At 58.1% G+C, this 230,686-nt stretch carries 194 protein-coding genes, 3 tRNA genes, 2 pseudogenes and 1 riboswitch (2 of these 200 only partly in view); of the genes and pseudogenes, 135 read left to right on the top strand and 64 right to left on the bottom strand.

The window, feature by feature from the left end; genetic code table 11:
• The 4 genes from E9954_RS14985 to E9954_RS14970 form a co-directional block, all read right to left on the bottom strand.
• Positions 1–146, bottom strand: partial view of an RES family NAD+ phosphorylase gene (locus E9954_RS14985; RefSeq protein WP_136079952.1) — the 5' end (the start) only. 325 nt of this gene lie to the left of the window's left edge; 146 of the gene's 471 nt are visible here — the first part of the coding sequence; its start codon is at positions 144–146; its stop codon lies off the left edge, out of view.
• Positions 147–155: 9 nt separating this feature from the next.
• Positions 156–614, bottom strand: coding sequence for a type II RES/Xre toxin-antitoxin system antitoxin (parS, locus tag E9954_RS14980; RefSeq protein ID WP_136079951.1), 459 nt, complete (start codon positions 612–614; stop codon positions 156–158).
• Between the two features lie 128 nt (positions 615–742).
• The gene (locus tag E9954_RS14975) at positions 743–1,885 is read right to left on the bottom strand and encodes a hypothetical protein (protein WP_136079950.1); all 1,143 of its coding nucleotides are present in this window, start codon (positions 1,883–1,885) and stop codon (positions 743–745) included.
• A 49-nt stretch (positions 1,886–1,934) separates the two neighbouring features.
• On the bottom strand, positions 1,935–4,259 hold the full coding sequence (locus tag E9954_RS14970) for an HzsA-related protein (protein ID WP_168442280.1): 2,325 nt from the start codon (positions 4,257–4,259) through the stop codon (positions 1,935–1,937).
• Between the two features lie 172 nt (positions 4,260–4,431).
• On the opposite strand from E9954_RS14970, the gene E9954_RS14965 reads away from it, so the two are divergent.
• The 3 genes from E9954_RS14965 to E9954_RS14955 are packed head-to-tail and all read left to right on the top strand — an operon-like array spanning position 4,432 to position 6,598.
• Entirely contained in the window at positions 4,432–5,223 is a 792-nt protein-coding gene (locus tag E9954_RS14965) for an IclR family transcriptional regulator (protein ID WP_136079948.1), read from the top strand.
• Entirely contained in the window at positions 5,220–5,972 is a 753-nt protein-coding gene (locus E9954_RS14960) for a hypothetical protein (RefSeq protein WP_136079947.1), read from the top strand. Before E9954_RS14965 ends, E9954_RS14960 begins: the two co-directional genes overlap by 4 nt.
• 2 nt (positions 5,973–5,974) lie before the next feature.
• The gene (locus E9954_RS14955) at positions 5,975–6,598 is read left to right on the top strand and encodes a hypothetical protein (RefSeq protein WP_136079946.1); all 624 of its coding nucleotides are present in this window, start codon (positions 5,975–5,977) and stop codon (positions 6,596–6,598) included.
• Here E9954_RS14955 and E9954_RS14950 read toward each other — a convergent pair.
• Both E9954_RS14950 and E9954_RS14945 read right to left on the bottom strand, forming a co-directional pair.
• On the bottom strand, positions 6,595–8,064 hold the full coding sequence (locus tag E9954_RS14950) for an ATP-binding protein (protein ID WP_168442279.1): 1,470 nt from the start codon (positions 8,062–8,064) through the stop codon (positions 6,595–6,597). The genes E9954_RS14955 and E9954_RS14950 overlap by 4 nt on opposite strands.
• 156 nt (positions 8,065–8,220) lie before the next feature.
• Positions 8,221–8,895 carry a response regulator transcription factor gene (locus E9954_RS14945; RefSeq protein WP_136079944.1) on the bottom strand — a complete coding sequence of 225 codons (675 nt, stop codon included), beginning with the start codon at positions 8,893–8,895 and terminating at the stop codon, positions 8,221–8,223.
• A 226-nt stretch (positions 8,896–9,121) separates the two neighbouring features.
• Here E9954_RS14945 and E9954_RS14940 point away from each other — a divergent pair, with 226 nt between their 5' ends.
• The 3 genes from E9954_RS14940 (at position 9,122) to E9954_RS14930 (ending at position 10,625) form a co-directional block, all read left to right on the top strand.
• On the top strand, positions 9,122–9,535 hold the full coding sequence (locus E9954_RS14940; protein WP_136079943.1) for a hypothetical protein: 414 nt from the start codon (positions 9,122–9,124) through the stop codon (positions 9,533–9,535).
• Positions 9,536–9,541: 6 nt separating this feature from the next.
• Positions 9,542–9,934 carry a PaaX family transcriptional regulator C-terminal domain-containing protein gene (locus E9954_RS14935; RefSeq protein WP_136079942.1) on the top strand — a complete coding sequence of 131 codons (393 nt, stop codon included), beginning with the start codon at positions 9,542–9,544 and terminating at the stop codon, positions 9,932–9,934.
• Positions 9,935–10,136: 202 nt separating this feature from the next.
• Positions 10,137–10,625 (top strand): EF-hand domain-containing protein, encoded by a 489-nt coding sequence (locus E9954_RS14930; RefSeq protein WP_136079941.1) that lies wholly within the window; start codon positions 10,137–10,139, stop codon positions 10,623–10,625.
• An 84-nt stretch (positions 10,626–10,709) separates the two neighbouring features.
• Here E9954_RS14930 and E9954_RS14925 read toward each other — a convergent pair whose 3' ends face one another.
• Both E9954_RS14925 and E9954_RS14920 read right to left on the bottom strand, forming a co-directional pair.
• Positions 10,710–11,036 (bottom strand): rhodanese-like domain-containing protein, encoded by a 327-nt coding sequence (locus E9954_RS14925; RefSeq protein ID WP_222847190.1) that lies wholly within the window; start codon positions 11,034–11,036, stop codon positions 10,710–10,712.
• Positions 11,037–11,060: 24 nt separating this feature from the next.
• Positions 11,061–11,393, bottom strand: coding sequence for a hypothetical protein (locus tag E9954_RS14920; RefSeq protein WP_136079940.1), 333 nt, complete (start codon positions 11,391–11,393; stop codon positions 11,061–11,063).
• A gap of 140 nt (positions 11,394–11,533) precedes the next feature.
• On the opposite strand from E9954_RS14920, the gene E9954_RS14915 reads away from it, so the two are divergent.
• The 21 genes from E9954_RS14915 (at position 11,534) to E9954_RS14815 (ending at position 32,705) form a co-directional block, all read left to right on the top strand.
• A complete protein-coding gene (locus E9954_RS14915) occupies positions 11,534–11,815 on the top strand; it encodes a 4Fe-4S dicluster domain-containing protein (protein WP_342793738.1) in 282 nt (93 codons plus the stop codon).
• A gap of 1 nt (position 11,816) precedes the next feature.
• Complete coding sequence (locus E9954_RS14910; RefSeq protein WP_136079938.1) at positions 11,817–12,464, top strand: ferric reductase-like transmembrane domain-containing protein; 648 nt, start codon at positions 11,817–11,819, stop codon at positions 12,462–12,464.
• Entirely contained in the window at positions 12,451–14,178 is a 1,728-nt protein-coding gene (locus E9954_RS14905) for an FAD-dependent oxidoreductase (RefSeq protein WP_222847189.1), read from the top strand. Before E9954_RS14910 ends, E9954_RS14905 begins: the two co-directional genes overlap by 14 nt.
• Positions 14,179–14,192: 14 nt before the next feature.
• On the top strand, positions 14,193–14,903 hold the full coding sequence (locus E9954_RS14900) for a hypothetical protein (protein WP_136079937.1): 711 nt from the start codon (positions 14,193–14,195) through the stop codon (positions 14,901–14,903).
• A gap of 132 nt (positions 14,904–15,035) precedes the next feature.
• Positions 15,036–19,925 carry a lamin tail domain-containing protein gene (locus tag E9954_RS14895; RefSeq protein ID WP_136079936.1) on the top strand — a complete coding sequence of 1,630 codons (4,890 nt, stop codon included), beginning with the start codon at positions 15,036–15,038 and terminating at the stop codon, positions 19,923–19,925.
• Between the two features lie 333 nt (positions 19,926–20,258).
• Entirely contained in the window at positions 20,259–21,086 is an 828-nt protein-coding gene (locus E9954_RS14890; protein ID WP_136079935.1) for a polyphosphate polymerase domain-containing protein, read from the top strand.
• 12 nt (positions 21,087–21,098) lie between these two features.
• Positions 21,099–21,800, top strand: a complete 702-nt coding sequence (locus E9954_RS14885; RefSeq protein WP_136079934.1) for a DUF4956 domain-containing protein — start codon at positions 21,099–21,101, stop codon at positions 21,798–21,800.
• 15 nt (positions 21,801–21,815) lie between these two features.
• Positions 21,816–22,832: an HlyD family secretion protein gene (locus E9954_RS14880; protein WP_136079933.1), complete on the top strand. Its 1,017-nt coding sequence runs from the start codon at positions 21,816–21,818 to the stop codon at positions 22,830–22,832.
• Positions 22,829–24,046 (top strand): TolC family protein, encoded by a 1,218-nt coding sequence (locus E9954_RS14875; RefSeq protein ID WP_136079932.1) that lies wholly within the window; start codon positions 22,829–22,831, stop codon positions 24,044–24,046. Before E9954_RS14880 ends, E9954_RS14875 begins: the two co-directional genes overlap by 4 nt.
• 107 nt (positions 24,047–24,153) lie before the next feature.
• Positions 24,154–24,507 carry a tetratricopeptide repeat protein gene (locus E9954_RS14870; RefSeq protein WP_136079931.1) on the top strand — a complete coding sequence of 118 codons (354 nt, stop codon included), beginning with the start codon at positions 24,154–24,156 and terminating at the stop codon, positions 24,505–24,507.
• 116 nt (positions 24,508–24,623) lie between these two features.
• Positions 24,624–25,079, top strand: coding sequence for a hypothetical protein (locus E9954_RS32885; RefSeq protein WP_187357954.1), 456 nt, complete (start codon positions 24,624–24,626; stop codon positions 25,077–25,079).
• 30 nt (positions 25,080–25,109) lie between these two features.
• The gene (locus E9954_RS14860) at positions 25,110–25,628 is read left to right on the top strand and encodes a hypothetical protein (RefSeq protein ID WP_168441856.1); all 519 of its coding nucleotides are present in this window, start codon (positions 25,110–25,112) and stop codon (positions 25,626–25,628) included.
• A gap of 277 nt (positions 25,629–25,905) precedes the next feature.
• Positions 25,906–27,024 carry a hypothetical protein gene (locus tag E9954_RS14855; protein ID WP_136079929.1) on the top strand — a complete coding sequence of 373 codons (1,119 nt, stop codon included), beginning with the start codon at positions 25,906–25,908 and terminating at the stop codon, positions 27,022–27,024.
• 10 nt (positions 27,025–27,034) lie between these two features.
• Positions 27,035–27,784 (top strand): SHD1 domain-containing protein, encoded by a 750-nt coding sequence (locus tag E9954_RS14850; protein WP_168442278.1) that lies wholly within the window; start codon positions 27,035–27,037, stop codon positions 27,782–27,784.
• Positions 27,785–27,916: 132 nt separating this feature from the next.
• Entirely contained in the window at positions 27,917–29,218 is a 1,302-nt protein-coding gene (locus E9954_RS14845; RefSeq protein WP_136079927.1) for a homoserine dehydrogenase, read from the top strand.
• 92 nt (positions 29,219–29,310) lie between these two features.
• Positions 29,311–30,657, top strand: a complete 1,347-nt coding sequence (locus E9954_RS14840) for an aspartate kinase (protein ID WP_136079926.1) — start codon at positions 29,311–29,313, stop codon at positions 30,655–30,657.
• A gap of 86 nt (positions 30,658–30,743) precedes the next feature.
• Positions 30,744–30,830 (top strand) — tRNA-Leu (locus tag E9954_RS14835).
• A gap of 82 nt (positions 30,831–30,912) precedes the next feature.
• A complete protein-coding gene (locus tag E9954_RS14830; protein WP_136079925.1) occupies positions 30,913–31,938 on the top strand; it encodes a DUF6538 domain-containing protein in 1,026 nt (341 codons plus the stop codon).
• On the top strand, positions 31,935–32,144 hold the full coding sequence (locus E9954_RS33680) for a redoxin domain-containing protein (RefSeq protein ID WP_136079924.1): 210 nt from the start codon (positions 31,935–31,937) through the stop codon (positions 32,142–32,144). The genes E9954_RS14830 and E9954_RS33680 overlap by 4 nt, the downstream gene beginning before the upstream one ends.
• A gap of 38 nt (positions 32,145–32,182) precedes the next feature.
• Positions 32,183–32,431: a hypothetical protein gene (locus E9954_RS14820; RefSeq protein WP_136079923.1), complete on the top strand. Its 249-nt coding sequence runs from the start codon at positions 32,183–32,185 to the stop codon at positions 32,429–32,431.
• On the top strand, positions 32,418–32,705 hold the full coding sequence (locus tag E9954_RS14815) for a hypothetical protein (RefSeq protein ID WP_136079922.1): 288 nt from the start codon (positions 32,418–32,420) through the stop codon (positions 32,703–32,705). The genes E9954_RS14820 and E9954_RS14815 overlap by 14 nt, the downstream gene beginning before the upstream one ends.
• Before the next feature lie 146 nt (positions 32,706–32,851).
• Here E9954_RS14815 and E9954_RS14810 read toward each other — a convergent pair whose 3' ends face one another.
• From E9954_RS14810 to E9954_RS14795, 3 genes are all read right to left on the bottom strand, one after another.
• A complete protein-coding gene (locus E9954_RS14810) occupies positions 32,852–33,661 on the bottom strand; it encodes a hypothetical protein (RefSeq protein WP_136079921.1) in 810 nt (269 codons plus the stop codon).
• Between the two features lie 326 nt (positions 33,662–33,987).
• Positions 33,988–34,554 carry a porin family protein gene (locus E9954_RS14800; RefSeq protein ID WP_136079919.1) on the bottom strand — a complete coding sequence of 189 codons (567 nt, stop codon included), beginning with the start codon at positions 34,552–34,554 and terminating at the stop codon, positions 33,988–33,990.
• 39 nt (positions 34,555–34,593) lie between these two features.
• The gene (locus E9954_RS14795; protein WP_136079918.1) at positions 34,594–36,246 is read right to left on the bottom strand and encodes a choice-of-anchor Q domain-containing protein; all 1,653 of its coding nucleotides are present in this window, start codon (positions 36,244–36,246) and stop codon (positions 34,594–34,596) included.
• 284 nt (positions 36,247–36,530) lie between these two features.
• Between E9954_RS14795 and E9954_RS14790 the strand changes: the two genes are divergently transcribed.
• The 5 genes from E9954_RS14790 to E9954_RS14770 all read left to right on the top strand — a co-directional run bounded on the left by E9954_RS14790 (position 36,531) and on the right by E9954_RS14770 (position 38,826).
• Positions 36,531–37,139 carry a hypothetical protein gene (locus E9954_RS14790; protein ID WP_136079917.1) on the top strand — a complete coding sequence of 203 codons (609 nt, stop codon included), beginning with the start codon at positions 36,531–36,533 and terminating at the stop codon, positions 37,137–37,139.
• Positions 37,140–37,213: 74 nt separating this feature from the next.
• Positions 37,214–38,101 (top strand): ArdC family protein, encoded by an 888-nt coding sequence (locus tag E9954_RS14785; RefSeq protein ID WP_136079916.1) that lies wholly within the window; start codon positions 37,214–37,216, stop codon positions 38,099–38,101.
• Positions 38,101–38,286 (top strand): hypothetical protein, encoded by a 186-nt coding sequence (locus tag E9954_RS14780; protein ID WP_136079915.1) that lies wholly within the window; start codon positions 38,101–38,103, stop codon positions 38,284–38,286. The genes E9954_RS14785 and E9954_RS14780 overlap by 1 nt, the downstream gene beginning before the upstream one ends.
• A 3-nt stretch (positions 38,287–38,289) precedes the next feature.
• Positions 38,290–38,580 carry a hypothetical protein gene (locus E9954_RS14775; protein ID WP_136079914.1) on the top strand — a complete coding sequence of 97 codons (291 nt, stop codon included), beginning with the start codon at positions 38,290–38,292 and terminating at the stop codon, positions 38,578–38,580.
• A gap of 39 nt (positions 38,581–38,619) precedes the next feature.
• Positions 38,620–38,826 carry a hypothetical protein gene (locus E9954_RS14770; RefSeq protein ID WP_136079913.1) on the top strand — a complete coding sequence of 69 codons (207 nt, stop codon included), beginning with the start codon at positions 38,620–38,622 and terminating at the stop codon, positions 38,824–38,826.
• Here the strand turns inward: E9954_RS14770 and E9954_RS14765 are convergent, their stop codons facing one another.
• On the bottom strand, positions 38,827–39,057 hold the full coding sequence (locus tag E9954_RS14765) for a helix-turn-helix domain-containing protein (protein ID WP_222847188.1): 231 nt from the start codon (positions 39,055–39,057) through the stop codon (positions 38,827–38,829).
• Positions 39,058–39,192: 135 nt separating this feature from the next.
• Here E9954_RS14765 and E9954_RS32525 point away from each other — a divergent pair, with 135 nt between their 5' ends.
• Positions 39,193–39,378, top strand: a complete 186-nt coding sequence (locus E9954_RS32525) for a hypothetical protein (protein WP_168442277.1) — start codon at positions 39,193–39,195, stop codon at positions 39,376–39,378.
• 108 nt (positions 39,379–39,486) lie between these two features.
• The gene (locus E9954_RS14760) at positions 39,487–40,059 is read left to right on the top strand and encodes a hypothetical protein (protein ID WP_136079911.1); all 573 of its coding nucleotides are present in this window, start codon (positions 39,487–39,489) and stop codon (positions 40,057–40,059) included.
• A gap of 567 nt (positions 40,060–40,626) precedes the next feature.
• On the opposite strand, the gene E9954_RS14755 is transcribed toward E9954_RS14760, so the two are convergent.
• Positions 40,627–43,518 carry an insulinase family protein gene (locus tag E9954_RS14755; RefSeq protein WP_222847187.1) on the bottom strand — a complete coding sequence of 964 codons (2,892 nt, stop codon included), beginning with the start codon at positions 43,516–43,518 and terminating at the stop codon, positions 40,627–40,629.
• A gap of 172 nt (positions 43,519–43,690) precedes the next feature.
• On the opposite strand from E9954_RS14755, the gene E9954_RS14750 reads away from it, so the two are divergent.
• Both E9954_RS14750 and E9954_RS14745 read left to right on the top strand, forming a co-directional pair.
• Positions 43,691–44,392 (top strand): hypothetical protein, encoded by a 702-nt coding sequence (locus E9954_RS14750; RefSeq protein WP_136079910.1) that lies wholly within the window; start codon positions 43,691–43,693, stop codon positions 44,390–44,392.
• Positions 44,389–47,862 (top strand): hypothetical protein, encoded by a 3,474-nt coding sequence (locus tag E9954_RS14745; RefSeq protein WP_136079909.1) that lies wholly within the window; start codon positions 44,389–44,391, stop codon positions 47,860–47,862. The genes E9954_RS14750 and E9954_RS14745 overlap by 4 nt, the downstream gene beginning before the upstream one ends.
• Before the next feature lie 117 nt (positions 47,863–47,979).
• On the opposite strand, the gene E9954_RS14740 is transcribed toward E9954_RS14745, so the two are convergent.
• Positions 47,980–48,639 carry a 6-phosphogluconolactonase gene (locus E9954_RS14740; protein ID WP_136079908.1) on the bottom strand — a complete coding sequence of 220 codons (660 nt, stop codon included), beginning with the start codon at positions 48,637–48,639 and terminating at the stop codon, positions 47,980–47,982.
• Between E9954_RS14740 and E9954_RS14735 the strand changes: the two genes are divergently transcribed.
• Together E9954_RS14735 and E9954_RS14730 are read left to right on the top strand one after the other, a co-directional pair.
• Positions 48,638–49,771: an LpxL/LpxP family acyltransferase gene (locus tag E9954_RS14735; protein ID WP_136079907.1), complete on the top strand. Its 1,134-nt coding sequence runs from the start codon at positions 48,638–48,640 to the stop codon at positions 49,769–49,771. The genes E9954_RS14740 and E9954_RS14735 overlap by 2 nt on opposite strands.
• A gap of 22 nt (positions 49,772–49,793) precedes the next feature.
• Positions 49,794–51,026 (top strand): cation:proton antiporter, encoded by a 1,233-nt coding sequence (locus E9954_RS14730; RefSeq protein ID WP_136079906.1) that lies wholly within the window; start codon positions 49,794–49,796, stop codon positions 51,024–51,026.
• A gap of 21 nt (positions 51,027–51,047) precedes the next feature.
• Here E9954_RS14730 and E9954_RS14725 read toward each other — a convergent pair whose 3' ends face one another.
• On the bottom strand, positions 51,048–51,227 hold the full coding sequence (locus tag E9954_RS14725) for a hypothetical protein (protein ID WP_136079905.1): 180 nt from the start codon (positions 51,225–51,227) through the stop codon (positions 51,048–51,050).
• Between the two features lie 279 nt (positions 51,228–51,506).
• On the opposite strand from E9954_RS14725, the gene rsxA reads away from it, so the two are divergent.
• From rsxA to rsxE, 6 genes are read left to right on the top strand one after another with little or no spacing between them, the layout of a single operon-like run.
• Positions 51,507–52,100: an electron transport complex subunit RsxA gene (rsxA, locus tag E9954_RS14720; RefSeq protein ID WP_136079904.1), complete on the top strand. Its 594-nt coding sequence runs from the start codon at positions 51,507–51,509 to the stop codon at positions 52,098–52,100.
• Positions 52,101–52,112: 12 nt separating this feature from the next.
• The gene (locus E9954_RS14715; RefSeq protein ID WP_136079903.1) at positions 52,113–52,940 is read left to right on the top strand and encodes an RnfABCDGE type electron transport complex subunit B; all 828 of its coding nucleotides are present in this window, start codon (positions 52,113–52,115) and stop codon (positions 52,938–52,940) included.
• A complete protein-coding gene (gene rsxC / locus E9954_RS14710) occupies positions 52,937–54,265 on the top strand; it encodes an electron transport complex subunit RsxC (protein WP_136079902.1) in 1,329 nt (442 codons plus the stop codon). The genes E9954_RS14715 and rsxC overlap by 4 nt, the downstream gene beginning before the upstream one ends.
• Before the next feature lie 4 nt (positions 54,266–54,269).
• Positions 54,270–55,265, top strand: a complete 996-nt coding sequence (locus tag E9954_RS14705; protein WP_136079901.1) for an RnfABCDGE type electron transport complex subunit D — start codon at positions 54,270–54,272, stop codon at positions 55,263–55,265.
• The gene (locus E9954_RS14700; protein ID WP_136079900.1) at positions 55,265–55,924 is read left to right on the top strand and encodes an RnfABCDGE type electron transport complex subunit G; all 660 of its coding nucleotides are present in this window, start codon (positions 55,265–55,267) and stop codon (positions 55,922–55,924) included. Before E9954_RS14705 ends, E9954_RS14700 begins: the two co-directional genes overlap by 1 nt.
• Positions 55,924–56,586 (top strand): electron transport complex subunit RsxE, encoded by a 663-nt coding sequence (gene rsxE / locus E9954_RS14695; RefSeq protein WP_407947757.1) that lies wholly within the window; start codon positions 55,924–55,926, stop codon positions 56,584–56,586. The genes E9954_RS14700 and rsxE overlap by 1 nt, the downstream gene beginning before the upstream one ends.
• Before the next feature lie 55 nt (positions 56,587–56,641).
• Here the strand turns inward: rsxE and E9954_RS14690 are convergent, their stop codons facing one another.
• The 3 genes from E9954_RS14690 to E9954_RS14680 all read right to left on the bottom strand — a co-directional run bounded on the left by E9954_RS14690 (position 56,642) and on the right by E9954_RS14680 (position 61,497).
• On the bottom strand, positions 56,642–57,694 hold the full coding sequence (locus E9954_RS14690) for a 2-oxoacid:ferredoxin oxidoreductase subunit beta (RefSeq protein WP_136079898.1): 1,053 nt from the start codon (positions 57,692–57,694) through the stop codon (positions 56,642–56,644).
• Between the two features lie 103 nt (positions 57,695–57,797).
• A complete protein-coding gene (locus E9954_RS14685; protein WP_136079897.1) occupies positions 57,798–59,645 on the bottom strand; it encodes a 2-oxoacid:acceptor oxidoreductase subunit alpha in 1,848 nt (615 codons plus the stop codon).
• A gap of 67 nt (positions 59,646–59,712) precedes the next feature.
• Positions 59,713–61,497, bottom strand: a complete 1,785-nt coding sequence (locus tag E9954_RS14680) for an FAD-dependent oxidoreductase (RefSeq protein ID WP_136079896.1) — start codon at positions 61,495–61,497, stop codon at positions 59,713–59,715.
• A 220-nt stretch (positions 61,498–61,717) separates the two neighbouring features.
• Here E9954_RS14680 and E9954_RS14675 point away from each other — a divergent pair, with 220 nt between their 5' ends.
• The 5 genes from E9954_RS14675 (at position 61,718) to E9954_RS14655 (ending at position 66,396) form a co-directional block, all read left to right on the top strand.
• A complete protein-coding gene (locus tag E9954_RS14675) occupies positions 61,718–63,316 on the top strand; it encodes a sulfatase family protein (protein ID WP_136079895.1) in 1,599 nt (532 codons plus the stop codon).
• A 171-nt stretch (positions 63,317–63,487) separates the two neighbouring features.
• The gene (locus tag E9954_RS14670) at positions 63,488–64,600 is read left to right on the top strand and encodes a DEAD/DEAH box helicase (RefSeq protein WP_136079894.1); all 1,113 of its coding nucleotides are present in this window, start codon (positions 63,488–63,490) and stop codon (positions 64,598–64,600) included.
• A 58-nt stretch (positions 64,601–64,658) separates the two neighbouring features.
• The gene (rnhA, locus tag E9954_RS14665; RefSeq protein WP_136079893.1) at positions 64,659–65,159 is read left to right on the top strand and encodes a ribonuclease HI; all 501 of its coding nucleotides are present in this window, start codon (positions 64,659–64,661) and stop codon (positions 65,157–65,159) included.
• A 13-nt stretch (positions 65,160–65,172) separates the two neighbouring features.
• A complete protein-coding gene (locus E9954_RS14660; RefSeq protein ID WP_136079892.1) occupies positions 65,173–65,517 on the top strand; it encodes a DUF6172 family protein in 345 nt (114 codons plus the stop codon).
• A gap of 6 nt (positions 65,518–65,523) precedes the next feature.
• Positions 65,524–66,396, top strand: a complete 873-nt coding sequence (locus tag E9954_RS14655) for an RluA family pseudouridine synthase (RefSeq protein WP_136079891.1) — start codon at positions 65,524–65,526, stop codon at positions 66,394–66,396.
• Here E9954_RS14655 and E9954_RS14650 read toward each other — a convergent pair.
• Positions 66,381–66,875, bottom strand: a complete 495-nt coding sequence (locus E9954_RS14650; protein ID WP_136079890.1) for a 3'-5' exonuclease — start codon at positions 66,873–66,875, stop codon at positions 66,381–66,383. The genes E9954_RS14655 and E9954_RS14650 overlap by 16 nt on opposite strands.
• 147 nt (positions 66,876–67,022) lie before the next feature.
• On the opposite strand from E9954_RS14650, the gene E9954_RS14645 reads away from it, so the two are divergent.
• Positions 67,023–68,309: a Glu/Leu/Phe/Val family dehydrogenase gene (locus E9954_RS14645; RefSeq protein ID WP_136079889.1), complete on the top strand. Its 1,287-nt coding sequence runs from the start codon at positions 67,023–67,025 to the stop codon at positions 68,307–68,309.
• Positions 68,310–68,347: 38 nt separating this feature from the next.
• On the opposite strand, the gene E9954_RS14640 is transcribed toward E9954_RS14645, so the two are convergent.
• Positions 68,348–70,030, bottom strand: coding sequence for a B12-binding domain-containing radical SAM protein (locus E9954_RS14640; RefSeq protein ID WP_168442275.1), 1,683 nt, complete (start codon positions 70,028–70,030; stop codon positions 68,348–68,350).
• Positions 70,031–70,144: 114 nt separating this feature from the next.
• Between E9954_RS14640 and proS the strand changes: the two genes are divergently transcribed.
• The 3 genes from proS to E9954_RS14625 all read left to right on the top strand — a co-directional run bounded on the left by proS (position 70,145) and on the right by E9954_RS14625 (position 74,815).
• A complete protein-coding gene (proS, locus tag E9954_RS14635; RefSeq protein WP_136079887.1) occupies positions 70,145–71,665 on the top strand; it encodes a proline--tRNA ligase in 1,521 nt (506 codons plus the stop codon).
• A 62-nt stretch (positions 71,666–71,727) separates the two neighbouring features.
• Positions 71,728–72,780, top strand: coding sequence for an outer membrane protein assembly factor BamD (locus E9954_RS14630; RefSeq protein WP_136079886.1), 1,053 nt, complete (start codon positions 71,728–71,730; stop codon positions 72,778–72,780).
• Positions 72,767–74,815 carry an LPS-assembly protein LptD gene (locus E9954_RS14625; RefSeq protein ID WP_136079885.1) on the top strand — a complete coding sequence of 683 codons (2,049 nt, stop codon included), beginning with the start codon at positions 72,767–72,769 and terminating at the stop codon, positions 74,813–74,815. The genes E9954_RS14630 and E9954_RS14625 overlap by 14 nt, the downstream gene beginning before the upstream one ends.
• 157 nt (positions 74,816–74,972) lie before the next feature.
• Here E9954_RS14625 and E9954_RS14620 read toward each other — a convergent pair whose 3' ends face one another.
• The gene (locus E9954_RS14620) at positions 74,973–75,740 is read right to left on the bottom strand and encodes an NYN domain-containing protein (protein ID WP_136079884.1); all 768 of its coding nucleotides are present in this window, start codon (positions 75,738–75,740) and stop codon (positions 74,973–74,975) included.
• Positions 75,741–75,862: 122 nt separating this feature from the next.
• On the opposite strand from E9954_RS14620, the gene E9954_RS14615 reads away from it, so the two are divergent.
• Entirely contained in the window at positions 75,863–76,945 is a 1,083-nt protein-coding gene (locus E9954_RS14615) for a bifunctional 3-deoxy-7-phosphoheptulonate synthase/chorismate mutase type II (RefSeq protein WP_222847186.1), read from the top strand.
• A gap of 986 nt (positions 76,946–77,931) precedes the next feature.
• The gene (locus E9954_RS14610) at positions 77,932–82,650 is read left to right on the top strand and encodes a glycosyl hydrolase (RefSeq protein ID WP_168442274.1); all 4,719 of its coding nucleotides are present in this window, start codon (positions 77,932–77,934) and stop codon (positions 82,648–82,650) included.
• 410 nt (positions 82,651–83,060) lie between these two features.
• On the opposite strand, the gene E9954_RS14605 is transcribed toward E9954_RS14610, so the two are convergent.
• On the bottom strand, positions 83,061–83,555 hold the full coding sequence (locus E9954_RS14605) for a hypothetical protein (RefSeq protein WP_136079881.1): 495 nt from the start codon (positions 83,553–83,555) through the stop codon (positions 83,061–83,063).
• Positions 83,556–83,644: 89 nt separating this feature from the next.
• Entirely contained in the window at positions 83,645–86,050 is a 2,406-nt protein-coding gene (locus E9954_RS14600) for a hypothetical protein (RefSeq protein ID WP_136079880.1), read from the bottom strand.
• A gap of 542 nt (positions 86,051–86,592) precedes the next feature.
• On the opposite strand from E9954_RS14600, the gene ltrA reads away from it, so the two are divergent.
• Positions 86,593–87,918, top strand: a complete 1,326-nt coding sequence (ltrA, locus tag E9954_RS14595; protein WP_136079879.1) for a group II intron reverse transcriptase/maturase — start codon at positions 86,593–86,595, stop codon at positions 87,916–87,918.
• 85 nt (positions 87,919–88,003) lie between these two features.
• Here ltrA and E9954_RS14590 read toward each other — a convergent pair whose 3' ends face one another.
• Together E9954_RS14590 and E9954_RS14585 are read right to left on the bottom strand one after the other, a co-directional pair.
• Complete coding sequence (locus E9954_RS14590) at positions 88,004–88,843, bottom strand: HEAT repeat domain-containing protein (protein ID WP_136079878.1); 840 nt, start codon at positions 88,841–88,843, stop codon at positions 88,004–88,006.
• A gap of 169 nt (positions 88,844–89,012) precedes the next feature.
• Positions 89,013–90,254 (bottom strand): IS4 family transposase, encoded by a 1,242-nt coding sequence (locus E9954_RS14585; protein ID WP_136079877.1) that lies wholly within the window; start codon positions 90,252–90,254, stop codon positions 89,013–89,015.
• Between the two features lie 162 nt (positions 90,255–90,416).
• On the opposite strand from E9954_RS14585, the gene E9954_RS14580 reads away from it, so the two are divergent.
• The 5 genes from E9954_RS14580 to E9954_RS14570 all read left to right on the top strand — a co-directional run bounded on the left by E9954_RS14580 (position 90,417) and on the right by E9954_RS14570 (position 94,698).
• Complete coding sequence (locus E9954_RS14580; protein ID WP_136079876.1) at positions 90,417–90,797, top strand: hypothetical protein; 381 nt, start codon at positions 90,417–90,419, stop codon at positions 90,795–90,797.
• 338 nt (positions 90,798–91,135) lie between these two features.
• Complete coding sequence (locus tag E9954_RS14575; RefSeq protein WP_136078668.1) at positions 91,136–92,050, top strand: IS110 family RNA-guided transposase; 915 nt, start codon at positions 91,136–91,138, stop codon at positions 92,048–92,050.
• A gap of 180 nt (positions 92,051–92,230) precedes the next feature.
• Entirely contained in the window at positions 92,231–92,383 is a 153-nt protein-coding gene (locus tag E9954_RS32520; protein WP_168442273.1) for a hypothetical protein, read from the top strand.
• Positions 92,384–92,526: 143 nt separating this feature from the next.
• Positions 92,527–92,679, top strand: a complete 153-nt coding sequence (locus E9954_RS32515) for a hypothetical protein (protein ID WP_168442272.1) — start codon at positions 92,527–92,529, stop codon at positions 92,677–92,679.
• A 525-nt stretch (positions 92,680–93,204) separates the two neighbouring features.
• Positions 93,205–94,698 (top strand): DoxX family protein, encoded by a 1,494-nt coding sequence (locus tag E9954_RS14570; RefSeq protein ID WP_136079875.1) that lies wholly within the window; start codon positions 93,205–93,207, stop codon positions 94,696–94,698.
• Here the strand turns inward: E9954_RS14570 and E9954_RS14565 are convergent.
• Together E9954_RS14565 and E9954_RS14560 are read right to left on the bottom strand one after the other, a co-directional pair.
• Positions 94,667–95,581, bottom strand: a complete 915-nt coding sequence (locus tag E9954_RS14565) for a DUF1835 domain-containing protein (RefSeq protein ID WP_136079874.1) — start codon at positions 95,579–95,581, stop codon at positions 94,667–94,669. The two genes, E9954_RS14570 and E9954_RS14565, sit on opposite strands and share 32 nt — an antisense overlap.
• 284 nt (positions 95,582–95,865) lie before the next feature.
• Positions 95,866–96,720 (bottom strand): AraC family transcriptional regulator, encoded by an 855-nt coding sequence (locus tag E9954_RS14560; RefSeq protein WP_136079873.1) that lies wholly within the window; start codon positions 96,718–96,720, stop codon positions 95,866–95,868.
• 82 nt (positions 96,721–96,802) lie between these two features.
• Here E9954_RS14560 and E9954_RS14555 point away from each other — a divergent pair, with 82 nt between their 5' ends.
• On the top strand, positions 96,803–98,290 hold the full coding sequence (locus tag E9954_RS14555; RefSeq protein ID WP_136079872.1) for an alpha-L-fucosidase: 1,488 nt from the start codon (positions 96,803–96,805) through the stop codon (positions 98,288–98,290).
• A gap of 20 nt (positions 98,291–98,310) precedes the next feature.
• Positions 98,311–99,348, top strand: coding sequence for a uroporphyrinogen decarboxylase family protein (locus E9954_RS14550; protein WP_136079871.1), 1,038 nt, complete (start codon positions 98,311–98,313; stop codon positions 99,346–99,348).
• Positions 99,349–99,417: 69 nt separating this feature from the next.
• On the opposite strand, the gene E9954_RS14545 is transcribed toward E9954_RS14550, so the two are convergent.
• Together E9954_RS14545 and E9954_RS14540 are read right to left on the bottom strand one after the other, a co-directional pair.
• Positions 99,418–100,740 (bottom strand): PhoH family protein, encoded by a 1,323-nt coding sequence (locus E9954_RS14545; RefSeq protein WP_187357953.1) that lies wholly within the window; start codon positions 100,738–100,740, stop codon positions 99,418–99,420.
• A gap of 280 nt (positions 100,741–101,020) precedes the next feature.
• Positions 101,021–101,383 carry a thiol-disulfide oxidoreductase DCC family protein gene (locus E9954_RS14540; RefSeq protein ID WP_136079870.1) on the bottom strand — a complete coding sequence of 121 codons (363 nt, stop codon included), beginning with the start codon at positions 101,381–101,383 and terminating at the stop codon, positions 101,021–101,023.
• A 131-nt stretch (positions 101,384–101,514) separates the two neighbouring features.
• Here E9954_RS14540 and E9954_RS14535 point away from each other — a divergent pair, with 131 nt between their 5' ends.
• Positions 101,515–102,240: an IspD/TarI family cytidylyltransferase gene (locus E9954_RS14535; RefSeq protein WP_136079869.1), complete on the top strand. Its 726-nt coding sequence runs from the start codon at positions 101,515–101,517 to the stop codon at positions 102,238–102,240.
• Between the two features lie 2 nt (positions 102,241–102,242).
• Here the strand turns inward: E9954_RS14535 and E9954_RS14530 are convergent, their stop codons facing one another.
• Positions 102,243–102,965 carry a metallophosphoesterase family protein gene (locus tag E9954_RS14530; protein WP_136079868.1) on the bottom strand — a complete coding sequence of 241 codons (723 nt, stop codon included), beginning with the start codon at positions 102,963–102,965 and terminating at the stop codon, positions 102,243–102,245.
• Positions 102,965–103,273, bottom strand: coding sequence for an acylphosphatase (locus E9954_RS14525; RefSeq protein ID WP_222847185.1), 309 nt, complete (start codon positions 103,271–103,273; stop codon positions 102,965–102,967). Before E9954_RS14525 ends, E9954_RS14530 begins: the two co-directional genes overlap by 1 nt.
• A 75-nt stretch (positions 103,274–103,348) precedes the next feature.
• Between E9954_RS14525 and E9954_RS14520 the strand changes: the two genes are divergently transcribed.
• Together E9954_RS14520 and E9954_RS14515 are read left to right on the top strand one after the other, a co-directional pair.
• Entirely contained in the window at positions 103,349–104,698 is a 1,350-nt protein-coding gene (locus E9954_RS14520) for a PQQ-binding-like beta-propeller repeat protein (RefSeq protein WP_168442271.1), read from the top strand.
• On the top strand, positions 104,688–105,278 hold the full coding sequence (locus E9954_RS14515) for a class I SAM-dependent methyltransferase (RefSeq protein ID WP_222847184.1): 591 nt from the start codon (positions 104,688–104,690) through the stop codon (positions 105,276–105,278). The genes E9954_RS14520 and E9954_RS14515 overlap by 11 nt, the downstream gene beginning before the upstream one ends.
• 13 nt (positions 105,279–105,291) lie before the next feature.
• Here E9954_RS14515 and E9954_RS14510 read toward each other — a convergent pair whose 3' ends face one another.
• On the bottom strand, positions 105,292–107,571 hold the full coding sequence (locus tag E9954_RS14510; RefSeq protein ID WP_136079865.1) for a S8 family peptidase: 2,280 nt from the start codon (positions 107,569–107,571) through the stop codon (positions 105,292–105,294).
• A 463-nt stretch (positions 107,572–108,034) separates the two neighbouring features.
• Between E9954_RS14510 and E9954_RS14505 the strand changes: the two genes are divergently transcribed.
• The 7 genes from E9954_RS14505 to E9954_RS14475 all read left to right on the top strand — a co-directional run bounded on the left by E9954_RS14505 (position 108,035) and on the right by E9954_RS14475 (position 118,452).
• Positions 108,035–110,182 (top strand): autotransporter outer membrane beta-barrel domain-containing protein, encoded by a 2,148-nt coding sequence (locus E9954_RS14505; RefSeq protein WP_136079864.1) that lies wholly within the window; start codon positions 108,035–108,037, stop codon positions 110,180–110,182.
• A 15-nt stretch (positions 110,183–110,197) separates the two neighbouring features.
• The gene (locus E9954_RS14500) at positions 110,198–111,568 is read left to right on the top strand and encodes a zinc metalloprotease (RefSeq protein WP_136079863.1); all 1,371 of its coding nucleotides are present in this window, start codon (positions 110,198–110,200) and stop codon (positions 111,566–111,568) included.
• Positions 111,565–111,984 carry a hypothetical protein gene (locus E9954_RS14495; RefSeq protein ID WP_136079862.1) on the top strand — a complete coding sequence of 140 codons (420 nt, stop codon included), beginning with the start codon at positions 111,565–111,567 and terminating at the stop codon, positions 111,982–111,984. The genes E9954_RS14500 and E9954_RS14495 overlap by 4 nt, the downstream gene beginning before the upstream one ends.
• 166 nt (positions 111,985–112,150) lie before the next feature.
• Positions 112,151–114,166 carry a tail fiber domain-containing protein gene (locus E9954_RS14490; protein WP_136079861.1) on the top strand — a complete coding sequence of 672 codons (2,016 nt, stop codon included), beginning with the start codon at positions 112,151–112,153 and terminating at the stop codon, positions 114,164–114,166.
• 415 nt (positions 114,167–114,581) lie between these two features.
• Positions 114,582–116,519 carry an autotransporter outer membrane beta-barrel domain-containing protein gene (locus E9954_RS14485; protein ID WP_136079860.1) on the top strand — a complete coding sequence of 646 codons (1,938 nt, stop codon included), beginning with the start codon at positions 114,582–114,584 and terminating at the stop codon, positions 116,517–116,519.
• A gap of 17 nt (positions 116,520–116,536) precedes the next feature.
• On the top strand, positions 116,537–118,021 hold the full coding sequence (locus E9954_RS14480; protein ID WP_136079859.1) for a M12 family metallo-peptidase: 1,485 nt from the start codon (positions 116,537–116,539) through the stop codon (positions 118,019–118,021).
• 11 nt (positions 118,022–118,032) lie between these two features.
• Entirely contained in the window at positions 118,033–118,452 is a 420-nt protein-coding gene (locus E9954_RS14475) for a hypothetical protein (protein ID WP_136079858.1), read from the top strand.
• A gap of 4 nt (positions 118,453–118,456) precedes the next feature.
• Here E9954_RS14475 and yaaA read toward each other — a convergent pair whose 3' ends face one another.
• Positions 118,457–119,215 carry a peroxide stress protein YaaA gene (yaaA, locus tag E9954_RS14470; protein WP_136079857.1) on the bottom strand — a complete coding sequence of 253 codons (759 nt, stop codon included), beginning with the start codon at positions 119,213–119,215 and terminating at the stop codon, positions 118,457–118,459.
• A gap of 94 nt (positions 119,216–119,309) precedes the next feature.
• On the opposite strand from yaaA, the gene E9954_RS14465 reads away from it, so the two are divergent.
• Entirely contained in the window at positions 119,310–120,173 is an 864-nt protein-coding gene (locus tag E9954_RS14465) for a TRAP transporter TatT component family protein (RefSeq protein WP_168442270.1), read from the top strand.
• Here E9954_RS14465 and E9954_RS14460 read toward each other — a convergent pair.
• The 6 genes from E9954_RS14460 to E9954_RS14435 form a co-directional block, all read right to left on the bottom strand.
• The gene (locus E9954_RS14460) at positions 120,165–121,049 is read right to left on the bottom strand and encodes an alpha/beta hydrolase family esterase (protein WP_136079855.1); all 885 of its coding nucleotides are present in this window, start codon (positions 121,047–121,049) and stop codon (positions 120,165–120,167) included. The two genes, E9954_RS14465 and E9954_RS14460, sit on opposite strands and share 9 nt — an antisense overlap.
• Before the next feature lie 3 nt (positions 121,050–121,052).
• Positions 121,053–122,198 carry a homoserine O-acetyltransferase MetX gene (gene metX, locus E9954_RS14455; protein ID WP_136079854.1) on the bottom strand — a complete coding sequence of 382 codons (1,146 nt, stop codon included), beginning with the start codon at positions 122,196–122,198 and terminating at the stop codon, positions 121,053–121,055.
• 60 nt (positions 122,199–122,258) lie between these two features.
• Positions 122,259–123,521, bottom strand: a complete 1,263-nt coding sequence (locus tag E9954_RS14450; RefSeq protein WP_136079853.1) for an O-acetylhomoserine aminocarboxypropyltransferase/cysteine synthase family protein — start codon at positions 123,519–123,521, stop codon at positions 122,259–122,261.
• Between the two features lie 200 nt (positions 123,522–123,721).
• Positions 123,722–123,828: riboswitch (SAM riboswitch) on the bottom strand.
• A 172-nt stretch (positions 123,829–124,000) separates the two neighbouring features.
• Positions 124,001–124,747 carry a pseudouridine synthase gene (locus E9954_RS14445; RefSeq protein ID WP_136079852.1) on the bottom strand — a complete coding sequence of 249 codons (747 nt, stop codon included), beginning with the start codon at positions 124,745–124,747 and terminating at the stop codon, positions 124,001–124,003.
• A gap of 69 nt (positions 124,748–124,816) precedes the next feature.
• On the bottom strand, positions 124,817–124,972 hold the full coding sequence (locus E9954_RS14440; protein ID WP_136079851.1) for a small basic protein: 156 nt from the start codon (positions 124,970–124,972) through the stop codon (positions 124,817–124,819).
• Between the two features lie 200 nt (positions 124,973–125,172).
• On the bottom strand, positions 125,173–125,355 hold the full coding sequence (locus tag E9954_RS14435) for a hypothetical protein (RefSeq protein WP_136079850.1): 183 nt from the start codon (positions 125,353–125,355) through the stop codon (positions 125,173–125,175).
• 465 nt (positions 125,356–125,820) lie between these two features.
• Here E9954_RS14435 and mnmA point away from each other — a divergent pair, with 465 nt between their 5' ends.
• Complete coding sequence (mnmA, locus tag E9954_RS14430) at positions 125,821–126,900, top strand: tRNA 2-thiouridine(34) synthase MnmA (protein WP_136079849.1); 1,080 nt, start codon at positions 125,821–125,823, stop codon at positions 126,898–126,900.
• A gap of 21 nt (positions 126,901–126,921) precedes the next feature.
• Here the strand turns inward: mnmA and tadA are convergent, their stop codons facing one another.
• The 3 genes from tadA to E9954_RS14415 form a co-directional block, all read right to left on the bottom strand.
• Positions 126,922–127,434 carry a tRNA adenosine(34) deaminase TadA gene (gene tadA, locus E9954_RS14425; RefSeq protein ID WP_136079848.1) on the bottom strand — a complete coding sequence of 171 codons (513 nt, stop codon included), beginning with the start codon at positions 127,432–127,434 and terminating at the stop codon, positions 126,922–126,924.
• A gap of 61 nt (positions 127,435–127,495) precedes the next feature.
• Positions 127,496–128,374, bottom strand: coding sequence for a diacylglycerol/lipid kinase family protein (locus E9954_RS14420; protein WP_168442269.1), 879 nt, complete (start codon positions 128,372–128,374; stop codon positions 127,496–127,498).
• A 131-nt stretch (positions 128,375–128,505) separates the two neighbouring features.
• Positions 128,506–129,729: a DDE-type integrase/transposase/recombinase gene (locus tag E9954_RS14415; RefSeq protein ID WP_136077388.1), complete on the bottom strand. Its 1,224-nt coding sequence runs from the start codon at positions 129,727–129,729 to the stop codon at positions 128,506–128,508.
• 180 nt (positions 129,730–129,909) lie between these two features.
• Between E9954_RS14415 and E9954_RS14410 the strand changes: the two genes are divergently transcribed.
• From E9954_RS14410 to E9954_RS14395, 4 genes are read left to right on the top strand one after another with little or no spacing between them, the layout of a single operon-like run.
• Complete coding sequence (locus E9954_RS14410; RefSeq protein ID WP_168442268.1) at positions 129,910–131,577, top strand: TolC family protein; 1,668 nt, start codon at positions 129,910–129,912, stop codon at positions 131,575–131,577.
• Complete coding sequence (locus tag E9954_RS14405) at positions 131,537–133,078, top strand: efflux RND transporter periplasmic adaptor subunit (RefSeq protein WP_168442267.1); 1,542 nt, start codon at positions 131,537–131,539, stop codon at positions 133,076–133,078. The genes E9954_RS14410 and E9954_RS14405 overlap by 41 nt, the downstream gene beginning before the upstream one ends.
• Positions 133,075–133,776, top strand: a complete 702-nt coding sequence (locus tag E9954_RS14400; protein ID WP_136079844.1) for an ABC transporter ATP-binding protein — start codon at positions 133,075–133,077, stop codon at positions 133,774–133,776. Before E9954_RS14405 ends, E9954_RS14400 begins: the two co-directional genes overlap by 4 nt.
• Complete coding sequence (locus E9954_RS14395; protein ID WP_136079843.1) at positions 133,773–135,056, top strand: ABC transporter permease; 1,284 nt, start codon at positions 133,773–133,775, stop codon at positions 135,054–135,056. Before E9954_RS14400 ends, E9954_RS14395 begins: the two co-directional genes overlap by 4 nt.
• A gap of 6 nt (positions 135,057–135,062) precedes the next feature.
• On the opposite strand, the gene E9954_RS14390 is transcribed toward E9954_RS14395, so the two are convergent.
• Complete coding sequence (locus E9954_RS14390; RefSeq protein ID WP_168442266.1) at positions 135,063–136,016, bottom strand: transposase; 954 nt, start codon at positions 136,014–136,016, stop codon at positions 135,063–135,065.
• Between the two features lie 164 nt (positions 136,017–136,180).
• Here E9954_RS14390 and E9954_RS14385 point away from each other — a divergent pair, with 164 nt between their 5' ends.
• The 4 genes from E9954_RS14385 (at position 136,181) to fmt (ending at position 140,345) form a co-directional block, all read left to right on the top strand.
• On the top strand, positions 136,181–137,095 hold the full coding sequence (locus E9954_RS14385) for an AIR synthase related protein (protein ID WP_136079841.1): 915 nt from the start codon (positions 136,181–136,183) through the stop codon (positions 137,093–137,095).
• Positions 137,088–137,513, top strand: a complete 426-nt coding sequence (locus E9954_RS14380; protein WP_168442264.1) for a pyridoxamine 5'-phosphate oxidase family protein — start codon at positions 137,088–137,090, stop codon at positions 137,511–137,513. Before E9954_RS14385 ends, E9954_RS14380 begins: the two co-directional genes overlap by 8 nt.
• A gap of 118 nt (positions 137,514–137,631) precedes the next feature.
• Positions 137,632–139,404 carry an ArnT family glycosyltransferase gene (locus tag E9954_RS14375; protein ID WP_136079839.1) on the top strand — a complete coding sequence of 591 codons (1,773 nt, stop codon included), beginning with the start codon at positions 137,632–137,634 and terminating at the stop codon, positions 139,402–139,404.
• Between the two features lie 20 nt (positions 139,405–139,424).
• Positions 139,425–140,345, top strand: a complete 921-nt coding sequence (fmt, locus tag E9954_RS14370) for a methionyl-tRNA formyltransferase (RefSeq protein WP_136079838.1) — start codon at positions 139,425–139,427, stop codon at positions 140,343–140,345.
• 265 nt (positions 140,346–140,610) lie between these two features.
• Here the strand turns inward: fmt and hisG are convergent, their stop codons facing one another.
• Positions 140,611–141,483: an ATP phosphoribosyltransferase gene (hisG, locus tag E9954_RS14360; RefSeq protein ID WP_136079837.1), complete on the bottom strand. Its 873-nt coding sequence runs from the start codon at positions 141,481–141,483 to the stop codon at positions 140,611–140,613.
• Positions 141,484–141,644: 161 nt separating this feature from the next.
• Here hisG and E9954_RS14355 point away from each other — a divergent pair.
• Positions 141,645–141,721, top strand: a tRNA-Arg gene (locus E9954_RS14355).
• Between the two features lie 23 nt (positions 141,722–141,744).
• On the opposite strand, the gene E9954_RS14350 is transcribed toward E9954_RS14355, so the two are convergent.
• Positions 141,745–142,581: a hypothetical protein gene (locus E9954_RS14350; RefSeq protein ID WP_136079836.1), complete on the bottom strand. Its 837-nt coding sequence runs from the start codon at positions 142,579–142,581 to the stop codon at positions 141,745–141,747.
• Between the two features lie 416 nt (positions 142,582–142,997).
• Here E9954_RS14350 and E9954_RS14345 point away from each other — a divergent pair.
• From E9954_RS14345 to E9954_RS14335, 3 genes are all read left to right on the top strand, one after another.
• Positions 142,998–143,074 (top strand) — tRNA-Val (locus E9954_RS14345).
• A 62-nt stretch (positions 143,075–143,136) separates the two neighbouring features.
• Positions 143,137–143,478: a zinc ribbon domain-containing protein YjdM gene (locus E9954_RS14340; RefSeq protein WP_136079835.1), complete on the top strand. Its 342-nt coding sequence runs from the start codon at positions 143,137–143,139 to the stop codon at positions 143,476–143,478.
• A 140-nt stretch (positions 143,479–143,618) separates the two neighbouring features.
• The gene (locus E9954_RS14335; protein ID WP_136079834.1) at positions 143,619–145,166 is read left to right on the top strand and encodes a sulfatase; all 1,548 of its coding nucleotides are present in this window, start codon (positions 143,619–143,621) and stop codon (positions 145,164–145,166) included.
• A gap of 288 nt (positions 145,167–145,454) precedes the next feature.
• Here E9954_RS14335 and E9954_RS14330 read toward each other — a convergent pair whose 3' ends face one another.
• On the bottom strand, positions 145,455–146,327 hold the full coding sequence (locus tag E9954_RS14330; protein WP_136079833.1) for an AraC family transcriptional regulator: 873 nt from the start codon (positions 146,325–146,327) through the stop codon (positions 145,455–145,457).
• 227 nt (positions 146,328–146,554) lie between these two features.
• On the opposite strand from E9954_RS14330, the gene E9954_RS14325 reads away from it, so the two are divergent.
• The 7 genes and pseudogenes from E9954_RS14325 to E9954_RS14295 all read left to right on the top strand — a co-directional run bounded on the left by E9954_RS14325 (position 146,555) and on the right by E9954_RS14295 (position 154,906).
• A complete protein-coding gene (locus E9954_RS14325; protein WP_136080245.1) occupies positions 146,555–147,574 on the top strand; it encodes an aldo/keto reductase in 1,020 nt (339 codons plus the stop codon).
• Positions 147,575–147,660: 86 nt separating this feature from the next.
• Positions 147,661–148,176: pseudogene (locus E9954_RS33675) on the top strand (MFS transporter); the annotation flags it as partial.
• 1,432 nt (positions 148,177–149,608) lie between these two features.
• Positions 149,609–150,043 (top strand): L-fucose mutarotase, encoded by a 435-nt coding sequence (gene fucU / locus E9954_RS14315; protein WP_136079832.1) that lies wholly within the window; start codon positions 149,609–149,611, stop codon positions 150,041–150,043.
• Positions 150,044–150,110: 67 nt separating this feature from the next.
• Positions 150,111–150,731, top strand: coding sequence for a histidine phosphatase family protein (locus E9954_RS14310; RefSeq protein WP_136079831.1), 621 nt, complete (start codon positions 150,111–150,113; stop codon positions 150,729–150,731).
• 45 nt (positions 150,732–150,776) lie between these two features.
• Positions 150,777–152,282 (top strand): xylulokinase, encoded by a 1,506-nt coding sequence (locus tag E9954_RS14305; protein WP_136079830.1) that lies wholly within the window; start codon positions 150,777–150,779, stop codon positions 152,280–152,282.
• Positions 152,283–152,491: 209 nt separating this feature from the next.
• Positions 152,492–153,526, top strand: coding sequence for a galactitol-1-phosphate 5-dehydrogenase (locus tag E9954_RS14300; protein WP_136079829.1), 1,035 nt, complete (start codon positions 152,492–152,494; stop codon positions 153,524–153,526).
• 66 nt (positions 153,527–153,592) lie between these two features.
• Positions 153,593–154,906: a D-tagatose-bisphosphate aldolase, class II, non-catalytic subunit gene (locus tag E9954_RS14295; protein ID WP_136079828.1), complete on the top strand. Its 1,314-nt coding sequence runs from the start codon at positions 153,593–153,595 to the stop codon at positions 154,904–154,906.
• A 54-nt stretch (positions 154,907–154,960) separates the two neighbouring features.
• Here the strand turns inward: E9954_RS14295 and E9954_RS14290 are convergent, their stop codons facing one another.
• Entirely contained in the window at positions 154,961–156,127 is a 1,167-nt protein-coding gene (locus tag E9954_RS14290; RefSeq protein WP_136079827.1) for a deoxyguanosinetriphosphate triphosphohydrolase, read from the bottom strand.
• Positions 156,128–156,204: 77 nt separating this feature from the next.
• Here E9954_RS14290 and E9954_RS14285 point away from each other — a divergent pair, with 77 nt between their 5' ends.
• The 14 genes from E9954_RS14285 (at position 156,205) to E9954_RS33495 (ending at position 171,617) form a co-directional block, all read left to right on the top strand.
• Entirely contained in the window at positions 156,205–156,966 is a 762-nt protein-coding gene (locus tag E9954_RS14285; RefSeq protein ID WP_136079826.1) for an RDD family protein, read from the top strand.
• A gap of 7 nt (positions 156,967–156,973) precedes the next feature.
• A complete protein-coding gene (locus tag E9954_RS14280; protein WP_136079825.1) occupies positions 156,974–157,582 on the top strand; it encodes a hypothetical protein in 609 nt (202 codons plus the stop codon).
• Entirely contained in the window at positions 157,575–158,120 is a 546-nt protein-coding gene (locus E9954_RS14275; RefSeq protein ID WP_136079824.1) for a hypothetical protein, read from the top strand. The genes E9954_RS14280 and E9954_RS14275 overlap by 8 nt, the downstream gene beginning before the upstream one ends.
• A gap of 2 nt (positions 158,121–158,122) precedes the next feature.
• Positions 158,123–158,437 carry a hypothetical protein gene (locus E9954_RS14270; RefSeq protein WP_222847182.1) on the top strand — a complete coding sequence of 105 codons (315 nt, stop codon included), beginning with the start codon at positions 158,123–158,125 and terminating at the stop codon, positions 158,435–158,437.
• Complete coding sequence (locus E9954_RS14265) at positions 158,434–160,140, top strand: DUF4129 domain-containing protein (RefSeq protein WP_136079823.1); 1,707 nt, start codon at positions 158,434–158,436, stop codon at positions 160,138–160,140. Before E9954_RS14270 ends, E9954_RS14265 begins: the two co-directional genes overlap by 4 nt.
• On the top strand, positions 160,124–161,269 hold the full coding sequence (locus tag E9954_RS14260; RefSeq protein ID WP_136079822.1) for a DUF4350 domain-containing protein: 1,146 nt from the start codon (positions 160,124–160,126) through the stop codon (positions 161,267–161,269). The genes E9954_RS14265 and E9954_RS14260 overlap by 17 nt, the downstream gene beginning before the upstream one ends.
• Positions 161,270–161,271: 2 nt before the next feature.
• Positions 161,272–162,237: an AAA family ATPase gene (locus E9954_RS14255; RefSeq protein ID WP_136079821.1), complete on the top strand. Its 966-nt coding sequence runs from the start codon at positions 161,272–161,274 to the stop codon at positions 162,235–162,237.
• A gap of 17 nt (positions 162,238–162,254) precedes the next feature.
• On the top strand, positions 162,255–163,574 hold the full coding sequence (locus E9954_RS14250; protein WP_136079820.1) for a DUF58 domain-containing protein: 1,320 nt from the start codon (positions 162,255–162,257) through the stop codon (positions 163,572–163,574).
• 134 nt (positions 163,575–163,708) lie between these two features.
• On the top strand, positions 163,709–164,701 hold the full coding sequence (locus E9954_RS14245; RefSeq protein ID WP_136079819.1) for a stage II sporulation protein M: 993 nt from the start codon (positions 163,709–163,711) through the stop codon (positions 164,699–164,701).
• A 40-nt stretch (positions 164,702–164,741) separates the two neighbouring features.
• On the top strand, positions 164,742–165,488 hold the full coding sequence (locus E9954_RS14240; protein WP_222847181.1) for an RDD family protein: 747 nt from the start codon (positions 164,742–164,744) through the stop codon (positions 165,486–165,488).
• A gap of 45 nt (positions 165,489–165,533) precedes the next feature.
• A complete protein-coding gene (locus E9954_RS14235; RefSeq protein ID WP_136079818.1) occupies positions 165,534–166,064 on the top strand; it encodes an NUDIX hydrolase in 531 nt (176 codons plus the stop codon).
• A gap of 24 nt (positions 166,065–166,088) precedes the next feature.
• Entirely contained in the window at positions 166,089–167,567 is a 1,479-nt protein-coding gene (locus E9954_RS14230; protein ID WP_136079817.1) for a tetratricopeptide repeat protein, read from the top strand.
• A gap of 14 nt (positions 167,568–167,581) precedes the next feature.
• Positions 167,582–171,238: an SEL1-like repeat protein gene (locus tag E9954_RS14225; RefSeq protein ID WP_168442262.1), complete on the top strand. Its 3,657-nt coding sequence runs from the start codon at positions 167,582–167,584 to the stop codon at positions 171,236–171,238.
• 253 nt (positions 171,239–171,491) lie between these two features.
• A complete protein-coding gene (locus E9954_RS33495) occupies positions 171,492–171,617 on the top strand; it encodes a hypothetical protein (protein WP_281281218.1) in 126 nt (41 codons plus the stop codon).
• A 6-nt stretch (positions 171,618–171,623) separates the two neighbouring features.
• On the opposite strand, the gene E9954_RS14220 is transcribed toward E9954_RS33495, so the two are convergent.
• The 3 genes from E9954_RS14220 to lexA form a co-directional block, all read right to left on the bottom strand.
• Positions 171,624–172,934, bottom strand: a complete 1,311-nt coding sequence (locus E9954_RS14220; RefSeq protein WP_136079815.1) for a DNA polymerase Y family protein — start codon at positions 172,932–172,934, stop codon at positions 171,624–171,626.
• 185 nt (positions 172,935–173,119) lie between these two features.
• A complete protein-coding gene (locus tag E9954_RS14215) occupies positions 173,120–173,341 on the bottom strand; it encodes a hypothetical protein (protein ID WP_136079814.1) in 222 nt (73 codons plus the stop codon).
• Between the two features lie 14 nt (positions 173,342–173,355).
• Positions 173,356–173,946, bottom strand: a complete 591-nt coding sequence (lexA, locus tag E9954_RS14210) for a transcriptional repressor LexA (protein ID WP_136079813.1) — start codon at positions 173,944–173,946, stop codon at positions 173,356–173,358.
• Positions 173,947–174,136: 190 nt separating this feature from the next.
• Here lexA and E9954_RS14205 point away from each other — a divergent pair, with 190 nt between their 5' ends.
• The 6 genes and pseudogenes from E9954_RS14205 to alr all read left to right on the top strand — a co-directional run bounded on the left by E9954_RS14205 (position 174,137) and on the right by alr (position 180,599).
• Positions 174,137–176,341, top strand: a complete 2,205-nt coding sequence (locus tag E9954_RS14205; protein WP_136079812.1) for an NADP-dependent isocitrate dehydrogenase — start codon at positions 174,137–174,139, stop codon at positions 176,339–176,341.
• 102 nt (positions 176,342–176,443) lie between these two features.
• Entirely contained in the window at positions 176,444–177,058 is a 615-nt protein-coding gene (locus tag E9954_RS14200) for a four helix bundle suffix domain-containing protein (RefSeq protein WP_136079811.1), read from the top strand.
• Positions 177,059–177,084: 26 nt separating this feature from the next.
• Positions 177,085–177,255 (top strand): annotated as a pseudogene (locus E9954_RS14195) (Fic family protein); the annotation flags it as partial.
• A gap of 137 nt (positions 177,256–177,392) precedes the next feature.
• A complete protein-coding gene (gene leuC / locus E9954_RS14190; protein ID WP_136079809.1) occupies positions 177,393–178,799 on the top strand; it encodes a 3-isopropylmalate dehydratase large subunit in 1,407 nt (468 codons plus the stop codon).
• Positions 178,799–179,419 (top strand): 3-isopropylmalate dehydratase small subunit, encoded by a 621-nt coding sequence (gene leuD, locus E9954_RS14185; RefSeq protein ID WP_136079808.1) that lies wholly within the window; start codon positions 178,799–178,801, stop codon positions 179,417–179,419. Before leuC ends, leuD begins: the two co-directional genes overlap by 1 nt.
• Before the next feature lie 73 nt (positions 179,420–179,492).
• Positions 179,493–180,599 (top strand): alanine racemase, encoded by a 1,107-nt coding sequence (gene alr, locus E9954_RS14180; protein WP_136079807.1) that lies wholly within the window; start codon positions 179,493–179,495, stop codon positions 180,597–180,599.
• Here alr and E9954_RS14175 read toward each other — a convergent pair.
• Together E9954_RS14175 and argC are read right to left on the bottom strand one after the other, a co-directional pair.
• On the bottom strand, positions 180,596–181,153 hold the full coding sequence (locus E9954_RS14175) for a hypothetical protein (RefSeq protein WP_136079806.1): 558 nt from the start codon (positions 181,151–181,153) through the stop codon (positions 180,596–180,598). The two genes, alr and E9954_RS14175, sit on opposite strands and share 4 nt — an antisense overlap.
• A 12-nt stretch (positions 181,154–181,165) precedes the next feature.
• On the bottom strand, positions 181,166–182,215 hold the full coding sequence (gene argC / locus E9954_RS14170) for an N-acetyl-gamma-glutamyl-phosphate reductase (protein WP_136079805.1): 1,050 nt from the start codon (positions 182,213–182,215) through the stop codon (positions 181,166–181,168).
• A gap of 91 nt (positions 182,216–182,306) precedes the next feature.
• Here argC and E9954_RS14165 point away from each other — a divergent pair, with 91 nt between their 5' ends.
• Positions 182,307–182,795 (top strand): metallophosphoesterase family protein, encoded by a 489-nt coding sequence (locus tag E9954_RS14165; RefSeq protein ID WP_136079804.1) that lies wholly within the window; start codon positions 182,307–182,309, stop codon positions 182,793–182,795.
• Positions 182,796–182,802: 7 nt separating this feature from the next.
• On the opposite strand, the gene glpK is transcribed toward E9954_RS14165, so the two are convergent.
• A complete protein-coding gene (gene glpK / locus E9954_RS14160; protein ID WP_136079803.1) occupies positions 182,803–184,293 on the bottom strand; it encodes a glycerol kinase GlpK in 1,491 nt (496 codons plus the stop codon).
• Between the two features lie 279 nt (positions 184,294–184,572).
• Here glpK and E9954_RS14155 point away from each other — a divergent pair, with 279 nt between their 5' ends.
• From E9954_RS14155 to E9954_RS14145, 3 genes are read left to right on the top strand one after another with little or no spacing between them, the layout of a single operon-like run.
• The gene (locus E9954_RS14155; protein WP_136079802.1) at positions 184,573–185,925 is read left to right on the top strand and encodes a vWA domain-containing protein; all 1,353 of its coding nucleotides are present in this window, start codon (positions 184,573–184,575) and stop codon (positions 185,923–185,925) included.
• Positions 185,870–187,519 (top strand): sensor histidine kinase, encoded by a 1,650-nt coding sequence (locus E9954_RS14150; protein WP_136079801.1) that lies wholly within the window; start codon positions 185,870–185,872, stop codon positions 187,517–187,519. The genes E9954_RS14155 and E9954_RS14150 overlap by 56 nt, the downstream gene beginning before the upstream one ends.
• On the top strand, positions 187,516–188,217 hold the full coding sequence (locus tag E9954_RS14145) for a response regulator transcription factor (RefSeq protein WP_136079800.1): 702 nt from the start codon (positions 187,516–187,518) through the stop codon (positions 188,215–188,217). The genes E9954_RS14150 and E9954_RS14145 overlap by 4 nt, the downstream gene beginning before the upstream one ends.
• On the opposite strand, the gene E9954_RS14140 is transcribed toward E9954_RS14145, so the two are convergent.
• The 4 genes from E9954_RS14140 to murJ are packed head-to-tail and all read right to left on the bottom strand — an operon-like array spanning position 188,190 to position 193,132.
• Complete coding sequence (locus tag E9954_RS14140) at positions 188,190–188,936, bottom strand: ATP-binding protein (protein ID WP_168442261.1); 747 nt, start codon at positions 188,934–188,936, stop codon at positions 188,190–188,192. The two genes, E9954_RS14145 and E9954_RS14140, sit on opposite strands and share 28 nt — an antisense overlap.
• A 40-nt stretch (positions 188,937–188,976) precedes the next feature.
• A complete protein-coding gene (locus E9954_RS32505; RefSeq protein ID WP_168442260.1) occupies positions 188,977–189,210 on the bottom strand; it encodes an addiction module protein in 234 nt (77 codons plus the stop codon).
• Positions 189,211–189,260: 50 nt separating this feature from the next.
• The gene (locus E9954_RS14130; protein WP_136079797.1) at positions 189,261–191,522 is read right to left on the bottom strand and encodes a DUF3160 domain-containing protein; all 2,262 of its coding nucleotides are present in this window, start codon (positions 191,520–191,522) and stop codon (positions 189,261–189,263) included.
• Positions 191,523–191,560: 38 nt separating this feature from the next.
• On the bottom strand, positions 191,561–193,132 hold the full coding sequence (gene murJ / locus E9954_RS14125) for a murein biosynthesis integral membrane protein MurJ (protein ID WP_136079796.1): 1,572 nt from the start codon (positions 193,130–193,132) through the stop codon (positions 191,561–191,563).
• Between the two features lie 94 nt (positions 193,133–193,226).
• On the opposite strand from murJ, the gene E9954_RS14120 reads away from it, so the two are divergent.
• Together E9954_RS14120 and E9954_RS14115 are read left to right on the top strand one after the other, a co-directional pair.
• Positions 193,227–194,264: a UDP-3-O-acyl-N-acetylglucosamine deacetylase gene (locus tag E9954_RS14120; protein WP_136079795.1), complete on the top strand. Its 1,038-nt coding sequence runs from the start codon at positions 193,227–193,229 to the stop codon at positions 194,262–194,264.
• Complete coding sequence (locus E9954_RS14115; RefSeq protein WP_136079794.1) at positions 194,261–194,677, top strand: secondary thiamine-phosphate synthase enzyme YjbQ; 417 nt, start codon at positions 194,261–194,263, stop codon at positions 194,675–194,677. Before E9954_RS14120 ends, E9954_RS14115 begins: the two co-directional genes overlap by 4 nt.
• Before the next feature lie 21 nt (positions 194,678–194,698).
• Here the strand turns inward: E9954_RS14115 and E9954_RS14110 are convergent, their stop codons facing one another.
• From E9954_RS14110 to E9954_RS14095, 4 genes are all read right to left on the bottom strand, one after another.
• Positions 194,699–196,087, bottom strand: coding sequence for a maltoporin (locus E9954_RS14110; protein ID WP_136079793.1), 1,389 nt, complete (start codon positions 196,085–196,087; stop codon positions 194,699–194,701).
• Between the two features lie 71 nt (positions 196,088–196,158).
• Positions 196,159–196,620 carry a type II secretion system protein gene (locus E9954_RS14105; protein WP_136079792.1) on the bottom strand — a complete coding sequence of 154 codons (462 nt, stop codon included), beginning with the start codon at positions 196,618–196,620 and terminating at the stop codon, positions 196,159–196,161.
• Between the two features lie 76 nt (positions 196,621–196,696).
• Positions 196,697–198,472: an ABC transporter ATP-binding protein gene (locus E9954_RS14100; protein ID WP_136079791.1), complete on the bottom strand. Its 1,776-nt coding sequence runs from the start codon at positions 198,470–198,472 to the stop codon at positions 196,697–196,699.
• Positions 198,469–200,244, bottom strand: a complete 1,776-nt coding sequence (locus E9954_RS14095; protein WP_136079790.1) for an ABC transporter ATP-binding protein — start codon at positions 200,242–200,244, stop codon at positions 198,469–198,471. Before E9954_RS14095 ends, E9954_RS14100 begins: the two co-directional genes overlap by 4 nt.
• A 337-nt stretch (positions 200,245–200,581) precedes the next feature.
• Here E9954_RS14095 and E9954_RS14090 point away from each other — a divergent pair, with 337 nt between their 5' ends.
• The 6 genes from E9954_RS14090 to miaB all read left to right on the top strand — a co-directional run bounded on the left by E9954_RS14090 (position 200,582) and on the right by miaB (position 219,011).
• A complete protein-coding gene (locus tag E9954_RS14090; protein ID WP_168442258.1) occupies positions 200,582–202,765 on the top strand; it encodes a tetratricopeptide repeat protein in 2,184 nt (727 codons plus the stop codon).
• Between the two features lie 165 nt (positions 202,766–202,930).
• A complete protein-coding gene (locus tag E9954_RS14085) occupies positions 202,931–203,407 on the top strand; it encodes a hypothetical protein (protein ID WP_136079788.1) in 477 nt (158 codons plus the stop codon).
• A gap of 406 nt (positions 203,408–203,813) precedes the next feature.
• The gene (locus E9954_RS14080; protein ID WP_136079787.1) at positions 203,814–205,061 is read left to right on the top strand and encodes a hypothetical protein; all 1,248 of its coding nucleotides are present in this window, start codon (positions 203,814–203,816) and stop codon (positions 205,059–205,061) included.
• Positions 205,062–205,176: 115 nt separating this feature from the next.
• Entirely contained in the window at positions 205,177–216,819 is an 11,643-nt protein-coding gene (locus E9954_RS14075) for a CARDB domain-containing protein (protein WP_168442257.1), read from the top strand.
• Positions 216,820–216,918: 99 nt separating this feature from the next.
• A complete protein-coding gene (locus E9954_RS14070; RefSeq protein WP_136079785.1) occupies positions 216,919–217,578 on the top strand; it encodes a ferredoxin--NADP reductase in 660 nt (219 codons plus the stop codon).
• Between the two features lie 92 nt (positions 217,579–217,670).
• On the top strand, positions 217,671–219,011 hold the full coding sequence (gene miaB, locus E9954_RS14065) for a tRNA (N6-isopentenyl adenosine(37)-C2)-methylthiotransferase MiaB (protein WP_136079784.1): 1,341 nt from the start codon (positions 217,671–217,673) through the stop codon (positions 219,009–219,011).
• Positions 219,012–219,078: 67 nt separating this feature from the next.
• On the opposite strand, the gene E9954_RS14060 is transcribed toward miaB, so the two are convergent.
• Positions 219,079–219,408, bottom strand: a complete 330-nt coding sequence (locus E9954_RS14060; RefSeq protein ID WP_187357952.1) for a DUF2934 domain-containing protein — start codon at positions 219,406–219,408, stop codon at positions 219,079–219,081.
• 197 nt (positions 219,409–219,605) lie between these two features.
• Between E9954_RS14060 and E9954_RS14055 the strand changes: the two genes are divergently transcribed.
• Positions 219,606–220,265 carry a CDP-alcohol phosphatidyltransferase family protein gene (locus tag E9954_RS14055; RefSeq protein WP_136079782.1) on the top strand — a complete coding sequence of 220 codons (660 nt, stop codon included), beginning with the start codon at positions 219,606–219,608 and terminating at the stop codon, positions 220,263–220,265.
• Here E9954_RS14055 and E9954_RS14050 read toward each other — a convergent pair.
• Positions 220,262–221,608 carry a DUF3943 domain-containing protein gene (locus tag E9954_RS14050; protein ID WP_136079781.1) on the bottom strand — a complete coding sequence of 449 codons (1,347 nt, stop codon included), beginning with the start codon at positions 221,606–221,608 and terminating at the stop codon, positions 220,262–220,264. The two genes, E9954_RS14055 and E9954_RS14050, sit on opposite strands and share 4 nt — an antisense overlap.
• A gap of 184 nt (positions 221,609–221,792) precedes the next feature.
• Here E9954_RS14050 and E9954_RS14045 point away from each other — a divergent pair, with 184 nt between their 5' ends.
• Positions 221,793–222,800, top strand: coding sequence for a DUF3187 family protein (locus E9954_RS14045; protein WP_168442255.1), 1,008 nt, complete (start codon positions 221,793–221,795; stop codon positions 222,798–222,800).
• A gap of 118 nt (positions 222,801–222,918) precedes the next feature.
• Positions 222,919–224,547: a YiiX/YebB-like N1pC/P60 family cysteine hydrolase gene (locus E9954_RS14040; protein ID WP_168442254.1), complete on the top strand. Its 1,629-nt coding sequence runs from the start codon at positions 222,919–222,921 to the stop codon at positions 224,545–224,547.
• 12 nt (positions 224,548–224,559) lie between these two features.
• On the opposite strand, the gene E9954_RS14035 is transcribed toward E9954_RS14040, so the two are convergent.
• Complete coding sequence (locus E9954_RS14035) at positions 224,560–225,117, bottom strand: hypothetical protein (RefSeq protein WP_136079778.1); 558 nt, start codon at positions 225,115–225,117, stop codon at positions 224,560–224,562.
• 486 nt (positions 225,118–225,603) lie between these two features.
• On the opposite strand from E9954_RS14035, the gene E9954_RS32500 reads away from it, so the two are divergent.
• From E9954_RS32500 to hydG, 6 genes are all read left to right on the top strand, one after another.
• Positions 225,604–226,710, top strand: coding sequence for a hypothetical protein (locus tag E9954_RS32500; protein ID WP_168442253.1), 1,107 nt, complete (start codon positions 225,604–225,606; stop codon positions 226,708–226,710).
• Positions 226,711–226,723: 13 nt separating this feature from the next.
• Positions 226,724–227,434, top strand: coding sequence for an SHD1 domain-containing protein (locus tag E9954_RS14030; protein WP_168442252.1), 711 nt, complete (start codon positions 226,724–226,726; stop codon positions 227,432–227,434).
• 126 nt (positions 227,435–227,560) lie between these two features.
• Positions 227,561–227,818, top strand: a complete 258-nt coding sequence (locus E9954_RS14025; RefSeq protein WP_136079776.1) for a TM1266 family iron-only hydrogenase system putative regulator — start codon at positions 227,561–227,563, stop codon at positions 227,816–227,818.
• A gap of 49 nt (positions 227,819–227,867) precedes the next feature.
• Positions 227,868–229,199 (top strand): aspartate ammonia-lyase, encoded by a 1,332-nt coding sequence (locus tag E9954_RS14020; RefSeq protein WP_136079775.1) that lies wholly within the window; start codon positions 227,868–227,870, stop codon positions 229,197–229,199.
• Positions 229,200–229,265: 66 nt separating this feature from the next.
• Complete coding sequence (hydF, locus tag E9954_RS14015; protein ID WP_136079774.1) at positions 229,266–230,471, top strand: [FeFe] hydrogenase H-cluster maturation GTPase HydF; 1,206 nt, start codon at positions 229,266–229,268, stop codon at positions 230,469–230,471.
• Between the two features lie 69 nt (positions 230,472–230,540).
• Positions 230,541–230,686 carry the 5' end (the start) of a [FeFe] hydrogenase H-cluster radical SAM maturase HydG gene (gene hydG / locus E9954_RS14010; RefSeq protein WP_136079773.1) on the top strand. Its footprint extends 1,273 nt past the window's final position, so the window shows 146 of its 1,419 coding nt (coding positions 1–146); it begins with the start codon at positions 230,541–230,543; the stop codon falls past the right edge of the window.

The raw sequence follows: 230,686 nt of genomic DNA, 5'->3' as shown, positions 1-230,686 counted from the left end.
TCGAGCAAGGCGAGCGAAAGGGAGCCCGCCGTATAGACGACGGGGTATCCTTCGGAGTTCCAGCGGCCTCCTGCCAACCGGGAGCCTTCGCCGCTGAAGGCGGATGCGGCATATTTTTTATGAACGAGTCGCCAGGCCCGGGGCATGGGGTTTCCTTAGTAGAAGACGCCGTGTTCCAAACGGCGCAATTGTTTTTCCACTTCCTGTGCGCCGGGTTCGGTGTCCGCATAGTTGAGCGGCGTCTGGCCCCCGAAAATATCCTTGGGTGCCGCGAACCAGCGCCGGGCGAGGCTGGCATCCTCGAAGAGATTCAGTGCAATCTGATAAAGCCGCGCCAAGCGGTACACCCGTTCCGACTCATCAACATCGAGTCGACCACTTTGCTTCCTTCGCGCAAGTGTCCTCATGTTGATGTTCAACGTTTTCGCCAGCTCGGCGGCGGTCACCCCGAATTCTTCCCGCAGCTTTTCAAAGCTCGCGGTGGGAAGGCCTTTCTTGATGCGGGTGATGACCTCTTCGCGGCTATCAACCCGGCCGAAAATCGCAATGGGTTCTTCGACCATCAGATCGGTCGGAGCCTCTTCCGCTGTCGGATATTTTATGGGCTTCTTCATGGGTTTCTCCTGTCATCTGGCGTAATTGATAAGACAATTGTCCTGCAAAGGCAAGCTTTCTTTCCACCAATAAGCCCTGAATATCCGCCTCTATCGGGTGGTCTTCGTCGTGGCGGAAGCGGCCTTCCTCACAATCGGTCGGCGTATTTGGTGCGGAAGGCTTCGACCTGTGCGAGCTGCGGTTCCGGCAGTTCAAGGTCTTTCAGGAAATTATAGGCCCGGCGGCCGATCAAAAACGACTTGTTGTCGAGCAGCACAAGGACATTCGCAACGACCTCCGGTGATTCGCGGTTCTTGTCGGTCATCAGGTTCAGCAGCAAGTGGACTTCATAATAGCTTTCCAGTTCGGGCAGGCTGTTGCTTAGGTGGTCGTAGAATCCATCGGGGGCCGGTAGATCGGTTGAAACCAAGGATGAAAGATAGAGCACCTGTTTCTTGGACGAACCCTGGCTAAAGAGTTTTGCGATGGCCTCGTAGTAGTTTTCGGCTCCAAGGCTTTCGAAATAGCCGATCGCGGCACTCGCCAGCCCCGTGTTTCCGTTAAGGGCCTGGTTATAGACGGCCCCCTTGGTGGATTCATCCTTCGTGCCCCGTTCGGAGAGTCGGGTGATGGCGAATTCGATCCGTTGCTCATCGGTGCTGTTGAGATAGTCGATGAGTTGCCGGTTGTTCATCTCCTTGGCGGAAATGCCGCTGATCGTGGCCTGCAGCGGACTGTTGACCCAGTGCCACAGGGTATAGCAGGTGTAGACCGCGCCGGAAACGATCGCCGATTTATCCGAGAGCAGGGTGGCCCCGGACGAGCCATCGATTTCATCACCCGTCTGGGCCTGGGCCGGTGAAACAACATCCTTCGGGTTCACTTCCTTCAGCAAGGATGCCGGGTCGGAGAGAATACCCTGCAGCTTCTCATGGTCTTTGGCTGAAAACTTTTGGTGCCCGCGTTTAGTCAGGTCTCCGCCCTTGGGGAATTCGTAGCGAAGGAAGGTTCCGATCGGGTCCCAGAACAGCCTAACCGAAATGATTTCGCATTGTCCGTCGCCGCAGATCACCGAATCCACGTCCAGGTAATACTCCAGGAGGCTGCCCTCGGGATCGCGGGTTTGGATCAGGGTTTGGGGGGTCGGCTTCCCTTCGGCAAGGGCGGGGTGGGATGCCTGGATTTCATGGGGTACGGATGGGGTTTCCGCGCCCGCTTTTTCCGCGGAGATGCAGGCGCTCATGCAGACGGCAAGGAGCGGCAGCGCCAAATAAATGGATTTGATGTTCATTCGAAGCAGGGTAGTCGAGCACCCCATGGAATGCGAGACCGATAGGGTGCTATTTGCTCCGGGCGGTGGTCTTGGGTTGCTTCGGCGGGTTGTCGTAAAGCGGCGCGAAGGTGGCAGGGATCTCGCGGTTGATCGCATCCTCGAAGCCGACGTCGGGCCGGAAGAACTCGTGGCCTTCGTGGGCCGCGTTTTTCAGCCCCCAGTAGGAGGGGTAGAACTGGCCGAAGGCATCAAGCCAGTTGACGACGCTCACGAACTCGGCCTGGGTCAGCCTGATGTTCCTGTGCGGATTGACGAGGCGCCTGGCAATCGCATCGGCGTCCGGGTGGCGGAGCGGAATGCGTCCGTTGCCGATGACGGTGACGAGGGGGCTGGTGTGCGAACCGGAGTGGTAGGCATTGCGGTAGGAGATGTCGGCGCTCCCCTTGTCCTCGTTGGCGCTCATGTATTCGCCGGCATAGGGGATTCCCAGTCTGGGATTCCGACTGTTCATCAGCGCCTCATACGACACCGTCCATAGTTTGGTCGGGGCGCCGGTGAGGTTCAGGCCGCCTTTGGGATCAACCGCACCGTGGCACTCGATGCAGTGCTTGTCCCAAACGGGTTGCACCTGCGTGAGATAGTTGATGGTCTTTTGCGGGCTGGAATCGCCGGGTTGGGGCCGCATTTGCGACGGAACCCGTTGAAGTGCCAGCGGAGTGGCGAACCCGGTCGAGGCGGGCGGCACTTCGCCGGGGAGTTCGTGGCAACCCACGCAGCTGCGCGTTTCGCCGGGAATATAGTTGATATAGGTGCGTTCGGTCTGTACGGCCATATGGTTTTCGTCCAGCGCCTGGAAATAGATGTTGCGTTCGGCCGGAACCTCGAAGTGGGCCGATCCGTCTTTCTCGACGGGAACAATGCCGTGCTGCACCTTGAGCCCGAGGCGCCCGATGCCGATGGCCGAGTGCGCCATGCCGCTGCGGTCGTTCGGCCATCGGTTGCGCACCGTCCAGGGGCGGCTGACCTGCTCCATGACCCGGAGGTATTTGACGGCGCCGCGCTCCACTTCCGGCATGCCGTGGTAGACATCGGCCACCACGCAGACGGCTTTGCCCTTCTTCGCGAGCGCGGGATCGATGGAGCCTTCGGCAACCGGAGGTTTTGTGCGCGGCGCCAGCGGCATGGCGTGCCAGCAGGAGATGGATTTGTCCTGGTAGAGCGGGGTGGTTTCACCGTTCGCGTCGAGCAGGCAAAGGTCGTAGGCGGCTACATCGTTCCAGCGGTAGCCCTTGGGTTTGAGGGAGGCCATGAACAGCGTTTCGGAAATGGGGTAGGGATCCTTGAACAGGCGTCCGGGCAGTCCGGTTTTATCGTGGATCCACTGGCCGTCGATCAGGAAGTGGAAGCCGCTGTGCGCCTGGGCATCGACATCCTTGGTGATGTAGGTTAGCGGTTCCCTGGTGCGGATATTCTTGGTGGTATCGATCACGACGACCGTGCCCATGGCGTTGTTCGGCCCCCAGTGGCTGCAGGCCAGCGAGAGAATCTTTCCGGGTGCACCGGGAATCGCGCGGCCGTAGATCAGGGTTTCGGGATAGGTGAGCGTGTTGCCGTAGACCTCGGCCGATCCGGAGCCGTCGGTACGCATTGACCAAAGGCATTTGGCGTTGCCGGCCGCCTTGTCGTTGTATTCCCAGCGGTGGTAGAGGATGCGTCCGTCGGGCATCAGGGTGGGCGAGGCCTCGCTGACCGGATTGTTGCTGAGCGCCCGCATGCCCTTGCCATCCTTGTCCATCCGGTAGAGCACCTTGGTGGAAAAAACATCGCCGCTATCGCAAAGAATGCTGTATTGGCAGCGCGTGGATACAAAGGCGATGCTTCCATCGGGCAGGTAGCACGGATGCATGTCGTCGGTGCCGTGGTGGTACTGCCTGTTGCCGTAGCTCTTGACCAGTGCCGCTTCGTTGGCCTGGGGGAAGGTGAGCTGACGCAGTCCGGTGCCATCCACGTTGATTTCGTAGATCCGGTATCCCTCGGCATGGATTTTTTTGTAGTCGAAAATAATTTTTTTCGCATCGAAGGAGACGTCGAAACGGTTAAAGACGCCTTCACTGAATTCCGGCATCAGCTCGCGCGCGGTTCCGGTCTTCAGGTCGAGGATGCAAATGTTGCCGCCCGGTTTCCAGGTGCTGTTGACATATTCGGTGTAAAAATGGTTCGCATCTAGCGTGTTCCGCTTGATGAACGCCAGTTTGTTCACTCCGTTGGCGATCAGTTTGCGGGCTGCCGCCGGATTGAAGAGATCGGTGAGCGGGGGAGGCGCGGGGATTTTGTTCATCTTCGATCCCGTTGCGGAGTAGGCAATGGCCGCTGATGCCAATATGGATATCATTACGTGTGTTCTAATATGCACCGTTTCCTCTTTTCATTCCGAACGTTCCATTGTTTACACCAAGACGCTTCATTTCCCGACTGTTGGACGAAATCCGGCCCAGTCATAAATATTTGCCCTTGCCTGTCCTTCTTTCTGAAAGTAGAACGTTGTTCTAAATATTGGAGGTGCCATGGTTTTGCAAGCGAATAGGGAACAGCTGTCGGAATTCAAGATGACCAATCTTGAGCGGGGTCTGACCATATTGGAACTGCTCACGGAGTATCCGGACGGGCTGGGCACGTCTGAGATTTCGCGGTTGCTCGAGTTGCCGAAAAACTTCGTTTTCCGGGCGACCGGCGTGCTGCACCTGCGGGGCTATCTGGACCGGAACGAGGATTCGAAAACCTTCGCCGTCAGCCGCAAGTTGCTTTCAATGAGCTATCATGTGCTCAAGCACACCAGCCTGATCGAGGTCTCGATGCCGCTAATGAAGTCGTTGCGCAACGAGATTAAGGAAACCGTCACGCTTTGCACCATCGAAGGGGAGCAAGGGATCGTGCTCGACCATGTGCCCAGCCCGCACTCGCTGCGGTTGGTGGTGGAAACGGGAGCCCATTTCCAGCTGCACTCTTCGGCGCCGGGCAAGGCCATGCTGGCTTTCATGCCGGAAGAAGACCGCAACCCTGTGCTCGCCCAACTGACGTTCAAAAAGTTCACCCGTCAAACCATCACCTCCCGAAGGGCGTTTCTCAATGCCTTGGAAACGGTGCGCGAGGTTGGCTACGCGGTGGATCTCGGCGAAGAGATGGAAGGTATTCACTGCATATCCGCCCCGGTTTGCGATGAGCGCGGCGTTCCCGTTGCCGCGCTTGTGATCACGGGGCCTTCCAGCCGTTTCCCGGTTTCGCTGTTCAAGGAGCGTGGCGAACAGGTCAGGCAAGCGGCAGGTCTGATTTCAACCAAGCTGGGTAGTTCAATATGAAAATCGTACTGGTGTGCATGCTGGTGGCGATCGGTGCATCTGCCGCTGAACTGAAGCTGGGCGACTGGCATGTGATTGGCCCGTTCAAGGACGAGGAGTTCGGTAATATGGATCGGTCGCTGGCCTATGTCTTCGCGCCGGAGATGGATGTTTTCCATGCCCTGGAACTTCCTGCCGGGGTGAAGCCTGCGGAAAACCTGGCGCTCAAGGCGAAGGCCTCCAGCCCCGACGACATGCCGGAGCAGGGGCACGCCGTGTCGGGCGCAAACGACGGCGACCCGGAAACCTACCGGGACGACAAAGACGGCGGCAGGGAGTATGTCCTGCGTCTCGACTGGAAAGAACCCGTCTCGTTCCGGGCCGTTGTTCTTTCGGGGTGGAAGCACGACGACTATGCCCCCCGGACGTTTCAGCTGATCGCCGATGGCCACGTGGTTTGCGAGGTGGCCGATGCCCGGTATACCGAAAACAGCCTTACGGTCATATTCGATACGGTGCAGGCAAGCCGGCTCGCCGGTCTTTGCCGACCGGTCCGATCCGGACTACGCGAAAGCGCTCGAAGCCATCGAGGTTGGCAAGGAGCTGCTCTACAAGGATCCGCGCATCGATATGATGGGCAAGGAGGCGTTCATGAATCCGCTGCCCGGATGCAGCGTTCTGAACCTGCCCGGCGGCTAGGCGCATTGGTTGATTTGCCTTGCGGGGCGGGGCGCGAAGGCCTACGGTCTTCCCCATGTTACGGGGATTGATATTGTCGATAGCCCTGGTGCTGCTTGCCGGTTGCACCGCCTATCAGCCTGCCATCGTCGATGGCCGGAACATCGGCAATCCCAATGTCGGGTGGAACGGCTACTCGTTGCTGGTGCCGGAGGGGTTGGCCATTTTCAATCCAGCCATGGCCAACCTGGAATCGGCCCAGGTGAGCGACTTCCAACGATGGTACGCCGAAGAAGACCGCCGTGCGGCTTCGGTTTGGTATGCCGCCTTCACCGAGCGCTTTCTGTTCGAACATGGAACCGACTATTTCATTAGCTTCATCGCCGATACCTACGAACTGGGCGGCGGATGGGCATCCATCACTCCGATGGAAATGCAGTATGCCCTCCAGCAGGTCGCCCGCAGAAAGATGGTCGAGATCAACGATGACGCCGCCTTCAACGAGATCACGGAAATCAACGGCCATCGCGCGGTCCATGTGAGCGGCACCAGCCGCCCCTATTTCAAGAAGAATCCACTGCCGCTCGCCTACGAGGGCTACTTCATCCTGGGCTCCCTCCGCGAGGCCTTCTGGATCGAGGGCTTCGGGAACGAAACGTTTCGCGCCGACCTCAAGCTGAAAGTCCGCGAGGTCGTCGATGGCCTCACGATTCACTAGCGGCCGGGGTGGACCGGGAGGGTCAGCGTGAACGAGACCATGCCATCGTTGTAGGGGGCAAGCACGAGGTCGCCGCCGTGGGCGCGGGCAATCTCGCGGGCCAGGCTTAGGCCAAGGCCGGAGCCTGTGGTGGTGCGCGCCTTGTCAACGCGGTGGAAGCGGTCGAACAACAAGGGTTGGTCTTCATCCGGAATCGGAGGCGCGGTGTTGGCCAGGGTGAAGAGCGCCGAGCCGGCATCCTGTTTGAGCCCAAACACCACCCGCCCGTTCCCCGTGGCATACTTGGCCGCGTTCGAGATCATGTTCCGGATCGTTTGGTTGAGCAGGGCGGGATCGGCGGAAACAATGATCCCTTCTTCGATGCTCTTCTCGATTTCCAGACCGGGCGCCATGATTTCAATGTCCTCCACCGCGCTTTCAATCAGATCCCCAAGGTCGGTGGATTGTGGGTTGATGTTGAGCCGGCCTTCGTCGGCATGGGCGAGCAGGAGCAACTTTTGCACTACGGCCTTCAGGTTGCGCAGTTCATCGAGCAGCATGCTGTAGTTCTGCTGCTCGGTGGAACCGTCTTCCGAACTTTGGATGGCGTTGTCGAGCTCGCCCTGGAGAATGGTGAGCGGCGTTTGCAACTCGTGCGCAGCATCGGCACTGAAGCGCACCGCCTGGTTATAGCTCTTCTGCAAGCGGTCGAGCATGTTGTTGGAAACCGTCACGAGGCGTTCGAGCTCGATGTCGTTTCCAACCATCGGGATACGCTTGCCGAGGTCTTTGGCCGTGATGCCTTCCGCCGTGTCGGCAATGGCGGCGACGGGTTGCATGGCTCGGCCTGCCATGAACCAGCCCGCGATGCCCATCAGAATCAATCCGAGCGGGACGGCAATCATGAACGCGGTCCTGAAGCGGTTGATGTCCGAATAAAACTCGACCATGTCCATCGCCACATGCACCGTGAGATTGGGATCGCTGAACGTCCCGACGCGCCAGTTCCCGGAATCGGTTTCCATGGTCAGGAACGCCTGGGTGAAGGTGGGGGTTTCCGGTGCGCCATTGCGACGGAACCTGCCCCTCGGCGGGGAGCCGATTTCCTCGGCTTCATCCCGGTCCAGGTATCCATCATTGTTCCGGTCGGTTTCGAAGAAGACGTGCGGCGGGCCATCGAACTCCTCGAAGGAAACACGACCGTCTTGGTTCCGGTCGAGCCGGGTGTTGAAATGTTCGTCAATGCCGGGGCGTGGTTCCATTCGTTGCTCGGGAGGTTTGGGCCGCGGCAGGGTAGCCAGCTCCTTCGGCGCGTTTTTGGACTTGAACTGGATGCCGTCATCCATGCCGAGGACGAGCAAGGCCATGCGCGTAGCGCTGGTGTCGCCATAGATGAAGTTCAGCGACTTGTCGAAATCCTGCCAATGCTCGGGCGGCCGGGCCCCATGCAACGACGATTCCGCGAACGTGCGGATTTCCCGATCCATGCGATCCATCCCGGACTGGTAGACAAACGCAAAAAAAACCAGGCCGAATGCCGTTAGCAAGGCCCCGGAAACGGCGAACGATATAACAGCGATCTTGAATTTGAAGGAGATTCTCATGGTGCGTGGCGAATGCGGCGTGTCCCGTGGTTGTTCTGCCTATCCTTCCGCCTTGAACCGGTAGCCGACACCACGGACGGTTTCGATGAGGGAAGGGGTGTCGGGCGAATCGATCTTGCCGCGGACGCGGCGGATGTAGACATCGACCACGTTGGTCTGGGGATCAAAGTCGTAGCCCCAGACGTGCTCGAGCAACTGGGTGCGGGAATAGACCCGCCCGGGCGAACGCATCAGGAGTTCGAGCAGGTTGAATTCGCGGCTGGTCAGCTCGGGCGTTTCGCCTCCGCTCTTGACCACGCGGGTAATCAGGTTGAGCTCCAGGTCGCCGTGGTGCAGGACGCTGAGCTGGTCTCCCGAGGCGCGGCGGCTTACGGCAATGATCCGGGCGATGAGCTCCTCCATGAAGAAGGGTTTCGGAAGATAGTCGTCCGCGCCCATGTTGAGCCCTTCGACCCGTTCGTCGAGGCCACTGCGGGCGGTGAGCAAAATGACGGGGACCGTGTTCTTTTCCTCGCGCAGGGTGCGCAGGATGCTGAGCCCATCGCGGCCCGGCAACATGATGTCGAGCAGGATCACATCATACGATTCACCCGATGCGAGGTCATACCCCTCGTCCCCATCATGGCATGCATCGACCACGTAGCCCTGTTCCTTCAGCCCCTTCTGCACGAAGGAGGCAATCTTGCGGTCGTCCTCAACAATTAATACTTTCATGGTGCTTGGATACCACATCCGCCGGTTCGCCGACCATGGTTTATTCATTACAAAACTTTCATAATCCCGCGCCGGCTTCCCGTCGCGTTGGCCAGTACCCCGCTCCGCTTGAAGGTCGGTTCCCATCCCGTTCACCAAGCAAAGGGATGCTTCCGGACCCCACGGAAAAATTCACGATCGTGAACTTTTCCGTGGACTACATGCATGGGCTCGCTATACTTCCCGCATGAAATGGGCGACATTCCACCATCCGGATTTTTCCTTGCCGGTGATGCGCCGCAAGGCCGGCGAGGAGCTGGTCTCCTTGATTGGCGGCTCGGCGGCAATCATTCTATCCCGAGGGGCCAGTGAAGTTTATGGCCACTGCTACCCCAACCGAAAAGCCTATTATGCTTCGCTTGCCCGCTTGAGGGAAAGGGGACTGGTAGTCCAGTCCCGAACCGATGGGTCGATGCCGGGGCTGCGGCTGACCGATGCCGGAAGGGATCGGCTTCCACCCTATTATGATCCGCAGCGGTTCTGGAACCGGAAGTGGAACAAATGGTGGTATGTATTGATGTTCGATGTGCCCGAAAAAGACCGCGCCTACCGGGATGAGTTGAGGAGATTCCTGAAAAAGGAACGGTTGGGCTGTCTGTAGCGCAGTGTGTGGGTCACCCCGAGGGACATCCGGCCCGAATATGATGACCTCGACCGGGCGGCGGCCGTCGATAGTGTTGCGTTCCTCTTCGAATCGCGAACGGTGCTCGGCCATGGGAACCAGTCGGTGGTGGAGGCGGCTTGGAATTTCGACCGCATCAAGGATGTTCATCAACGCTACTGCGACTTCGTGAACGAGAATCTGGCCTTCTTGGATCGTGCGGGATTTTCGGACGAAGAACTGGTTCGGCTGCTGAGAATGGAAGACCAAGCCTATGGCCAGTCCATGGCGCTCGATCCGCTGCTTCCGGCTGAATTATTGCCCAATGGCTATGCCGGCAGTCAGGTTTTTGCGCTGCACCAGGAATTGATCCAGCGTATCGCAACAAGATTTCAATGAGACCGGACCCCACGGAAAAATTCACGATCGTGAACTTTTCCGTGGGGTCCGGTTGTCGGTTCCGGGGGCTGGCGCACGGGTGGGGGCGTGCCGGTCTCCTGTTCAAAATGACAAACAATTCATTCCCGCCCATGCCTGCGTGTCATTTTCATCTGTTCGAATCGTTGGCGTCATCAGGAACAACCAACCCAAGGAGACCCTCATGAAGACACAACTCGCAATTCTAGTCCTGCTTGCTGCAGGAACCGCCATGGCCCAGCGCAACGGAGGAAACGGAAACCGGCAACAATCCAGCGGCGCCGATTTTGTGACGCGGTTGGACAAGGATAACGACGGGAAGATTTCATCGGACGAGTTCGATGGTCCGTCGGAACACTTCACCCAGCTCGACACGAATGGCGATGGCTATATCGGCACCGATGAAGCCCCCCAAGGGCGTCCGCCCAGGCAAGAAGGACAACAGCAGGGACAACAGCAGGGACAACAGCAGGGACAGCAGCAGGGACAGCAGCAGGGCGAGAAGCAGGGCGGCGATTTTGTGACGCGCCTGGATAAGGATAGCGACGGCAAGGTTTCCAAGGATGAGTTCGACGGTCCTGCGGAAATTTTCAGCGAACTCGATAAAAACAGCGATGGATACCTGAGTTCGGACGAAGCGCCTTCCGGCCCGCCGCCGCGGCAACGACGTTAGCAACACCGGCCGCCCGGGGATGCCTCCCTTCCCGCCCCCCTAGTCTCCGGGCGGCCACCTTTTGCCGATGGGCCAGCCGATCGGCTAATGGCTGAGCTGGTGAAGCATGTGGTGATAGGTTCGTCCGTTGGTTACCCGGGTGTAGCCCATTTTTTCAAGCACGCCGCGTGCAACGGCCGCCCGGGCGCCGCTGTGGCAGTAGACGATGATCAGGGCATCTTTTGCAGGCACCACCTTCCCGACGCTTTCTTTGATGTTGGTATGCGGAATATTAATGGAACCCTCAATGTGGCCATTGGCATATTCCGCCGGGCTGCGCACATCGAGCACGCGCGCACCTTCATCCATCAGCTTTTTGAGATCCACGTCGGGAGCGGCGAAACTCTTGAAAAAATTGGATAAAAAACCCATCTTAAACACCTATCCTCTCTCTAATTACAATCTGAACGTCTCGAGCTGCACCTCTTCGGATTCCCCCGAGCCGTAGTAGTCGCGGTCTTCGCACATCGGGCAGACCCCGGCCTGTGTTTTTTCCTCCAAGGTTTCTTCGAGGGGGGCATCGCAGTCGGGGCAGCATTTGCCTTCGATCCGTTCCTCCAGCGCGGGGACGTCCCCGAGGGGGAGGGAGAAGATTGCGCCGCAGTCGTTGCATTCGTAAAGCTTGTCGGCATCGGCGTCCTCCTGGATTCCGGTGTAGCCGAAAAACTCGGTGTCGCAGTTTCTGCAGGTGAGTTCCCTCTTTCTGACGCGTACGTTTTTTATCTCCATGGCCATTCTCCAAGGCGTGATCGTTTGCCTGTTCCAATTCCGGGACACTAGTGCATCGGGCGGGAGAAATAAAGCCATGGTTCACCAAAGCGGCATCCGTTCCCAGGGGATGCGGAATATGACAACTAATTCATTGGCCCATGCCGCGCCTTGTCATCTTCGTCTGTTCCAATGGGCAGCATCCTAAGGGAAAAACGGAGCTGATTATGGGAATTGAACGAATCGATGGATGTACCGGCTGCGGGACCTGTGTTCCAACATGTCCGACCGATGTATTGCGAATGAATGCCAAAACAAAAAAAGCCGAGATCCGCTATCCGCAGGATTGCCAGGTCTGCCGCCTCTGCCAGCAATACTGCCCGGTGGATGCCATAACCATTTCGGACGGAAGAGCCATTCCGGCCATAACCGCATGGGGATAATATGATGAATAAATGGATTTTCGCGTCGCTGTATCTGCTCTTCTTTGCCTGGGCCCCGGTCTATCTGGCCCTGACGCAGGAGGTTCCAACACGGTTTACCTATCAGCATGTCGTATTGCTGGTGAGTCTATCCGGTTTCGGCTCGCTGCTCGGCTTGTTCTGGCTATCGCGCCTGTTGCCGCGCAACGCGGTTCAGATGCGTTATTCCAGCACCCTGCGCTGGCATAAATACATCGGCTACGCCGCCGGGGGCGTCATGCTGCTGCATCCGTTTCTGATGGTTGCCCGCCGCCTCTGGGTGGAGGAGTCCAACCCGGTTGGCAACTTCATGCTGATGCTTCGTTCCCCCCTGCTGCTGACCGGAATCATTGCCTGGTGCTTGCTACTGGTGATCGTGGTGGTGGCGTTGGTCCGGAAAAAGCTTCCGGCCAACGTGTTCCGCCATGTGCATGGCCTGTTGTCCATCGGTTTCGTTGGCCTGGCCACCTGGCATGTCATAACGGTTGGGCGGCACAGCAGCCCGGCCATGTCGGGATTCTGGATCGTACTGGCCAGCGGCGCCGTCGGGGCGCTGCTTTGGTCCTACAGGCCCGTGCGCAAGAAAGCCAAACTAAATATCTACGAAGGAACTGCCAATGAATCCGCTTAGCACCACGTTCAAGCGCCGGGGCTTCATGGGAGCCGTCGGCGGTTCTTGCGCCGTCATCGGCGCCGCCGCCCTCGCGCAACAGGAAAAACCGTCGCAGGGCGGGGGACGTCCACCGATGCCCTCCGGGCAACGCAGCCAGCCGAAGAAAAACGCGGTGGAAGGAAAAATGAACCAGGTCACGACCGATGTACTGGTCGTTGGCGGCGGCATGGCCGGGGTTTTCGCGGCGGTCAAGGCGCACGACAACGGCGCCCAGGTGCTGCTGGTCGACAAGGGTGCCGTCGGTCGCTCCGGCCAGACGCCGTTTGCCCGCGGGATTTTCCGCTTCGACGAAAAGGATGGCATCAGCCGGGCCGACTATCTCCGGCAGACCGCCGAAGCGGCGGAGCAGATGAACAATCCCGTCTACACCGAACTGCTGCTCGATCAGTCGGCCACTGTGGTCGATGAACTGGAATCCTGGGGCTTCTTCAAGGAAGCCACCTATGCCAAAGCCATGAATCATCCGCTCAGGGAACGGAACATTCCGGTGATCGAGCGCGTCGTGCTCACCCACCTGTTGGAAGACGGCGGAAAAGTGGTGGGAGCCATGGGCCTGTTTATCGATAAAAACGAGTCCATCGCCATTCATGCCAAAAGCGTCATTCTCTGCACCGGCGCCAGCGGCTTCAAACCGACCGGCTGGCAGATCGGTTCGCTTACGTCCGACGGCGACGCGATGGCCTATCGCATCGGCGCGGAAATCAGCGGCAAGGAGTGGGTGGATGGACACGGCATGACCAATTTTGGCCTTGAAGGCCTGCCTAAAACCACCTGCGCCACCACGCAGGAGATCCGCGGCATGCTCGGGGTCGAGCAGAATATTGAAGTTGAAAAGAGCGGCCCCTCTACCGGTGGCATGATGGGCCCGCCACCCGGCGGCGGTGGTCACGGTGGTGATCGACGCGGTCCGCCTCCGGGCGGCGAACGAATGGCCGGCGGGCCGGGAGGCCCTCCCGGCGGCAGCCGGAAAGGCGGCGGACCTCCCGGGGGCGGCAGCGGTAAAGGCCCGACCATGAGCGGCGGTGTGTCGGCCGGTATGTCGCAGCATAAGGCGGAAGGACTTTTTCCGCAGGACGACAAATGCTCTTCCAACATTCCCGGCCTTTATGCCGCCGGCGATTCGCTCTGTTCGATGCAGAACGGCGGGATCTACACGCAGGTCGGATCCTCGCTGGCGGGCTCCGGCGCACAGGGCGCGCTCGCCGGGAAAGCGGCCGCCGATTATGCCAAAGGCCGCGAGCTCGTCAAAGCCAGCGATGCCGTGCTGAAAACAGTTAATACCGAAATCTATGCGCCCTACCTGCGCCAAGGCGGCTTTTCGCCACAGTGGGTTACGCAGACGTTGCAGAGCGTGATGATTCCCAACTTTATCCTCTACGTAAAAGACGAAGCGCGAATGCTCGCCGCGCTCACCTACATCGAATATCTGCGCGACCACCAGGTGCCGTTGCTCATGGCCGACGATCTGCATGAACTGCGGCAGTGCCACGAGACCGCAAACATGGTGCTGAATGCCGAGATGAAGCTGCGCGCCTCGCTGATGCGCACCGAATCGCGCGGGAGCCACTACCGCGAGGACTATCCCGAGCGCAACGATAACGACTGGCTTTGCTGGATCAAGATCCGCCAAGCCGCCGACGGCGGCATGGAGCTGCTCAAGCATCCTGTTTGAACCGGAGAGTGAACATGAAAAAGTTGATTGCCTTGAGCTGTCTAATCGCGTCCGCAACCGCATCCGGCGTGGGGGAGTTGCACACGTTTACGCTCCATGACGGCACTGCGTTCAATGCCGTGGTGGTCTCATGCGATAGCCGGGAGGAGTCGGTTGTGCTGGTCAAGGATGATGGCAGTACCGTTGAGTCCGGCCTTTCCGGGTTTTGCGCCGCCGACCGGACTTATCTGAGGCAGTGGGAACTATGCGATCTGTTCATGGCGCCGACGCGGTTTGTGGTGGTGCCCACGTATTCCGTCGACCGCCGGTGGCTGGGCGAGGGGGAGGATGGGCCGCAGGCCGACGATCCGGAGATGGTTGCCGGTGTCAGCGAGCATCGGTATTACCTCACGCTCTATAACCTGGGCGGCGTGGCCCTGGAAAACCTAACGGTGGACTACCAGGTTTGCTATTCACAGAAATGTTCCGCAACCCACGCGGTTTCGCTTTCGCCGCAAGCGCCCTCCCCGGCGGAAGAAGAGGGGCAGGTGGCGGCAACCCATGCCATTGCTGGAACCTTGCGCGTTGCCCGTCTGGAGGCGGGGGGCTGGAAGTTGTATTTAACCGATCCCGTTTCCCTGGCTGATGCCAATGGCGAATTTTCCTCCGGTGTCATACGGATTACGCTCGGAATGGAAACCCCGGACGGGAGACGCCTCAGCAGGCCGATTGTGTTGCCGAGATGATCCGCGATCGTGGCCGGTGCGGGGTAGGCAAGACAAATATCATTACAAAAAATTCATGATAACGGTGAAGGGGTTGTCATTTTTCGCATTTAGGTTTCCTAACAAATTTCTAACAAAAGAAGGACGGTACAGATGGTGGGTTTGGATTTATTCCCTTTTCCGGGGGTGCGGAAGGTCGGGGCGGTTGCCGCGTTCGTATGCCTGATGATGGTTGGCGGTAGCTTTGGCCAGGTGGTCATCAGCGAGTTCATGGCCAAGAACGACAAGACGCTGATCGATGGCGACGGCAACTATTCCGACTGGATCGAACTCCATAACCTGGGCGACGACCCCGTCGATCTCACGGGGTGGTATCTCTCCGACGACACCAACAACCTGACCCAATGGGTATTCCCTTCCAAAAGCATCGCGGCAGGCGAGTTCCTGGTGGTGTTTGCCTCGGGGCAGGAAACCGCCGGCTACACCGACAGCCTCGGCTACCTGCATACGACCTTCAAGCTCAGCGGCGACGGCGAGGATGTTGTTCTGACCGAGTCCGACGGCATGACGGTTGCTGATGCCTTCTATAATTATCCGGAGCAGGACGACGACATTTCCTACGGACTGGATCAGGAATCCGGCACATCGTTTCTCATTGCCGAAGGCGAGGATGCGAGGGCGATTGCCGGTTCGTCGGAACCTTCGGCAAGCTGGAAGGCGGCCGGATTCGACGATTCGGGCTGGAGCTCGGGCCAGACCGGAGTCGGATACGACACGGGATCAACCTATGGCTCCCTGATCGGGTTGGATCTTGAATCGAGCATGGTTGTCAATTCGCGCCCGCCGACCTACCGCAGCTCGGCCTACATCCGGGTGGGCTTCACCGTGGCTGATGCCGCGGCCTTTGACCAGCTGACCTTGCGCATGAAGTACGACGATGGCTTCGTGGCCTACATCAACGGCACGGAAGTGGCCTCGGCCAACGCGCCGGCCTCCCCGGTCTATTCCTCCTCCGCCACGGCCGAGCACGGCGGCACGGCCTATGAGGACTTTTCCCTCTTGAATGCGGGGAATTATCTGGTGACCGGCCAGAATGTTTTGGCCATCCACGGACTGGCCTATCCCACCGTGATGGGGCCGCCGGGAATGGGGACCACGGCTGATTTCTTCATCATGCCGGAGCTCAACGGCCTATCCGCCGGGCAGATCTACACGAATACCGCCGTCTATCTCCCGACGCCCACGCCCGGCGCAAACAATGTGTCGGGGGTGCTCGGCTATGTGGGCGACACCTCGTTCAGCGTCGATCGCGGGTTCTATTCCAATGCGTTCGATGTGGCGATCAGCTGCAAAACCGAAGGCGCCCAAATCTACTACACGATCGATGGCACCACCCCTTCCGCCGACAACGGCACGCTTTACACGACGCCCGTCACGATCAACAAAACCACCGTGCTGCGCGCCGCCGCAACCAAAGCTAACTACCAATCCAGTGATGTAGACTCGCAGACCTATCTCTTCCTCGACGACATCATTGCCCAGGGCACGAGCGTCAGCGGGCTCGATCCCTACTTCCCGCCGAGCGCGGTCAACGGACAGGGCTTCGATTACGGCATGGATACGGACATTACGCAGAGTGCAACCTATTCCGGCGAAATCAAATCGGCGCTGAAGGCCATTCCAACCATCTCGCTCGTGACGGATCCGGCCAACCTGTTTGATTCCTCGTCCGGCATCTACGTCAACGCCAGCCAGGAAGGCGAGGCGTGGGAGCGCGAAACCTCCATCGAGCTGATCAACCCCGACGGCACGGACGGCTTCCAGATTAACGGCGGCATCCGCATCCGTGGGGCATCGAGCACGTCGTCGGGCAACCCGAAGCACTCCTTCCGCTTGTTCTTCCGTTCGGAATACGGGACATCGCGCCTGAATTATCCCCTGTTCGGCGATGAGGGCGTGGACAGCTTCAAGCGCATGGATCTGCGCACGGGGCAGAATTTTTCGTGGGCGAACCAGACCCCGCAGTATGCCACCTGGCTCTACGACATCTTCACCCGCGACACCCACCGCGACATGAACCAGCCCTATACCGCCGGCGAATACTACCACCTCTACATCAACGGCATGTACTGGGGCCTCTACCAGACCGAAGAGCGTTGCGAGTCGAATTATGCCGAATCGTATTTCGGCGGGGACGACGACGATTATGATGCCGTGAAGGCCAATGCCGACTCGGGCGACATCTATGCGGTCGACGGCACACGCGCTGCCTACGATTCACTCTGGGCCGGAGCGTATGGCGGTGTCAGTGCCAACGCCTCCTATTTCGCCCTCCAGGGCATGAACGCCGACGGAACGGAAAACAGCAGCTACACCAAACTGCTGGATGTGGATAACGTGATTGACTATATGCTGCTTGTTTACTTCACCGCGAACCGCGACTCGCCGGTGGGTCCTCCCATGAACAGCCCAACCATGCCGCGCAACCTTACCGCCATCTATAACCGCGAAAACCCGGACGGCTTCAAGTTTGTTGCCCACGACAACGAGCACTCACTGGAAGTCAGCCAAGGCGTCAGCCAAAACCGTTTCAGCGTTAGTCTGAGCAGTTCCTTCGATGCGGTGGATCGGTTTAATCCATGGTCGCTGAACCTGAAGCTGATGAATAACGCCGAATACAAACTCCGCTTCGCCGACCATGTGCATGAATATTTCTTCAATGGCGGCCTGCTGACCTCCGAGGTCTGTGCAAACCGGATGGAAGCGCGCCGGGATGAAATCTACAGCGCGGTCGTTGCGGAGTCCGCGCGCTGGGGGGATAGCAAGGGAACGCTTCGCACTCGCGACGGCGACTGGCTGGGCACGGTGAACTGGCTGCTCAACAGCTACTTCCGCGCCTCGCCGACTACCCGCTCCGACACCGTGCTGGCCCAGATCGTGGCGAAGGGCTGGTATCCGACGGTGGCGGCCCCCGTCTTCAGCCAGCACGGTGGCGCCATCGCTTCCGGCTTCCCGCTCTCCATCTCCGGCAGCGGCACCATCTACTACACCACCGACGGCTCCGATCCGCGCGCCGTCGGCGGCGCGGTCGCCGGGACGGCCTACGGCTCCGCCATCACGCTCAACCGCTCCGCGCAGGTCAAGGCGCGTTGCTTGAGCGGCGGAACCTGGAGCGCGCTCACCAAAGCCACGTTCGTCGTCAACGAAGCATCGCCGCTGCGCGTTACCGAAATCATGTACCACCCGGACGATACGGCAGTGGATGCGGAGTTCATCGAAATTCTGAATACCGGCACCGAAACGGTCGGCCTGGCCGGAACCGAATTCACCGACGGTGTTCTGTTCGACTTCACCGACGGCGCCGTGGCCGCGCTCGCCCCCGGCGACTACGCCGTGCTGGTGAACGACTACGACGCCTTCACCAACCGCTATTCCAACTGGGCGTCCATCAACGTTGCCGGCGTCTACCATGGTAAATTCTTCATCCCGACCGCCGCGCTGGATAACGGCGGCGAGGACATTGCGCTGGTGGACGGACTCGGAAACACGATCCTCGATTTTGGGTATAACGACTGGTACGAGGCCACCGACGGCGAAGGTTTCTCGCTGACGCTGATCGATCCGTACGCGGCAACCAACACCTGGGGCGACAGCGCCTCATGGCGGCCAAGTAAATATGCCGGCGGAACGCCCGGCGCAGGGCCGGTGGATTTCCTGGCCCCGGACGACCTGCTGATCAACGAGGCGCTGACCCACCAGGACGCCGATACGCCCGGCGACTGGGTCGAGCTGTACAACAGCTCCACCAACACCCTCGACATCAACGGCTGGTTCCTCAGCGACGACGAATACGACTTGGCGAAGGTTGAGCTGGGCGGCTTGCAGGCCATCGCACCCGGCGGCTATCTGGTGCTGACCGAAGCCTCGCATTTCGGAACCACCGTGGCCGGAACCAACGGTTTCGCGCTCAGCGAGCTGGGCGACGAAATCTATCTCTCCTCCGGCGAAGGCGGCGAACTGACCGGCTACTGGGTCGGGGAAAGCTTCGGCGCCGCCGAGCGCGATGTCACCTTCGGGCGCCATGTGAAGAGCGACGGCTCCGCCGACTTCACTGCGCAGAGCGCGCAGACGCCCGGCGCGGCCAACGCCTATCCGTTGGTCGGCGAGGTGGTCGTTGCCGAAATCATGTACCACCCGGCCGACAGCAACGCGTTCGAATTCATCGAGTTGTTCAATGCGGGAACCGCCTCCGTTCCGCTCTACAACACAACCAACACCTGGCGGCTCGAAGGGGCGGTGGAGTTTGCCTTCCCGGACGGTCTGGTGCTGGGCGCCGGGCAATGCCTGATTGTTTCCGAAACCGACGAGGCGACCTTCCGCAGCTACTATCCGGTCGATGCCGGCACCACGGTGCTTGGCCCCTACGACGGGCAGCTCAACAACGATGGCGAAGACCTCGAACTCACGCGCCCCGGCGACCCGGAGGAACTGACCGGCGAGGTGCCCTACATCGTCGTCGAGCGGGTCGAATACAACGATGCCTCCCCGTGGCCGACCCATGCCGACGGCCTCGGTTCGTCCCTCGAACGCACCGCTGCCTCGCTCTACCCGAACGACGCCGCCAACTGGACGGCCGACGCAACGCCTTCCCCGGGAACCGCCGCTTCCGGCGATTCCGACAACCTGCCGGACGACTGGGAGCTGGACTATTTCGGTTCCATCAACGCGGAACACGGCGGGGAAGCGGACGACTGGGACCTCGACGGCGCCTCCAACTACAACGAATGGCGCGCCGGAACCGACCCGACCAATGCGGCGTCCACCTTCCAGTTCGAATCATTGGAAACGTCCGGCAATTCCGTCTTTACCTGGCAGAGTGCCACCGGCAAAACCTATTCGCTGTGGGTCTGCACCAACCTGGTCGCCGGAGACTTCGAGCTTTCCGCTTCGCCCATTCCTTCGACGCCCCCCCTGAACACCTACACCACCGGGGTGGACGATGCGGAATGCGCCTACTACCAACTTCAGGTGGAGGATGAATAGGCCGCGGCGAAGTGGCCTGTTGCTTCCTTCCCTGGATGGGCTGTTCATGCGAATGAAGCTAACTGGTTAACTTGGGTTGGGATTCGTTCGGCAACTCCGCTCTGGCAAAAAGGGCGTTATCCATCATTGAAACGGATGGTGGACAGGCTTGCCTTGGAATGGTTAAATCCGTTCTTGAATCATGTTGGATAATAGGCGATGTGCGTGGGTGTGCGGCGAGAATCGGGTTTATGACGATTGTTTCATTGGCGGCCATGCCGCCGTGTCATTCTTACCGGTTTCAATGGAGCCATCAAAACAAAGGAACCGGCAAGGACGGGCGATAGCGTAACCATGGTGGGTGTTAATAAATCGAGAACGGCGGCAGCGGACTTTTCCACTGAACTGGACCGCTTTGAGGCGAAGTACATCATTCCGCGCCAGCTGGTGGAGCCGATCAAGGCCTTCATCCGCCCCTATTGCACGATGGACAAACATTGCGCGGCGGCCGGCGGGCAATATTTCATCAACACCCTGCAGATGGATAACGAGGCGCTTTCGCTCCACTATGCCAAGGAATGGGAGGCGGCGCACCGGTTCAAGCTGCGGGTGCGCACCTACGGAAAGCCACCGGGCCAGGCGCCGGTGTTCCTCGAAATCAAACGCAAATATTTCGAACGCGTCATCAAGTCGAGGGCGTGCATTCCGTTCGATGAATGGAAGCCCGGCATCTTGAAAAAGCATGCCGATGAACTGAACCTTAAATCGGTGAAGGAGCGCGAGGCGTTCCGCGAATTCGTCCGTCTTGCCGAAGAGATCGATGCGCGCCCGCTGGTGTATGTCCGTTATTGCCGCGAAGCCTTCACCGGCATCTTCGACCACTACGCGCGCATCACCTTCGATTCCCAGCTCTGCTACCAGCCTGTGTTCGATATGTACAACTGGGGCGGGGACGGCCGCTTTATTTCGATGGACAGCGGGCTGGTGCGCCACCGCCGCGAGTCGTCGCTCGTGCTGGAGGTCAAGTGCACCGAGCAGGTGCCCACCTGGATGGTGGAGCTGGTGCAGGAGTTCGATCTGATCCGGTGCGGCAATTGCAAATATTCCACCGCCATCTGGATGGAAAACCTTTTGATCGGAAAAGGGGAGGCCCCCTTTTCCGACCAGTTTATGTATGACTAATTAAGGAGTACTATGGATACAAGTGGATTGGCCGACCTGTTGGCCGCGGCCGGAAGCGGGCAGAGCCTGAGCCTGCAGCATGTCATCTCCGCGATGCTGCTGAGCTTTGTGCTGTGCTCCGTGATTGCGAAACTCTACCAGCTGACGTTCCAGTCGCTCTCCTATTCCCGCTCGTTCGTGCACACGCTGATTCTCGGCGGCATGATCGTGTGCATGGTGATGATGTCGATGGGCGACAGCGTTGCGCGGGGGATCGGGGTGCTCGGCGCGCTTTCGCTGATCCGCTTCCGCACCGTGGTGCGCGACCCGCGCGACATGATGTTCCTGTTCGCGGCGCTCGGGCTGGGCATTGCCTGCGGCGCGGGCATGTTTGCCGTGGCGGTGACGGGATGCGTGCTGCTCAGCTCCGTGATCGTGCTGCTGCACTGGGCGCCGTTCGCCACGCGCCGCCGCTACGAGGCGATGCTGCGCTTCCTGGTTGAAGCCGACAACGATGCCGCCCGCACCGAGGTGGACGCCGTGCTGGCCGAATGCTGCTCCGCCTACATGCTGCTCGCCATGCGCGAAGCCGTGCAGGGCGACCTGCTCGAATATTCCTACCAGGTCCGGCTGATCGATCCTTCCTACCAGGTCGACATCGTCAAGAAGCTCGAAGCGCTCGACTCGATCGCGGAAGTCAATCTCGTCATGCAACGCACGACCGTGGAACTTTAAGCAGGGGGATGCACCATGACTAATCGAAATTTCCAACGTCCCGCCCTGCGCCACCGCCGCCGGCATCTCGTCAAGCAGCTTTTCAGCAGCTGGCCGTGGGTCATTTGGCTGAGCGCCGCGGTTGCCGTGTTGCTGCTGCTGCCCGGCGGGCTCCACCGCATCCGTTTCCACGGCGTGGCCGAGCGCACCTATGAATATGTTTCGCCGATCGAGGACGGCCGCCTGAAAACCCTGCTGGTCGGCATGGGCGAAGCCGTCCATGCCGGGCAACTGCTCGGCGAACTCGACAACGTCGCGCTGGCCACCGAACTGCTGATGGACCAGGCCTCGCTCATGAAGACGAGCGACAAGGTGCACGCCATCCGTTGCGATGTGGAAAACCTCAAGCTCGATGAGGCCAAGACGGCGGCGGAGCTCCAGGCCTTGGAAAGCCGCTGGACGCGGACGCAGGACCTGCTTTCCAAAAACCTGCTGCTCGAACAGGATGCCGAAGACCTCCGCCCGCAAATCGAGGCCACGCGCAAGGTACTGGGCCATTATCCCGACCTGATCGCCCAGCTCGAAAAAAGGCTCGCGGCGGCGCAGAGCCATGTTGAACAATTCAACTCCGAGGAACTCAAGCAGCTTCAGGCCGCCCAATGCCGGCTCGAGGCGAACACCGCCGGAGTGGTGGCCGAGGTGCTGCACCAACCCGGCGACGTGGTGGAAACCGGCGACCCCATCCTGCGCATCAGCAATGTTTCCACCTCCCGCATCATCGCCTTCGTGCCTGAGGAGCGGCGCGGCGATATCATGGAAGGTGAAAAGTGCCGCGTCATTGCTTCGGCCAGCCGTGAAGTCCACATGGGCACGGTGCAAACGGTGACCGCCGATATCCGCAAGCTGCCCGTCTTCACCGGCTTCGGCGACCAGATCCTGCGTGGCCGCCGTATCGTCATCCAACTCGACGAGGGCGACGAACTGGTGCCCGGCGAGCGGGTGGTCGTGGTTCCGGACATCTCCATCATGGAACAATGGATGGGGAAACGATGAAGCTCCGAAGCATCTTATTCCGCATCTCTTGCTGCCTGTTGCCGCACGTCCTGTTCGCGGACGGGGAGTTGGACAAGGCCATGGAGACCGGGGCGTTGAAGCACACGGTGCGCTCCCGTTCCGAGAGCGCGCTGATGGAGGAGTCGATTGCCGTGGAGCAAGCCGCCGCGCGGGCGAAAAGTCGCTCGGAATACGGCATCGAACTGCGCCCGCGCGTGACGGACGACAGTGTCGGCGTTGCGTTGCGGATCTATTTGCCGGACCGCTGGAGCAAGGACAAGCTGCGCGAGCGGCTGACCCTCGTCGCCGAGTCGGAGCGGTTGCGGATTGCGGCGCTGGAATGGCGGGACTTGCTGGAGGTCTATCGCGATTTCTGCTCCTACCGCGTGCTGCGGAAGGAGCTCGCTCTCTATGCGATGGAGATGGAGCGCATCGCCCCCTTCCTGGCGCGGGCGGACCAGGCCGTTGAATCGCGCGAACTCGCCGCGGCCGACCGGGCGAAGCTCTATGGCCACTATCTCGACCTGATGAATGAACGCGACCAGGTGGAGGTGGAATTCATCCAAGTCGAGCGGCGCTTGCATCTGGGCGTGGGCGACCGGGCCGATCTGGATGCGTTCTCCAAAACGGCCACCCTCGCGCTGCCGGAACGGCTCGAACTTGCCGAGCTCGTTCAGCGGGCGCGTGCGAACCGGGCCGACTACCGCCAACTCGAAACCGAGGCCCTGGCGCTGGGCGCGGCCGAGGCCGTTGCGCGTTCCGAAGATGGCTTCCGTTTCAAATATATCCAACCGGAATACAGCATGGGCTACTCGGGCGACAATGCCGATAGCTGGGGCATCTCGGCCTCGTTCGTCCTGCCGTGGGGAACCCGGAATCCGGACATCGCCTTGTATCGCGAGCAGAAGGCGCTTACGGTTTCCGCCATGGATCAGCGGAACGCGGAAATGGAGGAGCGGTTGCTCGTTCTGCTCAACACGTCGCTGGCGCTCAATGAGGGCATTGAACGGCGGAACCGGCTCATCCAGCCCCTGGTGGAGCGGTTGGAGGAAGACCTGGTGCGGATGAAGACATTGCCCCTGGAGCAGTCGCGCGATGCGCTACTCATCCACAAGCGGATCCTCGAAACCGCCCTGGGTACGGCCCGCATGGAATTCGAGCGCGAGCGCTTGGCCATCGATATGGCCGAAGAGCTCGGCACCCTCGGCGAATAGCCCCGCCTACCCATCATGACAAACCGTTAATTTTGCCGCGCCGTTCCGCGTCATGTTCATCGGCTTCAATGCTCTTCGTAATCGGGAAACCGAAAGGAGCAATGACGATGAATGCGACCGAAAAACAGAGATATTTGCGGGAGAAGCACTGGGCCCAATCGCGCCGCGCGGAGAGCCGGGGCGACTACCGGAAGGCCCTGGAAATCCATAAGCTGATCCTGGCCGACGACCGGGAATCCTACGCGGTTTTCCTGCGGGCCGGCTGGCTTGCCTACCGGCTGGGCGCCTACGAGGAGGCGATCGGCTTTTATGAACAGGCCCGCCGAATCAGCAACGACGATTGGCCCGTGCAGGGCATCATGAACTGCCTCGTCGCGCTCGGCGACACCGCCGCCGCGGCCAAGCTGTCCGAATCAATTTACGGAGTCCGGAAGCCGGTTTCCCGTTCCGCCGCGGCATAATCCCCCTGGGAGGCAAGGCGGGAATGCATGATGACAAAAAGTTAATGGCCTGCCGGGGTTGGTTGTCATGGTTCCCTGTTTCAATGGCACCGTCTAAAGCTAAGGAGGCATATGCCATGAAGACAAGAACAAGCCAAGGAACGAAAAGAATGAAAGTGGGAGCGCTAGCGTTGTTGCTGGCCACAATCACCGCCGGCGCGCGGCCGGCCAAGGAGTTCCGCGAGTTCGCCGCGAACGATGGACGCAAGCTCTGGGCAAGGGTGCTCTCCTATGAGTGCGATACGGACAAGGTGGAAATTTTGCGGGACGATGGCCAGCGGATCAGGATCTGCAGCAAGGCCTTTGCCCCGGAAGACCAGGCCTACATCATGACGTGGGGGCCGGTGACCGAGTTTATGTCGGCCACGCAGTTTCCGGTCACGCTTAGCCGCGTTGAAATCCGCAAGTGGAAGACAAAGCATGAGTCGACGCAGGACGGGCAAGGTCGGCCAGGCGGGCAGGGCGGCGGTGGTGGCGGGCTGCTCGGGCAGGCGGCGGGGGGGCGGTGGCGGCGGCGGCGGTGGCGGGGGTGAAGGCGGCGGCGGAGGCGGGGTAGTCCCGAGGTGGTCGCCGTCGATAAGAACGTTCGCTATCGCTACGATATCACCTTGGCCAACCGCAGCAACCTTCGGCTGGAAAAACTGGATCTCGAATACCGCATTTTCTATGACCAGGAGCGCGCGGTGCGGGAAGACGGCGACGACCAGCCGCAGCAAAGCCGGGGCAACTCCCGCTTTGGCGGACAGCAACAAGGCTTCTATATGGCGGTGGCCGAGGAGCGGGTGGAATCCGGGCGTTTGCAGGTTGACGCCCTGGCGCCCCATGCCCGCAAGACCTTGCCAACCGATAGTGTTACGATCCTCAACCGGAATGCCAGCAGTTCGGCCGAGGGCGAGCTGATCGACCTGGAGGGCGAGCTCAACGGCATCTGGGTCAAGGTTACCATGAAGGCGCCGGATGGTACGGTGCGGGAGCGCGAGGTTGCCGTGCCCAAAAACATCGTGAAAAAATATGCTTGGAGCGCCAGGCCCGAACACGCGGCGGATGAGTCCCGTCCGGGGTTCCACAACCGGAATCCGTGATCCGCGATCAGTTCCGGAAAAGCGATGGAAGGCCGGCCCCTCCCTTGGGTTCCGGCCTTTTTCCATGGAGGCGCCCCGGACCTGACGGGAAAAGGTATAAGCTAGGCGCAAGGGAATGTTGACCGGGAACCCATTCTGGATTACTTTTTGCGAAAATCGTGATCCGTGGTGCGTCCCGCCTTTTCTGCCGTTTGGCCATTTGGAGCCTGACGAACGGGGATGGTGGTTTTCATCTTGCGATGACGCGGCACGAAGAGAGGGTTTTCCGGAGTGGTGAATGAAGAAGCGGCTCAATAAGGCAAAGGGTGTGGTTAAGGGAGCACCGAGTGGGTTTGTCGTCAGTTTGCTGGTGCATGCGGCGGCATTCCTGCTGGCGGGTATGCTGGTGGTGTTTTCGGTGGTCCAGAAGGAGGAAAAGAAGTTTGTTCCCCCGGCGCCGGTGGATCGTCCGAAAATGAAGCTCAAGAAGCCGCAGGTGAAGGTGAAGAAAACCTCCAAGCCCAAGCCGACCACCCGCATTGTCACCAAGGTCAAGCGCGCCAGCATGCCGGATATCCAGTTGCCGGAAATGAGCGGGATGGCGGACGGCCTGGCCGGCGGCATCGGCGGGTTCGAAATCATGCCGGATCTGGGGGAGGTCACCATTTTCGGCGGCGGCCAAAGCATTGGCAACGATTTCGTGGGCACGTTCATCGATTTCAAGCGCAACCGCCAGGGCAGGCCGATTCCCATGTCGCGCGAAAAATACACGGAGGAGATGAAGCAGTTTGTGCTGCGGGGCTGGAAACCTGCGGCCATTGCCCAATACTACCGTTCCCCGAAACAACTGTATGCCACCACGATCATGGTTCCGGCCATCCTTTCCTCGATTGCCCCGTCGGCGTTCGACGAGGCCGATACGATCGGCTACTGCTGGGCGGTCCACTACAAGGGCCAGCTGGTTCACAAGGAGGACATCACCTTCCGGTTCTGGGGGCAGGGGGACGACAACCTGGTGGTCCGCGTGGATGGGAAGATCGTGCTGAACGCGAGCTGGCCGGGCAATTCCGAGGAGGCCATGCAGTCCGCCTGCCGGGGGTGGTCGAGCAAGTCGGCGGACAGCCGCAAGTTCTACCTCGGCAACAACACGGCCGTGGTCGGCGACTGGATCACGCTCAAGGCGGGAGTCCCCTTGGATATGGATGTCTTGATCGGCGAGGAGCCGGGCGGCCAGTTTTCCGCCATGCTGACGGTCGAAGTGGAAGGGGTGGATTATCCTAGAAACAGACAGGGCGGCCCCATCCTCCCGATCTTCAAGACCACCGAGCCTTCCCACGATCTGGTCGATGCCATTTACGAGACCATGCCCGAGGGCGAGGCAAGTGTCACCAACGGCCCGGTGTTCAGGGATTATTGAGGTAGCGGATATGACGACAATCAAACATGCTGGATGGCTGGGCCTTGCCGCACTGGTGGTCTTGATCCCCTTGCACCAGGTGCAGGCGGAAATGCGGGTGTGGACGAGCACGGATGGAAAAACGGTCGAAGCGGAGTTTGTTTCCGTGATGGGCGACAAGCTGGTTTTGAAAACCGAAAAGGGGAAAACCGTGAAAATCCCGGTTGCCCAGATGTCGCCCGAGGATCTGGAGTTCATCGATCTGGCCAAGGCGCCGGTGTTCAACATTACCTTCACGAAGCAGTCCGGGCAGCGCTTCGTCGAAACCGGACCCTATATTGAAAACCAGGACGCAACGATTTTCGACTATGTGTTCGGGGTGAAGATGAAGCAGACCAGCGCCCGGCCCTATCCCCATGAGCTGCAGGTGGAATATTTCGCCATCGGCGCGGAACGGAAAACGTATGGCGACAAGTTCATCCTGCTCGACCGCGGTTCAAGCAGCTTCACCCCTTCCAGGGCAAACCAGTTGTCCCACGAATTCAAGGGCAAGAAGGTGGAGGTGATGGAATATCTCTACGACGACGATTACCGCGGCAGGAAATACAACGGCTATCTCGTCACGGTAACCGATAAGCGCGGAATCATCATCGCGCACTCGGAAACCAGCAAATGGCTCTTCGAAAACCTGGAAAACCTTAAAAAACTCCCGGTGGGCGCCTATTTCGACAAAACCTGCACCCGGACCCATCCCACGCGCCCCAAGTCGACCCGCTATTAGCGGTGCGAAAACCGGATTTCGGAAGGGGGTTCCAATAGGTGGGATCCCCTTTAAAGTATGGGCTTTTGGCTTGAGTCGAAAGTCCATTTAACTATGGTTGCGCTTCGTTTTTTCACCCAACAGGAAGTAGATATGAAAGAAATCAAGATCGGTATACTCGGATTCGGCACGGTCGGTGCCGGCGTGGTCGAAGGCATCCAGAAGAACGGGGCGCTGATGGCCGAGCGAACCGGAATCGTCCCGGTGGTCGCGAAAATCGCCGATCTCGACATCGAAACCGACCGCGGCATCAGCGTGGGCGAAGGCGTGCTGACCACCGATGCCATGTCCGTCATCACCGACGACGGCATAGACCTGATCGTGGAACTCGTTGGCGGAACCTCCATTGCGCGCACCTTCACGCTCGAGGCGCTCAAGCGGGGCAAGCCCGTCATCACCGCCAACAAGGCGCTGCTGGCCGACCACGGCGAGGAAATCTATAAAACCGCCCGCGAAAACAACACCGGCATCTACTACGAAGCTTCCGTTGGCGGCGGGATACCGATCCTGCGCTCCCAGCGCGCCGGACTCATCGGCAACCGGATCGAAAGCATCTACGGCATCCTCAACGGCACCTGCAACTATATCCTCACCCGCATGGAGCGCGAAGGCCTGCCGTTCGACGAAATCCTGGCCGATGCCCAGGCGCTTGGCTATGCCGAAACCCCGCCCGATCTCGACATCGACGGCATCGACACCGCCCACAAGGCCGTTGTGCTCGCCTCGATGGCCTATGGCGCGCCCGTTCCCATGGAAGCCTGCCCGACCAAAGGCATCCGCGGCCTCGCCGCCTCCGAAATCCGCAATACGGAGGAGCTCGGCTACCGCATCAAGTTGCTCGCCATCATCAAGGAAAACCACGGCGAGGTGGAACTCTCCGTCGAACCGGCCCTGGTGCCGAAGACCCACATGATCGCATCCGTCAGCGACTCCTTCAATGCCGTGTTCGTGAAGGGCGACATTGTTGACGACACCATGTACTACGGACGCGGTGCAGGGCGCCTGCCGACCGGTAGTGCGGTTATTGGCGACATCATGGAAGCCGCATCCGACAAACTCAACGGCAAGGGGGTTCCGGTGAGCGTTACAATGATGCTCCAGAAGTCCGAGCTGGACTATTGCGCCCCCGGCAGCATCGAGAAACGTTGCTACATCCGCCTCTGCCTGGAGGACAAGCCGGGGTCCATGGCGAAGGTCATGAATATTTTCGGCGCGCACAACATCAGCATTGCCTCCGTCGTCCAGAAGGAACTGCACGAGAGCGGCTGCGCCCCGGTGGTGATTCTCACGCAGAAGGCCAAGGAGTCCGAGTTTGTGGCGGCCATCGCCGAAATCGACGCGCTCGATGTCTCCACCTGCACCCCCATCCGCATGCGCCTCGAAGACTTCGAATAAACAATTAACCACTAAGACACAAAGGACTCCAAGCTTATCAGGAATTGGCCTTTGTGGCCTTCGTGTCTTTGTGGTTCAAAACGGTGAATAGTATGAAAGTTGTAAAATTTGGTGGTTCCTCCGTGGCGAACGCGGAGCAGATTTCCAAGATCATTGATATCGTCACGGCCGACGCGGACCGCCGCATCGTTGTGGTCTCCGCGCCCGGCAAACGCCACGGCGACGACGCCAAGGTGACCGATCTGTTGATCGCGCTGGCCACCGCCGTGCTCAACGGCGAAAACCATGAATCCGCGCTCAAGGCCGTGGTGGATCGCTATGCCCAAATCCAGCACGAGTTGGCGTTGCCGAAGTCGGTGGTTGAAACCATCGAGGCCGACCTGCGCGGCCGCATCGGAAGCCGCGGCTCCAACGATCTCCAGTTCATGGACACCATGAAGGCCTCCGGCGAGGACAACAATGCCAAGCTGATTGCGGAAGCCTTCACCAAAAAGGGCCATCCGGCCAAATACATCAACCCCGGGGAAGCGGGCATGCTGCTCTCCGATGAATTCGGCAACGCCGAAGTGCTGCCCGAATCCTTCGAAAAACTGGCGGCCCTCAAGGGCGAATCCGACATCGTCATTTTCCCCGGTTTCTTCGGCAGCACCAAGGCCGGCGATGTGGCCACCTTCCCGCGCGGCGGTTCCGACATCACCGGCGCCATCCTCGCGGCGGCCGTGAAGGCCGAGGTCTACGAAAATTTTACCGATGTCGATTCCGTCTATGCCATGGATCCGCGCATTGTCCCCAATGCGCCGGCCATCGACCTCATGACCTACCGCGAGATGCGCGAACTGGCCTATGCCGGGTTTGGTGTTTTCCACGACGAAGCCATCATTCCAGCCGTCAAGCACGAGATCCCGATCTGCATCAAGAATACCAACCGCCCCGAAGCCCCGGGCACCCTGATCGTGCCCGAGCGCAAATACGAGCAGACCGAAGTAGCCGGCATTTCCAGTGCCGATGGCTTCTGCGCCATCTATATCGATAAATACATGATGAACCGCGAAGTCGGCTTCGGCCGCCGCCTGCTGCAGATTCTCGAAGACGAGGAAATCTCCTACGAGCACACCCCGTCCGGCATCGACAACATGTCCATCATCCTCCGCTCCGAAGAACTCGGGAAAAAGGAAAAGACCGTGGTCGAGCGCATCACCAACGAGCTCGCTCCCGACGCGGTCTCCGTCGAGCACGGCCTCGCCTTGCTCATGGTGGTGGGCGAGGGCATGCACTATGCCGTCGGCCAGGCCGCCAAGGCCACCAACGCGCTCGCCGAGCATGGCGTCAACATCGAGATGATCAACCAGGGCGCCTCCGAAATCAGCATGATGTTCGCCGTCAAGGAGATCGACCGCAAGAAAGCCGTTCTAGCCCTTGGGCACGCCTTTTTCGGCTGATTCCTGCCCGTTTCGGCGGGATGAAAAATTTTCGCTTTAGGGCGTTGACTCGCATCGATCCGATGCGTATAAATTCGCCCTTCATCGCACCCGTGGTGAAATTGGTAGACACGCAAGATTCAGGTTCTTGTGCCAGCAATGGCGTGATGGTTCGACTCCATTCGGGTGCACCACTCTCATAAGTAGTTTGCTACAAGGCGGTTGCGAAAGCGGCCGCCTTGTTTGCTGCATGTCTGTCACATATAGGTGAGAGATATGAAAGTTCGATTGAGTCACATTCATCAGCGTGGAAACACGTTTTATTTCCGTTTGATTATTCCAGAAGATCTTCGGATTCACTTTGGCGGGAAGCGGGAGATCTCGAAAAGCCTCCGAACGATAGATCCGTTTGCAGCTTTCGCTCAGGCGTGTGAGTTGCGGGATCGGTATAAGAGGCAGTTCCATGCATTCAGGCATGGTTCAACGATTCCGGCAGAGCAATGCATCCCATCCGATTTCTTGATGCCGTTAAACATTGCTCAGCTTAAGCCTCGCAATGAAGCACCATTGCTGTCGGTGGTATTGCATGAGTTGTTGCAGTCGAAGCCATGTAAGAAAACATCCATATCGGCTCGCAAGGCGGCGGTCAGGCTTCTGATTGAGTGGCATGGCGACCTGCCTGTAGACCACTACACCAGAAAGATGCTTCTGGAGTTCAGGGACAAGGGACTGCTTCGGCTTCCTCCGAACTTTTATAAGATCAATAGATATGTCGGTCGGCCTATTCGTTCGATTGCGGAAGAGTGTGAAGCCGAGGCCATGAAACCGGCAACGGTTAATCATAAGCTCGGCCACATCAACACAGTCTTCAATTATGCCGTGAAGTATGGATACCTCGATATTAATCCGGTCGTTGATCTAACGCTCTCGTTGGAAAAAGCTCCGAGCAAAGAACGGGATAGCTATTCTGTTGATCAACTTCAGAGGATGGTTAATCAACTGGCAGTGCAAACGGCATCTGGGGGCGATCTTAGGCATCAACGTTTCTGGGTAACGCTGTGCTGTCTGTACACGGGTGCCAGATTAAATGAAATTGCCCAGCTCTCGGTATCTGATCTCTGCGTTGTGGATGACATCCCTTGCTTCAATATAACGACGGAAGGGGAGGTAGCCAAGAGCCTCAAGAATGCCCGTTCCCGCAGATTGATTCCGGTTCATCCCGCTTTAATAGAGCTGGGGCTACTTCGATATCACGAGCAGAGACGTGCTGATGTCTCTGACCCTGCTATCCGGCCGCAATGACCGGTGGTTGTACTAAGCAGGCATGTAGCTATCGTGACTTTGTCAGCAAAGACTCGAACGAGGATGTTGAGATTGTCGGAATCAGCGGAGACTCACCTCAAAGCCTTAAATATTTTCAGCAGGCGGAAGGGCTTAATTTTACCTTGTTGTCGGTGCAGCAGGGATTGCTGTATCTCCGTTGCTGGCCATCGCTGGTCAAGGACTAGTGTGTGTCGGGTTACTGGTTGCTGGTGTCAGCGGATATATGAACCACCGCAACTACGGCACCCCGTGCGGGGCCGGATCAACGTTCGGCCTAGGTATGGCAGGTGTGGGCGTGCTCGTTTATGGCTCCAGCTTTGTACTGATGGGAGCCGGTGGTGTGGCTGTCGCAACAGGATTAGGTCTAGGTGCCTATTCCGGGGTGAAGGCCATCGCTGGGATGCGTCAATCGAAACAAATCATTAACCACGAACCATTATTGCTGGAAGGAGGTGACAATGAAAGCGGATGAGATTGTAGAACTGAAGTCGGGTATGTTGATCCATCCTGATGATCTGGAGCGGTATCTGGAGATGCGGAACGCCGTTACAAAGCGGGTAGACCGTATTGTGGCTGTGGCTCATCTGCTGAGTCTATTGCGGTACTGCGGTGACGATACCGTCGAGGTCAGTCCATCAGCGATAGCGGTTTTGGCTGATCTGGTGGATAGTGAGGCGGTCTCAATTCAGGAGACTCTGGACGAGTTCATATTCCAAGGCGATGCCGAATCAGCGTTAGCGGAATGACCATGCACGCCTTGCACGGGCTGAAACCTTGGCTTATCAGAAACCTATCCTACCTAATCAATACAGGGAAGAGATAGGTTTGCTATACGCTGTATATAGAGTCCGTGCAAGGTGAGCATACGGGGCTGTTGTCGATCCCATACCGACTAATCATCACTCCACGAATGCAATTCCAGCACCATCGGTGCTGCTTCGGGTGGATCTACGAAATCAGAATAACGCACCTCCTTTACCAGCATGAACCCTGGTTTTATCCATTCCCGATGTCCTGTTTCTGACCCTGTTGATCCGAGATCCTTTCGGTGGAGCCTGATGCAATCTGTGAATGTGCCGGCTGGAACGGTAATGTTTTCATAGCCCTCTACGGTGATGACTTCATTATGGCCGTTGGTCCACGTTGTTCCTGTTGGAGCCCTTTTCCACACGATGACTTCGTGCGTGTATTTTGGGTCACCCAGATACATCGTATCTCCTGTGATTCTAACAAAGCCATAATCGGGGCCTTGTTTTGCACCCAAAGGCATATCTCCGCTCCAGGAATAAGTCGTTGAGTATAGCAGGAAGGTATTGGTTAAGGCAGGGAGATAAGTAAGACCGTGCGTTGAAATATCGTTACCCCATACTTCCCCATATGAATTTGTGACCTGATAGGTGTAGGTGCGGTCCAGCGTGGGATCGATAATCAATCCGTTCGTGTAGCAGGAAACCCGGTAGAACATGGGAACTTCGACGGTCATGTTCGTTCCTGGGATATTGTTTAGTTCAGCCCATGTCCGATACCACTGAGCGGTGGGGGTAAGTGAGCTTGCCCACTCTATGGAGTAATGGGAATTCGAGGGCGTGGTTGCAGTAAGCTGACCGTTGCTTTCAAGCGAGTCAATGTAAACCATCTGTGCATGGAGCACGGTGGTGCAGGCGATGGTCAGTACCGCTGTGAGTGCTGCTTTGGCTTTCATCTAATACCTCCAGTGCCCTAAACCCCTAATTGGGGATATACTCCTTTGCTTGAGATTGGCAAGGGGGAATGTGGGGGTCGATACAACCATTTAAACGGTCTGCGATTTCACCCGATGATTATAACATTTCCGATGGGTCTTCATGTAGGCATTGACCTGCTCGTCATTCATTTCGTTGATCACTCTGTTGGCCTCGGAAATAGGGAGGCTTCGCAATCCGTTTAAAGGGCAGTCGCTTACCGGTATGCCGTGGGGGCATTCCATGGTCAGCCCTTTGATCCAAGTTTTATTATTAAGAGCACGGTTCATTTTGACCTCCATGCCACCTAAAAATAATATTTGGCACCTAGTGTTACCGCTGATATTTCAAGCTCGTTCTCATCTCGTGAACCGCTTATTTCAAGCTCATCAATCAGGCTGGCAAACTCAACGACTATAGCGAGGTTATCTAGAGGAAAGACTTCAAAGCCGAGGCCATAAGAGTAGCCAGCTGTGTGGTAACTTCCTGTCTGGCCACTATCGGCGGGGGTACCTTCAAATTCTGTTCTCGTAATACCAAACAGACCATAAACTTTTATCCGGTCATGAAGCGGTAAGATTCCCCGGATGTAGAGCCCCCATATTTGTGTCAACTTCACCTTATCATTGAATCTGTCGTCATGGTCGGAAACGACCCCCGTCCCGACAGAACCTTCCAGTGCCAGATAGGGATTCAGTTCCGCTCCCAGTTTCCCCCTGACTGCTCCCAGATTCGCTTCCCCTCCATAATTAACTGTGTCGATAAACATATAATCCAGTCCACCGTATGGCCTGAAGTTTGGAAGCTCGGCATTTGCGACGGTGACTCCTGGTAGCACCATCATTCCAATCAGTATTATTTTCAATTTTTTCATCTCACACCTCCATTTCTGTCAAACTCCAAGAGCGATGAGCTATCGCTTCTTTGGAACTACCATGACTGTATCAACCCCCATGAGAATCTGACCGTTTGGAGTCTGTCCGATCAGGTATGCTTGAGTAGATGTATCGCTTAACTGAAGTTCCTGTGTGAGGAAGTGAAGTAAGAGATCTATATCCCCATCCTGATCGACATCTTCATACGCCGTATGCACTGGAGATGCGCCGGCGAAACGTACGGTGGCAGGGGCAACAGCTGGAGCGTCAAACCCTTCTGTCGTTATTATGGCAACTGATAGCTGCCCCTTTGATTTCAGGTTGATGGGGTTAGTGTCGGAGCCGGGCTTGATATCGATCGTAATCGTAGATGCCTGTAATTCGTAGGCTCCCATGTCCACAATGGGAGTGCCGTCAAGGTTTCCGTCCCTGATGCGAGTACTTCCGTCTAGATCAGACAATGAATAAACAAATGCGTTTGTTCCTGAATCCAGACAGGGTGACGTCATGAGTAATCGGTAATTTCCAGAAAGCGGATCAATGAATTTCGGATCACTGTTGATGTTTCCATTCACTCCTGCTGTCAGTTGCGGGGAGCAGGAGAATGCAACATCACTGTCAGCGGTTATGTTTGGATTACTGCCAGCAGTATTACCATAGACTATGGAGTTGAGAATCGTTGATCTACTCACACCACCACCGACGGGAGCCTGATTGCTGACAATTGTGCAATTGATGATATAGGAACTGCCTTCAAGACCTCCGTATTCTCCTCCTCCCTTGTTGCCTGCGTTATTGCCGGCAATCAGGGTGTCGGTAAGCATGGAATTGTGCAATAAACGCACACCACCTCCGTCCCGTGCGGTTTCATTTCCAAAAAAAAGACATCGGGAAACATTAATCGATCCACTCTGCGCATTGCACAGCAAGCCGCCGCCGTCCAATGCGGATGTGTTTTCGTTGATGGTGCAGTCTTCAACGGTGATTGATCCGTTTGCGCCTTCGTTCATTTTGAGCTGAAGTCCTCCGCCATTGTTGCTGGAACGATTGCTTTGAACCAAACAATTCTTAATAAGGATGGAGCCGGAAGCCCCTCCCCATATTACAGTCTGGATTCCGCCGCCAAGATAGTCCGCCACGTTGTTCCGGATGATGCAGTCTTGAACGGTTGCAGAGCAGACTTTTCCGTTACCAGCGAAAATACCGATGCCACCCGCAGTGCCGGGAGATTCATTGTTCTCAACAATGCAGTTGGATATGAATACGTTGTTATTCCCGAACGCATAAATGCCTCCACCACGAGTTGCAGCCTCATCTGCGTAACCGCCGGTAAAAGTCAGCCCCTCCAGTGATATGCTTCCGGTGCCAGAGGATAAAGTGAGCACCCGGCAGTTGCTGTTGGCATCAATGATTACGTGACCCGGCCCGTTCACACTCTTTACCGATAGTGTTTTGTAGATTTTAATCTGAGACGTAATGTTATATGTTCCGTCAGCAATAAGTACTGTGTCGCCCGCTGCAGCTATACTAACCGCAGGCTGTATATCGTTAGCTGCCGTAGCCCAAGTGGTGTATGGAACGGCTGGTGTCGGATTGCTGATATCCACGTAACGTGTATCAGCCAGTGAAAGGTTGCATGTGCAAACGAAACATACGACTGCGCTGATAGTTGCTTTAGCTGAATTTCTCATCTCGTACCTCCTATATGTTCCCAATTCCCCTCTCTATTTAAGACATGCGAGTTTTTCACAGCGAATGCCTGATTGTTTTTCGGATTTATTCTGTATCGAGCGTTTCATCTTGCACCTCCCCTAAACTCCTGTTCGGAGATATACGCCGATTGTGAAGGTTGGCAAGAGAAAATGAGGCTGTCTGAATAGGTAAGTGAATGCCTGTTTAGGTAGATTTTTTTAAAGTTATGACCACCCCTCACCCGGGTGGTCTTTTTCATTCACACCAACCAAAAGGAAACCCAATGAATACACTAGAACTCAAAAATGACAAACACACCCGTGCCGACTTTGCCCGCATGAAGTCCGTGCTGGCCTGTGCCTCGAAAGACTCCACTCGTCACGTCATCACCAAGGTACTGGTGGAAAAGACCGAAACAGGCATCACCATCATTACCACGGACGGCAAACGGATGCGCAGTGACAGCTTCAACCTCGAAGCCGAAGCGGGCATCTACGACATCAAGATCAACTCAGCCAAGGCTGTATTTCTGACGCAATGCGAAGAGGGGCTGGTCTTCCCGAATTACCGGCAGGCGATCCCTGATCACACCGATGAGGCGGCCCATTCCTTCACAGGAACCGGAAGCAGGTTTGTGCTATGGGTGGCCTCGTCACTCGGATGCTACCTGGATCCAAAACTGATTGCCTTGGCTGATGATGAATTCGTTACACTCCATATCCAGAAAGACAACCCGAACCTGTTTCCGGTAGTGCTGAAAAACGACCAGACCACATTGGTCGTGATGCCGTATCGGATAGACAAGCATTGGGAACAGCAAATCGATGCCATCCTGACTGAACGGGTCATGAAGGCGATGGAAGAGAAGGAAACTGATGCCATAGCGGCGTAGAAGCAAACCACAGCAATGACGACAGGGCCATCCATCACGGGTGGCCTTTTTTGTAACCAACCAAAGGAAATCCAATGAGTGCATATCAGAAAATAAACCAGATGATTACCGACCGTCTAGTAGAGCGGATCGAAGCGACACAAGAGCTGCCGTGGAAGAAACCGTGGACGAGTCTCAGCTTAATGCCGAAGAACCTGGTCACCAAAAAGAACTACCGGGGAGTTAACGTATTCCTTTTGCATATGCTGGGCTATTCGAGTCCGTACTTCCTGAGCTTCAAACAGGTGACGGCGTTGGGTGGGAAAGTCCGGAAGGGTGAGAAGAGTTGTCCTGTCGTGTTCTGGCGTTTTGTGGAAGCACAAGAGCAGGATGACCCCAAAAAGGGCTATGCTTTTCTTCGCTACTACAACGTGTTCAATACAGAGCAGTGTGAAGGACTCGAAGGCAAGGTGCCGGTGGTGGAGATCCCGAAACGGGAACATACACCGCTGGAGATTGCAGAGGATCTAGTGAAGTCGATGCCCAATCCTCCCGTGATCAAACATGGGTGCAGACAGGCGTCGTACTCGCCATCGCTGGATCTAGTGAGCATGCCTGATCCTGAATCATTCGAGTCCGGAGAGTCGTATTATTCTGCCCTCTGGCATGAGGTTGGTCACAGCGTAGGCCACGCCAGTAGAATCGGTCGGAAAGCCATCATGGAACCGTCGGGTTTCGGCAGTCATGGCTATTCGCAGGAGGAGCTGGTGGCTGAGATGACGGCAGCATTCCTTTGCGGTTACTGCGGGATTCTGATGTCCACCGAGACCAACCAAGCAGCATACCTGAAAGGCTGGCTGGAACGTCTGAAGTCCGATCCCACGATGCTTGTGAAGGCAGGTGGTGAGGCCCAGAAGGCGTTCGATTACATTATGGACGCCAGGGTTCAGGAGCAACCCGTAGAGCTGCAGGAGGCGGCGTGATGGGCTATCAGGCTGAACTGCTGCAGGAGGCCCGCAAGGCCATCGAAGAGTGTCCGGAACAGCGTTCCAAAATCATCGACCTCTACACGATGGCGGTCGATGAAATCGAAGACGGTGGAAGCGAATCCCATGAATATGAACTGTTCATGGGTGAGCTGAATGAAATCAAACAAGTAAAGGAGTAATCAATGGATGACGACTACATCGTCCTCGACCAGTACGGAAATTACTGGGCCGGAAACCGGTGGAGTGAACTGCCCGATAATGCCGTAAACCTGACGATCCAGAATGCTGCCGAACTGGTCATGGATAACCTGCCTGCTGATATTCTAGTTGGTGAGGGAGACATGATCAAAGTGTGGCTGGGGTTTGAAGGGGACAGCGTGCGAATCTGGGTGGATTACCCGGACGGTCTGAGGTCATATCAAAAGCGGTCTGAAGCAATTCAGTCTATCATCAACCACACGGGGAGTCGTTAATTCGGCTCCCATTATTTTTAACACGAATGGAGAATCAAAATGAGTAAACCAAATGAATACGCTCAGGCTTGCCTGGATCGCTTAATTCCGGAGCTGACAGGTCTAACCATCACCGGTGGGGCCGTTGATGATACAGGGGAATACTGGGGCTTTACCGCTGAGTGGAAACAGGGAAAGAAAGTCATCTGGGTAAATTGTGACCCTGAAGGCAACGGGCCGGGTTTTCTGGAGATCGAGGAGGGGTAACTAAAGCCCAGCTTCACCCAGCAGCTCACTCGGCCTGCACTTGAAGGTATCAGCAAACCTCACCAGCGATTCAATGGTGAGGTTCTGCTCTCCACGTTCCACCTTGCCGACATAGTTGCGGTGAACACCAACCAGCTCAGCCAGCTTTTCCTGGCTGACATCGAGCTCCAGCCGTCTTTCACGGATGGCTGAACCGAGCATCTTCTGAGGTGATTCTCTACGTGTGTTCACGGAGAAAAGAACACCATCGTACTGCATTTTTATCTACACACTATAATGGTGTATCTGATAGGTTTTGTTCCTGAGTGGGAACTTTGTGGGCCACTCAGGGAGTGGCTGTGTTTAATTAGAGATAGGGGAAAGAGAATGAAACGAACTGTAATGTTACTGGTCTTGATGCATGCCGGGATTGCCTGTGCCGAGGATGCCAGGGTCTACTGCAATGGATCGAAAACTACGCTGGAGATAGGTGGGAAAGTATATGAGAGTGGTGACGCTGAGTGGAGGGTTATTCCTGAACAATTTCTTGGTCGGAAAATATCATTCGCATAAAGTTTGCATGTATCCTGAATCAAATATATAAGTGTACGTTTTTTCTGTGGGTAGCATGTCGCATGGGGATAAATTGTAAATGAGTCTCGGGGAGAGTAGGGGTGTTATTTGAGTATGAGTTTGCATGAGGCTATGTTGAGCAACCATCGTTGTAGGTCAAATCAACTACAAAAAACCCGGTTGGTGTGTTTTGTATTTCTTACTGGCCTGTCCCTCGCAACTCATGCCCGAATCGGCGACACTAAAAAAGTTGCCGAATCCCGATACAAATCCAAGCCAACGATATACATCAAGAACGCGAATGGTTTTGAAACTGGCAGCTACAACACCGGTTCTTTTTCGATCTGCAACTACTATCTTGATGGATACTGCGTCCGTTGTACCTACACGAAGCTCTTTATCGCAGACACATCCCAGAATATCTTAATGGATGAAATGAAAGAAATCGTTACGGCTGAAACCAAAAGAGGGGAGTGGAAGCCGATCAAGAAACCTAACGATACCGGACTACTGTATTTCGATCCGACCTATGCCAAGTTCCAGCACTCAAACGGTACGATCATGACCGTGAACCGTCGTAAAACTCAGGTCGATTTTGTTACGCCTCTCTACAACAAACAGCTTGAAAAGGTAGCCTACCAGAAAGAAAAAGACAGGTTAAAGAACCTCTCAAAATTCTAAAAAAAGGATTTAGTTTGGGTCTACGTATTTTTTTATGGGAGCAATCCATAGCTTATGTGCCAACGGCACAACACAACTTAGCCTTGGACGCAGTCCAAGGGGGCTGGCGAAAGAGAAATATTTGCCCTGAATGGGCAACACAAGACGGCTGTTGTGCTGCCCCTACAGGGCAGAAACAGGGAATACCCCGAACCATAGGGCTTCGCCCCATGCTAAACTGTGTTGTGCCGTTGGCACATTTTTCCCCACAAAATTCCACGAAGAACCTTTAGTTTTGGCGTGTTTAGTGTTTTCTCCGTGTCAGTTGACTTCTATGTCCGCTATCCGTGATTGCGCGGGTTGTTCACCGCAAACCGCCCCGTGCGGGCATATCTATTCGGTTTCAGGCCGTTCCTTGCGTTCAGGTAGGCTGGAAGGATTCTGCGGGTGAAATTTCATCTATAGGTATAGGGCATGTGTTTGCCCGGCAAGTGGCCAGGACGATCCACGTGCAAAGCCCGCTCCTTCGAGCGGGCTTTTTCGTTTGTGGCGCGGGCATTCCTGCCTGCCCCATATGGAACGGCGAAACTACAGCACCTTGGTCTTGGTTTTGAGTCCGGCCTTTTCGGCGGCTTCGACGGAGCAGAGGACGGAGACGGCGTTGTTTTCGAAGGCTTTGTTGAGGGTTTCGCCGAAGGCGTTGAAGTGGGCTTGCGTGGTGGCGAGCACTTCGTCGCGCAGCTGCTGGCGCTCGGCGTCGGTGTAGTCGAGCAGATGGCGCAGGCAACTGGAATATCCCTTGGAATCCGGCAGCTGGTAGGAATCGAGCTGGCCGATGGCGCCGATGAGGGCGCGGGTGAGTTCGTCGTCGGAGAGCCGCAGGTTCTTGAGGTAGTCGCCGGTGGCCTTGTAGATTTCGAGCGAATTCTCGAGGTTGGGATCGCGGTAGGAGGCGAAGGTGAAGACGCCGGAGCGTTGGTCGAACGAGCACATGCCGCCATAGGCACCGCCCTGGACGCGGATCTTTTCCCAGAGCCAGGCGGTCTGCAGGTAGCGGGTAATCACCATGGCCGAGCCGTGCATCTTGTAGCCGGCGTCGAAGAGGTTGGCCGCGCAGCCGACATAGTTGACCATGGTCGGTGCGGTGAGGGCTTCGGAGGTGGGCAGCTCGCCGCGCTTCCACTCCTTTGAGCTGAACGTTCCGGTGGACGGGAGGTTTTCCACGAAGCGGTCGAGGTCGTGGAGCACATCGGCCATGGATGCGGGGTCGACGGTGACGTTGATCAACATGTTGCTGCGGTCGAGCAGGGTTTGGCGGATCTTTTCGAGCCGCTGGTGGACGGAGTCCCAATCCTTGTCCATGTCGCTTGCGAGCTTGCGGATGAAGAAGAGGGCTTCAACGCCGCCCATCTTTTCGCTCACCCAGTGCGCTTCGTTGTGGTGCGCCTTGAGCCGGGTCATGACAGCGGAATGGCCGCGCGGCACGATGGCGGTCTCCATTTCGGATTTATGCTCCAGCACGATCTGCTTGAAGCGCTCCTGGTTGTTGAAGTCGGGCTGCAGGAGGACATCGTGCAGGATATCGAGCAGTTCGCGGGTCTGGTTGGCCATGCATTTTCCACGCAGGAAGAAGCGGGTGACGCCTTTTTCGGAATCCTCTACCGCGGAAAGGAACGGGGTGCCATAGATGCCGCCGGTCTTTTTGGCGATGCGCTGGGAGAGCGAGACATAGTCTTCGTGCAAGGTGCCCATTTCGAGCAGGGCGCTGCCGAGCAGGGAGGCGTAGGGGATGTCGTCCTGGTCGAGGCCATGCAGGTCGAGGCCGATATCGAGGTAGAGAATGCCGTTGGTGAAGAGGTTGTGCTTCACCACCGTGGTGCCATGCAGATCGACGGTTTCGCGCTCGACAATGCGCACGGTTTTGTCGAGGTCGTCGCGGTGGAGCAGCGGGATGGAGGCCAGCGCTTCCTCGGAATCGGGGGTTTCCTGCATGTCCAGCAGGCGCTTGGTGTTGGCGACGATTTCGTTGAGTTCGTCGCCGGACATGCCGGCCTTGATGCTGGCCAACCGGTCTTTTTCCTCGTTCTCGACCTTGGCGGCCTGTTCGGCATCCGGCACAAGTGTGATGGTGGAGCGGTGGGTGTTGTCGAGAAAATAGGCGCGGATCATCTGCTCGAAATAGCCCTCTTTCAGCGCATTCTGCTTCAGGGTCTGCAGCGGCTGTTCGAAGGCGATCAGCTCGAGCGGGTCGGCTCCGTAGTTCCAGGCGTTGAGCGATTTCAGCCAGAGCGACAAGCCGCGCGGGAAGCCGCCGGAATTGTTTTCGCGCAGCTCGAACTCGAAGGTGTTGAGCGCCGCTTCGATGTCGTCCTTCGAGATGCCCTGGTCCGCGAGCTCCTTGAAAGTGGAGAGGATCAGCGCCTCGGCTTTTTCCAGGTCGTTGGTTTCCACGCCCTTGAGGCCGATCGAATACATCATCTGGATCATGTGGGTTTCAATTCCGCCGCCGGTGATGTCCTCGCCAAGGCCGGACTCGATCAGCGCCTTGCGCAAGGGCGAGGCGGGGGTGCCGAGCAGGATGTGGTCGAGCAGGTTGACGGCAAAGACGGTCTCCGCATCGGTCGGCGACGGGAGCATCCAGTTGACGGTGAACATCGGTTTCGGGTTTTCATCGTCGGCCGAGACGGCGTAGGGTTTTTCGACGCGAACCGGGGCCGGCAACGTGCCTTGCAGCTCGATGCCGGACTGGGGATCGATCTTTTCGTAGTTCTTCAGATAGTCCTCCAGCAGGGCGAAGCGCGCCTCGGCCGGATCGTCGCCGTAGAAAAAGATGCGGGCGTTGGAGGGGTGGTAGAACGAGTCGTGGAACGCCTTGAACTGTTCGTAGGTGAGGTCGGGAATATGCTTCGGGTTGCCCCCCGAGTCGCGGCCATAGGTGGTGTCGGGATAAAGCGACTGCTGCGAGGCCTCCATCAGCAGGGAATCGGGCGAGGAATAGACGCCCTTCATTTCGTTATAGACCACGCCCTTGAACTTGAGCTCGTCCTCCGGCGACTCCAGTTCATAGTGCCAGCCTTCCTGCATGAAAAAGTCCGGCGTGATGCGCGGGTGGAAGACGGAATCGAGATAGACGTCCACCAGGTTGTGGAAATCCTTCAGGTTTTGGCTGGCGACCGGGTAGCAGGTTTTATCGGGATAGGTGAAGGCGTTGAGGAAGGTTTGCAGCGAACCCTTCAGGAGCTGGACGAACGGATCCTTCACCGGGTATTTCCGCGAGCCGCACAGCACCGTGTGCTCCAGGATGTGCGCCACCCCGGTCGAGTCCGATGGCGGGGTGCGGAACGCGATCCCGAAACACTTGTTTTCGTCGTCGTTCTCCATCGAAAGAATCTCCGCGCCCGTCGGGACATGGCGGTAGATCTTCGCCATCGTGTTGAGTTCCTTGACCTCTTCGGTGCGTACCAGTTCGAAATTCTTCACTATGTTCTCCTGTTCAAAAACTCATATCATTAACGAAACCCCGTCTAAACATCCACACAATTGACGGGAAATGCGCAATGCGGAATAAGCAAGAATGCAAAAACCCGTAAAAAGAAATGGTTGTAGTCGGGTATGGTTGCTAGTGTTCCTCGATCTTGCACAGGGAGACGCTTTGAACGGTCGATTTTTAATAGTTATTCCCGTGTTTTTTTGCGCGGTGCTGCTGGGCGTTGGGCTGAATGCCCACCGGTTGCCTGGCATTGCTGACGCGCCGCCGGATTCCGTCGATTCGGTTCCTTCCGCGAAAATCTACACGCACGAGGTGGCGGAGGGTATGTCGATCCAGAGCGGTGCCTTGCCCGGGGTGAGGCTGGTTGAGTTCGACTCCTGCCGCATCGAAAAGCAGCGGAAGGGCGGGTTTTCGTTCGGGGCCTTCAACATCCTGGTGATCGATCAGCTCAAGATTGCAATTCCCCGCAAACAGGCCGGGGCCGGCGGCGAGGGTGGCCTGCCGGCCGGTTCGGGATTTAATCGGGACGATCTCGAAATTGAATTCCGCAAGATCCTTTCCGCCTATCCCCGTTTTTCCGCGCTCGAAATCCGGGGGCTTTCCGTCGATCTGGCAGGGCGCGACGGCGGGCTGGTGCGCGTGCTGGAGGCCGGGCTGGCCACGGCGGGGCGGAACAAGACGCTGGAGCTTTCGACATGTGAATTCCTGACCGATACCGGCTCGCGCATCCGTTGCGGGAAGGCATCGATGGCCTTGGAACCCCCGTTCGCGGTATCGACGGAGCAGGGGGCATTCCGCGTGGCCGGTTTGCTGGATGGACGCGATGCAATGTTTGCACGATATAAACAAGGAGCAGTGGAATGAAAAAACGAATGTGTTGGTTGGTTTGTCTGATTTCGGCCCTCGGGGCCGGGGCGCAGGAAATTGCAACAACGGCGTTGCCGGAAGGCGATGTGGGGTTGCCGTACAATGCAACCCTTACGGCATCGAACGGAACACCGCCCTATGCCTGGAGCTGGTCGCGGTCGTGGAACAACTTTCCCTATGAGGTATCCTCGCAACCCAACAGCTTTGCCCCGGTGGGGACGGCGCAAGGCTGGCAAAGCACCTGGACGGACTGGTATCTGCCTTTGCCGTTCGCCTTTCCATTCGGGGATGAAACCTATACGTACTGCTATGTCGGTTTAAAAGGCGACATCCGTCTGGGGGACTGGGATGCCACGATCTACGTTCTCCAGGAGGACATTGATACGACTGCCGGCGATGTCTATATCCTGACCGAGCCTGGTGCGATTACCATCCGGTGGGACGGGGTTTCCTATTGGGATTCCCTGGCTCAAATTTCCCTGTCGGTCACCCTGCATTCCGATGGCACCATGGTCATGAAGTATGGTGCAGGCAACAGCTCGGGCGGGGAAATCGGTCTGAATGGCAATGGAACCTACTATACGCACCCATCCAGCTGGCAACCCATGAACTATGCCCCGGACATCGTCTTTACTCCCGTAGTCCCGGGCCCCGTGGTGCACGGGTTGACCCTGTCCTCCAACGGAGTGATTTCCGGAACGCCGACCGAACCCTATAACGATGGCGTGGTGGTGACGGTTGAAGACGATTGGGGAAACACCGACCAAAGATGGCTGCCCCTGCGAATCCACGCCGACCGCGACGAGGACGGCATGCTCGACGTTTGGGAAAGAAGGATTGTGGACGACAATCCGGCCGATGCCATCACGAACGTGGCCAGCGTCTTGCGCGACGACAACTATGACGGCGACCTCTTCTCCAACATCGAGGAACATATCCTTGGTTTCGATCCATTGGTGGCCGATGGCAACGTGCCGGACACGATGGAAGAGGGGTTGAGCCTCCTGGGCATGGCGGTCACCAACGATCCCGATGCGGCGCGCTTCAACCTGATCGAAGAATGCTTTGTGACGGTGCTGGCCACCGAGCCAACCAACCACTCCGCGCGCGTCTTCCGCGCTCTGTCACGTCTGCTGAACCTGACGAGCGCCGATGATCTCTACGACCTTGCCGAACAGTTCGGCACCACGCTCAACGGCAACTTCGTGGTGACCGGCGATTTCGATTTCGATACGGCGCCGCTGCTCGACGTCGTCAGCGATGTTGCGTACACCAATATCCTGCAGGCCCTCGACGCATCCTTTGCGGATTTGGAAACGATCCCGACCAACTGGACGGGGGCGGTGGAAATCTCGACCAACTATTTCCCGGTCGATGAAACGGTCCATGCCGACATTGGCGACCTGACGATGGGCAAGGCCATCCTCATGGGCGCCCGTTCCTGGTTGCACACGTTGCACGCCCAGAAATTCAATATCGATTATGAAAAGATGGTCGTCCCCCTGGAGGTGCCCCAGACGGCGATTACCCTGGATGGTTCCATCGGCGACTGGGCGGGGGTCCCGGTGCAACTGCAGGGTTCTCTGGATGGCAGCATCGACTATGTGAAGGGGGCCTGGAACGGTTCGTCGGTGTATATGCTGATGGCCTTCAACGAGGTGCCGTTCGATTTGATGGGCGCGGATGCCACCATACGGCTGGGGCTGGAATCCAATGTTGAGGTTGCGGTTTTCCCGGTTTGGGGCTACACGAACATTTGGTTTTCGGCAACTGCTTCGAATACGCAGGATATTGCCTGGATCTACACCAACGGGCTGCTGGAGGTGGAAATCCCCGTGCCGCCCTCCATTGCCGTATCGAATGCCTGCATTACCGATGCCTATGCCGAGTTCGGTGAATATGTGGATTATGGATGGGGCTGGCATTGGGAACAGCGCGATGGCGACGATGTTTATTCCCCGGAAAACCTGCCCATCGATGTCTTCAAGCAAAACCATCCGGAGTTCCTCCAGTCGGTGCGCCTCGAGGCGGAGCTGGCCGTGGCCAAAACCAATCTGCAGGAGGCCATCGATCTCGCGCAGCTCGCCGATGGATTGATCCAGGCGCGAACCGATATGCTGATGCACTTCATTGAATACGATCCATCCAACATTACCGAGCGCGTGGAGGCCTTTACCCGGATCCAGCAGGCCGAGGACAGCCTCTATGCCCCGGTGCAGTTCGTGGTCACCAACGATCTGGGCGAAGTGCAGCTCGACGAGCTGGTTCAACTCGGCGCACTCTACCAACCGACCTATCTGACCCGCGCGATGGCGCCCGAATTTTGGCAAATCATGGACCAGCCCATGATGGATACGCTGCCCGATCCCACCTTCGGCGGCATCTTGCCGAACATGACCGAGGGGCGGAAGATGGCCTACCTGTGGAAGATCGATGCTCCGACGGATTGGGACGACGACGGCATTCCCAATGGGTGGGAGCTTGAATACTTCGGCAACCCGACCAATGCCATGGCCGATGCCGACGGCGACGGCGATGGACAGACCACCGGCGAAGAGTTCCTCAGTGGTTCCAATCCCACCAACGGTGCCTCCTTCTTCAAGGCGGCCTATGCGCCGGCAACGGGTGTGGTGTCGGGCATCGTCATTTCGTGGCAATCGGAAGAGGAGCGCGTCTACGACGTTCATTGGACCCCCGCGTTGGACGAACCCTTCCAGCTGCTGGCCACGGGCATTCACTTCCCGCAGGGTAGCTATACCGACACCGTCCATGCCGCGGCCTCGCAGGGCTACTACCGCGTCCTCGCCCGCATGCCCGGCGGCAACGACCTCGATGCCGACGGCCTGCCGGACGATTGGGAAGGCATGTATTTCGTCGATTATTCCGCCGCCGCCACCGGCGACGGCGATGGCGACGGACAGGACAATATCAGCGAATTCATCGCCGGCACCGATCCCCGCGATGGCGGCTCGTATTTCGCGGTTACCGGGGTCGAGCCCGATGCCGCCGGCTTCGTGGTCGAATGGATCTCGGTGCCCGATCGCTCCTACAGCGTCAAGTGGGCCCCCTCCGCCGGCGGAGCGTTCCGCACGCTTCAGACCGGCCTGGCCTATCCCGCCAACAGCTTCACCGACACCGTCCACGGGGTCGAGTCGATCGGCTTCTACCGCGTCGATGTCGAACGGGTGGAGCCGCCGACGGTTGAAGGCTATTGGTCGGTGGAAACCTTCGATGGATCGCCCCTTGATCCCGGGGAATACTTGAACATTGAATTCTATTCCGATGGCTACTTCGACTTTTGGTCGGACAGCGATAGCGGGGGAGGAACCTACACCCTCACCGGAAATGCGTTGCAAATGACGTTCTATAATGGCCTAAACCTGGAAGGCACCGTGGAAGGGGATACCATTTCCGGAACGCTCGATGAATATGGAACGCCATACTCGATCACCATCCAACGTCAATAGGGGCTGCGCGCACCAAGTAGGGTGACATCCATTTGCACGATCGTCAGTTTGGATGTCACCTTTTCGCGAAAACCGCTGGCCGATTCCCCTGCACTGTTGCCTGTCGATCCATGGCGATTAGCGTTTTTCTGGCCTGATATCCGTCCAGAGTTCGATGTTGGGGTGATCCCCCAGCGCGATGCCGGCGGGGATGGACTGCGGGTGGGTGAGCAGGGTGTTGATGATTGCGCGCTTGGACTCGCCGGTAACCAGCAGGATGATCCGTTCCACCCGTTTTAAGAAGGCGGGGGTCACGCTGACGCCCTGCATGCCGTCCGGACGGTCGGTGTAGAGGGCAAGGGGGCCGTTTTTCATGTTGGCCTGTTCTTTGGTGGAGAACCCGGCGGTGTGGCCATCGGTGCCCATGCCAAGCAAACCGAGATCCACAGTGTTCATTCTCTCGAGTCCTTCGTCAAAGTGGTCGGCGGCGGCCCGGACGGAAAGCTTGGTGTCCACTTGGAGGAAGTGGCCGTGGCAATCCAGGGCCTGCAGCATGGGAAGCAGGTTGTGGGCGTTGTTTTTTTCGGAACTGAACGGTTCCATGCGTTCGTCGCTCAGGAATAGGTTGCGTTGCGGATGCACGGGGCAGGGCGCGGCGGCCAGGCGGTTGTAGATGACATAGGGCGTGGAGCCGCCGCTTAGCATCAGGTTGCCGGAGGTGGAAAGGGTTTTGCGCAGAAGCTCCTCGGTTTCGAGAATCAACGCGTCTGTCGAGTCGAAGGTGCGTGTTGTGATCATGGGTAGGATAGTGGCCAACCCCCGCGAGAAAATCCACCGAATAATTCCTGCGGCTGTTCTGCGGGAACCGTCCCTGCAAAACGATTTGACGATCGTTAATCTGGTTGGGCTGGTGCACGGCTTCGTGAAAAGAGGCCACGCATCTGACCACGGCCGTCGTCAGATGCGTGGCCTGCGGGGGGCTCCCGTTCATTTTCCGTTTGCGCCCGGATGTTTAATCTTGCACCCTCCTTGCATGATCAAAGCGATACTCACAGGCCTGCTCAAATTTGTTTCCATTTGTCCATTGTCCGCTGCGCGGGGCCTGGGCCGCTTTGTGGGCTTTGTTTTCGGCCGGGTGCTCCGCCACCATCGCGAGGATGCCTTCGAGGCGTTGGAGCGGTCGATTCCGGAGCTGTCGCCGGCCGAGTGCAAAAAAACCATCAACACGATGTATCGGCTTCAAGGGGTCCATTTCCTGGAAATGATGTGGTATTCCATGCGCGGGCTTGAGGCTGTAAAGGCGGCGGTCGAGGTGGATGGTTTGGAGCATGTTGAAACGGCGCGCGAGCGGGGTAAGGGTGTGCTGGCCCTCACGGCCCACATCGGCAATTTCGAGCTGATGCCCATGGCCACCGCCGCCCTCGGCTATAAACTCAGCGTGATCGTCAAGCGCATCAAGAACGAGGCCGTCAACGAGGTGGTCGGAAAGCTGCGGACGCATGAGGGGCTGAGTTTTCTTGCCACCGATCATGCCTATCGCGACTGCCTCAAGGCGTTGAGGCGGAACGAGGCGGTGGGTATGATCATCGACCAGAACATGACGCGCGACTCCGGGGTGTTCGTGGATTTTTTCGGCAAGCCGGCCTGCACGTCGCCGGGCCTGGCCTACATGGCGGCACAGTCGCAGGCCCCGGTGGTTCCGGTATTTATCTATCGCAAGCCGGACGGCGGTTTCCGGCTCAAGGTTCATCCGCCGCTGGACCCGCCGGAAGATCGCCAGCCGGAAACGATCCACGCGGCCACCCAGCTCTATACCAAGGTGATCGAAGATGCGATCTGCGTGGCGCCCGAGCAATGGATCTGGATGCATCGGCGCTGGAAAACGGTGCAGCTCGAAGGCCAATCGGGCAAGGAGCGCCTGAAGGATTGACCGTAGGTCGGAGGAGACCGATATGGACGTGGTTCAGGGATTGGTTTTTATCTGTCTGTTTCTCATCGGGCTTTGCGCGATTGCCCACTATTTCCGCAACTCGCCCTTGCCCTATGTCGGGTGGGTGGTGCTCTTCGGCATGGGCTATGGAATCCTGCAAAAGTTCACCCTGACCGATTTGCCCTGGATCCACCTGACGCCGGACGTCATCCTCTACATCTTCCTGCCGGTGCTGATCTTCGATTCATCGCGCCATTTGGTGCTCAAGGTTGCGCGGGAGGTGGCGCTGCCCTCGGCCCTGTTGGCAACGGTGGGCATTCTGGCGAGCATGTTTGTCATGGCGGTGCCGATCCGCCTCTTTTCCAATCTTCCGTGGATCGACATCCTGTTTTTCAGCGCCATCATGTCGGCCACCGATCCGGTGGCGGTGGTCGCCATCTTCAAGGTGTTTCCCGTTCCGGAAAAACTCAAGATGCTGGTCGAGGGCGAGTCCCTGCTGAACGATGCCACCGCGGTGATCCTGTTCTCGCTTTTATTCGAGCGGGTGATCCATGGCCACGAACTGATCTTTCGGCAAGGCTTGGTTTATTTTGTGCTCGCAGTGGCGGGGGCCACGCTCATCGGCATCGCCGGAGGCTGGGGCTGCATGATCCTGCTGCACCGCTGGAAGGTCTTGAAAGACCACTTCATTGCGCCGCTCATGCCGTTGTTGTTCATCTATCTCGTATTTTGCGCGGCGCAGGCCTGGCTCGATATTTCCGGGGTGATCGCCGTGATGGCGGCGACACTCGCCATGAAGATCGTCAGCGCCCGCTATCCGCAAGAGGAAATGCCGAAGCATATGGAACGGGAGTTCTACCGGGGCTTCTGGGATTTCCTGGGCGAGCTCGCCAACGCCATCCTTTTCTTCATGCTCGGCGCCGAGATCGGTGCGCATTCCAACGAAGTTGCATGGCGGCTGCTGATCGTTTCCCTGGTCTCGCTGCTGGTGGCGCGAAGTGTGGTGGTCTACGGGTTTGGCCTGCTGTTCCGCCTGCTGCGGATCAGGCTGCCCGTGTCGTGGCTGCATGTCCTTAACCTCGGCGGCCTTAAAGGGGCGCTTTCCGTGGCACTGATCCTCATGATTCCGAAGGAGTATGCCTACCGCAACACCTTCCTGCTGGCGGCGCTGGTGATGTGCATTTTCACCCTGGTCGGCAATACGTTGGGCCTGCGTGCCTACCTAAAAAAAGCCGACCTCGCAGAGGCCGGCTAGTGGACTGGCATTCCGCCGAACCTATCTTTCGGTTAGGTTGAGCTTCTTGCCCGAGTCGATCCACTGCTGAAGGATAATCTTGCAATATTTGCTGACCGAGAGGTGCATCGACTCCGCACGGTCGGTCAGGTCGTCCGCCATCTTGGCGTTCATGTTGATTCCAATGGTCTTGGTGCCTTTTCCTATTGGGTTGGTTGCCATGGTTCTCCTCGTGGTTTTGTTGAGCGAAAATATATATTCGAAGCGCCAAACATATTCAAACGGTTTTCTCGGAAATATTACATGTTAACGTTTTCATGGTAACGAGACTTCTTGAAAGAAGATAACGACATCGGGGAATCGATATAAATCGCTCGATTCAGGTGGCTAGTTTAAACCCATTCTAAATAGGGGCGGCATCGGGAAACGGGGTTGCGGATGCCGTTCGCATAGGTATTATCCATGCCTTTGTGCAAAAACCAATAGGGGAAGATTCAGATTATGCTTAGCGAGTTCCTCGTAATCACGGTGGGGGCAATCCTGGTAAACAACTTCGTTTTGTCGAAGTTTTTGGGGATTTGTCCATTTCTAGGGGTTTCAAAAAAACTGGACACGGCCCTGGGCATGTCGGGCGCGGTGATCTTCGTCATGACGCTGGCCTCGCTGGTCAGTTCGCTGATCAACACGTTTCTGCTGGTTCCGATGAAGCTCGAATTCCTGCAGACGCTCGTTTTCATCGTGGTGATCGCCTCGCTGGTGCAGCTGGTGGAAATCATGCTGCAGAAGCTGAGCGCCAAGCTTTATGAAAGCCTCGGCATCTTCCTGCCGCTAATCACCACCAACTGCGCCGTGCTCGGCTGCGTGGTGCTCAACGCCAAGTCGGCGCCGGAATCGATCCAGGCCACCTGGTACGGCGCCACCATCTATGGCTTCTGTTCCGCGCTCGGTTTTGCGCTGGCGCTCATCCTCTTCTCCAGCCTCCGCGAAAAACTCGACCTCGCCGACGTCCCCGAAGCGTTCGAAGGCACGGCGATCTCGCTCGTCACCGCCGGCATCCTCGCCATGGCATTCCTCGGTTTCTCCGGGCTCGTTTAAGGATATAGGATTATGATGACTGCAATTATTGCCGTTGGCTTGCTTGGTGTTTTGCTGGGCGTAATTATCGGAGTGGTCGCGAAGGTATTCGCGGTCGAGATCGACGAGCGGATCGAAGGGGTCGGCGAACTTTTGCCGGGCGCGAACTGCGGCGGCTGCGGCTTCGCCGGTTGCGCCGACTTCGCCAAGGCCGTCGTTGCCCACGATGCCACGCCCGACCAATGCCCCGTCTGTTCCCCCGAAGACGTCACCGCCATTGCCGGCTATCTGGGCATCTCCGCCGAGGAAAAGGAAAAGAAAGTGGCGCTCGTCCGCTGCAGCGGCGACATCAAGAACACCGTCCGCTCCCTCTATAACGGCGTACGCGATTGCCGTTCGGCCGTGCTGGTGGCGGGCGGCGCCAAGGGGTGCGACTATGGTTGCCTCGGCTTCGGCTCCTGCGCCGATGCCTGCCCGTTCGGCGCCATCGAAATCAACGACGGTCTCGCCATCGTCCACAAGGAACTCTGCGTCGGCTGCGAAAACTGCGTGGCCGCCTGCCCGAAGGATCTAATTCTAATGGTGCCGGCCGCCACCGAAGTGCACGTCTACTGCAACTCGCCCGAAAAGGGCGCGGCCAAGCGCGCGGTCTGCCAGACGGCCTGCATCGGCTGCCGCAAATGCGTCAAGGCCTCCGGCGAGGAAGAGCACATGCTGGTCGATGGCTTCCTCATCCGCACCAACTATGAAAACCCGCCCGCCACCGAGCTGGTCGAGGCCGCCGCCTGCCCGACCACCGCGTTGCGCATCGATTCGCAGCACGCCGCCGGGGCCTACGCGAAAGAAGGAGCTTCCAAATGAGCGATAAGCCACGCAAGTTCAAAGGGGGCGTCCACCCCAACGATTCCAAGGCGCTTTCGGCCCACAAGCCGATCCAGGAAGCCCCGCTGTTTGATTCCTACAAGGTCATCATGCACCAGAACATCGGCGCGCCGCCCGAGCTGCTCGTCAAGAAGGGCGATGAAGTCAAGAAAGGGCAATTGCTCTGTAAGGCTGGCGGCTTTGTTTCCGTGCCGCTGCATGCGCCGACCTCCGGCACCATCAAGGCCATCGACAAGGTGCCTGGCCCCACCGGCATCCATGTTCCCTGCATCGAAATCGCGGCCGACGGCGAAGACGAGTGGGCCAGCCCCTTCGAACCCATTGCCGATTGGAAAAGCACCGATCCCGCCGAACTCAAGCAACGCGTCTGGGATGCGGGCATCGTCGGCATGGGCGGTGCGGGCTTCCCGGCGCACGTCAAGCTTTCCCCGCCGGAAGGCAAAAAGATCGATACACTCATCCTTAACGGCGCCGAGTGCGAACCCTATCTAACCGCCGACCACCGCCTAATGCTCGAGAACGCGGAGGACGTCGTGCTGGGCGCGGCCATCATTGCCCGCATCCTCGGCCTCGACTCCGCCGTCGTCGGCGTTGAAAACAATAAGCCCGACGCCATCGAGGCGTTGAACCAGGTGGCGGGTAAATACAACGTCAAGGTGGCGGCACTGCCCGTCAACTATCCGCAAGGCGCCGAGAAACAACTCATCTATGCCATCACCGGCCGCGAGGTGCCTCCGGGCAAGCTGCCGATGGATGTCGGCTGCGTCGTGCAGAACGTCGCCTCCGCCGCGGCGGTCGCCGATGCGGTTATCAAGGGAATTCCCTCCATCGAGCGCATCACCACCGTCACCGGAAAACCGCTGGTCGATCCCGGCAACTTCAAGCTGCGCATCGGCACACCGATCGATAAGGTGCTTGAACTCGCCGGCGGGATTTCCGAACAGCCGGCCAAGCTGCTGCTTGGCGGCCCCATGATGGGGATTGCACAGAGTACGCTCGGCGTGACGATCATGAAAAACACCTCGGGGGTGCTGCTGATCGCCAACGACGAGGTTTCGCAATACACCTCCGAGCCGTGCATCCGGTGCGGCCGCTGCGTCGACTGCTGCCCGATGGACATCCTGCCCGCCACCATTAGCCAGGCCGTTGAAAACAAGCGGTTCGATTGGGCGGAAAAACTGAATGTCATGGCCTGCATCGAGTGCGGTTCGTGCAGCTATTCCTGCCCGTCGCACCGTCCGCTCAACCAGCACTTCAAGCGCGCCAAGGTCGAAATCCAGGCCGGCCTCCGGAAGAAGGGTTAATTTTATGTCTGAAGAAACTCAATCCATTCGCTTGCCGGATCCGGCAAAACTGATCGTCAGCAACTCGCCGCACATGCGCGACAAGCCCACGATCGGTCGCATCATGTTCACCGTCGTGGCCGCCATGCTGCCCGCCTGCATCGCGGCGGTGCTCTTCTTCGGCTTTGCGGCGCTGGAGGTTCTCGCGCTTTGCGTGTTTTCCTGCGTGCTGGCGGAAGAGGGCTGGAACAAGCTGATGAAGCGCAGCTCCACCTGGAAGGACGGCTCGGCCATCCTTTCGGGCATCCTGCTCGGCATGAACCTTAACGCAGGTGCGCCGTGGTGGATCTGCCTGCTCGGCGGCATCCTCGCCATGATCCTCGGCAAGCAACTCTACGGAGGCCTCGGCTACAACCCGTTCAACCCCGTGCTGGTGGCGCGCGTCGGCCTGCTGATCGGCTTCCCGGGCATCATGACCACCTGGGACAAGCCCGAGCTCGGCCACTGGGCCATCGACGGCGTCACCGCCGCCACGCCGCTCGGCCTTGCGCCCGGCGAAACCTTCGTGAAGGACATGCTGCTCGGCAACGTCGGCGGCTGTCTGGGCGAAACCTCCGCCATCGCGCTTATCATCGGCGGTGCCATCCTGCTCTATTTCAAGCTGATCAAGTGGGAGGTTCCGCTGGCCTTCATCGGCACGGTCTTCGTCTTCACGGGCATCGCGCATGTCGTGCAGCCCGAAGTCTACCACTCGCCGTTCGTCCACGTTTTTTCCGGCGGCCTGCTGCTTGGCGCCTTCTTCATGGCGACCGACATGGTCACCTCGCCCATGACCCACAAGGGCGCCTGGATCTTCGGTTTCGGCTGCGGCCTGATTACCAGCCTCATCCGCCTCTGGGGGGCCTACCCCGAGGGCGTCAGCTTCGCGATCCTTTTCATGAATGCGCTGACCCCGCTGATCGACCGCGTCACCATTCGTAAACCCTTCGGCTATATCGCCCCTGTCAAGGAGGCCAAATAATGAGCGGACAAAAAATCAACATCCCCATGCTGGGGGCGTTTCTCGGTGGGGTTGCGGCCATTGCGGCCGGACTATTGTCGCTGGTCTACACGTCGACCGCCGAGGCCATCGCCCTGAACCTCCAGAAGAAAACCAACACGGCGCTGGAGCAGATCCTGCCCGCGTTCGACAACGTGCCCGCCGACGATACCGTCAGCATCCACTCCGAAATGGATTGGCCGGTCAAATACTACATCGCCAAGAAGGGCGGCGAGATTGTCGGCTATGCCGGCGAGGTGGTCACGCCCGAGGGCTTTTCCGGCAACGTCACCGTCATGGCATCGCTCAAGACCGACGGCACGGTCGATAAGGTGATTGTGACCGCCAACACCGAAACCCCCGGCCTCGGCACCGTCGTCACCGACCGCAAGGTGCAGAAAACCATTGTCGACCTGATCAAGGGGGGCGGGGCCGCCGAAGGGCTGGCCCCCAATAAATACCTCGATTGGTACGGCAGCAAAAAGGCCGGCGACGACCGCTGGAGCATTGTGAAGGACGGCGAGGCCGTTAACGGAAAGACCGGGGCCACCATCACCAGCCGCGCCATCTGCGGCGCCGTCCACGCCATCGGTAAAACCGCCGTCGACAACCTCGGTACCCTCTCCAAAGGAGCAGAATGATGATGAAGGAATTCACTAAAGGCCTGTGGAAAGAAAACCCGGTGCTGGTGCTGCTGCTGGGCATGTGCCCGACGCTGGCCGTCACCTCGAGCGCCACCAACGGCCTCGGCATGGGCGTGGCCACCATGTGCGTGCTGATGGGGAGCAACATCGTGGTTTCCGCTATCCGCAAGATTGTGCCGAAGAAGATCCGCATTCCGGTCTACATCGTCATCATCGCCACCTTCGTAACCATCGTCGACCTGCTCATGCAGGCCTATGCGCCCACCGCGCTCTACGATGCGCTCGGCATCTTCATCCCGCTCATCGTGGTCAACTGCATCGTGCTCGGCCGTGCCGAAGCCTTTGCGTCCAAGAACGGGGTGGGCAAGTCGATCCTCGACGGCCTCGGCATGGGCCTCGGCTTTACGCTCGCGCTGGTCGCCCTCGGCGGCACCCGCGAATTCCTGGCCGGGGGCTCCCTGTTCGAAGTGAAATTGATTCCCGGCTGGACGACCGACTTCATGCTGATGACCTCCGCGCCCGGCGCCTTCATCATCCTCGGCCTTTTCCTGGCCGGCATGAACGCGCTGAACATCCGCAAGGCCAAGGCCGCGGGAAAATCCTACAAACCCGCCTCCATGGATTGCTCCACCTGCAACATCTGCGACATGGAAAAATAGCCCAGGGCGCCTTGCCCTTCCCGGCAACCCATGCAGGGTTCGCCGGCTGCTCTTCCTAGCGATGTAGCTCGTTGATGGCTTCGAGGTTGGCGGCGCCGGGGCAGAGTTCCTTGGTGCCGAGGTCGCGCAGGGGGGCGGTGGTGGTGTTCATGGCTTCGTGGATTTCCTGGGAACTGGAGTCGATGAAGAGAATGCCGGTGAGCACTTTGTCCTGGGCCTTGTATTCCTGCATCATTGAAAGCGCGGAGCTACGGCTGTGGATGTCGTGCTTGGTCTCCAGCTTGTGCAGATTGATGACGGAGCCGTCGTGCATGGTGACGCGCTCGTCGGTGCCTTCGTCGTATTCGGCGGTGATCTCTTCGGCATAGGGCACATAGTCGACTGTGTTGGTGGAGGCCATGTGCTGGCGGATATAGTCGTAGGCCTTGGTGGAGCCGGGCGTGTTGTTGAACGTGACGCAAGGGGAGATCACATTGATGAAGGCGAAGCCCTTGTGGGCAATCGCGGCCTGGATGATCGGGACGAGCTGCTCCTTGTCGCCGGAAAAACTGTTGGCCACAAACGTGGCGCCGAGCTGCAGGGCGATGGCGCAGAGGTCGATCGGTTCCAGCGCGTTGGGCTCGCCCTTTTTCGAGGTGGAGCCGATGTCGGATGTGGCGGAATCCTGCCCTTTGGTGAGGCCGTAGACGCCGTTGTTTTCGCAGATGTAGACCATGTTGACGTTGCGGCGCACGGCGTGCACGAACTGGCCCATGCCGATCGATGCGGTGTCGCCATCGCCGGAGACGCCGATGTAGAGTAGGTTGCGGTTGGCCATGTTGGCCCCGGTGGCGACGGAGGGCATGCGGCCGTGGACGGAGTTGAACCCATGCGAGTTGCCGAGGAAATAGGTGGGCGTTTTGGAGGAGCATCCGATGCCGGATAGCTTGGCCACGCGGTGCGGCGGGATCGACATCTCGAAGCAGGCTTCGATGATGGCGTTGCTGATGGAATCGTGTCCGCAACCGGCGCAGAGGGTTGAGACCGCCCCTTCGTAGTCCTTGGAGGTATAGCCGAGGGCGTTTTTCGGCAGGTTCGGGTGGCGGAAGGCGGGGATTTTATAACTCATGACGTAGTCCTGATTCGTGATGCTTGATGGGTGATCGTACCGCAGGCGGGACGGCTTCGATACCGGTTGGGTTTGTGTGTTGATCCGTGTTCATCCGTGGCCTCTAGTAAAATTTGCTCCGTCTGCGGGGGGAGGTGGTGGTTTGGAGGATCCAGTCGCGGATCTCGTGGCGGATGAAGCGTGCGGTGATCGGGCTGCCGTCGTAGTGCAGCAGCGGGACGAGGCACTCGGGATCGAAGTCGAACTCGTTGATGAGCAGCGTCCGCATCTGGGCATCGCGGTTTTGTTCGACGACGAAGACATATTCGTGGTCTGAGATGAACTGCCCGACCTCGTCGGAAAAAGGGAACGACTTGATGCCCATGCTGTCGAGCGAGATGCCATGCAGGTTGTTGAGGTGGTGCAGGGCTTCGAGGGTGGAGGCCTCGGAGGTGCCGTAGTGGACGACGCCGACGGTGCAGGGTTTTCTGGTCTTGCGGATGACGGGCCTCGGGACGACCTGGCTGGCGGTATGCCATTTCTTCACCAGGCGCTGCATGTTGCCGATGTATTTTTCGCCGATCTCGGTATAGACGGCGTAGTCGTCCTTGGAGGTGCCGCGGGTGAAGAAGGCGCCTTTGGTGGGGTGGGTGCCGGGGTAGGTGCGGTAGGGGATGCCGTCTCCATCGATGTCGAGGTAGCGGCCGAAGCGTTCCTGCATGTTTTCAAGGTCGTCTTCGGTGAACACCTTGCCGCGGTCGTAGCGTTTGGTGTCGTCCCACTCAAAGGGTTCGGACATGTTGTCGTTCATGCCGAGGTCGAGGTCGGACAGCACCAGCACGGGGGTCTGGAAACGCTCGGCGAGATCGAACGCAGTGGCGGTGAACTCGAAGCATTCCTTCGGGGTGGAGGGGTAGAGGCAGATGTGCTTCGTGTCGCCATGCGAGGCATAGGCGGCCGAGAGCACGTCGGACTGCTGCGTGCGCGTGGGCATGCCGGTCGAGGGGCCCGCGCGCTGCACATCGATGAGCACGGAGGGGATTTCGGCGAAATAGGCCAGGCCGAGGAACTCGTTCATCAGCGAAAGGCCGGGGCCGCTGGTCGCCGTGAAGGCACGCGCGCCGTTCCACGAGGCGCCGATCACCATGCCAATGGCGGCAAGCTCGTCCTCGGCCTGCACGATCGCATAGTTTTTCTTGCCGGTTTCGGGATCCATGCGGAACTTGCGGCAGTAGCGGGCAAAGTTGTCGATGACCGAGGTGGACGGGGTGATCGGATACCACCCCGAAACGGTTGCGCCGCCATAGACCGCGCCCAGCCCGCACGCCTCGTTGCCGTCCATCAGGATTTTGTTGCCCACGTTGTCGCGCCGCACGACGCGGTAGGCGATGGGGCAGGCAAAGAGTTTCTTGGCCATGTTGTAGCCGGTCTCCAGGGCTTGCACGTTCGGTTCGATCAGCTTTTCCTTCCCCTTGAACTGCTCGGCGATCAAGGTTTTCGGAACCTCCAGCTCCATGTCGAACAGGGCCACGAGCGCCCCGACATACATGATGTTGCGGAAGAGCTGCCGTTGGCGCGGGTCTTCGTAGAGCTCGCGGCATTTTTCGGTGAGCGGCAGGCCGATGAAGTCGATGTCGTCGCGCAACCAGGCGGGGTCGAGCGGCTTGGTGGAGTCGTAGACGAAGTAGCCGCCTTTCTCCACCTCGTTAATGTCGCGCTCCATGCTCTGCGGGTTCATGCCGACCATGACGTCGATGCCGCCGCGCCGGCCAAGGAAGCCGTTTTCGTTGATGCGCACTTCGTACCAGGTGGGCAGTCCCTGGATGTTGGAGGGGAAAATGTTCTTGGGGCTGATCGGCACGCCCATACGGAAGACGGCGCGGCTGAACAGCTTGTTGGCGCTGGCCGATCCGGTCCCGTTCACATTGGCGAACTTGATGACGAACAGGTTGGTGATGATGTCGCGTTTCATGTTTTTGATCCGTGATGAGTGAGTCGTGATGTGTGCCGGAAGTGTTTCGAAGGAATGGTTTCACGCCTCATGCGTCACTCTTCACTTTCGGCTTGGGTGAAATGTAGAGGAACTTCTGCATATCCCAGGCGGAGGTGGGGCAGCGCTCGGCGCAGAGGCCGCAGTGGAGGCAGACGTCTTCGTCCTTCACCATCACGCGCCCGGTTTTTAAATGGTCGGAAACGAAGATGGCTTGGCCCAGGTTGAGGGCGGGGACCGTGAGTTTGCGCCGTAGAGCGGCTTCTTCTTCATTTTCGGTGAAGGTGAGGCAGTCGACCGGGCAGATGTCGATGCAGGCATCGCACTCGATGCATTTTTCAGCGGTGAAGATGGTTTCGACATCGCAATTGAGGCAGCGTCCCGCTTCCTCCAGGGCCGTCTTGGCATCGAAACCGAGTTCCACTTCCATGGTGTGGCTGTGGATGGCTTCGTCGAGATCGACGTGCGGAACCAGGTGGCGGGCCTCTTCGGTAACCATGCTGGCATAGCTCCATTCATGGATACCCATTTTCTGGCTGATCAGGTTGGTGCTGGGGTCGGGGCGTTCGGCCAGATCCTCGCCCTGGAGAAACTGGTGCATCGAGATGGCCGCCTGGTGCCCCTGCGCCACGGCGGTGATGATATTCTTGGGGCCGAAGGCGGCATCGCCGCCAAAGAAGACTTTCGGGTTGGTGGATTGATAGGTGTTCTCATCAACCACGGCCAATCCGATCTCGTTGAACTCGATGCCGATATCGCGTTCGATCCAGGGGAAGGCGTTGGCCTGTCCGATGGCCAGCAGCACCATGCTGCAATCCACCGTTTCGCTCTGGCCGGTGGGGGTGAAGACCTCGCGTCCCTCCTCATCGATGGAATATTCGATGACGTCGAACGTCATGGCCTTGAGCTGCCCGTCTTCGACCACATAGCTCTTCGGGTTGAGGTTTTCAAGGATGGGAATGCCCTCGGCCTGGGTGTCCTCGATTTCCCACGGCGAGGCCACCATGGCGGAGATGGGCGTGCGGAGCACCACCTTGACGTTTTCCGCACCGAGGCGCAGGGCGGTTCGGCAGCAGTCCATGGCCGTGTTGCCGCCGCCGAGGACGATGACGTCCCGGGGGGCTTTCGTGAGATGGCCGAATGCCACGTGCGAAAGCCATTCCACGCCGACCAGCACGTTCTTGCCTTCGTCGAGTTCGTAGCCGGGGAGCTTTAGCTGGCGACCGGTTGGAGCGCCGGAACCAACGAATACGGCATCGTAGCCCTTTTCGAGCAAGCCTTTGAGGCTTTCCACGCGGGTGTTGAAATGGGCATTCACGCCCATGTCGAGAATATAGCCGGTTTCCTCGTCGATCACCTCCGAGGGCAACCGGAAGGAGGGAATCTGCTGCCGCATGAAGCCGCCGGCCTTGCCGTGCGCTTCAAAAAGATCCACCTCGTAGCCGAGTGGCATCAGGTCGCGCGCCACGGTCAGGGCCGAGGGACCCGCGCCTATGAGCGCCAACTTGAAGCCGTTCTTTTCCTTCGGGATTTTGGGCATCAGGGAGCCGACCTCGTCCTTCATGTCGGCGCAGACGCGTTTGAGGCGGCAAATGGCGACGGGCTTTTCATCGATGCGTCCGCGGCGGCAGGCCGGTTCGCACGGGCGGTCGCAGGTGCGGCCCAGGATGCCGGGGAACACATTCGATTCCCAGTTGACCATGTAGGCCTCGGCATATTTCCCCGCGGCGATCAGGCGGATGTATTCGGGGACGGGGGTGTGGGCCGGACAGGCATATTGGCAATCGACGACTTTGTGGAAATATTCTGGATTACTCGTATTGGTCGGCTTCACTGTTCTCTCCGTATTACCTAGCTTGAGGCAAGTTAAAACACAGTCGTTTGACTATTTCAGCATTAAAATACCTAAATCGTACCATTTTTATCAACTTTCCCTCCAAAGCTCCTTTTTCCGAGAGGAAGGCGGCCTTTAGTCGGGAAAGGAGAGGGTAGGTATTCATGGCATTGCATCGGCGGGTATGGTATTCCGACGCGGGTCAACAGGAGAATATGCCATGAGCGGAAAATGGGTTGTATGGGGTTGGATGGTTGCGGGTGCCTGTTTCGGGGACGCCCGCCCCAACATGGTGTTTGTTTTTTCGGACGATCACGCAACGCAGGCGATCAGCGCCTATGGCGGCCGCTTTGCGGACGTTGCGCCGACGCCGAACCTCGACCGGATCGCGGAGCGGGGCATGCGGTTTAATCGGTGCATGGTGGGCAACTCGATTTGCGGCCCGAGCCGGGCAACCATCCTGACCGGCAAGCACAGCCACCTGAACGGGTTCATGACGAACGAGAACACGGCCTTCGACGGCACGCAGCAAACCTTCCCGAAGCTGTTGCAGAAGTCGGGCTACCAGACCGCCCTCATCGGCAAGTGGCATTTGGGCAGCGCTCCGACCGGCTTCGACCATTGGGACATCCTTCCGGGGCAGGGGTTCTACTACAACCCCGACTTCATCAATGCCGGCGGGCAATACCGCGAAATGGGCTACGTGACCGAGATCGTGACCCGCAAGGCCACGGCCTGGCTGGAAGAGGGGCGGGACAAGGGCAAGCCCTTCATCCTGATGGTTCAGCATAAGGCTCCGCACCGCGAATGGTCGCCTGCCCCGAAATACCTCAACGCGTTCGACGGGGTGGCGATGCCCGAACCCGATACGCTGTTCGACGACTATCGGGGGAGGGGAACCGCCGCCCGCGAGCAGGATCAAACCATCGCCAAGACCATGGAGCTTGGAAAGGATCTTAAAATCGAGCAGGACGATTTCAGCGGGCAGCTGGCCGCCCGCATTCATAAGCGGATGACCAGCGAGCAACTGATGGCCTGGAACGCCGCCTATCAACTCGAGAACCAGGCCTTTCTCAAGGCCAATCTTTCCGGCAAGGAACTTGTCCGGTGGAAATACCAGCGCTATGTGAAGGATTACCTGCGTTGCATCAAGTCGGTCGATGAATCGGTCGGTGAGCTGTGGAACACGCTGGCCAAGGAGGGCTTGCTGGAAAACACGGTCTTCATCTACTCCTCCGACCAGGGCTTCTATCTCGGCGAGCACGGCTGGTTCGACAAACGCTTCATGTATGACGAATCCCACCGCACGCCGTTGCTCGTCAGCTGGCCGGGCGTTACCCCGCCGGGCGCGGTCAACTCCGATCTCGTCTCCAATCTCGATTTTGCCGAAACCTTCCTCGGAATCGCCGGGGTTGAAGTGCCGTCCGACATGCAGGGCGCCAGCCTCGTCCCCCTGCTTTCCGGCCAAAAACCGGCCGCCTGGCGCGACTCGCTCTACTACCACTACTACGAATTCCCCGGCTGGCACATGGTGCACCGCCACGAAGGCGTCTACGACGGGCGCTACAAGCTGATGAACTTCTACGATCTCGGAGAATGGGAACTCTACGACCTCCTGGCCGACCCGAAGGAGATGGTCAACCAGTACGCGAATCCGGAATACGCCGCGGCCGTCAAGCGCATGCACCAGAAGCTGTCCACCGTCCGCAAGCAATACGATGTGCCGGCCAACCAGCCGCAGGATGTCTCCGCTCCAACCATGCGCTACCACTCCTCCTCCTTCCGCAAGCAGGCTGAAGAGGGCCATGGAACAAAGTAGGAATCCCGCCCGCCGTTGCCCCGAAAGCAAGCCGCGGCCCAATGGATCAATGCTCCGTTGGTGCCGAAAGGGTGCGGCAAGCCATTTTAACGCAATATAGTCTGGTGTCGGGGGGAACTTACAGGCAGGTTCCCCCGTTGCCGAAATTTAAACCAGCAAGGACGGATTGGCATGAAATCATTTAAAGAACTCGGCATTGCCGCCGACTATTGCAAGGGCTTGGCGGAGTTGAGCATCAACGAACCCACCGAGGTGCAGCTGAAAGCCATTCCGATGGTGCTCGGGAAACAGACCGACTTTATCGGGCAGGCCCAGACCGGCACCGGCAAGACCGCCGCGTTCGGGCTTCCGTTGCTCGCGGGCATCGATGCCTCGCAGCCGCACATCCAGGGCGTGGTGCTTGCGCCGACGCGCGAGCTGGCCAAGCAGGTGCAGAAGCAGCTGTTCCGTTTCACCAAATATGCCGAAAAGATTTTTTCGGAGGTCGTGTGCGGCGGCGATAAGATCGACCGGCAGATCGAAGCGCTCAAACGGCCGACCCAGGTGCTGGTGGCGACCCCCGGCCGGTTGATGGATCTGGTGCGCCGCAAGGCGGTCGATCTTACGCACGTGCGCACGCTGGTGCTCGACGAGGCCGACGAAATGCTGAAGCTCGGCTTCCGCGAGGATATCGATTCGGTCATGAAGCTCACCAAGGGCGGCCGCCACATCTGGCTCTTTTCCGCCACCATGCCCAAGGGCATCAAGAAAATGATCAGCCAGCATCTGGCGGACGACGCCCCGTTCCTCAAGATCGACAAGCAGCACATCGTCAATCCGAACATCCGCCACCACTATATCCGTTGCACCGAGGGCGAAAAGCTCGGGCGCATCGTCGATTTCCTCAAGGAGCGCGGCGAGCAGCGCGGCCTGATCTTTTGCCGCACCCGGCAGGATACGATCGATTTCGGAATGGCGCTCGAACCCCACGGCTTCTCCAACGTGGTGCTGCACGGCGACCTGATGCAGACCGAGCGCGACAAGATCATGCGCATGTTCAAGAAGGGGCGCGCGCGCATCCTGATCACGACCGATGTCGCCGCGCGCGGTATCGATGTCGAAGGGCTCTCTTTCGTGATCCACCACCAGTTGCCCGAAAAGAACGAATACTACACGCACCGCAGCGGCCGCACCGCGCGTGCGGGAAAAACCGGAATTTCGCTCGCGCTGATCACGCGCCACGATGAGAAGCGGATCGACCAGCTGGAACGCGAACTGAAAATCACGTTCCGCGAGATCGCCTAATCTTTTTATGGGACGGGATGATGTTATCCTGTCATTCAATGATCCTGTCCAACTACCTATGAGTGATGTTGTTCAAATCTATACCGATGGCGCCTGCAAGGGGAATCCCGGCGCGGGGGGCTATGGCGTGGTGCTGATCGCCGGTGCCCGCAAACGTGAGCTTTCCGGCGGATTCCGCAAGACCACCAACAACCGGATGGAGCTGCTGGCGTGCATCGAGGGGTTGCGTTCGCTCAAGCGCCCGTGCAACGTGGTGCTGACGAGCGATTCGAAATATGTGGTGAATGCCATGCAGCAGGGCTGGGCGAAAAAATGGCGCTCCAGGGGGTGGATGCTGTCGCCGTCGAAGTCCGCCAAGAATCCCGACCTGTGGGCGCAGCTGCTCGACCTGTGCGAAAAGCACAAGGTTGAATTCACGTGGGTGAAAGGGCACAGTAACCACCCGGAAAACGAGCGGTGCGACGAATTAGCGGTCGCCGCATCCGCCGGCCAGGATTTGCCGGATGACGAAGGTTTTGAAAACACGGCCTTGCCCGAGGGCGACCTGTTCAGCCTCTAAAGGAAACAATACGATGAAAAAGACATTTAACCTGACCCACCCGAAAATCAAATATCCGCGCATGGTCGAGGCCACCAAGAGCGAGTTGCGCAGATATATCAAGCGCGAGCGCCGCAAGGCGCTGCCGGAGGGGGTCGACTTCTGGGACTTCGATTGCAAATTCGGCGACACCGAGGCGACCGCGGAAGCCATTCACCTTTCGGAGATCGACGGCCGCATCAACGATGCTGAGCAACGCGGGCTCACCGCGTTCTATATCGAGGTGCTTCGCAAGGAAGGCATCCGGGCAAAGCCGGAGAAGGAGAACCCGGTGGCGAAGATTGAACTGCCCAAGCTCAAGAAGTTCGGCGAGGAATAAAGCCCGATGCACGAAAAACAAAAAGCATTCAAGCGCCCGCCCCGGAAGCACACCCCCAAGGGGCTCGAGATCCTCTATGAAGACCGGGACATCGTCGTTGTTGAAAAAACCGATGGGCTGTTGACGGTGGGCACGGAGAAGATCAAGGAAAACACCGCGCATTTTCTGGTGAATGAATATGTGCGCAAGGGCAACCCCAAGTCGAGGAACCGGGCCTATATCGTGCATCGTCTCGACAAGGAGACCTCCGGCATCCTGGTGTTCGCCAAGAGCGAAGAGGTTAAGGAGTTCCTGCAAAAGAACTGGCCGGGCACGCAGAAGAAATATGTTGCCGTGCTCTCTGGAACGCTGAAGGAAAAAGAGGGGCTGGTGACGTCCTTCCTGCTCGAAAACAGCGTGCACCGCATGTATTCGGTCCAGAAATCCGAAACCGGCAAGCGTTCAAAAACCGCCTACCGGGTGCTGAAGGAGTCCGAACACTTCAGCCTGGTTGAAATCGATCTCCTGACGGGGCGCAAGCATCAGATCCGGGTGCACATGGCGGACAAGGGGTGTCCGGTTGCCGGCGACAAGAAATATGGCGTCAAGGGCCAGGGCGTTAAGCGGCTTTGCCTGCATGCGGCCTCGCTCACCCTGGTTCATCCATTCACCAAGGAGAGCATGACCTTCGAGTCGGAGATCCCCCCATACTTCCACAACGTCATGTGCAAAAAACTGGAACCGGCCGAGGACGTCAAAACCGTTGACCCGGCACCGCGCGTTTCGGCTCCCTCGGCCACCGCCAACAAAACGGCCGGCGGAAAGAAGCCCCGCAAGACGAACGCCCAAAGAAAGGCGGCCGCCTTGAAGCGCGCGAAGAAAGATCAGCGCCGCAAATAGAGCTTGGCGCAGCCGATGGCGTCGGAGAGGGCTTCGTGGTGGTTGAGCGGAATGCCGAGGCGCTCGCAGCAGGTGTTGAGTTTGTAGGGGACGTAGCCTTTGGCCTTGTAGATGCGCATCGTGCATTCCCAGCGGTCGGCCAGGCCCAATTCGCCGTAGTGGAGGTCGTAATATTCCATCGTGCGCCGCAGCACGGAGCGGTCGAACACCTCGTTGTGCGCCACGATGGTCTGGTATTGCAGGCGTTTCCGGATTTCGGGATAGAGCTCCACGAAGGTCGGGGCATTGGCCGTATCCTGCGGACGGATGCCGTGCACCGCGATGTTCATGCCGAAATATTCATTTCCCGGCGGCTGGATCAGCGAATAGTATTCTTCCCGGATCTGGCCGTTTTCCACGGTCACAATGCCCACGGCGCAGGCGCTGCTGCGGCTTCCCGTGGCGGTCTCGAAATCGATGGCGGTAAAATTCATCCGCATAAGGTAGCCTGAAACCGCGCGCACTCCAACCAGGATATGGAGGTTGTCTCTTTTTTTGAGGGATGGCTGGATGCCGCACGGTGATCCCGCTAACCTGTTTGCGTCGTCAGGTGGTTTTGCAGAAGGGGATGAACTGGAGAATTGAACATGAGTGTCGAGTCTAGCATTGCAGCGACTGAATCTAACAAAAAACTGTATGAAGGGGTCTGTGAGCGGTTTGAGCAGATGGCTTCCTATGTCAACCTCGATGGCAAGGTGCATGCGATCCTGAGCCAGCCCAAGGCGGAGCTGATGATCCATTTCCCGGTGAAGATGGACGATGGAAACTACCGGCTGTTCAAGGGCTACCGCATTCAGCACAACAACTTGTTGGGGCCGTATAAAGGCGGCATGCGTTTTTCGCCGGAGGTCAGCCTGGATGAAGTGAAGGGGCTGGCCATGCTGATGACCCTGAAATGCGCCCTGGCCAAGCTTCCGCTTGGCGGGGCCAAGGGCGGGATCAAATATAATCCGAACGACCATTCCCCGGAGGAGAACCAGCGGATTACGCGCCGCTTCACGGTGGCGCTGGGCCATAACATTGGGCCCAGCTATGATATTCCCGCCCCCGACATGGGCACCAATGCCCAGAACATGGATTGGATGATGGACACCTACCACAACCTGTATGGCCGCAAGATCGAAGACAAGGCCGTGGTAACCGGGAAGTCGGTGGCCTGCGGCGGAAGTGTCGGGCGCGCCAGTGCCACGGGCTATGGGGCGGTCTATTGCCTTGAGGAGTGGGCGAAGGGGGAAAACCTCCCGATGAAAGGCACGACGTTTGCCATTCAGGGGTTCGGGAACGTGGGTTCGCACGCCGCCTTGAAACTCGAAGAGCTCGGCGCCGCCTTGGTGGCCGTGAACGACCACACCGCAACGCTGATCTGCCCCGGCGGGATTTCCGCGAAAGAGCTGGCCAGCCATGTGCGGCAACACGGCGGCATCAAAGGGTTTATGCCGGAATGTGAAGTGGACGACCTCTCGCGGTTCTGGTCGCAGGAGGTGGAGTTCATGGTGCTTGCGGCCATGGAAAACGTGGTTACCCAGCTCAATGCGGACCTGATCCGCGCCGGGCTGCTTGTTGAAGGGGCGAACGGGCCGATCACAACCGAGGCGGAAGCGGTGCTGCTGGATAAGGGGATACCGATCATTCCTGACATTCTCGCTAACATGGGCGGCGTCATCGTCTCCTATTTCGAGTGGGTCCAGAACCGCAACAGCGAATACTGGAGCGCCGAAACGGTGGATGCGAAGCTGCGGGAAAAACTCATTGCGGCCTATCGGCAAGTCGTGGCGGTTGCCCAGGAGCAGGCGATCAGCCTGCGCCAGGCCGCCTATGTGGAATCGCTGAAGCACCTGGAAGAGGTCTACCTCAAACGCGGCGTCTGGCCGTGAGCCTCTCCAAGGCTTGATCGAAGCGGGATGGCCGGCTGCTAGCCAAACGATTCGCGCAGCAGCTCCTCGGCGGCGGATTTCCACCCGCTGGAAAAGGATCTGTTCGCGCGGACGTAGAGGCGGCGGGAGACGGTCAGGCCAAAGGCGTCTGCCGAGGCAAAGCGGTCGAGCAGGTGCGGTGGATGGTTGCGGATCGCCGCCGCCAGTTCTTCGATCAGGTTCAGCGGTTCCTCGAATTCCGGCACCAGGACAAACTGCCACAGCCCGTCGGGCTCGGCGGTGATGGCGCGGTTGATCAGCCCGGCGATGGCGGCGCGGTGGCTGAATAGGTCGGCGCCGCAGATGAGCAGGGCGCGCCGGTTCGTTTTTCCGGGGACGGGGTTGCCGAGCTGTTCGGTGCCCATGCGGCATTGTTCGTGGAAGAGGCCGGAGAGTCGTTGGGCGCAAAAGCGCGGCGTGACGGGGTCGGCGGGCAGGTTGGGGTGTTCGTCGAGCAGGATTTCGATGTCGCGGATCCCTTCGGGCGAGAGGTGGTCGGTTTGCCGGATGCCATAGGGGGGGAGGGCGCCGTGCCGGAACCCCCATTGTGCGGCCTGGCTGCGCAGGACAGTTCCGGGCAAAACCAGGGTTTGCATGCATTGCACCTGGACGGCGTCGCCGAAGGCCAGCCCCCAGTCGAGGCTCCGCCGCACCTCGTCGGGATGTTGCCCGGGCAGGCCATACATGATGTCGAGCACCACATGCACGCCGGCATCGCACAGCGCCCGGATGCCCGCGCCGGTTTTTTCGAGCCGGGTGGGGCGGGATACGTTTTCCAGTACCTGGGGATCGATGCTCTGCACACCGACCTCGACGGCGGTAAAATTGGCGGCGCGCATGAGTAGCGCCTGTTCCGTCGTCAGGGTATCGGAGCGGATTTCGGCAAAGAAGGCGAGGTGCCGATCCGGGTTCACCTCGGCGAGGGCGGCCAGCAAGGCGGTGAATTTGGGGCGGGCGTTGAAGGTGGGGTCGACAAAGCGGATCTCCTTCGCGCCCAGCTCGCGGAAGCGCCGGACACGCGCAATCACCTGCGGGATGGTCAGCATGCGCAGGCCGGTGTGCAGTTGGTAGTAGCGGCAATAGGAGCAGGTGAGCGGGCAGCCGCGTACGGTTTCGAGATAGACCACGGGGCGGTTCTGCACGCATTGCATGATGGTTTCCTCGGCCGGCTGGGCCGCGGCCAGCTCGACGGAGGGCGGGGGGGCTGAACCCCATTGTCCGTCGTGGCAAAGCGTCTCGAAGTCGATCGGTTTCCCGGTTCGCCAGGCGTGAAGCAGGGCGGGGAAGACGGCCTCGCCCTCGCCGGTCACCACGGCATCCAGGGCGGCGTTGGAAAGCAGGGGGTGCTCCTTGGCGGTTTCCGGGCCGCCGGCGACGATCTTGATGGCGGGCCGGGCCGTTTTCAGCAAGGCGGCCAGCCGCAGGGTGCGTTCGATGTTCCAGAGGTAGAGGGTGCAGGCAAGAATGTCGACCCGGGTGGCGAGGATGGCGTCGGCCAGCCGGTGCGTGTCGAGTTCGTCCCATTCGGTCGGGGCGAAGGCCGAGGTGTGGAAGCCGTCCTCGGGGCTGCGCCTGAGCGCGTGGTCGAGATAGGCCCCGGCAAACGGAAAGTTTTCCCGGTCGGTTTGGGTGTCGTTGTCGAGCAACGGCAGCTGGAGATAGAGAATGTGCGTCTTGGCCATCCCGGGAACATAGAGGGCGCAACGCGGGGAAACGAATCGGAAAGCCGTTTTTTTTCGTGTATTCGCGGCGTTTGGCCTGTAGATTCCGCGCTTCATTTTTTAGGAGAACGATTCATGGCAAAGCAGAAGAAAACGGCGATTACCCCGACGCGGGACGAGAATTATCCGGAATGGTACCAGCAGGTGGTGCGTGCGGCCGAGTTGGCCGAAAACAGCGATGTGCGCGGCTGCATGGTGATCAAGCCCTGGGGCTATGCGCTGTGGGAAAACATCCAGCGCGGCCTGGACAAGATGTTCAAGGATACCGGCCATGTGAACGCCTATTTCCCGATTTTCATTCCGAAAAGCTACCTCGAGAAGGAAGCCGAGCACGTGGAGGGCTTTGCCAAGGAGTGCGCGGTGGTCACCCACCACCGCCTGGAGCAGGGCGAGGACGGCAAGCTGCATCCGGCCGGCGAGCTCGAGGAGCCGCTGATTGTCCGCCCGACCTCCGAAACCATCATTGGCGCAACCTATGCGAAATGGGTGGAGAGCTACCGCGACCTGCCGATCCTGATCAACCAGTGGGCCAACGTGGTGCGCTGGGAAATGCGCACGCGCCTGTTCCTGCGCACCGCCGAATTCCTCTGGCAGGAGGGCCACACCGCCCACGAAACCGAGGCCGAGGCATGGGAGGAAACCCGCAAGATGCTTGAAGTCTATAAAACGTTTGCCGAGGAATTCATGGCCATGCCCGTGTTGACCGGCGAAAAGACCGCCGGCGAACGCTTCCCCGGCGCGGTGAGCACGCTGTGCATCGAGGCCATGATGCAGGACCGCAAGGCGCTGCAGGCGGGAACCAGCCATTTCCTCGGCCAGAATTTCGCCAAGGCATCGGGCATTCAATACAGCAACCGCGATGGCGGCCGCGATTATGCCTGGACGACCTCGTGGGGCGTTTCGACCCGTCTGATCGGCGGCATGATCATGACGCACGGCGACGACGACGGCATGATCATGCCTCCGCGCCTGGCCCCGAGCCACGTGGTGATCCTGCCGATCATCCGCAACGAGGAGGATCGCGAGGCCATCCTGGCCTACTGCAACGAGATTGCCGCCAACCTCCGGAAACAGCGTTTCCATGAGCGGGAGGTGGAAGTGGTTGTCGATAGCCGCGACATCAACGCCGGGGAAAAGGGCTGGGGCTGGGTCAAGAAGGGCATCCCGGTCCGCGCCGAGGTGGGGCCGCGCGACATGGCGAACAACTCGGTCTTCATGGCGCGCCGCGACACCGGCGAGAAGCAGGGCATCGACAAGGATGCCTTCGTGGACGGCATTGTGGCAACGTTGGAGGACATCCAGCAGGGGCTCCTCCAGCGGGCATTGGCCCACCGGGCCGAAAACACCCGGGAAATCGATTCCTACGAGGAGTTCGTGCAGTTCTTCACGCCGGAAAACAAGGAGCGCCCGGAAGCGCACGGCGGCTTTGCCATGAGCCATTGGTGCGACGGTTCCGAGTGCGAAGACAAGATCAACGACGAGCTTTCCGTGACCATCCGAACCGTTCCGTTCGACCGCGCCGAGGGCGGGGCGGGCGCGTGCATCTGCTGCGGCAAGCCGAGTTCCGGTCGCGTGGTGTTTGCGAAAAGCTATTAATTAGTACGTATTGCGTATTGCGTATTGCTTGCAAAGGGCTGGTTTCCTAGATTGTTCTGATTATGCGATTATTTCAAAAAATATTGTCTTTGATGGCGTTGCTGGCGGTGTTGGCCGGTAGCGGCTGCCGCTCGAAGTCCGAGGTGTATGTGATCGAGGACCAGGGGAAAACCACCTGGCGTGCGACCCTCGACAAAAAGATGGATACACCGTCCGAGCAGTGGGCCCATGCCTGCAAGACGCGCGACAAGGGGTTCCGGAAAAAGGCCGATCGCCAAATGCTCTACCTCTTCCGGCGTTGGCCCAACAGCAAGGAGGCCCCCCGGGCGGCCCGGGCGCGCGCCGATATGCTGTTCGAGCGCAAGAAGTGGAAGGACGCCTTCAATGCCTATCAATATCTGATCAGCAACTATTCCGGCCAGATGTCCAATTATGATTCGGCGTTGGAGCGCCAGTTCCAGGTTGCGGTGAAGGTGATGAACCGTCGCCGGTTGCGCTGGATCCTCGGGGGCTACCGCGCGCCCGAATATGCCATCGAATATTTCGAGGAGGTCATCCGCAACGGGCCTCAGTGGGAGCGTGCCCCCGAAGCGCAGTTCATGATCGGCAAGTGCAGCCAGGATGCCAAGGACTATGAACTTGCCATCAGCGCCTATGGCGTGCTGGGCTATCGCTACCCGGAGAGCGACTATGCCGAAGAGGCCGCGTGGCAGCAGATCGACTGCCTCGTCAAGCTCCGCAAACAATTCCCGGCCAACTCCGATGTGCTCGACCGCACCCTGGTCGCCACCACCGTCTACCTCTCCTCGTTCCCCTCGTCCAAGCGCCGGAGCGATATCATCCAGATGCGCAACGAACTCTATGAGGTGAAGGCCGGCAGGGTGTTCAACGAAGCCGCGTTCTATGCCAAAGTGCCGAAGGAACCCGAGGCGGCGATCATCTACTATGAAAAGATGATCGAGGAATATCCCAAGAGCCAGCTCGTGCCGGATGCCGAGGAACGCATTGCGGAACTCCGGGCGTTCCTGGCCTTGCCGATCAAGGCGCGCACCCCGAATGCCCCCCGTTCCAAACCCCTCCCGTTCACAAAGGATCCCCTGAATGCCGAAAGCTAGGTTGATACGATGGTTGCTCGGGGCGTGGGGGCTGGTGGCCTGCGCCGCCGCGCTCGATATGGATATCCCGAAGGAGATCCCCGACGAACCCTTCGATATCACCGCCGCGCGCATCGAGTATACGAACGAAACCATCATTGCCAGCGGCGGCGTGACCGGCCGCTTTGAAAATGCCGTGATTACCGCCGACCAGGCCTCGGGCAACACCCAAACCGGCGACCTGCGGCTGGAGGGCAACATCCATTTCGAGCGCGACAACGTGGTCTGGGATGGCACCGAGCTCGACTACAACTATATGAGCCAGACCGGGGACTTCGGCCCGTCGTCGCTGAAGTTCGACCCCGTCCTGATGAGCGTCGACCATGTCGAGCGCGTCTCGACCAACACCTATCTGATGCGCGGCGCCACCTTCACGACCTGCGAAAAAGACCATCCCCACTTCCATCTCCGGGCGAAAGAGGCCTATCTCATCGACGACGAATATATCAAGGCGAAGGGCGTTACCGTCTATCTGGGCGGTGTGCCGGTGTTCTATTGGCCCTATTGGCGCCATAAGCTTCAAAAGGGAATCCTCAGCTTCGAAGCCGGAATCAGCAGCGAGTGGGGCGTCTATGGAATGGTCAAGGCCACGGTGCCTTGGACGCCGTATTTCGAATCCATCACCGACCTCAACCTCTACAGCGACCGCGGCGTGGGCGTGGGCCAGGGTTTCTCCTGGGAGCACCCGAAGGCCATCGGCAAGTTTGCCGCATTCTACCTGAAAGACCAGGATCCCCATTCGAAATTCGACGAAGCGTCGAGGATCGGGCAGGAGATCGGCGACGACCGCTACCGCTTCAAGTTCGAGCACCTCCAGCGCTTCGACGACACCTTCTATGTGAACACCAAGCTCAACTATCTGAGCGACCCGGCTATCATTGAGGAATTCTTCAAGGACGAATACCGCAGCTATGCCCAGCCCGAAAACTACATGTCGTGGGTCTACGGCAACAGCACCATCGGCACCGAGGCCTTCGCCAACCAGCGGCTGAACGATTTCTACGACAACACCGACCGCTGGGAATATTCGCTCGATCTCTACCGTACGAAAATCCCCGGCACCCCGCTCTACTTCCAGAGCGAAAACGCCATCGCCGACCTCGACCGGACCATCGGCACGCTGAACACAAACGATGTGCCCTACGGTGCCGCGCGGCTCGATTCCGCCAACACCGTCTTCCTGCCCGGCCGGCTCGGCTTCCTCAGCCTGGTGCCGCGGGCCGGCTACCGCGCAACCTACTATTCCGAAACCGTCCCCGGCGGGGACGAGCTTCGCAACATTCCCAGTGCCGGCATGGAGGTTTCGTTCCAGGCCAACAAGGTGCTTTCGGAGCGCGAGCGCTGGTACGGCAAAGGTTTGCGCCACAAGATCGAACCCTATGCCGACTATATCTACCAAGACAGCTCCGCCGCCCCCGGAGAACTCTACCAGTTCGATTCCATCGACACGCTGCAGGACGAAAACAAGGTGAAGCTCGGCCTGCGCAATGTGCTGCAAACCAAGCGCGACAACCGCGTCTCGCGGTTCATCGACCTCGACCTCTATACCCACTACCTCATCGAAGACCATGGAACCGGGAACGATTTCGACTCCCTCTTCCTCGATGCGCGCATGCCCCTCACCAAGCGGCTGATGGTCGATGCCGAAGGGGAGTGGGACTGGAACGAAGGCCGGGTGCCCTTCTTCGATACGCGCCTCTCCTACAACAAGAACGATATCATCTTCGGGCTGGAGCATCTCTACCAGGCCGACCAGAAATCGTTGTGGACCCCGCGCCTGGACCTCTATCCGAACGGAAAATATTCACTGGAATTCTACGGGCGCTACAACGACCGCGACGACGATCTCCAGGAGGTCGCCGTGATCGGCTACATGAACTGGTGCTGCATGCGCTATGGCCTCGGCTACCATCTTTACGACGAAGACGAACACCAGATCATGTTCTCGGTCGGTCTCTCCGCCTTCCCCGAAGCCAAGATCTCCAGCGGCTTCTAGTGCTATGAAAAGTATAAAGCTACGTCAGTTTTCACCACAGAGAAACCAGAGACACAGAGCATCCTAATCCTCAGTGCCTCAGTGTCCTCTAGCGCAGCGGGTGGTGAAAATTGGTCAGGAAAACAAGAAATTCCGCTGCGGGCGCATTCCCCGATGCCTATTTCTTCTTATCCTTCACGAACACCGTGTTCCTCGATCCCGTTTTGCGGCGATCGATGTCGAACAGTCCAATGCCCTCGAACAGCAGGGTGAAGGTTTTGAAGCCATATTTGCGCGGATCGAAATCCGGATACTGCCGCTTGACCAGGCTTCCGCAGGTGGAGAGCACCGCCCAGCCGTCGTCGTCCGCATATTCATCCACGGCGTTCCGGAGAATGTTCACCAGCTTGGTGTCCTGTTTCAGCGTCTGCTGGTCGGGCCTCTTTGCCGCGGTCTTCTGGGTTGCTTTCTTCGCCGTGGGTTTTTCCTCTTCCTCCTCCGGAAGCTCGAGCACCTCGGTCAGGATAAAGTCGTCGCAGGCGTTGCGGAACGCCGTGGGCGTTTTGCTCTCGCCAACGCCGAATACGAAAATCTGCGATTCCTTCAACCGCGAGGCGAGCTTGGTGAAATCGCTATCGGAAGTCACCAGCGCAATGGCGTCGAACTGCTCGGTATAGAGCAAGTCCATCGTATCGATAATCATCGCCGCATCCGACGAATTCTTGCCCTGCGTATAGGAAAACTGCTGCACCGGATTGATCGCCAGCTCGTTCAGCGGCGTCTTCCAATTGACCAGATGCTTGCTGCTCCAGTCGCCGTAGGCCTTCTTTACAATGATGTGTCCATGTTTGGAAAGTTCGTTGAGCACCGGCCCGAGCATCTTGTGCGAGGCGTTCTCCGCGTCGATTAGAACCGCGATTTTTTTCGCTGTGTCGATATCTATCATAGGTCTCCCTTTCTTTTGAAACCGGAACCCTACAGCCCATCCCCGCATTCCGCAAGCGCAACGGTTGCACCTTGGCCCCAAACATGGAACTATTAGGCGTTTTGAACCAACAAGGAATGGCTATGGGCAAGGATATCATCAAGCAGTGGGGGTTTCCCCTGGACAACATTTTCCTGGCGGCGGGGCCGTGCAGTGCGGAGAGCGAGCAGCAGGTCCTTGAGACGGCGCATGCGTTGACGGAAAAGGGTGTCGGCTTTTTCCGGGCCGGCATCTGGAAGCCGAGGACGCGGCCGGGCAGCTTCGAGGGCGTGGGCCTGAAGGGGCTCGCTTGGATGGATCGCGCCCGTAGCGAAACCGGACTGAAGATCGGCACCGAAGTCGCCGAGCCCTCCCACGTGGAGGCCTGCCTGGAATATGGCCTGGACGTGCTTTGGGTCGGCGCCCGCACCACCACCAATCCATTTTCCGTCCAGGCCATCGCCGATGCCCTGCGCGGAACCGATGTGCCCGTCTTCGTGAAGAATCCAATGAGTGCCGACACCGGGCTCTGGGTCGGCGCAATCGAACGCCTGGCCAATGCCGGGCTCACCAAGCTCGGCGCCATCCACCGCGGCGTCAGTTCAGCGCTCGAAATGCGCTACCGCAACGCGCCGGCCTGGAAGATGCCGATCGAATTGATGCGCCTCATGCCCGAGGTGCCGATCATTTGCGACCCGAGCCATATCTGCGGCAAAGCCAGCCTCATTGCAACCATTGCCCAGGAAGCGATGGATCTGTTGTTCGACGGCCTCATGGTCGAGGTGCATCCCGACCCGCCCAGCGCGCTTTCCGATGCCGCCCAGCAACTCACCCCCGCCCAGTTTGTTTCGATGGTTGCGGATCTGGAGCTTCCACACGAACAGAGCAACAGCGCCACGTTCCTCAACCGCATGAGCGAACTTCGCGAGGATGTCGATGAGCTCGATAGCAACATACTCGAGCTGCTCGGCAAGCGGATGGACATTGTGCGCGAGATGGGGCGGCTCAAGACCGAGCAGAATGTATCCACGCTCCAGCCGCACCGTTGGCAGGAAATCGTGCAGGATCGCGTCAACAAAGGCATCGGGCTCGATCTGTCCGAAGACTTTGTTCTGCAGGTCATGCAATCCATCCACGAAGAGGCCATCCGCCAGCAGGAAGCCGACCGCGTCGAAGGGGCCGGGTAAACCACCCCGGAAATCAAGACTAGGCATGTGGAATCCATGCCACTCAATTATCATACTTATGCAAGTAGGATATTTGATCCTGTCCAATAATAGCTTGCCAAAAGCATGTATCATACTTATGCAAGTATGATGTTTTTGTTCTTGTGGGCGTCTGCGATGGGGGATTTAACGCCTGTTGTTTCGGCGTTGGGCGAATCCCCGGAGGGTCGGCCCGCGTGCGGGGCAACCCGTGAACCTTAATTCGGGAATGGAACCACGGATGAACACGGGTGGACGCTGATATACAGGAAGATACGAAATTTATTCCACCCTCCCTATGGGTTTGGATATCGGTTCTGCATATCCTGTTATGGTATCTGCACTACTATCCGTCAATTTCTGGTTTTCCGGACAAGTTTTCACCACCCGCAGCGCTAGAGGACATTGAGGTTCAGAGGATTAGGTTGCTCTGTGCCTCTGGGATCTCTGTGGTAAAGAATCCGAGTCTTCGGTGTTCATCAGCGGTTCATATCCGTTTCAAGGGTGAATGAATGGCCGCCGTTCCGGTGGTTCCGGAAAACTGGCCGAGGGCGGAGCGGCAATCGTACCGCGTCACGCCTGCTCCACGCATAGCCCGCCCGCAACGGCCTGGTCTTGTGCGGATTGGCGGTCTGCCTGCCCCGGCCTCTTTCCTGCCATTTATGGTTCTTCGTGGAATTTTGTGGGGGTAAATGTGCCAACGGCACAACACAATTTAGCATGGGGCGAAGCCCTATGGTTCGGGGCATCCCCCAATTTCTGCCCTGTAGGGGCAGCACAACTTGCCCATTCAGGGCAAATATTTCTCTTTCGCCAGACTCCTTGGACTGCGTCCAGGGCTAAGTTGTGTTGTGCCGTTGGCACATGAGCTATGGATTGCTCCCATAAAAATCTACGTAGACCCCATTTATGAACGAATCTCCCGTCGGCCTGTCACTATAAGCCCTATCCAGGCGTTAAGGATGTATATGAAGAAATCCCCATTTATTGTCTGTTGTTTGGTGCTGATGACCGCCGGGAGGGCGGCCATGGCTGGTTTTTACCTCGATTCTTTGGCGAGTGCGCCCGCATCGGGCGTGGTCATGGGTTCGGGGGAAACGATCGCCCATGTGGTGGCCAGCTCGCTGGTGGGGGGAACCGGGGAAAAGATTGCCCTCACGACCGGGGCGCAGGGCAAGGCGCATGTCTTCACCGTGGGGGCGGGCGAGTTCTGGGCGGTCGATTTCTTTGCCTTCAAGGTCGATGCCGGCACTATCGGCGAAAGCAACCTGAAGATCGTTCGCTACGACCAGGGTTTCTCCAGCAGTGCGGACGATTCGACCGTGCTCGCCGAACACACCTATTCCGGTGGCGAGGTTGCCGCCGCGAACAACGACTACCTCTACTATGAATTCGATCCCATCGTCTTGACGGGCGGGCAGCATGGAACCACCTATGCGCTGGCCTTTTCCAATGCGGCCACCTCGGTGGAACTCAAGGCCTATTTTGATACGTCGGATGCCTATGCCGATGGTTTCTTGGCGCGGAATTTTTATCCGGATCTATCGGGGTCGACGCGCGATTTTAATTTTGCCATGGGCAACAGCGGGGCGGTTGATTTAAGCGAGGTGGTGTTCGCCGCCGACTTCGATGCGTCCACCGCGATCAGTGGTTCCGTAAGCGCCAATGCCTCCGAAGCGAATCTGAATGCGGGAACGGCGGTTGGTTCCTGGGCGCTGCCGGATGTGAACCCCGGCGCCCTCATTTCCGATGGCGGATCCAACAACGCCCTCATGTTCGACCGCGTGACCTCCGGCTCCATCTCCAACACCGTTAATGCCGTCTTCAGCCGTGGCGTGGATCTGGCCGGGGGCGAAGCCCTCGTGCTCGAAATGGATCTCTACGCCGCCCGGCAGGCCAATGGCCAGCGCATCTATTTCATGCTGGAGGATGCCGCAGGGAACCGTGCATACGAATGCTCGTTCCGCATGAACAACAACAAGGATTTCTTCACGGTCAACTCCTCGGGGCAGATAACGGGAGCCACGGTAAACGGAACCGGAGTGAACAACGGATTCAAGAATCCGGCGGTGGATGGCTACCTCAACTGGGGCGCCACCATGATCCGTGTGAAAATCGAAGTGGGCAGCCAGCCTTCCCAGGCCGGCAACCGGGGCGCCACGCTGAGCATCGACTGGAACGGCGACGGCGATTTCCTTGATGGCGGTGAATTGGTCGATGCGGATTTTGGCGCGCGTTCCTCCGGTGTTTCGGAGATCGGCACCCTGCGTCTGGCCAACGACCCCTCGGTCAGTGGCGGCGCATGGATCGATAACATTTCGGTGACTGCAAAGCCGGGTTCGGTCTTTGCGCACCCCAACCATTTCAACCTCGCCAAGTACCAGGCTGCGGCAAGCGATAGCCAGAACTCGGCCACGCCGAAGCAGTTCGCCACCGATGGCATGGTGGCGCGCGACAGCCGGTGGATCACGCCCAGCGGCGGGCCGCACTGGCTTGAGCTTGCGTTGGCCGCCCCGATGACGGTTGGCAGCGCCCACCTTTTCAGCGGCGCCCAGGATGGCTACGCCATGGCCGACTTTTCGCTGCAATACCACGACGGCGCCGGCTGGGTGGATATTCCCGGCGCCGTGTTCGCGGGCAATGCATCGATCGATCTGAACATGGCATTCGATGCACCGGTAACGGCCCAGCGGTTTCGGCTCTATACAACCGACAGTGTGGCCCGTGTAAAAGACCTCGCGCTCTATCCGCCGACGGCCGATGGCTCCATGGTGCCTTTCGGAACGGATCTGGATTTGAACTTGGCGAAGCTGCGCCAGGTGGAAGCCTCCTCCATCAGCGGGGCAAACTATCCCAAGCTGGCGGTGGATGGCTATGCCGACGATGCCTCCTGCTGGGTCGGCGACGCCGGTACGCAGGAGCTGGAAATTTCGTGGCTCCAGGCGGAAAACATCCGCGGGATCCATCTCTATTCCGGATGGGAGGGCCAACCGGGTACGCAGATTCAAAACTTCAAGGTGGAGTATTGGAACGGCACCGCGTGGGTCGCCTTCGCCGGCGGGGCAATCGCAGGCAACACGCGGCTGGAACGGGACGTCCGGTTCGATGTCGCGGTGACCACCTCGAAAATCCGCATCCAGACGCTCGATGCCGGCGCGCCGCGCATCCGTGAACTGGTGGTGCTTCCCGAAAACTTTGAGTCCGGCTATCCGCTTTGGACGGATGTGAAGGACGAGGCGCCGCCAACGGAAAACTTCCTGGATTATGACGATGGATACCATGCGGTCGAAAACCGCGCCACCGGCCAGGACTTGAACGCGGATGGGTTCCAGATCCTGCTGAATATCGGGACGGATACCTATCGCCTGCGCAGCAAGGCATCCGGCGACTGCCTGGAGGTTGCGCTGGCTTCGCTGGCGGAAGGCGCGCCGGTCGTCGAGGGAACCTATTCCAGCATGCCCCACCAAAAATGGCGGCTGGTGGATTCGGGCGACGGCACCCATTTCCGGATCGTCAACGTCTGGAGCGGCAAGGCGCTGGAAGTGGTGGACAATGCGGCCGTCCAGAAGGGCATCACCTCCGACGCCTCCCAGGAATGGGCGTTCAATTACCAGACCCATGTCCCGAAAAAAGGGCAGGTGGCCTTTTTCCACTACAACGATATGTATAGGCCGAACTGGTTCTACAGCTGGAGCGCCACCGCCGAAAACGACTGCGAATACGGCGACTACCATCCCATGCAGTGGGGCTGGCTCACATCGGACACGCCGGTGATCCTGCGCGACCAGCCCAAGTGGTACGCCCGCTCCCAGGTAACCTGCGCGATGGGCTTCAACGAGCCGGACAAATCCGAACAGTCCAATATCCCGGAAGAGGATGCCGCCGACCAGTGGCCGCGGCTGGAGCGCATGCAGTTGCCGTTGGTTGGCCCGTGCCCGGCGCAGAGCAACGGATCGTGGCGCCAAAACTATGAAGCGATGGCCGCGGAGCGGGGGCTGCGTTCCGAATACATGGCGCTGCACTGGTATGCCGGCTGCAACGGGGGCAGTCCGCAAAACATCATCAATGTCATCAACAGTCTCTACAGCGCCTACGGGAAGCCCATCTGGATTACGGAATTCGCCGTGAAGGACTGGAGCGGAACCTCCACCGGATGGAACCGCAACGACAACTTCAACTGGCTCGCCGAATTCCTCTGGCGCGCGGAAGGCATTGCCCATCTCAAGAAATATTCCCTCTTCGAGTGGGGCACCGAGGACAACAACGACGACCCCACCGTGAACGATGCCCCGACCATGGGGCTGCATGTCCGCAACGATAAGACGGATCCCGGCTGGGAGGATCTGAGCGAGTGCGGATTGCTGCTGGCCGGCTGGGACGGCGATACGACGATTCGCGACACCACGGCCTACATCATTCACAACAAGGGGCGCTCCCTGCGCTTGATTGACCATCCGGCCAGCAATACCGTCACGCATGCCAATATCCTGCACCGCATCGCCACGGATCAGTTCATGCTCCAGTCCGCGCCGGGCGGTAAAAAATATATCGTCGGCATCAACGACGGACGCCGCTTGCATTACAACGGCTCCAGCGTCGGGCTCTCTGCGGCCGGAACCACCGGCAGCGCAGTGGAATGGGCGCTGCAGGAAAACCAGCATGGTTGGTTCTTCATCAACCATCCCTCGACCGGCAAGCGGTTGCGCATCACCAATTCGAACGTGATTGATGTCGATGCCAACACGAACACCGCCGACAACCTGCAGTTCCGGTTCATCAAGCCGGCCCGCCCGATCAGCCTCGCGGAGGTGCAGCCGCTTCCCTATGCCGAAAGTTTCGAACACGGCTTCGGCGGCTGGCGGCAATCCTTGGCCGACGATTACGACTGGACGCGCAACAGCGGCGGAACCCCGACGGCATCGGCCGGCCCCAGCGGCGCCTCCGACGGCGACTATTATCTCTATGCGGAGGGGCATGACGCGGGTTCATATAAAACCACCTCGGTGCAATGCGTCTTCGACCTCAGTGCGGTCTCCTTCGCGGAGCTCACCTTCGACTACCACATGTTCGGCATCTATATCGACTTCCTGTCGGTCGATGTTCACGACGGTTCAACCTGGACGTCCAACGTCTGGACGCGTTCGGGCCAACAGCACGCCAGCAGCGAAAGCGCGTGGGCGAACGCGGTGGTCGATCTGGCGGACTATGCCGGCAACGCCGCCGTAACCATCCGGTTCCGGACGAAAAACACCCTTTGGAACTCGGCCGACCCCGCGATCGATAACATTCGCTTGGAAGGCGGCGTCCTCTCGGTATACGACCAGTGGGCGCTCGATGCGTTCGAGGGCGCACCCATTGGAACCGACACCTCGGCCAACGGCAATCCGGACGGCGACCCCAACTCCAACGAACTCGAATGGATCTTCGCCACCGATCCGCTGGCGGCCGATTCTCCCGTCACAGCCCTGTCGTTCAGCGATCCAAACTTGGTCATCACCTACACCCGCCGCAAGGTGGATGGCATCAGCGTCTATGCCGAATGGGCTCCGGAGCTCGATGCCACAACCTGGGAAACGACCGGATTCCTCGAAGTGGTCATTGGCGACGACGGCGAAGTGGAAACCGTGGCCGTGTTGATCGAAACGGATCAAGACAAGAAGTATGTCCGGCTCCAGGTTGCGCATTGATCCCACGCCTGCTCCACGCATTCATCTGTCTTCAACCGAGGTTCCATTCCCGAGTTAAGCTTTATGAATCCTGAGCCCCTGTGAGGAGGGCGAGCTTCCATCCGAGGGCGGCCGTTCCCCGACCGACCCTATCCCCGGCACCGATTCGTTCTGCCTCAAATATTTCTGCCCGAATCCGGCCTCATGGGTGCTTCCAACGGAGCGGGGGCTTTCTTGCCCCCGTCGGGGACAGGAATGTCCCCGCTCCCGCACAAGACAGGAATCGGCACCGTACCGCAGGCGTCCCGCCTGCCCCGCCGAGCGGGCAACCACCGCGCGCCCCAAAACCGCTCGTTATCTTCTGCATCAAACCCTTGTATTCTCAGCCTTTTCCAACGCCATTCGGAACCTCTTGGATGACCCTTAGTTCATCAAACACAAAGATCAAAGGACCCCTTTGCCAAAAATGACGATTTAGGCGGCCTGACCCCTTTTCCGCTGTCTTGGGGGATCGTGAAATATTGGTCTTGAGCCGACCAAACATCGCAGTATATCGGGAGTCCATCTCTTAACACCTCAAGTGCGATCCCAATCAGTTTATCCTGATTCTTCTTCTTGATTCCAATCATTGAAAGGTGCCACGACATGGACTCCCCGAATCGTTGACTTTGTAATGTGGGAATAGATGATTGGATAATATCGTTGATAAAGGCGATGTCAGACTGATTTGTAACAACCCATTTACTATCGTTTTTTGAAGGTGATGTATTGTCCCCAGAATCGAAATAGAAAATGGTAATCGACTCGATATCCTCTGACTTCATTTCCAAGCTTGAGGTCGAAGATTCTGGTTCCTTGGATGATGGTTGTTTGCCACACCCAGAAATGATGAATGACGCTATGATTAAAATTATGATCTGTTTCATTTATTCCTCTTCGAACGTTCAGGATGAGTCTTTTTGCAAACGACTATGCCTAAAAAAAGGGCGTTGTCGAAATAGACTCAATCCTCTTGTTATGCAGTTCCTATTCGTTTTTCTACTTCTGCAATTTCACTGTGCGCAGCTTTACTTTGATTAAGCCAAAAGGAGCTTATTATTTGATCTCCGATTTCTTTAATGGAATCATCCAGATAACTCAAAAAGATCTTAGTCCGATGAACACGTTCATTAATATGAATGGTGTCAACCATGCCTTGCCGTTGTGTTGCATCGAGGATTGGCGTATCTAAAGACATCGCATCCAAATATTGAAATACGTGACATAAATGGTGCAGGTGAAAATTACCTAGAGAAGTAAGGCGAAATCTTCTGTGATGATTGTCGCCTTCTTCACTTAAAATAGACGGAGTGATCAAATGTTTAGCCTCCAATCTTCGGAGAGTATCGTCTATTGCCTGTAGAGAAAACCCGAGACCACTTAAATAGGTAGTTAAGTCTCGACGCATTGTGAAACCTCTCGACGGCCCATCCGGCGAAATACGTGAAAGGTAATGTAAGCAACTAAGAGATAAAAAATGCTCTGCCCGTTGATCATGAGTGATATCGAATAAATTTATAAACGGAGATTCGATCTCATAATAATGCCGATATTCACCATAGAGGAGGGCTTTAATCCCCTCAAAATCAGGGATAACATAGCTTCCATCCTTATTGATTATGTCTAAGATCTTCTTTGTATCAAGGTGACCACTACACAACACATTTTTTGCAATGTCCAACAACCTTCGGATATTCCCGTTGGAAACAGCCTCAAGAAGTGGGATTATCCCGTGACGCTTACGAGCCGCAAATTCGCATGATGCAAGGAGAGTGCTTACATCAGGTAATTTCATGGTGATGTTAGGGTTGTAGCCATCAACGGTTGCTGAGGTGAGTCGTTTACCATCCGCGATAGACTTAGCGTATGCATAACGTCGTTTTAAGACCAGTGATAAATCCGGATTTGAAACCGTGAATGTCGTTGGCGCGATCGCATCTAGTACACCACCTTCTCTGGATCTGTGAAAAGTATCCGGCCGAAGGCAAATAAATGTCATGCTTGCCCAATCCCTTGCCATAGCAGATGCACGTAAAAATGCTTGCTCCTGGATATCGACCTTGCGTCGATCAAGGTTGTCCATAAATATTGCCACGGAACATCGACGGCCTTTTTTTAGATGGTGAAAAACACGAGTTAAATAGGCATGCCTGTCTTCTAATATCCGTTCAATATTCTCTAGTTCATAGACCTTATAACTATCGGGATCCTCTTTCGCGAGCATTCCGCGGGGAGTTTTCTTAAGCCTCTGTAGCTCTGGGTTCAACACGCCCCGGACAAAACGATCTTCACATATGTCGATATCATAGAGGTCTAAAAGCTGCCGCTCTATTTCATCATAGACGTAAGTTGGGATTTGCGATGATTCGTCGGGCCGGTCGATAAAATTGATATCCAACTGAATAAAACTTGAAAGAAGGTCTGATGCGGCCACATGGCGAAGATATTTAAGAAAAGAAGTCTTTCCCCTGCCAACATGCCCCAAGATCACGAACGGTTTTTCAGAAGGCAACTGCGCAAGCTGTTGAGGAAGTTTATCTATGCTTTGAATTTCATGCTTTGTGATTATAGCGTCTTCGGCAGACCTCTTAACTATCAATTCTTTAACAAGGGCTATAGCATCCAAGTGATTTTCTGGACTAACATAACAGTTGTTTACAAAATCTGAAGAACCTTCATCTTGAGCCATAACTTGCCATACATAGTCTAAGATATATGACAGTTCATTTTGGAATACATTTCGTGTGGCTAGCTTTGGATAACCCGTAATTTTAGATGAGGCTTTTGGGGGCGCAGGTCGAAGCAGAATATCTAAAAGAGTCTCATCAATGGAATGTTGGGTTAGTTTTTCTTTTGAGAAGCACTGCCAGAATGATCGGAATCGGTTTTCGATAGCCTCTGGAGACTCAAATACAAAAACAAGACGCTCTGAGAGATCTTTACCCTCTACGAAAGTTAGAGTTAGCAACCATTGATGACCATTTGTTATTGCAACATAATGTGCTCCGAGAGTTGCGGCGTAGCCGATAGCTTGTTGCAATGCATCGGCTGCATCTTTCGACTCTGACGCAATAAATCCAAACGAATATGGCCTATTCTCAAGTGCTTCTGAATTAACTGTAAATGTTTTTTCAGAGCGCTTAGCCTCAATGACTAACAGGCGTTGACCTTCTACGCTACATACATAATCGGCATATCCCTTGGCTCTGCAATACTGCTCAGGGTCAACCTCTTCTTTTTCCCAATCAAGAATATCAAAAAGCATGGTATCAATTGATTGCAGTCGGGTTTTGGCTTCGTTCGCATCAACGGGCAACGCGGTGAATACTGATTTCTGTTTTTTGAAGTCAGAAAATGCAATGTCTATATAGTCATTTTTCATATTATTCTTTGCATAACGTTCAGCGTGACCCGCTCGGGAATTAATCTTTGCCTGACTCAGCGGGCGTTTTCCGAGTAGGGTCAACGCTCTGGGTACGCCTGGCATGAACACAAACTAATGGGGTTCGAGTCCCCTGCGCGTTGCCCGGCTGTCCGCTGTTCCTTTCATTGGGAACGACGGTAGCCGAAGCGCTAGATGAAATCAACTGCGGTCTCGCGAGGGATCGTGGGGAGGAAGATGGAGATCAAAACTGTGAGCCGACGAACAGAAATCGCATATAAGGCTGAGGAGGTGGATGAGGTTGCCCAGCATGCCGAAGTCCGGGGCAATACCTCTACGGTAAATGCGGCGGTTGTGCAGCGGAAGTCTGTGTTCTTATCCGGGGAGGCCTGCGGGATATGCGTTCCGGCAACGGAAAGCGGCGGCGGCAGCAATGTCGTCGTTACTCCCGAAGGAGTCAGCAGAGGCCATAGTACCGTTGACCTGACGGGAAGGGCTGAACGCAAGGAGCGTGGACGCCCCCGTCGCGAAAGGAGCCTTCGATGAAGCCGTATGGCGGAGAAGTTGCACCCTGCGCGGCGGACCAAGCGACCCCGCATGATGAACTATTGGAACGGGTGCTCGACTTGGAGAACATGCGCAAGGCATGGAAGCGGGTTAAGGCAAACAAGGGCGCGGCGGGCGTGGACGGGTTGTCCATCGATGCCGCGTTCGGGTTTATCCGCCAGCACTGGGAGGGTATCCGTTCATCGTTGGCCAGCGGCAGGTACAAGCCTGCGGCGGTGCGCCGCGTCGAGATACCGAAACCGGACGGGAGTAAACGTCCGCTAGGGATTCCGACCGTGCTGGATCGTGTGATCCAGCAGGCCATCGCACAGGTTTTAACGCCGCTGTTCGATCCGCACTTTTCGGAATCGAGTTATGGCTTTAGACCCGGACGCTCCGCGCACGACGCGGTGCGGCAGGTAAAGAAGCTGTTCCGCTCATATTATCCGATCGCGGTCGATGCCGACCTCTCTAAGTTCTTCGACACCGTGAACCACGACCCGCTGATGCGGTGTGTGGCGAAGCGGGTGAAGGACGAACGAGTGCTGAAACTGATCAGGAAATATCTAAAGGCGGAGATAATCGCGGATGGGCTGTCCATACACCCGGGCAGAGGAGTCCCGCAGGGCGGCCCGCTCTCGCCGTTGCTCGCCAATATCCTGCTCGATGAGCTGGATAAGGAACTCGAAAGAAGGGGACTCAAGTTCGTGCGCTATGCCGACGACTTCATCATCATGGTGAAGACCAAGCAGGCGGGCGAACGGGTGTTTTCCAGTATTCGGAAATTTCTGGAGCGCGAACTTTTGCTGGAGGTCAATGAGACCAAGAGCAAGGTCGCACGCCTCGACGAATGCACCTTCCTCGGGTTTCAAATCATACGCGGAAAGATCCGCTGGAGCCAAAAGTCCGAAAAGGAATTCAAACGGCGCATCAAGGAACTCACCGGTAGAAGCTGGGGCGTCTCCATGCAATACCGTTTGAGGAAGCTGCGCGAATACATGCGCGGCTGGATGGGCTACTTTGGCATCAGCGAATACTACAAACCCATTCCACCGCTCGACCAATGGATACGCCGGAGATTACGGCTGTGCTATTGGAAGATGTGGAAACGCCCGAAAATGCGTCGGCGACAACTGCGCAAGCTCGGCATTGACGAGCGGCAGATCAACATGGTGGTCAGTAGCCGCAAAGGCTATTGGAAACTATCGCGCACGCTGGCAACGAACATGGGCTTGGGCAACGCGTGGCTCAAGGAGCAAGGACTGGTCAGTCTGAAGGAACAATGGTCTCGGATGCACTACCCGGACTCGGTTCGCCGCTAGCACAGGGCGGAACGGAAACGGACGGTGCCTTGCGAACCGCCAAGTGCGGACCCGCATGCTTGGTGGTGTGGGGAGAGGGAGCTAGTCACTCCCTCTTACCCGATTTCGATCCTTTTTTCATTTCGTCAAGAATCCGTTTTTTCCGTTTGTTGATGTGATCAAAATGTAAAAACATTTCATCAATCGAAAGTGCAATGTCTGCCTCCTTCAGGGCATCTTTATATCGTTCAAGCTTCCTGTAGCTTTCCATCTTATACATATGCGCTATGCCAACACCCATCCGCCAATCAGGAAAAGATTCGATGTATCGATCAAGGACTGTGAGGAAATACGTTGGGTTTCTCCGACAGTCATTGAATGCGATACTTAATATGACATGAGGTGTGGATCTGTACTTCTCTTTGCTTGCCATCTCGAAAAGGTCATCCATCGAAACGTCATTAAGATAATATAGAGCTTCAAGAGCGGAACGGCTGACTGAGGAATCACCTTGTTCAACCGCTTTTTTTAGGACAGGAAGAGCTCTCTTGTCCTCCATTTTTCCCAAATATTCGGCTATTTGACGGCCGTAGGAGACTCCGCGTGGCGGGGATTGTTTACGCGACCCGTCTTCTTCTTTTTCATACAAGTTGTCGGAAAGCAGTTCTATATAGGCAAAAAGGACTTTTTCATTTTTTGTTTGTGCCAAAATACTGCCACAACTCTGCCACTTGTAGCCTTTGGTTTTTACAATTTCCAATAAAGGATCAATTACTTCTTCAGGGTTCTCCTTCATAAACCTACTTGCCTTCAGGACGGTATTGAAGTCGGTTCCACGTGTTAGATAAACCTCCATCGCATGTGTAGCATTCGTAAAATTATCAGCATATGAAGAGATGCTCTGGATTAGTGCTAACGTGATTATGACGGGCTTAACAAATCGCATGATGTTTCCTGTGATATTTTTTCACATTCATCCCATAGGTGGTGCTGACGGAGAGTAAAACCCCGTTTTTGTTAAGGTTTCTGATGTCCGATTCATTTAGTCAATTCCGATTTTTTGTTGAAGGTTAACCATGGTTCCGCGCTTTGTGCATATGGCTGTCCCACAGCTCTTAGACAAACCCCGGCAGATACGCCTGTTCCGGCGCACCCCGTATGCGGCCGGGCGGTTTGGCTGTCCCATAGGAATCCAGCAAGGCGGGCAGGTTCCACCGGCGCCAAAGCACCGCGCGCACAACAGTGAACTGCCGCTTGAAGCTGTGCTCCCATCCGTGCATGAACGCGAGGCAGCGCATCAGCAGGTGGACCAGCAGCCCCATCCAGATCTGCCAGCGCACGGCGTTGGCGCTGTAGCCCAGGAAGTCGGAGAGTTGGAGCGTCTGCTTGATCTCCTTGAAGAACACCTCGATGTCCCAGCGGCAACGGTAGAGTTCGGCGACCGTCCACGCGCTCCACTCCAGGTGATTGGTGATGAAGGCGATTTCGACATCCTTGCCGTTAATCTCGACCAGCGCCACGACCCGGCGCAACTCGCACGGATAGGCTTTCTTCGATGCTTCGACCACCATCTCGATGACCTCGTCGCGCAGGATGCGCTTGTGCCCGGTGGTTTCGAGGGTGCGCACCACCTTGTACTGCATGTTGTCCTTCGCCCGGCCAACCCACCAGACACCGCGCACCGTCAGCTCGAAAAGATTCTTGAACTTGTTGTAGTCCTTGTCGTACGCGGCGATTTCACCGGGTTTGAGCTTGGCGCACAGGCTTTGGGTCATCGTGCTGTCATGGTGCTTCGCCGTTTCGATGATGGCGCACCGGGGCAGGAAGCTTTGCAGGTCGAGGCGCAGGTGGCACTTGGCCGCAGCCTTGCGGCGGCGATGCTTCGCCCAGTCCATGCAGTTGGCGACGAGCTGGATCGTGGTCGAGTCCAGCGCATGGATCGTCTTGCTGAAGCGCCGGAGGTATCCGCGCCGAACCTTGCCCTTCGCGAAGCCCGGGACTGTATCCATCAGATGCTTCATCATGCACCAGTAGAGCTCTTCGGCCATGTCCGCGTTGCGGATCTTGTTCGCGTGGCTCAGGTTGTTACGCGACGGAGGAACCGCGCCGCGGATGGTAGAGAGCGCCGCCGCGTTCATCTGGAGCGCGTCGCACACATCGTTGAGTCCGAGTGCATGGGAGAAGTGGGCGTACAGCAAAGAAACCACATGGCTCCACGGCGTGTACGTCCGGCTTTGAATGTCCACGCCATGCTTCTGCGCAAGGCTCGACACCATGTGTCCGGGAATCAGATTGCACAATTGTTTCAAGGTTGTATACCTATGTCCGGCTGGCTTGTGTTTATGTTGTTTTTTCATACCCTCCGAGTGGAGGATTTCAACGGCACATGCCAGCCTTTTTTTTCAATATCTATGGGATGACAATGATATTTTTTCATGATCGAACAGTTGATTAGGCAGAAACGGCATCTGCCTATCTATTTCCTTAACAGGCCTTTTTTTATGTGATAGGTAGAATGCATGGCTAAAGAGCATGTGAAAAGAAAAATGTCGGGCAAAGAGCAGGTGTTCTGGGGCAAGTATGCCGAGAAGCTCGCCAAATACGGGGTCTCCGGCCGAAATGCTGAGTGGCATGTGCGGCGTGCGCAGGAGTTCGTTTATGGGCTGGACGGGCTTAAACTGAACGCTGTGTCTTCTGCCTATCTCGATTCCTATCTCGATGTGTTAGGCAGAACGCCCGGTTTTAAGGTCTGGCAGTTGCGCCAAGTCATTTACGCACTCAGAATCCTGTTTCTGGAAATGACGGAACTGGACTGGCCGGCGGCCTACGACTGGAAAAAAGGGTCAGGCCGCCTAATTCGTCATTTCGGCATTCAACTCCCATGGCAGGCCGTCTTTTGACTCCTCAACCGCCCGCACAACGGAAAGCGCCGACGCCGTCGGCGCACTTGTATGTTTTCCAACCAACTCAAAACAGGTAGGGAAAAAGGATTTTGAGAATGAATTTCTATAGCGTCGGAGAAATCCTTTTTCCCGTGAAAGGGGTTGTGCAATCCTCGTAGAGGAGTGCCTCCCCCGGCCGGCCAGCCGGGAGAGGTTCCCGTCCGGTGAGATCGTCGCGCACTGGTTCGCCTTGGGCGAACGTCCTGGAGCCCGGATCCGCCGGATGGTTGCCATATTGAACTCGAACTGTTGCATGAGCCGTACGAGCGAGCTCGCATTAGCAAGTAGGAGCAAATATGAACATGGAAAAAGTATACTGCGGCGTCGATGTTTCCAAGAAGCATCTGGACGCCTTCAATGGAAAAACAGCGCGGCGCTTCGACAACACCTGCGAGGGTGCCACGGCGCTTATGAACTGGGCGGGCAACGCCCACTATGTCTTCGAGTCCACGGGAGGCTACGAACGCATGGCCGCCTGGATGGTGATGGCCGCCGACGGCACCGCGAGCATCGTGAACCCGTCGCGTGTCCGGCACTTCGCGCTGGGCATGGGGCAGATCGCCAAGACCGACCCGATCGACGCGCGGATGATTTGCGACTTTGCGTCGCACACCGAGCCCAAGCCGTCCAAGAAGCCTTCCTCTGCGCAGCGTAGGCTCACCGCTCTCGTTGACCGAAGGGTGCACCTGAGCGACATGCATACGGCCGAGAAGAACCGCTTGGGAACCGCCGACGAGCCGGAGATGATCAGACTGATCAAACAGCACCTCAAATGGCTTGAAAAGCAGCTCGAGAAAATCGAAGCGAAAATCACTGACACCCTTGCCGAAGACGCAACCATGACGAAGAAGGCCAAGTGCATCCAGTCCATCAAAGGTCTGGGCATCGTCAATGCGGTGACACTGCTCGCCCATCTCCCCGAGATCGGCACGCTTTCGCGCAGGGAGATCGCGTCGCTGGCGGGACTCGCTCCCTTCAACCGGGACAGCGGGGGCAAGTCCGGCAGACGGCATGTCTGCGGAGGAAGGCGCAGGCTGCGCTCCTGTCTGTACATGGCTGCCATGAACGCCAGGACATACAACCCCGTTCTGCGCGAGTTCTACCAGCGTCTGGTAAATGAAAACCACCGCCCCAAAATGGTCGCGCTTACGGCGGTCATGAGAAAGTTGCTCATCGCCGCCAACTCCGCCGTTAAAAATGCTGAAATTTAGGTTGCTGTTAAGCACTGTTGCTCCAGGGCTGCTGCGCCGCAAAATTATTCTGCCACCAAATCATTCTGTCAAATAATCCGCCCGCACCGTCCTTGCGTTTCCCTGCGCGATACTTGACCGCCGTAGCCTTGGCGAAGGAAGTTTGCGGCGAATAACGATCCGGTGCGGCGGGCGGCTCGGATGGAATCGTTGCTGGAGGGACGCACGCCGTGCGCCCGGGCGGACGGCGTCCGCCCCTCCACGGGCGGCTCGATTGGAACCTCGCCCTCCAATATGTGGAGCGGGCTTTCTTGCCTGCTCATGGCCGGGCTGGGCAGGATTTTGGCAAAATGATTCTCGGTGCGGACGGAGAGATTTTACAGGACTATTTATAACAGGACCATTTCCGGTGCGGGCGCAGGGGAAATTAGTGTTCATTCGCGGTTAAGCAAATGATCCTGTCATTCCATGATCCTGTCATTCTATGATCCTGTCTTGTGAATTTTGCGCCTCTTCGTGGCCATCCCAACGCCTGCGATGCCTTGCTGGAGGGGCGCACGCCGTGCGCCCGGGCGGACGGCGTCCGCCCCTCCACGAACGGCTCGGATGGAACCTCGCCCTCCAACCATTTTTTTTCACAAGACGATTAACAACAGGACTATTTCCGGTGCGGGCGCTGTGGTTCAAAAAATCCACCCGCACCGAAATAGTCTTGTCGTTCAATTGTCCTGTAGAAATACCATCCGCACCGGTTTTTAAAGCGGCGTGGCCTTTCAGTTCCCTCCGTACTCCAGAATTAATTCCCGCCCCGTCTTTGCGTTTCCCTGCGCGATGCTTGACCGCCGTAGCCTTGGCGAAGGAGGTTTGCGGTGAATAACGATCCGATCTGGCGGGCGGCTCGGATGGAACCTCGCCCTCCAGTTCGTTGCGACGGGGTCTCAAAAACGGTGCTGACGGATTTAGGCAAAATGATTTAGTGCAAAATGATGCGGTGCGTACGGGATTGGGAGTCATGGAACACACCGAAGACACGGCAGGGGAAACTGGAGGGGCGTTGGCCTCAACGTCCGATAGGGGGGCGACGGTGCTCCGCGCTGTCGTGAAAGAGTAGACCTGTCCACCCCAATCAGCTACAAAGGGTCGGTTTATTTCGCACTGTTTACGAAAGGTTGGCTATGAAGCGTGAAAACTGGAATCGATTGGCGATCACCGTGCTGCGGGTGGCGGTCGGGTGGCATTTCCTCTATGAAGGCCTGAGCAAACGGGCTGCCGAGGATTGGACGGCGGCGGGATTCCTGAACCATGCCACGGGGCCGTTTGCGGGGTTCTACCATGGGCTGGCTTCGTCCGAGGCGTTGATGGGCGTTGTGGATTTTGCAAACGTCTACGGCCTGATTGCCATCGGGCTGGCGCTGTTCCTGGGCTGTTTCATTCGCGCCGCATCGGCCTCCGGGGTTGTTTTGCTGACGCTCTACTATTTTGCCTATCCGCCATTCGGGGCCACGTTGATGGGAGGGATGGAAGGCAATGTGTTTATCGTTAACCGCATCTTTCTCGAAGCCATGGTGCTGCTGGCTTTGTTCTTCATGCAGGAGAAGGGATATGGGCTGCATGCGGTCGAGTTTTCCAAGAAACCCGCCAAGGCCGGGCAGGGCGGTTCGTCCCGCCGGGAATCGCTGGCCAACCTGTTCACGCTTCCGGTGCTGGGGCTTATGGGGTTGGGCGGACACCGGAACCACAAGGAACACGGCGTGGATGTCATGTCCGGTGCAACCATCACCGTTGGCGCGGTTGACATCGGCGAACTGAAGGGCGAGCTGCCGAAAGGCAAACTGGGCAATCACGAAATCAGCCGTCTGGTGCTGGGCGGCAACCTGATCGGCGGTTGGACGCACGCGCGCGACCTGCGCTATGTCTCGAAGCTTTCCCGGGCCTACAACACCGAACGCAAGGTTTTCGAAACCCTGCAATTGGCGGAGCAGGCCGGGATCAACGCCATCAACATTGGATTCCCTTCGAACAAGGTGCTGAAGAAATACAAGGAGGTTACCGGCGGGAAGATCAAGGTGATCTCGCAGGTGGCGCCGCACGAAGGCGACTACCTGAGGCGGATCGATGAGGCGATCGATTTCGGTGCCGAGATCATCCAGGTGCAGGGGAATTGGTGCGACTGGCTGGTGCGCGATGGCGAGCTCGATAAAATTGAACTGATGCTCAACCACATTCGCAAGCAGGGCCTCGTTGCGGGGCTGGGCGCACACACGACCGATTCGCTGGTTGCCTGCAAGAACGCCGGCATTGTTCCCGACTACTACATGAAGACGATGCACCACGACAACTATTGGTCGGCCCATCCACGCGAAAACCGCAAGCCGTTCGAGGTGGACGGCAAGCGCAGTCTCGACCACGACCAGTTCCACGACAATTGCTTTTGCCCGTTCCCCGACAAAACCATCGAGTTTGTCGCCGATGCCAAGGTGCCGGTGATGGGCTTCAAGGTCTTGGCCGCCGGTGCCATTCGACCGGAGGATGGTTTCAAGTGGGCATTCAAGAACGGCGCCGATTTCATCTGTGTCGGCATGTTCGATTTCCAACTCGTGAACGATGTCAACATTACCATCAAAACCCTGGAAAAGCTCAACGGCCGCGAGCGCGCCTGGTTTGCCTAATGGGTTGATCGCGGTTCGGCAATGCGGCGATTCTGAAGTCCGCGAGCGATAGTTCACTTTCCCATTGGGGCAACCGATCTGCCGGGCCTTGGATTTGCACGAGTGGAGGTGTGCGATCCGCAAGTCCGTTGATCTTGGTCCATAGTGTTGTGTCGCCCCAGTATTGGGGTGGCGCGTCGGCGGACGCAACGGAGGCAAAGATGGAGCCCGGTGTTTCGTTTCCTTCCCCAATGGCGGCGAGGGCAAGAGCCTCAAGCCGGCCCAATCCGTTCCCGGGGTTGGGCTTTTCCTGCATCCACCGTGCTACGGCGGCGGGAACCCAGGCCAAGGGCGCTTCGGCCATTTCCGACAGTTCTCGAAACAAGATGGAATCCTGGGTTGCAAAGGCCTTGTCGACCACCTCGGCAAACCGGAACGTTTCATCCGAGACCGGACACCGGCTGTCATAAAGGGTTGCAAGCTGACCGGGTTGCAGTTGCCCGAGCCCGTTGAACGGTTCAATCCCCGGGAATGCATCGACACAGAGGAGTTCCACGCTGCCAATCGCTTTTAGGCGTAGACACGTCAGGATATGCGCGAGCATGGACTGGTCGAAGAGACATGCATCGAACCACAAGACGATACCTTCATACGTTGCCGCTTTCGCCAGTTTGCGGTACTGGCTGTGCAGCGTCTCGAGAATGGGTTCCTTGCCCAATCCACCTGCGGTTGTTTCTGAAAGGAAGGCCGCGCGGGCATCGAGGCTATCCTCATCGGGCCAGCCGGGATGCCGGGGGCCGTCATACAGGATGTCGCGCCAAACCAACACCTCCCCGGGAAGTCCGGCCTCCGCCAGCCTTTCGCCCGCGCAGTCGCCACTTGTGATGTGAAGTGTGTTTCCCATTTCATTCCCTATCAACCTTGCCCGCCTCCTAAGCATCGCTGCATCCAGCGCAAGCCCGAATGAAGTATGTCGAGTTGCAGAGCGAAAGGTTCTGGCAACCAGTGTGGGTTGGTTGGTTTTGCCAGACAAGTAAAAGGCTTTGCGAAATGGCCGGACAGCTGGAGTTGGCAATTAAAATGGGATGGAGGGCGAGGCGCTGCCCGAGCCAGTGCGGACGAGGGACTCGGACAGCGCCTCGCCTTCCAATAAACCTGTCCTTCCGTGTTTTCTGTGTATGCCGTGGTTTACCCGTTTGGACGGTCTCGGAAGGCGGCGGGGGTGGTGTTGGTGACCAGCTTGAAGACACGGCTGAAGTAGGCGCGGTTCGGGAAGCCCGTGGCTTCGGCGATCCCGTCGATACTGGTTTGGGTGCCGAGCAGCAGGTGGCTGGCCTTGCGGATGCGGATCTGGTTGATGTAGTTCGCCGGGCTGGTTCCGAGGTGCTTGCGGAACAGCCGGTAGACCCCTTCCACGCTGACCCCGATCTCTTGGGCGAGGCGCTGGTTGGGGACTTTCAAGTGGGCGTTGTTTTCAATGAACCGGATGAGGTGGGTGAGTGGTTCGGGCAACGAGGGGCGCCACGCGATTTCCGGCCGGGAAATGAGCAGGTTCAGCAGGGCCAGGGCGAGGTGGTAGATCCGGTTGCGGTTCGGTGGCTGGTCGCCCGCGGCCAGTTGTGAGATTGACCGGATTAGATCCACCTCGGTTTTTTCGGGCGGGAGCAGGATGGGGATGGGTTGGCCCGGGGCCGGATTGCGGTTGTAGGAAAAATGGATCCAGAAGGACGGGGTGGGGTGCTGGCCGAGGCAGTGGAAGAACCGATGGTCGGGAATCAGGACGATATGGTCGGGGCCCAGTTGGTGGAATTCGTCGCCGAATACAATGCAGTGGGAGGGTTCGGAGTTATAGTAGACGCGCCAGAACGGGCTGAGCACGCTGGGAAAGTTCCAGTCGCTGTTGCAGGGGTCGTATCCGGCCTCGTGGAGGGAAATCCCGGCTTGGTCGGTTCCGGTTCCAAGGGGGTTGAATTCAATGCCTCGCCCTGAGAACGGATGTTCATAGGCCCCGGCGCGTTGCGTGATTTTGACAGCATTAGACATAACTTATCCAGTTGCGGATATAGACACACTTTCTGTTTTCGGGGAAGCTCATTCGCATGTATTCGTGAAGGGGCATTTGTAAATGAATTTCAAAACAATTGTTGCAACAATCGTGGTTGCTACTTCCGTTTTTCCGGTGGCCGGCGCGGCACCCTTCAAAGCCGACTGGGAATCGTTGAGAGCCTACGAGTGCCCGGAATGGTTCCAGGATGCGAAGTTCGGCATCTATGCCCATTGGGGAATCTATTCCGTTCCCAATGCGCCCGGGAATAGCGACTGGTATGGCCGCAACATGTACCGCGCCGGACATCCAAACCATGTCTTGCACGTGGAAACCTACGGCGCGCTCGATGAGTTTGGTTATAAGGATTTCGTGCCGCTGTTCACCGCGCCCAAGTTCAACGCCGATGAATGGGCCGACCTTTTTGTGGAAGCCGGCGCACGGTTCGCCGGGCCGGTGGGTGAACATGCCGACGGCTTTTCCATGTGGGCCTCGAAGGTGAATCCGTGGAATGCGGCGGACATGGGGCCGAAGCGCGATGTGGTGGGGGAGATGGGAAAAGCCATTCGTGAGCGGGGGTTGAAGTATGTGGTCAGCTTGCATCATTCATGGCACTGGGGCTGGTTTCCGACCTGGCAGGAGGGGACTGATTGTGCCGATCCCGCGAACGCCGGACTCTATGGCCCGAAGCTGCCTAAAACCGCACAGAGGCTTCCCGGCGGTTCCCTTTCCCGTGCGGCCTCGCCGATGCCTTCCGCCGAGTGGGAACGGGTCTGGCTGGAAAAGGTGAAGGAAGTGGTCGATGGCTATTCCCCGGATCTGCTTTGGTTCGATAACCGCGTGCAGATTCTGTCTGAAACGATCCGTCGGGAAATGCTGGCTTATGCCTATAACCAAGCGGATGAGCGGAAGCAGGAATTTGTGCTGACCTTCAAGCGCCCGGATTTTCCGCTGGGGGTTGGAACCGTGGATCTGGAACGTTCCCGCATGCCGGAAATCTATCCCGAACCCTGGCTCACCGACACGTCCATTTCCCCGAAAACGTGGTCATCCTCATCGGACATTGAATACTACAGCACCGAACGCCTGATTCATGATCTAGCGGATATTGTCAGTAAGAACGGTTGCCTGCTGCTGAATGTTGCGCCGCACCCGGATGGAACGATCCCGCCGGAGCAGCAGCGGATTCTTCGCGAGATGGGGCGCTGGCTGAAACTGAACGGCGAGGCCATCTATGGAAGCCGACCGTGGATCTATTTCGGGGAGGGGCCGACCGAAACCAAGGTGGGGCATCTTTCGGATATGAAATTCGACGGCTTTACCGATCTGGATATTCGCTTCACGACCCGCAACGGGCAGCTCTATGCCATCGCGTTGGGGTGGCCCGAATCCGGTGTGTTGTCGATCGAGACCTTCGGCACCGCCTTTTACAATCATGGGATCAAGGGCGTTGAGCTGATTGGCCACAAAGGAACCCTGGAATGGGAGCGCAGGCAGTGGGCGCTGCAAATCAAGCTGCCGGAGAAGAAACCGTGCGCGCATGCCTATGTGTTCCGCATCATGCGTTAATCAAATGAGGGGAAAGTGTAATGAACCATATCGAACGTTTCATCGCCACCATTGAACGCAGGCCGGTGGATCGGCCGGCAACCTGGCTGGGCCTGCCGACCACGGCGGCCTATGACGGGCTATTCGAATATTTCGGAGTTAACAATGTGCTGGAGCTGAGTCTGAAGCTCGACGACGATGTGCTGCCGATCGAAATGCCATACCATTCGCCATCGGCGGACGCCATCCATATGGCGCTTGATTTTTCAAGCCACGGCAAGTTGGAGAACGAGGAGCGCACGCTGGGCGAACACGGCTTTTTCGAAGGCGTGGAGGATCCGGCACGCATCAACGACTTCGACTGGCCGGATCCCTCAAACCATATCGATCCCGATCTGTGCCGGAAGATGGTGGACGAGCTTCCGGATGACCGCGCGATCATGGGCATTCTCTGGTCGTCGCACTTCCAGGACACCAATGCGGCCTTCGGTATGGAAGAGGCCATGATGATGATGTATGACTCGCCGGAAATGTACCATGCGGTCATCAACCGCTGCACGGACTTCTATATGGAAGCCAACCGGGTTTTCTACGAAGCGGTGGCCGACAAGATCCATGCCGTGCTGATTGGCAACGACATGGGCAGCCAGCAGGGGCTGATGGTGTCGCCGGAGCTGTTGCATGAATTCGTGACACCATGCAATATCCGTCTGATTGAACAGGCGAAATCCTATGGGCTGAAGGTGGTTTATCATTCCTGCGGCGCGGTCTCGAATATTATTCCCGACCTGATCGAAAGCGGCGTGGATGTCGTGCACCCGATCCAGGCATTGGCCGCAGGCATGGAGCCGCAGGGGCTGAAGGACAGCTATGGCGACCAAGTCTCGTTCTGCGGCGGCGTGGATGCGCAGAACCTGCTGGTGAACGGTACGCCCGAAGAGGTGGCCGCCAAGGTGCGGGAACTGCGGAACATCTTCCCGACCGGATTGATCATCTCGCCCAGCCATGAGGCCATCCTGCCGGACATTCCGCCAGCCAACCTCGAGGCGCTGATGCGAGCGGCCAAGGGAGCCCAGTAATGCATGGCTGAACGAATCGGGGTGGTTTATCCGCCTATTGGTCGGCGCCGGAAGGGACGCGCTTCGGTTCTAAAGCAACGATCCCGCAAGATCGGCCAGCTCGGAGCGCTCGCCCTTGGTCAGGTTGACGTGCGCATAGAGCCGTTGCCCCATCATTTTTTCGATCAGGTAGCTCAAGCCATTCGAGTGGCTGTCCAGGTAGGGGTGGTCGATCTGGAAGATGTCGCCGGTAAACACAATCTTCGTCCCTTCGCCCGCGCGGGTGATGATGGTCTTTATTTCGTGCGGGGTGAGGTTCTGTGCTTCGTCGATGATGAAGAACGTGTTCACAAGACTGCGCCCGCGGATATAGGAGAGCGGCTCGATGATCAGCTTGTTGTCATCGACCAGCTTGGAAACCTGGCTGCGCTTCGTATCGCCCTGGGCGTGTTCGATGACGGCAAGATTGTCGAACAACGGCTTCATGTAGGGATCGAGTTTCGACTTGATGTCGCCCGGCAGGAAGCCGATGTCCTTGTTGCTCAGCGCCACGATTGGACGCGCCATCAGAATCTGGCGATAGCTTTTCTTCCGTTTCAGTGCCCCGGCCAGGGCGATGAGGGTTTTCCCGGTGCCGGCCTTGCCCGTCAGGCTGACGAGCCGGACGTTGTCGTTAAGGATGGCATCGAGCGCGTAGGTCTGCTCGGAGTTGCGCGGGGAGATGCCAAAGGCCGGGACTTTGTCGACATGTTTGATCACATTCAGTTCGTCATCATAGACGGCCAGCGCTGATTTCCGTTCGCCGCGGAGGATCAGGTATTCGTTGGGCACAAGCGGGCGCTCGACCGTGAGTTCGGCAGCGGGAAACTCGTAGGGCGGCGTGTACATCAGGTTGATCAGTTCAGGATCGACGTTCTCCTCGATGCGGGTGCCGGTGTAGAGCTGCAGGATATCTGAAACATGGTCGTTTTTATAGTCCTGTGCCATCAAGCCGACCGCCTTGGCCTTCATGCGCAGGTTGACGTCCTTGGTAACCAGCGTCACCTCCCGGTCTGCAAACTCCTTGGCCACCTGGTAGCCGATGTTCAGGATATGGTGGTCGGGTTTTTTCTTATCGGAAAAGTTGGCGGAAATATCGTCGTCGAACTGGCGATCGAGCTTGATGCTGATTTTCCCGCGCCCGGTTCCAATGGGAACCCCGCCATTGAAAAGTTTGTCTTCGGCCAGCGAGTCGAGGGTGCGTGCAAACTCGCGGGCATGGAAGTTCAGCGAGTCGTTGCCTTTCTTGAAATTGTCCAGCTCTTCGAGGACGGTGATCGGGATGACGATGTCGTGTTCGCCAAATTGGTTGATGCAGCTGCTGTCGTGGAGGATTACGTTGGTATCGAGAACAAAGATCTTCTTCAGGGTCATGTTGCTGTTAAACCTTTCGTGTTTTCGGTTGGGTTCGGTTCCTTCGGGCTTACGCCTCCTTTCCACCCGTGGGTTTCGCATCGTTTACTCGCCTAATACGCATAAATTTTGCTTCAGCAACCAATCCAAGTCAACCCGCAATTTGTGGGGGTTGTGTTAGCGCGGCACAAGATGTTGTGCAACAGGTGGCTATGCAGGTTGCTTCTTACTGCGTTTCACACCTGTGCAGGTGTGGTATCGGCCCGACTTCCCAAGCACACTTGCGCAAGTGTGCTTGGCCTCATCGGATAAAACGGCTAATAAGCATCCGGTTTTGTGCAACAAGGCGGTAGAGCGCATCGAAGACGATTCGCAAAATGGGCCAGCCTGTTGGGGAAACCAACCACCCGAGCCCAATGGCCCGATAGGCCGCCCTAACCGCCTCCATGCCCGATGCCATGGAGCCGTCGGGCAAAACCGCATGGATTCGTGTTTCCAGTGTCTGGAATTCAATGCCGGTATCCTCCGCTTTGAAATCCGGGGCCCGGATGTCGATGAATTCCAGGGAGCGTTTGGCGTCCCGTCGTTCGATAAAGGCCACCTTCCGGCAGCAAATAGGGCAGTTCCCGTCGTACAAAAGCTGTGTTTTAAGGGGGTTTTCCATGGACGGATCGTGCGTTTTTCCGGATGGAATTGAAAGTAAATATCGCTCGGTATAATTCTTGACCTTATCTTTTTAAGCTTGTAAATTGCTGTTAATTCGACAGTTGCATCACATGGGTGTGGAGGAGCTATATGAATACAATGGCAATAGTGGTTGCGTGCGGAAAGGAAGAGGAGATTGCGCCGGGGACGGAGGCGGCATTTCTTACCTTGGGCGATAGCCCGATCCTGGCCCATTCGTTGAAAACCCTCGAAGAGGCCTCGGTCATCGATAGCGTAGTCGTGGTGGTTGGGAAAGATCGGGTGGATGCCACCATCCATGTCATCAAGCGCTTCGGTTGCACCAAGGTGAGGGGGGTGGTGGTTGGCGGAGTGAACCGCCTGAGCACCCTGCGCACGGTTTTCAGCAAGATCCAGACGGAACCCTCCGTGGTTGTGATTCACGAGGCATCCCGCCCGTTCCTCTCCAAGACCGTGCTGGCCGAGACCATCAAAGGCGCCAAGCGCTATGGATGCTCCATTGCCGCCCACAAGATACCCGACGCAACGAAATATACCCCCAAGGGCATGCGGGTTTCCGAGACGCTCGACCGCAATACGGTCTGGTCTGCGCAAACCCCGCAGGCGTTCAAGGCCGACGTACTGAAAAAAATCATCGACCCCAAGACCCGCGGTGTAAAGATTGTCGACGACGAATCGGAGTTTGTTCCCGATTCCTCGGAGGTGTACATGGTGGAGGCGGGCTACGCCAACATGAAAATCAGAAGCAAAGCCGACCTTGGCATTGCAACGGCTCTCTTGAATGCCCACCTGACCGGCAACGATTCCAAGCCCCGTGCAGTTTCCATTGCTCGCTAAACTCAACGCCCGTTGGCGAGGCGGAGCGCGTTGCGGAAGGGGAGGCCGGCCGCACGGATCTTTTTCTGGGTTTCGGTCATGTCATACTCGATGCGCCGGATGGTAATGAGCTGGTTGTCGAGGTCGTAGATCACATAGGCCGATTTGGGGTTTCGGTCGCGCGGTTGGCCAACGCTGCCGACATTCACCAGATATTGGAATCCCGGCTTCACTTCCAGGGTTTCGTAGAACCCCTTCTCGATGGATGTTCCCTTGACGAAGGCGAGGGGAACATGGGTGTGGCCAAAAAAGCAAACCTGGTTGAACTGGTTCCGGAAATTCGAATCGGCCGCTTTCCGCTTGAAGATATAGTTCCAGCGGTGGGGATTGCTTAGCGAGCTGTGTACGATGGTGAAATTTTCGATGTCGATGATGAGCGGCAGGTGGCGCAGGTGCTTGCGCTCGAAGGGGGAGAGTTGCTTCCGCGTCCAGCGGATGCTCTTCTGGGCCATCGGGGTGAACAGCTCCATCGACTCGTTGCACGCGGCATAGTAGTCGTGGTTGCCCTGGACGATCTTGCATTTGAGGGTGCGGATCATTTGCAGGCATGCCTTGGGGTCCGCGTTATAGCCCACCACGTCGCCGGTGCAGGCATAATGCGTAACCCCTTGTTCATCTGCATCCTTCAGCACCGCCTTGAGCGCCTCAAGGTTGGCGTGGATGTCACCTAAGATTGCATATTTCATTAATACGTAATTCCAAACCTGTCAAATTCTCCGGTCGCCGCTTCCCAGCGCACCTGCTCCGCCGTGATGTTCCTGCGAAGGCACGAGCCCCGGACCGCATGGAGCAAACCGACCAGCTCCTGCTCGGCTCCCTCGGAAACCAACTCCACATCGCCGTCCCAAAGGTTACGGACAAAACCCGTCACGTCAAACGCTTCGGCGGCTCGGCAAACCGTGTAGCGGAAGCCGACGCCTTGAACCCTGCCGGAAAAAACCGCGCGCATCCGTTTGCTGGAACCACCGGAACCCATGGCTTGTTTATATCGCATCCCATGGACGACTTCAAAGTTCCAATACTTGGAAAAAAGGATTTGTCCTGCTCGCTAAACATGCAGAATAACGCCATGTCAATCAGGATATTGATCACGTTGATGGCAATGGCAACGGTCGCCCAGGCCGACTGGCCGCGGTTTCTGGGGGCGGGGTGCGATGGCAAATCCAGTGAGGCTGGGCTGGAAACCGATCTGTCGAAGGTCGAGGTGGCCTGGGTGCATCCGCGCGGCGAGAGCTATTCCGCGCCATCCATTCTCGGCGACCGCCTGATCCACCATGGCCGCTTCGGGGACGTGGAACGGATCGAGTGCCTGGACACCGCCACGGGCAAGCCGCTTTGGGCGGATGAAGTTCCAACCACCTACCGCGACCGTTTCAATTATCTCTCCGGTCCGCGCGCCAGCCCTTCCATCGAGGGCGGCCGCGTCTACACCCTGGGTGCGCAGGGCATCCTCTGCTGCCATCAACTCACGGACGGAAAACGGTTGTGGCGGCGGAAGCTGATTGAGGAGTTTAAACTCGATACGGAGTTTTTTGGCTTCACCCCCTCGCCGCTGATTGAAGGGGATTCCGTCATCATCAACCTCGGCATGGGGAAGTGCGTGGCGGCCTTCGACAAGATGACCGGCAAGACGCAATGGGTTTCCGGCGACCAATGGGGGCGGAGCTATGCGAGTCCGGTTGCGGCCACGATGCATGGGCAACGCGTCTTGCTGGTGTTTGCCGGCGGCGAGTCCAATCCGCCGGTGGGTGGATTGCTCTGCATCGATCCGTCCTCCGGTAAAATCCACGACCGCTTTGCATGGCGCAGTCCACGCCATGCCTCGGTGAATGCCTCGACGCCGGTGGTGGACGGCAACCGGATTTTCATCTCGTCGTCCTACGATGTCGGCGGGGTGATGCTGGAGGTGTTGCCGGATTTCACCTTCAAGGAAGTCTACCGTACCAAGGCCTATGCCTCGCACTGGGCCACGCCGATTTTGGTGGATGGCCATCTCTATGGCTTCGCCAACAACAAGCTCGTTTGCATGGACTGGAAAACGGGGGAGCGGGTTTGGCGTGTGGTTCCGAAGGTGGGCGACGCAGCATTTGAATCGCCGGAAACCGGGACATACGGTGCAAGCAAATATCGCCCGCCACCGGGCGAGGGCGGATTCGGCATTGGCTCGCTGGTCCATGCCGATGGCCGGTTCCTCTGCCTTGGCGAAAACGGACTGCTGGCCTGGATGAAGCTAACGCCGGAGGGCTGCACGATCCTTTCCTCGCGCCGCTTGTTCAAGGCCGACCAAACCTGGACGGCACCGGTGCTTGGCGATGGTCGGGCCTACATCTGCCAAAACCTTCCGGGCAATGGAATCGAGCCTGGTTTAATTTGCATCGTTCTAAAACCAATAAGACAGGAGCAGAGTGATGGAAAGTAGGTTTGAAGAGCGATACCAGTCGGGGGATCTCCCTTGGGATCATGGCATGGTTGATTTTAATCTGGTCGAAACCGTGGCCGGTGCGGGAATCAAGCCATGCCGGGTGCTGGACATCGGATGCGGAACGGGCGACAACGCCATTTGGCTGGCGGAACAAGGATTCGATGTTGTGGGTTGCGATCTCTCCACAACGGCAGTCCGGTTTGCGAACGCCAAAGCCGAAATCGCCGGAGCTCGGTGCCACTTCATCGTTGCTGATTTCCTGGCAGGCCACATGCCATCGGTCCCGTTTGGATTCGCGTTCGACCGAGGCTGCCTGCATAGCATTCCGGATGCACTTGGAAGAAAGGCCTTTGCCGAAAGGGTGGGCGGCTTGCTGGAGCAGGGAGGCTTGTGGCTCTCGCTGGTGGGCAATGCGGACGAGCCGAAGCGGGACGTGGGGCCGCCCCAGCTCTCGGCCGTGGAGCTGGCATCCTTCGTTGAACCCTATTTTGAAATCCTCTCCTTGAAATCGGGGCTGTTCGGCTCCGACCAGCAAACGCCACCGCGTGCCTGGATTTGCCTGATGCGCAAGCGTTGAATAGACGTTATCATCAGGGTTCGGCGGTCTTGTAGAAGAGGGCGTCGTTGGTTGGCAGCTGCTCGCTGAACCATGCGTTGCCGGCACCATCGAGGGTCAGGCGCGCCCGGTCGATCCATTGTTGTGCACCAAGGCTGGGTGCAGCGCTAAGCTTAAAGCTTTGATAGGCCTTGCCCTGGAAGCCGATCTCGACCATGCCATTGTTCACCACAAGGTTTGCCTGGACGGACTGGTCGTTGAGCACGGCGGATACCGCCCTCCATGCATTGACACGACCGGCGCCGGTCTTGTTGTCGAAGCCGGGCTCGCCAATGTCGTCCGCCGTGGTGCGCAGGATGGCCTTGACCTCGGCCGGTGTAAGCGAGGGACTGGCGGTCAGCATGAGCGCAACGATGCCCGCCACCTTCGGGGTGGCGGAGGAGGTTCCGCTAAAGTCATGGGTATAGTCGGCGTCGATGCCCGAGCTGCCGGAGTTGTATCCGCCGGAACCCTGGATGTCGGTGGTATAGCTCCAGGTGGTGGGGGCGCACACATCGGGGCCGCCGTTGTTCGCATAGCTCGATCCCCAGTCAAACTGCCCATCGCTACTGGCTGCGCCCACGGGTTCGTCGGTGGGGCTGGAGCCCCCGACGCAGATGATGGCCCGGTTGGTGGCCAGGGAGGCGGGAAAGGCCACATGGTAGTTGTTTGGGGAGGTGAGCGGGCCGTTGCCGGCGGCGAAAAGCAGGATGCAACCGGCGGCGATGGCATCGTCGATCGCGTCCTCGATATCGGTTGAATAGGCGTCGTTCCATCCCCAGGAGTTGCTCAGGATTTTGGCGCCGTTCGCCACGGCCACATCGATGCCCTTGGCCAGGGAGGCGGTGGAATCGTTGCAGGCGACCGCCATGATCCCGACGCCCGGGGCCGTGCCGATCACTCCAATTCCATTGTTGCGGATGGCCCCGGCCTCGCCGGCGCAGGCGGTGCCGTGTTCGTGCCGCGGGCCACCGCCCGGGGAACCGTCGTCCTCGTAGCCCGCAACGATGTTCAGGTCGGGATGGGTGAGGTCGACGCCGGAATCGACGATGGCGAGCACAATGCTACTGGAGACTTCCGGCACCAGCAACCAGGCCTCGGGGGTGTGCAGGTCGTTGGCATCGTTGCCCAGCCCGGCAATCTGGCCCGTGTTGCGGTGGCTCCATTGACGCGCGGCGTAGGGGTCGTTGCCCGGTGGAGCGAGGTCTACATCGGTTGTGGCGACGAGGCGGATGTCGTCGAGGTAGCATCCCTCGCGCGGGGCGTTGCCGTCGGACTGCCAGGAGAAGCAAAAGTAGGTCTGTTCCGTGAGCAGGTTGGGGGGGACACGGTACAGCACTTTTCGCCAGCCGTCTTGCGTGGTTTCGTCGAGGGTCATGTCGTCGGTATGATCGACGAAAAGCTCCCGGGCATCGGCCGAGCTGGAGGCATTGTCGAAAACCGAGAGCATGGGGAAATCGCCGCCGACTTGGTTGACGGTGTAGAACCATGCCTCGATGTAGACTTCCTCATATGGGACGAGATTGTACGTGGGCGAAACCAGCCAGGCCGACATGTTGTTGTCCGCCGGTCCCGGCGCGGGGTAGTGGCTTTGTGCGCAGTAGAGCGAATAGGAACCTCCGTGGGAGCGGTGGGACGTGCCAAACCACGTTGCCGGGGAGGTGCCCCTCGATTCGCTTGTCCACCCCCCGAGGCCGGATTCGAAGTCGAGGGATGCCAGCGTTGTCCAGACCGGCAGCGAGCTAGCCGCCTCAACCAGGGCGTAGGCCGGCGCCGGGGCTGGATCCGGGCGGAGAAGGGGAACGGAGGAGGCGGCATTGCGCTCTTCCGGCAAAATCATGAAATTGGGTTCCGCGAACTCGATTCCATCCAACTCCGAAAGGGCGACCGAAACCGGGAATGCGCGCCCGCCGGATGGTTTGTCTATCGTTACGATAAAGCGGTCTTTGCGGTGGTGACTAATGGCGACCAAGCCCTGGTCGGCGCCAAATTGCTGCAAAAACTGCTCCGCTTGCTCCGTTGTTGTGGCGACTTCGAATCCAACGATCACCTCGTCGGTTGGAACGAAGGTCGATAGGCCCAGCTCAAATACCGGTTGCCAAGCGGCCTCGGTTTCCACGGCGGCGGCCTGTTCCTGCTGCACAATCCGCCGGACACTCGGTTGAAGTGCAACTTCAGCCCCCTTGAACCGGTAGCGGTATTCCTCCGCCTGGCAAAATACCGCGCCGGCAAACAGGGACAAGCAAAGCAATATGCACCTATTTTCGTTTTTCACCACCAACTCCTTATTCCTTGAATTGTCGGGGATGATAAGTCTTGCGTGATCAAATTGGAATTGTTTTTTAGTTTTAATAAGCTTGGGGTTGGACGCGGTTGGCACTCCATTCGGCGGCTGACTGTTGCCTGGGCGATCGGTTGCGGACCATCAAGCATTGCCACGCATTGAACACACTTCGGAAGGGTGCAACTTTGCTCCAACTCTTTTGATAAAGAAGATGTCAAATTGAAATTAAATTGCATGGCTTTATTGTTTTGACAAACGGTGGACTGGGTTGTATCCGTTCTCAACGGCTGAAGCGGAAAGGTAGCGGATCGGAAATCTCTGGATTCCGAACGGTCGCTCAGCCCGTCGCCCGGTTGGTTCTGGTTCGTTGCCGTTTGTCGATGCCGGAAAGTGCAGGCAGGGTGCCTGTGCGTATGAATTAACCTGCATTACTGCTGGCATACGGGAGGGCAGAATGAAGACGGCAACACATCGGGGAATCCGTTCCGGATTCCTGTTTACAATCATCACCACACTCGCACTATTTGCGGGAACCTACGCATTCGCGCAAGGCACGGCATTCACCTACCAAGGCCAGCTCGACGATGCCGGTGTTCCGGCGAACGGTAACTACGACATCCGTTTCTCGGTTTGGAATGCATCGTCCGGGGGTTCCCAGCTCGCGGGGCCGACGACCTACGTTGGCGTCCCGGTAGGCGGCGGCCTTTTCACCGTGCAGCTCGATTTTGGTTCGAGCGTATTCTCCGGAGCAGACCGCTGGTTGGAAATCGGGGTGCAGACGAATGGGGGCGGTGGATTCACCACGCTTGCACCGCGCACCAAGTTCACCTCCACCCCCTATGCCATCCAGGCCATCACGGCAGCCGGTGTTCCAGCCGGAGCGATCGGCTCTTCGGAAGTGGTCAACGAAAGCCTGACCTCGTCTGACCTGGGGCCGAATTCCGTCGGGACGTCGGAAGTCATCGACAACAGTTTGCAGGCGGTGGATCTTGCGCCCAACTCGGTGTATGCTTCCGAAATCGGCACCGATGCCGTCGGTGCATCCGAAATTGCCGCAGGCGCAGTGGGCACGGCCGAGATTGCCGATGCCAACGTCTATGCCGTGGATCTGGCCAACGACAACGGGTCGTTGTCGAAGGTGACCTCGGGTACCATGACCGACTCCGGTACGACGATCGGTATAAACACAACGACCCCCGACGCGGTGCTGGATGTGTATGGAACGGCCTACATCAGTTCAACTACGGACGGCATCGTGAACATCGGCAACTCTGCCGGATTCCATCTCACATTGGACAACAACGAACTCCATGGACGGAATGGAACCAATCCTTCCGATCTTTACCTGAACGACTTTGGCGGCGATGTCTACATCGGCCAAAGCACACTCCGGGTGGATACGGATCAAGACGATGTTTATGTCGTCGATCGATTGACGGCTGGGTATTTCGTCGGCAACGGCTCCGGTCTCAACAACATCGGCACAGCCGCAGTGGCGGATGGCTCGCTTACAACGGATGACCTGAACCTAACCAGCGTCGATGCCCGCTATGTCGAGGTGGCCGGAGATACCATGACGGGCGACTTGCTTCTATCCAGTGCAGGGAACTCGGCGGATCTCTATATTAACAACGACTATCCGTTCATTTTTTTGGACTCGGACAGCGGTAACGCCGGCCTGAGCTTCAAAGACAATGGAACCTACACGGGATGGCTATATGTACGGGCAACCGACAACGTGCTTGCCATGAGCGCGGGAGCGGAATCGGGCGTGGTGAACGACCTCACCATCCATCCGGATGGACGCGTTGGCGTCGGCCGCGTGGCGACCGCGGCGAAGTTCGAGGTGGAGGGCGATGTTGATCTATACGACACCGACATCGATATTTACGCGACCGATGGCAGCAAGAGTGTAATGATTAATGGCGACACCGCGGGAGCGGTTTACCTATACAACACCGATGGCGACCTCCGTCAGTATACCTATGCATCCACCTACGGCTACTCGTACTATTATAATGATACCGGAAACAGCAGTATCTATATTAGTGGCGACGTCTATGACGGAGGATACATGCGGCTGGAAAATGCCGCCGGTTCCAGCCGGGTCTTGCTGTATGGAGATTATTTGGGCACCGGCGACGGGCGGGTTATTACGGACGAACTCCAAATAAACGGCGGTTCCGATCTCTCGGAGCAGTTCGACATCGACGGGCATTCGAGCAAGGTGGAGCCCGGCATGATCGTCTGCATCGATGCGGATAATCCGGGCAAACTGGTGGTCAGCGGCAAGGCCTACGACCGCACGGTGGCCGGCATCGTTAGCGGAGCGGACGGCGTGAAGCCGGGGTTGCTGATGCAGCAGGAGGGGACGGTGGCGAGCGGTGAATATCCCGTGGCGCTGACCGGCCGCGTCTACTGCAAGGCCGATGCCAGCCAAGCGGCCATCGAACCCGGCGACCTCATCACGACTTCGGATCTTCCAGGGCACGGCATGAAGGTGGACGACCCTTCCCGCGCGCATGGCGCCATCATCGGCAAGGCCATGACCGGGCTGGAATCCGGGCAAGGGCTGGTTCTCGTTTTGGTCTCGTTGCATTAACCGGAGCGACACGCCATGAAAACATGCACAAATAGCATAGCGCGGCTGCTCTGCCTGCTGCTGATTGCAGCCATACCAGTTCGGCAGGTTTGCGCTCTTGAACTGCCCATTCGGGTCTCGGTCAACTTTATCCTCGACGCATCGGACAACCGCCCCGCCACGGGCGACCTCAACACCGATGCCGAGGTGAACGACCAAGTGACGCGGGCCAACGAGATCCTCGCCGAGAACGGCACGGAATACAAATTCCAGTTGCTGGGCATCAACGAGGTGTTCGGGGAAGAGGAATTCTACAATCTTCCATCGGGTGGCAACAACGGGGCCAACCGCGATGCGATTCGCGACGCGGCCATTGCCGACCCGACCACATGGCATTGGAGAACCGATGCCATCAACATGTATATCAACGGGAACGATGTGGGTTATAGCGCCATATCCGACTTCCCGCCGAACAACAACATCGTGCTGTTCAACCAGTACGCATACGATCCGCTCATGTTGCATGAAACCGGGCATAGCGTGAACCTGTACCATACCCATTCCAGCACCTTGCCGAACGGGGATGGCTGCACCGACACCTTGCCCGATAACCAGAACTGGACCCGGGATCAAATTGCGCAGAATTCATACGCGTTGAATTACGACGATTGCTCGGCGGCGCAGAAGGCCTTGGTGGACAACACCTGGGAAAACCTCATGTCGTACCACGACGTGGACAACACCCACATCATCACCCCGCAGCAAAACAACCGCATGAGCGACCAGACCTATGACGACCGCAACTGGTTGCTGACCGGCACGCCGGTCTACATCAAGGACGGGGCGACGGCGACGGGGGCGAATGGGTCGTGGGACAATCCATATCCCACCATCCAGTCGGCCATCAGTGCCGGGCAAGCCAACAACCGGACGCTGGTGCTGATGGCCAGCGGCTCCCACGACGACCCGGCATCGGTGATCGATACCAACACGGATCTGATCACCCGCCAAGGCTCCTCCACCATCCAGGGAAAGGAGCGGGATTACGAGTTGGGGCATAACCTGGAAAACTCCACCAACACGGCGGTGGCGGTGCAGGTGGCCCTGGCGCAGCGGCTGACGCGCGAAGGCGACGACGAAGGATCATTGGCCGCGATCCGCCGGGCGGCGGAGCTTGCCAAGGGCAAGGACCGCCATGCCTTGTTGATCGAGATTGCGGCCCGGCTTAAGGCCAAGGAGGAATTCGACGAAGCCGAAACCTTCTATGCCAAGGCGGCCGCCGAGTCCGATCAACCCGGCCTGAAGAATCGCTTCGGGAAGAAGGCCGAGAAAATGAAAGTACTCAAGGCCAGGAAACTCGAACGCGAGAAGGAGAGGACGGCGGAAGCCGAGGAGGAACAGCCATGAAAAAACAAACTCTAGCAATCGCCATCATCTCAACCGCATTGGTGGCGTTGGCGCAATACTCCATCGATTGGTCGACCCTCGATGGCGGTGGCGGGGCGATGTCCGGCGGAAGCTACGCGCTGCGCGGCACCATCGGCCAGCCCGACGCCGGCAACATGGATGGCGGCAACTACGCCGTCCGCGGCGGTTTCTGGGTGCCGCAGGCCGTGCAGGTGGCCGGTGCGCCATGGTTAACCATTGCCGTGGACGGCGTGGCGAGCGTCGAGGTGTCGTGGTATCCGGCCGATCCCAACTGGGTGCTGCAGGAAACCTTCAACCTGCAAAGCAACTGGGTGGATTCCGCCAGCGGATCAACCAATCCGGTTTCGATTCCCGCAACCGAGGCGGCCCTGTTCTACCGGCTGAGGGAGCTTTAAAACAGTGGAATTTCGGGCGCGCCATGCCGGTGCGCCCGGAGCCCCATGTTGAGCGAACGCGATGGGAAATAGGGGCCGGTGCTGTTTTCCGGTTCCGGAATATACAGGCATTGCGCCTGTGCGATAGGGTTAATCCGCAGTGCTGCTGGATACGGGAGGGCAGAAAATGAAAAAGGCAAGTCAGCGGGGAATCCGTTCCGGATTCCTGTTTGCAATCACCACCGCACTCGCATTGTGTGCGGGAACCGGCGCGCTCGCGCAAGGCACGGCATTCACCTACCAGGGGCAACTCGACGATGGCGGCCATGCGGCCGACGGTTCCTACGATATGCAGTTCAAGGTATGGACGGCTTCGGCGGGAGGATCGCAGGTTGGTTCCACCCAAACCGCCATCGGCATGCCGGTTGAGGGCGGCCTGTTTGCGCTGGAGCTTGATTTTGGGTCGGGCATCTTCACGGGAGCTGACCGTTGGTTGGAGATCGGCGTGCAGACCAACGGCGGTGGCGGATTCGCCACCTTGGTGCCGCGCACCAGGTTCACCTCGACTCCCTATGCCATTGCGGCGCTCTCGGCACAGGCCGCGGCAAGCGATCCTGCAAATTCGATTAGCTCCTCGGAAGTGGTCAACAACAGCCTTACATCGTCGGATCTAGGGCCAAACTCCGTCGGCTCGTCGGAGGTTGTCGACAACAGTCTGACGGCTGACGATCTTCAGGCGGGATCCGTGGGGGCTTCCGAAATTGCTTCGGGTGCAGTCGGTGCATCCGAAATCGGGAGTTGGGCCATCTCTGATGGCCACATTCATGCGGATGCGGCCATTCTGGGGGATAAGATTGTTGGCGGCGACCTCAAAGCCGGGCGCTTGAAAACGGGACAAGGCCACACGCTGTTTGGTTCGATGGCAACGATCGCCGGAGGGGAGGCCAATACGGCCAATGGCACTGCCGCCGCGATCGGCGGAGGAAAGAATAACCGGGCAAACGGAAGCCATGGTGCGGTGGGTGGCGGATTTGCCAACCTGGCCGATGGCGCATATGCGGCCATGGGAGGGGGCAACATGAACCGTGCAGACGGCGAATCCTCGGTTGTGGGAGGCGGGCAGGAAAACAGTGCCGGTTGGATATACTCCACAGTGGGCGGAGGCTGGTCGAACAAGGCCGACAGGTCATCGGCAACGGTTGGTGGCGGGGCAATGAATGTTGCTTCGGGTTCTTCGGCCGTGGTGGGCGGGGGGCATCTGAACACGGCCTCGGGATTTGAAGCGCACGTTGGCGGGGGGAGGGAAAATGCCGCAGTGGGGAGTTTCTCTTCTGTTGCCGGTGGCAAGGAAAATTCTGCATCGGGCGACAACGCAACCGTTGGGGGGGGTGAGCGAAACGAAGCGCTCTACTATGCGACGATCGGCGGGGGCATTGGCAATGTCGCTGCAGGTACGTGCAGCTTTATTGGTGGAGGCTCGGCCAATGTTGCATCCAACGACTACACGACGGTTGGGGGAGGCGTTTGGAACGAAGCAACCCGCAACGCGGCGGTGGTCGGCGGGGGCTGGGACAACCAGGCCACCAACAGCTTCGCGACGGTGCCCGGCGGAACCGGGAATGCGGCGGGGGGCATATGCAGCTTTGCGGCGGGAAACTATGCCAAAGCCCTTCACGAGGGCTCATTCGTCTGGGCCGACTATCAAAGTGTACCCTTCTATTCGACCGCGAATAACGAATTTGCGGCCCGCACCACCGGCGGTGTTCGTTTCATCACTGCGGTGGATGGAACGGGTACGCCAACCCTTACCGTTTATTTGCCGGCCGGCGGACTGGCCTGGAGCTGGACGAGTGATCGCAACCTCAAGGAAAATTTCCGTCCGATCGATCCGGTGGAGATTCTGCAAAAGGTAGCGGACTTGCCGGTGTCGGAGTGGAATGTTGTGTCGCAGGATCCCGGCATTAGGCACGTGGGGCCGATGGCCCAGGATTTCCGGGCCGCATTCGGCCTGGGCGAGGATGGCCTACATATCAATGCAAGCGATGCCAATGGCATAACCTTGGCCGCTATCCAGGGGCTGAACCGTAAGTTGGAACAAAAGGATGCGCAAATTCTGCGGATGGAACGGGAGCTGGCTGAACTCAAGCGAGCGGTTCATGCCCTCGGTGCGGAAATGATTTTGGAGCCTATCGGGAAACCCTAGGCCGGGTGCTTTTTCTGCCGCCAGGCGACAACTGGCCGTTGGCGTTCTGGGCGTGTGAAACAGGGTGGGTATGGTTTGGAAAGGGCGGCTATCGTTGCGATCGCCGCCCTTTTTTTCGTTTAAAACAAGGGGGGATGGAAAGCGCTTTTGGAATCCCGTGCATTTTTTTAATAATTATAATTGAGTGCGTATATCTTATGTAAAAATAAATTATTTTAATTAGACAAGATGTAAACAAAGGCGTAATGCTCCTCCCGTTGATCGGAAGAAAAGGGCCTTTTTTTAACCGAAATTTTGAGCTCTGTTCAAAGGTTCACATCGGTAGGCAAGCCATGCCCAATGCTTCCACGAGTGCAGGCGTCAGCCTGTGTCATGAGTCGGTAAACTTGAGTTATCACCTAAGGGAGGGTTGATAATGAGTACTAGAGTTCAAGATGGAATCCGGAGCGGATTCAAATCAGCAATCGTTGCAACGGCCGCACTGTTTGCGGGCACCTGCGTTTATGCGCAAGGCACGGCGTTCACCTACCAAGGCCAACTCGACGACGTCGGTTTTCCGGCGGATGGTAGCTATGATCTTCAATTCAAGGTTTGGGATTCGTCCGTTGGAGGTGGGCAGGTTGGAGGCACCCTCAATCAAATCGGCCTTCCCGTGGATGGCGGCTTGTTTTCCACCGAACTGGATTTCGGTGCTGTTTTCAACGGCGCGGACCGGTGGTTGGAAATCGGGGTGCAGACCAATGGCGGCGGTGGATTCACGACGCTCGCGCCGCGCACCAAGTTCACTTCGGCTCCGTATGCCGTCCGCGCAACAATCGCGGCCAGCGTGGCTGGTGGCATCAACGATGCGGATTCGAATCCCGCCAACGAGCTGAACACCAGCGTCGGGCTTGCGGGCACCACGCTGCAAGTCACGGATGCCGGCGGAACAAAGAGCGTGAACCTGGCCGCGCTGGTGAACGATGCCGATGCGAGTGCCTTTAACGAACTTAACTTCAGCGCCGGATTAACCGGTAGCACGCTGGGCATCACGGATGCCGGCGGAACGCTGAACGTTGATCTTTCACCGTTGGTGGACGACGGCGATTGGGCCTACTTCCTAGGAAGCGGTCTAAGCGGTTCGATCTACCGCAGTGGCGATGTGGCGCTGGGGCAGTATACCGATCCGGACGGCCATGGCCTGAACGTGCAGCAGTACACTGGCGGACATGGTGCCGTGCGGGGAGCAGATGGGTCTGGCGGCAGTGTGTATGCCGAAGGTTTGCTGGGCGTCTTAAGTCCAACCTTGGCGCCCGTTAGTTTTCCCGTCAGCACGGTCGTCAATGCCGGTGTGGTCGGCATCAAGCACGACCTGGGTAGCGACGGGGCCGCCGTTGCGGGTTGGAACAAGGATTCCGGCAACGTCAACTATGGCGCCGCGTTCGTGGCCGACGGTGCCGGAACGCAAAACATTGCGCTCTATGCCCGGGCCGAAAACGGTGCGGAAAACCTGGCCGGTTCGTTCGAGGGCGGCGTTGCTGTCGATGGCAACATGGCTATCGCTGGAGACGCGTCTATCGATGGCCTGGTGGTGATCTCCAACTCACTGACCGTCTTGGAACTTCATGCACCTTCGAATCCTATTCTCGAAATGCATGGTGGTGGGGATCGGAAGGCGTGGAGCCAAGCCTACAACGATGACTTGTATATCGGCACCGATCAGCCAGGTTCCATTATCCTGTATCCGGACTTCACAACCGCCCTGGTGGCCAATGACAGTGGACAGGTGGGCATCGGTACGGCGTCAACCTTTACCGAGTTAACGGTCAATGGTTCGGTCGGTTTCCCGAACAGCACCGATCCCATGCTGTATATCAATGAGTCCGGTACCTTTAATGCTCCCCGGGCCGTTGCGTCCCACTCACCGACCTATCCAGGCTGGGGAATGTTCTATGATGACACCAAGGACTCATTCGTATTCAGCTCGGACTCGACGAACGAAAACGCTGTCGCGATGGAGGTCGCTATCGGTGGCGATTTCGTGACGATCAACACCCGCACGCGGGCAAGCGGCTATGAGCTTTCCGTGGATGGGCAGATTGCCTGCGAAGAGGTGCTGGTGCAGGATTCGGGCAGCTGGCCGGACTATGTCTTCGAACCGGACTACAACCTGCGTTCCCTGGCGGAAGTCGAGGAGCACATCAAGGCCAACAAGCGCCTGCCGGGCATCCCCTCCGCCGAGATTGTTGCGGAAGAAGGCCTGTCGATCGGGCAAATGCAAAAGCGCATGATGGAAAAGATCGAGGAACTCACGCTCTACACCATCAAGCAGGAAAAACGCATCGCCGAACTCGAAGCCCGGTTGGTCGACTAGCCGGAGGAGGCATTGCCATGAAAACTGCAATAATTCTTAATCTAATGCTGGGGGTTGCGCTGGCAACGTGGGCAAACGAGCCCCCTCCTTCGCTCTTCCTCGGGCAGGGCGATGCGGTGATGTCCGCGCCGATGGAAGCCTTCGCCCAGCGGATACACATGCGGGCCACCACCAAGCGCATCCGAACCGCCGTGCTGAACAGGGCTTCGTTGGCGGCCGATGCTCTAACACTGAACCCGTTTGCGGATACGCCCATGGTGGCCGACAAAACCGATATCGGTTTCACCGGGGCGCGGAACAAAACATGGCTCGGCAACCTGCGCGATGGCAAGGGCAGTGTGGCTCTGATCATCAACGGCGACCGGATTAGCGGGAAGATAGCCTCCATGGATGGGGTTTTCGAATTGTATCCCATGGACGATGGCGCAGTGGCCATCGTCGAGTTGGATCAATCGGCCTTCCCGTCGTGTGGCAACGACGGCTCCGCCCGGCCAACCCGGGCGACCAGCCTTCCGGCAGACGCCGGCGATGCGGTTCCCGACGATGGGCCGCAAGGCGATGGCGCCCTGGGCGATACGCCGACGGCCAACCGGATCCGGATCCTGGTGGCCTACACGTCCAGTAGCCAGGCCAAAACCTTGGCCGACTACAACCGCACGATGCAGGAGCATATCGACCTGGCGATCGCGGAGTCGAACCAGGGCTATGCCAACAGCCTTGTGGCGGCGCGGCTGCAGCTGGCCTGCCTCTACGAAACCGGAGCCACGGAAACCACCGCCATCGAGAACGATGTCGATAATTTCCAAAGCAACGGGGACGGGTTTGCCGACGAAGTGCACACGTTGCGGAACGAATACGATGCCGATATGTGCTGTCTGATCGTGGATGGCCGCGACACGGCCTGGTGTGGTTGGGCCTATGGTTTCGACTACACCTCCGCCGCCAACATGTTCCAGTGCACGACGTATAGTTGCGCCACCGGCAACTATTCGTTCATTCACGAGTTCGGGCACTGCCAGGGCTGCCGCCACGACACCGACGGCACCTTGACTCCGTTCGCCTACGGCCACGGTTTCCGGCAGGGGAACACCACCTGGCGCACCATCATGGCGGTCACGGGGGGCAACTCCGCCACACGGTTGAACTATTGGTCGAATCCCGCAGTCAACTCGCCGGTCTCGCCCACGGTCGCCATGGGCACCGCCATCAACGGCGCCAACTTTGCGCAGGACAACGAAAGCGCACTGGATGACGGCGATGCCACCGTGGTCAACCACCAGACCACGCCCGTCACTTCCGTGGCGCTGAACGGCAACACGGTGAACAACGACGAGACGGCCGATAAGATCGTGACCGATACGCTGACTGTAGGAAGCTTCACGGCCAATGCCGGTTCGCGTGTCCGCTTGATCTCCGGCAACAAGGTGGTGTTGCAGCCCGGCTTCCATGCCCGGAGCGGCACGGAAACCCGGATCAAAATCGGCAGTCCGCTGACCAACTGAGGAGGATGGACATGAAAATCAAACTAATAGCTTTCGCTGTGTCGGTGGCCGCCCTGGCCGCCATGGCGCAGTATTCCATCGACTGGTCGACGATCGATGGCGGCGGCGGAAACTCCGCCGGGGGTAGCTATACCCTGCGCGGAACCATTGGGCAGGCCGACTCCGGCAACATGGCCGGCGGTTCCTATGCCGTCCACGGCGGCTTCTGGGTGCCGCAGGCGGTACAATCCGCCGGGGCCCCGTGGCTGGACATTGTGGTGGATGGCGGAACCAATGCGGTGGTTTCCTGGCTTCCCGCCGATCCCGGTTGGATTTTGCAGGAAACCTTCAACCTCCAGAGCAACTGGGTGGATTCCGCCAGCGGATCAACCAATCCGGTTTCGATTCCCGCAACCGAGGCGGCCCTGTTCTACCGGCTTAGGGAGCTCTAGGGCGCTAGCGTTCCGGGCGCGTGAAACAGGGCGCGTCCGGTTTGGAGAGGGCGGCTGCGTAACGGTAGCCGTCCTCTTTGAAGTTCAGCAGGCCATCGGCATCCTTCACGCGGTTTTCGATGATGAAGCGCGCCATGGTGCCGCGCGCCTTCTTGGCGAAGAAGCTGATGATTTTGAACTGGCCGTTCTTTTCATCCTTGAAGACCGGCGAGACGATCGGTTTGTCGAGCGTGCGTTTGTCGATGGCCTTGAAATATTCGTTCGAGGCCAGGTTGACCAGCAGGTCGCCCGGAGTCCGGTTGAGTTCTTCGGTGACGGTCGCCTTCCAGAACTCGTAGAGATTCTTTGCGCCGCGCGTTTCGAGCGGACGGCCCATTTCAAGGCGGTAGGGCTGGATCAGGTCGAGCGGTTTCAGCAAACCATATAGGCCGGACAGGATGCGCAGGTGGTTTTGGGCATAGGTCAGGTCGCGTTTCTTGAGCGAAGACGCGTCGAGCCCATCGTAGACATCGCCGGTGAAGGCCAGCACCGCCTGCTTGGCGTTGGCGGGGGTGAAGGGCGGTTGCCAATCCTTGAAGCGCTGGCGGTTGAGGTCGGCCAGTTTTTCGCTGACCGCCATGAACTCCATCAACTCGGCCTTGGACATTTTCCGCACCTTGGAAACCAGCTTCTGCGATTGGTCGAGGAATGCCGGTTGCGTGAATTCGGCAACCTTGCCCGGTTCCATATCCATGCTTTTGGAGGGGGATAAAACAACGATCATTTGAACTCCTTTCTTTGCAATGGGCACAACGTACCGTGTTCAAAACATGAAATCAAAGGCTTCTCTTCGTTCAAAAAAGGTGTACAACGCATTCATGAATGCGATTAATCCTCTCCTCACCAGTTTAGTCCTGTTTTCGTTGTGCGGTTGCATTTCGGTTCCTTCCCCCCAAACCCAGCAGGGGGCCGGCCATCGGCACAACGCATCGGGTTCCCGCGAAGCAGCCCTTTCCCAGATCAACCAGGCCACCGATGCCGAACAGGTCGACCAAGCCATTGAGGCCTTGGAAAAAGTGCTGGAACAAGACACCACCGACCTCGAAATTTTGGCGAGGTTGAGCAACCTTTATATTTTCAAGGGGGCGGCCTACGAAACGAGCGTGCGCAAGAAAAAGGCAGCCTATGTCAAGGCGCTGCACTTTAACGAGATTGCCATGATGACGTCGCCGGAGTTCCGTCGGGAAATCGAAGCTGGAAAAAAAACGTGGGACGCCGTCGCCGTGCTCGATGAAACATATTTGCCCGCCATGAGTTTCTGGGTAACCGCGCTCTTTTATCAATTCGATGAATGCCTGAATAAAACGCTGAAACCTTTCAACCTGCGCTGGGTGCGCCGGGCGGAGCAGGTTCTGGCGCGGGCCTATGCGCTCGGTCCGGACTGGGGCGGCGGCCAGCTTCATTTCACCTATGGCATCTACTATCTCATGCCGGCCATTGCCGGCGGCGACATGGAAAAATCGGAAGCCTATTTTGAAAAGGCGGTGGCTTGCGGTCCGGACTGGTTGCTGAACCGCTGGGGCCGGGCGCGATACTACTATGGGAAGACCGGGGACCGCGCCGCCGCCATGGCCGACCTGCAATGGGTGCTAGCCCAGGATGCGGCGCAAGCCCCCGGCCCCGTTTTCTGGAACCTCTATTGCCAAAGCGACGCCCGCGAGTTGCTGGAAAAGCTACAGTAGTCGGTACGGACGGAAAAAATTCCAGATCACTTTTGCGGCATCATATCCGCGCATGGCTTCTGGAGCGTCCTCGCGGTTGGTGAACCAGGGCCCCGGCCACATATGCCCCCAATCTTCGAGGAACTCGACCCGTACTTCCGCCGTTGTGCCATTGTTGCTGTTCCAAAACCTCTTGGCCGCTGCCACCGAGGCATAGTGGCGTCCATTGGCTTTTGCCGGGCTCGCGCCACCTTGGAGCGGCACGATGTCGTCGGCCTTGCCGTGCAGGATCATGATGGGTAGGGGGCGCGTCGGCTGCGGAGGCGTCCATGCATCGTCTTCGCCTTCAACGGTGCTGTCGATGGCTGCGGCGAATACGGCTGCGGCGGCAAGGCGTCCGGTTTGTTCCGCCGCATAACGGTAGGCCATCATGCCTCCGTTTGAATAACCGATCAGATAAATGCGGTTTTTGTCGATGGGGCACGCCTGTACGGCATTGTCGATCACGGCGCTGATGAAGCCGACGTCATCGACGTTGTCTTTTGCCGCCTTGCCACAGCAGTGCCCGGCATTCCAGTGCTGAAGCTGACCGAACAGGCCGATGCCGTTGGGATAGGCCACGCTGAATCCCTCTTGGTCGGCCAGTGCGCTGAACCCGCTTTGCCGTTCCATCTCCTTCGCCGTACTGAATGCGCCATGTAGCACAACAACGAGTGGCCAACCGTTGGGTGGCATCGTTTCGGGAATATGCAGAAGATAGCTGCGGGACAGTCCGTTGAACTTGATGTCCGTTTTTCGTTTGTAGGTGCCGTGTTGCCATTGCTCTCCTGATCGCATGGGACTCTGGCAGGAACAGAGCAACAAGGCGAAGGCGCTGGTGGCAAGGGAATAGTTCACGGGCTACTCTTTTTCAAGCATATGCTTTATGGAGGCGGAATAGAGTTCGGGTTCGATGAGGAAGGAGTCGTGGCCCTTGTCGGATTCCACCGTAATATATTCCGATTTCACGCCCGCCTTAACCAGCTCTAGATGGATGGCTTCCTGTTCCTCGGGATAGAAGCAGACATCGGAGCTGATGCTGAAGACGAGGTATTCCTGATCGCGGCAGCCTTCAAACAGGTCGTCGTAGGTGGCGCATCCCGAGTCGAGCAGCAAGTTGAAGTTGCTCCATCCGGAAATCAGGTTGAGGTAGGTGTTGGCATCGAAGCGCCGCACCAGCTTGCGCCCTTGGTGGAGGATGTAGGATTCGAGCGGCGTCTTGATCTTGTACCATGAAAATTCGTCCTGCTCCTGTTCGCACTTGTCGGTCATGCGCGCCTCCATGTCGTGCAGCGAGACAAAGGTCTTGTGCGAAATCATGCGGGCCAGCGCCAGCCCGCGCAGCGGGGCGGGGCCGTCATAGTAGTGCCCGTTGCAGAAGTTGGGGTCGTTTTCGATGGAGAGGATCTGCTCCAGGTTGTGCACCCGCGTGAGGGTGGTCGAGTGCAGGCCGCAGGCCACGGGAATGATGCGGCCGACTTTTTCCGGATAGCGCGTGGCGAAATTCATGGTCAGCAATCCGCCCAGCGAGGAGCCGACCACCGCGTGGAAACGGGCAATGCCCAACTCGTCGAACAGCGGGAGCTGCGAGTCGACAATGTCGCCGAAGGAAATCTGCGGAAAGTCGCCGCCGTAGGGTTTGCCTCTTTCCGGATTGATGGAGGCGGGGCCGGTGGAGCCGTAGCAACCTCCGAAAAAGTTTGCGCACACCACGAAGAACCGGTCGGTGTCGATCGCTTTGCCGGAACCGACAAACCCATCCCACCAACCGGGCTGGCACTCGTCCGTCCATCGGTCGCCGATGCCCGGAACTGCGGGGTTGAAACCCGCAACGTGCTGGGATCCCGTAAGCGCGTGGAAGACCAGGATCGCATTGTCCTTGGCCTCGTTCAGTTCGCCGTAGGTTTCATAGGCGAGTGTAACGGGGCCGAAGTCGGTGCCGTCGTGCAGCACCAGTCGCGATTCCTCGTCTGCGCCGTAGGTGAAAAACTGTGTTCTAACTTCCATTGCATCCCCACAAAAAGGCCACCCCCGCAGGGATGGCCCTGTATTCCGGTAACCGGCTGATTAGATCTTTGCCAGAGCTTGGTCAATATCAGACAGGATATCGTCGATATGTTCAAGCCCTACGGAAAGGCGGATCAGACCGGGGGTGATTCCGCCGCCCGCCTGCTGCTCCGCGGTGAGCTGCGAGTGCGTTGTGCTGGCCGGGTGGATCGCCAGGCTCTTGGCATCGCCAACGTTCGCCAGGTGCGAGAAGAGTTCGAGGGCTTCGATAAACTTGCGGCCGGCTTCTTCGCCGCCCTTGATCTCGAAGACCACCATGCCGCCGGCTCCGTTGGGCAGGTAGGTTGAAGCCTTATCATCATAACCCGCATACTTGACCCACTCGACCTTGTCGCTCTTCTTCAGGCGTTCGGCAACAGCCAGACCGTTCTCGGAGTGGCGCTCCATGCGCAGGCCGAGGGTTTCGATGCCCTGCAGCGCCATCCAGGCGTTGTCCGGCGAAATGCACGCGCCGAGGTTGCGCAACGGGACGAGCCTCATGCGCAAAATGTAGGCGAGCGGCGCCAGGTCGCCGAGATCGGTGGCGTAGCGGATGTCGTGGTAGCTCGGATCCGGCTCGGAGAGCAGCGGATGCTTGCCGGTTGTCCAATCGAACTTGCCGGAATCGACCACCGCGCCGCCGATGGCGGTGCCGTGGCCGCCCAGCCACTTGGTGAGCGAATGCACCACGATGTCCGCGCCGTGTTCAAGCGGGCGCAGCAGGGCGGGGGTGGTGAAGGTCGAGTCGACAATCAGCGGAATGCCGTGGGCGTGCGCCACGTCGGCAATGCCTTGGAGATCGACCAGTTCCAGCGCGGGATTGCCGATGGTTTCGCAGAAGACCGCCTTGGTCTTTTCGTTGATCGCCGCTTCAAAGTTTTTTGGATCGGACGGATCAACGAATTTCACGTTGATGCCCATGGAGGGGAGGATGTCGTTGAACTGCGTGTAGGTGCCGCCATAGAGATTGTTGGCCGAAACAATCTCGTCGCCTGCCTGCGCCAGGTTGATGATGCTGTAGAAGATGGCGCTGGTGCCGGAAGCGAGGGCGAGGGCGGCCGCGCCGCCTTCAAGCGCGGCAATGCGCTGCTCAAGCACGTCGGTGGTCGGATTCATCAGACGGGTGTAGATGTTGCCTAGCTCTTTCAGGGCGAATAGGTTGGCCGCATGTTCGGTGCTGTCGAAGCGGTAGGCCGCCGTCCGGTACAGCGGAACGGCTTGCGATTTCGTGGTGGCTTCCGGGGTGTAGCCGGCGTGCAGGCATTTCGTTTCCAGTTTGCTCATGGGTTTCTTTCCTTTCCGTTTTTAGAACCACAGATGCACGCAGATTTCAAATGGAAGTAAAAACAAAACTCCCTAATTGGAGGGCGGAGTCTTGAAGCAAACAAGCCATCATCATTCGTGTCAATCCGTGGTTCACAATTTTCCATGGCGGAGTGGGGGATACTCTGAGGAAAGACACCGAACATTTTCCCTTTATGGGGAACACATCGTTGCTTTGCGCAGCAAAGCCTGGCCTTGGCACCTTAGCGAGTTCTCAGGTTGCCGGGCGATCTCAGGGCCAGTTCCCTCACGCCGCTCTCAATGTTTAAATATGAGCAACACGGTAGTGTTTTGCGGGAATTAGTCAAGCGGGTTTTACGGGGTTTTACTAACCCTTGATCCGTCGCGGTATAGGGGGGCGAGCGAGTCATTCCACTTCCACGCGCTGAATATCGCTGTCACGTCTGTACTCACGATCGTGAGGACGGACGTGATTGATATTATTGGCCGTTGCTCCCTTTTTTCTCTGCAATGGCCTTGCGGAGCAGCTTGAGTTCGGCGGGTTTGGCGCGGCGCCATTCGCCGGGTTTGAGCTCGTCGAGCCGGATGGGGCCGATGGCGATGCGCATGAGGCGGAACACCTTTTTGTCGAAGTGCTCCATTAGGCGGCGAATGTGCCGGTTCTTGCCTTCGCCGAGGGTTATGGTGTATTCGACACCCTGTTTGGTGTGGCGGCCTTCGTCGATGGCGAGCACGCGCAGGGTTTCGCCGCCATTGGGGATGCCGCGGGTCATTTTCTTGAGCTGGTGGTAGCCGAGAGGTACGTCGATCCATACCTTGTAGATTTTTTCCACATGGTGGCTCGGGTGCATCAGGGCGTGGGCGAGGTTTCCGTCGTTTGTGACCATGATCAGCCCCTCGCTCATGAAGTCGAGGCGGCCGACGGTGTAGACGCGTTCGGGGAGGTCGTCGAGCAGGTCGAGCACGGTGGTGCGCCCCTGCGGGTCGTCGGAGGTGCAGATGACCTTCGGCGGTTTGTTGAGCAGGATGGTGACGGGCGGTTCCTTGGCCAGGGTTTGGCCGTTGCAAACCACGGTCTGCGTGTCCGGGGCCACCTTGGTGCCGAGCTCGGTGACGGTTTTTCCGTCAACACTAACCCGTCCGGCGGTGATCAGCGTTTCGCAGAAGCGCCGGGAGCCGAGGCCGCAATCGGCCAGGTATTTCTGAAGTCGTATCTGTTCCTGCATGGGGCACCTAATAAAAAAAAGCACTCCCGGCTGCGCCTGGAGTGCTCTGCAAATCAATCCTACTCCGAATTAATCTTCGGGCTTGGTTTTCGGCAGGCCGTGTGCGCGGTCGCCTTCTTTCCAACGTCCGTCTTTCTTGAGGCTTTCGATTCGCTCGAAACGCTTGAGAACGTTGCGTTTGGTGCGGATCTTCGCCGCGCCTTTCAAACTGCTATGCATGGACATGATAAACTCTCCGTCGTTGGTTTTTCAAAAATGATCGCGGAACTTAACCCCTGATGGTGGGGATGTCAAAGACTAACCTTGGCATTTTTTAGAATTGGGTCTGGCCCGTCGGGCGGTTCCGGGAAATGGCCGAAAGCAAAAAAAAGGCTCCCCGAAAGGAGCCCCCTTGGTCAGCCTTATTAATAACTAACAAGGAAAATCTATTTTCTTTCCTGCAGCGTCAGTTTCTTGCCGGAGGAAAGCCATTCGGTCAGGATTACCTTGCAGTATTTGCTGGTGGAAAGATGCATGGAGCACGCGCGCTTTTCCAGTTCATCTGCCATTTCCTTGGACATGTTAATACCGATGGTCTTTGTGTTTTTTCCAATAGGATTTGTAGCCATGTAATATACCTCGTTGTTTGTTAAAGAATGGTTAGTAGTAATATGTACTAGCTCGGCAGTCTAGTAAAAAATACTAAAAATTCATGAAGGATTCGCTTTACCCCGGGCTTTCTCTTTGAAAGTCTGTTCGGCCTGGTCGGTGAAAGAGCGAGTAAAGGTGGGGGGTTCCATGTGGTGGATCTTTGGGAAAAGGAAAAAAGAGCAAGCTCCGGAATATACGAGTATATGGAAAGAGGACTTTTCCGACTGTGTCACATCGGATTATCTTCCCCAGTATTCGGTGTGTCTTTGCGGGAACAACCGGAGTTGCCGCCACCTGGCCATGTATGCGGGCATGGAGCTGTGTAGCAACCCGAACCACAAATCCTATATTCCTGAGGGATCCGAGCCGTTCGATCCGCACAAAAGGCAATTTAACACCTAGCCGGTCTTGCCTTGCCCGCGGAGCATGTCTATGTTCCGCGCATGTCCGAACAAGACCAAAACAGTACAAAAGGTCGTGTGGCCATCGGCATGAGCGGGGGAACCGACAGCTCCGCCGCCGCCGCCATGCTTGTTGACCAGGGGTATGAGGTGATCGGCCTGACCGCCCATATGTGGAAGGATGGCTCCCGTTGCTGTTCGCTCGAGGATGTCGAGCGTGCGCGCCGGGTGTGCGCTTATCTCGACATTCGCCACTATGTCGTCAACGCCCAGGAAATCTTCACCGATAAAATCGTGGATCCCTTTGTCGAGGCCTATGCATCCGGGCGAACGCCTTCGCCCTGCATCTACTGCAACTCGTTTGTGAAGTTTGGCTTTTTGATGGATCGGGCACTCCAGCTGAATTGCGACCATCTCGCCACCGGGCATTATGCCTGTGTCCGGAAGAAGGACGACGGGATGTTTCATTTGCTGGCCGCGCAGGATTCCAACAAGGATCAATCCTACTTCCTGCATCGCCTCAGCCAGAAGCAGCTCGCATTCCTTCTCTTCCCGTTGGCCGACCTGCCGAAACCGGAGGTGAAGGCTTATTCCGAGGAGCGCGGCCTGCCGATCGTGCCGCGCGGCGAAAGCCAGGATCTATGTTTTGTGGAGGAGGGAAAACTTCCCGATTTTGTCGAACAGCGCGATCCATCGGTTATGCGGCGCGGCGAAATCCACGACCAATACGGAAACGTTGTCGGGCATCATGACGGGTTGCACCGCTTTACCGTGGGGCAACGCGGCAAGCTGGGCATTGCCCTGGGTGAACGCATGTACGTTAAGCGGCTCGACAAGGAAAACAACGTGGTCGAGGTGGCCCCGCGCCCCGGCGTCATGAAGTCCGAATGCACGCTGGCCGATATCCACTGGATTTCCGGGAAGGCTCCCGAGGGCGACTTGCACTGCGAGGTTCGTCCGCGCTACCGCTCCAACGGGGCCGTCGCGACCGTCAAAGTGGGCAATGGAAAGGGCTCGGTGGTCTTCGGCGAACCGCAGTTTGCGCTGACCCCGGGCCAGGCCGCCGTTTTTTACCGGGATGGCGAGGTTTTGGGTGGCGGTTGGATCGACGAAGTCCCATAGAACGTATCCGTCGCCGTTTCTTTAGCCGGTTTCTTCCCCGTCCAGTTTTCGCTGTTGCCGTTGCTCCTTCGTTCGTAGGCGCAGGTCTTGGAAAAAACCCTGCATGACGGCTTTGCAGTCGGCCTCCATCAGGCCGGCCTCGGTTTCAACGGCGTGGTTGAGGTCGGCCTCGTTGAGAATGTTGAACTTGGAGACGGCGCCGCCCCGGATGGGGTCGGTCATGCCCCAGACCACCTTTTTCATGCGGGAGAGCACCAGTGCACCGGCGCACATCGGGCAGGGTTCCTTCGTCACATACATGACCGCGCCGTTGAGCCGCCAGTTGCCGACGGCCTGGGTGGCCTGGGTGATGGCGAGCACTTCGGCGTGCGCGGTCGGATCCTTCAGGGTTTCGGTTTGGTTGTGCGCCTTGCCGATGACCTCGCCGTCCAGGACGATGACCGCCCCGCAAGGCACCTCGCCCTCGGCGGCGGCCTGTTCGGCTTCGCGCAAGGCCATGCGCATAAAGAGGGTGTCTTCTGAAAAGTTGTCCATGGGGGATAATTCGTACTGCGTATTGCGCATGCCTGTCAATGCGCGACCTTTCCGCAGGGTTTTAGTTGGGGATGATGACGTTGAGGGCGCTGGGAAGCACTTCGATGTGAACTTCGGTTTCGGCCTGCAGGAGTTCGCCGTCGACCTGGATGGGCGAGGGGGTTTCGCGCCGCACGGTCATTTTCTTGAAATGCCGGTTGGTGACGAGCGGATGGTGGTGGAATGTTTTTTCGATGAAGCGGTGCACTTGCGTGAGCACCAGCGGCACATCCTTTTTTTCGATGGCGACGAGTTCGAGGTTCCCGCTATCGGCCTGCGCATCGGGGGCCACGAGGAAGTCGCTGCCGAACTGCGAGAGGTTGGCCACCGTGAAGATGAGCGGGTGCTTGAGTTCCAGGAGTTCGCCGTCGAGATCGACGTGGAAGGGTTGCGCCCGGTATTCGAGCAGCTGCTGTGCGCCGGCCAGCACGTAGGGCACCAGGCCGCGGAAGGGGTATTTCTCGAACGATTCAACCAGGGCCGCGTCCCAGGCCATGCTGCAGGTCACGAAAAAAAGGCGGTTGTTCACTTTGCCGACGTCGATCGGGGCGGTATGGCCGTGGAGCAGCGCCTCTGCGGCGGCGACGGGCTGCAGGGGAATCTTGAAATGCCGCGCGAAACCGTTGCCGCTACCGGCGGGGATGACGCCGAGGCTGACGTTGGTGCCGACCAATTCGCAGCCGATGGTGTTCACCATGCCATCGCCTCCGACCACCAGCACGGTATCGATGCCGTACTCGATCGCGCGGCGCACCTTGGCGGCGCCGTCGGCGGCGGATTGGCTGAATTGGTAGAAGACGTCGTGCTCGTCGTTGTCCCACGCATTTTGTACGGCGGTAATGTAGCGGTAGGGGCCGCCGACGCCGGATTTGGGGTTTATGAGTACGAGCACCTGCTTCATGGGATCATCCGTTTTCCATTCTTCGGAAGGGTTTGTAGCACACGGGTTGCGGCTTGTGAACCTTGGGCTTGCGCGTTGCCTCAAAAATAAATGACACCGTAGAGGTGCGGATGAGGAGTCGTTTGACTGCATTAATGGGTACCCTCTAATTCGGGGGTTGTCAAGGTGGGGAGGCAGTCGGGGAACCCGGGTTCCCCGACTGCGGCGGACTCGCCGGTTTTCTTCATTTTTTCGATCTTGCGACGTCGGCGCTGGATGCGATTGCCCAGCTCGAAAGGGTCGAGCGTTTCGTATTCGCGTTGCAGAGCAGCCTCCTGTTGTTCGCCAAGGATGCCGCTGACCTTCAGGCGGTCAAAGGGCGTGGCGGGGGCATCGTATTTCTTTTTGTACCGGCTTTTGACGCGAACCTTGCTTTTTAGCTTGAACGAGGGTTTGAAGAAGTTGTTGAGCCGTTCCCAGTCGCGGTAGAGTGCGTTGAGCTCTCTGATCATGGCCGGGTTGTCGAGCCGGTCGTAGCCGAGCAACTCGCGCACGTGCGTCCAGTTCTTTTGTTCGACATGGGCGTTGTCGTTCTTGTGGTACGGTCTGCTGCGTGTAAAACAGACGGGCTGTTTGCGTTGCAGGAAGTAGCGCGTGAGATGGTGGTTGAGGAACTCGCTGCCGTTGTCGCAGTCGAAGCCCAGGATGGCGAAGGGCAGCTTGTTTTCCACGTCGTGGGTTTGGTGCATCACGCCTTCAGCGCCTTTGTTCCAGACCGCGCGGGTTACCGTCCAGGTGCTTATGATGTCCGTATAGGTGATCGACCAGATGAAGTCCCCGCTCATCGATCCGCCACAGTGGGCTACTGTGTCGGCTTCGAGATAGCCGGGCCGGTCGATGTCCTCGGTGGAGGTGCGGATTGGGATCTGATTCTTGAGCAGCGAGCCGGGCTTGGTACCGGTATTGCGCCTTCGCTGGTACTGCGCTTTGAAGGGTTTGAGCACCCGGTCGATGCTTGCCGGGCTGATTCTCAGTAGCTTTTCACGGCATTCGGTCGATAGCGGTTCGTAATGTTTTTCATAGTGCTTCAGCCAATGTGGCATAGCAGGCTTGAGGCGCTTCCCGCACAGTTGTCCAGAACGAAGCCACAGAGTTTTGAGGGTCTTGCGCAATTCAGCAGAGTCGTACTCGCCTTTGCGGCCGCGTTTGCCCCTGGAGGGCGTAAACGAGTCGTTGAGCAGCTTGGTGGCATGCTTGCGATCATAGCCGCATACCGCGCATACTTCATCGAGCAACCGGGTCTTGTAGGCCTTTTCCGCGCGCCTATAGCGGCGTTTTTGTACCGCGATGTATTCCATTCTGGTTTCGCAACTCATCTCTTTCATCCTCCCTGTATACAGGGTGTGATTTTTTGTGAGTCAACGAATCCTTTCCGCCCGCATCCTATCGGATGCTTCGGTGTCATTTAATTTGAGGCAACTCGCTTGAATTGAATTTGCTCAATATTCATTGAACGTCTGTCCGCGTTTCCATAGATTCGTCGTCTTATGCTTGTTATGGGAGAAAGAAGATCGGGAGTTGTGAACGCCGCGGTGTTGCTGGGGGTGGTTTCGCTGGTGGCTTCGTGCACGAAAATCGGGAACTATGCCGAGAAACGGGCCGACAAGGCCGCCTACGGAAACATTGCCGGTGCGCAGCATGCTGGATTGGGCGGTGCCGATCCGTTTACCATCGGCACCAACGATGCGGGGCTGGTTCGCCAGTTGCTGGCCATGGATCGGACGCAGGAGGAGGCGGAGGTGCTTTCGTTGGCGGACACGTTGGCCGTGGCCATGGCCAACAGCCGTTCCTACCAAACGCGCAAGGAAAGCCTTTTCATCCAGGCATTGGGATTGACCGAAATCCAAAAGGACTTCAACTGGGACTTCAGCGCCTCGGCCAGCGCCGGGACTTCGTACACCACCAAGAACGATGGAACCGCCGAGAGTTTTGGCGACAACGGGGTGAACGCCCAGGTCAAGGCCGGGGTGACGCGTACGCTGGCTTCGGGCGCCAAGGTTAGCCTGGGCTTTACCCAGAACCTGCTTAAATACTACACCAACCCGGATATGTCGGATGGAAACAATGCGCTTTCCTTGAATATCGTGCAGCCGTTGCTCAATGGATTCGGCCCGCTGGTGACCAAGGAACCGCTGCGGCAGGCCGAACGCGACATGGTCTATGCCGTCCGCGAGTTCAAGCGTTACCAGCAGGATTTCGTGATCGATGTGGCTTCGCAATACTATTCCACCCTGCGGACGCGCGACCAGTTGATCAACCAGCGCAAAAACTATGAAAGCTCCGTGGCCAACCGCGAGCAGACCGAGTCGTATGCCAAGGCCGGGCGCATCGCCGATTTCCAGGCGGCCCAGGCTCTGCAGAGCGAGCTTGATGCCGCCGACAGGTGGTCGCTCTCGAAGGCAAGCTATGAAGAGGCGCTCGACGATTTCCGCTACACCTTGGGCCTGCCGGTCGATCTCAATATCATTCCGGACACCAACGAATTGGTGCGCCTCGAGTTGCAGGGCTTGGTGGAGATCGATATCGAGTTCGAGGAGTCGATGCGGTCGGCCCTCTCGAACCGTCTTGATTTGGTCAACAAGCGCGAGCAGGTGGAGGACCAGGAGCGCAAGCTGGAGATCCAGCGCCGTAATTTCCTCCCGGATCTGGATGTCTCCTACGATGTGGAGAAGCAGTTCGACAGCGCGGGGAAGGATGGGCCGCACGGTGGAACCGATGTTTCGCAAAACCTAGGTGTGCAGCTTGGCCTGCCGTTCGACTGGACGGAGAAGCGGAATAAATACCGCGTTGCCCAGATCGGTCTCGACCGGGAAATCCGTGGGCTGGAAGAGGACGAATCGGACGTGGAACGCGATGTGCGCGACCTGTGGCGCAAGCTGGAGCGCAACCGTTCCGTCTACAAGAACCGGCTTCTGAGTGTGCAGCTTTCAACGCGGCGGGTTGAAAACACCCAGTTGCTGCTCAAGCAGGGCAAGGCGCTGACGCGCGACCTGCTGGATGCGGAGGATGACCTGCTGAACTCGAAGAACGCCGCCACGATTGCGCTGGTGGACTACACCATCAACCGGTTGCGTTTCTGGAATGCGATCGAACGTTTTGAAATCGACCCAAAGGGAATGTGGTATGAACAGTCAAACGACGAAGAAACCATGGCAACGCCGTAAGCTCCAGATCGGGATTGGCATCGCCATGGCCGTGGTGGTTGCGCTTGTCCTCAAACCGGGCAAGGACGCCGACCGTGTCGATATGGATAGCGCCCACCTCTGCCGTGTGCAACGGGGCGACCTGGTGGTGAGCATCCTTCAGTCGGGCGAATTGAGGGCCAAGAGCAGTCGGGATATCCTCAACGAGGCCTATCGCGATGCCAAGATTATCGAAGTGGTTGAGGATGGCAGTTCCGTGACGAACGGCCAGCTGCTGTTTGAACTCGAGTCGAACGAGCTGATGGATCGTTATCTGGACCAGCAGTCCGATGTTGCCGAAGCCGAGGCGAGCCTGAAGTTGGCGCAGGAAAACCTCGAGATTGCCCGCCTTAAAAGCGCAACCGATGTGGAAAGTGCCAAGCTGAAGGTCGAACTCGCGGAGCTGGATCTGAAAAAATACAACGAAGTCGAATATACCCAGATGAAGGACAAGGCAGAATCGGATATCATGCTGGCCAAGGCGGAATATGAAAAAGCGCGAAGCGAACTCGAAGGCACGCAGGAGCTTTACGACAAGGGATATTCGAACAAGAACGACCTGGAATCCGACCGGCTCGGCGTGCAGCGCAAGGAGGTTGAGGTCCGGAACAAAACCGCCGACCTGAAGATCTTGAAGGAATACACCCACACCAAGCGGCAGAAGGAGCTGGATAACGCGGTGGTGAATGCGAAAGATGCGCTGCGGCGGCTTGAAAAGACCATCTTATCGGATATCGAAAGCAAGGAAGCTGCGATCCTTTCGAAAAAAACCCGGCTGGAAATCGAGCGGAACCAGCTCGTTACCCGCGAGGAACAGTTCGCCAATACCAAATCCTATGCCGATTTCAGCGGACAGGTGTTCTACCCCAAGCCCAACCGCTATGGGAGCATGGCGAAAATTGAAAAGGGCGCCACGATCCAGTACCGCCAGGCCATCCTATCGTTCCCGGATCTGAGCGCATGGGATCTGAAAGTCGGGATCCCCGAGGCGATGATCGATAAAGTGACCCTCGGGCAGGAGGCGGTTGCAACATTGGATGCGGTGCCGGGATTGATTCTTCGTGGGCGCGTGGAAAAAATCAGCGCCGTTCCGGATTCGCAAAACTGGTACAGCTCGGGCGTGAAAACCTATACCATCATGGTTGATGTTGCCTCGGACGCGGATGGCCAGCTAAAGCCGGGCATGTCGGCAACCGTCGAAATTGTGACGGATCAATTGCGGGATGTGCTTTATGTCCCGATCCAGTCGGTGGTTTCGAGCGAAGGGAAACACTTTGTCTATACGGTAAAGCGCGGACGCAAGGAGCTGCGCGAGGTCGGCATTGGGAAATACAACACGCAGTCCATCGAAATTGTTCACGGGGTGGAGGAGGGCGAAGAGCTGTTGCTCTATGCCGAGGTGGAACTCGAAGCCGATTCCAAATTGAAAAAGAGTCCGCTTGCCGAGGAATCCAAGGAAGAGGAAACCAAGGTTCAGGAATGAGCGTCCCGATCGTCGAGCTGAGAGATGCCGTTAAGGAATATGTGAACGGCTCTTTGCGGGTGACTGCCCTGCGCGGGATCAACCTGCGGATCGATCCCGGCGAATATGCCGTGATCATGGGGGCGTCGGGATCGGGCAAATCGACCCTGCTCAACCTGCTCGGGTGTCTCGATCATCTTTCCGGCGGCGACTATCTGCTGGGCGGGGAAAGCGTGGCGAACAAGACGGACGACCAGCTTTCGGAAATCCGTTCCCTGCGGATCGGTTTCATCTTCCAGTCCTACAACCTGATCCCGCAGCTCAACGTACTCGAGAACATCGAGGTGCCTTTGTTCTACCAAGGCGTTCCGGAGTCGGAGGCTCGGGTGAAGGCCGAAGCCCTTGCCGAGCGTATGGGGCTTTCAGACCGGTTGAAGCACAAGCCCATGGAGCTTTCGGGGGGGCAACAGCAGCGCGTCGCCATTGCCCGTTCCCTGGTGTGCGATCCTCTCCTAATGCTGGCCGACGAACCCACCGGCAATCTCGATTCCAAGACCGGCGCTGAAATTCTTGAGCTGATCGACGAGCTGCACGCCGAGGGCAAGACGATCGTGATGGTTACCCACGATGACGATATTGCGCATCGCGCCCAACGCGTGGTTCGCTTCCTGGATGGCAAAATCCTTTCCAACGATTGGAACGGGGCGCCGAAACCATGAAATCGATGCGCATAGAGCGGATGATCAAGCTGGCGGTCAAGAACCTCGGCCAGTATAAGCTGCGCGCCGGCTTGACGATGCTGGGCATCATTTTCGGCGTCTGTTCCGTGGTGGCCATGCTCAGCGTGGGCGAAGGCGCCAACCGTGAAATACAGGAAAAAATCCAGCGCATGGGCAGCCAGAACATTCTGCTTCAAAGCATCAAGGTCCCCTCGGAGGATAAAGGGGGCGGGGGGCGGCGAACGATGGTTGCCTCCTATGGCCTGACCTACAAGGATGCCTCGGATTTGTCGCGCTTTGTGCCCAACCTGGTGTCGAGTACGCCGATGAAACGGTTGCGCTACGATGTTCGCTTCAAGGCGCGGAAGCTGCAGACCGATGTGGTTGCAACCACTCCATGGTATCTGCGCGTCCAGAATTACCGCATGGTGCGAGGTCGGTTTCTCTCCAGCTCCGATATGGAATTCGGAACTCCGGTCTGTGTGATCGGAACCCGGCTCGCACGACTGCTTTTTGCCGGTTACGACCCCATTGGCCAAACGCTTTCCATCGATAACGATGCCTACACGGTGGTCGGAATCGTCGGCGATATTGCCCAGGGCGAATTGCCATCCGGGGGCGAACTCTGGCTCGATGGCGAAAACCAAAACGTCTACATTCCGTTGCGTACCTATCTCCAGAAGCGCGGCGACCTTTTCATGCAATGGGCAGACGGCGGCGGCACCTTCGAGAAGATTGAACTGCACGAGTTGATTCTGACGATCGACGAGCAGGAAAATGTGGTGCGCGCAGTCGATGCCGTACGACGGTTGCTCAAGAAAAACCATAAGAAGGAAGACTACAGTGTTGTGGTTCCACTTGAACTCATCCGCCAGGCGCGCGAAACGCGCCGGCTGTTCAATATCGTGCTGGGATCCATTGCCGCCATATCACTCATTGTCGGCGGCATTGGCATCATGAACATCATGCTGGCGACCGTCAGTGAACGTACCCGCGAGATCGGCATCCGGCGAGCGCTGGGAGCGCGCCGCCGCGATATCGTCCTCCAGTTCCTCATGGAGACGTTGATCCTCTCGATCTCAGGCGGGGTGATCGGGTTGGTTTTTGGTGCCATCATTCCTCTGGCCATAACGGCCGTGACCAATGTGAAAACAGTTCTGACCTTCCCCGCATTTGCCGTTGCCTTCTCGGTCTCTGTTGCCGTTTCGGTGGTGTTCGGCATCTATCCCGCACGCCGTGCCGCCATGATGGACCCGATCGACGCGCTTCGCCACGAATAGGCGGGGTCAGCCCGGAGCGGTTATGGCATTGAGCCGAAGGTTCCGGAGGCTGCACAGTCCTTGCCAGCAGTTTCCGGGGAGTTTCCGTGCCCCGGTTTTCCGACGTTCCCCGAATAGATCGCGATGCCTTTCGAAAACGTCTTCAACAAACAAGCGGCTCCCAACGGCCACTCCATCGGAAAAGTATCGGATTCTACATCGAAGTACTTCCTGGAGGCATAGCTCCCCTCCTTCTTCAATCACCTGCTGAACCTTAGCTTTGTTGAATCCTGGCTTTGATTCCGATTCCTCTCCGCGCATAAACAGCAATTTCCGATAGCTTGAACCAGCCGTGCGCCACGAGAGCCCTTGCCCGTGCATATCGAGCAGTTTCATCAAACCGGCACGGCCTTCATTGTTTCCCGCAACCGATTCTGCATAACCACAATAGCGGTAGTCGCGCGGATCATCAACCAAACCGGCCCGTACCGGATTAAGGTCGATGTATGCGGCCATCGTAAGTAGGGTGGACTCCGAGCTTTCCACCAGGACGCTCTTGAACCGCTCTTCCCAAAGCGTGCCTCGACGGGCATTGCGCCGGTTGTACCACTTTGTGAAGCGTTCCTTCAGCTCCTTGCTGAAAGCCGATAGGTTTCCCATTCGGGATAAGTATTGGTTCCGCAGTTTGTTTAGCCATGCCTGATTTCCGGTTTGTTCCGAATAGGCTCTGGCTTCATTGAACTCCGCCAAAATTTCAAGCGCCCGGCGAGGTGGGTAGAACTGCATGATCCGGTTTTTCAGCTCATCGTCATCAATGTGTTCCGCATGGGGGATCTCCACCAGAAGGTGGAAGTGGTTCGACATGATGCAATAGGTCAAGATCCTAATGCCCATGAAATGCTCGAGTTTGCGCATGCTGTATCTGAAGAATTCCTTTTCTTTGTCGCCGAAGACAAAGTCTCCATTAACAACACGAGACATCACGTGATAATGGTTGATCTGTCGTTCTCCCAATATGCGAGGTTTTCTCATCACGAAAAATAAGAGCACCCAGTCATTGCCTTGTCAATAAATTATGTGCCTGTCACCTTATATGATTTCATCAAAAAGATTGTGTGCGAGATCTATTTGGCTACTCTTTGTGAATGACTGCGATTGGGGCAATGGGAGAACATGAGGTTATTCGTCGTTTGGTTTCCATGCTTGGAGATGATGCCGGATTGCTGGTTGGTGCGGGGGATGATTGTGCGGTTTGTTGCATGCCCGGAGTCGGAATGGACCAGGTGTTTACGACCGATCCTGTTGTTGAGGGGGTGCATTTCCTGCATGGGGAAATCCCAGAGCGCATTGGCAATAAAGCGGTTGGGCGTGTGCTGAGCGACATTGCGGCCATGGGGGCCCGGCCGCAGTGGTTGTTGGTTAATGTGGTCGCAGCCCCCGGCACAGAAATGGAGTATCTTGAGGGCATCTATGTTGGTATGAGTGCACTTTGCAGCCGGTTCGGCGCAACCATTATTGGTGGCGACCTGTCCAAGGGAGCCCAGCTTGAACTCCATCTTTTCGGAACGGGTCTTTTGCCATCGGGTAGTGCGTTGTTGCGTTCCGGGGCCAAAGCCGGCGATTCAGTTTGCGTTACCGGTGTCCTCGGCGGAAGTTCGGCCGGAAAGCATCTGGATTTTATTCCGCGGGTGGAGGAGGGCATTTTCCTGCGCGAGACCGGGCTGGTGAACGCCATGATGGATGTCAGCGATGGGTTGGCGACCGATCTTCGCCATATCCTTGCCCAAAGCAAGGTCGGCGCAGACTTGGATGCGGAGGCAATCCCTGTGGTAGATGGACTGAATGCAGCACTTTACGATGGTGAGGATTTTGAGTTGTTGTTGACGACCTCTGATCCTGGATCGTTGCAGGCCCAGTGGAAGGATCGCTTTGGCTCAGGGTTGCCACTGATTGGGAAGATCACCGAAGAGGGTGGGGTCTTGCGGTTGGATGGGGAGGTCGTGGAGTCGAAGGCATATGAGCATTTTTCAAATCATAACCAAGGAGAGCGAAATGAGTGAGCTGAAGAGCAGGATTACCAAAGGCCTAAGGCCCCTGCAGCTGGCTAGTCTAGCGAGCATCACGACCGATGGTCTCCCGTGGACGCGCTACGTGATGATCGGGGGCGACGAAGAACTCGTTTTGCGTTGCGCCACTCATCTGGGAGCTCGGAAGGCGGAGCAGATTAGGCAGAATCCGGAAGTCCATTTGACCTGCGGTGTGCTGAGCCCGTTGGATATGAGACCCTATTTCCAGGTTCAGGGTAAAGCGGAGATTGTGACAGATGCCGCCACGAAGGATGCATTCTGGAACCCTTCGCTGGAGTCCATTTTCAACGGCGCGGATGATCCCAACTATGGAGTGGTGGTCATCAGGCCCTATCGGATCGAATTATGGACACCGCCGGAAATGCAGCCGGAAGTGCTCGAAATGGGATGAAAATAGTTCAGGTTTTTCCTAAGGGTTTTTCCAATGGCCGGAACTTGTATTCCGGTCATTTTCATGAATACTAGTCCGTTCGTTTTGAAAAGAAGAATCACCAATTTCTGGAGCACCAATGGCGGATAATAGGTCGTTTGAGTCGACACTTCACGATATCGTTTACAGTATCGATACGGGCACCGGCCTGAAAATCATCCGGGTGACCCTCTATGTTCTTCTCCTGCTTGTGATTGTGATGGTCTATACGGCCACGCAGTTCCGTGGGTTGAAGACGGAGGAGGCCATGGACTATGCTCAGCTTGGGCGCAATATGTCGATCCAGGGTGGCATGGTTACCAAGGCGGTAAGACCGTTGACCATGTGGAAGGTGCAGCAGCGGACCGCGGGTGAAAATCCCCTGATTGCCGGGCATCCCGATATGTACCATGCCCCGGCGTATCCCGCATTGTTGGCTGTGGGCTTCAAAATGTTCGATTTCATCGGGGTGGATCCCTTCGCCATGCCGGAAGGCGGACGCGGTGTGGCCATGGATGCCGAGCGCTGGGTGATTCTGCCCTTGAACCATTTGTTTGCCATTCTCACAGGCTGGATCGTGTTTTCCCTGGGCAAGCGCCTGTTTTCGCGTGAAATCGGTTTTATGGGCATGACGATTTATTATTTGAGCGATCTGGTCTGGCAGGACTCGATTTCGGGATTGAACCTATCCATGGCCATCTTCTTCATTGCGGCCTCCTTTCATGCCTTGGTGGTCTCGATGTTGAACAAGCGTGACGGCGATCCCAAGCTGTACTGGATTACCCCGTTCATCGTATCGATCTTCTGTGCCGCGATTGCTTTTCTGACGCGATATATTGCATTGGCTGCGGTGCCGGGGCTGTGCCTTTTTGCTTGGCTGATGTGCGGGCGCTTCCGCGGAGGAACCCGCTTCGTCGTGGTTTTCCTCTTGCTCTACACCATGTTGATCACGCCTTGGCTGGTACGGAATGTCAAAGTAAGTGGAAATCCCGCCGGGATGGTGGGCTATACGGCATTGGCCGATTCCCCGCGCTTTCCGGATAACAGCCTCGATCGCGAATACCATCCCGACATTGCTCCCAGCAGCATGGTTACTGCGTTGAAGCAAAAGTGGATCCTGAACTATTCAGGGAAACACGATTCCGTCATCCCGGCCCTCGGCGGCGGCATCCTGATGGCCATGTTCATTGTGACGTTCTTCTATCACTTCGTCCGGCCCCAGGTGAATTATTTGAGGTGGGGCCTGGGGATATCGCTCTTGCTCATGGTGGTACTGGCCGGTTTCTTTTCGGAGTCCTCCATCCATATGATCCATGCGTTCTGGCCTTTCATCATTCTGTACGGGTTGGCCTTCTTCTACATCCTCATTGATCGTCTCGACCTCGGGGTGCGCATCTACAACCTTGGCTTGAAATGCCTTATCGTTGTGTTGGCAATCATTCCGTTCGGCCTCACGCTCATGCCTCCGCACGAAAACCACCCCTATCCGCCATACCACGCACCGATCATTGCCCGCGTTGGTGAAATGCTTAATGAACGCGAAGTCATGTGCACCGACATGCCCTGGGCAACCGCGTGGTACGGCAACCGCGTCTCCATCCTGCTTCCCAAGGATCTCGATCAATTCTACGAAATCAACGACTATAAGCAATACATCAGCGGCATGTACTTCACGACCATCACGAAGAACAAGCCGTTCGTGAAGCAACTGCTCGATGGTCCGGAAAAGAGCTGGCTGCCTGTCATGAGCGGTCGACCCCCGCCTGACTTCCCGCTCAAGGAAGGGGTTGCGCTCAACCGGCAAGACCAGATATTCCTGAGCGACCGCGATCGCTGGTCGGGTCAGAGCGCGGCTACGCCGGCTGCGGAATAAAGAACACGGAGGCGATTCGCATGCGTATCGTATTCATGGGGTCGGCCGAGCTGGCCGTGCCTTCCCTGCGCGCCATTTTGCAGGGAGGGATGGACGATGTTGTGGGGGTGGTCTCGCAGCCCGACCGGCCGGCCGGGCGCAAGCGCATGCCAACGCCGTCTCCGCTCAAGGCCTTTGCCGAGCAGGAGGGGCTGAACGTCATGGTTCCCGAAAAGATCGGCGATCCCGATGCCGTGGCCGCCTTGGCCGCGCTGGAACCCGATCTCCTGGTGGTGGTTGCCTACGGCCAATACATTCCGCAACGGGTGATCGAACTAGCCCGGTATGAAGCAATCAACGTTCATCCATCGCTATTGCCGAAATACAGGGGGGCGGCACCTATTCAGTGGGCGATTCTGAACGGCGACGCGCAAACGGGCGTCAGCATCATCTATCTCGCAAAAAAAATGGATGCCGGAGATATTCTTCGCCAGGAAACCTTTCCGCTCGGGGTCAACGAAACCTCCGCTACCCTGCACGACAAGCTTTCCTTGCTTGGTTCGGAATTGTTGCTCGAGGCCATCGATGATATCCGCAACGATACGGTCGCCCGGACGGTTCAGGATGAAGCGCAGGCGGTGGAGATCCGCAAGCTTGCCAAGGAAGACGGGGCGATCGATTGGGCGCAGTCTGCGGAAGCCATCCGGAACCGCATCCGTGCATTCGATCCGTGGCCGGGGAGTTTCTGCAAGCTACCGAACGGGGAGGCCCTCAAGGTTTGGAAGGCCGAGCTTGAAGATGGGCGGGGCGATCCCGGCGAATTGCTGGACGATCAGCTGCTTGTGGCGACGGGCGAGGGAGGGCTGCGCATTATCGAGGTTCAGCCTCTCGGGAAGAAGCGAATGCCGTCGGCCGCTTTCCTGAATGGATCCCCCCTTGCTGCAGGGTCGCGACTCGCATAGCCGTGGTTGCGCAATGCGCACGATGCAAAAAAAAACAATCCTTGGAAATCGCATCCTCTACGGATTTCCAAGGATTGAAAAACAAAGCAAGGCCGGGTGGAAACCCAGCCTTGAAATGGATCAGGCAATCAGTGCCTATTTCTTTTTGTGACGATCCGCGCGACGACGCTTGCGACGTTTGTGGTTCGACATTTTGGTCTTACGCCATTTTTTGATGGTACCCATGTTTTCTCCTGATTGTGTCTTAAAAGGGCAAGTACAATAGTTATGCCACTACTTTATTCAAGCTAATTTCAATAATTCCTTCAGCGCCCGCACCCTTGAGGTCCGGGATGATTTCGCGTACAACCGACTCGTCAACCACGGTTTCGATCGCATACCAACCTTCGTCGGTGAGCGAGTTGACCGTCGGGGAATGCAGGGCAGGCAGCAATGCTTTAACGGTCTCGAGGTTTTTTTCGTTCACATTCAGCTTCAGCAAGACCTTGTCGTCGGCATCCAGTGCAGCCTTCAGCAGCAGGGCAATCTTTTTGAGTTTCTGCTGCTTCCACTCATCCGCCCAAGCGTCCTTGGAGCAGAAAAACTGGGTGTAGGATTCCATCAGCGTTTCAACAATCTTCAGGTTGTTGGCGCGCAGGGAGCTACCGGTTTCGGTGATGTCGACGATCGCGTCGACGAAATCCGGGACCTTTACTTCTGTTGCGCCCCAGGAAAACTCGACTTCGGCCTTCACGCCGTTCTTTTCGAGCCAGCGTTCGACGATGCCAACGCCTTCGGTGGCAATTTTTTTACCTTCAAGGTCTTTTACGGAAGCGATTTCGGAATCGTTCGGAACGGCCAGAACCCAGCGGATGGGGCTCTTGCTCTGCTTGGAGTAGACCATGTCGCAGAGGTTGACCACGTCGGAACCGTTGGCTTCAACCCAGTCGAGGCCGGCAATTCCGGCGTCGAGCATACCATGCTCAACATAGCGGCTCATTTCCTGAGCCCGCAGAATGCGGATTTCAATCTCGTCGTCGTCGATCGACGGAAAATAGGAGCGCGATCCGCCCTTGATGCTGAATCCAGCCTTCTTGAACAGGGCGTACGTCGATTCCTGCAAGCTGCCCTTCGGCAATCCAATAACCAGTTTCTTCATAAATCCTTTTCCTTTGTTGGTTTGGGAAAGCGGGGAATATAGAGGAACAATCACGGGCGTCCAACCCCAGATTGCAAAAAAGTTCCCGCGAACGCATGGCCGTCCGAATCCGCTTGTTCGGTTCCTGGAAAACCTCTATTTCTATAGGCATTTACACCACAGCACCCGTGGCGCAATTGGATAGCGCATCTGACTTCGAATCAGAGGGTTGCAGGTTCGAATCCTGCCGGGTGCGCCAGTTTTCCCTGTTGTTGGGGGAGCTTAGAACCTGCGTCCCTGGGCATTTCCGCGCATGCGTTGCTGTTTGGGCATGGGCGGATTTTCCAGGTAGAGGGCGAACCACTCTTCGCCTAGCCCGGCGTTGGAAAACTTTTTCACGTTATGGTTCGAAAGCTGTTCCCAGTTCCGGGCAAAGGCTTCGTTCCCGGTGCTTTCCATCGCCTTGTTCAGCAGTTGCCGGGCCTCTTCCGTTTTGCCTTCTTTCATATAGACCCAGGTCATGACGCCATAAAGCAGCGTGGCCCGGCTTCCCCGGAACCATTTCAGGCGGCGATTGAAGGTTTTCTCCACGCCTTCGCTATCCTCGTTTTTAAACTGCCGCGCCATTTTCATGGCCACCTGCATAGGCTCCATCATCAGGGGGCCGGTGAACAGTCCCCCCGAAGCAATGAGTTTGTCGACTTCGTCAAACTCCTTGAGTTGGTAGAGGAACTGCAGGCGCATGGTGGCGATTTGCCGGTCCATGAGCAGGTTCCACTTCTTGAAGGTCTCGAATCGGTCGATGAATTCGAGGGATTTCTTCGAAATCTCTTTCTGGTCGCTCTCGATCTGGCGCTGGATGAGTTTGATGTTGCCTCCGGGCTTGCTTTGGAATTGCTGGACTTTGCGGTTGATTCGCTTTTGTCCATCCAGGACAAGTTCCTCGAGCTCCTTCTTCACCGCCTCCGTCCTTTTCCGGACAAAATAGCCAATGATGAAATGCGGGGCGAAGAAGCCGGCAATGCCTGCGGCAATCGTCCCCCCCGTGCTTACATTTGTGGTGATGCAGGCGATAATGCATGTGACAGAAAACGCCACCGATATGAGCAGTGCGAGCATGGTCTGCTTTCCTTGTATTTAAATTTAAGTTCCCGTTAGGCAGGCTAGGCGCCTGAACGATTCATAGTAAAAGGCGGGAATTTACAATGCTCGGAGGCAAATGTCACCCGTTGAGATGGAATCGTTTGTCCGGCAGGATACGACAGGCACCGTAATCTCGCGGTTTTGGATGATTGGATGGGAGGAATATTGGAATTCAGGAGGAAACTGCGATGCGAAGGTAGATGGGTTAAACCATCCAGGTGACATGGCGTTTTTTTCGATGCAGCTGTTGCAGTCATCCAGCAATCCAAACATCCACCAATCCATTCGCAATCGGTAGGATTGCGAGCCGGAAACGACTTTGCAGTTTTTTTTGCATCGCCCCTTGACTCGGAAAATGGAATGGGTACTATGTGCGCTCCTTTCAGGAAAATGGGCGTTTAGCTCAGTTGGCTAGAGCACCTCGTTTACACCGAGGGGGTCGGCGGTTCGAGACCGTCAACGCCCACCATTTTCAAGGGCTGGAGCTTCGGTTCCAGCCTTTTTTTTGTGCCCAGTGAACGGAGAAGAAAGATGAGTGATTTTCCACAATGCCCGAAATGTGGTTCCGAATATGCCTATGAAGACCAGGGAATGATGGTTTGCCCGGACTGTGGGCATGAGTGGGGGCCGGGTGGCGAGCCGGCCGAAAGCCCGGACGGACTGCGCGTTCTTGATGCGAATGGAAACCTGTTGGCGGATGGCGATGCGGTTACCGTTGTGAAAGGGCTGAAGGTCAAGGGGGCTTTCTCCGACTTGAAGGTGGGCACCAAGGTCAAAAACATCCGCTTGGTCGAGGGCGACCACAACATCGACTGCAAAATCCCCGGCTTCGGCGCCATGCGGTTGAAATCGGAATTCGTAAAGAAGGCCTGACAAGTCGGCGGCAAATCCTCTTTGCGGCCCTTGTTGGTTCCCGTATACATGTCCCGATGATTTTTCGGCGGATGGCATGGCGGAGCAGAGGCTGGAAGAGCTTTTTGCCGACGGAGCCGGCAAGTAAAGGGAGCAGGATCATGAAGCATTGGGTGGTGTTGGCACTATGTGCCGCGTTGGGAACGGCGGTTGCCGGAAAGCGGAACTTTGTATTCTTTCTGGTCGATGATCTCGGGTGCCGGGATCTCGGATACGAGGGGAGCACCTTCCACGAAACACCCAACATCGATGCGTTGGCGGCCTCCGGCATGCGTTTCGACCAAGGCTATGCCGCCTGCCAGGTTTGCAGCCCGTCGCGCGCCAGCATCCTGCTCGGCAAGGCCACGCCCCGCCACGGCATTACCCAATGGATCGGTTCCGCCCATGGCATGAAATGGAACCGCAACGATCCGGTCATGCCGGTGGAATATGTCCACAACCTACCGCACGAAGACACCACCATCGCGGAAGCCCTGCGCGCCGCAGGCTATTCCACCTTCTTTGCCGGAAAATGGCACCTCGGTTCCAAGGGGTCTTGGCCGGAAGACCACGGCTTCCAGATCAACATAGGCGGATTCGATGCCGGTTCCCCCAAGGGGGGCTATTTTTCACCCTATAAAAACCCGAACATGGAAGACGGCCCCAACGGCGAGTTGCTGACCCTGCGCCTGGCCGAGGAAACCGCCTCGTTCATCGAACAGAGCAAGGGAAAGCCCTTCATGGCCTACCTCTCGTTCTATACCGTCCATGGCCCCATCCAAACCACCGAGGAACTCTGCACCAAATACCGCGACAAGGCCAAGGAGATGGGGCTGGCCGACAACGACACCCGCTTCAAATTCGACCGACGCCTGCCCGTGCGCCAGGTGCAGGACAACCCGATCTACGCCGGCATGGTGGAATCGCTCGATACCGCCGTCGGCATCGTAATGGACAAGCTCAGGGAAACCGGGCTCGACAAAAACACGGTCGTCATCTTCACCGGCGACAACGGGGGCGTTTCCTCCGGCGATGCCTATTCGACCAGCCTGCTTCCATTCCGCGGCGGCAAGGGCCGCCAGTGGGAAGGCGGCATCCGCGAGCCCTACATCATCCATGTTCCCGGCATGACCCCACCCGGTTCATCCACGCAGGTGCCGGCCATTGGGATGGACTTTTATCCCACCATGCTCGAACTCGCCGGTCTCGATCCCATGCCGAAGCAGCACGTCGATGGCGTTAGCCTGGTGCCCGTGCTCAAGGGCGGGGGCATCAAGGAGCGCGACCTGTTCTGGCACTACCCGCACTATGGAAACCAGGGGGGTGAACCCTCGTCGATCATCCGATCCAAGGATTGGAAGCTCATCTACTACCACGAAGACGGACGCAGCGAGCTCTATAACCTTGCCCTGGACATCGGTGAGCAGCACGAGATTTCCTCCCTGCATCCTGAAAAAGTGGATGAGCTAGGCAAGCGGCTGAACGAATGGCTGGCCGAAACCGGCGCCACCTTCCCCGCGCGCGACCCGCGGTTCTCGCAGAAAGCGTTCGATGCAAAGATTGCCAAGGCGCGTGACGACCGGATGCCCAAGCTGGAAAAGCAACACGCCAACTTCCTCGACAAGTCCAAAAAACCCAGCCCCGACTGGTGGGGCAGCACGAAGGATTAGCGGCGCAGGTGTGGTGCCGCAAGGGTGCTTCGCGGGCAGGGGACAGATGGTGGTGCCGCTGAATTGAAGCGGATGCATCATTTCTGAACATGCGCTAGATGACAGGCGATTATCATACTTGCATAAGTGTGATATGTCATAATGCTCATATATAGAAGGCGGAACCGGAATACCCTACTTGCATAAGTATGATGTTTTCCGTCGTGCGGACTTTGCCAGATCCGGACTTTGCCGTGGCGCTGTGCTTCGCTCCGGGTTTCTCCGGGGCAAGACGTGCGCCCTGCCTCTCTACCCTTCGCGGCGGGCGGTTTGCGTGAAGGTTTCGGGCGGGATGCCATAGACGCGTTTGAAGACGCGCGAAAAGTGGTAGGGATCGGCAAAGCCGACTTCTTCGCCGACCTGCTTGATCAGCAGGTCGCCGGCACTCAGCAGATCGGCGGCCTTGCTCATTTTTAAACGGGTGAGCAATTGCAGCGGCGATTCCTCGGCAAAGCGTTTGAACAGGCGCGAGAGGTAGGCCTGGTCAACAAAGCACGCGGCGGCGGCGGTTCCGATGTTGGGCAGCTCAAGAACGTTGCGTTCGATGTATTGCCGGCAACGCAGGTAGGTTTGCCAGGCGGGCGAGAACGCGGCCGCAGGTTCCATGGCATAGTCGTCGGCCTGCAGGATGAGCTGCCGCAGCAGCAGGGCGCATAGGGCGGCGCGGTTCCGGCTTTCGGTGTTTCCGGTGGTGATCAGGTTTTCAAAGATGCTTCGGATGCGGAACGGGCGCGAAACAAACAGCGGCTCGCCTTTGCTGAAATCGGTACTCTTCATGAGTTTAACGAGCTCGCTTCCGGAAAAATCCACGAAGTGTTTCAGCATCGGATTTTCCGGATCGGTTTCAATGACATGTTTCGTTCGCGGGCCGTAGCAATAGATGGCGCCGGGGCGCAAGGGATAGGTTTTACCGTTCATGGTCAGCCTGCCGCGCCCGGAGGAGACAAACTCAATCGAGAAATAGCGAAAGCTGTTCCGTTCTATCCGGTAGCTGGGCGAGCATTGCTCGCGTCCACCGCAAACCACGACCTCCTTTGCACTCTTCTCGGGGGTCAAATTTAGATAGTAGTATTCCCCGGATGTGACCTGGGTGGAAATGAAGGGGGCTTCGTTTTTCAGCATATTTTACCGGTTGCGGGTTGTTGTGTTCGGAACGTGGTTTTTTTGATGGGCCGTGTAAAGTCAAAAATGTCCATCATATGGTCAAGTTGGTGCATTGGCGCAGTGGGGACGAGCCGCTAGCTTATGCACTTCATGACTGCGCAGGGGATGCCGCGCGCCGTTTTTGGAAAACAAGTTAACCAACCAAGGAGAGCATCATGTCAGAAGAATTGAAAACCACGTTCGTCATGGCGGAAGATGGCGTTGACCCGAACATCGTTCCGAAGAAAAAGCTGAACAATGGCGAAGCCATGCCGGCCATTGGCATGGGCACGTTCGGTTCCGACCGTTTCACCAACGTCCAGATCGCCAACGCGGTGGTCGGCGCGGCCGAATTCGGCCAGCGCGCATTCGACTGCGCTTCGGTCTATGGCAACGAAAAGGAGATCGGTGTTGCCCTGAAAGTCATCCAGGATGGCGGCGTTCCGCGCGAAGAGCTCTACATCACCTCCAAGGTCTGGAACGACATGCACGGCGAAGGCGAAGTGATCAAGTCCTGCAAGCAATCGCTCGAAGACCTGCAGCTCGACTACCTCGACCTCTATCTCGTCCATTGGCCCTTCCCGAACTTCCACGCCAAAGGCTGCTCGGTGGATTCCCGCAGCCCCGACGCCAAACCCTACATCCATGAAAACTTCATGAAAACCTGGGCGCAGATGGAACAGCTCGTCGAAATGGGCCTCGTCAAGACCATCGGCACTTCCAACATGACCCAGGCCAAGATGGAGCTGCTGCTGCGCGACTGCAAGATCAAGCCGGCCGTCACCGAAATGGAGCTGCACCCGCACTTCCAGCAGCAGGCGCTGTTTGATTATTACGTGTCCAAGGAGATCCAACCCATCGGCTTCTGCCCGATTGGCTCCCCGACCCGGCCCGACCGCGACAAAACCGAAACCGACACCGTCGATATCGAAGATCCGGTGGTTAAGAAGATTGCGGAACGTCTCGGTGTGCACCCGGCGGTGGTCTGCATCAAGTGGGCAGTCCAGCGGGGCCAGATTCCAATTCCGTTCTCCGTCTTCGAACCGGAATACCGCTCCAACCTCAAATGCGCGTTGCCGGACTATATGGCCATCTCCAGCGAAGAAATGACCGAACTCGCCGCAATCGATAAGAATTGCCGCTTGATCAAGGGTCAGGTATTCCTATGGAAAGATGGACAGACCTGGGAAGACCTTTGGGACGAAGACGACATCATCGCCGACTAGTTCCAACGGTTGGAAAAAGGGAACCCGGCGGGGTGCCGGGTTCCTCTCGTTGATCGCAGGTCTGTTTTTAAACCTAAGGAGAAGAGATGGATAATTCAGGGAAGAAAACACCGGTGGTTCCGCCGGAACTGCTGTTGACGTTTGTTTTGGTAACGATCCTGTTCCCGCTGTGGGGGTTCGCCAACGACATCACGAACCCGATGGTGGCGGCGTTCAAGAACATCCTGCTGCTCTCCAACTTCGAGAGCTCGCTGGTGCAGGCGGCGTTCTACGGCGGCTATGCGCTCATGGCGATCCCGGCGGCGCTGTTCATCAAGAAGTTTTCCTATAAGAAGGGCGTGGTGCTCGGCCTGGCGCTCTACTCGTTCGCCTGCCTGATGTTCATTCCCAGCGGCCTGGCGATGTCGTACCCGCTGTTCCTGCTCTCCTACCTGATCATGACCAGCGGCCTCTCCTTCCTGGAAACCACCGCCAACCCCTACATCCTTTCGATGGGCGACGAAGCCACCGCCACGCGCCGGCTCAACCTCGCCCAGGCGTTCAACCCGATGGGCTCGATCGTCGGCATGTTCGTGGCCAGCATGTTCATCCTCGCCAGCCTCGACGGCACCAGCGAGACCGCCCGCCGCCAGATGGAGACGCTGGCCAAGGAAGGCACGCCCGTCCACCTGCAGGAACTTGCCGGACAGATCGGCACCGCCGACGCCCTGGCCGCGGTGGTCGCCACCGCCGACTGGCAGGACAGCAAGAAGCTCTACAAGAAGGCCGGGGAACTCTCGGCGTCGTTGAAAGACGGCACCTTCCTGCTCGACAACGCCAACGCCGCGCAGGCCGACGAGGTCGCCGCCGCCCTCGCCGCCCAGCCCAAGGGCAACAAGTTCAAGGCCGCCGCCGATGCCGTGGCCGTCGTGCTGCAGATCAAGGGCAAGCCCCAGCCGACCCCGGCCGAAGCCCAGCGCAACGATCTATTCGTCGGCGACCGCGGGCTGGAGCTGACGCTCGCGCTGAACCGGGAGCAGCCGCTGCTGGCCCAGGCCGGCGAGTGGGAAAACATCGACCAGCACTTCGCCGAGGCCGTTGCGCCCGCCGCCGGGCTCGCCGCCATGTTCGGCCCCGCCGCCACGGTGGACGCCGCCAAGGCCACCGCCCTCGTCGCCCAGGTCCGCCAGGAGCTCGCCGCCGCCCAGGGTGCGCTCGAAGGCATCCCGACCGACGGGCTCAAGGACTATTTCGCCGCCGCCGGCACCGGCCTCTCCACCATCCAGAAGGCCGACCTCGGCATCGTCTCCACGCCGTATGCGCTGATGGGCGGCTTCCTGATCCTCGTCGTGGCGCTCTTCGCCTGGAAGCTTCCGGCCAAGACCCAGGGCGAGCACCAGGACGACCAGGGCGGCATGGACGTCGGCGGCACCGTCAAGCGCCTCTTCAAGAACGCCACCTACATCGAAGGCGTCGTTGCGCAGACCTTCTACGTCGGCGCGCAGATCATGTGCTGGACGTTCATCGTGCAATACGGCTCGATGGAGCTCGGCCTCTCCAAGGCCACCGCGCAGAACTGCAACATCCTCGCGATGGTCATCTTCGTCTCCAGCCGCTTCGTCTGCACCTTCCTGATGCACTACATCAGCTCCGGCGCGCTGCTCACCATCCTCGCCTCCGGCGCGATCCTGCTGACCACCGGCACGATCTTCGTGGAAGGCTACGCCGGGCTCTACTGCCTGATCGGCGTCAGCGCCTGCATGTCGCTGATGTTCCCGACCATCTACGGCATCGCGCTCGACGGCCTCGGCGACGACGCCAAGCTCGGCTCCGCCGGGCTGATCCTCGCCATCGGCGGCGGCTGCATCATGACGCCGCTGCAAGGGCGCATCATCGACCTGCCGGCGATCGACCTCGGGTTCATGGAGCTCGCCAGCGTGCGCGCGTCGTTCGCGCTGCCTTTGATCTGCTTCGTCGTGATCGCCCTCTACGGCTGGCGCACCTTCAGCATCCACCACAAGAAAGAAACCGTTTAAACCACCAAGGAGAAAAACAATGCTTAAAGGAATCAACCCCATCGTTAGCCCCGACCTGTTGAAGATCCTGTCCGAAATGGGACACGGCGACGAAATCGTTCTGTCCGACGCCCACTTCCCGGGCCATACCTTCTGCCCGAAGAACGTCCTGCGCGGCGACGGCCTGCAGATTCCGGACTTGCTCGAGGGCATCATCCCGATCTTCGAACTCGACAGCTATGACGATCCGCTGATCATGATGGCCGCCGTGGAAGGCGACGAGCTCGATCCGCAGGTGGAGGCCGACTACATGGCCGCCATCAAAAAGGATGCCCCCGACGCGCCGGCCGTTAAACGCATCGGCCGCTTCGAGTTCTACGATCGCGCCGAAAAGGCCTATGCCTGCGTGATCACCGGAACCACCGCCAAATATGGCAACATAATCCTCAAGAAGGGTGTAACGCCGATTGGGTAATCGTTAACGAGTAATTCGTAATGCGTAATTTTCAATGGTTACGCATTACGGGTTACGCATTATTTTCATGAAAACCATCTACTTTATCCGGCACGCGCAGAGCGAAGCGAACCTCAAGGATATCCTGGCCTCGCGGCAGGACTTTCCGCTGACTGAAAAGGGCTTGGCCGACGCGCAGGCCATCGCGGCCGAGTTTGCGGCCATCGGGAAGCTCGACCGCATTGTCTGCTCTCCGCTAACCCGTGCGCAGCAGACGGCGCAACCGATCGCGGAAGCCTTCGGGCTCGAGGTCGAAACGGATGAGCGGATCACCGAGCAGGAACTCGGTGTTTTTGCCGGGATGACCTACGCCGAGCTCGACGAACGTCCGGACTACATGCACGACCGCACCCGGCGCTGGACGTGGGTGCCCGAAGGCGGCGGCGAATCCTACGAAATGATCGCCCGGCGGCTGGAACCCTTTTTCGCAGACCTCGCAGACTTCGAAGGCGGCCATATCCTGTTCGTTACCCACGCCGTCACCATGCGCATGATCAAGGCAACCCTCGAACAAACCCTTCCCGAATACCCCCGCGAAATCGCCAAGAACGGCGAGATCTGGAAAACCCAATTTACCAGACTCGGCGAGACCCACACCGTCGAATCCATTTTTCTAGGAGATGCCAAGAACGCCGTCTCCCGCGCATAATTACGCATTACGAGTTACGTATTAAAAAAACCAAAGGTTTTAAAAATGGCCGAATATATCATTAGTGTGGACGTCGGAACATCAAGCTGCAAGACCGTGCTGTTCGATACGGATTTCAATGTGGTGGCAACGGCGCGCAAGGCGTACGATACCAGCTATCCGCACCAGGGCTGGGCGGAGCAACCCGCCTACCAGTGGTGGCGCGCGCTCAAGGAAAACACCAAGGAGATGCTCGAAGCCAGTTCCGTCGATCCAGCGAAGGTCATTGCCGTCGGTATCGATGCCTTTTCGACGACCGTGCTCCCGGTCGACAAGGACGGCGACCCGCTTCGCCCGGGGTTGATCTGGATGGATCGACGCGCCTCGAAGCAGGCCGACTGGATTGCCGAAAACCTCAAGGAAGAAACCTGGGAGATCAACGGCAACGTTTCCGATGCGGGCAACCCGGCGCCGAAGATCATGTGGATCAAGGAGAACGAACCGGACGTCTACGAAAAGACCCACATGTTCCTGCATGCCAATGGCTATCTGGTCTACAAGCTGACCGGCGAATATTCCATGGATAAATCCGAAGCCGGCCTTTCCCAGTTCTGCAACACCAAGACCTGCGAATATTCCGATGTGCTGCTCGAGGGGTGCGGCATCGACCGCGAAAAACTTCCGCCCATCTACAACTGCACCGACGTGGTGGGCCACGTGACCGCCGAGGCCGCCGCTAAGACCGGCCTGCTTGAAGGCACGCCGGTCATCGCCGGTTCCATGGACAACGTCGCCGCCGGCCTTGGCGCAGGAGTTTCCAAGGGGGGGGAGGTGTTTATCTCCGGCGGAACCGTTACGACCAACAACGTTTGTTTGGACGAACCGAAATACAACAAGAACCTGCATGTCTATCCGCACATCGTTCCCGGAACCTGGATTACGGCCGGGGGGGTCGATTTTGGCGGCGCGGGCATCAAATGGTTCAACGAGGAGATTCTTGAATCGAAGGAGGGCTATGCGCATCTCGACCAGTTGATTGATTCTTCGGTCACCGCGAAAAGCTCCGTCATCTTCCTGCCCTACATGGTGGGGCAGCGTTGCCCGATCTGGAACGACAACACCTCCGGGGTTCTCATGGGGCTCAAGCCGACCACCAACCGGCAGGATCTGGTGCGCGCATTAATTGAGGGAACCACCTACGGCTCCCGCCATGTGCTTGGCATTGCCGAGGAGGAGGGCGTGGAAATCAGCACCGTCAAGATCACCGGGGGCAGTGCCAACTCCGCCACCTGGGTGCAGATTTTCTCGGATGTCATCGGCAAGCCGATCGAGATTCCGGGGGCCGTCGATCTTCCGCCGCTCGGCATCGCCATTGCCGCCGCCTATGGCGTGGGGGCCATCAAGAGCTTCGAGGAAGCCATCGGGAAGATTGCCGTTCGCGCCCACTTCGAACCCAACGCCGAAAACCACCGGTACTATGGCGAAATGTACGGAGTCTTCCGCAACCTCTACGAAAACATCAGGGGCGAATACGACGCCCTCGCCGCGATCGACCGAAAGTTCGGCAAGTAGGCGAAGTCATTTGACGGGATAACAGGATGAACTGGATTTCTTGCAACGGCAAATTGAAGCAAAATAATTTGGTGCAAAATGAGGAACTGTCAATGCGCGCGGAGAGACCAACATTTTGCATTAAATGATTTTGCAAAAACATCCCGTCGATCCAGTAATCCGGGCTAAATATTTTATATAAGAAGAGCAATTAACCCTTGGAGAATTCTATGAGAGCTGCATTGCGAAAAGGCATCAAGAACGTCGAAGTCATCGAGATGGAAAAACCGTCCCCCGCCGCCGATGAGGTGCTCATCGCGGTGAAATCCTGCGGGATTTGCGGGTCGGACATTGTCCGCATCCAGGAAGAGAATCCGCGCTGGGACGAAATCGTGCTGGGTCATGAATTTGCCGGCGAGATTGTTGCCGTCGGCGAAAGCGTCGAAGGGTGGAAGGTGGGCGACCGCGCCTCCGCCGCGCCGCTCATGCCGTGCATGAAGTGCGACAAATGCGCCCAGGGCAACTATTCGCTCTGCAAGGGCTACAGCTTCATCGGTTCCCGCGTTCAGGGGGCGTTCGGTGAATTCCTGCGCGTTCCTGCAAAGAACCTCGTCGCCATCGGCAACCTTTCCTACGACCAGGCCGCATTCATCGAGCCGATCACCGTCTGCCTGCACCCGATCCTGCGCCTCGACAACCTGCTCGGCAAGGATGTCGTCGTAACCGGTGCCGGCACCATCGGTCTGCTGGCCATCCAGATTTTCAAGGCCATGGGATGCCGCGAAATCGTTGCCTCGGATATTTCCGAAGGGAAGCTCGAAATGGCGAAGGCCATGGGCGCCACCATCGTCTGCAATCCGATCACCGAGCCACTCGAGGACGTTTGCGCGCGCGAACTTGAAGACGGTGCGCATGTCGTATTCGAATCCTCCGGCGCCGGTCCGGCCAAGATTTCCGCCATGCAGGTCGCCCGCGGCCGCGGCTCCGTCCTGCTGGTGGGAACGTCGCATGCGCCGATCACCTTCACGGCCCCGCAGTTCGAGGCGATCACCCGCAAGGAACTCAATGTGGTCGGTTCGTGGATGAACTATTCCGCGCCGTTCCCCGGTGCCGAATGGACGACCGCCGCTTGGATGATGGAAGCCGGTCTCGTGAAGGTTGACGGCCTCCAGACCCACACCTTCCCGGTCGAGCAGATCCAGAATGCCTACGATGTCATCTACAACAACGAAGAGTTGTGGGCGAAGGTGATGATCAACTTCTAAATCGCTTCGCGATTTAGAAGATCTCAAATCTGACATTTCAAATCTTAAATCTCCGAAGGAGTAATAATGAGCGCTGTAGATAAATATGTACAAATCCTGGCCGACAACCGCGCCGGGAAGGGGACGGGCATCTATTCCGTCTGTTCCGCCCAGTCCACCGTTTTGGAAGCGTCCATGCTTCAGGCGAAGCAAGACGGTTCCATCCTGCTGATCGAGTCGACCTCCAACCAGGTGGACCAGTTCGGTGGCTATACCGGCATGAAGCCGGCCGACTTCGTGGCCTATGTCCATGGCATTGCCGATAAGGTGGGCTACAGCAAGGACGACATCCTGCTGGGCGGCGACCACCTCGGTCCGAATGCCTGGCAGTCCGAAAACGCCGAGCCGGCCATGGCCAAGGCGCTGGAGCTGATTGCGGAATACGTGAAGGCCGGCTATCAGAAGATCCACCTCGACGCCTCCATGTTCTGCGCCGACGATGCCGGCGACCGCCATCAACCGCTGGCCGACGAGATTGTTGCTTCGCGCGCCGCCGCCATGGCCAAGGTGGCCGAAGAAACCCACGCGGCGTTTTGCGCGGGCCAGCCGAAGCCGGTATACATCATCGGCACCGAGGTTCCGATTCCCGGCGGTGCCCAGGAAGAGGAAGAGACCGTCACGCCAACAACACCCGCCGACGCCATCAAAACCATCGAAGTCACCAAGGCGGCGTTCGAGGCCGAAGGGCTGGCCGATGCCTGGCAGCGCGTCTATGGCGTTGTGGTTCAACCGGGCGTCGAGTTTGGCGACGACCAGGTGTTCCACTACGACCGCGAGGCCGCCAAGGGCCTCAGCGATGAAATCATGAAGCAGGATCGTTTCGTCTACGAAGCGCACTCCACCGACTACCAGTCCGAAACCGGCCTTTCCAAGCTGGTGGAAGACCACTTCTGCATCCTGAAGGTCGGACCGTGGCTGACCTTCGGCTACCGCGAAGCGCTCTTTGCCCTGGCCATGATCGAAGAGGAAATGCTGGCGCCACGTGGTCTTGAAACCTCCAAACTGCGCGAAACGATCGACGCGGTGATGGTTGAACAGCCGAACTACTGGAAGAAATATTATCCGGGCGACGAAGCCACGCAGGCGTATAAGCGCAAGTATAGCTTTTCCGACCGTTCGCGCTACTACTGGCCCAACGAAAGGATCCAGGCGGCGGTTGCGAAGCTGGTGGCCAACTTGAAGGAAACCCCGATCTCGTTGTCGTTGCTCAGCCAATACATGCCCAACCAGTACAATGCGGTGAGCGAGGGCAGCATTGCCAACGACGTGGAGGAAATCATCATCAACCGCACGCAGGACGTCATCGGCATCTACGCCCGCTCCTGCAACATGTCCAAATAACCCGCCCGCAAGGGCGTTGCACGAGGCCGGTTCTCCGTCGGGAGCCGGCCTTTTCTATGCCCCCAGCCCGTATTTCTGGTATTCCTCGATGGCGTAGCGGTCGGTGCAACCGGCGACATAGTCGCAGACCGTGCGCCATAGGCCTTCGGTTTCGATCCGCTCCTGGGCCTTGTTCCCCATGGTTGCGGGATGTCCGATGTAGTGCAGGAACAGCTTGCGCATCATGGCAACGGATTGCTTGGTGGCCTCGGTCACCCCTTGATGGTAGTAGAGGTTCTCGAACATGAAGGCGCTGAATTCGCCGAGGATGCTTTTCATCTCCGCGCCAAAGTCGACAATGCGCCGCGGAGCGGACATGACATCGCGCATGGATTGCGGGTTGAATTCGTCGAGCGCCCGGTTTGCGTGGTTCACCACATCGACCACCTGCAATTCGAGCATGGTGCGGATGGTGGCGCGCAGGAACTGGAATTCGGAAAGGTTGGCGTAGCGCGCCTTGGTTTCGGCGGCGGCCCGTTGCCAGAATTCGGTGGTTTCGAGTTGCGCGAGGGTAACGATGCCGGCTTCGAGTCCGTCGTCCACATCGTGCGCATGGTAGGTCATGTCGTCGGCCAGGTCGGCAATCTGGGCTTCGAGGGATTGGAACGGGCCGATCGGGTGGCCGTCGAGCGCGGCACCTGCGCTATGCGCCTCGTGCTTGAGCAATCCGGCTCGCACCTCCCAGGTCAGGTTGAGCCCGCGGAAGCCGGGGTAGGGCGACTCCACCACTTCGATGTTGCGCAGGCTCTGGAGGTTGTGGTCGAAGCCGCCTTCGTTCTTCATGAGGTCGTCGAGCACCTTTTCACCTTCGTGGCCGAACGGGCTGTGGCCGAGGTCGTGCGCCAGGCAGATGCTTTCGGTGAGGTCTTCGTTGGCGTTGAGGATGCGCGCCAGCGTGCGGCCCACGGCGGACATTTCCATGGTGTGGGTCAGCCGCGTGCGGAAGTGGTCGGCGGTGCCGTTCACAAACACCTGGGTTTTGTATTCGAGCCGGCGGAAGCAGCGGCTGTGGAAGATGCGGTCGCGGTCGCGCGCGAAGCACGAGCGGAGCGGGTGGGGGGGGTCTGCGTGCTTGCGGCCGAGGGTGTCCGCGCTTTTCGAGGCGTAGGGGGCGAGTCCGGTGGTTTCCAAATCTTCTAGCTCTTTTCTGGACGGTGTTTCGTTTGTTTTGTAGTTTGTCATTTCTTTATACAGTCAGTTGTCGGGGCAGTTCATGTGTTTTAGGTGGGAATGTCAATTCGTTAACTAGGGGGAGTTCGATGCACTGGTATTATGTGAAGGATGGGGACAAGGCGGGGCCGATTGCGGATCGCGACTTTCCGGACTTTGTGGCACGGGGGGAGGTCTCCGATGAGACGCTCGTTTGGAACGAGACCATGTCGGATTGGATGCCCTACGGGAAGGTGCCCGACACCCTGGCGGCTGGTATTGCGCAGGCGTCGGTTTCAACCGGGCCGACCTGTTCCATTTGCGGCAAGGAGTTCGCCGCCGACCAGTTGATCGATTTCGAGAACGCCCGGGTTTGCGCCGGCTGCAAGCCGGACTTTATCCAGCAGATCAAGGAAAACGCGGAAATCTCCGGCGAAACCGTCATGCAATATGCCGGCTTCTGGCGCCGCTTCGGCGCGGTGTTCATCGATGGCATCATCATGTATGTCGCGAACCTGCCGATTGGTTTTGTGCTGGGCATCATGATGCCGCTGCTGACCGATGGAAGTGAACCCGGCGCCATGTTCTGGGTCGCGTTTGCCGTCATGTATTTGTTGCAGCTGCTGATTCCGGCGCTCTACATGATCCTGATGCACGGCAAGTATGGCGCAACCGTGGGCAAGAAGGCGCTGGGCATCAAGGTGGTCATGTCCGATGGCAGCCCGTTGTCGTATGGCCGGGCCACGGGGCGCTACTTCGCCTACATCCTCAGCGGCATGATTCTCTACATCGGCTACATCATGGCCGGCCTCGATGACCAAAAACGCGCCTTGCACGACCATATGTGCAACACGCGGGTAATCTATAAATAGGCGCCCGATGAACCGGTTCTGCATCAAATGCCCAACGTGCGGACACCCGTTCGCGGCCCATCTCTACAACCATGGAGATGCGGCCGCCCCTTGCGATGTATGCAAAACCAAGCTGACGATCCATGCGCTGCCGGCCCTCTACCGGCCAATCGGGAAATCGGCCGAGGCGCTGGAGGCCCGGCTCAGCGAAGCGGTTTGTTTCCACCATGCCGACAAAAAGGCCGAGCAGGTGTGCGATGATTGCGGGCGCTTCCTTTGCGGGTTGTGTTCTTTGCCGATTGGAGAGGAAACCCTGTGCGCATCCTGCCTGGGGCTCCGTCGCAAATCCGAGGGCATGCATGCCCTGAAGCCGAAGCAAATGCGCTTCGACAAGCTGGCCATGATGCTTTCCGTGGCGTCCGTGGTCATCATGCTGCCCATGTGGTTCACGGTGGTGGTTCCCATGGGCGTTGCCCTGGCCGGCATCTATGTCGCCATTCGCTATTGGAAACGCAAGCCCGAGCTCGCGGCCGGGTTCCGGGCCCGGATGGTGGTGGCGATTCTTCTCGCCATCGGCTCCTCCGCCGGCTCGGTGCTGTTCGCCCTGTTCATGTTCAGGACCCTAACCCATGGATAAGTCGGTGGCATACGAAACGTTTTCGCGCCGGACCGGGGCCGTGGTTGCCCACCACCGCATGTGGAAGGCCCCGGATCATCTGATGGTGGTCAAGGAGTTCGGCTGCGCCGAGGAATACAAGCGGTTCTACTTCACCGACATCCAGTCCATCGTCATCATGCGCACGCCGGTTTATCTGTTGTGGGCGTTGCTCTTGCCCGTGCTGCTGCTGTTCATGGTGGGTTTCATGTTTTCAGTTGAAAAAGCCGGCTTCCTGGTCGGCTTGTCTTGTGCCACCCTGGTCATTTGGTTCATCCATATGCTCAAGGGCCCCACCTGCAAATGCTGGCTGCAAACCGGCATCAACCGGGAGCGCCTGCACATGTTCAACCGGGTATCCGCCGCGAACCGGTTCTGGAAGCGGGTCGAACCCCTGCTTCGGGCGGCCCAGGGCGAGTTTTCTCTCGAAGAAATGGAGGCCGAGGGAACCCGCCCGGTGATTACTGCGAAAAACACGCCGCCTCCAATCCCCTCCGTGGCGCAAGTCGAGGCGGTTTGAACGTGGCAGACCTGCATCAAGCCAAATGCTTCCATCACCTCGCACGCGAGGCGGTGGCCCGGTGCCCGGAGTGCCGCAACTATTTTTGCCGCGAGTGCGTCACCGAACACCAAGGCCGCCTCGTATGCGCCTCCTGCCTGCAGAGGCCCGAAGAAACCAAGGCCCGCAAAACCGCCAGCGTGTGGAACCCCATTGCAAACACGTTCAAGGCCGCCTTCGGCATCCTGCTGGCCTGGATCTTCTTCTATGCCATCGGCCAACTGCTCCTGCTCATTCCCGATTCGTTCCATTCCGGCAACATCTGGAGGTCGGTGTGACGCGCCGGGGAAAAAACAGCGAGACCGAAGGGGCGCTCGACCTCATTGAGCGCGCAGTCCATCTGTTGCGCGCGGTGCCGCTGCAAACCATGCTGTTGTTCCAGCTCGGTGCCATACCCTATTTGCTCGGCATCCTCTTTTTCCTGGCCGACATGTCGGCCAGCCCCTTCGCGGGCGACCGTTGCGCCGGGGCGGCGCTCGGCGTTGGCCTGCTCTACATCTGGATGCGAACGTGGCAGGCCTTCTTTTGCCAACGGCTCTCCAGCTTCCTGATGCAGGCGCAAGGCGAGTCCATCACTCCAAGGCGCTTCCTGCGGATGTACCGGTTCCATGCCATCTATTCCTCCTGGGCGCTGGTGCTGGTTCCGTTCTCGGCCATCGTGGCCATCCCGTTCGGCTGGATCTATGCCTATTTCAACAACCTATGCATTGTTGACCCAACCGCCGGCAGGGAGTCCACCGCCACGGCGCGCTCCATGGCAATGCCCATGCCCCTGCAAAACCACACCATGGTTGCCGTGGTGGTTGGCTTTGCCTATTTCGTGGTGCTCAACCTCATTACCGTGCTCGCCTTGGCTCCGGGTTTGCTCAAGTCGCTGCTCGGAGTGGAAACCGAGTTTGCGCGCAGTTGGTACTGGCTGGGCAACACGACGTTCTTGGCCATCGTGGTGGGTTTGGCCTATCTCGTGGTGGAGCCGCTGGTGAAGGCCGTCTATGTGCTGCGCTTCCATGCCTGCCAATCCATCGAGACCGGTGAAGACCTGATGACCGACCTCAAGCGCATACCGCCGCGCCGCCGCGCGGCCGGAATGGTGCGCACCGGACTGATGGCGTTGCTGTTGTTCGGGACAACGGAACAGGCTAAAGCCTGGACTACATGCACCAATGAAAACACTGCGCAATCGGAAGATGCATGTAGTCCACCCTTCAGGGTGCCCGGTAACCAGGAAACCATCGATAGCTCGGAGCTGGACGAATCGGTCGACCGCGTCATGAAAAACCGCGAGTTCACCTGGCGCATGCCGCGCGAGTTTGTCGAATCGGATGAGGAGAAGGGCTTTTTCGGCACGTTCATGGATTCGGTTTTCACGTGGATGGAATCCACCGCCAAATCCATTGGCGAAGCGTTCGAGCGTTTTCTCGAATGGCTGGGCGATCGCTTTACGCCCTCGCATCAGCGGAAAGAAAAAAGCAGCGGGCTTGATCCTGCGTTTTTCAAGGGTTTGTCCGTCCTGCTGTTGATCATCCTGTTGGGCGTCCTGGTTGTTTTTCTGGTTCGGGCTTTCCTGGTACGCCGGGCGCCGCCCCCCAAGCTGGAGGAGGCGGAGATGTCTACCATCAAGCTGGATCTCGACGATGAAAACGTGATTGCAACCATGCTCGCGGAGGACGAATGGATTGCCATGGCGCGCGAGCTTTCCGCCCAGGGGGACCTGCGCAAGGCGATGCGTGCCTGGTTCCTGGCCGGGCTGGCCTTGCTGTCGCGCAAGGAACTCTTGGCCATCCTGCACTCCAAGTCGAACCTCGACTATTGCCGCGAACTGGATCGCCGCGCCCGCCGCTGCCCGGACGTCGTTCCGGTTTTCGGCGAAAACATAGCGCTGTTTGAACGGGCCTGGTATGGCCTGCATCCGGCAACGGCCGAGGATGTGGGGCTGCTGGAACACAACATGGAGAGGTTGCGCCATGGCGTCGAAGCGTAACGGAGCGTTGCTGCTGGTGGGGGCGTTGCTGGCCGGACTGCTCGGTGCCGGGCTCTACCAGCTTTTTGCCTTGCGTTTCGATTCCGGCGACATGTATCCACCCTATTCCTCGTTCCGCGCCGACCCGCAAGGCGCGAAGATTTTCTACCAATCGCTCGTGGCCCTTCCCGATGTGGAGGTCGTCCAGCAACTCAAGCCAATGGAGACCAACGATGTTTCCGGCACAACGGCGCTGTTTCTGGGGTGCAACAGCCAGTCGTTTTTGGACGATGCCGAGGAGGAGGTTGTCCCGTTCATCGAATCCGGCGGTCGGGCCGTGGTTGCATTCCGCCCGGTTGAGCCGCGCATCGGAAAACGGCAACCGGCGAGCTCCACCAACGAGTGCAGCTCCTGCGCAACGAATGCGTGCGACGAGTGGAGTGTCGAGCTGGAGCAATACACCCGCAAGGAGTTGAAGGAGCTCGATCAGGGAATATACGCCTTTTCCGAAACCGATGGGATGTATCCCATCCAGTGCCATTCCGCGCTTTGGTTCGGGGAGCTCGGCGAAGAATGGAACGTGCTTTATCGCTACCTGGAAAACCCCGTCGTGATCGAGCGCCAGTGGGGCGAGGGCACGGTGGTGCTCCTGGCCGATAGTTTCATCTTCTGCAACGAGGCGATGGTGACCGACCGGAGTACGGACTTCCTGGTTCGCCTCCTGGGTTCGCCGAAACGCATTCTGTTCGACGAGATGCATCTGGGCGTAAGCAGCCAGGAAGGGGTGATGATGCTGGTCAACCGCTACCGTATGCAGGGCGTCCTGTTTGCCTTGCTCCTGCTCGCCGGGCTTTTTGTCTGGCAGCGAAGCTCCAGCTTCATCCCGCGTCATGAAGACGATTCGGATTCGGGGAATATTGGAACCGGCGTCCGCTCGCTGGACGGTTTCACCAATTTGCTCATGCGGCATATCCCGCAGAAAAAGCTGATGGAGGCCATGATCCAGGAGTGGAAGGCAACCTTCCGGCGCACGCCCTCCATGCAAGGGCGGATGCAACGGTTGGAGTCCGAACTCAAAGGGATCGATAAAAGCAAGCACCCGGTCGAAATCCATAACCGGTTAACGAAGGTTTTGAACGAAAGGAAATAGCCATGGCGTATACGATTGAACAACTTCAGGAAGTGCTGGCGAAAGCCAAGGCCGAAATCGCCAAGGTGGTGATTGGCCAGGAGGAGGTGGTCGATAAGGCGCTCATCGCCATCGTCACACGCAACCATGCATTGATCGAGGGGGTGCCCGGCGTGGCGAAAACCCTGCTGGTGCGGACGCTGGCCAAGGTGCTGGGGTGCGACTTCGGGCGCATCCAGTTCACGCCCGACCTCATGCCGGCCGACATCACCGGAACCAATATCTTCAACATGAAGACCAACGAATTCAACCTGGTGAAAGGGCCCGTTTTCACGACCTTCCTCCTGGCCGACGAAATCAACCGTGCCCCCGCAAAAACCCAGTCGGCTCTGCTTCAGGCGATGCAGGAACGCTCGGTGACCATCGATTGCGAAACGCACCGGCTCTCCTCCGACTTCACCGTGTTCGCCACGCAGAATCCGTTGGAGTACGAAGGCACCTATCCGCTGCCCGAAGCGCAGAAGGACCGCTTCATGCTCAAGATCGCCATGGATTGCCTGGGTAAGGAGGAGGAGGTTGAACTGGCCAAGCGCAGCCTCGGTGCGGATGCTCCGGAAAATGTGCTGGAGTCGGGGGCGGTCCATGCCGTGGTTCCCGCCAACGAGCTGGGGCAGATGCGCGAGGCCCTTGGCGCGGTGGCCGTGCGCGACGAGCTCGTCGATTATGCCGTCAACATGGTGCGCGCCACGCGCGATGACGACAGCACGCTGGTCGGCGCAGGCCCGCGCGCCACCCAGGCGCTCATTCTGGCGGCGCGCGCCTATGCCGCCGTTCAGGGGCGCGACTTCGTGACGCCCGACGACATCAAGACCATGGCCGAACCCATCCTCTGCCTGCGCATCATCCTGCGCCCGGAATACGAGATTGAAGGCATGACCGTTTCCGAAATCATTGAACGTATCCTACAGGAAATCCCGGTGCCGCGTTGATCGTTCCTTCGAACAGATTGCTGGTTGCAACCGCCGCGGTCCTGGTGCCCTATGCGGTCGTTGCGGCATTTTCCCCGGCCGTGTTCCTGGCCGGAGCCATTGGGGTCGGGGGGCTACTTTTGCTGGTGCTGGCCGATGCGGCCGCAAGTAGTCGCCGCTTGGTTGGGGTCGAGATCGAGGCGCCCGGAATCGTGCGGCTCTCGAAGCGGGTGCAGGGGGCCATCGAATTGCGCGTGAAAAGTGTTGGCCGGTCGTTCAAGGCCATCCGCTTTGGGCTGCCGCTGCCGGCCAGCGTCACGTCCGACCGCGAACATTTCCGGATGGCGCTGCCGAAGGCGGATTGCTGGTACAAGCTCAAATGGATGGTCGAACCGATCGACTGCGGGAAATATGTGCTCGATAGCTGCTGCCTGGAAGTGCCTTCGGCGCTGGGCTTCTGGTGGGTTCGGCGCCTGGTGCCGGTCGATTCCGAAATGCGGGTCTATCCCAACCTCCGCCGCGAGCGAAAAAGCGCGGCGGCGCTCTTCCTCAACCGCGGCGACTATGGCGGCCACCTCTGGCGGCAGGTCAGCAAAGGGCGCGAATTCGAGAAGCTTCGCGAATATATCCCCGGCGACACCTATCAGGACATCCATTGGAAAACCACCGCCAAGCGCCAGCACCCCGTCACCAAGGTCTATCAAATCGAGCGCACGCAGGAAGTCTACGTCATTCTCGACTCCTCCCGCCTCAGCGCGCGGCGGGTGCAGGTGCCGGATACGGACGAGCAGGTCACGTTGCTGGAACGCTACATCGGTTCCGCGCTGATGCTCGCCGTCGCCGCGGAATCGCAGGGCGACCTCTTCGGCCTGGTCGAGTTCGGCTCCAAGCCGCATCTCTTTCTGAAGGCTTCGCGCGGCAAGGCGCATTTCGACACCTGCCGCAATGCACTCTACACCCTGTTGCCCGAAGAGGCCTCGCCCGATTTCGACGAGCTCGTCTCCTTCGTCCGCACCCGCCTGCGCAAGCGCGCGCTGCTGGTGTTCCTCACGAGCCTGGACGATGCCGCCGAAGCCGAGCGCTTCAAGGAGAGCATCCCGGTGCTGAGCCGCCACCACCTGGCCATCGTCAATATGATGAACCCGGAAGGCGCATCGCCGCTATTCACCGGCGAACCCGCCGGGGCCGTCGCCGAACTTTACGGTCGCCTGGGGGGCCATATTGCCTGGCGAAAACTGCACGAACTCGAACTCCACCTGCACAACATCGGCGTCCAGTTCAACCTGCTCGACAACGAACACCTCAGCGCCGACTTGGTGACACAGTATATGCAGATCAAACAACGCCAGCTAATTTAGAGGATGCAATTGAGAATGAAGAAATCAGAATTAAGAATGGGGGGTCTGCGACGCCTTTGTTTATTTAAAGGCCAACGCCGCCTGAGTTCTACAATTCTTCATTCTTAAATCTTAATTCTTCATTTGGAAAACCCATGATCATCAATCTCCAAAGTTTCATTGATAAGGAACAGCCCGTCTGGGATGAGCTGGAGGCGTTGCTGGAACGCATCGGGCGCGAACCGTTTGGTAGCTTTAATCTGGAGGAGCTCAAGCAGTTCCACTATCTGGCCGAACGCACCTCCGCCGACCTCGTCCAGATCCGGGAATTTGTCACCCAGACCGAGCTGCAAACCTATCTCGAATCGCTCGTCTCGCGCGCCTTCGGCGAGATCCAGGAAAAGCAGGCCAACAGCATGCGGTTCCGCCCATTGCACTGGTTCTTCAAGGTCTTCCCGCAAACCTTCCGTCGCCGCGCGCGTTGTTTTTCGCTGGCGCTGGCCATCACCGCGGTCGGTTCGCTCTTTGGCGGCGGGGCGGTCATGTTCGATCCGCAAGCCAAGGCCGCCCTCATGCCCTTCAGCCATCTGCACGGCGATCCAAGCGAGCGCGTGGCCAAGGAGGAAAAGCAGGAAGACGTCAGTATGGAAGGCAAGAGCACCTTCTCGGCCCATCTCATGACGCATAACACGCGCGTGTCGATCCTCCTCATGGCGCTGGGGATTAGCTGGGGGGCCGGAACGATTATTCTGCTGTTCTACAACGGCGTCATTCTTGGTGCGGTGATTGCCGACTACCTGATTGCGGGCGAGGGGGTTTTCCTGACCGGGTGGCTCTTGCCGCATGGCAGCGTGGAAATCCCCGCCATCCTGATTGCCGGGCAGGCCGGGCTGCTCCTGGCCAGTGCAATGGTGGGGTGGGGCAACCGCCTTTCGATGAAGATGCGGCTGCGCGCCATACTGCCGGACATGGTTACGCTGATCGGTGGCGTTGCCTGCCTGTTGGTCTGGGCGGGTTTGGTGGAGTCCTTTTTTTCGCAGGACCACGAACCGGCGCTGCCCTATGCCGTAAAAATCGCCGTCGGCTCGGTCGAGCTGGTGCTGCTGTTCGCTTTTCTCATGTTCAGTGGGCGGGAGGTGCGCGATTAACACCAGGTTCCATACGCTGAATATCCGTACGCCGGAGGGCGTGGTCTTTTCGCTGATGCTCGCCAGTCCGGTCGTCCGCATGCTCGCTTGGATCATCGATATCATGGCCATCAGCATTGTCACCATGATCGTCCGCTTCGTGCTTGCCCTGGCCTTCATCATTAGCCTTGATTTTGTGATGGCGCTCTCGATCATCGTCTATTTCGTGGTTACCGTTGGGTATGGTATTTGCCTGGAATGGTTGTGGAACGGGCAGACCCTGGGCAAACGCCTGTTGCGTCTGCGCGTCGTCGACGAGGGCGGGCACCGCCTGCACTTTAGCCAGATTGTTGTGCGCAACCTGCTGCGTTTTGTCGATTCGCTACCCATGTTCTATTTCGTCGGCGGCGTCACGACGCTCTTCAACGCCAGGGCCCAGCGGTTGGGGGATCTTGCGGCGGGCACCGTCGTGGTGCGTCAGCCCATGATCGCGTCGCCGGATGTCGATCAGCTCGGCGGGATTAAATACAACTCCTTCAAAGACCATCCCTATCTGGAGGCGCGGCTCTGCTCCCTGGTAACGCCCCGCGAAGCCTCGCTCGCGCTCTCCGCCCTCATGCGCCGAAACCAACTCGACCACGCGTCGCGCCTCAAGGTCTTCCGCGAACTGGCGCAGCATTTCAAGGAGCTCGTCCAATTCCCGGCGGAGGTCACCGACGATATCTCCGATGAACAATACATTAGAAACGTAGTCGGCAGCGTCTACCGCCTCAACGAAACCCCCATCCATTCCGGACGGAAAAACTGACGGCCGTCAGTTTTTCCGTCCGGCTGGTTGGTGAAAGGAAGGATCATGCACGAAAAAACAATCTCGAAGAAAACGGTCTATGAGGGGCGCATCCTGAATGTGGATGTGCTGGAGGTGGAGCTGGAGGATGGGCGGACGTCGATCCGCGAGATCGTGCAGCACGGCGTGGCGGTGGCGATTGTTCCCCAGCTGCCGGACGGTCGTTTTGTGTTCATCCGCCAATTCCGCAAGGCGATGGAGCGCATCTGTTTCGAGGTAGTGGCCGGCAATTGCGATCCCGGCGAGGCCGAAGAGGTTTCCGCCGCGCGCGAGTTGCAGGAGGAAACCGGCTATTCCTCCGAATCGCTGGAGCTGCTGGGGCCCATCTATCCGAGTGTCGGCTACTGCACCGAGCGCATCGATATCTATTTCGCCAAACTCTCCCCCGGGCAGGGCGCAACCGCCTTCGATGAAGATGAGCGCATCGAAACCGTCATCCTCTCCGAAGCCGAGATGGACGAGATGATCCGCACCAACCAAATCGCCGACGCCAAAACCCTCGCCGCCTGGATGCTCTACAAGGCCAAGAAGGGGTGAGCCGGGAAGATCGTGGGATTTGCCATGTCTAGATTACTCGTCACATTTTCGATTCTGGTTGTCTTACTCACTGGTTGCGCAACGACGGCAACAAAGAAGTTAATAGATCTGGGGCAAGAAAGCCGAAGGAACGAGATTTCGTCGATAAGGCATCTGGGCTATCTCTATGAAACCGGTGACGGAGTCGAGCAGGACATCGGCAAGGCCATTGCGTGGTATCGCAAGGGAATCGAGGAGGATGATGCCTGGTCGCAATGTAAAATGGGCGAATTGTATCGAGACGGACGAGGCGTTGAACAGAATTTCAAGGTTTCCGCCGATTGGTTTCGTAAGGCTGCGGAACAAGACGATACCCTTGGGGCCTATTTTCTTGGGCGTTGCTTCGAGTATGGACTGGGTGTGGAGATCGATGAGTTCCTTGCTTTTGAATGGTATCATAAAGCCGCTCTTGATGGACACTCTGGCGCCCAGTTCAAGGTCGGGTATTTTTGCGCCAATGGGATTGCGGTTGCCCGGAATGAATTCGAAGCCTCGCATTGGTATGCCTTGGCGGCGGAACAGGGAAGCGCCTCCGCCAAGAACAATCTCGGGCGTTTCTTTGAAAATGCGGAGTATATCGAAAACCATCTCGAGTTGGCGGCCTGCTGGTATGAACAGGCCGCAGAACAGGGAAACGCCGAGGCCCAACGCAACATCGCCATTTGCTATAAACTCGGAACCGGCGTCGAAACCAATTTGCCCAAGGCCATTGAGTGGTATACGAGATCGGCTGCTGGAGGAAATGCAAAAGCTCAATACAGTCTTGCCCAATGCTATCGAAAGGGAATCGGCACGGAAACGAATGCTGTCGAGGCGGTGAAGTGGTTTCGCGAGGCAGCGGAGCGCGGCCACGTTAAAGCGCAATACAACCTTGGATGGGGGTATGCCCATGGCTATGGGATTGAGAAGGATGCGGCCATGGCGATCAAGTGGTATCGTGTTGCGGCGAAACATGGGCATGTGTCGGCCCAGTACAACCTTGCCCAGCGTTATCGTTCTGGTGAGGATGTGGATGTTGATATGGAGCAGGCTGTGTACTGGTATCGCAAAGCGGCCGGTCAGGGGCACGTAAAAGCACAGAATTCACTGGGCTATCGCTATAAGAACGGTGAAGGGGTGGCGCAAAACCATGAACAGGCGGTCTACTGGTTTCGCGAGGCTGCGGAGAAGGGCTATGCGAGCGCGCAGGACAGCCTGGGCGAGTGCTATTACAACGGAGACGGCGTGGAGAAGGACTATGCGCTGGCATTCGAATGGTTTTCCAAGGCGGCGGCGCAGGGCAACAAGTATTCCCAGAACTGGCTTGGGGACATGTATGCCAACGGGCAGGGGGTGGAGCTGGATATGAACACCGCTTACGAATGGTATTCGAAGGCCGCCGCGCAGGGGCACGAGTCCGCTGTTCTGCAACTGGAGTCCATGGGGACGCACCATGGTTTTACCCAGCATGGGAACGCGGAATGAATCGGGGACGTTTAATGAAAGAAGGTTGTTTGGGCGTGGGGTTGTTGCTGTTCGCCTTGGCCAGTTCGGCGGGGATCGATGAGTTTTGGCAGACGGCCGAGCAGGGGGATGCCGAGGCGCAATACCAATTGGGGCTTTGCTACCGTCGGGGGGAAGGAACCGAAACCAATTTCGTGGAGGCGGTGAAATGGTTCCGGTTGGCCGCGGAGCAGCAGCATGCAATGGCGATGTATAGCCTGGGTACACGCTATGCCGAGGGGCAGGGCGTGGAAACAAACCTGCAGCTGGCCATCGAGTGGAAAATGAAGTCCGCCGAGCTGGGGTATGACAAGGCGCAGAATTCCATCGGCTACCATTATGGTGTCGGGGAGGGGGTGGACAAGAATCCGGCCGAGGCCAAGCGCTGGTATGCCCTCGCGGCGGCGCAAAGCAACCGGGTTGCCCAATGCAACCTGGCCGGCTATTACCGGCGTGGCGATGGCGGGGAGGCCAACCATGTCGAGTCGATGCGATGGTACCGCGCCTCGGCCGAGCAGGATTATCCCAAGGCACAATATTATCTGGCACACGGCTACTCGAGAGGGGAAGGCGTTGAAAGGAATGCCGATAAATCCTTTGCCTGGATGTATCGCGCGGCCACCAACGGCTATGCGAACGCGAAATATTCGCTGGGCTATCACTATGAATATGGCAAGGGCACGGCGACCAATCTGCAAGAGGCGGTGAAGTGGTACATGGCGTCCGCCGAAGGCGGAAGCCAATCGGGGCAATATACCTTGGCCAATTGCTACCGTCGGGGACGGGGGGTGGAAACCAATATGGTTGAAGCGGCCCGGTGGTACCGTGCGGCGGCGGAGCAGGGGTATGCCAAGGCGCAGTTTTCGCTGGGCGTTCGCTATGACTATGGCGAGGGCGTTGAAAAGGATGACGTGCTGGCGGCGGAGTGGTATGCCAAGGCCGCGGAACAGGGGCACGTTGATGCCATGTATAATCTGGGGCTTTGCTATCAATATGCCGATGGTGTGGAGGAACATCCGGGGAAGGCCTTTGAATGGCTCCTGAAAGCGGGGGAAAAGGGGTCGTCGTCGGCGCAGGTCAAGGTGGGTTGGTTCCATGAATCTGGATACGGGACAGAGACCAACCTGGCGGCCTCGGTTGAATGGTATTCAAAGGCGGCGGCACAGGGCGATGCCTATGGGCAATACAACATGGGGTGCGCCTACGAGGACGGGCTGGGGGTGCAACCGAACGCCACCAGTGCGTTGGCCTTCCTGCTCAAGGCGGCGGAGCAAGGGCACGCTTCCGCCCAGGTGAAGGTGGGCTATTATCTGGACGAGGGAATTGCCACGAACCGCGATGATTTTGCGGCAGTGGACTGGTACCGGAGGAGCGCAGGGCAGGGCAACCGTTTTGGCGCATACAATCTGGGGCAGTGCTACGAATACGGAGAGGGGGTCGAGGCGGATCCCGTGCAGGCTTTCGAATGGTATCGCAAGGCGACAGAGCTCGGCCACACGACGGCCATGTATGAATTGGCGGTGTGCCATGATCAAGGGTTTGGAACAGCGACCAACCTGCCGGCGGCGATCAAATGGTACACCGCCGCCGCCGAGCAAGGCGTAGCCAGCGCGCAGCAGACCATGGGCTGGCACTGTGAAAAGGGCATTGGCGTGGAGCAGGATTATTCGGAAGCCGGAAGGTGGTATCGGCTGGCGGCAGAGCAGGGGAATCCCACCGCGCAGAACAACCTTGGAGCCATGCTGTGCAACGGATGGCTCGGCGATCCGGATTTCGAGGCAGGCGTGCGGTGGTACATGAAAGCGGCGGAGCAGGGCAATGCGATGGGGCAGTGCAACCTGGCGTGGCGCTACCGGAACGGCGAAGGCGTGGCGACCAATGCGGCCCTGGCGCTGAAGTGGTTCCAGCATTCGGCCAGCAACGGCCATGCGAACGCGCAGAACGAACTTGGCAATACCTATTATTCTGCCAAGGGAGTGGAGCGGGACTATGCCGAGGCGGCGAAGTGGTATGCCGCCGCCGCGGAACAGGGGCATGGCTGGGGGCAGTACAATCTGGGCTGGTGCCTTATCCACGGGCAGGGTGTGGCCACCAACCTCACTGCCGGTTTCTCGAACTATCTGCATGCCGCCGAGCAGGGCGTCGATAGCGCGCAGTATCGGCTGGCCGGTTGCTACGACGATGGTGTTGGGGTTGAAACCAGTCTGACGGAGTCGGTGCGCTGGTATCGCACGGCGGCCGAACACGGCCATGCCGACGCGCAGTATGCCATGGGCTGGCGTTGCCGCAACGGCTACGGAACCGAGACCAATATGCAGGCGGCGCTGGAGTGGTACACCAAGGCCGCCGAACAGGGGTCGGCACTGGCGAAGAACAACATCGGTGCGCTCTATGCCGATGGGGATCTTGGCGAACGTGACTATGCGATGGCGGTCAAGTGGTACCGCGAGGCAGCGGAAGAGGGGTGCGGTCAGGCGCAATATAATCTGGCGGTGCGCTACGAACTCGGGCAGGGCGTGGAGAGCAACGACGCGGCTGCGGTTGAGTGGTACACGAAGGCGGCGGAGGGCGGCTATATCTCCGCCCAGTGCGAAATGGGCGACCGTTGCTATTCCGGGCTCGGCGTGGAAAGCAACGGGGTGCTGGCCGTGGAGTGGTACCGGCTGGCCGCCGAACAGCAATCGGCCGGCGCGCAATACATGCTCGGCATTTGTCATTCCCTGGGCCGGGGCGTTGCGGAGGATGACACCGAAGCCTTCCGCTGGTATCGGCTGGCAGCGGAGCAGGGGCACTTGAAGGCGCGTTACCAGATGGGGGTGGCCTATTATTGGGGCACCGGCATTCGGCGCAACCAGGAGCGGTCGGCGCAACTTTTCCGCCAGACGGCGGAGGAAGGGCTGGCCGATGCGCAAAACGATCTGGGGTGGGCATACGATCATGGGCATGGCGTGGCACGGAATTTGGAAAAAGCGTTCAAGTGGTATTCGCTTGCGGCGGAACAGGGCAAAGCCGCCGCGCAGAACAACCTGGGCGTGGCCTATTTTAACGGCGAGGGCGTGACGCAGGATTATGGCAAGGCGTTCGATCTCTTCATGCAGTCGGCTGCACAGGGCTATGCCGAGGCCATGCGCAATGTGGGGCTGTGCCATGAGCAGGGGCACCATGTTGCAAAAGATTTGGGGCAGGCCTTGGAGTGGTTCCGCAAAGGAGCCGATGCCGGAAGTTCCGGCGCGCTGCTGAAGTTGGGACTCTTCCATGCCAATGGAACCGTGGTGCGGAAGGACATGGCGCAGGCGGCAAGCTGGTTCAGGTTGGCGGCGGAGGGCGGCAACGATGTTGCGCAATGCCGCATGGGCCTGTGCCTCGAGGAGGGTGACGGGGTTGAGAAGAATATTGCCCGTGCCGCAGCGTGGTATGGCAAAGCCGCCGAGCAGGAAAATGCCAATGCCCAGTACCGTCTTGGGCTCTGTTTTCAACGAGGCGACGGCGTTCGGCAGAGCGACCGCAAGGCGGCGAATAATTTCCGCAAGGCCGGCATGCAGGGGCAAAAGGAGGCCCAGTTGGCTCTATCCAAATGCTACCTCAAGGGGCGCGGTGTAACCAAATCCTACCGCGCCGCCTGGCAATGGTTCCTTGCATCGCAGAAAAAATAAGGCCATGGACAAAACCCAATACAACCCCGCAATCCACAACCGCCGTTCGATCCGGCTGAAGGGGCACGACTAGGCGGGCGGCGGCACCTATTTCATTACGGCATGTGCGCATCGCGACGCCGGGGAAATCTTTGCGTCCAAGGAGGTCAGGGAAATGGTTGGCCGCATTTGGGAATCCGTAGGGGCAGGCCTTGTGCCTGCCCAAGAGGGCACCCATGAGGGCGCCCGTACGTGGTGATGCCCGATCATTTCCATGCGTTGGTGCACATTCCCAAGGGCGGGAAATCGTTCGCCGCCGGAAAAGAAAATCCTCGACCGGTTGCTGGCGCGCGGCGACCGCATCGTCTGCTGCCCGGCGGGATGGTGGATGAGCGGGTGAACGGACTCAGATTTTAAGGTTAAGGCGCGGGAGGTAGAGGCGCTGGCGGTCGGTTTCGCCGGGGAGGAGGTTTTGCTTGCGCCAGGGGAGTTCGGTGCGGGCGGTGGCGGGGGTGTCGCGAATCTGCAGGGCGGTGCCGGCGCAGACCTTGTGCTTGCCGAAGCGCGCGTTGATTTCGTCGATGGTCTTGGCGAGCCGGTCGAACCGTTCGATCTTCAGCCGATCGTCGAAGAGGTCGAACTGGGTGCTCTCGGCGGATTCGAGGCGGGTGAGCCAAATCTGGGTGGTGCGGTATTCATGGCCGGGGCGGAACACCTTTTCGAAGAGCTCGCGCACCATCGGCAGCACTTCCTGGGTGGAGTCGGTGGCGCGGTTGAGCCGTGCGCCGAGTCCGAGCTGGTTGTAGTCCTTGAAGCGCAGCGAAACATGGATTTCCTTGGTGCGCTGCTTGTGGCGGCGTAGCTTGATGAAGGCCGATTCGACGTTGCGCACGAGCTTGGCATAAACGAATTCCTTGTCGGCCGAGGGCGTGGTGAAGGTTTTTCCTTTGCCGATGCAGACGTTGGCCGGCTTGGGGTTGGGGGTGACGGGCAGGAGGTTGACGCCGCGCAGCTCGTGCCAGATTTCGAGGCCGGGTTTGCCCAACATTTTCTGCGCCCATGTTGAAGGGCGCAGGACAAAGTCGTAGGCGGTGTGCAGGCCGTGCTTTTGCAACAGGGCAACGGTGTTGCGCCCGAATCCCCAGACCTCCTCGAGCGGAATGCGCTGGAGGAAGAGGTGGATGTGCCGCCCGCGCACGGCGGTGAAGCCGTGCGGCTTGCGGTAGTCGGAGGCAATCTTGCACAGCCCCTTGGAGAGGCTGAGCCCGACCGAGACCGTCAGGTCGAGCTCCTTGCAGATGGTCTCCTGGATTTTTTTCGCGATGTCCGGATAGGACATGTGGTGGAGGCGGCGCAGGCCGGTGATGTCGGCGAAGCCTTCGTCGATGGAATATTCCTCCACCGCGGGCGTGTAGCGCCGCATGATCTCGAACATGCGCTTGGAATAGATGCTGTAGCTTTCGTAGTCGCTCGGCAGCACGACGAGGTCGGGGCATATTTTGCGCGCCTCCCACAGGCCGACGCCGCGTTTGATGCCGAGTGCCTTGGCTTCATAGCTGGCGCAGGCGATGATGCCGCGTTCCTTGCCGCTCACGACCGGGCGGCCTTTCAGGTGCGGGTGCATGGACTGCTCGACCGATGTGAAAAAGGCGTCGCCGTCGATGTGCAATATTGCCTGCGGGAACGAGGCGTTGACGATGGGTTGTTCTTGTTGCATGGACTTGGGGTGGAGAATTCACAGGACTATTGATGACAGGACTATTTTTCCCGCGCTGCCGGGGGAGGAAGGAATAACGACAGGATGATGGAATGACAGGATTATTTTTGCGGGGGGAGGGAGTCATTGTGTCATTCAATGATCCTGTCCAAAATAATCCTCAGTTTTTCCAGGGAATAGTCCTGTTATCCATTGTCCTGTAAAAATCCGATAGTTAGCCGGGTTAACGGATTGTTTGTCCGGCGGCGCATGTAGTTGAGTTTGAGCGGGAGGGACTGGAACTGGATGGTTCGGAATCCCTGTTCGGGTTCGCGGTATTCCCGGGAGGGTGCCTTGGGTCGCCGGTCGCCGAAGTGGGCTTCGAGGCATCCGCTGAGCGAGTTGTAGGTTGTCGTGCGCTGTTTCATGTTTTTCTCCAAAATTATTTAGCGTATTTGCGGACGACGGCCTTGACGATGCCGCCGATGCTGAGGGAGCGTTCGGGGCGCATGCGGGTGTAGGCCGAGTTGGCGGGGTCGAGGTAGACGCCGGTGGCATCCTTCCCGAAATATTTGAGCGTCCATTCGCCGTCGATCTGCGCCACGACGATGTCGTTTTGTTTCGGGACGCCGCCTTTTTCCACCAGCACCAGGTCGCCGGGCTGGATGCCGGCCTCGATCATCGAATCGCCGCTGACGGTTAGCAGATAGGTTGCCTCCGGGCGGCGGACGAGATATTGATCGAGGTTGATGGTATCGACCAGTTCTTCCTCGGCGGGCGAGGGGAAGCCGGCCTGTACGGAGCCGAGCAGCTTGGTGGAGCCGGTGATTTTGGTGGTCAGCACAATGCGGCCATTGGCGCTTTTTTCGAGGTAGCCGAGTTCGAGCAGTTTGTTGACGGGGGCGTAGACGGCGTTCTTGGAGCTGTAGCCGAACAGCTCCGCCATCTCGGCATAGCTCGGCGCCCGCCCCTCCGCCTCGTGGAAGGAGCGGAGCTGGTTGATCTTTTCCGATAAGTCGATTTTGCGGGGCATGAAGTCTCCTGTTGTTGGAAATATAGATAACTGAACGATCGTACAGTTTCAAGGATCTTTTTATCCAAGGATTGGATGATGGCAGGATTTGCTGGGTAAACCGGCGCTCTGTCTTGACATAAAGCCCGCTTTCCCATAGACAAATCGGCTCTGATTTTTGAGACGGCATCTAACTAATGGAAAAAATACTATGAGCGAAAAAGCGAAGATCATCTACACCATCACCGACGAGGCCCCCGCACTGGCGACCCGTTCGCTGCTACCCATCATTGCGGCCTACACCTCGGCCGCCGGTGTTGCGGTTGAAACGCGCGATATTTCCCTGGCCGGGCGCATCCTGGCCGTCTTTCCGGAATGCCTGAGCGACGAGCAGAAGGTCGGCGACGCGCTGACCGAGCTGGGGGAGCTCGCCAAGACGCCGGAAGCCAACATGATCAAGCTGCCGAATATTTCCGCCTCGATCCCGCAGATGAAGGCGGCCATCGCCGAGCTGCAGAAGCTCGGCTACGCGCTGCCCGAATACGACGATCCCGCCGCCCAGCCGAAATACGACAAGATCAAGGGCTCCGCCGTCAACCCGGTGCTGCGCGAAGGCAACTCCGACCGGCGCGCCGCTTCCGCCGTCAAGCAATACGCCAAGAACAACCCGCACCGCATGGGCGCGTGGTCGGCCGATTCCAAGTCGGTTGTCTCCAGCATGTCGGCCAACGATTTCTTCGGTAACGAAAAGTCGGTCACGATTCCCGAAGCCACCAGCGCGACGATTGAACTGGTTGCCGCCGATGGCTCCACGACGGTGCTCAAGGACGGTCTGGCATTGCAGGCTGGCGAAGTGCTCGACGGCACCTTCATGGGCGCCCGTGCGCTGGAGGAGTTCCTGGCCGGGCAGGTCGCCGCCACCAAGAAGGCCGGCACGCTCTTCTCGCTGCATATGAAGGCCACCATGATGAAGGTCTCCGACCCGATCATCTTCGGCCACTGCGTGAAGGTTTTCTATAAAGCCGTGCTCGACCAGCATGCGGACGCGCTGGCCGAGGTTGGGTTCGATGCCAACAACGGCATCGGCGATCTCTATGCCAAGCTCGACAACCTGCCTGCCGACAAGAAGGCGGAGATCGAAGCCGACCTGGCCGCGCTCTACGAAACCGCACCCGACCTGGCCATGGTCGATTCCGACAAGGGCATCACCAACCTGCACGTTCCGTCCGATATCATCATCGACGCCTCCATGCCCGCCGCCATCCGCGCCTCCGGCCAGATGTGGAACAAGGACGGCAAGCAGCAGGACACCAACTTTATCATCCCCGACCGCTGCTATGCCGGCGTCTATGCCGAAACCGTCGACTTCTGCCGGCAGCACGGCGCGTTTGATCCTGCCACCATGGGCACCGTCCCCAACGTCGGCCTCATGGCGCAGAAGGCCGAGGAATACGGCTCGCACGACAAAACCTTCGAAGTGCCCGCCGCCGGAACCGTCCGCGTGGTCGATGCCGAAGGCAACGTGCTGATTGCCCACGAGGTGGGGCAGGGCGACATCTGGCGCGCCTGCCAGGTCAAGGACGCCCCGATCCAGGACTGGGTCAAGCTGGCCGTCAGCCGCGCCCGCGCCACCGGCGTGCCGGCCATCTTCTGGCTCGACGAAAACCGCGCCCACGACGCGCAGCTGATCGAAAAGGTGAACACCTATCTCAAGGATCACGACACCGAAGGGCTCGACATCCAGATTCTTCCGCCGGTCGAAGCCACCCGCGTTTCGCTCGAGCGCGCCAAGGCCGGGCAGGATACCATCTCCGTCACCGGCAACGTGCTGCGCGACTACCTGACCGACCTCTTCCCGATCCTCGAGCTCGGCACCAGCGCCAAGATGCTCTCGATCGTTCCGCTGATGAACGGCGGGGGGCTCTTCGAAACCGGCGCCGGCGGCTCCGCGCCCAAGCACGTCCAGCAGTTCGAAAAGGAAAACCACCTGCGCTGGGATTCGCTCGGCGAATTCCTCGCCCTCGGCGTTTCGCTCGAACACCTCGCCAACGTCTTCGGCAACGAAAAGGCACAGATCCTCGCCGACACGCTCGACGCGGCCAACGCCAAGTTCCTCGAGGAAAACAAGTCGCCGTCGCGCAAGGTCAACGAGCTCGACAACCGCGGTAGCCACTTCTACCTCGCGCTCTACTGGGCCGAGGCCCTCGCCGCGCAGGACGCCGATGCCGACCTCAAGGCGCGCTTCGCCAAGCTGGCCGAAGCACTGGAAGCCAACGAGGACAAGATTGTTGCCGAGCTGATCGACTGCCAGGGCGCGGCCATGGACATCGGCGGCTACTACCGCCCGAACGACGCCCTCGCCAACGCCGCCATGCGCCCCAGCGAAACGTTCAACACGGTGCTGGCTGCGCTGTAGATTTGCTTTGTTTCCAGTTCTTGATCTGGTTCACTTCCCGTGTTGAACGGACAGAAGTGACAAAACCGTCTGATTTCAGGTGGTTCAAGACTGGTTTGGGGCATGGAAGAAAAGCGGCATGTATTGAGTTCCGATTCGTCGGAACGGATTTTCGGGAAGCATAGCGGTTTCCGAAAGCTGAGGGCGTATCAACTTGCGGAGCTGTGCTATGATTTCACCTGCCGGTTTTGCGAGTTGTATATCCCGCCGAAGGATCGGCACCATGACCAGATGGTGCAGGCGGCGCGAAGCGGTTTCCAGAATATCCGTGAAGGCAGCGAGCTGAGTGCCACAACCAAGAAGCTGGAATTGAATCTGACCAATGTTGCGCGTGGTAGTTTGGGGGAGTTGCATAAGGACTATAAGAAATATCTGGAGCGCAAACATCTTCCATTATGGGAAACGGAGAATGCGACCCTGTTCGGCGAAGCGCGGAACCTGCGTCCCGAGAGTTTGGCGGAGGCCGCTGGCTGGATAAACCGGTCGGATCGGCAACAGAGCCGCGAGGAGCGGGCGGCGAACCTCGGTGCAGTGCTTTCAGCCCAGGCGCATTATCTGGTTGAAAAGCTTTTGGCTCGGCAGGCTGAGGATTTTGAGTCGGACGGAGGCTTTTCTGATCGGCTTTACAAGGCTAGAACAAACCATAGACAAAATGGACAGAACGGGAAAGGCGAATAAACGGGTTATGTCCCTTTTGTCCGTAATTGAAGCAGCTTTTCCAATGGTTGGAAGCGACGGAGCTGCATCCGTTGGTGGCCGGTGCGGTGTTCCACCACGAGTTTGAATTCATTCATCCGTTTGAAGACGGAAACGGAAGAATTGGGCGGCTGTGGCAGACATTGATTCTGAGCCGCTGGAACCCGGTTTTCGGCAACTGAACTGATGAATGAGATTTCCTTGCCGATAAAGGAAAACGCGCTGTTGCGAGTTAATCTAAATACCGCAAGGAATGGCTTGAACGGGGGAATGGGCTACCTATAATCCCCGGTTCGTTAAAATATAGGTAAAAATTATGGGAAAAACACTGTTTGAAAAAATATGGGACCAGCATGTCGTCAAGGAATTGCCCGGCGGCGAAGTGCTTCTCTACATCGATCGCCACCTCGTGCACGAAGTCACGAGCCCGCAGGCGTTTGAAGGTCTTAAGCTACATGGCCGCAAGGTGCGCCATCCGGAGCTGACCTTCGCAACCACCGACCACAACGTACCGACCGACAGCCGTGTCCGTGCGGATGTGACGGATCCGATTGCCGCGGCACAGCTTGATGCGCTTCAGCAGAACTGTTCGGACAACAACATCACCTTCTATGGCATGGAGTCCGACAAGCAGGGCGTTGTGCACATCATCGGCCCGGAGCAGGGCATCACGCTGCCGGGCACCACGGTGGTTTGCGGCGACTCGCACACGGCGACGCACGGTGCGTTCGGCGCCATCTCGTTCGGCATCGGCACCTCCGAAGTGGAGCATGTGCTCGCCACCCAGACGCTTCGCCAGAAAATGCCGAAGCAATACAAGGTTGAATTCAAGGGCAAGATTCCGACCGGCGTCACCGCCAAGGACCTGGTGCTTGAACTCTGCGGCAAAATCGGAACCGCGGGCGGAACCGGATGCGCATTCGAATTCTGCGGCGAAGCGATCGAGGAGCTTTCGATGGAGGGCCGCCTGACCGTCTGCAACATGGCGATCGAAGCGGGCGCGCGTTCGGGGCTGATTGCCCCCGACCAGACCACCATCGACTACATCACCGCCGAAGACCGCCCGTTCGCCCCGAAGGGCGAAGCGCTGGAGGAATCCATCGCCTATTGGAAGACGCTCTTCTCCGACGACGACGCGAACTACGACAAGGTGCTCGTGATCGACGTTGAAACGCTTGAGCCGCAGGTTACGTGGGGCACCAGCCCCGGCATGGTGACGGGCGTGAACAGCACCGTTCCGGCCCTTGACGCCGTGGCGGGATATGCACCGGAAGACGTGCGCGCCGCACTGGACTACATGGGCCTTGAGCCGGGCATGAAGATGACCGATATCAAGATCGACACCGTGTTCATCGGCAGCTGCACCAACGGCCGCATCGAAGACCTCCGCGCCGCCGCGAAGGTGATGGAAGGCAAGAAGGTTGCCGACGGAGTCCGCGTGCTGGTGGTTCCGGGCTCCGAAAAGGTTCGCTACCAGGCCGAAGCCGAGCGCCTCGACCGCGTGTTCCACGAAGCGGGCGCCGAGTGGCGCTATGCCGGCTGCAGCATGTGCCTGGCGATGAACCCCGACAAGCTGAAGGACAAGGAGCGTTGCGCTTCGACCTCCAACCGCAACTTCGAAGGTCGCCAGGGCCGCGGCGGCCGTACCCATCTCGTTAGCCCGGCCATGGCCGCAGCAGCGGCAATTCACGGACGTTTTGTGGACGTAAGGGAGATCGACTAATGGAAAAGTTTGAAACATTCACAGGAATCGTTTGTGCGGTCGACCGCGCGAACATCGATACGGACGCGCTGATCCCGAAGGAGCACCTGAAATCGATCAAGCGCACCGGCTTTGGCCCGGCGCTGTTTTCCGACTGGCGCTACACCGACGACGGTTCCGACAACGCCGGCTTTGTGCTGAACCAGCCGAAGACGCAGGGCGCCTCGATCCTCGTTGGCCGGAACAACTTTGGTTGCGGTTCCAGCCGCGAGCATGCCGTGTGGGCCGTTGCCCAGCAGGGCTTCAAGGTTGTGATTGCGCCGATCGAAGGCGATATTCCCGGCTTTGCCGACATCTTTCGCAACAACTGCGCCAAGAACGGCGTGCTGACGGTTCAGCTGTCGAGCGCGGACGTGGACAAGATCTTCCAAATGGCGGCATCCGACGAACCGCTGGAGGCGACGGTGAATCTTGAAGAGCAGAAGGTGGTCTTCGGTGACACCGAGTTTGTCTTCGAGGTCGAGCCGGCCGTGAAGGAAAAACTGCTGCAGGGCCTGGACGATATTGCCGAGTCGTTGCTCTACGAAGCGGACATCACCCGCTTCGAGTCTGGCCATCGTACGCAGATGACCGGCGCTTAGCCTTTCCAAGCATTGGAAGAACGGCTACAACTTAAAGCTTCCGGTTTCCGGGAGCTTTTTTTGTGCACATACTATGAAAAACTATCTGACAGCATCCATTTCCGCCTCCGCCGTGAGGCATAATATCCAAGTTCTCCGTGGGTTGATCGGCGAAGGCGTGAAGCTTTGCCCCGTGGTGAAGGACGACTGTTTCGGGCATGGGATGGACGTGCTCTATCCGGTGCTGGCCGAGCTGACCGATGGCTTTGCGGTGGCCGCACCGCTGGAGGCCTTGGAGCTGCGGAGCAAGGGATACCACGGGTTCATCCTTTGCTTCCTTTCCGCCTACTTTGATGATTTCAAGATCCAGGACGAGCTGGTCTGGCAGGAGATCACCCAGACCGTGATGTCGAAGTCGGCGCTGGAATCGATCCAGGCCGCCGCCCGGCGCGTTGGGAAGCGCGCCAAGGTGCATCTGAAGGTCGATACGGGCATGGGGCGTCTCGGCGTTCCGGCCCAGCAGGCGGTAGACCTGATTAAAACCATCAATGCCACCGACGAGGTGACCTTGACGGGGATCTATACCCACTTTGCCACGGCAGACGAAGTGGACCGAACCTCAACCTTCCGGCAGCTGGAGCTGTTTGAGTCCATCCTGGCGGAGGCCGGCAACATTATGCGGCACGCGGCCAACTCGGCGGCAACCCTGGATTTGCCGGAGACCCATTTCGACATGGTTCGCCCGGGGATTGCGGTCTATGGCTGCCATCCATCCGATCAACTGAAAAGCAACGTGGGGCTGCAGCCCTGCATGTCGGTGAAGGCGAAGCTGATCGCCGTCAAACACATTCCCGCAGGCAGCCACAGCGGCTATGGGCTCACGCATCGCTATGATCGCGACAGCCGCGTCGGCGTGGTGCCGATCGGTTATGGCGACGGCTATTTCCGGAACCTATCCAACAAGGCGGTGGTGCGCATCAACGGACGGGATGCACCGGTGCGCGGGCGGGTTTCGATGGACCAGATGACCGTCGATGTAACCGATATTACCGATGTGAAGGTCGGCGACGAGGTCGAGGTGATTTCGTCCGACCCCACCGCTCCGAACTGTGTTGAAAACCTGGCGCGGTTGGCCGGTACGATCCCGTATGAGATCACGTGCCACCTTGGCCATAACATGCGGCACGAGCTGGTGGATTAAGGCTGTAGTGCTTCCGCCGACTTCTTGAAAGCATCGGCGCAATCCGGGCAGATGCAGTGGCTGAACTCCATCTTGGTGTGCTGCCTCAGGAAGTGGTCGACATCCTGCCATTCGCCACCGTCGTCCACGATCTTTTTACAGGTGCTGCATAGGCTGTGGATGCCGCCGGGTTCCTTGACCTGGGCCAGCACGTTCTGCAGGCGGTCGTTGGTTTCTTCCAATTCGGTTTCCTTTTTGGAGAGGGCTTTTTTTTCCCGCCGCAGGAAGCCCATGCCGATGGCCGCCAGAACCTGCATGGAGATATAGGCCGGGGAGCTGGCCAGCTTAATGAAATCGCGGACGATCACATGGTTGCCGTAAACCAGATCCGTCAGCGGAACCAGAAGCATCGCCATCACCAGCCCGGTAACCGTTCCGAAAAACCAGGCGGCCAGGCCGACGATTCCGATTCCAAGGATATAGTAGGGTTGGTCGCTGGATACAAAAAGCCGAAGCGTCAACAGGTAGAGTGCTGTCGCAATCAACAATACCGCGGCTTTTAGTATCTTGTTCATACTTGTACCCCTTTAGGGATACTGTCCAGCAGATGCAAGACCTATGCCAGAATCGAAGCCGAACATCAGGTTCATGTTCTGCAGGGCGTTGCCCGCTTGGCCCTTCATCAGGTTGTCGATGTGCGAAATCACCCGCAAACGGTTGTTCCGTTCGTCCACATCCACCGTCAGGTTGCAATAGTTGGTGCCCCGGACGTCGGCGATGCTGGCGGGGGTCCGGGCATCCTGAACCCGCACGAAAGGATTGTTTTTGTTGAATTCCTTGTAGACTTCGAGCAGCTGTTCGCCGGTTTGGCCTTCAAGCGAAGCATACAGGCACGACATGATGCCGCGGCAAACCGGAACCACCTGGGCCGTGAAGGTAATCTGCACGTCGTCCTCGCCCAGCAAGCCCAACTCCTGCTCGATCTCGACCACGTGCTGGTGGCCGGCGAGCTTGTAGGCATTCATGTTGTCGTAGCGGTTCGGGTAGTGGAACGCTGCATTCGGCTTCTTGCCCGCGCCCGAAACCCCCGTTTTGCAGTCGCAGATAATGCTCTTGGTGTCGATGATTCCGGCCTCGACCGCCGGCGCCAGACCCAGTATGCAGCTGACCGCAAAGCAACCGGGATTTCCAACGATGGTCTGGGAATCGGTAACATCGTGCAGCTCCGGAAGTCCATAGACCGTTTCGGTCAGCAGGGCCGGGGATTTGTGGACGGGATCCAGCCCGATGAAGTTGGCATACTCCGCGTAGCGCTCAACGGTTCCGAAACGGAAGTCGCCGCTATAGTCGATCACCTTTGCGCCGCGCGCAATCTCTTCTTCGGCCGACTGCATTCCAACGCCGTCGGGCGTGGAATAGAAAACCACGTCGTAGTGTTCCTTCGTTTTGGGATCGTCGGGCGAAACGATAACGTCATCGCAAAACCCGCGCAGATGCGGGAAAACATCGCTCATTTTCCGTCCGGTGTCCGACAGGCTCACCAGACAGCCGATTTCCACTTCCGGGTGCTTCAGCAACAGCTCGGTAATCCCGACTCCGCCATATCCCCCCGCGCCAACAACTTTTGCCTTTATCATGAATCAACTCCTCATCAAAAAATGAGGGGAAAACCTAAACCACCGTCCTAAGCGAATCGACACAAAACTTCATCTATGCGACTCTGTTTCCATGAAATTCGGCCTATTATCCGACACCCATGGGAATTTGGAAGCCACCCGCAAAGCCGTGGAGGTGTTTCGCCAGTCCGGGGTTTCCGCCGCGTTCCATTGCGGGGACATCGGGTCATACGATGTGCTCAGCGAGCTCGCCTTTCTACTCGTCCCGGTGCATGCCGTGCTCGGAAACGTGGATGCCTATTCCAACGATTGGAAGTTTTTTCCCTCCGACGTCGGCATTCATCTCCATGGCCGGTTTGGTGACATCGAAGTGGGCGGGTATCGCATTGCCCTGCTGCACAGCGATGATTCGAGGGCGTTCAACCAGGCGGTTTCTTCGGGCGAATACGATTTTGCGTTCACGGGCCATTCCCACGAAGTCCACGATTACACCGAAGGGCGGACGCGTTGCATCAATCCGGGAACGGCCGGAAGAGGTGCGCCGAACACCTGCGCGGTGCTGGATTTGGATTCGGGGCTTTTGCAGGTGGCGAAACTGTAGCCCTGGCTTACGTTTCCCAGTCTTTGCAACGTTCGACGGCTTTTTTCCATTTCGCGAACCGGCTCTCGGCTTCGTCTTTGCCGATCTGCGGTTCGAACGTCCGGTCGACCTGCCGGATCGCGGAAATATCGGCCGCGTCTTTCCAAAAGCCGACGGCCAGGCCGGCCAGCGCCGCGGCGCCGAAGGCGGTGGTTTCAACCAGCTTGGGGCGTTCGACCGGAACCTGAAGCAGGTCGGCCTGGAGCTGCATCAGCAGGTTGTCGGCGCAGGCTCCGCCATCGACCTGGAGCGAGGGCATCGGCTGGCCCGTATCCTTTTCCATGGCGCGCAGGACTTCCAGCGATTGGAAGCAGATGGCCTCCTGCGCCGCCCGGGCGATGTGCGCTTTGCCCGTTCCCCGCGTCAGGCCAATGAGGATGCCGCGCGCATGCGGATCCCAATGCGGCGCACCCAGCCCGGCAAAGGCGGGAACCAAATAGACGCCTCCGGTATCGGGAACCTGGGCGGCGAGCTTCTGGATATCGGACGAGGATTCAATGATGCCCAGCCCATCGCGCAGCCATTGGACGACGGCGCCACCGATAAACACGCTGCCTTCCAAGGCATAGTTCACTTCATTGCCGCGCTGCCATGCCACGGTCGTCAGCAATTGGTTTTCCGAAACCACCGGTTTTTCGCCGGAATTCATCAGCAGGAAGCAGCCGGTGCCGTAGGTATTCTTGGACGAGCCGGCTTCGAAGCAGGCCTGGCCGAACAGGGCCGCCTGCTGGTCGCCGGCGATGCCCGAAATGGGGCACCCGCATTCGCACTGGAATTTATCGACCGAGCCGTAGACCTCGCTCGATGCGCGAACCTCGGGCATCATGCTTCTCGGAATGCCGAGCAGGCCAAGCAGTTCGTCGTCCCATTCCAGGGTGTGGATGTTGAAGAGCAAGGTGCGGGAGGCATTGGAAACATCGGTGATGTGCCGATGCCGGTCGTTGGTCAGATTCCAGACCAGCCATGAGTCGATGGTGCCGAAGGCCAGCTCGCCGCGCTCGGCCTGTTTGCGGGCGCCCTCAACGTTGTCGAGCAACCATTTGATCTTGGTGCCGGAAAAGTAGGGATCGAGCATCAGCCCCGTCTTTTGCCGGAACAGCGGTTCGGCGCCGTCGGCCTTGAGTTGGGCGCAGATGCCGGCGGTGCGTCGGTCCTGCCATACGATGGCGTTGTGGATCGGCTGTCCCGTCTTTCGGTTCCAGACCACCGTCGTTTCGCGCTGGTTGGCGATGCCGATGGCAACGATATCCTCGCAATGGACCCCGGCGTGGTGCATTGCTTTTCGCGCCGTGAACTGCTGTGTTTCCCAAATGTCGTTGGGATCGTGTTCCACCCGGCCCGACTGGGGGAAGTGCTGTTTGAATTCGCGCTGCGCCACCGCACGCACCGTGCCCGATTGATCGAACAGGATTGACCGCGAACTGGTGGTGCCTTGATCCAATGCCAGAACACATTTCATGGTCTGGAGTATAATTTCCCCATTCCGGATTTGAAGAACTAATTGCAAGGAATCCGGTTGCACCACGGCAATGCGTCCGGCCCCGGCCTTGGGGGGCGACCATTATCACACCTTGTGAGGTGTGATAATGGTGGTCTGCCGGAGGATTCCATGACATTTCTTTTACAATCCTTTTACCCCCTCATGACCACTGGTTCCGGAAACGGGCTAACCTTCTTTCGTAAATCGTTGACGGGCGACCGTGACAGAGGAGAAGGAACCTACTAGCATGGAGACAGAATGATGAATGCATTGGGCAAACAGTTGGCAGTGGCAGGAATGTTGGTGGCGGGGGCGGCGCAGGCGTTGCCCGAAGTGGTGTGCCGGGTGGAAATGGATCGGGATGTGGTCTTTGCCGGGCAAAGGCAGACGGCGGTGGTGAAGGTGACACTCGACGCACCGGTGGTGCCGCGCCGGGAAGAGCGTCCGCCGGTGAATCTGGGCATTGTGCTGGATCGGTCGGGCTCGATGGCGGGGGATAAGATTGAAAAGGCGCGGGATGCGGCGATTGCCGCCCTGCGGCGGCTTGGGGCGCAGGATACGTTTTCGCTGGTGACCTATAGCGACCGGATCGAGACCGTTGTTCCGGCGCAGAGCGCGTCGAACACCGCGTGGATCGAGCAAAAGATCCGGGCCATCACCACCGGCGGCAATACCGCGCTGTTCGCCGGGGTGGGGCAGGGCGCTTCCGAAGTTCGGAAAAACCTCTCCCGCGATTCCGTCCACCGCTTGCTGCTGTTGTCGGACGGCAAAGCCAATTCCGGTCCCTCCTCGCCGGAGGAACTCGGACGGTTGGGCACGGCCCTGCGCAAGGAGGGCATCTCGGTCTCGACCATCGGGGTTGGCACCGACTACAACGAAGACCTCATGACGCTCATGGCGCAGAACAGCGATGGCAACACCTACTTTGTTGAATCGAGCGCCGATCTGCCACATATCTTCAGCAAGGAGCTGGGCGATGTCCTTAGCGTGGTGGCCAGCCGGGTCGTCATTGAGGTGGAGTTTCCCGCAGGCATCCGGCCGATCCGGATCATTGGCCGCGATGGGCGGGTTGGGGCGAACACCGTGCAGGTTTCGTTGAACCAGCTCTATGGCGGTCAGGAAAAGTATGCGCTGATCGAGGTGGAGCTGCCGGAAAGCGCCGAGGGCGAGGTGCGCAAGGTGGCCGATGCCCGCTGCACCTACCAGGATATGCTCGCCAACCGTTCCAACACCACATCCGGCCAGGCGATGGTTCGGTTCAGCAAGAAACCGGAGGAGGTCGAGCAGAGCGTCAATATTGCCGTGGGCAAGGAGGTGATGCTCAACCGGGCCGTCGAGCTGCAGGCCCAGGCCATCATTCAGGCCGACAACCGCGACTACGACCAGGCTGCCGAAACCATGGGCCGGAACTCGGCTGTCCTGATGGATTATGCCGATCGCTACAACGTACCTGAACTCAAGGAAGAGGCGGAGACCTACCAGCGGCAGGCCGAAGAAATTAAACTGAAGAAGGTTTTGTCTCCGACGCAGCGTAAGGAAATGAAAACCCGCAACTATGAAATCCAGAACCAGCAGCAGTCATCGCTTCCGCAAAAGGAGAAGAAGGATTAGGAAACCCCCGGTCATATTCTATGGCGTGTTGCTGCTATTGCCCGCCATCCTCATTGCGGGGGTGGCGGCGCGCCTGCTTTCGCACGAGCAGGAACGGCTCGCCCGCGCCCACGAGGAAGCGGCGCGCGGAACGCTGCAAGCCATCCGGGATTCGGTGGACTATTCCGTTCGTTCCGCTTGCGACCAGGTTGCGGGGTTGTTGATCGCCTTGCGGAACGCGGACTATCCCGCCGGCCTGTCCGCGCTGGAGGAGCGCCATCCACTGGTTCGCAACGCATTTGTCTGGGAGCCGGGGGATGGATTGGTTCTGCCCGATCCCGCCCTGCCGATGACGCGGGAGCAGAAGGGATTTGCGACGCGTTATGGTACGTTGTTCGAGGGCATGCGTCAGTGGCCTGGCAGCGGGGATGACGACGCTGCGGAGCCGTCGTCGCTCAAGAGAAGCTATCGGCGCGCAAGCCCGCCGTCACCCGCTTGGAAGAGCGGCTGGATTCCATGGTTTTGGGAAGACCGCCTCTATATGCTTGGTTGGGTTGAGATGGGCGATGATGGGCGCTTCGGCGCGGAACTGGAAATGGCGGCGCTGCTTGCCGATCTGCTGTCTGGCTTGCCGAAGGAAATGCCCGACGGTCAAATCCTGACGCTCGTCGATGGCGGCGGGCGCGAGATGTACCGCACGGGCGATATCGGAAAAGGCGGATTCGAATCCGCCCTGCGCATACCCATCGGGGAAATGCTGCCGCACTGGGAACTGGTTCTATATACGCCGGACGGAACATTCCGCAGAGCCGGAACCGGGTTTGCGGTGTTGACCGCGGTTCTGGTTTCCATCCTGTTTGTCGTGCTCTTTGCGTCGGGCGGCCTGCTGTTGCGCGAGGCGCACCGCAACCGGATCGATGCCGAGCAAAAGACCTCGTTTGTCTCCAATGTCTCGCACGAACTCAAGACACCGCTCACGACCATCCGCATGTATGCCGACCTGCTCGCCGAAGGCCGGGTGTCCGACCCCGTTAAGAAGCGACGCTACCTTTCCACCATCGTTGGCGAAAGCGAGCGGCTCACGCGCCTGGTCAACAACGTGCTCGATTTCAGCCGGTTGGAGCAGCACCGCAAGAAATATCAAATCAGCGCGTTCGATTTGTGCGAGCTGCTGGAAGAGACGCTCCAGTCCCAGCGCATCCGGTTGACCGAAGCCGGAATGGATCTTGAGCTGGGGCATCCCGGCGAAGCCGTGATGGTCGAGACCGACCGGGACGCCATCCAGCAAGTGGTTCTCAACGTGGTCGATAACGCCATCAAGTATGCGGCTTCGGGGAAGAGGCTGTCGGTCCGGCTGTCATCGGGCACCGGGTGCCATCGCATTGCCATCGCCGATGCCGGCGGGGGGATCGGCGAACCCCATCGCCGCCGCATCTTCGAGCGGTTCTACCGCATCGATAGCTCCATCACCGCCAACCACCAGGGCTGCGGGCTTGGCCTGGCGATTGCCCACCGCCTGCTGGTTGATCTCGGTGGCGGGCTGGAATACGAACCCGCCGAAGGCGGCGGCGCGTGCTTCGTGCTCAAACTACCGTTGAAAGGGGATGCCGCATGAAATCCATTCTGATTGCCGAAGACGACGAAAACATCCGCACCGGACTCGTGGACCTATTCGAAAGCGAGGGCTATCGGGTGCAGGCCGCTCCCGACGGGAACGCCGCTCTCGATTGCCATGCCGCCGGAACGTTCGATCTCGTTTTACTCGATGTCATGATGCCCGGGAAAAGCGGCTACGACGTCTGCCGCGAAATCCGCAAAACCGATGCGGCCACGCCGATCATCATGCTGACGGCCAAGGGCGAGGAGATCGACAAGGTGGTGGGGCTGCAGCTCGGTGCCGACGACTATGTGACCAAGCCCTTCGGTGTGCATGAATTGATTGCCCGCACCGAAGCCGTCCTGCGGCGCACCATGCGGCCGGTGGATGATCGCAACGATCTGCCCGCCGAATTCTTGTTTGGCGATGCCCGGATCAATGCCAAGCAATACACGGCGGAGGTGGGGGGACAAGTCCATCCGCTCACCTCCCGCGAGATGGAGCTGCTACGCTGTTTCCATGGTCGCGCCGGCGAGGTGCTCAGCCGGAACCAGTTGCTCGACATGGTCTGGGGCGTCGATTATTTCGGCACCACCCGCACACTTGACCAGCATATTTCCCAGCTAAGGAAAAAGGTGGAGGCCGATCCCTCGTCGCCAACCACCATTGTCACGGTGCACGGCGTTGGCTACCAATACCGGGAATCCAGCAAGTAATCCGTTCGGACGTCCTTCATGGAGTGGAGCATGCTTTTCCCGACGTGGGGGAAGTCCGTTTCCAGCTCTTTCAGTAGGCGCTCGATCCGGGCGCGGTCACCGGTTTGGTCGAGCTGGTCGGAATAGTCGCATTTTCCGGTGTCGGGGAAGTCGTAGGCCGTGGCGCAGGTTTCGATCAAATCCTTCGGGGCATAGCAGAGCGGGCGGATGATGCGCTTGGTTCCGCCGTCGGCTGGGACGTTCGGCCCCATGGTTTTCAGGCCGGTTCCGCGGAAGAGGCCCATCAGCAGGCTGACGCATAGGTCGTCGCGGTGTTGGCCGAGCACCAGTTTGTTCGCTCCGATTTCGTCGGCATAGCCATGGATGAAGCCGCGCCGAAGGCGGGAGCAAAGGCCACAGGGCTTGCCTTGGGTTTGCTTCTCGATAATGAGTTGGGCAATGGGGGTTCCGATAATCCTGAGGTTCCATCCCTGCTCCTCGGCATAGGCGGCGAGCGGGGAATGGTCGATGCCCTCGAAGCCTTCGTCGATGGTGACCGCAAAGAGGTCGAACGTGACCGGAGCCCGCTTTTGCAGGCGGTCGAGCACATGCATCAGCATCATCGAGTCCACCCCGCCGCTAATGCCCACCAGCAAAAGGTCACCGTTTTGGATCATTTCATAATCAACAACGGCCTTGCCCGCGAGGCGGCAGAGTTCGGCATAGGTGTCTCCTCCCATGGATTTTATTTCCGACAATAACCGGGTTTGCGGTACAGGTTCATTTCCTGAATCTCTCTTGCACTTCCTCGAATACAGCATCGCCAGGGATGGTTTTTTCCTTGCCTTCCCTGATGTTGTTCAATCGTCTATGCGATTCCTCGATCCACGCACTTTCGATTTCGGTTTCGGTGGGGACGGTCTTAATATGCAATAGCCGATCGACCAGTGCCAACCGTTCATCGGTTGGCAAGTCCAGCGCTTCGTTGTAGATTTTTTCAGCCAGTGCGGTCATGGTGTGTCCTCGCTTTGTTTCGCAAGCATAATACCTGTCGTTGCGTTTTATCAATCCCGGAATTCCGGCGCCGCGAGGCCGTCGCCTTGGAGGATCGGCTTGATCCATTCGGGGACGGCGGGACGCGTGCTCGGCGGTGCTGGTTCCTTCGGTTTGAAGGCATCCAGGAAACCTTGTACTAGAGAACGCTTGGGCTGCCATTTTGTGGAGCCGAGCATGGTTTTCCATTCCGCGTCGTTGAGGCGCGTGGGGTGTGCGAATTCGTAGTAGGGCAGCAACGCGCCGGTGCACAGGATGGTTTTGCCTTGCCATGGGTAGAGCACATGCAATTTGCGCGGGCGGGCAATGCCGACGTGCAGGTGTTGTCCGGTGTTGATGTTGGAGTAGACGTCCACGATTTTCGGGGCGTCATCGCGGGGGTTTACATACGAGTTTCCTTCATGGAACATCAGATTGGCGAGAGCATGGCCATAGTTGCGGATATACTGCTCTTCCCGCCCGTTGAAGGTCAGGTTGCGCAGCTGCTTGTGGGCAATGGCTTCCAGTTGCCGGCTCATGCGCTCGAGATCGTCCCACTTTTTCGGAAGGTTGCCGTTGATGCTTTCGAGCATCGCCAAGGCTTCGGGGTGCGCACCGATGTCGCCGGTTTCGATGGCGTGCTCGATGATTTTCAGCCACGCCACGTTTTCCCGGTAGAGCTGGGCTGAACCATATTTGGCTTCCGATGGGGTGACATGCATCAAGGCATAGGCGGTAAGGAGCACGGACTGGTCGTCGTTGGACTGGTCGTGGAAGAAGTCGAGGAACTCGTCTTCGGTCTGGAAGGCACCGCACTTTTTCTCGAAGATCCGCAGGTTTTCGGCGGCGAGGGAATAATCGGCTTCAAGCGCCCCGCACCGCTCGATGGTGGACTTGGTTCCATAGGCCAGGTTCGCCATGCGCGCGAAGAATTCGGGGTTCGGCTCGACAAAGCCAGCGGGCTCTCCTGAGCCGCACATCCAGGACATGGATTGCTTGGCCTGGAGCGCCCAGGTGTGGCGCATTTGCACCCAGCTCCCGAGGAGGGTGTTGATGCTTTTGGTTTGCCATGCGTCGCCGTTTATAAATACCGGCGCGGCGGGTTCGGCGGGGGCGGTCAGGGCGCGCAGGACATGCAGGTAGTTGCCGTAGAGGTTGTAGCCGCGTGGGCGTCGGCGGGGAGTGAAAACATGTTCTTGAAAAAGGTCGGCATTGGCGTCGATCGTTTCCAACGTGAGGTTGTGATTGGAATCGGCCAGCAGTTTCCTTGCATGCGCCGATCCGAGGGCTGCCGCCACTTCCAGGCCTGTCGGGAGGGCGCGGTTCTCCACCTTGCTGGTTGTTTGCTCGAACAACATGGCGCTCGGGGTTTGGTAGGCGGAAAGAATCCGGAAAGCGGGTTCCGTGTCGTTGATTTTCCCCGTCTGTTGCTCTTGCGCTTGGTCGGCATATTCCATCCGCATCTTGTCCAGCTCCCCGCTGTCGAGGTTGACGCGAAGCCGGTATTCATTGATGGAGAAAACGTCGAGATTGTCGAGGCGGCCCAGGAGTAGGCTGTAGTCGATCAAGTCGGTTTCATATCTTGCGGGAGCGGCCTCGCTCAGCAGCAGCATGGCAAGCAGCTCTTCATCTTGGCTGATGCGGAACGGGATGGATTGGAGCCAGGAGAAGGCGCGGAAATAGCGGGATAGCTTTTCGGTTCGGGTATAGAAGCCGCGCGGCTTGTAGCGGTTGTAGTCGATGCCCATGAAGGAGGGGGAGGGCGTGCCGAGCCATTTCGGCATGCGTTGCCCGTTGCCCTTTTCGATCCGCGCGCACTCGTCTGCCAGGATCGCGTCGAGTTGCTTGTTGCCGGTTTGGAACGACTCATCAGCCAGCCGCAGGGCAATGCCGCAGACCAACCGGGCGCGCTTGCGCGCGGCTTCAAGCAGTTTGGGATCGCCCTCGATTTCCGTTCCCGCTTCGTCGAGCTTTTCCATGATGGTCCGGAGGAATTGCGGCAAGTGCTGCGCATTGGTGTTTTCAAGGCGGAAGATGGTCTCTTCGTAGAGCAGGTGGTAGGCGTTGAGCAGCGAATCGGAGGTGATGAAAACGGAGCCGCCACCGAGATAGACCGAGAAGACCTGCTTGAAGGCTTCGTCGACGACCAGGATACGATCCTTTTCCAGTTGCGCCATGGCCTGTTCGTCCAGCCCGCGTTTAGTTGCGGCGGCTTTCCATGCGGTGGATTCGCTGGTTTCCGCCTGGCGTGCGCAAAGCCCCAATAGTGCCAATGCCACTAGGCAATGTTTCATCGCATGCTCCCGGTTTGGTTACAGTTCATCGTGTCGGACTACTTCCGCAAGGCGGCTTTAATCTCACGCAGTTCCGGGGCCTTGAGGCCGAGGGCGAGGATGAAGTAGGTGCCGCCGCCGACCCCCACGGCGAGTGCCACAGCCGCCAGCTGCGCAAACTTGGGCGGGAGCAGGTTGGCCAGCACGGGTTGCGAGTGGCGGGCGGTCAGCCAGGCGGCGGCGGCCATGACGAAGGCGCTGGCGAGGTATCGCATAAAGCTGCGGGATATGGAGCGCCATGGGATGTTGCCCACCTTGCGCGCCAGCAGCATGCCGAGCACGGCCATGCCGAACAATTCGGCCACCACGGTGGAAAAGGCCATGCCGGCATGTTTCCAGTATTCGGGCAGGGTGAGGATCAGGACAATGTTCAGCACCAGGTTGAGCAGGACGATGTAGACGCCGATGCGCACCGGGGTTTTGGTGTCCTGCAGGGCGTAGAAGGCCGGAACAAAAACCTTGGCCGCACTGAAGACGATGAGGCCGGGGGCATAGAACACCAGCGCCCGCGCACTGAGCAGGGTGGACTGGGCATCGAAGCTGCCATTCCACTCGAAAATGGCGGAAAGAATGTTGGGCGCAAGAACCAGCAGGCCCAGGGCGGCGGGCGTCATGATGAACGCAAGGTGGCGCAGGGCATCGCCAATGGTTCGGCTCATGGTGGAGTGGTCGCCATGGGCCGCATGGGTTGAGAAGGTGGGCAGCAGCACGGTTCCCATGGCCGTGGCAATGATGCCCAGCGGGAAATAGATCATCCGTTCGCTATAGAAGAGGGCCGCCGGCGCCCAGGGCCCGATCCACATGGCCAGAAGGCGGTCGATGAGTACGTTGAACTGGGTGACGGCCATGCCGAGTGCGGCAGGCCCCATCAGCAACAACATTTGGCGGACGCGGGGATCGTTCCAGCGGCTGGAGAACTTGAAGGGGCATCCAAAGCGCTTGAGCGCCGGGAGTTGGATGAGCACCTGTGCCGCGCCGGCCAGCAAGACCCCCCAGGCCAGCGCCAAGGCGCGGTTGGAGGGGCTCTGGCCCACAATCGGGAAGACCACCAGCATGACCACGATCAGGATCAGGTTGAGCAGGCAGGGCGCAAAGGCCGAGGTGGCAAAATGCTTGAACGAATTGAGCACGGCCATGGAGAGGGCCGCCGTGCAGATCAACAACACATAGGGGAACATGATGCGCGCCAACTCGAAGGTCGTGATCCATTTTTCGGAGCAGCAGGGGAGTTTGATTCCTACCGAAAACAGCAGGACTCCGACAATGGCGATGGTGGTGAGAAAGGCGGCGGTCATGGTGACCACCTTGGCGGCCATGTCCCACGCCGCCTTGTCGCCCTGCTTGGTGCGCGTTTCGATGAACACGGGGATGAAGGCGGCCGAGAGGGCCCCTTCGCCAAACAACCGGCGGAACAGGTTCGGAATGGTGAAGGCCACGAAAAACGCGGACGCCATCAGCGAGGTGCCGAAGTGGTAGGCGATGATGATGTCGCGCAACATGCCAAGGCCGCGGCTGAGCAGCGTAAAGCTGCCGACCACGCCGGCGGAGCGGATAACCTTCGCGTCCTTCAAGCAGAGCCCCCTTGGTTTTGATTGCGTTAGGTGAACGAAAAAACTAAATGTAGGTCATTCAAAAGGGCAGATCAAAACAGAACGGATTCAATTTATGACAAATCCAGGCACCATTCTGATGGGCGATGGCGATGCCATCAAGGCGTCCTGCAACGAAATGGACCGGCTCCCGGTTGATTGGGACTTGAGCGACAAGCAGGTCGAGCCGGTGCGCAAATACCAGACCACCCTGAAGGAGTCGGCCACGATTTCCGGCCCCGGTACCTTCATGGGCAAGGCGATGCGCACCATCAGCTTCGAACCGACCAAGCAGGAGGGGTGGTGGCTCGACCGCACCGACCTGCCGCATACCCTGCCGATCCGGGTGGGTATTGCCAACGTTTGGACAACCGGGCAGATCGTGAGCAACATTGTTTTGCGAAGCGGGAATCCGCACAACTATGTGCGCATGGTGGAGCATATCGTCTCCCTGCGCATGGGCATGGGCATCGACAACATGATGATCAAGATCGATTCGGGCGATCCGCCGCTGTTCGAGCAGGGGAGCCTCGACTTGGTCGAAGCGCTCGATCAATGCGGGAAGGTGACCACGGACAAGCCGGTTCCGTATGTGACGGTGAAGGAGCCCGTGACCGTTGGCGGAACCTATGGCGATTTCGTGACGCTGGCACCGCCCGACGATTTGGACAATCCACAACTCACCGTCGATTGCGCCATCAATTTCAAGACGGCCATTGGCCAGCAGCGCATCAAATTCCCGGTTTGCGAGGAGCTCACGCGGATGGCATCGATTGCCCGCACCAACACCTCGCTGGCGAAGGTGGTCTACTGCGCAACGATCGGCCGCATCTTTGCGGATGTTCGGCATCTGGGCTACAACACCAAAAACGTGTCCATCGCCGGCAAGCGGCGCTACATGAACGAACCGCGCCTGATCCACGAAGGCAAGGCGCTGGAGGCGGCATGGCACCGGGCGGTGTTGGATCTGCTGGCGGCGATTGCGCTCATCAACAACGGCTTGTTCATCGGAAAGATCACGTCCTATAAAGCCGGCCACCGCCTGGACTGCGAGTTGGTTCGGCAACTTTATCTGAATCAAGTGCTCGTACCTTTGGAGGAATTGAAAAAATGAAGTCCTATCGAAAAGAACTCTGGTTCGAGGCATCCCAGCGCCGGCAGATCATCCACATCACACCCCAGATCGAGGAATGCCTGCGCGAGTCGGGCATCCAGGAAGGGCTATGCCTGGTGAACGCCATGCACATCACGGCGGCGGTATTCATCAACGACAACGAGGGCGGCCTGCATTCCGACTACGAGCGATGGCTCGAAAAGCTCGCACCCGAGAAGCCGTACGACCAGTATGCCCACAATGGCTACGAGGACAATGCCGATGCCCATCTCAAGCGCACCATCATGGGGCGCGAGGTGGTGGTGGCCGTAACCAACGGCCAGCTCGACTTCGGCCCGTGGGAATCGATCTTCTACTACGAACTCGACGGTCTGCGCAAAAAGCGCGCGCTGGTGAAGATTATCGGGGAGTAGGGGCAGGCTTCAGCCTCCCCATTACCACCACGCCTCCATCTGGACGCCGGCCGAGATGCCCTGCGTTTCGTTGCCATAGCCGACGGGGGCGACCATGCCTTCGAAGCCATCCGACCACGTGGCATAGGTGAGGAATGCGCGTATGGACGGGCGGGAAAAATGTTTTGCCGCCGGTTGGATCTGGGGGGCCAGCGTGAACTTTCCCACCACGCCCTCGGGGCCGCCCTTTTGGTTGGTGTAGTCGGCGCCGGCCTCGAAGGCCAGCGAGAAAAAGTCGTTGAAGTGATAGACCGGACGCGCACCAATGGAAACCCAATCGATGGTGTTCATGGTGTCGAAGCCGTTGTCGTAGCGTTCGTAGATGGCTGCGGCCTGCAGCGATAGCGGCGATCCATTGTCGATCACGATGTCGTCGGTGATTCTCAGGCGCATGGTATCGTCGGTGGCGATGCGGTTGATGTTGGTGTCGATGGCCACACCTTGGGGGGCGGTGATGACGGCCCGGAAGTTGTCCGCGGCCCCGGCGCCATACTGGATGGTGAAGCGGTTCGCCATTTCATCGGTCAAATCGGATTTGAGGATGGCGCCCGCCGCCCAGCCCAGACTATCTTCGATGGTGATGGTGTTGCCCGCCCCGTCGTCGAGCTGGTCGCCGGCAAAGTCGGCGAGATCCAGGGAGAGGGCCAGGGTGCCAATGCCCACCGGTATGTCGTACAGCCTGAAATCGAATGTGTTTTTGTTGAAGTGGTAGTTGTTCTGGTAGGTGGTTCCGTCCGAATCCAGTTCATCGATCGATCCCCCAAGCCAGGCGAAGGCCCATTTCATTTCGTCGCCCAGCTCCACATCCTCAATCCCGCCGCCGAAGCCGGCCATGTCGCGGAAGAAAAAGTCGTTGATGTGGATGTCGAGGTGTTCGTAGAAGCGGTTGCCTGCCCAGAACATGGCCTCCTTCTTTGCATCCCAGACCCCGCGGGCGCCGGCATAGGCCTCGCGCAGGGAGGTGGTGGTGTCGAACGCATTGTTGTCGGTGGTTGGCGTAACGTAGGCAAATGTCAGCTTGGTGTAGAAGTCTACGTTGTTATCGATCAAGGCCTGCGTCCGGAAGTTTTGCTGGAAGGAGGCTTCGATGTAGGTTTCGGCCTCGTTGCCCAGCCGGTATTTGGCGCCGGCGTTCGGTGCCTTGAAGGATTCCATGGCATCGCCGTTCCCGTTGGCGCCAAGGCCGGCCCGGAAATAGCCGTGGAACTCAAAGTCGAGTGTTTCCCGACCGGGGGCGGAAGAATCCGCCGCGGATTGGGTTTCCAGGGCCGCGATGCGGGCTTCGAACTCCTGGCGGAGCTGTTCGGTGGATTCGTCGGCATAGGCCAAGCCAACCGTTGCGATAACCAGACACAACATTGCATTCTTCATGGCATCCTCCGTAGGTTTTGAAACCAATATAGGAGAATTCAATGAATTTTCAAGAGTTGATTGCTCCGGGGCTAATGCTCGATAATATACATGTAGCCGCCGGAGCGTTTACGAAAATCGCCGGAGGCCAGGTTGCCGTCATCAAGCGTCTTATCAATCTTTTCCATCAGGTCTTCGTTCCAGTCGGGGCCGTAGACCGAAATGGCGGCTCTTATGCCGAATACACGGTGATCCCAGTCCCATTGGCCTCCGATCACCGTTTTCTCATTCCATCCGAAGGATTCCAGATAACTCGACATGCCCTTGGGCATAATCCCTGGCGTTGAGTCGGGCGGGTAACCCCCTTCTTCGATGGAATAGTTCATGAAAGCGTGGGCAACCGTCCGGATTTCGTGGGAAAAGCGTTTGCTCCGGGCCCGCTTGCCCGCTTCATTCAAGGAGGGCAGGGCAAGACTGGCCAATAGACCGATGATCGATGTGCTGATCATGATCTCCATCAAGGTGAATCCACGGCTGTTTGTTCGAAATCCCATCCTGCCGGTACTCAAGCATGTTGGATGCCATGATTGTTTTTCTTAATAAGTAGCCATTTTGCCGTCGCCGGGATTCTCAAATTTGGAAATTTGAGGGCTGGTCGGGCGAGTGCATGAGCAATTCGTAGAGCTGGCGGTAGTAGCCATCGTGCGCCATGAGCTCATCGTGCGTTCCCTGGTCAACCAGCTCACCATGGCGCATCACCAGAATACGGTCGGCATGGCGGATGGTTGAAAGGCGGTGGGCAATCACGATGCTGGTGCGGTTGGCCATCAGTTTGGCCAGCGCATCCTGGATGAGCATTTCAGTGGCGGTGTCCACGCTGGCGGTGGCTTCGTCGAGCACGAACAGCAACTCCGGATCCTGCGCCAGTGCGCGTGCCATCACCAGCAATTGCTTCTGGCCGAGCGACAACCCTTCGCCGCGCTCGTTCAGTTCGGTGTCGTAGCCCTTCGGCATGGCCTCGATAAAACCATGGGCATTGACGGTCTTGGCGGCACGGACCATATCCTCGCGTCCAATGCCCGGGGTGCCCAGCCCGATGTTGTCGGCCACGGTGCCGGTGAAGATGAACGGATCCTGGAAGACATAGCCCAGCCGTCCGCGCAGGTCGTGCTTGCCGAAGTTGCGCACGTCGATGCCATCGATCGTAACCGAACCGCGCTGCACATCGTAGAACCGGCCGATCAGGTTGATGATCGTGCTCTTGCCCGCCCCCGTTGCGCCGACCACGGCGAGCACCTGGCCCGGTTCCACTTCGAACGAAAGGTCCTTGATGACCCAGTTGTTTTCATTGTAGGCAAACCAGACGTTGTTGAACGCGATGGTGCCGGCAATGCGCTCCGGCGATTCCGGTACTGCGGGATCGTTGATCAGTTCCTCCTTGTCAAGCAGGCCGAAAACCCGCTCGACCGAGGCCATGGCAATCTGGAACGACCCCGCCTTGTCGGAGAGCGAACCGAGCGGGTGGAAAAAGTTGCGCACGTAGGCGAGGAAGGCGATCAGTTTGCCGATCGTGACCATGTCCGAACCCTTCATGATGGCAAAGCCACCTACGGCAAGCGTGATCAGGATGGCGATAACCTGCCCGCCTTCGATGGAGGGGAAGTAGAGGCTGAACCAGCGGACTTCGTCGAAGTAGGCGGTGCGGAGCTTCGTATTGCGGGTGTCGAAATCCTGCAACGCGCTGGCCTCGCGGTTGAAGAGCTGGATGGTGGTCATTCCGGTGAGGTCTTCCTGCATGAGCGCGTTGAGCTTCGATTGCCGGTCTCGGATATCGCGGTTCGCGTTGCGTAGGCGGGTGTTGATGAAATACATCAACGCAAACAGGAGCGGCATTGTTGCGAAGATCGAAAGCGAGAGGGCCGGGCTGAACCAGATCATGTAGCCCATGATGCCGAAAATCATGAACAGGTCGGCGATCGACCCCACGACGCCCTCCGTAACAAAATGCTGCAGCCGCTCGATGTCGGAGGTGACGCGCGTCATCAGCGTGCCGATGGCGGTGTTGTCGAAATAGGCCTGGTGCATGCGGAGCACCTTGCGGAACACTTCCAGCCGCAGGTCGTAGATGATCTTTTGCCCAATCCAGGCCGTGAGCATCGCCTGCGCATAGCGAACCAAATGGCCGGCCGCCGCCATCGAAATGTAGAGGACGCCGAGTCGTAGCAGCAATTCCATGCGCTCCCCGGGCGGGGAGCCGGAGTCGAGCAGGCATAGGTCGGTAATCCGTTGAAGCAGCACCGGAAGGAAGTTCACGACCAGCGAGGTGAACATGATCAGCGCAAAGGCCAGCGCAAGCCACCGCCAATACGGCGCCGAATAAGAGAGGAGGCGTCGGGCCATTTTCATGAATCCCCCTCCAGTCGTTCTTCCAGCTGCTGCATGGTGTTGAGCTCGGAATAGTAGCCCGGTTGCCGAATCAACTCCTCGTGCGTGCCGCGCTGGGTGATCCGGCCATCCTCGATCACGATGACCTCGTCGGCATAGCGCAGGGTTGAAACGCGGTGGCTCACGAAGAGCGTCGTGCGCTCCGCCATCACCGGCTGGAGCTTTTCCATGATCGCCGCCTCGGTCTGCGTGTCGACCGCCGAAAGGACGTCGTCGAGCACGAGGATCCTGGGGCGGCGCGCAATGGCGCGGCTGATTGAGGTGCGCTGCCGCTGCCCGCCGGAGAGGGTGACGCCGCGCTCGCCGAGCATGGTCTGGTATTGGTCGGGGAAATCCAGTACATCGTGGTGCAGGTGGGCGATGTCCGCCGCCCAGCCGATCGTCTCCATGTCGGCATCCACCACACCGAAGCCAATGTTGTGCTCCAGGGTACGGGAAAACAGCACCGGCTCCTGGGCGGCAAAACCAATCACGCCACGCAGCGCGTTCAGGGAAATATCCCGGATATCCGATCCGCCGATCTTCACCGCTCCCTGGGTCGGGTCCATCAGGCGGGCCACCAGCGAAACCAGCAACGTCTTGCCGCTGCCGGTCGGGCCCGTAATGCCCAGCGTTGTCCCCTCGGCAATGTCCAGGTTGATCCCGCTTAGGAAGGTTCGGTCTTCGATTTCCAGCTCGACGCCTTCGAAACGAATATCCCCGTTCGAAGGTCGAAGTTCAACGTTCGAGGTTCGATGTTCAAGCGACGATTCCCGTTCGAGAATCTCGCGAACCCGAATCCAGCTGACCTTGCCGCGCTGCGTCAGGCTCAGCACCCAGCTGAGCGCCAGCAACGGCCACTGCATATAGAGCAGATACTGGATGAACTGCGTCAGGGTGCCCACCGTCAGTTCGCCCTGCATGATTTTTTTCCCGCCCACGATGAAGATCAGGATGGTGCCGAGGTTGAACCAGAACGCCATGAACGGGAAGAGGCTCTGGCGCGTGCCCTGCATCCGCATCGTCTTGTTGATCAGGCCGGAGTTGAGATCCGCAAATGCGGCGTTGCGCCGCCGCTCCAGTGCAAAGCCCTTCAGGCAGCGAATGCCGGAAAAGCTTTCCTGCGAATAGTTCGAAACCTCCGAAACATGCTCCTGCAGCGCCTGCTGATGGCGGCGCATCACCCGCAGGATCAGGAAAAAGATCAGCACCATCGGCGTGAACAGCGCAATCACGATGCCCGCCAACTGCGCGTCGGCAATGCCCATGACGATCGATGCAAAAACAATTACCGTAATCGTCCGCGTGCCCTGGAGGAAGCCCTGGCCGATCGAGTCGCGGATAATATTGATGTCCGACGACATCCGCGTCATCAGATCGCCCGTGCGTTCCGAGCGGTAGTATTCCTGATCCAGCGTCGTCAGGTGGGCGAACACATCCCGGCGCAGCTCATATTCAATCTTGTGCGACATCTTTTGCGGGATCTGCCGCAGCCATCGCGAAAACGCCAGCGACACTACGCCGATCAGCAGGAAGGCGCCTAGATACTGCCACAGCAGTTCCCGCGTCAGCGTTCCCTCAATCAACCCGTCGATCACCCAGCGGATCACCACCGGCATCGCCAGGTTCGCCCCCACCGTAACCATCGCGCAAACAAACGTCGCAACGATTTCCTTCCGGTGAGGAATGAGATACTGGCTTAATCTGGTCGAGGGTTTGCTGATCGGGTTTCTCCTGCTTGATCGTCCCATCATACAGGTTTCCAATGGAAGATCACGTGCCGGAGACGGAATTTCTTTTTTCGACTCCTCTCGCTGGTTTCAGTTAACCCGACCATGACAAATACGTTGGCCGTATGACATAAATGTTTGTAACACTTTTCTAATCTCGTTTGCATTGACAGTAAGTATGTCGTGTTGCTATGTGGGGATAAGGTTGGTCTGGGGGAATTGTTGAGAAGGGGCGTATCACAGGTTGCCGGGATCTTTGCTTATCCAGCTCGAATGATTTTTTGTAATCATGCCATCCCTGTCGCGTTGTAATGGGTGGAATCAAAACCATGCGGTTTATGAAACGAAAGGATTGGGAGTTATGTTGACTTGGATTAAATGGAGAGCTGCGATTGCGCTGTTGTGCATTATTTCCATGGTGTCGTGTGGCAGGAAGGACGAGGGCTCTTCTCCGGAGGTCAAGATGCCGAAGGTGGAAAAGACGGCGTTGAAGGCGCTGTCGGCGGATGGTCGCAAGGTGCTGGCATTGATTGACGAGGGGCGGTTGGATGCGATCGATGATGCGCTTCGTGGATTGGAGCATAGCGATCCGGACGAGGCGCTGGTGCTCCGGGCCTGTGCCGACCTGTCCCGCGACTGCTGCTACAAGTTCAATCCGTCGGCTGCCGAATTTTCCAAGACGCTGGAAGAGATGCGGGGCATGCCTCATTTCAATATGCTCAAACAGCAGGTCGGGATCATGCGGCAGCAGGTGGGAGTGGTTGACCCTGTGTCCGATTTCGAGGCTGCGGCGGCAAGTGATCGCAAGTGGAAAACACTTTGGCCGGACTTGGCGTTCGGGCGCATGGTCCGGAAGTTGCGAGCCTTGGCGGCCGAGGGGGAAAGCCTGACTCCGTTTCCTGCAGGGGCCTTTTTTTCGCCGGATAAGCGCTATATAGCCAACGGCATCCTTGAGGGCATTTCGGAGCTTGACGGTGCGGTGCTTTTGGATTCCCCGCTCAAACCGAAACCCGAGCCCGGCATGGCAACTCTGATGGCAAAGATCCATTCGCCCTCCTACATGCAGGATCTGGCGATGGAGCGGTGGGGCGAGGAGCTGGTCGAAGAACGCGAATCGTACAAGCACTTTTTCCTGCCCGGGGTATGGTTCGAGGTGGTCGGTGCGGTTGCCGCGAGAGATTCCGGGGTGTGGAAGGAATGGCGCAAGGGTTTTGTTGACGTGGCGGAGTGCTATGCCCGTCGGGGGTGTTTTTCTTCTTCCCTGATGGTGTGGATGTGCATTTGGGAGTTCGACGGGGTTGAGTCCGGCAAGGTTGTCGACAACGGCTTCGACAAACTCGATGAATATGTTGAAACGGCAGGCTCGGCGGCGGAATCCCACGGTTTGATGGTGGCGTCCGGCTATTGGTGGGACTATGCAAACGCGGCCGGTTCCTCTGCCAACGGTGGGGATCGGTTGCTGGCACTGCTGAATAAAACCGCGCCCCGCAGCAGCATCCACGACCGGGCGGCGCTTGCCGTCCACGCCGAGTTGCCTTTGGATAGGGTGGATCTGCGCGTCCAGGTGCCGGACGTGCCGTGGGCGAGCAACGAAAAAGCGGTTGCTCTGCACGAGAAAGCTGCTGCGGTTACAGGCGATATGGAGAAAAAGAAACACCTGATGCTGGAGGCCTACGGGCTTGGCAATGCCGATGCCATGATGGCGGTGGGTGTGATGCACCTCTATGGCATGCTGCCGGACAACGACCATAAGGAAGCCATCCGTTGTCTGGAGCTGGCGGCAGAGGGGGGATCGTCCGCAGCGTGGAACCAGCTTGCCATCCTCCACCTCAATGGGCAGGGCTTCGATACCGATGCCGGAAGGGCGTTTCATTGCTACCGCCGCGCTGCTGACCTGGGCAATCCGGATGGGCTGCACAACCTGGCCGGCTATTATGAGTCGGACAACTGCTATAACAACCAGTCGCTCTCCCTGGAGTTGCACAAGGTTGCAGCGGACGCCGGCAGCGCCGCATCCTGTTTTGGACTCGGCTGTTTCCTTTTCAACGGTGCAGGTATGCCGGCTGACCATGCCGCCGCAGCGGAATGGTGGGAAAAGGGCGTGGCACTCGGTCATGCCGATTCAATGTTCAACCTCGGCCTCTTGTTGGCGGAGGGGGCTGACGGGGTGGTGCAAAATAAGCTGCGTGCCTTGGAGTTGGTGCAGCAGGCGGCTGCTTTAGAGCATGGCGATGCGCTCTGTACGCTCTATTTTGTTTTCAAGCAAGGGGGCAGCGGGATCACAGAGCAGCAGGCCATGCAATACTTGCAGGCCTCGGCCAACCAGGGCTGCCAGGCCGCCCTCGATGAAATTGCGCTGCTTCGACGGCAGGAATCCGCCCGCCGGGCGCACCAGCAAAGGCAACTGCAAAGCCAGCAGTACAACAGCGGGGGCTACTACGGCAACCAGGCCGATTCCTACGACCAGGAAGCAATGCAGCGGGCCATTGAATCGAACAACCGCCGGATGCGGAACTACCAGATGAACCAGTATAGGGTATATTAAGGTCGTTTAAGCTCCATTGATCCAAGTCGGGTTCCATCCGTTAATGAACATCAATGCGCAGATGCGGGCCGCACCAGTACGTCGGTATGGGCGGTGAACTTGGTCGAGGGGCGGGGCGGGGGCTCAATTCCTCATGTGTGGAAAAACAAATGAAAGGGAAGCAGGATGAAGATGAGCGAAATGAACATGTGGGGTGCGCGTCGCTCCGTATTGGCAATGGGCGTTGCAATGGTGTGCAGTGTTTTCTTAATGTCCGGTTGCGGTGGCGACGATGATGGCGGTGGAGGAGGAGGGGATAACTCCGATTTGGTCGGCACATGGGAGCTCACTAAATTGGAGGTAGGATCGACCACCTATGATTTTCCAAATGCCAAAGGATACTACCAGCGAACCATTTTGTCCGCTGACGGGATGTTTACAACGGAAGCGAACTTCTATGTAACCGATGTTGGCAGTCCGGCAACGGACGTTGTCTTCCATTCATATACCTACACCTCATCCGCCCAATACGAAGTGGAAGGTAATGACAGGATCAAGGTTACCGTACCCGGAAAATCCGAGATTGTTGAGTTTACAAGGTCGGGTAATACCATCACGAGCGTCGCAGAAGGCGGCTGGACAGCTACCTATGTAAAGCAATAATCCCCTTTGCCTGAGTCTTGGGCGACTACCGTCCGGGCGCATCCTCTTCCAGCGTTTGCGCTACGGGCTGGTCCTTTGGGTGGAGCCCCGAATACCATTACCCACGCTCCCCTTCGGTTTGGTGAATTTCGCCACTGTTGCCTTTGTTCTTCCCTGGTGCGCCATGTCGGTAGTGTTTGTTGTTCTTTGGGTTTGGGAACGGTTCTCGGTTCAATGATGCGTTCTTTGGTTAAGGGTGCATATTGGAATAGGTGAGAATCATTATAAGCCAATATGTGAAATGATATATAAGAAATTATGATTGCCAGTGCGGGGGAATAGAATTATTAAACGTAGGTTGTTTTGGCTTGGCCGTAGGCTCAAAAAGGGTGTGTTTTGATGCAGGCATTAACGAAGGAGACATGAGATGAAAAACTGGAAAATCATAATCGGATTGGTTCTGGCGCTGGGTGCCACGGTTGCGCAGGCGGCGATCACGGTGCCGGGGGCGGATGGTTCGGACGGCGCGTTGCTCATCACGGAAAACACGCAGATCGATCTTTCGCTGGCCACCACGGGCGCGTGGGACGACGCGGGCACGGGCAATGGCGTATACGACTCCAACAAGTGGGCGGTCGTCTTTAAATATTCCAGCGTGGTCGTCACCAACGGCGCCACGTTGACGTTTGCCAACCATCCGAGCCGCGCGCCGGTCGTCTGGCTGGTCAACGGGGATGTAACCATTTTAGGAACAGTCAATTTGGATGGGCAGGGCAGCATGCCCAGATATTCCAACATCCATGCCGAAGGCGGGCCTGGTGGATTCCGCGGGGGGTTGGGCGATGCCACAGGTCTTAGCCGTTCCGCCGGTCTAGGCGTCGGCGGCGGCCGGACGGATTTCTCCTACACCCATGGCGCGGGGGGCAGCTATGGCACCGTGGGTGAAAACAACACGGCGGCAGCCTATGGCAACCCGTCGCTCATTCCGCTCATCGGCGGTTCCGGCGGTGCGGGAAGCAACTCTGGCGATTGCGGCGGGGCGGGTGGTGGTGCCATCTTAATTGCCGCAACACAGGCCATCACCCTGAACGGAACCATTCGGGCAATCGGAGGTGCAGGCATAAGCTATAACGCAGAAGATTCCGGTTCCGGAAGCGGCGGCGGCATCCGGTTGGTGTCCGACAGCCTATCGGGAACAGGAAGCATAATTGCATATGGGAACACTGCATATTGGGATGGCGGTGAAGGCCGCATCCGCGTCGAACGCGTAACCAATGACGGCAATTTTTCCATTTCGCCCGACCCGAGTGTCCTCGGGCTGGAGTCCGGTGCAACCGCGTTGCTGTGGCCGCCTGCCGGAGCACCCGAAGTACGCATTGTTTCCGTCGGAGGTGTTTCGATTCCCGGCGATCCTCGGGCATCGTTCGGAGCCTATGGGGCCGATGCCGCCCTGCCGCAAACCAACAGCACGCAAATCGTGGTGGAAACCACCAACGTTGAGTCCGCTTCGCAGGTGCTCGTGCGCCTAACTCCACGCCACAGCGGGACCTATGCACAATATGCCGCAACGCTGTCCGCAACGAACAATCTCGATCCCCTGGTACTGCGCTGGATCGCCCAGCCCACGGTGAAAATTGGCTATTCGGCGGTGCAAGTCCGGGTCGTCCGTCCGTAGCGCATGCCTGCTTCCGGTCTTTTGGCCGGAAGCGCAACCTTGCAGGGAGATGCGCCGGATGATTTCGGGTAGAACTTTTTGGCAGGCTTCAAGAAGCAGCGCGTTGCGCGTTTGCATGTTAGCTGTCTGGGCCTTTCTTGCATTTTCGTCGTTCGGTGAAGTCCTCCTGCGCGAGGTGGTCTCCCGCGAAACATCGCTCTTCGTGGGGGCAGGATCGACCAACGAATGGAAGGAAATCGCCTCCCGCGAATGCACCCTCTTTATCGGGCAGGCCTTTTCCAACGAAGCCCCCGAAACCCTCTCCCGCGAAATCAGCATCCTTATCTCCTCCGACGAACCTCCCGCGGCGATCGACACCCTCGGCATTGTTTCCAGTCCAACGGGCAGCGAGGTCGAACTGGATTGGAGTAGCTATAACGAGTTGGCCGAAAGGGATGTCGTCTACTATGCCATCTACTATTCCAGCACCGCCATCACCGATATTTCGGGCATGACCGCCTACACCAATATTCCCGCCGGGCAGCTCTCGTTGCTTTTCACCGGGCTAACCGAATGGCAGGATCATTTCTTTGTCGTGGTTCCGGTCGATGCGCAGGGCAACTACGATCCCGCCTACACCTATACCGCATCCTATGTGCTCGGCGCCGAAGTGGTTTCCCGCGAGATTTCCCTCTTCAATGGCCACGGCGATCTCTCCCTGCCTGAGGTGGTCTCCCGGGAACTCAGCATCGTGGTTGATGCCGCCGGGCCGCCCGACCGCATTCCCGATCTCGTGGTCTCCACCAGTCCGACCGGGGAAAGCGTTGAGCTGGATTGGAGTGCCTATAACGAATTGGCCCAACGCGATATCGTGCGCTACGACATCTACTATTCAGACCAACCCTTCACGGATGTATCGACCCTGTCGGTTTATACCAACGTTATGGCGGGAACCCAGGTTGTGATGCTCGACGGTTTGCCGGCCTGGCAAACGCACTATTTTGCCGTGGTGCCCGTAGACGGACTTGGCAACCAGGATTACGGAATCGTCTATTCGGCGGCCTATGTATTTACTGGAGAGCTTGTGTCGCGCGAAGTCGGCCTGTTTGTCGGTGCAACCGATTCGAACACCTATTCCGAAGTCATCTCGCGGGAACTCTCGATTGTGGTGGCCGATGCCGTTGCGCCTGCACCGGTCACGGGTATCGGCAGCGGTTTTACGGCGATCACATCGACTGAAGCTTATCAGGCGGTTGAGCTTGCGTGGCCCCTCTACAATGAGCTGGCGCAAAACGACCTGACGTCATACCGCATCTATGTCGCCGACACCTATTTCGAAGACGTGTCCGGCATGGAGCCGTTCGAAACGATTGACGGCGGCAGGCTTTCGTATACGCTCGGAGGACTCGACAGCGGCGGCATCTTCTATGTGGCCGTTGTGGGCGAAGATGCGGGCGGCAACTATGATCCGGCGGTCTACTCCGTCTCCTGCCAGGCCTCCGTCGGCGGCGTGGGTGCCGTGCGCAACCTGGCCGTCGAGGCCGGCCCCGATTCCATGGTCTTCACGTGGGATCCGCCCGAAGAGGGCACCGGCTTCCTCGACCACTTCGAAGTCTATTTCGGCGGCAGCGCCGAACCCGAATGGCTCCCGGTCGGCACGCTCTCCTATGCCGCCACCAACCTGCTCGCCGCCCACGGCTACAACTTCCGCATCGTCGCCGTCGATATCTTCGACATCGACAACGGCAGCTCCACCATCCTCGGCGTCACTTGGTTGCCGAATCCCGGAAACCTCTATCTGACCGAACGTGATGGACAAGTGGAAATCGAATGGGATTCCGCCGAACCCTCGCAGTTTGTGCAACGCTACGAAATCTATCGTTCCACCTCGGCCATCGGCAACATTGCCTCCATGGTACCCGTCGCAACGTCGCTAACCACCCGCGTGGTACTCGGGTCTTTGGCCGAGGTCGAAAACGATTGGTTCGCCGTCTCCACGGTCAATATCCTCGGCGACACCGATCCGGTGGTGGAATCGATCCAGGTCTTCAAGGTTGGCCAAGCCATCACATTCGTCCCCATCGTGCCCGGCCCTGCATTGATCCCGCTAAGCGCCACGGCATCGAGCGGTCTTCCCGTTCGGTACACCGTCACTCCCAGCCAGACCGCGGAGATCGTCAACAGCAATAGCCTCTCCGTCATCCAGGGCGGTACCGTCCGCGTGGCCGCCATTCAGGACGGAAACGAAAGCTATTGGCCCGCCGAAGCCTCGCAAACCCTGCGCCTGCCTCCGGTCATTCAATCCTTCACCGCGAATAGCGTGGCCATCGCGAACGGACTAGTGATTGACCGCGATGCAACGTTGGCGGTGGAGGCCCGCGATGCCGACGGTATTGGTGCGATCGAATTTAAAATGCGCGAAGTGGGCACCGGAAGCTGGACGGTGTTGTCGAACGGTTCAACCGCAAGCCTGCCGGTAACCAGCCTGCCTTCGGGGGACTATGAACTGCAGGTCAGCGTGACCGCCGCCGGAACGAATACCACCATACAGGCCAATACCGTTACGCTGGAACCGCAGCCGGTTCTTTCGGTGCTGATTGACGATGCACTGTTTGAAGGGATGACGCTGGTCGGCACGGTTTCGGTGCAGCGTGCACGTAGCAGCGACTTAACCGTAACCGTTGGTTCATCGCATCTGTCGCAGGTGCAACCCGGTGCGGCGCCAGTTATTCCGGCAGGCCAGACAAGTGCTGCATTTGAGATCACCGGACTGGATGATGAGACGATTGAGGATATTATCGATGTCCGTATTACGGTTTCCGCGCCTAGTGCGGTGTCGGCAGAAACAACCGTTACGCTCGTGGATGATGATTGGCCGGGGATCAGCCTTTCGCTGAGCCGGACGATTGTTCCGGAATCCGCCGGGCCGAATGCCGTGGTTGGGCGGATCGAGCGGTCGATTACTTCAACGGAACCGCTGACGGTCTGGCTGACCAACAGTGATCCGACAGCGGCGGATGTGCCGGAGTCGGTGGTGATTCCGGCCAACGAAAGTTTTGCCGATTTCCTGATCGGTGCGGTGGATGATGAACTGCTCGACGGATCGCAAATCACGCTGATCAGCGGGGAAATCCGGATAGACGATTCCGCGATCATCCAGACCTCGGTTCAATCGCTGGAAGTCGGCGACGATGAAGGGCCGACGCTTGAGCTGCAGTATGGCAAAGGCTGGATCTTCGAGGGCGAAACCAACCAGTTGGTGGTGCTGCGTCGGGGCGGCGCAACCAACAATCCGGTTGAAGTTACCCTTTCGGTTGACCGGCCGGGCGAGCTGGAACTGCCGGTTTCGGCGGTTCTTTCCAACGGCGTTACCGATCTGCCGGTCAGCATGATCGGGCTTGATGGAACGAACGGAACACGGTCGGTGCTGGTTACGGCATCGGCCACGAACTATGGCCCGGCCCAGTTGACGCTGGTGGTTACGGACGAAATCAAGCCCGACTTCGTGATCAGTGCAATTGCATCCGAAACCGACCTTGAATCAGACGAAACCTTTGATGTGACCTATTGGCTGGAAAACCGCGGCTCCGGGCTTTCGGACGAAAGCTTTGTCCAGCGTATTTTCCTTGCGCAGGACGGTGTTGCAGACGGCAATATCCTGCTCGCGCAGGATGTGATGGTGCAGGATATGCCGGCGGGCGGAAGCATCGAAAAAACCATTAATGTCCGTGCGCCGCAAGGGGCAGGCGAATACAGCTTGTTTGTGATTGCAGATGCCGGGCTTTCGGTCGACGAACTGGTTGAATGGAACAACGCGAAGATTTATGGGCAGCCGCTCACCGTGGGTATTCCGTGGTCGGTTACGGTTCAGACCGATGCGGAACTGATTCCGGCAAACACCCCGATCCTGTTCTACGGTTCAGCCGTCCGCAGCGGCGGAACAAAAGCACCGTTCGTTACGGTGAACCTGCATATCCGCGTCGGCGGAGCCGAGCGGGTGGTTTCGGCGGTCACGGATGCGAACGGGGATTATGAACTGGAATGGACGCCGCTTCCGAACGAGGGCGGCGACTATGAAGTGGGGGCTTGCCATCCGGGGCTTTCGGAGGCTCCGACGCAAGACACCTTTGCCATCCTGACCGTATTGCCGGACTTCCCGTCGGACGCGATTGTGTTTATTGAAGGCGGATCGACCACGGTGGTCGGCTCCGTCAGCAACCCGACGGTTTATGATCTGACCGGGTTGAGCCTTTCGTTGGTCGGCGCACCGGCAGGGTTCTCGGTGGAAGCGGTACTCTCCAATTCCGTGCTGACGGCGGGCAGTTCGGTCGGGCTGTCGGTTTCCATCGATGGTGACATCGGTTATTCTGGGGCCCACAGCTTTACCGTTCGGCTTTCAACGGAGCAGGGCGTGACGATTGATGTTCCGGTGCTGCTGAACGTGATTCCGCTGACGCCGAAACTGGTGGTTTATCCGGAGCTGCTGAAATCATCCGTGCTGCGCGGCGGTTCGAAGGTGTACAATTTCATCATTAAAAACGAAGGCGGTCTGGAATCCGGCGCCATTAATGTGCTGTTGCCCGACCTTTCGTGGATGATGCCGGCTTCGACGGGGCAGGTTCCGTCGATCGCCCCCGGTGATTTTGCAATGGTTTCCCTGCTGCTGCAGCCGGGGCCGTCCGAAATGCTGACGCTGCATTCCGGCCACATGGTGCTGGTGCCGGCGAATGGATCGAATAAAAACCTGCCGTTTGAGTTCAGGGTGGTTTCGGATGAAACCGGCGATCTCGAAGTAACGGTTACGGATGAATTCACCTATTTTGCGGAAGGCAGTCCGCCGGTGGTTGGCGCAGAGGTTGTTGTGCGCGATGCCATCACGGCTGAAGAAATTTTGAGCGGTGTTTCCGGCACCAACGGCAACGTCCGTTTTGATGGGTTGCTGGAAGGCTGGTACACGATTGAGGTGGATTCAGCCAACCATACGCGGTCGGTTAAAAACCTGCAGGTTCATGCGGGCGAGCTGAATCGGACGGAAGTATTCATCTCCCGCGAGTTCGTTACATACCGTTGGTCGGTCGAGGAAATCGAATTTGAAGACCGGTATCAGATTTCAATCGAATCGACTTACGAGGTGAATGTGCCCGCGCCGGTGGTCACGGTTACACCATCGGTTTTGGATGTTTCCGGGCTGGATCAGTTGGGGCAGACGAAGGTTATTAATTTCACGATTGAAAACCACGGCTTCATTGATGCCGAGGAGGGCGCCTTTACATTTAATTCGCACCCGGATTACCGTGTTACTCCGCTGATCGAACAGATCGGGACGATTCCCGCGAAGAGTTCCATGATCATTCCGGTCGTTGTTCAGCGTACCGGCGGGGTTCCCGGCCCGGACAACGTATCCGCCTATAAGGTTGCCACCAGTAGTGGAGGCGGCTGCGGTTTCGGTGGAAAGGTGAGCTATGCATATATCTGTGGAATAAAGGTTCCGGTACTGGTTCCGATTCCGGCGTCCGGCGCGGGCGGCGGCTGTGGCGGTGGAGCTGTCGCGGCAGCATACGGAGGCGGAGGCGGTGGACGCGGTTCCATCAACAGCGTGGAGTTTGAAAGCGAGGTGGGAGAGCTGAATTGCGATTGCCTGCCGCTGTGGGCGTTTGAATGCTTTATCGGATTTACGCCGATGGGCTGCGCTTACGGTGCCGGTAAGGCCGCTTACACCCGGACGAGCAAAGATGCCGCGCTAGCTGCTATCGGCTGTATTCCGGGAACGAATCCTCTTCTCTGCTATTACTCGCTGATTGACTGCCTGACATCGCCGTCCAGTAAAGGGGGAGACAGTTTATCAACTGATTCATCCAGTCCGTACGACCCATGGTATTCGGTGGTCGGGCCGGAACTGCGCGGCCAATCGGCCGAGCTGGATGCGGCATTGGCAAAAATCGAACTCACCTATACCCGTTATCAGATTCTGTTGGGCTCCCGCGAACGCGTGATGGCCATGGATAGCGAGGAACAGAGAGAGTGGCACGGAAAGCTGGTCGAAGTTATGCAGTCCGGCAGTGAAGAAGCCGAGGTGATCAGTGCGGCGGAAATGTCCGAGCTCGAAAGTCTGGCCGTGTCGTTGGGTATCCCGACGGCCGCTGTGATGCCGGTCGCGGAGCGCTTTAACCGGACGTGGGATTATTATGCGCGGAACATTAAAACGGTGGCGGATGTGCCGCCGGGCGAATCGACTGACTTTATTGATGAAAACGAGTTGCTTGCCGTTGAGCTGGCAATGGATGTTGCGCTGTCCGAAAGCCGGCAGCAGGGCTATGCCGATCCGGCTGATGAATTTGAAACGGTGTTCACCGAGTTTACAAACAGCCTGATGGAAGACTCCGACGGCGTTTGCGCAAAAGTGCGGATCAAGATCGATCAGCAGGCGGTAATGACCCGGTCGGCTTTCCGGGCAACGCTGGAGCTGTCGAATCAGAAAGTGGAAACAGGGTTGCAGCATGTTGCGTTCGATCTCAATGTCCACGATTCGTCCGGTCTGTCGGCCAACGACCGGTTTAATATCCGCGTAACGGATATGCAGGGGCTGAGTGCAATTGACGGCTCCGATGCCCTCGGCCTCGGGGCGGACGCTACGGTTCAGTGGACGCTGATTCCGCGCGATTCCGCCGCGCCTTCCGTGGATACGGTATACCTGATCAGCGGCACCATCGGTTATGTGCAGGACGGAACGCCGGTCAGTATTCCGGTTCAGCCGGTGCCGGTCACCGTGCGTCCGGATGCGGCGCTGCATTTGAAATATTTCCATCAGCGCGATGTCGTCAGCGATGACCCGCATACCGACCCGGTTGAAGCCAAGGAGCCGTTTGCATTGGCGGTGGTTGTTGAAAACAAAGGCGGCGGTGCGGCCCGTAATTTAACCATCAATTCCGCCCAGCCGGAAATTGTCGATAACGAAAAGGGCCTGTTGATCGACTTTGAAATCATCGGCTCGCAAATGGGCGGAGAAGCGCGTTCGCCATCGCTGATGGCCGACTTTGGTAATATTGATCCCGCCCAACGTAAAACCGCAACGTGGTGGATGACGGCGAGCCTGCACGGTTTCTTCAGCGATTATGAAGCCACGTTCGAGCATCTCGACGGCTTCGGCGATCCGCGTATTTCACTGATCAAAGAGGTGCGGATTTATGAAATGATCCGGATGGCGAATGCGCTGGGCGACCAGGACGACGGCCAGCCCGATTTCTTCACCAATGAGGATTATGAATTGGGTGAAGCGCAGATCGGCGATACCCTCCATCTGAGCGACGGCACGGTTACGAACGTTGCATATCTTGGCGAAGGGGCCAGCTGCTCCAACGTAGTTGCTGGCAACCTGATGGTGGAGTTGGCGCTGACCAACGGCGCGCAGACGGGCTGGACGTACCTGCGGTTCCCCGACCCGGCGGATGGTCTGTTCGAGTTGGCGGAAGTGGTACGTTCGGATGGTTTGGTGATCCCGGTCGGTACGAATGTGTGGACAACGGACCGCACGTTTATCGGCCAGGGCAAGCGGCCGGTTTATGAAAACTACCTGCACCTGCTTGATTACGACAGTACCGGGGTTTACACCTTGCGCTATGCCGAAATCGCCGCCGATGTCACGCCGCCTTCCAGTTCCGTCGAGCCGCTGCCCGCGGCAAGCAGCGTCTATATCCCGGTCATGTGGGGCGGCGCAGACGATGTTGCGCTGGCAACCTTTGACATTATGGTTTCGACCAACGGCGGCCCGTGGGCGGTCTGGCAGGACGACACCACGCGCATCTCGTCCATCTTCCAAGGCGAAGCCGGGCAGACGTATGCCTTTTACAGTATCGCAACCGACACCGCTGGAAATGTTGAAAGCAAAGCCGCGGTTCAGGAGGCGGTAACAACGGTATCGATCATCAACCAGCTTCCGTCCATTGCCCTGATTCCGGATACGAATATTACCGAGGGCGCAACGTTGACCTATCAGGTTGTTGCGGACGATCCGGATGGCGACAACGCGGAACTGGGCTACAGTGTGGTTTCGGACCGCACGGGCGTCACCGTGGATGATGACGGCTTGATCCGCTGGCAGACCAGCGAGCTGGACGGCGGCACGCATGCGCAGATTCAAGTCACCGTAATGGATTCGGGCATGCCGGTCGGTATTTCATCGCAATGGTTCACGGTGTCGGTTGATGAAGTGAATACGGCTCCGGTACTCACGGCCATTGATCCGCAGGTTGTTGCGGTCGGAAGTGAACTGCGGGTTACGGCGGTCGCGGTGGATCATGATGTGCCGGCGCAGACGATTACCTATGGTCTGGATGACGGCTATCCGGCAGGAATGAATATTGATCCGGTTAGCGGTTTGATCGACTGGAGTCCGCCGACCAATCTAGTCGGGCAGAGCGTTCCTGTTTCTGTGATTGCAACGGACGACGGTGCGCCGTCGGTTGCGGCAACGAACACGTTCACGGTAACTGTGGTTGAAAAACTGCTCGATACGGCTCCGCCGCTTCCAGTCGCGGGGCTGGGCGTTTCGCCTGACACCGGTCTGTCGGAATCGGATGCGGTTCTTTCGGTCACTAACTTCAGCGTGATCGGCACGTTGCCCGAGACGGGGTTGTGGGTTGAAATCTTCGAAGGGTCGAACCTGCTGGCTTCCGCAAGCGTCGTGAATACGGAGCTGGATATTCCAGTGGCCCTCGGCGGTGCCGGCGCGTTCGAGCTGACGGTGCGCTGCACGGATGAAGCGGGCAATGCGTCCGATAACGATCTGCCGCTGACCATTGATCTCACACCGCCGACGGTCGATCTCTTCCTTGGTGGCGAGCTGAAGGATGCCACGAACTATCTCGCCGTTGCATCGGCCACCATGGTCTTCGACGAAACGGTCAACGTGCCGGAGTTGATGGCGGACGGCCTGATCGATGCCGCGCTGCGGATCGTTTCGAGCAACGCGACGGTGGTTCCGGCGCTGGAGGATCTCGACTGGCATTCCGCGTCGAACACGCTGGTTTGGACGGTTCCGACCAACACGCTCGGTCTCGGCGAGTGGACGTTGCAGCTCGACGGGCGGTTGGTCGAAGACGTTGCGGGCAACTCGCTCGAGGCCGACGGCGATTACACGGAGCTGGGGATTCCGGTCTATGGAAACCATGAAGAGCTGGTTTCCGTCCACAGCTACGCCGCTCCGGTTTGGCACGATTTCGATGGCGATGGCCTGGGCGACCTGCTGGTTGGCGAAAAGACCACGAACAGCGAAGGGCGCATTCAAATCTATCTCAACGAAGGTTCGTCCACCAATCCGGCGCCCGTCTATTCGGGATTGCTTGAAGTGGACGGCGCGCCGCTGGCGGTTCCGGGAGCCGGTTGTCTCGGCCTGAGTTTCCGCCTGGCCGACCTAACGCAAAACGGACTGGCCGATCTGGTGGTGGGCCGGGCCGACGGCAGCGTCTGGCTCTACGAAACCTCGGCGATCGAATCCAACACCTGGACGATCGGTGCCGGTGCAGAAATCTGGAGCGGGGCTTCTGCTCGTGCGGTGGTCGATGTGGTTGATTATGATGCCGATGGCACCAATGATATTGTCGTGGGCGGTATGGACGGCCTCTTCCGGATGATCGGACTGGATGGCACGGCAACCGTGGTTGGCCCGGTGGTCGATGCCGGGCGTTCCGCACCTTCGTTCACCGATCTCAACGGCGACGGCGTGACTAATTTGGTTAGCGGCGACACCGATGGCGATCTGTGGGCGTTCTTCGGCGATACCGCTTGGTCCTTGGTCGATACACCTGATACTTGGACGCGCAGCCGTCCATTCGTTGCCGATGTCAACGGCGACGGGGTTCCTGATATTCTGCTCGGTACCGCCGACGGGCGCGTCCGGCTCTTTGCCGGCGCGGCGCCGCAGAATCCCGCGCTGGCGTTTACGGTGGTGGATGCCGGCCCGAGCCATACGCTGACGGCGACCTCGGGCGAGGGCGGCCATCTTGAGCCGGAAGGCAGCGTTACGGTCTACGAGGGCGAAAACCAAACCTTCGCGGTGGTGCCGGACGACTATTGGCATGTGGACGAGGTCTTTGCCAATGGCCTGTCGCTGGGGCCCGTGCTTTCGCACACCTTCATCAATGTCGTTGAAAATGGATTGATCCACGCCACCTTCGCGCAAAACATGGTGACCAATGCACCGGTGCCGGTACCCGAGGCTTGGCTGGCTGGATATGGCTGGACGAACAACTTTGAATTCGCCAACACCAACGATTTCGACGGCGACGGCTTCGCCGCATGGCAAGAATATGTTGCCGGCACGTCGCCGACCGACAAGGCATCCCTGTTCCGCATCATCGAGATCGACACCACCGGTACGAATGTACTGGTCAAGTGGGCGCCTTCGGTTGCGGGACGCCGTTACAAGTTGATGAGGGCGCCTGAACCGGGAGGCACTTATGCGGAGGTCGCGACATTGGACGGCCCGGCGGATACGTTGACGGCTTCGACAATGGACGATGTGGCAATGTATCGTGTTGAAGTCGGCCTTTCCGAAGCACCGCCGCAGTGGACGGTGATTGCGTTCGCTGGGGCAAACGGCAGCATTTCGCCTGCGGGTTTGCAGTATGCGACGCCGGGCTCGAACACGTTCCACTTCAGCATCACACCCGATGAGTGGTATCACGTGGCGGACGTCAAAACCAACGGCGTTTCGGTGGGCGCGGTGGAATCGTTGACGCTTTCGAACGTGACGGCCAACGTGGGCATCCAGGCCGAGTTTGCGCTGAACCTGGTGGTGAGTGCTCCGGTGGCCGTGCCGGAACGCTATCTGGCCCGCTTCGGATGGACGAATAATCTCGATGCCGTGGTGACGAACGATTTTGATGGCGACGGCTTCGCGGTCTGGCAGGAATATGTGGCTGGCTCTTCGCCGACCAACGCCGCGTCGTTCTTCCGTATCACGCAGATCCTGAACCAGGATGGTAGCCTGCTGATCAGTTGGACACCCTCCATCGAAGACCGCCGCTACCGCGTCATGCGCGCTCCCGCCCTCGGGCAACCGTTCTCCGAGCAAGTTGGCTCGGTGGTGGGGCCGGCCAACTCCATCATTGTTCCGGCTTCGCAGTCGATGGGTATGCTGCGCATCGAGGTTGAGCTGACGGATGCCGGTCCGCAATGGCTCGTGATGGCCACCGCCGGAGCCCATGGATCCATTAGCCCGTCGGGACTGCACTATGCCTCGCCGGGATCAAACACGTTCCATTTTGCCATTACCCCTGCGCAGTGGTATCACATTGCCGACGTGACGGTGAACGGCGTTTCAACCGGCGCCGTGGAAACATTGCTGCTGGAACGGATCGACCAGAACATGGAAATCCATGCAACCTTTGCCGAAAACCTCGTGACGAATGCGCCGGTGGCCGTGCCCGAGCATTGGTTGGCCAGTCATGGATGGACTAATGGATTCTCCTCCATTGTGACGAACGATGCCGACGGCGACCAATTTTCCACTTGGCAGGAGTTTGTGGCGGGCTCGGTTCCGACCAATGGGCGGTCGTTCCTGCAAATCACCAACAGCGTGGTTGAAAACGGAAAGTGGATCATCGAATGGACGCCGTCCGTGTCGGGGCGCACGTACACACCGGTGCTGATGGATCTCTCAACCGGCTCCAATGCACCGTTGCCGAGCGTGGAAGGCGGAAGGATCAACGTTTCCACAAATGCCGTTCCCGGTGTTTCGGGGGCCATGAAAATCGAGTGCCGATTGGGTCCGAGCGACTAAATCGCTCGTGTTCGGTTTGACTTTCCGCAGGCTGGAACCTATAAACGCCCACTTTGTCAAACAGCACCAAAAAGGTCTGTTTGGAGTGCGAGGAAGATCATGTTGTTAAAGAAGAAAAAACGAACCGTCTGCAAAGTGTTGGAAATCCGAAACCTGACGGAATCGACCTCCGTCTTGCGGTTTGAGCGCAACGGGTTGGAGTTTGAGCCGGGGCAGTATATCCGTGCCGGCATCGATGGCGACGAGGAGATCCGCGACTATTCGGTCTACTCGGGTTCGAATGCAGCGCATTTGGAGGTGCTGGTTCGGCGCGTCGAGGATGGTTTGGTTTCGAAACAACTCTGCGATTTGCAGGTGGGCGATGCGGTGAGCGTGGGCGGACCCTATGGCCATTTTAAGCTGATTGACGATCTGCGGGGCAAACCGCTGCTGTTCATTGCGACGGGCACCGGCATTTCCCCCTACCACAGTTTTGCGGAATCCTATGCCGAACTGGACTATCGACTGATCCATGGCACGGCCAAGCGGGATGAGGCCTATGAGGCGGAGTTCTACGGCGATCGATATTTCCATTGTGTTTCGCGGGACGAGGGGGGCGATTTCCAGGGGCGGGTCACGGAATACCTGAAGACCTTGGAGGTTCCCGCCGACACCAACGCCTTTCTGTGCGGCAACTGCGATATGATCTACGAAGCCTTCGACCTGCTCCAGGAAAAAGGGCTGACGACCGCGCAGATCCATACGGAAGTGTATTTTTGATTGCCACGAAAAGGCACAAGAAACACAAAGAATCCGATCTGCTGGTCTTCGTGCTTCTTGTGCCTCTTTGTGGCTAACCTGAGATTTATATCATGAAGTGTTGCGTCGTTACATTGGGTTGCCAGATGAACCAGTCGGATTCGGAGCGGATCCGGAGCGTCATCGAGGGCATGGGCTATGAAATGACCTCGGTTGAAGAGGAGGCCACCCTGATCGGAGTGGTTGCCTGCTCGGTTCGGCAGAAGGCGATCGACAAGGTCTACAGCAAGATCCAGAAATGGAACCAATGGAAGAACAAGAAGCCCTTGGTCACGTTTGTTTCGGGGTGCATTCTCCCGGCGGATGAAAAAAAGTTCCTGAAGCTGTTCGATCTCGTCTTCCGCATGAACGAGCTGCCGGAGCTGCCCGACATGCTTCATCAATGCGGCGTGGCCACCGAATTCTCCGCCATGCATCCGCTGAACGATCTGCACCGGGAGGACGAGCGCACCGACTTTTGGCAGGTCGACCCGACCTACAGTTCCGAATTCGAAGCCTTTGTTCCGATCCAGAACGGGTGCGATAAGTTTTGTTCCTATTGCGCCGTCCCCTATACCCGTGGGCGCGAGGTGTCGCGCGCCAGCGACGACATTCTCGCCGAGGTCAAGAAGCTGGTGGAGCGCGATGTGAAGGCCATCACCTTGCTGGGGCAGAATGTGAACTCCTACGGCCTGGACAAAAAAGGCGAGGAGATCTCGTTTGCCGAACTGCTGCGCAAGGTGGGGGAGCTGGGCCAGCGGAGCGGCAAGGATTTCTGGCTCTACTTCACCTCGCCGCACCCACGCGACATGACCCGCGATGTGATCGAAGCGATTGCCGACTATGATTGCCTTGCGAAGCAGATCCATCTGCCGGTGCAGAGCGGCGATGAAAAACTGCTGCGGCGCATGAACCGCAACCACAGCATTGAAGACTATCTCAAGATCGTCGACGACATCCGCGAGCTGCTGCCGACGGCCACCATCTTCACCGACATCATTGTCGGCTTCAGTGGCGAGACCGATGAGCAGTTGGAAAACAGTGCCGCGTTGATGGAACGGGTGAAATTCAACATGGCCTACATTGCGAAATATTCACCGCGGGTCGGCGCGCGTTCGGCCCGATGGGAGGATGATATTTCCCCCCAGGTGAAAAGCGAACGGTTGGCCCGGTTGAGCGACGTGCTGAAGCGGACTTCGCTGGCGCATAACGAAGCGATGGTCGGCAAGGTTTATCGCGTGTTGATCGACGGTCGGGACCGTCGGGTTGACGGCGCGTTGACCGGTCGTACCGAAGGCAAGCTCCCGGTGCGTGTTCTCGATGGCTCGGAAGATCGGGTGGGCACCATTTGCGATGTGGAGATCACATCGGTTGCGGAGTTGTCGCTGACCGGGCGCATTCGGCAAGTGCGTTAATCCTGAAAACGGAAATGAAAAAAGGCAGCCCCGGGGGACTGCCTTTCTCACGTCGTAGCCATCGGGGTTAACCTTTGACCATGGCGTAGATCGACGCCTCTGCGTCAGCCCAGTATTCGGCGGGATCTTTGGCGAACCCGTCGTTCTCGGCGGCAAAGTAGGCAGCTTGCTCGATCATGGAATAAACCTGCTCGGCAGTGTACTTCACCTTGTTGGCTTTCGTTGCCGCGGCTTTTTTCTTGGCCGGGGCTTTTTTCGCAGCAGCTTTTTTAGCCGGCGCTTTTTTCGCTACGGCTTTTTTGGCCGGTGCTTTTTTCGCTTCGACTTTTTTCGCGGGTGCTTTCTTCGCAGCGGCTTTCTTGGCCGGTGCTTTTTTTGCTGTTTTCTTTGCAGCCATTTTTTTATCTCCTGGTTTCATCTTCCCACGTTTTTTCAACGTGTTGCGGGTACAAGTATCCACTTGTTGTCTGCTTGTAAACACTTCCTTTAATAAAATTGTATTAAACGGAGTGCCGGTTGATTTATGTTTGTGCTTGCGTTTCACATGGCTAAGCGGCCGAAGCTGGAAGCTTCGCGCGAACCCGGGGAGTTGATATGGCGTTTCATGGAGATAAGAAAGAGGGCACCTGGCTGCTGGCCCATGCCGAGAATAAATTAAAGAACTGGCTGGTGCCCAAGGTGCCGAAATGCATCGAGACCTACCACCTGACGATGACGACCTTGCTGTGGTGCGCGCTCATTATTCTCTTCAGTTTCCTGGCGCGCCATTCGATCCATTTTCTCTGGGTGGTTTCGTTTGCGATCTTCGGGCAATACATCACCGACCTGCTCGACGGCGAGGTGGGGCGGCGGCGCAACACGGGGTTGATCAAGTGGGGCTACTACATGGATCATTTCCTGGACTATCTTTTCCTGTGCTCGATCCTGATCGGCTATGGGTTGATGGTGGAGGACCACAACAAGTATCTGCTGTTCTACATCCTCGCGTTGTTCGGCGCCTTCATGGTGAATTCGTTCCTGTCGTTCGCGGCGACCGGCGCGTTCAAGATTGCCTACATGGGCGTGGGGCCAACGGAGGTGCGGTTGATCTTCATCATCGCCAACACGCTGATCATTGCCTTTGCCGGGAGCTTCGAAATTGCGCGCGTGCTTCCGATGGTGCTGGCCGGTGCAACGTTCGCCTTGTTTGTGACGGTCTACCAAACCCAGAAGATGCTTTGGAAAATCGATATGGAAAACAAGGGGAAGGACTAATACCAGTTGGAGTGCTCGCCCTGCCCGAAGCGGTAGGTGAGTCCGGCGCTTACGCTTTGGTCGACGGTTTCATCCTTCATGCTCACGAAGCCGATCCAGTCGGCATTCAGGGAAATTTTGCGATGCACCCGCCAGTGCAGTCCGAGGCCACCGTTGAGCTGGAAGGTTTTTTGAGCGGTGTCTTCCTCCCAAAGCTGCTCGCCGAAACCGGCGGTGACATAGGGGCGCACCTTTCCCTTCGGGTTTAAATAGTACTGTCCGTCGAGGCTGTATTTTTCATGCGTCCTGCTGCGTATGGTTCCTTTCTCTTCCAGGCTTCCCCAGGTGTAGGCCAGCCGAAGCGAGCTGCGGGGCGTGAAATAGAGCCCCAGGGTGGCCTTCGTGCACCAGCCGTCCTCCATGTTCCAGTCGCTGTCCATGATCTGGTAGGAGGAGCCGACGGAGAAGCCGACGATCCCCGTGTCGACCGGATCGTAGGTGGCCGCCTGGATGAGCTTGGTTCGATCGGGTTCGGATGGGCCGGATGCGCCGATGGGGAACTTCATGTGCAGATAGACTTGGTGATCGGTGGTGCCCTGGTTATCCACCGGCAGGTAGGTGAAGTATCCATACCCGGACTTGATCCATTTGCGACCTACCAGGCGGTTGACGCCATTGCCCAGGGAATCGATCGGATCGAGCAGGAAGAGGGAGGCCCCGCCCAGGATCCGCGACCCCAGTACTTCGTTGTTGTTGCCGCGAATGCCCATTTCGGTTTGGTAGGCCCACTCTCCATAGACCCATCCAAGAACCGGGGTAACCACCAAGTCCTGGATCGAAGGCACCTCGGCAAAGGCCTCGACGCCGTACTCCCAGTAGAAGGTGGATAGTAGTGTGGCGTAGAGAAAGGAATCCCATTGGCGGTATCCGGACTTGCGTGCCACCTGGTAGAACACGCCCCCGCAATAGGTATGGCCAATATAGTTGAAATACCAATCATCGCGGTCCCAGCGCGGCCCTTCCTTCACATTGGTTATCCACTTCTCGAAAATGTTATCCTCGGTCTCCCAGCCAGTGATGTCGGAGGGCATGGCGGCCAGGACCAAGACGACGCCGACGCCGTAGACATAGAGCGACTTGGTTTGCGACCATAGACGAGCTGAGTCCTCTCCGGACTGTGGCTTGAAAAGGGAAATGTTGTAGGGCGAGTCGAACACCGCCGGATCCACGGCCAGGGGAATGTAGTATGAACTGGCCGGAGCAAAGCGCACGGGCGCGGCCGAGGGGGCGTTGGTTTGTCCTCGCGCAGTCGAAAGGATCGCCAGCACGGCAATTCCCATGGGGAGCCAGTTAAACCTTTTCAATCGTAATCCAAGCACAGCAAATCATCCTTTTCTTAAAAACCACAAAAACTACTGTTTTCGGATGGCGCCTGCAATGCCGTAAAAAGAAAAGCATCCACCGCTGGACTTCCCCCTGGTGGATGCCTAGTGTCACCCTATTGAATTGCATCGGGGTCATGTTGCTTTTGGAAAGGTGCACCTAATCGTGAAGTTGAAAATTAAATTCCTGGAAACCTGGGCCGTGGCGTCGCTCATCGGTGCGGGTGCTGCCCTGGCCGTCGAGCGAACCGATCCGGTTTATGTGGCCAACCAAAACCCGTTTGTCCAGATCTACGGGCTGCCGAAATCCGAAGCCGGCACCATAACCCCCAAGGGGAAGCTCGATGCCGCTTTTTTGTACTACGTATCGAACAACGCATTTTCTGAAGAGGCCGATAACGGGGAAACCTTTATCTGGGACGGGGAAACCGCGCAATATTGCCTGAAGTTGCGCTATGGGGTTTCCGAACGCCTTGAACTGGGCATCGATCTTCCCTATATCGTGCACAGCGGCGGATACCTCGATTCCACCATTCGCAAGTTCCATCAACTGTTCGGCTATTCGAACGACCGCCAGATGGAATTCGAGAAAAACCAGATCCACTATCAAATCGGTGAAAACGGCGATACGCTCTTTGAGATGACCGATACGCATAGTGGGCTGGGCGATATCCGGTTGACGGCCGCCGTCTCGCTTTTACCCGGATCGATCGGGGCCCGGCGCCATCTCGCCGCACGCTCTGTGCTGAAACTGCCCACTGGCAATTCCTCCGACCTGCTCGGAAGCGGCGGTACGGATGTTTCCGCCGGGCTCGCCTACACGGATTACGATTTGCTCCAGTCCATCAACACCGTGGTTTCCGCCAATCTGGGCCTGCTCTATATGGGCGACTCGGAGGTTCTGGGCGACAAGCAGCGCAATTTTGCCGGCTATGGCGGGGCATCGCTCGGGTGGCGGGCCCTGACGTGGCTCGACATGAAGCTGCAGGTTGATCTGCATTCGGCCATGTACGATACCGAGCTCCTGCAGCTGGGCCATTCCCTGCAGCTGCTCGCGGGCGGCACGGTGCATTTGCCGGGCGATGTGCTAATGGATCTGGGCATCTCGGAGCAGCTTTCCACGGATGCCACCCCCGACGTCGGTTTCTACCTGATGGTGGGGCACCGGTTCTGAGCATGCATAAATCCGTTGATCTTCGGCGCCTGTTCGCTACTCTTTCCCGATGCTGAAAAACAAACGTCTCCTATTGGTTACCCTGGCGCTCTTGCTTGCGGCCATCGTTGTGCTTGGAATGAAGATTGCGTATCCCTCGCATCGGGTGGTTGCGTTTTCGTTGCTGGGTCTGGGCTGGCTCCCGTTGATGGCCTCCTACCAGATCAACCGCCGGTTGCTGCGCATCCAAAAGCACAAAATCAAAAAGAAAACGCGCCCGTTCCTGCCGCACGGCATTGTGGCGCTCGTCTTGATTGCGGCCTTCTATGTGACGTGGGCCCTGTTTCCCGTCGAGCGCAGCCCTCTGCTCGGGATGACCGGCGATGAGCTTCGGAGCGGGCTCTCGGACGACTTGAGCAGCTATCTGATGCTGCGCGAGTCCGCCGACGACCTGGTGGAGACCTTTGAGGCAAACGGCCTGCTGGGCCGGGAAGTGAATAGCCTATCCAGGGCCGAGCGGGGAACGATCCGCTCCCTTTGGCGCGATGGAGCCATGGCCTTCCTGGAGTTCGACCTGCTCAAGGGCAAATACCGCGGCTTCTACCAGATCGACTACGTGGCCGAACCGCGGCTTCATTCCGATACCTTCCTGCTCGCCTACATGGCCTACGTTGCGCAATACAACGCCTGTCTGCAAATCGTTGAAATGGTCGATGGCAACGAATTCATGGAAACCCTGCTCAACGAGGAAGGGGAGGGCATCCCGCCAGATAGCTATTTTTTCATGAAGCAGCGCCTCACCAACCCGAACGTCATGCTCCGCCTCAACGCCGCGGCGGCCTACTATGCGCTGGTGCGCAAGGATTCGGGCATCGATGCGGGGATTGTGGCCGACTTCGAAATACGCCGGAAGGCCCTGGTGAAATCCTTCGGGGCCAATGCCGAAATCTTCGTTGAGAATCCGCTGGCCATCCTGGAACGCGCCGCCTTCGAAACCCTGTTGCCGGTGCAGAAGAATGTCGCCGTTCAGATGAGCCATATCCGCACCGCGCGGCGGGATTATCTCATCACGCCGGAAATTCTGGCCGAATGCCAGCCCCGGCTCGAGCCCGGCGACATCCTCATCCAGCGGCGGAACTGGCACATGACCAATATCGGCATTCCCGGCTTCTGGCCGCACGTTGCCTTCTATGTCGGAACAGCCGAAGAGGTCGAGGCCTACTTCGGCGAGCTCGGCTTCCCGCCGCTCGATACCTTGAGGGCCTTGCACCCGGAAGCGATGGTGGCCATGCGCACGGTTGCCGACGACGGCTATCCCGTTCGCGTCATCGAGGCCATCCGCCCCGGCGTGGTCTTCCAATCGCTGGAGACCAGTGCCCGGTGCGACTATCTTGGCGTCATCCGCCCGAACCTGACGAAGGCCGAAAAGTTCAAGGCCTTGTTGGGGGCATTTTCCCACCATGGCAAGCCCTACGACCTCAATTTCGATTTCACCACCGACAACATGCTGGTGTGTTCCGAGCTGGTCTACAAGGCCTACCGGGCCGCCGGCGAGCTTCCGCTGCAACCGGAAGTGATTAGCGGCCGGCGGTTGCTGCCGCCCAACCGGCTTGCCGAGCAGGCGGTTGCCAGCATGGGCGAGGGGCAGGCGTTTTCATTCGTCCTGTTCCTCGATGCGGTGGAAAAGTCCAATTCCATTGTCGAGCGCAATGCCGAGGCCTTCAAGGAAAGCTGGCAACGCCCCAAATGGGATGTGATGCAGGACTAACCGGTCGCCGGGCTAGGGGATGTCGAGCTTGATGGCGTCGAGGATTTCGTGGTCGGCCTTGCTCAACCTGCCGCTCTGCGCATAGTGCTCGATCACTTCATAGGCGGCCATGGCCTCCTCCAACCGCCGGGAAACGCCTCCGAGATCCACCTTTGCCAGGTCTTCCGCCTCCATCACCTCAACCAGGTGCCATCCGCCCAGGGCCTTTTGCCCGACATGATCCAGGAGCTTGCCCAGAACGCGTGCGGACACGCGGCTCTCTTCGTCGGGCAGGCGGGCAAGCAACTCATCGCAGAAAAACTCATAGCATATCGGCGGTCGACCGTATTCCAGCGAGCAACCATGCAGGTCGAGCCAGCCAAACCGCTCGTCCATGGCATCGGCCTTCAACCCCTGCCGCTCTAGCAACTTCAGCAGGAAGGCGCTATCGGTGGCCTCTTCGCAGATATCCGCCCGGCAGCAGCAGGCTGTGCACATGCCGCACGTATCGCTGAACAGCTTGGCCATCAGCCCGCGAATCGCCGTTTCCAGCTCGGAGTAGGGTTGGAGTAGGTCGTCGATTGAATTCATGATTAATTTGATAATCCATTGGGAACGGGACTGGGATAAAGCCTATTCTTAAATTAATTCCGTTTGGGGACAGGATGCCAATGGGCCATTTTCGCTTTTAATAGGAACTTAGCTTGAATGGTCTCACCACAGAGGACCTGGAGCAGCGGTGCCGCAACCAAATTATTTGAAGCTACAGATGAACACCGAAGACACGGATTTTTTACCACAGAGATCTCAGAGACACAGAGCATCCTAACCCTCTGTGGTAAAAAAACGAATCAGTTTAATTTGGTATAAGAACCTTCCGGAGTCCTGAAGCGGCGAATGCCGTAACCCCGAGGGCCGCATCCTGCGGTTGGAAACTGCAATTCCGCAGGTGCACAAATCACTGAAACTGAACATAACGGTGTGTTTAGGGTTTCTTTAGGGTTTTTTTTTGGAGGCATCTGGCGTATATTGATCGGCTTATTTGTTTCGGAGAATAATCGAGGGGTCAATATATTCATGAAGAAACGTGGCAATGGAAAATCCAAGGGAGTGATCAAGGGTGCCCCCAGTGGATTTGTGTTAAGTCTGATCATTCACGCGGCGGCATTCTTGCTGGCCGGAATGCTCGTGGTTTTTACGGTCGTCAATAAGGAGGAGAAAAAGTTTGTTCCTCCAAAACCGGTTGACCGACCGAAAATGAAGCTCAAGAAGCCTAAGGTTAAGGTGAAGAAAACCTCCAAGCCGAAGCCCACCACCCGCATTGTCACCAAGGTCAAGCGCGCCAGTATGCCAGACATCCAGCTCCCCGAAATGACCGGCATGGCGGACGGTCTGGTTGGCGGGGTCGGCGGTTTCGATATTATCCCCGATCTCGGGGAACTCAGCGTTTTTGGTGGCGGCCAGTCCATCGGCAACGATTTCGAGGGGACGATCTACCACCTGCTGTATGACCGGCGCGGGGGGTTGATCCCGATGGACCAGGTTCAATTCATGCTGGAACTGCGCGACTATGCCCGGGCCGGCTTCAAGAAATCCAAGCTCGCCCGCTACTACCAATCGCCCAAGAAACTCTATACCACCCATTTCATGGTGCCCCCGATCGTTGCGCCCCTTGCGCCGGATGCGTTCGGCATCCCCGAGCTGGAAAGTTATTTCTTCTTCGTGAACTACAAGGGCAAGCTGGTTTACAAGGAAGACATCAAGTTCCGTTTCTGGGGCATCGGCGATGCCTATATCAGTGTTCTTGTGGACGGGGAGCATGTCCTTTTGAACGGATGGGACGGCCGTCTGGAGCAATTGGACTATTGGCAATCGTCCGATGCCGACAGCGATAAATATTTCCTGGCGAACCAAACCATGCATGTGGGGGACTGGATTGAGCTGAAAGCCGGCGAGCCGGTGGATATGGAACTGTTCTTCGGGGAGTGGGTCGGCGGTCAGGTTGCCTGCTGCCTGCTCGTGGAAGTGGATGGGGTGGAATATCCCCAAACCCGCCAGGGCGGCCCGTTGCTGCCCGCCTTCAAGACCGAACAGTTTACGCGCGACCAGTTGGAGGAAATCTACAAGTATCTTCCCGAGGGCGAGTGCACGTTTACCAATGGCCCGGTGTTCCGGGACTTCTAAAACACGGATACTCATGAAAATTTCATTTCTATTGATTGGTTTGCTGTTGGCCTGCTCGGCGGCTTTCGCGGAACCCCGGGTGTGGACGCTGAAAAACGGAAAGACGCTTGAGGCCGAATTCGTTTCCATGATTGGCGGAAAGGTTTCCCTCAAAACAGACCGGGGCAAGGTCATTAAGGTTCCGGAAGAGGACATGTCGGCGGAGGATATCACGTATATCGAACTGAGCTCTCCTCCGGATTTGGATCTTTCGGCCTCCAGAACCACCAAGCAGCGCGTGTTCGCCGACAGCCTGAGTGAGCTCCCGAGTGCGATGTACAACGACTTCACCGCCGTGGTGAAGCAAAAGTCCACCCGCCCATACAACCACGAGTTGACCCTGGAGTTTTTCGTGGTTGGAGAGGAAAAGGCCGGCGACAAGTTCATCCTGCTCGACTACAAAAAGGAAAACTTCCGGCTCTCGGACGGCAGCAGGAGCGTCTTCGAGCTGCCCAGCAAAACGATCGAGCTCATCGAGTTCGAAATGAATGGCCAGCTGCGGGGCGAGCTATACGAAGGCTATATGCTGGTCGTGACCGACAGCCGTGGCGAAGTCATTGCCCATAGAGCCAAAAATGAAGATTGGTTCACCCATATCGAAAACCTCAGGAAACTCCCCGTTGGCAAAATGTTCGACGACAACTGCGAACGGGCATGGCCAACCCGCCCCAAACGCTTTTACTAGATATTCCTTGCCAACCCTACGTCTTTAGGTAGGGTGGCGACTTTCCTGCGCAATCGGCCACGGCGGGCTGCAAGGGTTCTTGAATCATCATCTGAACGTTTCGCATGCGGAACAGAGGAGACCACGATGGAAAAACGCCTGGGCTTTGTGGGCCTAATCATCGAAGACCGCGAATCGAACGCGGCCACCGTCAACACGTTGCTGTCCGAATTCGGCGATATGATTCTCGCGCGCACCGGCGTGCCATGCCCCGAACGCAACTGCTCCGCCATCACCCTCGTCATCGATGCCACCACCGACCAGCTCGGTTCCCTTACCGGGAAACTCGGCCGCGTTTCCGGCGTTTCCGTTAAATCCATGTTGAGCAAAATGGCCACTCCTTGACCTCCATCAAGGTTTAGCCGCGTCCATCCGCGTAGTCTACGGGCCACTTATGAACACCAGAACCGAAAAAGATTTATTAGGGGAAAAGCAAATTCCGGCCGATGCCCCGTGGGGCATCCATACCGCGCGGGCCTTGGAAAACTTCCCGATTCCCGGACGCCCGGTGCCGCCGGCCCTCATCGCCGCGCTTGCCCAGGTTAAAAAGGCCTGCGCGCTGGCCAACAAGGAGCTCGGGCTCCTCTCTCCGGAAAAGGCCGCCGCCGTCATCTATGCCTGTGAAGAAATCCAGGCATCAAATGGAAACTATCCCTTGTCCGCGCTCCAAGGCGGGGCCGGCACCTCGACCAACATGATGCTCAATGAACTCATTGCCAACAAGGCCGGGAGCACCGTCCATCCCATAGAAGACGTCAACCTCCACCAGTCCACCAACGATGTCTACCCAACCGCCGTCAAGGTTGCCGCCATCCAAGGGTTGCGCGGATTGGCGGAAAAAGTCGAGGCGTTGCAGGGCGCCTTCCAACGGTTGGAAAACAAGTTCGCCCACATCCCAACCATCGGGAAAACCGAACTCGTCGAAGCCGTTCCGCTAACCCTCGGCGCGGAATTCGGCGCCTTTGCCGAAGCCTTTGCCCGCGACCGCTGGCGCACCTTCAAGTGCGAGGAACGCCTGCGCGTCATCAACCTGGGCGGCACGGCCGTCGGCACCGGGCTCACCGCACCGCGCAGCTATATATTCCTCGTGACCGACAAGCTCCGGGAGGTCACCGGCCTTGGACTGAGTCGCGGCGAAAACCTGGTCGATCAAACGGCCAACGCCGATGCATTCGTCGAGGTGTCCGGCATCCTGAAAGCCTGTGCCGCCAACCTGCTTAAAATCTGCGGCGACCTGCGCCTGCTGCACATGAACAAACGAATCAAGCTACCCGCCGTGCAGGCCGGTTCTTCGATCATGCCGGGCAAGGTCAATCCGGTGATCCTCGAAAGTGTCATGCAGATCGGCATCAAGGTGCAGGCCAACGATTTCATCGTCACCGAATGCGCCTCGCGCGGCAGTTTGCAGATCAACGAATTCATGCCGTTGCTCGCAGCGGCCCTGCTCGAATCGATGGAGCTGCTCGGCGCGGCCTGCCATATGCTCTCAACGCATGCCGAAGGCATCGTGGCCGACGAGGCCGAATGCGAACGCCAGTTTAATGCCTCGGTTGAAATCGTCACCGCCTTCCTTCCGGCCATTGGCTACGACCGCTCCACCGAACTCGTTAAACAATTCGATGGCGCAACCGATTTCCGGACATATCTTGAAAACCAATTGGGGACGGAGCTGGTCGAAAAAACCCTTTCCCCGCAAAACCTCATGGCCCTGGGGCACCGAACGTGAAAAATGACGAATGAAACGTGAGCAGATCTTTCACGCCTCACGGCTCAAACGTCAAAAACTCTAAAAATGAAAACCGCACCTAAAAGCTTAAGACTGCACATCGCCTTGTTTGGCCGCACCAACGTCGGGAAATCCAGTTTCCTGAACCTGGTGGCCGGCCAGGACGTGTCGATTGTCTCAGAACAGGCCGGCACCACGACCGACGTGGTGGAAAAGCCGATGGAACTGCTGCCGATCGGCCCCGTGGTCTTCCTCGACACCGCCGGCATCGACGACACCACGGCGCTCGGGGAAAAGCGCATCGACCGCACCGAGCGCGTCTTCGACCGCGCCGATGTGATTTTGCTGCTCCACGAAGGGTGCCAAACCACCGACTTTGAAAAGAGCGTGGAAGCCAAGGCGGCCGAGAAGAAAATCCCGGTGATCAACGTGGCCAACAAGGCGGATCTGTCGAATCCGTCCGATCCTTCCTTCCTTCGGTGCAACAGCACCGACCTCGCTTCGCGCGACCATGTCCTGGCGGCCCTCAAGGCCGAGCTGTTGCGGGTGTGTCCGGATGAATTCATCACCCCGCCGCCGCTGATGGGCGATTTGGTGAAGCCGGGCGGGCTCGCCATGCTGGTGGTGCCGATCGACCTGCAGGCGCCCAAGGGCCGCCTGATCCTGCCGCAGGTGCAGACCATCCGCGATGCGCTCGACAACGATGCGGCATCGCTGGTTTGCAAGGAGCGCGAATATGCGCACATGCTCGCCATCCTGAAGCAAAAACCGGATGTGGCGATATGCGATTCCCAGATGGTGCTCAAGATGGTGGCCGATACGCCGCCGGAGATTCCCTGCACCACCTTTTCGATCCTGTTCGCGCGGTTGAAGGGCGACCTGCGCAAGTTTGCCCGCGGTGCGGCGGCCATCGACAAGCTGGAGCCGGGCGACAAGGTGCTGATTGCCGAATCGTGCAGCCACCATGCGCTGGAGGACGATATTGGCCGGGTGAAGATCCCGCGCTGGCTCCGGCAGTATGTTGGCGTCGATGTGCGGATCGATGTCTATTCCGGCCGCGACTTTCCGGACAACCTGTCCGAATACAAGCTGGCGGTGCAGTGCGGCGGCTGCATGCAGAACCGCCGCGAGGTGCTTTCAAGAATTGAAAAATGCGAAGCGGCCGGTGTGCCGATCACGAACTATGGAATGTGCATTGCCCAAACCCAAGGGGTGCTAAGACGGGTGTTGTCCCCGTTCCCTGCGGCACTGGATGCGTATGAAAATGCGTGATGAGTGAGCCGTGAGGCGTGAAGATCCATTCACGCCTTACGTTTCAATCGTCACGCTCTGGAGAATGAAATGAAACGTGGATTGCCGAAAGTTGAAACCGAGGGGTTGAAGAGCTTCATTCCTGAGGACGAGATTGCGGATTGGCTGGAAAAGACCAAGAACCCGACACCGGAACGCGTGCGGGAAATCATCCAGCGGTCGTTGGATAAGAACCG

Origin of the sequence: Pontiella desulfatans (assembly GCF_900890425.1) — a bacterium.
Classification (GTDB): Bacteria; Verrucomicrobiota; Kiritimatiellia; order Kiritimatiellales; family Pontiellaceae; genus Pontiella; species Pontiella desulfatans.
This window is presented reverse-complemented; position numbering and strand designations above follow the sequence as displayed.

Coding starts and splice junctions, on each gene's coding strand:
- E9954_RS14625 (WP_136079885.1), top strand. CDS start 72,767: ATGCCGAAAGCTAGGTTGATACGATGGTTGCTCGGGGCGTGGGGGCTG.
- E9954_RS14105 (WP_136079792.1), bottom strand. CDS start 196,620: ATGGGATTTCGAACAAACAGCCGTGGATTCACCTTGATGGAGATCATG.
- E9954_RS14565 (WP_136079874.1), bottom strand. CDS start 95,581: ATGGGAAACACACTTCACATCACAAGTGGCGACTGCGCGGGCGAAAGG.
- E9954_RS14520 (WP_168442271.1), top strand. CDS start 103,349: ATGTCAATCAGGATATTGATCACGTTGATGGCAATGGCAACGGTCGCC.
- E9954_RS14350 (WP_136079836.1), bottom strand. CDS start 142,581: ATGCTCGCACTGCTCATATCGGTGGCGTTTTCTGTCACATGCATTATC.
- E9954_RS14200 (WP_136079811.1), top strand. CDS start 176,444: ATGGAAGAAAAGCGGCATGTATTGAGTTCCGATTCGTCGGAACGGATT.
- E9954_RS14175 (WP_136079806.1), bottom strand. CDS start 181,153: ATGAACAAGATACTAAAAGCCGCGGTATTGTTGATTGCGACAGCACTC.
- E9954_RS14055 (WP_136079782.1), top strand. CDS start 219,606: ATGGCGTTTCATGGAGATAAGAAAGAGGGCACCTGGCTGCTGGCCCAT.
- E9954_RS14205 (WP_136079812.1), top strand. CDS start 174,137: ATGAGCGAAAAAGCGAAGATCATCTACACCATCACCGACGAGGCCCCC.
- E9954_RS32525 (WP_168442277.1), top strand. CDS start 39,193: ATGAAACGAACTGTAATGTTACTGGTCTTGATGCATGCCGGGATTGCC.
- E9954_RS14690 (WP_136079898.1), bottom strand. CDS start 57,694: ATGAGTTATAAAATCCCCGCCTTCCGCCACCCGAACCTGCCGAAAAAC.
- E9954_RS14795 (WP_136079918.1), bottom strand. CDS start 36,246: ATGAGAAATTCAGCTAAAGCAACTATCAGCGCAGTCGTATGTTTCGTT.
- E9954_RS14615 (WP_222847186.1), top strand. CDS start 75,863: ATGGGCAAGGATATCATCAAGCAGTGGGGGTTTCCCCTGGACAACATT.
- E9954_RS14305 (WP_136079830.1), top strand. CDS start 150,777: ATGGCCGAATATATCATTAGTGTGGACGTCGGAACATCAAGCTGCAAG.
- E9954_RS14495 (WP_136079862.1), top strand. CDS start 111,565: ATGAAAAAACAAACTCTAGCAATCGCCATCATCTCAACCGCATTGGTG.
- E9954_RS14440 (WP_136079851.1), bottom strand. CDS start 124,972: ATGTCCATGCATAGCAGTTTGAAAGGCGCGGCGAAGATCCGCACCAAA.
- E9954_RS14740 (WP_136079908.1), bottom strand. CDS start 48,639: ATGATCACAACACGCACCTTCGACTCGACAGACGCGTTGATTCTCGAA.
- E9954_RS14915 (WP_342793738.1), top strand. CDS start 11,534: ATGCCGCGCCTTGTCATCTTCGTCTGTTCCAATGGGCAGCATCCTAAG.
- E9954_RS14115 (WP_136079794.1), top strand. CDS start 194,261: ATGAAGTCCTATCGAAAAGAACTCTGGTTCGAGGCATCCCAGCGCCGG.
- E9954_RS14230 (WP_136079817.1), top strand. CDS start 166,089: ATGTCTAGATTACTCGTCACATTTTCGATTCTGGTTGTCTTACTCACT.
- E9954_RS14505 (WP_136079864.1), top strand. CDS start 108,035: ATGAAGACGGCAACACATCGGGGAATCCGTTCCGGATTCCTGTTTACA.
- E9954_RS14845 (WP_136079927.1), top strand. CDS start 27,917: ATGAAAGAAATCAAGATCGGTATACTCGGATTCGGCACGGTCGGTGCC.
- argC (WP_136079805.1), bottom strand. CDS start 182,215: ATGATAAAGGCAAAAGTTGTTGGCGCGGGGGGATATGGCGGAGTCGGG.
- E9954_RS14525 (WP_222847185.1), bottom strand. CDS start 103,273: ATGCGATATAAACAAGCCATGGGTTCCGGTGGTTCCAGCAAACGGATG.
- E9954_RS14920 (WP_136079940.1), bottom strand. CDS start 11,393: ATGGAGATAAAAAACGTACGCGTCAGAAAGAGGGAACTCACCTGCAGA.
- E9954_RS14785 (WP_136079916.1), top strand. CDS start 37,214: ATGAGTGCATATCAGAAAATAAACCAGATGATTACCGACCGTCTAGTA.
- E9954_RS14330 (WP_136079833.1), bottom strand. CDS start 146,327: ATGCTGAAAAACGAAGCCCCCTTCATTTCCACCCAGGTCACATCCGGG.
- E9954_RS14310 (WP_136079831.1), top strand. CDS start 150,111: ATGAAAACCATCTACTTTATCCGGCACGCGCAGAGCGAAGCGAACCTC.
- E9954_RS14640 (WP_168442275.1), bottom strand. CDS start 70,030: ATGGCCAAGACGCACATTCTCTATCTCCAGCTGCCGTTGCTCGACAAC.
- E9954_RS14380 (WP_168442264.1), top strand. CDS start 137,088: ATGAGTGAGCTGAAGAGCAGGATTACCAAAGGCCTAAGGCCCCTGCAG.
- rsxC (WP_136079902.1), top strand. CDS start 52,937: ATGAGCGATAAGCCACGCAAGTTCAAAGGGGGCGTCCACCCCAACGAT.
- E9954_RS14295 (WP_136079828.1), top strand. CDS start 153,593: ATGAGCGCTGTAGATAAATATGTACAAATCCTGGCCGACAACCGCGCC.
- E9954_RS14910 (WP_136079938.1), top strand. CDS start 11,817: ATGATGAATAAATGGATTTTCGCGTCGCTGTATCTGCTCTTCTTTGCC.
- E9954_RS14685 (WP_136079897.1), bottom strand. CDS start 59,645: ATGAAACGCGACATCATCACCAACCTGTTCGTCATCAAGTTCGCCAAT.
- glpK (WP_136079803.1), bottom strand. CDS start 184,293: ATGAAATGTGTTCTGGCATTGGATCAAGGCACCACCAGTTCGCGGTCA.
- E9954_RS14960 (WP_136079947.1), top strand. CDS start 5,220: ATGAAAATCGTACTGGTGTGCATGCTGGTGGCGATCGGTGCATCTGCC.
- E9954_RS14150 (WP_136079801.1), top strand. CDS start 185,870: ATGAAATCCAGAACCAGCAGCAGTCATCGCTTCCGCAAAAGGAGAAGA.
- E9954_RS14435 (WP_136079850.1), bottom strand. CDS start 125,355: ATGGCTACAAATCCTATTGGAAAAAACACAAAGACCATCGGTATTAAC.
- E9954_RS14735 (WP_136079907.1), top strand. CDS start 48,638: ATGGGTAGGATAGTGGCCAACCCCCGCGAGAAAATCCACCGAATAATT.
- E9954_RS32500 (WP_168442253.1), top strand. CDS start 225,604: ATGAAGAAACGTGGCAATGGAAAATCCAAGGGAGTGATCAAGGGTGCC.
- E9954_RS14555 (WP_136079872.1), top strand. CDS start 96,803: ATGAATTTCAAAACAATTGTTGCAACAATCGTGGTTGCTACTTCCGTT.
- E9954_RS14130 (WP_136079797.1), bottom strand. CDS start 191,522: ATGAAACATTGCCTAGTGGCATTGGCACTATTGGGGCTTTGCGCACGC.
- E9954_RS14855 (WP_136079929.1), top strand. CDS start 25,906: ATGAAGAAGCGGCTCAATAAGGCAAAGGGTGTGGTTAAGGGAGCACCG.
- rnhA (WP_136079893.1), top strand. CDS start 64,659: ATGAGTGATGTTGTTCAAATCTATACCGATGGCGCCTGCAAGGGGAAT.
- E9954_RS14070 (WP_136079785.1), top strand. CDS start 216,919: ATGTTGTTAAAGAAGAAAAAACGAACCGTCTGCAAAGTGTTGGAAATC.
- E9954_RS14775 (WP_136079914.1), top strand. CDS start 38,290: ATGGATGACGACTACATCGTCCTCGACCAGTACGGAAATTACTGGGCC.
- E9954_RS14925 (WP_222847190.1), bottom strand. CDS start 11,036: ATGGGTTTTTTATCCAATTTTTTCAAGAGTTTCGCCGCTCCCGACGTG.
- E9954_RS14880 (WP_136079933.1), top strand. CDS start 21,816: ATGACTAATCGAAATTTCCAACGTCCCGCCCTGCGCCACCGCCGCCGG.
- E9954_RS33680 (WP_136079924.1), top strand. CDS start 31,935: ATGACCGGTGGTTGTACTAAGCAGGCATGTAGCTATCGTGACTTTGTC.
- E9954_RS14810 (WP_136079921.1), bottom strand. CDS start 33,661: ATGAAAGCCAAAGCAGCACTCACAGCGGTACTGACCATCGCCTGCACC.
- E9954_RS14600 (WP_136079880.1), bottom strand. CDS start 86,050: ATGAAAAATGACTATATAGACATTGCATTTTCTGACTTCAAAAAACAG.
- E9954_RS14560 (WP_136079873.1), bottom strand. CDS start 96,720: ATGTCTAATGCTGTCAAAATCACGCAACGCGCCGGGGCCTATGAACAT.
- E9954_RS14875 (WP_136079932.1), top strand. CDS start 22,829: ATGAAGCTCCGAAGCATCTTATTCCGCATCTCTTGCTGCCTGTTGCCG.
- ltrA (WP_136079879.1), top strand. CDS start 86,593: ATGAAGCCGTATGGCGGAGAAGTTGCACCCTGCGCGGCGGACCAAGCG.
- leuC (WP_136079809.1), top strand. CDS start 177,393: ATGGGAAAAACACTGTTTGAAAAAATATGGGACCAGCATGTCGTCAAG.
- E9954_RS14035 (WP_136079778.1), bottom strand. CDS start 225,117: ATGAATTCAATCGACGACCTACTCCAACCCTACTCCGAGCTGGAAACG.
- E9954_RS14375 (WP_136079839.1), top strand. CDS start 137,632: ATGGCGGATAATAGGTCGTTTGAGTCGACACTTCACGATATCGTTTAC.
- E9954_RS14895 (WP_136079936.1), top strand. CDS start 15,036: ATGGTGGGTTTGGATTTATTCCCTTTTCCGGGGGTGCGGAAGGTCGGG.
- E9954_RS14325 (WP_136080245.1), top strand. CDS start 146,555: ATGGCGGAAGATGGCGTTGACCCGAACATCGTTCCGAAGAAAAAGCTG.
- E9954_RS14040 (WP_168442254.1), top strand. CDS start 222,919: ATGAAGATTGCGTATCCCTCGCATCGGGTGGTTGCGTTTTCGTTGCTG.
- E9954_RS14970 (WP_168442280.1), bottom strand. CDS start 4,259: ATGATATCCATATTGGCATCAGCGGCCATTGCCTACTCCGCAACGGGA.
- E9954_RS14415 (WP_136077388.1), bottom strand. CDS start 129,729: ATGAGTTGCGAAACCAGAATGGAATACATCGCGGTACAAAAACGCCGC.
- E9954_RS14480 (WP_136079859.1), top strand. CDS start 116,537: ATGAAAACTGCAATAATTCTTAATCTAATGCTGGGGGTTGCGCTGGCA.
- E9954_RS14900 (WP_136079937.1), top strand. CDS start 14,193: ATGAAAAAGTTGATTGCCTTGAGCTGTCTAATCGCGTCCGCAACCGCA.
- E9954_RS14890 (WP_136079935.1), top strand. CDS start 20,259: ATGGTGGGTGTTAATAAATCGAGAACGGCGGCAGCGGACTTTTCCACT.
- lexA (WP_136079813.1), bottom strand. CDS start 173,946: ATGCCCCGCAAAATCGACTTATCGGAAAAGATCAACCAGCTCCGCTCC.
- metX (WP_136079854.1), bottom strand. CDS start 122,198: ATGGAAGTTAGAACACAGTTTTTCACCTACGGCGCAGACGAGGAATCG.
- E9954_RS14850 (WP_168442278.1), top strand. CDS start 27,035: ATGACGACAATCAAACATGCTGGATGGCTGGGCCTTGCCGCACTGGTG.
- E9954_RS14885 (WP_136079934.1), top strand. CDS start 21,099: ATGGATACAAGTGGATTGGCCGACCTGTTGGCCGCGGCCGGAAGCGGG.
- E9954_RS14215 (WP_136079814.1), bottom strand. CDS start 173,341: ATGAAACAGCGCACGACAACCTACAACTCGCTCAGCGGATGCCTCGAA.
- E9954_RS14395 (WP_136079843.1), top strand. CDS start 133,773: ATGAAATCGATGCGCATAGAGCGGATGATCAAGCTGGCGGTCAAGAAC.
- E9954_RS14140 (WP_168442261.1), bottom strand. CDS start 188,936: ATGGGAGGAGACACCTATGCCGAACTCTGCCGCCTCGCGGGCAAGGCC.
- E9954_RS14800 (WP_136079919.1), bottom strand. CDS start 34,554: ATGAAAAAATTGAAAATAATACTGATTGGAATGATGGTGCTACCAGGA.
- E9954_RS14840 (WP_136079926.1), top strand. CDS start 29,311: ATGAAAGTTGTAAAATTTGGTGGTTCCTCCGTGGCGAACGCGGAGCAG.
- E9954_RS14385 (WP_136079841.1), top strand. CDS start 136,181: ATGACTGCGATTGGGGCAATGGGAGAACATGAGGTTATTCGTCGTTTG.
- mnmA (WP_136079849.1), top strand. CDS start 125,821: ATGTCCGAACAAGACCAAAACAGTACAAAAGGTCGTGTGGCCATCGGC.
- E9954_RS14080 (WP_136079787.1), top strand. CDS start 203,814: ATGAAAAACTGGAAAATCATAATCGGATTGGTTCTGGCGCTGGGTGCC.
- yaaA (WP_136079857.1), bottom strand. CDS start 119,215: ATGATCGTTGTTTTATCCCCCTCCAAAAGCATGGATATGGAACCGGGC.
- alr (WP_136079807.1), top strand. CDS start 179,493: ATGAAAAACTATCTGACAGCATCCATTTCCGCCTCCGCCGTGAGGCAT.
- E9954_RS14095 (WP_136079790.1), bottom strand. CDS start 200,244: ATGATGGGACGATCAAGCAGGAGAAACCCGATCAGCAAACCCTCGACC.
- E9954_RS14060 (WP_187357952.1), bottom strand. CDS start 219,408: ATGGCTGCAAAGAAAACAGCAAAAAAAGCACCGGCCAAGAAAGCCGCT.
- E9954_RS14260 (WP_136079822.1), top strand. CDS start 160,124: ATGGCGTCGAAGCGTAACGGAGCGTTGCTGCTGGTGGGGGCGTTGCTG.
- E9954_RS14945 (WP_136079944.1), bottom strand. CDS start 8,895: ATGAAAGTATTAATTGTTGAGGACGACCGCAAGATTGCCTCCTTCGTG.
- E9954_RS14705 (WP_136079901.1), top strand. CDS start 54,270: ATGTCTGAAGAAACTCAATCCATTCGCTTGCCGGATCCGGCAAAACTG.
- E9954_RS14475 (WP_136079858.1), top strand. CDS start 118,033: ATGAAAATCAAACTAATAGCTTTCGCTGTGTCGGTGGCCGCCCTGGCC.
- E9954_RS14340 (WP_136079835.1), top strand. CDS start 143,137: ATGAGTGATTTTCCACAATGCCCGAAATGTGGTTCCGAATATGCCTAT.
- E9954_RS14530 (WP_136079868.1), bottom strand. CDS start 102,965: ATGAAATATGCAATCTTAGGTGACATCCACGCCAACCTTGAGGCGCTC.
- E9954_RS14245 (WP_136079819.1), top strand. CDS start 163,709: ATGATCATCAATCTCCAAAGTTTCATTGATAAGGAACAGCCCGTCTGG.
- E9954_RS14025 (WP_136079776.1), top strand. CDS start 227,561: ATGGAAAAACGCCTGGGCTTTGTGGGCCTAATCATCGAAGACCGCGAA.
- E9954_RS14155 (WP_136079802.1), top strand. CDS start 184,573: ATGATGAATGCATTGGGCAAACAGTTGGCAGTGGCAGGAATGTTGGTG.
- E9954_RS14490 (WP_136079861.1), top strand. CDS start 112,151: ATGAAAAAGGCAAGTCAGCGGGGAATCCGTTCCGGATTCCTGTTTGCA.
- E9954_RS14965 (WP_136079948.1), top strand. CDS start 4,432: ATGGTTTTGCAAGCGAATAGGGAACAGCTGTCGGAATTCAAGATGACC.
- E9954_RS14830 (WP_136079925.1), top strand. CDS start 30,913: ATGAAAGTTCGATTGAGTCACATTCATCAGCGTGGAAACACGTTTTAT.
- E9954_RS14745 (WP_136079909.1), top strand. CDS start 44,389: ATGAAAAAACGAATGTGTTGGTTGGTTTGTCTGATTTCGGCCCTCGGG.
- E9954_RS14085 (WP_136079788.1), top strand. CDS start 202,931: ATGAAGATGAGCGAAATGAACATGTGGGGTGCGCGTCGCTCCGTATTG.
- E9954_RS14780 (WP_136079915.1), top strand. CDS start 38,101: ATGGGCTATCAGGCTGAACTGCTGCAGGAGGCCCGCAAGGCCATCGAA.
- E9954_RS14675 (WP_136079895.1), top strand. CDS start 61,718: ATGAGCGGAAAATGGGTTGTATGGGGTTGGATGGTTGCGGGTGCCTGT.
- E9954_RS14255 (WP_136079821.1), top strand. CDS start 161,272: ATGGCGTATACGATTGAACAACTTCAGGAAGTGCTGGCGAAAGCCAAG.
- E9954_RS14905 (WP_222847189.1), top strand. CDS start 12,451: ATGAATCCGCTTAGCACCACGTTCAAGCGCCGGGGCTTCATGGGAGCC.
- E9954_RS14815 (WP_136079922.1), top strand. CDS start 32,418: ATGAAAGCGGATGAGATTGTAGAACTGAAGTCGGGTATGTTGATCCAT.
- E9954_RS14450 (WP_136079853.1), bottom strand. CDS start 123,521: ATGAGCAAACTGGAAACGAAATGCCTGCACGCCGGCTACACCCCGGAA.
- rsxA (WP_136079904.1), top strand. CDS start 51,507: ATGCTTAGCGAGTTCCTCGTAATCACGGTGGGGGCAATCCTGGTAAAC.
- E9954_RS14220 (WP_136079815.1), bottom strand. CDS start 172,934: ATGCAACAAGAACAACCCATCGTCAACGCCTCGTTCCCGCAGGCAATA.
- fmt (WP_136079838.1), top strand. CDS start 139,425: ATGCGTATCGTATTCATGGGGTCGGCCGAGCTGGCCGTGCCTTCCCTG.
- E9954_RS14730 (WP_136079906.1), top strand. CDS start 49,794: ATGGACGTGGTTCAGGGATTGGTTTTTATCTGTCTGTTTCTCATCGGG.
- E9954_RS14870 (WP_136079931.1), top strand. CDS start 24,154: ATGAATGCGACCGAAAAACAGAGATATTTGCGGGAGAAGCACTGGGCC.
- E9954_RS14020 (WP_136079775.1), top strand. CDS start 227,868: ATGAACACCAGAACCGAAAAAGATTTATTAGGGGAAAAGCAAATTCCG.
- E9954_RS14645 (WP_136079889.1), top strand. CDS start 67,023: ATGAGTGTCGAGTCTAGCATTGCAGCGACTGAATCTAACAAAAAACTG.
- E9954_RS14610 (WP_168442274.1), top strand. CDS start 77,932: ATGAAGAAATCCCCATTTATTGTCTGTTGTTTGGTGCTGATGACCGCC.
- E9954_RS14110 (WP_136079793.1), bottom strand. CDS start 196,087: ATGAAGAATGCAATGTTGTGTCTGGTTATCGCAACGGTTGGCTTGGCC.
- E9954_RS33495 (WP_281281218.1), top strand. CDS start 171,492: ATGCGTTGGTGCACATTCCCAAGGGCGGGAAATCGTTCGCCGCCGGAA.
- E9954_RS32505 (WP_168442260.1), bottom strand. CDS start 189,210: ATGACCGCACTGGCTGAAAAAATCTACAACGAAGCGCTGGACTTGCCA.
- E9954_RS14535 (WP_136079869.1), top strand. CDS start 101,515: ATGAATACAATGGCAATAGTGGTTGCGTGCGGAAAGGAAGAGGAGATT.
- hydF (WP_136079774.1), top strand. CDS start 229,266: ATGAAAACCGCACCTAAAAGCTTAAGACTGCACATCGCCTTGTTTGGC.
- E9954_RS14570 (WP_136079875.1), top strand. CDS start 93,205: ATGAAGCGTGAAAACTGGAATCGATTGGCGATCACCGTGCTGCGGGTG.
- E9954_RS14820 (WP_136079923.1), top strand. CDS start 32,183: ATGAACCACCGCAACTACGGCACCCCGTGCGGGGCCGGATCAACGTTC.
- E9954_RS14275 (WP_136079824.1), top strand. CDS start 157,575: ATGGATAAGTCGGTGGCATACGAAACGTTTTCGCGCCGGACCGGGGCC.
- E9954_RS14950 (WP_168442279.1), bottom strand. CDS start 8,064: ATGGATCGGGAAATCCGCACGTTCGCGGAATCGTCGTTGCATGGGGCC.
- parS (WP_136079951.1), bottom strand. CDS start 614: ATGAAGAAGCCCATAAAATATCCGACAGCGGAAGAGGCTCCGACCGAT.
- E9954_RS14090 (WP_168442258.1), top strand. CDS start 200,582: ATGTTGACTTGGATTAAATGGAGAGCTGCGATTGCGCTGTTGTGCATT.
- E9954_RS14120 (WP_136079795.1), top strand. CDS start 193,227: ATGACAAATCCAGGCACCATTCTGATGGGCGATGGCGATGCCATCAAG.
- E9954_RS14545 (WP_187357953.1), bottom strand. CDS start 100,740: ATGACCCTGAAGAAGATCTTTGTTCTCGATACCAACGTAATCCTCCAC.
- E9954_RS14930 (WP_136079941.1), top strand. CDS start 10,137: ATGAAGACACAACTCGCAATTCTAGTCCTGCTTGCTGCAGGAACCGCC.
- E9954_RS32885 (WP_187357954.1), top strand. CDS start 24,624: ATGAAGACAAGAACAAGCCAAGGAACGAAAAGAATGAAAGTGGGAGCG.
- rsxE (WP_407947757.1), top strand. CDS start 55,924: ATGATGAAGGAATTCACTAAAGGCCTGTGGAAAGAAAACCCGGTGCTG.
- E9954_RS14280 (WP_136079825.1), top strand. CDS start 156,974: ATGAACCGGTTCTGCATCAAATGCCCAACGTGCGGACACCCGTTCGCG.
- E9954_RS14715 (WP_136079903.1), top strand. CDS start 52,113: ATGATGACTGCAATTATTGCCGTTGGCTTGCTTGGTGTTTTGCTGGGC.
- E9954_RS14620 (WP_136079884.1), bottom strand. CDS start 75,740: ATGATAGATATCGACACAGCGAAAAAAATCGCGGTTCTAATCGACGCG.
- E9954_RS14285 (WP_136079826.1), top strand. CDS start 156,205: ATGCACTGGTATTATGTGAAGGATGGGGACAAGGCGGGGCCGATTGCG.
- E9954_RS14335 (WP_136079834.1), top strand. CDS start 143,619: ATGAAGCATTGGGTGGTGTTGGCACTATGTGCCGCGTTGGGAACGGCG.
- E9954_RS14030 (WP_168442252.1), top strand. CDS start 226,724: ATGAAAATTTCATTTCTATTGATTGGTTTGCTGTTGGCCTGCTCGGCG.
- leuD (WP_136079808.1), top strand. CDS start 178,799: ATGGAAAAGTTTGAAACATTCACAGGAATCGTTTGTGCGGTCGACCGC.
- E9954_RS14940 (WP_136079943.1), top strand. CDS start 9,122: ATGAAATGGGCGACATTCCACCATCCGGATTTTTCCTTGCCGGTGATG.
- E9954_RS14540 (WP_136079870.1), bottom strand. CDS start 101,383: ATGGAAAACCCCCTTAAAACACAGCTTTTGTACGACGGGAACTGCCCT.
- E9954_RS14975 (WP_136079950.1), bottom strand. CDS start 1,885: ATGAACATCAAATCCATTTATTTGGCGCTGCCGCTCCTTGCCGTCTGC.
- E9954_RS14650 (WP_136079890.1), bottom strand. CDS start 66,875: ATGCGGATGAATTTTACCGCCATCGATTTCGAGACCGCCACGGGAAGC.
- E9954_RS14585 (WP_136079877.1), bottom strand. CDS start 90,254: ATGAAAAAACAACATAAACACAAGCCAGCCGGACATAGGTATACAACC.
- miaB (WP_136079784.1), top strand. CDS start 217,671: ATGAAGTGTTGCGTCGTTACATTGGGTTGCCAGATGAACCAGTCGGAT.
- E9954_RS14410 (WP_168442268.1), top strand. CDS start 129,910: ATGGGAGAAAGAAGATCGGGAGTTGTGAACGCCGCGGTGTTGCTGGGG.
- hisG (WP_136079837.1), bottom strand. CDS start 141,483: ATGAAGAAACTGGTTATTGGATTGCCGAAGGGCAGCTTGCAGGAATCG.
- E9954_RS14485 (WP_136079860.1), top strand. CDS start 114,582: ATGAGTACTAGAGTTCAAGATGGAATCCGGAGCGGATTCAAATCAGCA.
- E9954_RS32520 (WP_168442273.1), top strand. CDS start 92,231: ATGGAATCGTTGCTGGAGGGACGCACGCCGTGCGCCCGGGCGGACGGC.
- E9954_RS14580 (WP_136079876.1), top strand. CDS start 90,417: ATGGCTAAAGAGCATGTGAAAAGAAAAATGTCGGGCAAAGAGCAGGTG.
- E9954_RS14790 (WP_136079917.1), top strand. CDS start 36,531: ATGAATACACTAGAACTCAAAAATGACAAACACACCCGTGCCGACTTT.
- E9954_RS14405 (WP_168442267.1), top strand. CDS start 131,537: ATGAACAGTCAAACGACGAAGAAACCATGGCAACGCCGTAAGCTCCAG.
- E9954_RS14420 (WP_168442269.1), bottom strand. CDS start 128,374: ATGAAGCAGGTGCTCGTACTCATAAACCCCAAATCCGGCGTCGGCGGC.
- E9954_RS14630 (WP_136079886.1), top strand. CDS start 71,728: ATGCGATTATTTCAAAAAATATTGTCTTTGATGGCGTTGCTGGCGGTG.
- E9954_RS14500 (WP_136079863.1), top strand. CDS start 110,198: ATGAAAACATGCACAAATAGCATAGCGCGGCTGCTCTGCCTGCTGCTG.
- E9954_RS14300 (WP_136079829.1), top strand. CDS start 152,492: ATGAGAGCTGCATTGCGAAAAGGCATCAAGAACGTCGAAGTCATCGAG.
- E9954_RS14290 (WP_136079827.1), bottom strand. CDS start 156,127: ATGACAAACTACAAAACAAACGAAACACCGTCCAGAAAAGAGCTAGAA.
- E9954_RS14770 (WP_136079913.1), top strand. CDS start 38,620: ATGAGTAAACCAAATGAATACGCTCAGGCTTGCCTGGATCGCTTAATT.
- E9954_RS14515 (WP_222847184.1), top strand. CDS start 104,688: ATGGAAAGTAGGTTTGAAGAGCGATACCAGTCGGGGGATCTCCCTTGG.
- E9954_RS14075 (WP_168442257.1), top strand. CDS start 205,177: ATGTTAGCTGTCTGGGCCTTTCTTGCATTTTCGTCGTTCGGTGAAGTC.
- E9954_RS14660 (WP_136079892.1), top strand. CDS start 65,173: ATGAAAAAGACATTTAACCTGACCCACCCGAAAATCAAATATCCGCGC.
- E9954_RS14725 (WP_136079905.1), bottom strand. CDS start 51,227: ATGGCAACCAACCCAATAGGAAAAGGCACCAAGACCATTGGAATCAAC.
- E9954_RS14400 (WP_136079844.1), top strand. CDS start 133,075: ATGAGCGTCCCGATCGTCGAGCTGAGAGATGCCGTTAAGGAATATGTG.
- E9954_RS14550 (WP_136079871.1), top strand. CDS start 98,311: ATGAACCATATCGAACGTTTCATCGCCACCATTGAACGCAGGCCGGTG.
- E9954_RS14235 (WP_136079818.1), top strand. CDS start 165,534: ATGCACGAAAAAACAATCTCGAAGAAAACGGTCTATGAGGGGCGCATC.
- E9954_RS14465 (WP_168442270.1), top strand. CDS start 119,310: ATGAATGCGATTAATCCTCTCCTCACCAGTTTAGTCCTGTTTTCGTTG.
- E9954_RS14390 (WP_168442266.1), bottom strand. CDS start 136,016: ATGTCTCGTGTTGTTAATGGAGACTTTGTCTTCGGCGACAAAGAAAAG.
- E9954_RS14100 (WP_136079791.1), bottom strand. CDS start 198,472: ATGAAAATGGCCCGACGCCTCCTCTCTTATTCGGCGCCGTATTGGCGG.
- E9954_RS14605 (WP_136079881.1), bottom strand. CDS start 83,555: ATGAAACAGATCATAATTTTAATCATAGCGTCATTCATCATTTCTGGG.
- E9954_RS14145 (WP_136079800.1), top strand. CDS start 187,516: ATGAAATCCATTCTGATTGCCGAAGACGACGAAAACATCCGCACCGGA.
- tadA (WP_136079848.1), bottom strand. CDS start 127,434: ATGGACAACTTTTCAGAAGACACCCTCTTTATGCGCATGGCCTTGCGC.
- E9954_RS14670 (WP_136079894.1), top strand. CDS start 63,488: ATGAAATCATTTAAAGAACTCGGCATTGCCGCCGACTATTGCAAGGGC.
- E9954_RS14590 (WP_136079878.1), bottom strand. CDS start 88,843: ATGCGATTTGTTAAGCCCGTCATAATCACGTTAGCACTAATCCAGAGC.
- fucU (WP_136079832.1), top strand. CDS start 149,609: ATGCTTAAAGGAATCAACCCCATCGTTAGCCCCGACCTGTTGAAGATC.
- E9954_RS14445 (WP_136079852.1), bottom strand. CDS start 124,747: ATGCAGGAACAGATACGACTTCAGAAATACCTGGCCGATTGCGGCCTC.
- E9954_RS14575 (WP_136078668.1), top strand. CDS start 91,136: ATGAACATGGAAAAAGTATACTGCGGCGTCGATGTTTCCAAGAAGCAT.
- E9954_RS14165 (WP_136079804.1), top strand. CDS start 182,307: ATGAAATTCGGCCTATTATCCGACACCCATGGGAATTTGGAAGCCACC.
- E9954_RS14655 (WP_136079891.1), top strand. CDS start 65,524: ATGCACGAAAAACAAAAAGCATTCAAGCGCCCGCCCCGGAAGCACACC.
- E9954_RS14225 (WP_168442262.1), top strand. CDS start 167,582: ATGAAAGAAGGTTGTTTGGGCGTGGGGTTGTTGCTGTTCGCCTTGGCC.
- E9954_RS14700 (WP_136079900.1), top strand. CDS start 55,265: ATGAGCGGACAAAAAATCAACATCCCCATGCTGGGGGCGTTTCTCGGT.
- proS (WP_136079887.1), top strand. CDS start 70,145: ATGGCAAAGCAGAAGAAAACGGCGATTACCCCGACGCGGGACGAGAAT.